194 protein-coding genes, 1 tRNA gene and 1 pseudogene are annotated in these 214,873 nt (G+C 50.0%); 97 read left to right on the top strand and 99 right to left on the bottom strand.

The window, feature by feature from the left end:
* The first annotated feature begins 175 nt into the window (after positions 1-175).
* The 3 genes from tal to gndA are packed head-to-tail and all read left to right on the top strand — an operon-like array spanning position 176 to position 3,382.
* Complete coding sequence (tal, locus tag ACYVAM_RS20545) at positions 176-1,282, top strand: transaldolase (RefSeq protein ID WP_461070464.1); 1,107 nt, start codon at positions 176-178, stop codon at positions 1,280-1,282.
* Positions 1,283-1,293: 11 nt separating this feature from the next.
* The gene (locus ACYVAM_RS20550; RefSeq protein WP_461070466.1) at positions 1,294-1,944 is read left to right on the top strand and encodes an HAD family hydrolase; all 651 of its coding nucleotides are present in this window, start codon (positions 1,294-1,296) and stop codon (positions 1,942-1,944) included.
* A complete protein-coding gene (gndA, locus tag ACYVAM_RS20555) occupies positions 1,919-3,382 on the top strand; it encodes an NADP-dependent phosphogluconate dehydrogenase (protein WP_461070852.1) in 1,464 nt (487 codons plus the stop codon). Before ACYVAM_RS20550 ends, gndA begins: the two co-directional genes overlap by 26 nt.
* A 139-nt stretch (positions 3,383-3,521) precedes the next feature.
* On the opposite strand, the gene ACYVAM_RS20560 is transcribed toward gndA, so the two are convergent.
* Positions 3,522-4,004, bottom strand: a complete 483-nt coding sequence (locus tag ACYVAM_RS20560) for a phospholipase D-like domain-containing protein (protein ID WP_461070854.1) — start codon at positions 4,002-4,004, stop codon at positions 3,522-3,524.
* Positions 4,005-4,013: 9 nt separating this feature from the next.
* Positions 4,014-5,663: a polyphosphate kinase 1 gene (gene ppk1 / locus ACYVAM_RS20565; protein ID WP_461070468.1), complete on the bottom strand. Its 1,650-nt coding sequence runs from the start codon at positions 5,661-5,663 to the stop codon at positions 4,014-4,016.
* Positions 5,664-5,933: 270 nt separating this feature from the next.
* Here ppk1 and ACYVAM_RS20570 point away from each other — a divergent pair, with 270 nt between their 5' ends.
* Entirely contained in the window at positions 5,934-6,998 is a 1,065-nt protein-coding gene (locus ACYVAM_RS20570; RefSeq protein ID WP_461070470.1) for a phosphatidylinositol-specific phospholipase C1-like protein, read from the top strand.
* A 101-nt stretch (positions 6,999-7,099) separates the two neighbouring features.
* On the opposite strand, the gene ACYVAM_RS20575 is transcribed toward ACYVAM_RS20570, so the two are convergent.
* Positions 7,100-7,357 carry a hypothetical protein gene (locus tag ACYVAM_RS20575; protein ID WP_461070472.1) on the bottom strand — a complete coding sequence of 86 codons (258 nt, stop codon included), beginning with the start codon at positions 7,355-7,357 and terminating at the stop codon, positions 7,100-7,102.
* A 73-nt stretch (positions 7,358-7,430) separates the two neighbouring features.
* Entirely contained in the window at positions 7,431-7,709 is a 279-nt protein-coding gene (locus ACYVAM_RS20580) for a hypothetical protein (protein WP_461070474.1), read from the bottom strand.
* Between the two features lie 293 nt (positions 7,710-8,002).
* Between ACYVAM_RS20580 and ACYVAM_RS20585 the strand changes: the two genes are divergently transcribed.
* Positions 8,003-9,304, top strand: coding sequence for an esterase-like activity of phytase family protein (locus ACYVAM_RS20585; protein WP_461070476.1), 1,302 nt, complete (start codon positions 8,003-8,005; stop codon positions 9,302-9,304).
* 121 nt (positions 9,305-9,425) lie between these two features.
* On the opposite strand, the gene ACYVAM_RS20590 is transcribed toward ACYVAM_RS20585, so the two are convergent.
* From ACYVAM_RS20590 to ACYVAM_RS20655, 14 genes are all read right to left on the bottom strand, one after another.
* Positions 9,426-9,650: a hypothetical protein gene (locus ACYVAM_RS20590; RefSeq protein WP_461070478.1), complete on the bottom strand. Its 225-nt coding sequence runs from the start codon at positions 9,648-9,650 to the stop codon at positions 9,426-9,428.
* A 196-nt stretch (positions 9,651-9,846) separates the two neighbouring features.
* Positions 9,847-10,293, bottom strand: a complete 447-nt coding sequence (locus tag ACYVAM_RS20595) for a hypothetical protein (RefSeq protein ID WP_461070480.1) — start codon at positions 10,291-10,293, stop codon at positions 9,847-9,849.
* 168 nt (positions 10,294-10,461) lie between these two features.
* Positions 10,462-11,778 carry a gluconate:H+ symporter gene (locus ACYVAM_RS20600; protein WP_461070482.1) on the bottom strand — a complete coding sequence of 439 codons (1,317 nt, stop codon included), beginning with the start codon at positions 11,776-11,778 and terminating at the stop codon, positions 10,462-10,464.
* A gap of 14 nt (positions 11,779-11,792) precedes the next feature.
* On the bottom strand, positions 11,793-13,091 hold the full coding sequence (locus ACYVAM_RS20605) for an McrC family protein (protein ID WP_461070484.1): 1,299 nt from the start codon (positions 13,089-13,091) through the stop codon (positions 11,793-11,795).
* A gap of 114 nt (positions 13,092-13,205) precedes the next feature.
* Positions 13,206-16,643: a VCBS repeat-containing protein gene (locus tag ACYVAM_RS20610; RefSeq protein ID WP_461070486.1), complete on the bottom strand. Its 3,438-nt coding sequence runs from the start codon at positions 16,641-16,643 to the stop codon at positions 13,206-13,208.
* Positions 16,644-16,787: 144 nt separating this feature from the next.
* Positions 16,788-18,638, bottom strand: coding sequence for a RagB/SusD family nutrient uptake outer membrane protein (locus ACYVAM_RS20615; RefSeq protein WP_461070488.1), 1,851 nt, complete (start codon positions 18,636-18,638; stop codon positions 16,788-16,790).
* Between the two features lie 18 nt (positions 18,639-18,656).
* Positions 18,657-21,959: a SusC/RagA family TonB-linked outer membrane protein gene (locus tag ACYVAM_RS20620; RefSeq protein WP_461070490.1), complete on the bottom strand. Its 3,303-nt coding sequence runs from the start codon at positions 21,957-21,959 to the stop codon at positions 18,657-18,659.
* Positions 21,960-22,125: 166 nt separating this feature from the next.
* Positions 22,126-24,234 carry an ATP-dependent DNA helicase RecG gene (gene recG, locus ACYVAM_RS20625; RefSeq protein ID WP_461070492.1) on the bottom strand — a complete coding sequence of 703 codons (2,109 nt, stop codon included), beginning with the start codon at positions 24,232-24,234 and terminating at the stop codon, positions 22,126-22,128.
* A 167-nt stretch (positions 24,235-24,401) separates the two neighbouring features.
* Positions 24,402-25,838, bottom strand: a complete 1,437-nt coding sequence (locus ACYVAM_RS20630) for a DUF5723 family protein (RefSeq protein ID WP_461070494.1) — start codon at positions 25,836-25,838, stop codon at positions 24,402-24,404.
* Positions 25,839-26,133: 295 nt separating this feature from the next.
* Positions 26,134-26,736, bottom strand: coding sequence for a NifU family protein (locus ACYVAM_RS20635; RefSeq protein WP_461070495.1), 603 nt, complete (start codon positions 26,734-26,736; stop codon positions 26,134-26,136).
* 136 nt (positions 26,737-26,872) lie between these two features.
* Positions 26,873-27,154 (bottom strand): 50S ribosomal protein L27, encoded by a 282-nt coding sequence (gene rpmA, locus ACYVAM_RS20640; protein WP_461070497.1) that lies wholly within the window; start codon positions 27,152-27,154, stop codon positions 26,873-26,875.
* An 80-nt stretch (positions 27,155-27,234) separates the two neighbouring features.
* Entirely contained in the window at positions 27,235-27,552 is a 318-nt protein-coding gene (gene rplU, locus ACYVAM_RS20645; RefSeq protein WP_460935569.1) for a 50S ribosomal protein L21, read from the bottom strand.
* A gap of 117 nt (positions 27,553-27,669) precedes the next feature.
* Positions 27,670-28,431: an HpcH/HpaI aldolase family protein gene (locus ACYVAM_RS20650; protein WP_461070499.1), complete on the bottom strand. Its 762-nt coding sequence runs from the start codon at positions 28,429-28,431 to the stop codon at positions 27,670-27,672.
* A gap of 425 nt (positions 28,432-28,856) precedes the next feature.
* Entirely contained in the window at positions 28,857-29,759 is a 903-nt protein-coding gene (locus ACYVAM_RS20655; RefSeq protein ID WP_461070501.1) for a histone deacetylase family protein, read from the bottom strand.
* A 117-nt stretch (positions 29,760-29,876) separates the two neighbouring features.
* On the opposite strand from ACYVAM_RS20655, the gene ACYVAM_RS20660 reads away from it, so the two are divergent.
* The 3 genes from ACYVAM_RS20660 (at position 29,877) to ACYVAM_RS20670 (ending at position 31,575) form a co-directional block, all read left to right on the top strand.
* Positions 29,877-30,626, top strand: a complete 750-nt coding sequence (locus tag ACYVAM_RS20660; protein WP_461070503.1) for an SDR family oxidoreductase — start codon at positions 29,877-29,879, stop codon at positions 30,624-30,626.
* Between the two features lie 150 nt (positions 30,627-30,776).
* Positions 30,777-31,217, top strand: coding sequence for a hypothetical protein (locus ACYVAM_RS20665; RefSeq protein ID WP_461070505.1), 441 nt, complete (start codon positions 30,777-30,779; stop codon positions 31,215-31,217).
* 52 nt (positions 31,218-31,269) lie between these two features.
* Positions 31,270-31,575 carry a hypothetical protein gene (locus tag ACYVAM_RS20670; protein WP_461070506.1) on the top strand — a complete coding sequence of 102 codons (306 nt, stop codon included), beginning with the start codon at positions 31,270-31,272 and terminating at the stop codon, positions 31,573-31,575.
* Between the two features lie 98 nt (positions 31,576-31,673).
* Here the strand turns inward: ACYVAM_RS20670 and ACYVAM_RS20675 are convergent, their stop codons facing one another.
* A complete protein-coding gene (locus tag ACYVAM_RS20675) occupies positions 31,674-32,408 on the bottom strand; it encodes a YciE/YciF ferroxidase family protein (RefSeq protein ID WP_461070508.1) in 735 nt (244 codons plus the stop codon).
* 326 nt (positions 32,409-32,734) lie between these two features.
* Here ACYVAM_RS20675 and ACYVAM_RS20680 point away from each other — a divergent pair, with 326 nt between their 5' ends.
* The gene (locus ACYVAM_RS20680; RefSeq protein WP_461070510.1) at positions 32,735-33,970 is read left to right on the top strand and encodes a PQQ-dependent sugar dehydrogenase; all 1,236 of its coding nucleotides are present in this window, start codon (positions 32,735-32,737) and stop codon (positions 33,968-33,970) included.
* Between the two features lie 25 nt (positions 33,971-33,995).
* Here ACYVAM_RS20680 and ACYVAM_RS20685 read toward each other — a convergent pair whose 3' ends face one another.
* Entirely contained in the window at positions 33,996-36,359 is a 2,364-nt protein-coding gene (locus ACYVAM_RS20685; protein ID WP_461070512.1) for a M20/M25/M40 family metallo-hydrolase, read from the bottom strand.
* Positions 36,360-36,463: 104 nt separating this feature from the next.
* Entirely contained in the window at positions 36,464-38,635 is a 2,172-nt protein-coding gene (locus tag ACYVAM_RS20690) for a prolyl oligopeptidase family serine peptidase (RefSeq protein ID WP_461070514.1), read from the bottom strand.
* A 436-nt stretch (positions 38,636-39,071) separates the two neighbouring features.
* On the opposite strand from ACYVAM_RS20690, the gene ACYVAM_RS20695 reads away from it, so the two are divergent.
* The 3 genes from ACYVAM_RS20695 to ACYVAM_RS20705 are packed head-to-tail and all read left to right on the top strand — an operon-like array spanning position 39,072 to position 42,937.
* Complete coding sequence (locus ACYVAM_RS20695; RefSeq protein ID WP_461070516.1) at positions 39,072-39,698, top strand: (2Fe-2S)-binding protein; 627 nt, start codon at positions 39,072-39,074, stop codon at positions 39,696-39,698.
* Positions 39,695-40,684, top strand: coding sequence for an FAD binding domain-containing protein (locus tag ACYVAM_RS20700; RefSeq protein WP_461070518.1), 990 nt, complete (start codon positions 39,695-39,697; stop codon positions 40,682-40,684). Before ACYVAM_RS20695 ends, ACYVAM_RS20700 begins: the two co-directional genes overlap by 4 nt.
* A gap of 15 nt (positions 40,685-40,699) precedes the next feature.
* Complete coding sequence (locus ACYVAM_RS20705; protein ID WP_461070519.1) at positions 40,700-42,937, top strand: xanthine dehydrogenase family protein molybdopterin-binding subunit; 2,238 nt, start codon at positions 40,700-40,702, stop codon at positions 42,935-42,937.
* A 233-nt stretch (positions 42,938-43,170) separates the two neighbouring features.
* Here the strand turns inward: ACYVAM_RS20705 and ACYVAM_RS20710 are convergent, their stop codons facing one another.
* Together ACYVAM_RS20710 and ACYVAM_RS20715 are read right to left on the bottom strand one after the other, a co-directional pair.
* Entirely contained in the window at positions 43,171-43,692 is a 522-nt protein-coding gene (locus ACYVAM_RS20710) for a DinB family protein (protein WP_461070521.1), read from the bottom strand.
* Positions 43,693-44,231: 539 nt separating this feature from the next.
* Positions 44,232-44,807: a hypothetical protein gene (locus ACYVAM_RS20715; protein WP_461070523.1), complete on the bottom strand. Its 576-nt coding sequence runs from the start codon at positions 44,805-44,807 to the stop codon at positions 44,232-44,234.
* A 102-nt stretch (positions 44,808-44,909) separates the two neighbouring features.
* Here ACYVAM_RS20715 and ACYVAM_RS20720 point away from each other — a divergent pair, with 102 nt between their 5' ends.
* The 13 genes from ACYVAM_RS20720 (at position 44,910) to ACYVAM_RS20780 (ending at position 53,300) form a co-directional block, all read left to right on the top strand.
* Positions 44,910-45,212 carry a hypothetical protein gene (locus ACYVAM_RS20720; protein ID WP_461070525.1) on the top strand — a complete coding sequence of 101 codons (303 nt, stop codon included), beginning with the start codon at positions 44,910-44,912 and terminating at the stop codon, positions 45,210-45,212.
* A gap of 166 nt (positions 45,213-45,378) precedes the next feature.
* Positions 45,379-45,699, top strand: a complete 321-nt coding sequence (locus ACYVAM_RS20725) for a hypothetical protein (protein WP_461070526.1) — start codon at positions 45,379-45,381, stop codon at positions 45,697-45,699.
* 41 nt (positions 45,700-45,740) lie between these two features.
* The gene (locus ACYVAM_RS20730) at positions 45,741-46,007 is read left to right on the top strand and encodes a hypothetical protein (RefSeq protein WP_461070528.1); all 267 of its coding nucleotides are present in this window, start codon (positions 45,741-45,743) and stop codon (positions 46,005-46,007) included.
* Positions 46,004-46,438, top strand: coding sequence for a hypothetical protein (locus ACYVAM_RS20735; RefSeq protein ID WP_461070530.1), 435 nt, complete (start codon positions 46,004-46,006; stop codon positions 46,436-46,438). The genes ACYVAM_RS20730 and ACYVAM_RS20735 overlap by 4 nt, the downstream gene beginning before the upstream one ends.
* 11 nt (positions 46,439-46,449) lie before the next feature.
* Positions 46,450-46,578, top strand: coding sequence for a hypothetical protein (locus ACYVAM_RS20740; RefSeq protein ID WP_461070532.1), 129 nt, complete (start codon positions 46,450-46,452; stop codon positions 46,576-46,578).
* 11 nt (positions 46,579-46,589) lie between these two features.
* Positions 46,590-47,612, top strand: a complete 1,023-nt coding sequence (locus tag ACYVAM_RS20745; RefSeq protein WP_461070534.1) for a hypothetical protein — start codon at positions 46,590-46,592, stop codon at positions 47,610-47,612.
* On the top strand, positions 47,578-48,291 hold the full coding sequence (locus ACYVAM_RS20750; protein WP_461070535.1) for a hypothetical protein: 714 nt from the start codon (positions 47,578-47,580) through the stop codon (positions 48,289-48,291). The genes ACYVAM_RS20745 and ACYVAM_RS20750 overlap by 35 nt, the downstream gene beginning before the upstream one ends.
* The gene (locus tag ACYVAM_RS20755; protein ID WP_461070537.1) at positions 48,288-48,785 is read left to right on the top strand and encodes a hypothetical protein; all 498 of its coding nucleotides are present in this window, start codon (positions 48,288-48,290) and stop codon (positions 48,783-48,785) included. The genes ACYVAM_RS20750 and ACYVAM_RS20755 overlap by 4 nt, the downstream gene beginning before the upstream one ends.
* A gap of 33 nt (positions 48,786-48,818) precedes the next feature.
* Positions 48,819-49,535: a DUF4494 family protein gene (locus ACYVAM_RS20760; RefSeq protein WP_461070539.1), complete on the top strand. Its 717-nt coding sequence runs from the start codon at positions 48,819-48,821 to the stop codon at positions 49,533-49,535.
* A gap of 73 nt (positions 49,536-49,608) precedes the next feature.
* Positions 49,609-49,821, top strand: a complete 213-nt coding sequence (locus ACYVAM_RS20765) for a hypothetical protein (protein WP_461070541.1) — start codon at positions 49,609-49,611, stop codon at positions 49,819-49,821.
* A gap of 10 nt (positions 49,822-49,831) precedes the next feature.
* On the top strand, positions 49,832-50,521 hold the full coding sequence (locus ACYVAM_RS20770; RefSeq protein ID WP_461070543.1) for a class I SAM-dependent methyltransferase: 690 nt from the start codon (positions 49,832-49,834) through the stop codon (positions 50,519-50,521).
* A gap of 147 nt (positions 50,522-50,668) precedes the next feature.
* Positions 50,669-51,451 carry a hypothetical protein gene (locus ACYVAM_RS20775; RefSeq protein WP_461070545.1) on the top strand — a complete coding sequence of 261 codons (783 nt, stop codon included), beginning with the start codon at positions 50,669-50,671 and terminating at the stop codon, positions 51,449-51,451.
* A gap of 919 nt (positions 51,452-52,370) precedes the next feature.
* Complete coding sequence (locus tag ACYVAM_RS20780) at positions 52,371-53,300, top strand: S1 family peptidase (protein WP_461070547.1); 930 nt, start codon at positions 52,371-52,373, stop codon at positions 53,298-53,300.
* Between the two features lie 64 nt (positions 53,301-53,364).
* Here ACYVAM_RS20780 and ACYVAM_RS20785 read toward each other — a convergent pair whose 3' ends face one another.
* The 11 genes from ACYVAM_RS20785 to ACYVAM_RS20835 form a co-directional block, all read right to left on the bottom strand.
* Positions 53,365-53,934: a glycoside hydrolase family 108 protein gene (locus ACYVAM_RS20785; protein WP_461070549.1), complete on the bottom strand. Its 570-nt coding sequence runs from the start codon at positions 53,932-53,934 to the stop codon at positions 53,365-53,367.
* Positions 53,934-54,377 carry a hypothetical protein gene (locus tag ACYVAM_RS20790; RefSeq protein WP_461070551.1) on the bottom strand — a complete coding sequence of 148 codons (444 nt, stop codon included), beginning with the start codon at positions 54,375-54,377 and terminating at the stop codon, positions 53,934-53,936. Before ACYVAM_RS20790 ends, ACYVAM_RS20785 begins: the two co-directional genes overlap by 1 nt.
* Positions 54,374-54,997, bottom strand: a complete 624-nt coding sequence (locus ACYVAM_RS20795) for a hypothetical protein (protein ID WP_461070553.1) — start codon at positions 54,995-54,997, stop codon at positions 54,374-54,376. The genes ACYVAM_RS20790 and ACYVAM_RS20795 overlap by 4 nt, the downstream gene beginning before the upstream one ends.
* Before the next feature lie 5 nt (positions 54,998-55,002).
* Entirely contained in the window at positions 55,003-55,398 is a 396-nt protein-coding gene (locus ACYVAM_RS20800) for a hypothetical protein (RefSeq protein WP_461070555.1), read from the bottom strand.
* Positions 55,399-55,461: 63 nt separating this feature from the next.
* Positions 55,462-56,889, bottom strand: a complete 1,428-nt coding sequence (locus ACYVAM_RS20805) for an SGNH/GDSL hydrolase family protein (protein ID WP_461070557.1) — start codon at positions 56,887-56,889, stop codon at positions 55,462-55,464.
* A 7-nt stretch (positions 56,890-56,896) separates the two neighbouring features.
* Complete coding sequence (locus ACYVAM_RS20810; RefSeq protein ID WP_461070559.1) at positions 56,897-57,601, bottom strand: hypothetical protein; 705 nt, start codon at positions 57,599-57,601, stop codon at positions 56,897-56,899.
* Between the two features lie 22 nt (positions 57,602-57,623).
* On the bottom strand, positions 57,624-59,786 hold the full coding sequence (locus ACYVAM_RS20815; protein WP_461070561.1) for a hypothetical protein: 2,163 nt from the start codon (positions 59,784-59,786) through the stop codon (positions 57,624-57,626).
* A 9-nt stretch (positions 59,787-59,795) separates the two neighbouring features.
* Complete coding sequence (locus ACYVAM_RS20820; protein WP_461070563.1) at positions 59,796-61,946, bottom strand: hypothetical protein; 2,151 nt, start codon at positions 61,944-61,946, stop codon at positions 59,796-59,798.
* Positions 61,947-61,948: 2 nt separating this feature from the next.
* Entirely contained in the window at positions 61,949-63,667 is a 1,719-nt protein-coding gene (locus ACYVAM_RS20825; protein ID WP_461070565.1) for a hypothetical protein, read from the bottom strand.
* Between the two features lie 3 nt (positions 63,668-63,670).
* The gene (locus tag ACYVAM_RS20830) at positions 63,671-66,697 is read right to left on the bottom strand and encodes a hypothetical protein (protein WP_461070567.1); all 3,027 of its coding nucleotides are present in this window, start codon (positions 66,695-66,697) and stop codon (positions 63,671-63,673) included.
* A 3-nt stretch (positions 66,698-66,700) separates the two neighbouring features.
* A complete protein-coding gene (locus ACYVAM_RS20835; RefSeq protein WP_461070569.1) occupies positions 66,701-70,435 on the bottom strand; it encodes a tape measure protein in 3,735 nt (1,244 codons plus the stop codon).
* 239 nt (positions 70,436-70,674) lie between these two features.
* Between ACYVAM_RS20835 and ACYVAM_RS20840 the strand changes: the two genes are divergently transcribed.
* The gene (locus ACYVAM_RS20840) at positions 70,675-70,950 is read left to right on the top strand and encodes a type II toxin-antitoxin system Phd/YefM family antitoxin (RefSeq protein WP_461070571.1); all 276 of its coding nucleotides are present in this window, start codon (positions 70,675-70,677) and stop codon (positions 70,948-70,950) included.
* A 66-nt stretch (positions 70,951-71,016) separates the two neighbouring features.
* A complete protein-coding gene (locus ACYVAM_RS20845; protein ID WP_461070573.1) occupies positions 71,017-71,310 on the top strand; it encodes a type II toxin-antitoxin system RelE family toxin in 294 nt (97 codons plus the stop codon).
* 88 nt (positions 71,311-71,398) lie between these two features.
* Here ACYVAM_RS20845 and ACYVAM_RS20850 read toward each other — a convergent pair whose 3' ends face one another.
* The gene (locus ACYVAM_RS20850; protein ID WP_461070575.1) at positions 71,399-71,950 is read right to left on the bottom strand and encodes a hypothetical protein; all 552 of its coding nucleotides are present in this window, start codon (positions 71,948-71,950) and stop codon (positions 71,399-71,401) included.
* 575 nt (positions 71,951-72,525) lie between these two features.
* On the opposite strand from ACYVAM_RS20850, the gene ACYVAM_RS20855 reads away from it, so the two are divergent.
* The 3 genes from ACYVAM_RS20855 (at position 72,526) to ACYVAM_RS20865 (ending at position 74,319) form a co-directional block, all read left to right on the top strand.
* Positions 72,526-72,963: a hypothetical protein gene (locus ACYVAM_RS20855; RefSeq protein WP_461070577.1), complete on the top strand. Its 438-nt coding sequence runs from the start codon at positions 72,526-72,528 to the stop codon at positions 72,961-72,963.
* Positions 72,964-73,705: 742 nt separating this feature from the next.
* A complete protein-coding gene (locus ACYVAM_RS20860; RefSeq protein WP_461070579.1) occupies positions 73,706-74,014 on the top strand; it encodes a hypothetical protein in 309 nt (102 codons plus the stop codon).
* Between the two features lie 17 nt (positions 74,015-74,031).
* Positions 74,032-74,319, top strand: a complete 288-nt coding sequence (locus ACYVAM_RS20865) for a hypothetical protein (protein ID WP_461070581.1) — start codon at positions 74,032-74,034, stop codon at positions 74,317-74,319.
* Between the two features lie 32 nt (positions 74,320-74,351).
* On the opposite strand, the gene ACYVAM_RS20870 is transcribed toward ACYVAM_RS20865, so the two are convergent.
* From ACYVAM_RS20870 to ACYVAM_RS20985, 24 genes are all read right to left on the bottom strand, one after another.
* Positions 74,352-75,122, bottom strand: coding sequence for a hypothetical protein (locus ACYVAM_RS20870; RefSeq protein WP_461070583.1), 771 nt, complete (start codon positions 75,120-75,122; stop codon positions 74,352-74,354).
* Positions 75,103-75,420, bottom strand: a complete 318-nt coding sequence (locus tag ACYVAM_RS20875; RefSeq protein WP_461070585.1) for a hypothetical protein — start codon at positions 75,418-75,420, stop codon at positions 75,103-75,105. The genes ACYVAM_RS20870 and ACYVAM_RS20875 overlap by 20 nt, the downstream gene beginning before the upstream one ends.
* Positions 75,421-75,470: 50 nt before the next feature.
* Positions 75,471-75,896, bottom strand: coding sequence for a hypothetical protein (locus tag ACYVAM_RS20880; protein WP_461070587.1), 426 nt, complete (start codon positions 75,894-75,896; stop codon positions 75,471-75,473).
* Entirely contained in the window at positions 75,890-76,213 is a 324-nt protein-coding gene (locus ACYVAM_RS20885; protein WP_461070589.1) for a LytR/AlgR family response regulator transcription factor, read from the bottom strand. Before ACYVAM_RS20885 ends, ACYVAM_RS20880 begins: the two co-directional genes overlap by 7 nt.
* Positions 76,210-76,782: a hypothetical protein gene (locus ACYVAM_RS20890; RefSeq protein WP_461070591.1), complete on the bottom strand. Its 573-nt coding sequence runs from the start codon at positions 76,780-76,782 to the stop codon at positions 76,210-76,212. Before ACYVAM_RS20890 ends, ACYVAM_RS20885 begins: the two co-directional genes overlap by 4 nt.
* Positions 76,769-76,957: a hypothetical protein gene (locus ACYVAM_RS20895; protein ID WP_461070593.1), complete on the bottom strand. Its 189-nt coding sequence runs from the start codon at positions 76,955-76,957 to the stop codon at positions 76,769-76,771. Before ACYVAM_RS20895 ends, ACYVAM_RS20890 begins: the two co-directional genes overlap by 14 nt.
* Positions 76,954-77,385, bottom strand: coding sequence for a hypothetical protein (locus ACYVAM_RS20900; protein ID WP_461070595.1), 432 nt, complete (start codon positions 77,383-77,385; stop codon positions 76,954-76,956). The genes ACYVAM_RS20895 and ACYVAM_RS20900 overlap by 4 nt, the downstream gene beginning before the upstream one ends.
* The gene (locus ACYVAM_RS20905; RefSeq protein WP_461070597.1) at positions 77,385-78,443 is read right to left on the bottom strand and encodes a hypothetical protein; all 1,059 of its coding nucleotides are present in this window, start codon (positions 78,441-78,443) and stop codon (positions 77,385-77,387) included. The genes ACYVAM_RS20900 and ACYVAM_RS20905 overlap by 1 nt, the downstream gene beginning before the upstream one ends.
* An 83-nt stretch (positions 78,444-78,526) precedes the next feature.
* Positions 78,527-78,877 carry a hypothetical protein gene (locus ACYVAM_RS20910; protein WP_461070599.1) on the bottom strand — a complete coding sequence of 117 codons (351 nt, stop codon included), beginning with the start codon at positions 78,875-78,877 and terminating at the stop codon, positions 78,527-78,529.
* 97 nt (positions 78,878-78,974) lie between these two features.
* Positions 78,975-80,009: a hypothetical protein gene (locus ACYVAM_RS20915; protein WP_461070601.1), complete on the bottom strand. Its 1,035-nt coding sequence runs from the start codon at positions 80,007-80,009 to the stop codon at positions 78,975-78,977.
* 103 nt (positions 80,010-80,112) lie between these two features.
* Positions 80,113-80,985, bottom strand: a complete 873-nt coding sequence (locus tag ACYVAM_RS20920; protein ID WP_461070603.1) for a hypothetical protein — start codon at positions 80,983-80,985, stop codon at positions 80,113-80,115.
* A gap of 46 nt (positions 80,986-81,031) precedes the next feature.
* Entirely contained in the window at positions 81,032-81,658 is a 627-nt protein-coding gene (locus ACYVAM_RS20925; RefSeq protein ID WP_461070605.1) for a hypothetical protein, read from the bottom strand.
* Positions 81,588-83,375, bottom strand: a complete 1,788-nt coding sequence (locus tag ACYVAM_RS20930) for a hypothetical protein (protein WP_461070607.1) — start codon at positions 83,373-83,375, stop codon at positions 81,588-81,590. The genes ACYVAM_RS20925 and ACYVAM_RS20930 overlap by 71 nt, the downstream gene beginning before the upstream one ends.
* The gene (locus ACYVAM_RS20935) at positions 83,299-83,544 is read right to left on the bottom strand and encodes a hypothetical protein (RefSeq protein WP_461070609.1); all 246 of its coding nucleotides are present in this window, start codon (positions 83,542-83,544) and stop codon (positions 83,299-83,301) included. The genes ACYVAM_RS20930 and ACYVAM_RS20935 overlap by 77 nt, the downstream gene beginning before the upstream one ends.
* 4 nt (positions 83,545-83,548) lie before the next feature.
* Positions 83,549-84,199 carry a hypothetical protein gene (locus ACYVAM_RS20940; RefSeq protein ID WP_461070611.1) on the bottom strand — a complete coding sequence of 217 codons (651 nt, stop codon included), beginning with the start codon at positions 84,197-84,199 and terminating at the stop codon, positions 83,549-83,551.
* A 211-nt stretch (positions 84,200-84,410) separates the two neighbouring features.
* Positions 84,411-85,676 (bottom strand): PBSX family phage terminase large subunit, encoded by a 1,266-nt coding sequence (locus ACYVAM_RS20945; protein WP_461070613.1) that lies wholly within the window; start codon positions 85,674-85,676, stop codon positions 84,411-84,413.
* 86 nt (positions 85,677-85,762) lie between these two features.
* Positions 85,763-86,095, bottom strand: coding sequence for a hypothetical protein (locus ACYVAM_RS20950; RefSeq protein ID WP_461070615.1), 333 nt, complete (start codon positions 86,093-86,095; stop codon positions 85,763-85,765).
* A 34-nt stretch (positions 86,096-86,129) separates the two neighbouring features.
* Positions 86,130-86,312: a hypothetical protein gene (locus ACYVAM_RS20955; RefSeq protein WP_461070617.1), complete on the bottom strand. Its 183-nt coding sequence runs from the start codon at positions 86,310-86,312 to the stop codon at positions 86,130-86,132.
* Entirely contained in the window at positions 86,309-86,521 is a 213-nt protein-coding gene (locus tag ACYVAM_RS20960; RefSeq protein ID WP_461070619.1) for a hypothetical protein, read from the bottom strand. The genes ACYVAM_RS20955 and ACYVAM_RS20960 overlap by 4 nt, the downstream gene beginning before the upstream one ends.
* Entirely contained in the window at positions 86,518-86,796 is a 279-nt protein-coding gene (locus ACYVAM_RS20965; protein WP_461070621.1) for a hypothetical protein, read from the bottom strand. Before ACYVAM_RS20965 ends, ACYVAM_RS20960 begins: the two co-directional genes overlap by 4 nt.
* Positions 86,793-87,230, bottom strand: a complete 438-nt coding sequence (locus ACYVAM_RS20970; protein WP_461070623.1) for a hypothetical protein — start codon at positions 87,228-87,230, stop codon at positions 86,793-86,795. Before ACYVAM_RS20970 ends, ACYVAM_RS20965 begins: the two co-directional genes overlap by 4 nt.
* Entirely contained in the window at positions 87,227-87,802 is a 576-nt protein-coding gene (locus ACYVAM_RS20975; RefSeq protein WP_461070625.1) for a hypothetical protein, read from the bottom strand. The genes ACYVAM_RS20970 and ACYVAM_RS20975 overlap by 4 nt, the downstream gene beginning before the upstream one ends.
* A gap of 31 nt (positions 87,803-87,833) precedes the next feature.
* Positions 87,834-88,433, bottom strand: coding sequence for a hypothetical protein (locus ACYVAM_RS20980; protein ID WP_461070627.1), 600 nt, complete (start codon positions 88,431-88,433; stop codon positions 87,834-87,836).
* Positions 88,430-88,900 carry a hypothetical protein gene (locus ACYVAM_RS20985; RefSeq protein ID WP_461070629.1) on the bottom strand — a complete coding sequence of 157 codons (471 nt, stop codon included), beginning with the start codon at positions 88,898-88,900 and terminating at the stop codon, positions 88,430-88,432. The genes ACYVAM_RS20980 and ACYVAM_RS20985 overlap by 4 nt, the downstream gene beginning before the upstream one ends.
* Before the next feature lie 152 nt (positions 88,901-89,052).
* On the opposite strand from ACYVAM_RS20985, the gene ACYVAM_RS20990 reads away from it, so the two are divergent.
* From ACYVAM_RS20990 to ACYVAM_RS21035, 10 genes are all read left to right on the top strand, one after another.
* Positions 89,053-89,352 (top strand): SH3 beta-barrel fold-containing protein, encoded by a 300-nt coding sequence (locus ACYVAM_RS20990; RefSeq protein WP_461070631.1) that lies wholly within the window; start codon positions 89,053-89,055, stop codon positions 89,350-89,352.
* Between the two features lie 51 nt (positions 89,353-89,403).
* Positions 89,404-89,610 carry a hypothetical protein gene (locus ACYVAM_RS20995; protein WP_461070633.1) on the top strand — a complete coding sequence of 69 codons (207 nt, stop codon included), beginning with the start codon at positions 89,404-89,406 and terminating at the stop codon, positions 89,608-89,610.
* A gap of 29 nt (positions 89,611-89,639) precedes the next feature.
* Positions 89,640-90,275 (top strand): hypothetical protein, encoded by a 636-nt coding sequence (locus tag ACYVAM_RS21000; protein WP_461070635.1) that lies wholly within the window; start codon positions 89,640-89,642, stop codon positions 90,273-90,275.
* A 53-nt stretch (positions 90,276-90,328) separates the two neighbouring features.
* Positions 90,329-91,222: a hypothetical protein gene (locus ACYVAM_RS21005; protein WP_461070637.1), complete on the top strand. Its 894-nt coding sequence runs from the start codon at positions 90,329-90,331 to the stop codon at positions 91,220-91,222.
* 178 nt (positions 91,223-91,400) lie between these two features.
* A complete protein-coding gene (locus ACYVAM_RS21010; protein ID WP_461070639.1) occupies positions 91,401-91,685 on the top strand; it encodes a hypothetical protein in 285 nt (94 codons plus the stop codon).
* Complete coding sequence (locus ACYVAM_RS21015; protein ID WP_461070641.1) at positions 91,678-92,352, top strand: PD-(D/E)XK nuclease-like domain-containing protein; 675 nt, start codon at positions 91,678-91,680, stop codon at positions 92,350-92,352. The genes ACYVAM_RS21010 and ACYVAM_RS21015 overlap by 8 nt, the downstream gene beginning before the upstream one ends.
* A complete protein-coding gene (locus ACYVAM_RS21020) occupies positions 92,349-92,540 on the top strand; it encodes a hypothetical protein (protein WP_461070643.1) in 192 nt (63 codons plus the stop codon). The genes ACYVAM_RS21015 and ACYVAM_RS21020 overlap by 4 nt, the downstream gene beginning before the upstream one ends.
* 1 nt (position 92,541) lies before the next feature.
* Positions 92,542-94,206 (top strand): DNA cytosine methyltransferase, encoded by a 1,665-nt coding sequence (locus ACYVAM_RS21025; RefSeq protein WP_461070645.1) that lies wholly within the window; start codon positions 92,542-92,544, stop codon positions 94,204-94,206.
* A 126-nt stretch (positions 94,207-94,332) separates the two neighbouring features.
* Positions 94,333-94,773, top strand: a complete 441-nt coding sequence (locus ACYVAM_RS21030) for a response regulator transcription factor (RefSeq protein ID WP_461070647.1) — start codon at positions 94,333-94,335, stop codon at positions 94,771-94,773.
* Between the two features lie 143 nt (positions 94,774-94,916).
* A complete protein-coding gene (locus tag ACYVAM_RS21035) occupies positions 94,917-95,390 on the top strand; it encodes a hypothetical protein (protein ID WP_461070649.1) in 474 nt (157 codons plus the stop codon).
* Positions 95,391-95,703: 313 nt separating this feature from the next.
* Here the strand turns inward: ACYVAM_RS21035 and ACYVAM_RS21040 are convergent, their stop codons facing one another.
* Both ACYVAM_RS21040 and ACYVAM_RS21045 read right to left on the bottom strand, forming a co-directional pair.
* Complete coding sequence (locus tag ACYVAM_RS21040; protein WP_461070651.1) at positions 95,704-97,020, bottom strand: phage integrase SAM-like domain-containing protein; 1,317 nt, start codon at positions 97,018-97,020, stop codon at positions 95,704-95,706.
* A 256-nt stretch (positions 97,021-97,276) separates the two neighbouring features.
* Positions 97,277-97,348 (bottom strand) — tRNA-Glu (locus tag ACYVAM_RS21045).
* A 183-nt stretch (positions 97,349-97,531) separates the two neighbouring features.
* On the opposite strand from ACYVAM_RS21045, the gene ACYVAM_RS21050 reads away from it, so the two are divergent.
* The 3 genes from ACYVAM_RS21050 (at position 97,532) to ACYVAM_RS21060 (ending at position 102,800) form a co-directional block, all read left to right on the top strand.
* The gene (locus ACYVAM_RS21050; RefSeq protein ID WP_461070653.1) at positions 97,532-100,135 is read left to right on the top strand and encodes a M14 family metallopeptidase; all 2,604 of its coding nucleotides are present in this window, start codon (positions 97,532-97,534) and stop codon (positions 100,133-100,135) included.
* 189 nt (positions 100,136-100,324) lie between these two features.
* Positions 100,325-102,508 carry a carbohydrate binding family 9 domain-containing protein gene (locus ACYVAM_RS21055; RefSeq protein ID WP_461070856.1) on the top strand — a complete coding sequence of 728 codons (2,184 nt, stop codon included), beginning with the start codon at positions 100,325-100,327 and terminating at the stop codon, positions 102,506-102,508.
* A gap of 97 nt (positions 102,509-102,605) precedes the next feature.
* Positions 102,606-102,800 carry a hypothetical protein gene (locus ACYVAM_RS21060; protein ID WP_461070655.1) on the top strand — a complete coding sequence of 65 codons (195 nt, stop codon included), beginning with the start codon at positions 102,606-102,608 and terminating at the stop codon, positions 102,798-102,800.
* A gap of 96 nt (positions 102,801-102,896) precedes the next feature.
* On the opposite strand, the gene dapA is transcribed toward ACYVAM_RS21060, so the two are convergent.
* The 3 genes from dapA to ligA all read right to left on the bottom strand — a co-directional run bounded on the left by dapA (position 102,897) and on the right by ligA (position 106,521).
* A complete protein-coding gene (gene dapA, locus ACYVAM_RS21065; protein WP_461070657.1) occupies positions 102,897-103,808 on the bottom strand; it encodes a 4-hydroxy-tetrahydrodipicolinate synthase in 912 nt (303 codons plus the stop codon).
* A 64-nt stretch (positions 103,809-103,872) separates the two neighbouring features.
* Positions 103,873-104,421 carry a hypothetical protein gene (locus ACYVAM_RS21070; RefSeq protein ID WP_461070659.1) on the bottom strand — a complete coding sequence of 183 codons (549 nt, stop codon included), beginning with the start codon at positions 104,419-104,421 and terminating at the stop codon, positions 103,873-103,875.
* Positions 104,422-104,475: 54 nt separating this feature from the next.
* Positions 104,476-106,521 carry an NAD-dependent DNA ligase LigA gene (gene ligA / locus ACYVAM_RS21075; protein ID WP_461070662.1) on the bottom strand — a complete coding sequence of 682 codons (2,046 nt, stop codon included), beginning with the start codon at positions 106,519-106,521 and terminating at the stop codon, positions 104,476-104,478.
* Between the two features lie 295 nt (positions 106,522-106,816).
* Between ligA and rpe the strand changes: the two genes are divergently transcribed.
* From rpe to ACYVAM_RS21120, 9 genes are all read left to right on the top strand, one after another.
* Entirely contained in the window at positions 106,817-107,488 is a 672-nt protein-coding gene (rpe, locus tag ACYVAM_RS21080) for a ribulose-phosphate 3-epimerase (protein ID WP_461070664.1), read from the top strand.
* Between the two features lie 44 nt (positions 107,489-107,532).
* Positions 107,533-108,936 carry an alpha-amylase family glycosyl hydrolase gene (locus ACYVAM_RS21085; protein WP_461070666.1) on the top strand — a complete coding sequence of 468 codons (1,404 nt, stop codon included), beginning with the start codon at positions 107,533-107,535 and terminating at the stop codon, positions 108,934-108,936.
* A gap of 121 nt (positions 108,937-109,057) precedes the next feature.
* Positions 109,058-111,202 carry an OmpA family protein gene (locus ACYVAM_RS21090; RefSeq protein ID WP_461070668.1) on the top strand — a complete coding sequence of 715 codons (2,145 nt, stop codon included), beginning with the start codon at positions 109,058-109,060 and terminating at the stop codon, positions 111,200-111,202.
* 33 nt (positions 111,203-111,235) lie between these two features.
* Positions 111,236-113,059 (top strand): glycosyltransferase family 39 protein, encoded by a 1,824-nt coding sequence (locus ACYVAM_RS21095; RefSeq protein ID WP_461070670.1) that lies wholly within the window; start codon positions 111,236-111,238, stop codon positions 113,057-113,059.
* Positions 113,060-113,061: 2 nt separating this feature from the next.
* Complete coding sequence (locus ACYVAM_RS21100; protein ID WP_461070672.1) at positions 113,062-114,861, top strand: hypothetical protein; 1,800 nt, start codon at positions 113,062-113,064, stop codon at positions 114,859-114,861.
* An 89-nt stretch (positions 114,862-114,950) separates the two neighbouring features.
* Positions 114,951-116,093: an acyltransferase family protein gene (locus tag ACYVAM_RS21105; RefSeq protein ID WP_461070674.1), complete on the top strand. Its 1,143-nt coding sequence runs from the start codon at positions 114,951-114,953 to the stop codon at positions 116,091-116,093.
* A 234-nt stretch (positions 116,094-116,327) separates the two neighbouring features.
* The gene (locus ACYVAM_RS21110; protein ID WP_461070676.1) at positions 116,328-117,089 is read left to right on the top strand and encodes a glycosyltransferase family 2 protein; all 762 of its coding nucleotides are present in this window, start codon (positions 116,328-116,330) and stop codon (positions 117,087-117,089) included.
* A 108-nt stretch (positions 117,090-117,197) separates the two neighbouring features.
* Positions 117,198-119,915, top strand: coding sequence for a hypothetical protein (locus ACYVAM_RS21115; protein ID WP_461070678.1), 2,718 nt, complete (start codon positions 117,198-117,200; stop codon positions 119,913-119,915).
* Between the two features lie 46 nt (positions 119,916-119,961).
* Positions 119,962-120,963, top strand: coding sequence for a hypothetical protein (locus tag ACYVAM_RS21120; protein WP_461070679.1), 1,002 nt, complete (start codon positions 119,962-119,964; stop codon positions 120,961-120,963).
* Here the strand turns inward: ACYVAM_RS21120 and ACYVAM_RS21125 are convergent.
* Complete coding sequence (locus tag ACYVAM_RS21125) at positions 120,960-121,193, bottom strand: hypothetical protein (RefSeq protein WP_461070681.1); 234 nt, start codon at positions 121,191-121,193, stop codon at positions 120,960-120,962. The two genes, ACYVAM_RS21120 and ACYVAM_RS21125, sit on opposite strands and share 4 nt — an antisense overlap.
* A gap of 181 nt (positions 121,194-121,374) precedes the next feature.
* Positions 121,375-122,475, bottom strand: coding sequence for a Gfo/Idh/MocA family protein (locus ACYVAM_RS21130; protein WP_461070683.1), 1,101 nt, complete (start codon positions 122,473-122,475; stop codon positions 121,375-121,377).
* A 192-nt stretch (positions 122,476-122,667) separates the two neighbouring features.
* Between ACYVAM_RS21130 and ACYVAM_RS21135 the strand changes: the two genes are divergently transcribed.
* The 4 genes from ACYVAM_RS21135 (at position 122,668) to ACYVAM_RS21150 (ending at position 126,948) form a co-directional block, all read left to right on the top strand.
* Entirely contained in the window at positions 122,668-123,543 is an 876-nt protein-coding gene (locus tag ACYVAM_RS21135; RefSeq protein WP_461070685.1) for a carbon-nitrogen hydrolase, read from the top strand.
* A 112-nt stretch (positions 123,544-123,655) separates the two neighbouring features.
* Positions 123,656-125,284 carry a hypothetical protein gene (locus ACYVAM_RS21140; protein WP_461070687.1) on the top strand — a complete coding sequence of 543 codons (1,629 nt, stop codon included), beginning with the start codon at positions 123,656-123,658 and terminating at the stop codon, positions 125,282-125,284.
* A gap of 69 nt (positions 125,285-125,353) precedes the next feature.
* Positions 125,354-126,310, top strand: a complete 957-nt coding sequence (locus ACYVAM_RS21145; protein ID WP_461070689.1) for an ROK family protein — start codon at positions 125,354-125,356, stop codon at positions 126,308-126,310.
* 80 nt (positions 126,311-126,390) lie between these two features.
* Positions 126,391-126,948, top strand: coding sequence for a D-sedoheptulose-7-phosphate isomerase (locus ACYVAM_RS21150; RefSeq protein ID WP_461070691.1), 558 nt, complete (start codon positions 126,391-126,393; stop codon positions 126,946-126,948).
* A 90-nt stretch (positions 126,949-127,038) separates the two neighbouring features.
* On the opposite strand, the gene ACYVAM_RS21155 is transcribed toward ACYVAM_RS21150, so the two are convergent.
* From ACYVAM_RS21155 to ACYVAM_RS21165, 3 genes are all read right to left on the bottom strand, one after another.
* A complete protein-coding gene (locus ACYVAM_RS21155) occupies positions 127,039-127,764 on the bottom strand; it encodes a sulfite oxidase-like oxidoreductase (RefSeq protein WP_461070693.1) in 726 nt (241 codons plus the stop codon).
* Positions 127,765-127,808: 44 nt separating this feature from the next.
* The gene (pheA, locus tag ACYVAM_RS21160) at positions 127,809-128,882 is read right to left on the bottom strand and encodes a prephenate dehydratase (RefSeq protein ID WP_461070695.1); all 1,074 of its coding nucleotides are present in this window, start codon (positions 128,880-128,882) and stop codon (positions 127,809-127,811) included.
* A 109-nt stretch (positions 128,883-128,991) separates the two neighbouring features.
* The gene (locus tag ACYVAM_RS21165; RefSeq protein WP_461070697.1) at positions 128,992-130,890 is read right to left on the bottom strand and encodes a DNA topoisomerase IV subunit B; all 1,899 of its coding nucleotides are present in this window, start codon (positions 130,888-130,890) and stop codon (positions 128,992-128,994) included.
* Between the two features lie 248 nt (positions 130,891-131,138).
* On the opposite strand from ACYVAM_RS21165, the gene ACYVAM_RS21170 reads away from it, so the two are divergent.
* The 18 genes from ACYVAM_RS21170 (at position 131,139) to ACYVAM_RS21255 (ending at position 153,040) form a co-directional block, all read left to right on the top strand.
* Positions 131,139-133,754: a polysaccharide biosynthesis/export family protein gene (locus ACYVAM_RS21170; RefSeq protein ID WP_461070699.1), complete on the top strand. Its 2,616-nt coding sequence runs from the start codon at positions 131,139-131,141 to the stop codon at positions 133,752-133,754.
* Positions 133,755-133,771: 17 nt separating this feature from the next.
* Positions 133,772-134,887: a hypothetical protein gene (locus tag ACYVAM_RS21175; RefSeq protein ID WP_461070701.1), complete on the top strand. Its 1,116-nt coding sequence runs from the start codon at positions 133,772-133,774 to the stop codon at positions 134,885-134,887.
* A 42-nt stretch (positions 134,888-134,929) separates the two neighbouring features.
* Positions 134,930-135,769, top strand: a complete 840-nt coding sequence (locus tag ACYVAM_RS21180) for an ABC transporter permease (protein WP_461070703.1) — start codon at positions 134,930-134,932, stop codon at positions 135,767-135,769.
* A gap of 57 nt (positions 135,770-135,826) precedes the next feature.
* Entirely contained in the window at positions 135,827-137,086 is a 1,260-nt protein-coding gene (locus ACYVAM_RS21185; RefSeq protein ID WP_461070705.1) for an ABC transporter ATP-binding protein, read from the top strand.
* A gap of 74 nt (positions 137,087-137,160) precedes the next feature.
* Positions 137,161-138,273 carry a DegT/DnrJ/EryC1/StrS family aminotransferase gene (locus tag ACYVAM_RS21190; protein WP_461070707.1) on the top strand — a complete coding sequence of 371 codons (1,113 nt, stop codon included), beginning with the start codon at positions 137,161-137,163 and terminating at the stop codon, positions 138,271-138,273.
* Between the two features lie 97 nt (positions 138,274-138,370).
* Entirely contained in the window at positions 138,371-140,437 is a 2,067-nt protein-coding gene (locus ACYVAM_RS21195; RefSeq protein ID WP_461070709.1) for an ArnT family glycosyltransferase, read from the top strand.
* A gap of 4 nt (positions 140,438-140,441) precedes the next feature.
* A complete protein-coding gene (locus ACYVAM_RS21200; protein ID WP_461070711.1) occupies positions 140,442-141,143 on the top strand; it encodes a WbqC family protein in 702 nt (233 codons plus the stop codon).
* Positions 141,144-141,201: 58 nt separating this feature from the next.
* The gene (locus ACYVAM_RS21205) at positions 141,202-141,855 is read left to right on the top strand and encodes an acetyltransferase (RefSeq protein WP_461070713.1); all 654 of its coding nucleotides are present in this window, start codon (positions 141,202-141,204) and stop codon (positions 141,853-141,855) included.
* Between the two features lie 208 nt (positions 141,856-142,063).
* Positions 142,064-143,191, top strand: a complete 1,128-nt coding sequence (locus ACYVAM_RS21210; protein ID WP_461070715.1) for a glycosyltransferase family 4 protein — start codon at positions 142,064-142,066, stop codon at positions 143,189-143,191.
* A 43-nt stretch (positions 143,192-143,234) separates the two neighbouring features.
* On the top strand, positions 143,235-144,305 hold the full coding sequence (locus ACYVAM_RS21215; protein ID WP_461070717.1) for a glycosyltransferase family protein: 1,071 nt from the start codon (positions 143,235-143,237) through the stop codon (positions 144,303-144,305).
* Positions 144,306-144,307: 2 nt separating this feature from the next.
* Entirely contained in the window at positions 144,308-145,342 is a 1,035-nt protein-coding gene (locus ACYVAM_RS21220) for a glycosyltransferase family 9 protein (RefSeq protein WP_461070719.1), read from the top strand.
* Complete coding sequence (locus tag ACYVAM_RS21225) at positions 145,339-146,166, top strand: DUF5672 family protein (RefSeq protein ID WP_461070721.1); 828 nt, start codon at positions 145,339-145,341, stop codon at positions 146,164-146,166. The genes ACYVAM_RS21220 and ACYVAM_RS21225 overlap by 4 nt, the downstream gene beginning before the upstream one ends.
* Positions 146,167-146,174: 8 nt before the next feature.
* On the top strand, positions 146,175-147,200 hold the full coding sequence (locus tag ACYVAM_RS21230) for a glycosyltransferase (RefSeq protein WP_461070723.1): 1,026 nt from the start codon (positions 146,175-146,177) through the stop codon (positions 147,198-147,200).
* A gap of 18 nt (positions 147,201-147,218) precedes the next feature.
* Entirely contained in the window at positions 147,219-148,232 is a 1,014-nt protein-coding gene (locus tag ACYVAM_RS21235) for a hypothetical protein (protein WP_461070725.1), read from the top strand.
* Positions 148,233-148,345: 113 nt separating this feature from the next.
* Positions 148,346-149,455 (top strand): glycosyltransferase family 4 protein, encoded by a 1,110-nt coding sequence (locus tag ACYVAM_RS21240; RefSeq protein WP_461070727.1) that lies wholly within the window; start codon positions 148,346-148,348, stop codon positions 149,453-149,455.
* 8 nt (positions 149,456-149,463) lie between these two features.
* Positions 149,464-150,360: a glycosyltransferase family 2 protein gene (locus ACYVAM_RS21245; protein ID WP_461070729.1), complete on the top strand. Its 897-nt coding sequence runs from the start codon at positions 149,464-149,466 to the stop codon at positions 150,358-150,360.
* Positions 150,361-150,439: 79 nt separating this feature from the next.
* The gene (locus ACYVAM_RS21250) at positions 150,440-151,822 is read left to right on the top strand and encodes a hypothetical protein (protein WP_461070731.1); all 1,383 of its coding nucleotides are present in this window, start codon (positions 150,440-150,442) and stop codon (positions 151,820-151,822) included.
* Positions 151,823-151,885: 63 nt separating this feature from the next.
* The gene (locus ACYVAM_RS21255) at positions 151,886-153,040 is read left to right on the top strand and encodes a glycosyltransferase (protein ID WP_461070733.1); all 1,155 of its coding nucleotides are present in this window, start codon (positions 151,886-151,888) and stop codon (positions 153,038-153,040) included.
* A 1-nt stretch (position 153,041) separates the two neighbouring features.
* Here the strand turns inward: ACYVAM_RS21255 and ACYVAM_RS21260 are convergent, their stop codons facing one another.
* From ACYVAM_RS21260 to ACYVAM_RS21270, 3 genes are all read right to left on the bottom strand, one after another.
* A complete protein-coding gene (locus ACYVAM_RS21260; RefSeq protein ID WP_461070735.1) occupies positions 153,042-153,896 on the bottom strand; it encodes a polysaccharide deacetylase family protein in 855 nt (284 codons plus the stop codon).
* 98 nt (positions 153,897-153,994) lie between these two features.
* Positions 153,995-154,759 (bottom strand): methionyl-tRNA formyltransferase, encoded by a 765-nt coding sequence (locus ACYVAM_RS21265; RefSeq protein ID WP_461070737.1) that lies wholly within the window; start codon positions 154,757-154,759, stop codon positions 153,995-153,997.
* A gap of 65 nt (positions 154,760-154,824) precedes the next feature.
* The gene (locus tag ACYVAM_RS21270; protein ID WP_461070739.1) at positions 154,825-156,810 is read right to left on the bottom strand and encodes a sialate O-acetylesterase; all 1,986 of its coding nucleotides are present in this window, start codon (positions 156,808-156,810) and stop codon (positions 154,825-154,827) included.
* Positions 156,811-156,945: 135 nt separating this feature from the next.
* Between ACYVAM_RS21270 and ACYVAM_RS21275 the strand changes: the two genes are divergently transcribed.
* The 4 genes from ACYVAM_RS21275 (at position 156,946) to ACYVAM_RS21290 (ending at position 160,585) form a co-directional block, all read left to right on the top strand.
* Complete coding sequence (locus tag ACYVAM_RS21275) at positions 156,946-157,878, top strand: glycosyltransferase family 2 protein (RefSeq protein ID WP_461070741.1); 933 nt, start codon at positions 156,946-156,948, stop codon at positions 157,876-157,878.
* Entirely contained in the window at positions 157,829-158,443 is a 615-nt protein-coding gene (locus ACYVAM_RS21280) for a WcaF family extracellular polysaccharide biosynthesis acetyltransferase (protein ID WP_461070743.1), read from the top strand. Before ACYVAM_RS21275 ends, ACYVAM_RS21280 begins: the two co-directional genes overlap by 50 nt.
* Complete coding sequence (locus tag ACYVAM_RS21285) at positions 158,440-159,210, top strand: glycosyltransferase family 2 protein (protein WP_461070745.1); 771 nt, start codon at positions 158,440-158,442, stop codon at positions 159,208-159,210. Before ACYVAM_RS21280 ends, ACYVAM_RS21285 begins: the two co-directional genes overlap by 4 nt.
* A gap of 166 nt (positions 159,211-159,376) precedes the next feature.
* Positions 159,377-160,585, top strand: coding sequence for a glycosyltransferase family 4 protein (locus tag ACYVAM_RS21290; protein ID WP_461070747.1), 1,209 nt, complete (start codon positions 159,377-159,379; stop codon positions 160,583-160,585).
* Between the two features lie 66 nt (positions 160,586-160,651).
* Here the strand turns inward: ACYVAM_RS21290 and tkt are convergent, their stop codons facing one another.
* The 11 genes from tkt to ACYVAM_RS21345 all read right to left on the bottom strand — a co-directional run bounded on the left by tkt (position 160,652) and on the right by ACYVAM_RS21345 (position 171,119).
* Complete coding sequence (gene tkt / locus ACYVAM_RS21295) at positions 160,652-162,697, bottom strand: transketolase (protein WP_461070749.1); 2,046 nt, start codon at positions 162,695-162,697, stop codon at positions 160,652-160,654.
* A 557-nt stretch (positions 162,698-163,254) separates the two neighbouring features.
* Positions 163,255-163,497 (bottom strand): hypothetical protein, encoded by a 243-nt coding sequence (locus ACYVAM_RS21300; RefSeq protein ID WP_461070751.1) that lies wholly within the window; start codon positions 163,495-163,497, stop codon positions 163,255-163,257.
* Positions 163,498-164,031: 534 nt separating this feature from the next.
* Positions 164,032-164,544: a YcxB family protein gene (locus ACYVAM_RS21305; RefSeq protein WP_461070753.1), complete on the bottom strand. Its 513-nt coding sequence runs from the start codon at positions 164,542-164,544 to the stop codon at positions 164,032-164,034.
* Between the two features lie 177 nt (positions 164,545-164,721).
* Entirely contained in the window at positions 164,722-165,264 is a 543-nt protein-coding gene (locus ACYVAM_RS21310) for a hypothetical protein (RefSeq protein ID WP_461070755.1), read from the bottom strand.
* A gap of 497 nt (positions 165,265-165,761) precedes the next feature.
* Positions 165,762-166,490, bottom strand: coding sequence for a Fic family protein (locus ACYVAM_RS21315; RefSeq protein WP_461070757.1), 729 nt, complete (start codon positions 166,488-166,490; stop codon positions 165,762-165,764).
* A gap of 275 nt (positions 166,491-166,765) precedes the next feature.
* A complete protein-coding gene (locus ACYVAM_RS21320) occupies positions 166,766-167,719 on the bottom strand; it encodes a DUF6624 domain-containing protein (protein ID WP_461070759.1) in 954 nt (317 codons plus the stop codon).
* 23 nt (positions 167,720-167,742) lie between these two features.
* Positions 167,743-168,351, bottom strand: a complete 609-nt coding sequence (locus ACYVAM_RS21325) for an alpha/beta hydrolase family protein (protein WP_461070761.1) — start codon at positions 168,349-168,351, stop codon at positions 167,743-167,745.
* 30 nt (positions 168,352-168,381) lie between these two features.
* A complete protein-coding gene (locus ACYVAM_RS21330) occupies positions 168,382-168,741 on the bottom strand; it encodes a hypothetical protein (RefSeq protein WP_461070763.1) in 360 nt (119 codons plus the stop codon).
* Positions 168,742-169,253: 512 nt separating this feature from the next.
* Positions 169,254-169,814, bottom strand: a complete 561-nt coding sequence (locus ACYVAM_RS21335; RefSeq protein WP_461070765.1) for a hypothetical protein — start codon at positions 169,812-169,814, stop codon at positions 169,254-169,256.
* Positions 169,815-170,119: 305 nt separating this feature from the next.
* Positions 170,120-170,536 carry a putative quinol monooxygenase gene (locus ACYVAM_RS21340; protein ID WP_461070767.1) on the bottom strand — a complete coding sequence of 139 codons (417 nt, stop codon included), beginning with the start codon at positions 170,534-170,536 and terminating at the stop codon, positions 170,120-170,122.
* A gap of 295 nt (positions 170,537-170,831) precedes the next feature.
* Positions 170,832-171,119, bottom strand: a complete 288-nt coding sequence (locus tag ACYVAM_RS21345) for a hypothetical protein (protein WP_461070769.1) — start codon at positions 171,117-171,119, stop codon at positions 170,832-170,834.
* 1,007 nt (positions 171,120-172,126) lie between these two features.
* Between ACYVAM_RS21345 and ACYVAM_RS21350 the strand changes: the two genes are divergently transcribed.
* The 4 genes from ACYVAM_RS21350 to ACYVAM_RS21365 all read left to right on the top strand — a co-directional run bounded on the left by ACYVAM_RS21350 (position 172,127) and on the right by ACYVAM_RS21365 (position 178,811).
* The gene (locus tag ACYVAM_RS21350; protein WP_461070771.1) at positions 172,127-176,278 is read left to right on the top strand and encodes a hybrid sensor histidine kinase/response regulator transcription factor; all 4,152 of its coding nucleotides are present in this window, start codon (positions 172,127-172,129) and stop codon (positions 176,276-176,278) included.
* Positions 176,279-176,421: 143 nt separating this feature from the next.
* Positions 176,422-176,583: a hypothetical protein gene (locus ACYVAM_RS21355; protein ID WP_461070773.1), complete on the top strand. Its 162-nt coding sequence runs from the start codon at positions 176,422-176,424 to the stop codon at positions 176,581-176,583.
* A gap of 645 nt (positions 176,584-177,228) precedes the next feature.
* Positions 177,229-177,939, top strand: a complete 711-nt coding sequence (locus ACYVAM_RS21360; RefSeq protein ID WP_461070775.1) for a hypothetical protein — start codon at positions 177,229-177,231, stop codon at positions 177,937-177,939.
* Between the two features lie 617 nt (positions 177,940-178,556).
* A complete protein-coding gene (locus tag ACYVAM_RS21365; RefSeq protein ID WP_461070777.1) occupies positions 178,557-178,811 on the top strand; it encodes a hypothetical protein in 255 nt (84 codons plus the stop codon).
* A gap of 52 nt (positions 178,812-178,863) precedes the next feature.
* Here the strand turns inward: ACYVAM_RS21365 and ACYVAM_RS21370 are convergent, their stop codons facing one another.
* The 4 genes from ACYVAM_RS21370 to ACYVAM_RS21385 all read right to left on the bottom strand — a co-directional run bounded on the left by ACYVAM_RS21370 (position 178,864) and on the right by ACYVAM_RS21385 (position 180,613).
* Complete coding sequence (locus tag ACYVAM_RS21370) at positions 178,864-179,109, bottom strand: recombinase family protein (RefSeq protein WP_461070779.1); 246 nt, start codon at positions 179,107-179,109, stop codon at positions 178,864-178,866.
* Positions 179,067-179,306, bottom strand: a complete 240-nt coding sequence (locus ACYVAM_RS21375) for a recombinase family protein (protein WP_461070781.1) — start codon at positions 179,304-179,306, stop codon at positions 179,067-179,069. Before ACYVAM_RS21375 ends, ACYVAM_RS21370 begins: the two co-directional genes overlap by 43 nt.
* 336 nt (positions 179,307-179,642) lie before the next feature.
* On the bottom strand, positions 179,643-180,131 hold the full coding sequence (locus ACYVAM_RS21380) for a hypothetical protein (protein WP_461070783.1): 489 nt from the start codon (positions 180,129-180,131) through the stop codon (positions 179,643-179,645).
* Positions 180,132-180,235: 104 nt separating this feature from the next.
* Positions 180,236-180,613 (bottom strand): winged helix-turn-helix transcriptional regulator, encoded by a 378-nt coding sequence (locus ACYVAM_RS21385; RefSeq protein ID WP_461070785.1) that lies wholly within the window; start codon positions 180,611-180,613, stop codon positions 180,236-180,238.
* Positions 180,614-180,717: 104 nt separating this feature from the next.
* Between ACYVAM_RS21385 and ACYVAM_RS21390 the strand changes: the two genes are divergently transcribed.
* From ACYVAM_RS21390 to ACYVAM_RS21400, 3 genes are all read left to right on the top strand, one after another.
* Positions 180,718-181,704 (top strand): NmrA/HSCARG family protein, encoded by a 987-nt coding sequence (locus ACYVAM_RS21390; protein ID WP_461070787.1) that lies wholly within the window; start codon positions 180,718-180,720, stop codon positions 181,702-181,704.
* Between the two features lie 131 nt (positions 181,705-181,835).
* Positions 181,836-182,240, top strand: coding sequence for a GNAT family N-acetyltransferase (locus tag ACYVAM_RS21395; RefSeq protein WP_461070789.1), 405 nt, complete (start codon positions 181,836-181,838; stop codon positions 182,238-182,240).
* A 604-nt stretch (positions 182,241-182,844) separates the two neighbouring features.
* The gene (locus ACYVAM_RS21400; protein WP_461070791.1) at positions 182,845-186,276 is read left to right on the top strand and encodes a response regulator; all 3,432 of its coding nucleotides are present in this window, start codon (positions 182,845-182,847) and stop codon (positions 186,274-186,276) included.
* 756 nt (positions 186,277-187,032) lie between these two features.
* On the opposite strand, the gene ACYVAM_RS21405 is transcribed toward ACYVAM_RS21400, so the two are convergent.
* The 4 genes from ACYVAM_RS21405 to ACYVAM_RS21420 all read right to left on the bottom strand — a co-directional run bounded on the left by ACYVAM_RS21405 (position 187,033) and on the right by ACYVAM_RS21420 (position 191,702).
* Entirely contained in the window at positions 187,033-188,031 is a 999-nt protein-coding gene (locus ACYVAM_RS21405) for a serine hydrolase domain-containing protein (protein WP_461070793.1), read from the bottom strand.
* A 215-nt stretch (positions 188,032-188,246) separates the two neighbouring features.
* Positions 188,247-189,467, bottom strand: coding sequence for a serine hydrolase domain-containing protein (locus ACYVAM_RS21410; RefSeq protein WP_461070795.1), 1,221 nt, complete (start codon positions 189,465-189,467; stop codon positions 188,247-188,249).
* A gap of 65 nt (positions 189,468-189,532) precedes the next feature.
* Positions 189,533-190,744: a serine hydrolase domain-containing protein gene (locus ACYVAM_RS21415; RefSeq protein ID WP_461070797.1), complete on the bottom strand. Its 1,212-nt coding sequence runs from the start codon at positions 190,742-190,744 to the stop codon at positions 189,533-189,535.
* Between the two features lie 187 nt (positions 190,745-190,931).
* Positions 190,932-191,702 (bottom strand): hypothetical protein, encoded by a 771-nt coding sequence (locus ACYVAM_RS21420; protein WP_461070799.1) that lies wholly within the window; start codon positions 191,700-191,702, stop codon positions 190,932-190,934.
* Positions 191,703-191,730: 28 nt separating this feature from the next.
* On the opposite strand from ACYVAM_RS21420, the gene ACYVAM_RS21425 reads away from it, so the two are divergent.
* The 4 genes from ACYVAM_RS21425 (at position 191,731) to ACYVAM_RS21440 (ending at position 195,630) form a co-directional block, all read left to right on the top strand.
* Positions 191,731-192,969, top strand: coding sequence for a DUF1593 domain-containing protein (locus tag ACYVAM_RS21425; RefSeq protein WP_461070858.1), 1,239 nt, complete (start codon positions 191,731-191,733; stop codon positions 192,967-192,969).
* A 480-nt stretch (positions 192,970-193,449) separates the two neighbouring features.
* A complete protein-coding gene (locus ACYVAM_RS21430) occupies positions 193,450-194,280 on the top strand; it encodes a helix-turn-helix domain-containing protein (protein WP_461070801.1) in 831 nt (276 codons plus the stop codon).
* A gap of 167 nt (positions 194,281-194,447) precedes the next feature.
* Entirely contained in the window at positions 194,448-194,915 is a 468-nt protein-coding gene (locus ACYVAM_RS21435) for a cupin domain-containing protein (RefSeq protein ID WP_461070803.1), read from the top strand.
* A 184-nt stretch (positions 194,916-195,099) separates the two neighbouring features.
* A complete protein-coding gene (locus ACYVAM_RS21440) occupies positions 195,100-195,630 on the top strand; it encodes a hypothetical protein (protein WP_461070805.1) in 531 nt (176 codons plus the stop codon).
* 302 nt (positions 195,631-195,932) lie between these two features.
* Here ACYVAM_RS21440 and ACYVAM_RS21445 read toward each other — a convergent pair.
* Positions 195,933-196,022 (bottom strand): annotated as a pseudogene (locus ACYVAM_RS21445) (NUDIX hydrolase); the annotation flags it as partial.
* A 55-nt stretch (positions 196,023-196,077) separates the two neighbouring features.
* On the opposite strand from ACYVAM_RS21445, the gene ACYVAM_RS21450 reads away from it, so the two are divergent.
* Positions 196,078-198,171 carry a beta-galactosidase gene (locus tag ACYVAM_RS21450; RefSeq protein ID WP_461070807.1) on the top strand — a complete coding sequence of 698 codons (2,094 nt, stop codon included), beginning with the start codon at positions 196,078-196,080 and terminating at the stop codon, positions 198,169-198,171.
* Between the two features lie 135 nt (positions 198,172-198,306).
* On the opposite strand, the gene ACYVAM_RS21455 is transcribed toward ACYVAM_RS21450, so the two are convergent.
* The 3 genes from ACYVAM_RS21455 to ACYVAM_RS21465 all read right to left on the bottom strand — a co-directional run bounded on the left by ACYVAM_RS21455 (position 198,307) and on the right by ACYVAM_RS21465 (position 199,869).
* The gene (locus ACYVAM_RS21455) at positions 198,307-198,771 is read right to left on the bottom strand and encodes an RES family NAD+ phosphorylase (RefSeq protein WP_461070809.1); all 465 of its coding nucleotides are present in this window, start codon (positions 198,769-198,771) and stop codon (positions 198,307-198,309) included.
* A 19-nt stretch (positions 198,772-198,790) separates the two neighbouring features.
* Positions 198,791-199,273, bottom strand: a complete 483-nt coding sequence (gene parS / locus ACYVAM_RS21460; RefSeq protein ID WP_461070811.1) for a type II RES/Xre toxin-antitoxin system antitoxin — start codon at positions 199,271-199,273, stop codon at positions 198,791-198,793.
* A 191-nt stretch (positions 199,274-199,464) separates the two neighbouring features.
* Positions 199,465-199,869, bottom strand: a complete 405-nt coding sequence (locus ACYVAM_RS21465) for a winged helix-turn-helix transcriptional regulator (RefSeq protein WP_461070813.1) — start codon at positions 199,867-199,869, stop codon at positions 199,465-199,467.
* A 141-nt stretch (positions 199,870-200,010) separates the two neighbouring features.
* Between ACYVAM_RS21465 and ACYVAM_RS21470 the strand changes: the two genes are divergently transcribed.
* The 3 genes from ACYVAM_RS21470 to ACYVAM_RS21480 all read left to right on the top strand — a co-directional run bounded on the left by ACYVAM_RS21470 (position 200,011) and on the right by ACYVAM_RS21480 (position 201,865).
* Entirely contained in the window at positions 200,011-200,802 is a 792-nt protein-coding gene (locus tag ACYVAM_RS21470; protein ID WP_461070815.1) for an SDR family oxidoreductase, read from the top strand.
* Positions 200,803-200,822: 20 nt separating this feature from the next.
* Positions 200,823-201,146 (top strand): nuclear transport factor 2 family protein, encoded by a 324-nt coding sequence (locus tag ACYVAM_RS21475; protein WP_461070817.1) that lies wholly within the window; start codon positions 200,823-200,825, stop codon positions 201,144-201,146.
* Between the two features lie 233 nt (positions 201,147-201,379).
* Positions 201,380-201,865: a DUF2652 domain-containing protein gene (locus ACYVAM_RS21480; RefSeq protein WP_461070819.1), complete on the top strand. Its 486-nt coding sequence runs from the start codon at positions 201,380-201,382 to the stop codon at positions 201,863-201,865.
* Positions 201,866-202,245: 380 nt separating this feature from the next.
* On the opposite strand, the gene ACYVAM_RS21485 is transcribed toward ACYVAM_RS21480, so the two are convergent.
* On the bottom strand, positions 202,246-202,632 hold the full coding sequence (locus tag ACYVAM_RS21485; protein WP_461070821.1) for a VOC family protein: 387 nt from the start codon (positions 202,630-202,632) through the stop codon (positions 202,246-202,248).
* 305 nt (positions 202,633-202,937) lie between these two features.
* Here ACYVAM_RS21485 and ACYVAM_RS21490 point away from each other — a divergent pair, with 305 nt between their 5' ends.
* Positions 202,938-204,566, top strand: a complete 1,629-nt coding sequence (locus tag ACYVAM_RS21490; protein WP_461070823.1) for a S8 family peptidase — start codon at positions 202,938-202,940, stop codon at positions 204,564-204,566.
* A gap of 330 nt (positions 204,567-204,896) precedes the next feature.
* Here ACYVAM_RS21490 and ACYVAM_RS21495 read toward each other — a convergent pair whose 3' ends face one another.
* The 3 genes from ACYVAM_RS21495 to ACYVAM_RS21505 all read right to left on the bottom strand — a co-directional run bounded on the left by ACYVAM_RS21495 (position 204,897) and on the right by ACYVAM_RS21505 (position 207,290).
* A complete protein-coding gene (locus tag ACYVAM_RS21495; RefSeq protein WP_461070825.1) occupies positions 204,897-205,523 on the bottom strand; it encodes an NAD(P)-dependent oxidoreductase in 627 nt (208 codons plus the stop codon).
* Between the two features lie 12 nt (positions 205,524-205,535).
* The gene (locus ACYVAM_RS21500) at positions 205,536-206,351 is read right to left on the bottom strand and encodes an inositol monophosphatase family protein (protein WP_461070827.1); all 816 of its coding nucleotides are present in this window, start codon (positions 206,349-206,351) and stop codon (positions 205,536-205,538) included.
* Positions 206,352-206,426: 75 nt separating this feature from the next.
* The gene (locus ACYVAM_RS21505) at positions 206,427-207,290 is read right to left on the bottom strand and encodes an AraC family transcriptional regulator (protein WP_461070829.1); all 864 of its coding nucleotides are present in this window, start codon (positions 207,288-207,290) and stop codon (positions 206,427-206,429) included.
* Positions 207,291-207,506: 216 nt separating this feature from the next.
* Between ACYVAM_RS21505 and ACYVAM_RS21510 the strand changes: the two genes are divergently transcribed.
* The 3 genes from ACYVAM_RS21510 to ACYVAM_RS21520 all read left to right on the top strand — a co-directional run.
* Complete coding sequence (locus ACYVAM_RS21510; protein ID WP_461070831.1) at positions 207,507-208,073, top strand: hypothetical protein; 567 nt, start codon at positions 207,507-207,509, stop codon at positions 208,071-208,073.
* Between the two features lie 1,558 nt (positions 208,074-209,631).
* A complete protein-coding gene (locus tag ACYVAM_RS21515) occupies positions 209,632-212,559 on the top strand; it encodes a 7TM-DISM domain-containing protein (RefSeq protein ID WP_461070833.1) in 2,928 nt (975 codons plus the stop codon).
* Between the two features lie 1,269 nt (positions 212,560-213,828).
* The coding region (locus ACYVAM_RS21520; RefSeq protein WP_461070835.1) for a putative Ig domain-containing protein at positions 213,829-214,873 on the top strand (1,045 nt) is incomplete at its 3' end.

Below are 214,873 nucleotides of genomic sequence, written 5' to 3' on the forward strand. Positions count from 1 at the left end.
AAACTCATCTTATAAGCAGTCAATCCCAGCATTTATTACCTTTAGCGCCACACGCACGCAACGATTTCCGGCCATTCAGGTCAAGGCCGCTGTCAGGCACGTTAATGGCCGATTAAATGTTGCTTGCAGATCAACGAATGTTAAACAATTAGAAATCAACTGAAGTCTATTTCTTATGGAAACGAACAACGTAAAGCAAATCCACGACTTCGACCAAAGCATCTGGCTCGATTTCATTGACCGGAAAATCATGAACACCGGCGAACTGCAAAAACTCATCGACGAAGACGGTGTTCGGGGCATTACCTCCAACCCGGCCATCTTCGAAAAAGCGATCAGCAGCAGCAGTGATTATGATGACGACATTCGCCAACGGGCCCAGAGTAATCTGAGCAATGAAGATCTCTTCTATGAACTGGCGATCAGTGACATCAAACGGGCAGCCGATATTTTTGATCCTGTTTATAACGATGAGGAAGTGGTCGGTGCCGATGGCTACGTTAGCCTGGAAGTATCCCCTTTTCTGGCCCGAGACACCGAGGGGACTATCGCTCAAGCGCTTACCCTCTGGAAAAAAGTAGAGCGCGACAACGTGATGATAAAAATTCCCGGAACGGCCGAAGGCTTGCCCGCCATTCAGCGCTGTATCTCGGAAGGCCTGAATATCAACGTAACGCTGCTGTTTAGCCTGGAACGTTACGAAGCCGTAACCAACGCTTACCTGACGGGCCTCGAACAGCGGGATCAGGCGGGGCTTCCTATCGATAAAATTGCCTCGGTTGCCAGCTTTTTCCTGAGCCGGATCGATACGCTGATCGACCCGATGCTCCCCGAAAAAGGGTTGGCCGATCTGAAAGGAGAAGTGGCCATTGCTTCGGCCAAGAAAGCCTATGAAATTTACAAACGGGTGTTCAACAGGGACCGTTTCCTCAAATTAGCGGCCAAAGGCGCTACCCCACAGCGGTTGTTATGGGCCAGCACGGGCAGCAAAGATCCATCGTTCTCCGACGTCAAATACCTGGAAGCGCTCATTGGACCGAAAACGGTCAACACGGTCCCAATGGATGCACTGGTTGCCTTCCGCGATCATGGTGTAGCGGCCGATCGGCTGGAAAACGACCTCGACAAAGCCACCCAGACCCTGCAACGGCTGGCCGACGCGGGGATCGATCTTGCGGCACTTACCCAACAGTTGGAAAACGAAGGCATCGAAAAATTCAATGCGCCTTACCAGAAACTGCTGGATGCCATCGAAACCCAGCGCACCAAAGCTCTGGCGTAGTTCTGTTAGTCATGAAAACGCCTGAATTAAAAATCTTGCTCTTCGATATCGGCGGTGTCCTGCTCAACAATGCCTGGGGGCATGAGTCGCGCCGGAAAGCCGCCGATCTCTTTGCCCTCGACTATGAGGAGATGAACGTGCTTCATAACTTCATCTTCTCGACCTACGAGACGGGGAAAATTACCCTGGATGAATATCTGGACACGGTTGTGTTCAACCATGCACGCGATTTCAGCCGGGAGGAATTCAAGGAGTTCATGTTCGCGCAGTCGGTCGAGTTACCCAATATGCTGGCGTGGCTTACGGCATGGAAACAAAACCACTGCGGATTTCGTATTTTTGCCGTGAACAACGAAGGTCGCGAGCTAAACCAGTACCGGATCAACACGTTCAATTTACATCAGGTCTTCGATGCGTTTATTTCATCGAGTGAAGTTGGTATGGTCAAACCGGACCCGAATATCTGGCGTCTGGCCATGGGTATTGCCCAGGCTCGGCCAGACCAATGTGTCTATTTTGATGACCGGCTGATGCTGGCGCGGGCGGCCAGTAAGCTGGGCATCCGGGCTTACCATCATCAATCATTTGACGAAACCAGACAAATTCTCGAAGACCTCTCCCATTCACCCCTTTCTGATTATGAATACCAATTCAACCAGTGATCAATTTACGTTTGGCATGATTGGCCTCGGCACGATGGGCCGCAATTTATTGCTGAACATGGCCGACCATGGGTTTTCTGTGGCGGGTTACGACAAAAATCCAGCCCAGTCAGACCTGCTCGAAAAGGCCTGGGCCAACGACGCCGGTGATTCCAACACGGTCGTAAAGGGATTTACGGACATCAACGCCTTTGTCGGTAGCCTCAAAAGCCCCCGTGCCATTATGATGCTGGTTCCGGCCGGACCGATTGTCGACAGTGTGGTCGCCGAACTGCTGCCCCTGCTCGACAAGGGCGATATTATCATCGACGGCGGCAACTCCCATTTTACCGACACGATGCGTCGCGACAAGGCACTCGAAGCCGAAGGCTACCACTTTTTCGGCATGGGTATTTCGGGTGGTGAAGAAGGGGCCCGTCGGGGTCCAAGCATGATGCCTGGTGGCGACAAAACGGCTTATGAGTTTGTGAAACCCGTCTTAACCGCCGTAGCGGCTAAGGTGAACGGCGATCCCTGCGTCACCTACATCGGTCCCGGTGCGGCCGGGCACTTCGTCAAAATGGTGCACAATGGCATCGAGTATGCCGTCATGCAGCTCATCGCCGAGACCTACGAAGTATTACGAAAGGGCCTGAAACTGGACAATGCGGCCATCGGGAAGGTATTCAGCGATTGGAACGAGGGTCGTCTGCAGTCGTTTCTGCTGGAAGTGACCAGCGATATTTTCAAGTACCACGAACCCGGCGAAACGCAACTGCTGCTCGACAGTATCAAAGACGAAGCCCGCGCGAAGGGAACCGGCAAATGGACCTCGCAGGTGGCGATGGATCTGGTTACGCCAATTCCAGCCATTGATAGTGCCGTTTCGATGCGTGATTTGTCGAAATACAAGGCGTGGCGCGTGGAGGCATCCGGTCTTTACGGCGACGAAATCGCCCCGTTGGCTGTCGATAAAGATGCGCTCTTGGCTAGTCTGGAGCAGGCCTTCTTCTTCTCGATGATCACGACCTACGCGCAGGGTATGCACCTGCTGGCGTCGGCTTCGGAGCAGTATTCTTATGACCTGAATCTGGCCGAGATCACGAAAATATGGCGTGGCGGCTGCATCATCCGGGCCGCGTTCCTGGAAACGATGCTGAGCGCTTACCAGACCGATTCGTCGCTCAAACACCTGCTGCTGGCCCCTGCCGTGCAGACCATCATTCAGGAAACAGTACCCGGCATTCGCACGGTTGTCGGCACGGCCGTTGCGGCTGGTATCGCCGTACCAACGTTTGCTACGTCGGTCAGTTACTTCGATGCCTTCCGGTCGGCCAACATGCCTTCGAACCTGATTCAGGCTCAGCGCGATTATTTTGGCGCACACACGTTCGAGCTCATTGGTAAGGAAGGTGTTTTCCACGCCCAATGGCAGGGGAAAGAAGCAACAAATCCTTAAGGGGAGTTGCCATTTAGTTGAAGTTGCTGGCTAGCCAGCCGGCAACTTCAACTAAATGGCAAGCAAAGTGTGTCCTGCTGACAATGGTTTTCGGATAATCGAAACGATTGGCAGCAGGACACACTTTTGTTAAAACAGGTCATTCGACAGCCGTTGTGGCGAGTGCCTGTTCCTTCAACCAGTCATAAATGGCGAGTTGAGCGCGCACCGGGGATGCCCCAGGCTCACGAATGGGCTGGTTATGGCCCTGTACATCAAGAAGGCAGGCCTTGGTGTTGTCCGCCAGTTGATAGGCAATGAGTTGTCGAAGTTCCGTTTGTACCTGTGGGTCGTAGACCGGAAACCCCACTTCCACCCGGTGATACAAGTTTCGTTGCATCCAGTCGGCGGAGGCCAGGTATATTTTCTCGTCCCCATTGTTGTGAAAAATGGCGACCCGGGCGTGTTCGAGAAACCCATCCACCAGCCGGATCACCCGAATCCTTTCGCTCATGCCCGCCACACCCGGCACCAGGCAGCAAATCCCCCGAATCAGCAAATCGATTGTGACACCGGCCCGACTGGCCTCATACAACTTGTCAATCATGGTCTGATCTTCCAGACCATTTAGTTTAAGCGTAATATGGGCCCGTCAGCCCTTATGGGCATGGTGCATTTCTTGCTCGATCATGTCCAGATACCGTTTCTGAAGGGTGAAAGGCGACACCAGCAGATGGCTCAACTTGCCCACCTCTTTCTGCTTGCCCAGGAAATCAAATACCTGACCCAGTTCACGCACGATAGGTTTATGCCGTGTCATCAGGCCATGATCGCCGTAGATTTCGGCCGTCACTTCGTTGAAATTACCGGTTGCCAGGTACGCATACTGTGTCCGTTTGGCTTTGGCTGATGGCTTTCGGCGTTTGATCAGGGCAATTTTAGCGTGTACTTTTACCCCCGGCAAACTGTACATAATCCGTACACCGGCGGCCTTCATCTCTTCGGCCCAGCGCAGGTTGTTAGCCTCGTCAAACCGAGCTTTTACTTCCACAAATACACTCACCTGCTTGCCGTTATGGGCGGCACTCATCAGCGCATTCGCGATCAGCGAATCAGACGCGATGCGGTAAAGGGCCACATCGATCTGGTAAACCAGCGGATCGATGGCGGCCTCGTTGAAAAACCGCAGAACATACTCATACGACTGGTAAGGAAAATGCAGAATCCGATCCCGTTCGTCAATAGCCGCAAAAATGGAGTCATGCGCATCCAGTTCGGGCTTGAGCAACGGTGGCAGCACGGGCGAGGCCATATCCGGCCCTTTGGGCATGGGTAGTTTCAGCAACGCACTTAGACTATGGTAGCGGCCACCCGCCTGCAACTCGTCGGGTTTCAGATCGAACAGACTGATAAAGAGGGCGATCAAATCAGCGGGCGCATTACCGTCGTAAAGAAAACGAACCGGCGGGGCTGTCTTTCGTTTTTTGAGCTGCCGTTTGATTTTCCGCACCAGATTGCCATGATACTCATCCTTAATATCGATGTCTTCCGAGCGATTAAGCTTAAAGCTAAAACAACCTGTTACCTCGTAGCCCGGAAAAACAATCGACAGGTTAGTGCGAATAACATCGTCCAGAAAAGCAAAATAGTGCTTATCGTCAATGGCGCTGAGCGGGACGAAGCGGGGCAACTTATCGGCCGGAATATTCAGGTAAGCGTATAACGTGTCATTAGCCTCTACCTCGGTTTGCTCATCCTGGCCGGGCAGTAGCTGCGGTCTGGCTTTGGGCCGTAAGGTCAGGGCAAAATAGAGTTGCTGACTATCCAGGAAAGGAAGCCGGTTTTTGCGCTTAGCCTTACGAAGCGAACCAATGAATACGGGTTGCAGATAGGACAGCACTGTACTTCGAAAAAACCGTTCCTGCTCATGGCGGTGTACTTCGGGAAGTGCTTCCTGCTGATACAGAACGAGACCATGCTCCTGCAGGCGGGGCAGCAACTCATCATGAAAGATGGCCTGGTATTGCTCCTGTTGCTGGGCCACAATACCGAGCACCTGCGTGAGTGTCTGCTGAGGATCGGTAAGGAGTCGACGGGTTATTTTTTTCTGCCTGAACCGGATCAAGCTGCGGAGGGCACTGACCCGAACGCGAAAAAACTCATCGAGATTAGCCGAGTAAATAGCCAGAAATTTGACCCGATCCGCTAATGGCACCTGCTTATCGGCCGCTTCCATCAATACCCGGCCATTGAACGCCAGCCAGCTTATGTCCCGGTCTATATATCGATTTTTGTTTTCCATAGGTTGTTTGAGGTCGTCACGCATACTATCAGTACAACTGCCTGGACCGAGTTTGGCGCGTCTGATGCGTCAAGAAATTGTTATGTTTCTTAACGAGCGAGTGATTCGGTGTGTTAAACGTCAATAGGTAATGGGCCCGGGGAGATCGTGGGTAAACCTTTCCGATAGTATAGCCACCTTTGGCTCTTTTAAGGGTGCCTACAGCGATTTAATGTTCCCTTAATATGCCTGATCGTATCTTAGTACGTCAACTAAGCCTGCTCTTTACCCATGAAAGTTTTTCTTGCCCTATTTGGTTTCTGGCTCTTGACGGCGCTGATTCCGGCAAATTTTGACAGCTTGAAACTCAATCAGATTCAGTGTATTGGTTCCCATAACAGCTACAAACAAGCTATTGACCCAGCTTTGTTCAGCCTGCTAAAACGAACCGACTCGCTCCGATTCAACGCCATCGAGTATAGCCACATCAGTCTGACCGACCAATTGAACCTTGGTCTGCAAAACCTTGAAATCGATGTGTATGCCGACGAAAAAGGGGGTAAATATGCACACCCGCTGGGCCTTGTGCTCGCCAAAGGCCAGCAGCCCTATGATGCAGACGGCGTAATGAAAGAGCCGGGGTTCAAGGTGTTTCATATTCAGGATATCGATTTCAGAAGCAGTTGCCCGACTTTCAAGGGCTGTCTGGCCGAACTGAAACGCTGGTCGGATGCGCACCCGAATCATTACCCGGTTTTTATTACCATGAATGCGAAAGACGATACCATCAAAAAACCCGGATTTGCGATCCCCGAACCCTTTACGGCGCGGGTTTACAATCGACTGGATAGCGTTATTCTGGCCGGTTTGGGGCGCTCTAAACTGATCATACCCGACAATGTACGGGGCACGATGCCAACTCTGGAGGCTGCTGTACTGGCAGGTAACTGGCCAACCATGCAATCGGCAAAAGGCAAGTTTCTGTTTGTGCTCGACGAAACCGGCTCAAAACGGTCGGCCTACATTGCCGGTCACCCGTCGCTGAAGAATCGGGTACTGTTCACGAATTCGGAACCCACTACGCCCGAAGCCGCTTTTGTCATTTTGAATAACTCGGTCGACGACCAGCGTCAGATTCAGACCCTGGTAAAGAAAGGGTACCTCGTTCGCACCCGGGCCGATTCGGATACGAAACAGGCCCGCCTAAACGACAAACGAAGTTTTGAGGCCGCCTGCCAGTCAGGGGCGCAAATTATTACAACCGATTATTACGCCAGGAGCCAGTTTTTCCCATCTGATTACGTCGTTCATTTCGCTGACGGCACCTACCTTCGCCCGAATCCGGCAAGCCGTTGATGGCCGTGGTCACTCCTTGGTATCCGTATGATTGTCTCAGAAAAACGCGAGGGGCCGGCTTTTTTAAAACCGGCCCCTCGCGCGTAAGGCTACTCACTGATTTAGACCTGGTGACGCAGGGCATTGGTAGCCGACTGTGCCAGTTCGTGCTCGACGGCTTCCGCAAAGGCATTCTTATCCGACTTGCGGTATTGGTCCAGCGAAGCAGCGCCCGACGGTGGCGTAAACCTGATGTGAGCCCGCAAACAAGCATCCCATAAAACAGGATTCGACTGTATTTTATATTGACGAAGGGGTGTATCGGCCCCAAACCAAAGGCCAATAATATTACTCTTCGTTACTTTCATTTGATGAGCCATTCCCTGATCTGTTTAGCACTTATGGATAGATGTCCAAGATTTGTTCTTTCAATACAACGTTTTATTCCTGCTTTTAGTCAACATTCCCCGGCGGAATCAATCCACTGAACCGGTAGGAAGTTTTCAGATAGGCTTTGGCAATTGACCGAATGGAGTCCAGACTGCTTACGGTTATGGGTTTACCCGCATGGTCGTAGGGAATGGATTCATCGGTTAGCACGTCGTAGATTCCCTGCGGAGTCAAATCATTATCTTCGTAACCCCAGAACAAAAAATCGAGTGCGTCAATCAAACTGTCGAAACCAACGCCGGTTGCAGTTTGAAGCTGATTATAAACGGCGATAAAGCGCATACGTAGTTCATTACAGTGAGCCACAAAAGTAATGGGTTCCCCAGCAGAGGGTGTTACCGATTCATTATGAAACGAAGGGCTTATTGGCCAATTCGCTAACGATAGGATAATGATCGACTACATTTCGCTTTGCCAGTCCGTGAATTCAATCAAAGGGTAACCCTTTCTAGCCAGTGAAACGGCCTGCTGATCCTAAAACTTAACACGCACATAACAAACCAGTAGCATCGGTTACACAGGGATAATATACGGTCCTCTAGCTTTGCAGGTATCATTAGACCATATAGCCAGCTATGAGATTCTCACATGTACCGCTTTCATTCGTCATCGTTGCCGGGATTGCTGTTGCGGCTTGCGAAGACCACCGTTTGCCTGCCATTTCTTACCCAACCTTCGCCGAAGCGTCCAATCCAAAAATATTAGCGACCTCCCCTAACGGGACAGTCATTTATAATGGTGGTTTTGGCTCGGCCATCGTAGCTGACCCACTCGATCCAGCCGTTTTTTACCTGCTAACCGACCGCGGACCGAATGCCGCCGGATCAGCCGCCAACTCGATCATTTTTGGGAAAGCCGATTTTACACCCCAGGTTGGAAAATTCCGGCTCGTGGGCAACCAGTTAGTACTGGAACAAACCATTTTGCTTAAAAACGCGGCTGGCCAATTGCTCACGGGCCTGCCCAATCCCGTTGGGCAGGGAAACACGGGCGAGATCGCACTCGACCTGAATGGCAAAACCATTGCCCCCAATGCTGACGGACTCGATTCTGAAGGAATGGTGTTGTCATCGGATGGGACATTCTGGGTGAGTGATGAATATGGCCCTCATATCGTACACTTCGACGCTAGTGGCAACACCATCGAGCGGATCAATCCCTTCGGCACGGGTACAGGCGGCCGAACGTTGCCTAAAGTACTGGCCCGTCGTCGGCCAAACCGGGGTATGGAAGGGCTGACGATTACACCCGACGGCAAAACATTGGTTGGCCTGATGCAGTCGCCAATGTATAATCCATCGTCAGCGGCTGTTTCGGGTTCTACGGTTATCCGGGTTGTGACGTTCGATATTGCCAGCGGGGCGACCAAACAGTATGTCTACCTGATGGAAAATGCCAGCCTGACGGGTTGCAGTGAAATTGCGGCTATTACGGCCACTACGTTCCTGGCCATTGAACGCGATGGCGATTATGGCGGAAATCCAGTTAAGCCTTCGGCGTTCAAGCGCGTATACAAATTTGATTTGGCTGGCGCAACCGATATATCGGACCCCGCAAATAGCGATAGCGGTAAATTATACAATGGCTTAACCGTTGAGCAGCTTAAGGACAAGGCAGGCCTCCAGAGCGCTGGTGTTGTCCCCGTTGCCAAAACGCTGATCTTAAATCTATTAACTGATATTTCACCCGTTTATCCACACGATAAGGCTGAAGGAATTTCGCTGATTGGCTCGAATCGACTGGCCATTTCGAATGATGATGATTTCGGCGTTGTCGACAATGGTCAGAATGGGTTTACGGCGAAGATTTTACCCGCTACCGGCCAGGTGGATCGCAACCGAATCTATTTTGTCACCCTGCCTACGGCGCTTCGGTAAGCGATTCGTCTCCTGATTGGTATAGCTCACTGAAAATAGACAAGGGGGCGTTTGGGGTAATTAGTAGTCTAGCTAATTACCCCAAACGCCCCCTATTGCATGACAAGGCTATCTAAATTACCTACCCTGCCTTCTCTTCTGCTTTAACAACGTCCATATCGATGGTTGGCGCGGCATGCTTTTTCTTCTTTTCTTTCTTTACCTGTTTTGCCAGTCGTTTGGCCAGTTTCTTTGTCGATTTTTCAATGGTCTTTCTGAACTTTTTCGACGGCTCAGTTGACTCGCCCAGTTTAGCCTCAACAGCGGTTGCCAGCACATGAGCAAGCGCTTTGGTAGATGATTTCATACGTGTATTTGGTGAATCCCGTAAGCCAGGAAAAATTTACAAAGAAATACGAATAAAAAGTCAAAAACGAAAGGTCTGTGTTAAGAATTTGGTACGCTTTTCCCATACTCCGGCATTCTTAAATGAAACTAAGAATGCCATCTTTAGTTTGACCCTCAGCCACTTACCAGGAGGCAAATCTTGGCGAATTTGCGAATTACCTCATGGCCTCCTCGGCAGCTTTTTTTACGATGGCCAGATCATTAACACCTTCGAAGCCACTGAAACCGCATGAGAGCCGGGTTTCGGCATCCAGTTGAATAGGCTGGCCGCCCTCCCAGCCCATTAAATCGGGGAGTTCAATGCCAAAATCTTTATAATTGAGCTGGTCTGAAAACACTAGTCGTTCATACTCACCCGTTTTGTATCCGGTTATCCAGACCTGCGAAGCCTTGCGGTAGGCCACATCATAAAAGCTGCGGCCTCTGACTTTATTATCACCCCAGATTTTTCCATAGATCCGCCCGGAGTCGTCGATCAGACAAACCGCCACATTACCCTCCGAAATTCGCCAGTCGGCTTCACTGCTTTTATAGGCGGAGATTTGAGCCGATATACTGTCGAACAACTTATTGATTACCTCCTGTAGCGTTTCGTTACTCATTGACTCCATTTTTTACTATTCCTTCCAGGTCTTACTGACGACACCAGATTCCCATGTCTTGTCAGTTTCTTAAAACTGACACAGGGAGGTTTCTACCTACTTGTGAGCTATTAAAGGCGGTTTCAACCAACTGGCATCACCCAAACCGTTAAAAAAGACTACTTAACACTACACCACCAGATTCAGGGCCAGCACGCCCAGTAGGCCAACAATGGATACAATCGTCTCCATCAATGACCAGGTCCGGATCGTTTGTCCGATCGTCAGGTTGAAATACTCCTTGAATAGCCAGAATCCCCCATCATTGATGTGCGAAAACATCAGGCTTCCAGAGCCAATTGCCAGTACCATCAACTCTGGCTTTATGGCTTGCGACTGCAGCAGAGGCAGAACAATACCCACCGTTGTGAGGCCCGCCACGGTTGCGGAGCCAACGCATACGCGAATAAAGGCGGCAATGCCCCAGCCAAGTAATAAGGGAGGAATGGCCGCATCGGCCAGCAGACTGCCGATGTATTTACTGGTGCCACTATCTCCAAAAACCTGCTTCAACGCCCCCGCCCCCGCAATGACCAGCAGAATTGGCGCAATGGCCTTGACGGCTTCTTCCATGTCTTTGGTAATGGCCTTGACGCTCTGCCCCTGCCGGATACCCAGGGCGTACATGGCCGTTAGCACCGATATGAGCATCCCGATATACGGTTCGGCCAGCAGCGTTATGATGGTTTTAAGGGGCGACTCGCCAGGCATCGCATTCTTCAGCGGGCCAAAGGTGGTCAGCAGCAGAACGGGGAGCAGAGCGACAAAAAAACTGATACCCGCACCCGGCAACTGATGATCCGGTATCTCCCGATTGTTGAACAGCTCCCGGTTGGGCGTCGCTTTGATATTTACGAGTGTTTTGCCAAACAGCGGCCCGGCAATGATGATGGCCGGAATGGCGACGATGATCCCGTAAAGCAGTGTTTGCCCAATATTAGCGTTTAACTGACCCGCCACGGCCGATGGCGATGGATGGGGCGGCAGATAGCCATGCGCGACGGAAAGCGCCGATAGCATGGGAACAGCTACCGACATCAGGGGTAAACGCGAGGAGGCTGCAATCGTAAAGATCAGGGGGACAACAATAATAAACCCGGCGTTATAAAACAGGGGAATACCGATCACAAAACCCGCTAAAGCGAGTCCCCATCGGATATTCTTGATGCCAAACCAGCCAATCAGGACATCCGTAATTCGGCGGGCAGCTCCACTTTCGGCCACCAATCGTCCCAGCATAGCCCCGAAACCGATAATCAGCACCAGTTCGCCCAGGGTACCGCCAATACCCGTCTGGATGGATTTTCCGACGGCCACCACATCCATGCCGGACGCCAGACCGATACCCAGCGATACGATAACGAACGAAATGAAGGTATCTAAACGAACAAAAGCAACTAAGAAGACAAGGGTTAAAATACCGACCAATGTTAAAATAAGGGGCATAGATTGCGGTGGGTTTACTTTTCGTTGAAAGATAAAGCGTATTGAGCTAATTTATCTACTTCATCGGCCAGCGAATTGCTTAGATCAAAAGGCACAACGTGCAAACGGGTATGGGTATCATAGCCAAATACGGGAAGCGGCTTCGTAAAGGTTTCATTGACCGGATAGATCAGAAATAGATCATCGGCCCCATATTTTTTACCATAGGCATACAATTGATACATATCCGCCTGCTCAATGCCATAATTGCCTGCACTCGCCTGCCCCCCCGGCTCCAGCCCATTAATGCGCTTCCACTTCGTATCCAGCACAAACGTCTGGTCGTTCTGGCGGATAATAATGTCCGGACGAAGCCTGAACTTGGGTACCCCCACGTGTTCATCGATCAAATGAACCGACGACTCCTGCACCCGCACCTCGTCGGCGCTGGGCCAGTGGGTTCGAATTCCGTGGGCAACGTAATCTTCAAATACCTGTTCCATTGGAAAGAGCAACGATAAGCTCGGTGTTTTGCCCATTTTTATTCCCAGGCCCTGACCAAGTAAAAGGGTTTTCGCCCACAGTAAAGCCGCTTCGTAACGTACGAACAAACGACTGTTTCGCCGAATAGCATTCAGATCGTCCATAACGGAATCAGAAACAGGTACGTCGTCCAGCACCCATCGTAGTTGCTGAATCCGTCGTTGATTGGCCCGATCAGTCGTTCGATTCGCCAAATAAAGCAAGGTCGATTTCAGGATACGGTTTGGCGGTACATTGGCGGTTAGCTCGTCGTATACAACCGCCAGCCGCTCGGCATGGTAACTGTTTTCGCGTAGCTGCCGTGTGGCCTGGAATCGGCCCTTCCAGAAACGTTCGTTACTCTCGACGGAAACATAAGCCCGCTGTATGCCCTGCTGCGCCAAAGGTTCTACCGCATCCAGAAAAGCGGTGATGAATACTTCCCATAAAGGCAGATTAACCGCCCTCGACTGCCCCCCGCGCAACGTCCGAAACGGACTGTGGCGCAGGTAGCGAAGCATGTTGAGCAACAGCGGTCGGGCATTGGGTTGCTGCTCGATCTTTGGTAAAATCTCAAGCATTGTTCCATCGGGCAGCGTCAACAGCCCAACGTAATTGCGGACCCGAATAAACTCGGTTCCTTTCTGTACGGTAAAGGCGAATAGCCCGTCAGCGTTTTCGTTTTCAAAGACAAATTGACGGAGGGAATCAAATACCGCATCAGAAACGCCTATTCTGCCGGGTATCGATTCAGTCGTCAGGCCGAATTTCCCAATCAGGCTATTTTCTACAACCGAAATGATGGTAACCATATTTTTGAATATGGATTGTATCAACTATTCCACCGGGTTAAAACCGGCGCAATGCAACTGGTTAATCATTTGCGCCGGTTTCAACCCGGTGGGAATTTAGTATATGTTTTTCAGCTACTTACTGGTAACGGACTGATAAGCTCGAATACCCTGTTGATTGATCCCAAACAGGAGTGTATTCCCCACCGGCAACACTGTTCGTACATCGCCCGACAACCGAAAACCAGCCTGCGGCTGTGGCACCGTAGCGAACCCACCCCGGCCATCGCCCCGCAGCAACAGTCCCTCATTGGCATCTGCCCGGCCAAAGCGCAGACGAACCTGAGCCGTGTTGCCGCAGAGTAACAGATCTTTATGGCCATCCTGGTCGAAATCCAGAGCTGTCAGCGTAAAGATGGGGGACTGTTGCACGGCCATCGGCAACGGTTTTTCAACCAGTTTACCCGTGGTCGTACTGGCAAAATACGTTGTTGTCAGTTGATTGGCCGTTAGCTTGTTCGTTCCTGTTAACTCAGTTTCCGTGAAGACATCCGTCAGCGTGGCATTCGAATAGCTCTCGTAGTCGGTGAACCGGTGACGTAACATACCCAGTTGATCCAGCAATTCGTCGCGGGTGGCATGGGGATAGGATTTGCCCTGTACATACAGGCACAGAATCGGATCAACCTTGCCATTATTATCAAAATCTTTGTAAATCAGCTCGGCGGGTTCTTTGTCGCTGGCGCGGCATTGGGTGTTAAGGCCCTGGTTACCAACCACCAGATCAGGGCGTCCATCGCCGTTGAAATCATTCACCAGCAGTTTGTTCCACCATCCCCGATACTCCTTGTCAAAGTATGTTTTCGTCTGGTCGGTCAGTTGCCCATTGCCGTTCGTCTGACCAAGTACGGTAACCGGCATCCATTCACCAACAATCACCAACTCAGGCTTCCGGTCGGCGTTCAGGTCAACCCAGGCAGCGTCCGTCACCATACCCAGCGTCGAAAGTATCGGAGCCAATGTAGCTGTCTGGTCGATAAAACTGGGCTGGCCACCCTGCCCCTTACTCGTGTTGATCAGCAGGTAGCTGGGGGGCGTTTCGGGGTAACGACCGGGCATAACGCGTCCACCCACGAACAGGTCTGGATGACCGTCGCCGTTTAGATCGGCTACCCGGACACAACTTGTGCTGGTATGCATCACAGGCAAGGCTGCAGGGCTCTTTGTAAATTTCCCCTTGCCGTCGTTGAGGTATAGCCGATCCTGCAAGTTCGGATCATCGGGCAGAAAATTATCATAACCACCACTGCAAACGTAGAGATCGGGGAACCCGTCGGCGTTGGCGTCGAAGAAAACAGCGTCCGCATCATTGCTTTGTTTATCGGCGTCAAAAGCGGGTTGCGCCAGCCGACTGAACTGCCCCGAAGCCTGTTGCAGGTACAATGCGCCCGCCTGTCCATTGCCTCCTCCGGCATAGATATCATCCCGGCCATCACCATTCACATCGCCTTTGACCAGACAGGGTCCATTGAAGGACTGTGCATTGACAAGCAAAGATTGCCGCTTAAAATCGTTGATCTTCTTGATGGGGTCGGCAAACGCAACCGGAGAACTTACCTCGCGGAAAAGCGCCGGTAATGGCCGAGGGCTTTTATTGGGTAAACGAGCCTCGTTTTCGTTCACGTTCAATAGCTGATCCGATTTTACATTCGCTAATACCTGTTGCTTACCCGTTGGCCACACAATGCGCAGCGAATCGATGACCGGATCGGCACCCAGACCAAAATGAAGCCGGGGCGACACACTTGACTGATAGCCCCGCGTTGGCATCTGCTCCACATATTGCTGATTCCCTTTCCGATAGAGCGTCAGCTTTGCGCCTACGCCCTGGGTGTTGGCGCCACTCCCAATGAGTTTTATGGCCAGGTAATGATGCTTGAGCTCTCTGTTGGCTTCATTCTGAAAAACAAACGCCGGTTGGTTCGTATTATTGACGACAAGGTCAAGGTCGCCGTCGTTGTCCAGATCAGCATAAGCAGCGCCCGTACTATTCGAATGCTGGGTCAATCCCCAGGCAGAGCCGACATTGGCAAAGGTCACCTCATCCGACTGATGACCACGATTTTGAAACATGTAGTTCACTACATTTGAGGAAGGTATGCGGTGAACCAGTTCCAAAACATCTTCGCGTCGAAAATTCGCCGGGCGATTTTGCATGTAGTCCGTCATGTACTTCAGGAAGTCCAAATTGGTATAGTCGCGCACATAACCGTTGGTTACGTATAGGTCTTTCCAGCCGTCATTATCGTAATCAGCCAGCAAGGGCGACCAGCTCCAGTCGGTATTTGAGATGCCAGCCAGCTGGCCCACTTCACTGAAATAGGGCGTAGCCACGGCGGCATTCTTTTTCGCCGAGACCTGTTCTGTACCCTGATTGATCTGCAGCATGTTTCGCATGTTCTGATGATGGAATCCCGACGCTACGCCAAGGTCATATTTGTCGTAGTTATCAGGCGCCATCAGCAGTTTTTGTCGCCGGTTATCCTCAGGCAGCATATCCAGTGTCAGAATGTCGGGGCGAGCATCGTTGTTAACATCCGCAATGGCATTACCCATTGAAAAATTCGATGTGTGTCCAATACTGGTTTTCAACTGATTGGTAAACTTCCCCTTATGGTCGTTGATATAGAGATAATCAGGAATTCCATAATCATTTGAAATATACAAATCAGGCCACCCATCGCTATTTACATCAGAGACCCCGATACCCAGGCCATAACTCAATGCAGAACTACTTAAGCCACTCTGCCCGGTAACATCCTCAAATCGTTTTCCGGTGTTCTTCAGCAACCGAACGCCAATCTCCGGATTGGGCTGCTTCATGATAGCGGCTGTTGCCTGGGGGTCAAGAATGGGTAACAGACGCGGATTGTGGTTGAGCAGGAACAAGTCCAGGTCACCATCGAGATCATAGTCAAAAAAGACACCCTGGGTACTTTGCCCCGGCTGGTCCAGTCCGTATTGAGCGGTTTGGTCTGAAAAATGGGGAATTCCCTGAGCATCTGTTCCCTCATTAATGAACAACTGCGGAATCCGTTTCTGAGGGGGTAAACTGCCGGAATAGCAGACAAACAGATCCAGCCGCCCATCACCATTGACGTCTGCCATCGACACTCCGGTTCGCCAGGGGCCTTCCCGACCAGCCACGCCAGCGGCCGCCGTTATGTCGGTAAACTGCATGGGCGAGGCCTTTCCTTTGTTAAGATACAACTGGTTGGGCACCATGTTCCCACTGAAATAGATATCGTCGAAGCCATCGCTATTCAAATCGCCAATAGCCACGCCCCCGCCATTGTAGAAATACTCATACATCAGAACATTCGTATTCAGCCCTTCTGTCAGGTTATTGGCGAACGTAATTCCGGTATGATCGGGTAAAAGCGACGTAAAAAGGGGCTTCCCTTCACTCTTCGTTTGATCAGCTTTTTGGCATGAAACGAGCAAAACCAAGTTAGCAAGTATCAATAACGGGGCAAGCGTATGCCGGAAATAGGGCTTTTTTAACGTTAACATGGTTTCTGAAAGAGTGTCACGGATAGGGTACGCGTTACCGGGCCATTGAGTAGTTTCCTCAAAATTCTATAAAAATAAACTAAAAAATGCCAGTACCCGTGAGTACTGGCATTTTTTAAGAAACAAATAACCCAATCGATGCGCTTAGTAACCGGGATTTTGAACCAGTTTATTGTTCCGGTTAATTTCATCGCGGCTAATGGGCAGGAAGTAAATCTTGTCGGCCCATTTCCGGTTCTCCTTACCCGTTCCTAAGTCCTGTACCTGGTAGGTATAGGTATAGTTGTCTTTGCTATACTTATAGGTCGTGACCGACTTACCTGGTTTGAGTTTGCCCGTAATCGCAATAATGCGGGCCTGCTGACCGAGTACGGTTGGCGCGATCATCCACCGGCGAACGTCGTAAAAACGTTGATCTTCCAGGAACATTTCAACGTTTCGCTCATTCTGGTAACGCGCAATCAGAGCGGCCCCAGTTTCGGTAACGGCAGGCATACCCACCCGGAAGCGAACGGCGTTGATCCACTTTTTAGCTTCCGCTTCCTGACCCAGCATCAAACAGGCTTCAGCGTAGTTCAACACGACTTCCGTGTAACGAATCTGAATGGATGGGATTTCCTGACGAATGTTCTGATCGACAATCGAAACATCCGTATTGAAAAACTTACGGATGGCATAGCCCGTCCAGGTACCATTCCAGTTTTCGATGGTGCTATTGCGCGTGTCCAGACCCGAAAACTTGGTTGGAGCAGCTGATGAGCCCACTTCGTATTCGCCCATCTGAATCTGTCCGGCGGGGTCAATACCAGCGCCATCGGGCGTACGGGGTTTCCACTGCGCACCGTCATACAGGATCGAGGCATAGAAGCGGGGATCGCGGTTTTCGTAAGGAGCTGCGGCATGGGCTGGGTTTTTCCAATCGAACTTAGTTCCATCCATCATCTCGTAGTTATCCACCATCTGCTGGGTCGGTTCGCTGGACGTCCAGCCGTGGTATCCGTTGGGCTGGTTGTTACGTGGGAACCAGGAGCCCCAGTCATCATTAGATGCCCGGATGTAGTATTTCAGGAAAATACCGTCGGTTTCACCCCCGTTTTGCGACAGCGACAGGTTAACATAGTTCTGTTGTCCTTCGGCAGGTGTAACAGGAGCAGCCAAATTCAATTTGTACCCGTACAGATTCAGGTCCATAACGGCTTTCGCTGCGTCCTGGGCTTTTTTCCAACGGGCCGTCCGGTCGCCACTCACGTAACCCAATAGCTCAGGGTTAGCAAAGCTGGCGATAACACTCGACTTGGCTTTTGCCGTCGGGATGTCGTGCAAATCACTGGCAGCATACAAAAGAACCCGTGCTTTAAGGGCCATAGCGGCTCCCATGGTGGCCCGGCCAGATTCCATACTACGTCCTTTTAACAACGTAGAAGCGGAGTCCAAATCGGTAACGATAGCGTTGACGCACTCTTCATACGTATTACGAGCGATCGTAAAATCTCCCTCATCCAGCGTATACGGCGTTTTGATGATGGGGACAGCCCCATAATAACGCAACAGCTGGTTGTAGAAATAAGCGCGCATAAAGTACATTTCTCCGCGCATCCGTCCGGCCAGGTTACCCGTATTGTCAAACGTAGGCTTGGCTAATTTTGACAGGGCAATATTGGCGGACCGAATCCGGGCGTACATTTCCTGCCACTCCATTGTTGTTTTAACCGTGCCCGTGTTCGATGGACTAACGTTGGCTTCGTTTACGTCCTGTTTGCCAAAGCTATAGAGGGCGTTATCGGTCTGGCAATCTAAACTCATCTGATCCAGCAGACCATCCCGAATGCCGTTGTACACATCCGTCACAAAGGCTTCGGAGAGGGAGCGGTCGGCCCAGACAGCGTCTCCCGATACCTTATCGAGCGGTTTGGTGTCCAGGAAGTCGGTGTTACAGGCGATCATCGTTGTGCCCAACAGCAGGCTGAACGATAGACACTTTGCTATATAGTTCATACTAATCTGATTAATCTTTTAGAAACTAAGTGTTAAACCCGCATTGATCACCCGTGCCTGTGGGTAATACTGTCCCCCACTATTCGTCGATTCGGGATCGTATATGCCTTTCATGGCTGGTGCGTATGTGGCCAGATTCAAACCGTTTACGTACACCCGTAAGTTGTTCAGGCCAATCTTGTTGCCAAGAGCACTTGGCAGAGTGTAGCCCAGCTCCAGGTTTTTCAGACGAACATAGTCTGTGCTGCGAATCCAGTAGGTAGTACCGTTGGAGAAGTACTGGTTACTGCGGTCTACAATGCGCGGATCGACGGTGCTTGGGTTATCTACCGTCCAGCGGTGATCGTAGCTGTATTGCAGGAAGTTACCAATAGTACCCGACTCCGTTTGCAGGAAGATTTGTCCTCCGGCCGAACCCTGGAACAGGATGCTCAGGTCGAAGTTTTTGTAGCGGACACTGGCATTCAGACCACCCTGGAAACGGGGCTGGTTGTTGCGGTCGGCCCGTACACGGTCGTTTGCATCAATTTTGCCATTGCCATCAATGTCTTTCAATTTCATATCGCCAGGCCGTAACAAGCTAGCGCCTACACCACTGTAATCCAGCTTATTGGCATCAATATCGGCCTGTGTCGAGAAGATACCATCGTACTGATACATCAGAGTACCGTTCGCATTATTAGGATTGTTTACGTCGCTTGGGATAGGCTTACCCGTTGACCGCTGCCACTCGGGAGCACCCGGGGTTTCATCCCAGAACGTGATGGTGTTTTTCGCATAGCCACCATTCACACTGACGTTGTATTTGAAGTCGCCAGCCTGCCCGTTGTAACCAATCCGGAACTCATATCCTTTATTGGTAACCTTACCAATGTTGGTAGCCGGTAAAGTAGCTCCCGTCGTTTGTGGGATGGATGCACTTTTGCGCCATAGGATGTTCGACCGCTTGTTCTGGAATACGTCGAACTCGAAGAACACTTTACCATTAAGCAGGGAGCCTTCCAGACCGATGTCTGAATTATTGGCTACTTCCCAGGTCAGAGACGTATTTGGAACACCGTTTTCATACAGTGTCTGCGAGACCTGATTATTTATCACATAGCCCCAGTTCGAGTTAACGCGGTCACCGTAGGCATACGTTGGCAGGTAATCATACTCACGTAAGGTATTGTTGAAGTACACTTGGTCGTTCCCCAACTGGCCCCAGGATGCCCGTAGTTTCAGAGAGCTAACTATTGGCGCAGCTTTCTTGAAGAAGCTTTCCTCTGAAATACGCCAGCCCGCCGTCACGCCGGGGAAGAAACCCCAACGGCTCGAACGAGGAAACATATACGAACCATCATATCGACCCAGGAACTCAACCAGATAGCGCTCTTTATAATTATAGGCAGCCCGACCAAAGTAGCTCATACGAGCCCGCTGCCAGATTGGCGTTTGGGTAGGATCGTTGGTAGCCACCTGCTGGGAGCTTCCGCCGGCAAACAACTGATCGATAGCCGTCGAGTTAAAGTACTGGCGGAAACCCCGGAAACCGTTCGAATTGGACTGTTCTTTCGTGATACCTGCCAGCAAGGTGATGGCATGGCTTGCGCCAAACGTATGGTCGTAGGACAAAATACCAGACAGCAGTGAGTTGAACTGATCGTTCGTGTACTGATTAAGGGTCGATTGAGCGGGCCCTTTTTGTACGCGCTGAAGAAGCGGTTCTTTCGTTGTCGGATCGTAGGAGGTATAATCCCAGCTATATACAAACCAGGGCGTCTGCCACTTTTTGCCTTGCTGGATGTATTTGTCCAACGCAACGCTGGCGGTCAGTTTCAGGCCCGGTATCCAGGGGTTGGTAATGTTTAAGCTGGCATTGCTTTGCAGATAATACCGGGTATCTCTATCGTACCCTGTCGCGCTGGTCGAAACCAGTACGGGCTGCTGCCCGTTCTCGATATCAGGAGCGGGTAAGCCATTGGGCCAGAAAGCTGGTTTGTTTGGATAGCCCCGTGCTAGCATCCGGAAAATGTCACCAGCAGCAACGGTTGGGAAGAAACGATTTTCCTGACGACCCACGACGCCTGTCACTAAGTTGATATACTTACTGATTTTAGCATCTAGATTCAGACGGAAGTCATACTGTTTGTACCCCGTAGCCGAGTTTTTGTAATAAGCATCCTGATTCTGGTAGTTGACGGAGGTCAGGTACTTGATGTTTTCCGAACCACCCACCAGTTGCAACGTATGGCGAGACTGCGGAGACCAGGTTTTCAGCGCTGCGCCAAACCAGTCGGTATTCGGGTGTCCCCAGGGATCAGAACCATCCTGAAACTTCTTGATATCATCGGGCGAGTAGGCGGCTTTAACGACTAGTCCATTGTCAGGACGAGTGTAGCTTCCTGTGGCGTTGAAAGCCGCATTGGCATCTTTCCAATACCCAGAAGGCAGGTTATTGTACAAGTTGATTTCGTTGTTCAACTGAGCATATTCAGCTGCCGACGCCATTTTAGGAACAACAGTAGGTTGGCCGAAGCCCTGGTTGAAGCTGTAGGAAAGTTCCGGCTTACCGCTCTTACCCCGTTTGGTCGTTACCAGAATTACCCCGTTGGCAGCCCGCGAGCCGTAGATAGCTGCCGAGGCATCTTTCAGAACTGACATGCTTTCAATATCCGCCGGGTTCAGGCGGTCGATACCCCCAGCCCGCGCGGGCACACCATCGATAACAATCAGGGCGTCGTTGTTACCCAGCGTGTTAGAGCCCCTAATCCGGATAGCTGCTCCATCATAGCCCGGCTCACCACTATTATTTGTGGCAATAACGCCTGGCATCCGACCAGCAATAGAGTTACTCAGGTTCATGGCTGGCGACTTAACCAGGTCGGTACCTTTTACAGTAGCAACGGCACCCGTTACGGTTTCTTTCTTCTGTTCGCCATACCCGACAACAACGACTTCATTCAACATCTTGTCGTCCGAGGCCAGCGTAATGTTGATGGTGCCCCGGTTATTAACGGGAATTTCCTGGCTCAAGAAGCCAATGTAGGAAAAGACCAGTGTCTCGTTGCCCCGGGCCACGTTCAATGAGTAATCTCCCTGTGCAGACGACACCGTACCGGTTGTGGTTCCTTTAACCACAATGCTAACGCCAGGCAGGGCCAGGCCCTGGGCGTCAACTACCTTACCAGACACTTTAGTTTGGGCGAAAGCCCCCACTGAGCCGAGCAGACCCAGGAAGAACAGCGAGCAGAATACGACTCGCCGTAGCCAGACCGCATTTGACAGAAAGGCACCTTCACGCTGTAAGATGACCTTTCTTTGGGTAAATATTTTTTGCATAATCACCTGTTTTTTATGGAGAATACTAACAGGCTAAAGCAGAGTTAGTGAGGGTTTTTACTCACTATTTATTATCCAATTCATACTATTTTTTAACATTTTTTAGAGACATTTCACAATTATTAGGATAAAATCAACCTAATCAGTCAATTATGCCTTAACCAGCTTATGAAATTCGACCCCAGTTATTTTCTGTTTGCTTAAGTCCATCAACGTGATTGCGAATGGGCGCATGTTGAGGAAGGAGAAGTTCTGGATCTTCGGCCAGGATCGCTTGCGCCGATTCGCGGGCGGCTGTCAGAATAGCGCCATCTTTGGCCAGATCGGCAATCATTAAATCCATCACGCCACTCTGCTGGGTACCCGTCAGATCGCCGGGGCCGCGCAGTTGCAGATCTACATCGGCAATTTCGAAACCATTATTGGTCCGCACCATCGTTTCGAGCCGGGTGCGGGTGTCGCTGCTGAGTTTATAGCCGGTCATCATGATGCAATAGGATTGATCGGACCCCCGCCCTACCCGCCCGCGCAACTGGTGCAGTTGCGATAAACCAAACCGTTCGGCACTTTCGATAACCATCACGCTGGCATTGGGCACGTTGACGCCGACTTCAATGACAGTTGTAGCGACCAGAATATGGGTTTCGTGTTTCAGAAACCGCTTCATCTCATCATCTTTTTCGTAGGCCAGCATCTTCCCATGCAGCATACCAATCTCATACGTTGGCCGCGGAAAGGCCCGCTGCATACTCTCAAACCCATCCATCAGGTCTTTATAATCCAGCTTCTCGGATTCTTCGATTAGTGGATAAACGACGTATACCTGGCGACCCAGTTCAATTTGCTGCCGCATAAACCCGAACACTTCCGAACGGTGCTTGTCGTACTTATGTACCGTTTTGATCGGTTTCCGGCCTTTGGGCAGTTCGTCGATGGTCGACACGTCGAGGTTGCCATAGAGGGTCATGGCCAGCGTGCGGGGAATGGGCGTAGCCGTCATGACCAGAATATGGGGCGGCACTGTTTCATTCTTGCGCCAGAGTTTGGCCCGCTGAGCAACACCAAACCGGTGTTGTTCGTCGATGATGCACAAGCCCAGGTTTTTATATTGGACGGCATCTTCGAGAAGCGCATGCGTACCCACCAGAATGTGCATCTTACCCGACTGAAGTTCCTCATGCAGAACGACCCGCCGTTTTTTATTGGTCGATCCCGTCAGGATGCCCAGATTGAGGCCCATAGCCTCGGCAAAGGGTTTGAGCCCGTTGTAATGCTGATCGGCCAGGATTTCGGTTGGGGCCATCAGGCAGGCCTGCGCTCCGTTGCCAATGGCCATGAGGCAGGCAATGAAGGCCACAATGGTCTTGCCACTGCCAACGTCTCCCTGCAGGAGCCGGTTCATCTGCTTACCCGTCAGGAAGTCGCCGTAAATTTCTTTAATTACCCGCTGCTGGGCCCCTGTCAACTCAAAGGGCAGCAGTTCTTTGTAAAAGTGCTTCATCAGCGACGTGTCCCGGAAAATCTGCCCGGGAAACTCCTCTTTCTGAATAAGCTTGTTCTTGATCAGCCGCAGTTGGTTGTAAAACAATTCCTCGAACTTCAACCGACGCTGTGCCTGTTTCAGCCAGGCCTGATTTTGGGGCAAGTGGATGTTCCACATAGCCTCCCGTTTGCCAATCAGCCGGTACTGCTGGATAAGCGAGTCGGGCAATGTTTCGCGAATGTGCGTCCAGGATTGCTCCAGCAACAGGCGCATGACCTTGCCAAGAACTTTGCTGTCGAGGTGACGCTTCCGAAGTTTTTCGGTAAGGTTATAAACGGGAAAGAAACCGGGCTCATTTTCAGAGGCCGCATTCGCGTTCTCCAGCTCCGGGTGAACGATACTAAACTGGCCGTTGAACGACTGGGGTTTGCCATATACAATGTATTCCCCATCGCGCCGGAGCGATTTCTCCAGATAGGTGATGCTCTGAAACCAGACAAGGCTCATAGAGCCAGTGCCATCGGTAAAGGTAGCGACAAGGCGCTTTTTGGGCCCTTCACCTTCCATATACCAATCCCGAAGCCGCCCGCGAATCTGGGCCGACGGCATGGAGTCCATCAATTCACTGATGGTGTAGTAGCGCGTTCGGTCGTCGTAGCGAAACGGATAATACTGAATCAGGTCGCCATAGGTAAACAGGTTCAGCTCTTTGTTGAGCAGTTCCGTGCGCTGCGGTCCTAACCCCTTCAGGTAAAGTAGCGGTGTATCGAAAAAAGTAGCTCGTTCGGTCATAACAGACCTTTCTATGCAATTTTGTACGTTGTAAAGGTAGTCAGTCAACCGCCGAAAATCGAAAGCCCGATTCTTCTTTTCAGTTAGCTCACTACCTGATCAAGGGCGGCTAATGACTTAAAAAAAGCAGCACCTGATCAAATTTACGCAAAAACAGCATTAATCTGTCAACGATCGTATCGTTCCTCCCTGGCTCCACCAATACCAAATGCGACCCCGAGGTAAACATCCAGGCCGCGTGGTTTGATGCTATTGGAACTACTACCCAGTAAGCCCAGTACGTTGTCGGTACCAAGCCAGCCCGGTCCCACCCGCACCGACGCTCCAGCGGTTAGGCCACCATTGAGGTAGGCAATAGGAGCCGCCAGGCTTAACCAGCGGGCATCGTACCGGGGCGTGACAGCCAGTAATGATGGCTGATGAATGGCCGTTGCCTTCACCGATCGCATATCCTGTAAATACGTCACATTAACACCTAATCCACCCGGCAATTGGTAATCGGCGGAAAGATTTAAGGACGTAGGCAAGCCAGCGTTAAACCGTTGGCTGTCTGGCGTTCGACCCGTATTCAACTTTGTCTGGATAACCTCGGCAATACCCTGTGGTCCACTGACCTGGTTGAAATCACTGCCTTTAAATTGTGCCGGATTGGCCCCCAAATCGTTGTACTCATACTTTGGTCCTGTATACGACAGCCTACCGATATCAGTTATAGCAACTCCCAACTGCAACGTTGGACTGTCTTCGTCATATTGATCGACGTACGTCAGGCCAATGTCCAGACCCAGTCCCTTACCCGGTGCCGCCGTGTTGAACAACGTCTGTGGGTTCAGGCTGCGCTTTTCCAGAAAGGTTGTATAAGCAAGCGTAGCATCCAGTTTATTGACTTCCAGTAAGGCACTACTTGAATTAGTCGGGTCCGTAACAATGCGGTAATTCAACCCCCGGTTGATTAGCTGCTGCGCATTGTAACCAAGTAAAAATTTAGCCGTTGCGCCGAGCAAAAGTTTCCGGCCGTTTCCTTCCAGAATGGCCCCGGCATAAGTTAGCCCCAACTCAGCATAGGTATTTGTGTTGGCGCTGAATTTATTATCGTTACTGGGAACACTGTAAAAGGCTCCATCACTCAAACTCGCCCGAAGCGCAGAAAGTAAAGATTCAGATGCGCCAACGACCTGCCCAACGGCCCGAAAACGTGTCGTTACCGCAAAAGCACTGCTCTGCCCGGTTTTGATCAAAAAAGAGGGGCCTCGCACTTCGCCCCAGATCGTTCCATTTTTAGGTCGCCCGTTCAACATTTCCCGTGTGTAATCCGACGAAAATTTGATCGACCCATCGGCACTTTTGTATTGGGATGGTACGGTGCCCGTAATTAAACGGGCCAGTGAAAAGGGCGCCTGATACCGAACGTAGTTGTTATCAACGTGGCCATTGCCCGTAAAAACATTCAGGTAAAACTTAGAGGGGCAATCGGCAGCCAGGGCCGGATTTATATAAAGCCTGTTGGTTCCTCCATACCGACTGGTGGAGATTCCAAGTAAATTTTGCGAAAAGCTGGTTGTCGAAATGAGTAGAGATGATAGTAAAGCAAACGAATACTTCATGCAGTTACGATTTGAATGGCAAAGTGAACTGCAAAGTAAACGGCATTCAGCAAGCCTGGGTTACCAAAACCAGATTTATTTTGATTTATCGGTTCGAAGCGAACCAGTAAGTAACCTGGTTTTTAGACACTTACTCAACCGGGCTATTTTTCTCCGACGCAGACAACGAATCGCCATTGAAGGTTTTACGTATAGGCCATCGCTTAAAACAGGAACTGTCGTCCCAGTAACTTGAAAAAGGTACGGGAACGACAGTCAGGTATAGGAGTACCGGCTATCCGGCAAGCTATGGTCTTTAAACGCCCTCGGCTTCTACCAGTTTAACCTCGGGTACTAATCGGGTCAGCAGGTTTTCGATACCCGATTTAAGGGTAAGCGTAGAGGACGGGCAACCACTACAGGAACCTTGTAACAACACTTTTACGGTGCCACTTGGCTCATCGAATGAGTAAAAGCTGATGGCTCCCCCATCCGACTCAACGGCGGGTTTGATGTATTGGTCCAGCACCGCTTTTATTTTCTGGACCGTTTCCGAATCCATGTCCAGCTTCGTGGTATTGGTGTCTACCGTACGTTGCGAGAAAACGGGGTTCTGCCCGCCAAAGTAATCTTTAAGAAAGAGTTTGAGCTCAAGCAGCACATCATCCCAGTCGGTCTCGTCGTCTTTGGTAACCGTTACAAAGTTGCCCGATATAAACACCCGGCGCACAAAGTCAAACCCGAACAAAGCCACCGCCAATGGTGAGGCTTTTCCGTCGAGCAAGGCATCGCCTGGGGTAGCGTAATCGAACGAGAGTCCTTCCGGAACAAGTTCAAAATTAACGACGAACTTCATGGAGTTCGGATTGGGGCTTCCTTCCGTAAAAATGGATACGGGACGGCTTAGCGTAGGATTCATCGGCAAGAATGTTTTCAGTTTACGGATACGTTAAGTGGTATTCGCACAGTCGTAACAGTGGTGGTGTTTTTTTAGTTTTTATGCACAAAAAAACCCGCTCAACATTCATTGAGCGGGTTTAGAAAAGCCTACTGTATTAAGCAGCTACTTCAACTGCTGGTGCTTCTGCCGGAATGATATCCACGTATGAGCGGCTATCGCGGCCCGGACGGAATTTCACGGTGCCCGCTACCAGTGCGAATAACGTATAATCTTTACCTAAACCGACATTTTTGCCGGGGTGGTGTTTCGTACCGCGCTGGCGGACGATGATGTTGCCTGGAATGGCCACCTCGCCACCAAACAATTTAACACCCAGCCGCTTGCTATGCGAATCACGGCCGTTTCTGGAACTACCTACACCTTTCTTGTGTGCCATTTTTTGAAAAAGTTTGTAGTTTGTGGTTTGTAGGTTAAGGTTGCGAGAACGCTAAGCTACAAATCACAAACTTCTAAAAACTAGAGAGTTATGTCTTCGATCATGACCTTCGTCAAGTACTGACGGTGGCCGTTTTTCTTTTTATATCCTTTCCGGCGCTTTTTCTTGAAGATGATAACCTTCTCGCCCTTGAGGTGTTCGACTATTTTAGCCGATACTGCCGCTCCTGCGACAGTTGGAGCACCAACGGTGATGCTTCCTTCGTTGTCAACAAGGAGAATTTTCACCTTGTCGGAGGCAAGTGCAGCGTCCACGTCGCCTTCTAACCGATGGGTATAGATGTGGCGACCTTTTTGGATCTTGAATTGCTGCCCTGCGATCTCTACGATTGCGTACATGTGTTTGTATGAAATTGGAAATGAGGGTGCAAAGGTAGAAAAAAATGATGAATGATAAATGATGAGTGAAGAATAATTAGCATTCCTACCAAAAATTCATCCATCATTCTTCATTCCTTACCCTCGCCCCTTCATAAAATCCGTCGAAGCGGTTTTTAGCAAACCAGCGAATGAATTCAGGCAAAATAATACGCCCCGATCAATCAGAGCTCTGGCCTGGTCGCCGGTGGCGGCTGTGGTTCCGGCAATTAGCCCGGCCTTTCTGATCTTCTCAACGACACCGGCAATGGTTCTCTTTACCTCATCGTGGCCGGGGCCATCATAGTAACCCATGCTCATAGCCAGATCGCGGGGGCCAATAACGAAGCCATCGATTCCCTCTACGGTTAGTAGATCATCGAGATTCTCGATAGCTTCTTTGTCTTCAATTTGAGCCAGCACCAGCACCTGCTCATTGGCAAACGCAACGAACTCTCCCTGGTTCATGCTGCCCAGCAGGTAGTCATTGGCGCGTACGGGGGCAAAACCACGAGAGCCCACGGGCGGATAGTACACAGCCTGCACCAGCGCTTCGGCTTGGGCAACGGTGCTAATGGCAGGCATCATGATGCCCATCACGCCCGCATCTAAAAATTGAAGGATCAACTTGGGGTCGTTGCTCCGAACGCGGGCCAGGGGCGTAATACCGCTTAGTTCGCAGGCCCGCACAATGTTCTGGACTTCGGACGTCGTGACGGAACTGTGTTCACCATCGATCATGTAAAAATCCAGTCCCGAATAACCGCACAATTCGGCCACGGTCGGATCATTACTATTAGACAGGACGCCCAGTACGGGCTGACTATTTTTAAGTCTGGTTTTAACGATATTTTGCTTCATGATCTATGTAAAACGAACGCCATGCCCCGTTTTACTACGTTTCAGTAGACGATTTTTTGAGCGAGCAAGATACAACTGAATTAGTGTGAAATAGAACAATATAGTAATCCGCTTACCAGGTGTCTATATCTAAGCCAAGTTGCGCCATCGAGAGAGTCGCGTTAGCGATCAGATGTTTGTAGAAAAGGTGGTTTTGAGGCAGGCATCGGTCGCGTAGCGATCTAACGATGCTTTTGTCTGATCGCTACGCGACTTCAACCGAACGTAGAAATTTTCTTTTCTACAAACATCAAGTCCCTATGGGACCATACCGCGACTTGACTTATACCTGATCAAGGTATTTTACAGGCTGCCATTTTGCTGAGCAAGAGTCCAACTTCAGTAAAAAAAGCAGGCATTCCAGTAGGCAGCCGACCGCTTCTTTATTAAAAAAACAGATCGGCCGCCACCCGGAACGTATTGCAGTGGGCTTCGATAATATCGGTCAGGCGGGGCGAGTAGCCGCCACCCATCGAGACCGTAATGGGTAAGCCATGGTTGATCGCCTGTTCAAATACGAAGATATCGCGCTGGCGGCATCCATCCCGACTCACACTGAGTTTACCCAGACGGTCAGAAGCCAGGATATCGACGCCCGACACATAAAACAAAAAATCGGGTTGTACCCGTTGAATCAGGCCGGGCAGAATATCATACAGTTTATTCAGATATACCTCGTCGGTGGTGCCGGACGGCAGATTAACGTCCAGATCGGATTGTTCCTTTTTGAGCGGGTAGTTATCCTGTCCCTGCATGCTGAACGTAAAGACCCTCGGTTCATGCTGAAACATGCAGGCCGTTCCGTTTCCCTGATGCACATCTAAATCCACGACCAGAATCTGTTGTGCCTGTCCTGTTTCGAGCAGGTAATGAGCCGCCACGCCGACATCGTTGAGCATACAGAACCCCTCGCCACGGTCCGGAAACGCATGGTGCGTGCCGCCCGCAACGTTCATGGCCACACCATCCCGCCGGGCAAGCTGCGTACAGTCAATCGTTCCCTGGGTAATAATCCATTCGCGTTGGATCAACTCGGGCGTCAGGGGAAAGCCAATCCGGCGCATCATTTTTGGATCAACTGTGCCTTTTTTCAGCGCCTGCACATAAGCTGGCGTATGCACACCCAATACCCAACGATCGTCGACAGGGGCAGGACCGAAGAAGTTAGCCTCGGTGCAGGTTCCCTCATAAAGCAGTTGTTCGTGGATCAATTCGTACTTGAGCATGGGAAATCGGTGGCCTTCAGGCAACCGGAGCCGATATACCGGCGAAAACGCAATCTGAAGCATATACAGCAAAAATAGCCCGGCCCGTTCGATAATGTTACGTCTAAGTTAACCCATTGAGGTGGCGTTGTGTTGCCAAAAGCCCGTAGTTTGGTCGTTCGATGCGTTTATTCAACTTGTATGAAAACAGCGATTATTACTGGCGGAGGTCAGGGTATTGGCCGTGTAACCGCACAGTATTTACTTACACACGGCTATCGCGTAGCTATCTGGGAGGCTGATACAGATGCCCTCGCCGAACTTCGCGAAGCGTTCAAAGCCTCGTCGGCGCAAATTCTGTTTGTCTCCTGCGATGTATCCAGTGAACTCAACGTAAAAAAAGCGACGGAACAAACAGTTGCCCATTTTGGCCAGATCGATACACTCATCAACAATGCCGCCATCATGGTTGAAAAGTCACTCGACAAGCTAACGCTGGATGAGTGGAACCGCGTGATTGGAACCAATCTGACCGGCCCTTTTCTTTGCGCTAAACACACCGCTCCGTTTATAGCCGCCCAAAAAGGCTGTATTATCAATATCGGTTCTACACGGGCGTTTCAATCCGAGCCGGACACGTTTGCCTACTCAGCCAGCAAAGGAGGCATTCTGGCCTTGACGCACTCATTAGCGGTTAGTTTAGGGCCCGATGTGCGGGTCAATGCCATCAGTCCCGGCTGGATCGACGTGTCCGTATTAAAGAAAAAAGCGAAAGCAAAAGCAGATGAACTTCGTCCGGAAGATAATGCCCAGCATCCGGCCGGCCGGGTTGGTCAGGCCGACGATATCGCCCGAATGATTCTCTTCCTGATCGCACCCGAGAATAGTTTTATCACGGGTCAGAACTTTGTGGTCGACGGCGGGATGACCCGGAAAATGATTTATGTATAAGAATCTATGAAAATAGATTAAAACATCCCCGCTGCTTACGGGGTTTATCTGCGACGATGTCTTTGATATCCGGTTGTTAGGCACAATCAGACTCCAGTTCATTATAAGGTTTTATTTTACCCATACACCTGTTTTTACCCTTCATCAGCTATGAACATAGAACTCTCTACTGCTTCCCAAACGGCCCCGTTTGAGGTAATCGACTTGCAGGTATCGTCTCGCCGGACGGCTGGCAAATCACTACTTTCGGTCCGTTTCCTTTGCCGCAACGATCGGTATGTCAACCACTTGCATATGCCGGAACTGTCGTGGTTCGATGCGAACCAGCTCCAGCGGTTTTCGCAGGACCTGTCGCAGGCGCATCATCCTGAAACCTGCCAGACCGATTTGATTGATGCTGGCTTACGGCTTACGGGGTCTGTTCGACGACTGGCAGGCACCTGGACGACGGGGCGAACCGTCCGAATCGAGCCATTACCCTCGTCGGCAAATCAGTTTTCGCCATTTACTATTCATGCTTCCCACCTCGACGTAAAGACTTACGCCAGTAAGTTATACAGTCGCCTGTGGGAATTATTCACAAAAGGCTAACCGAATAGTCTGCTGGCGCATTCAATAACTTCCCCCTTACTAATCAACACGTATGGAAAACATGAATCAGGATTCGACCATTGGATCAACTACTGGCGGAACGGCCCAAACACCGGACGACAGCATTTTGATCAATCAGGATTATAACCCGACCGATCTGGCCGGTGATGTCAATGCGCCCCCAACCACACCGACCGACGAGGAAGAAGCCGCCACGGGAAATGATGGAACAGGAGCCGCATCAGGCAGTCCCAACATGGAAGTCGATCGGTCCAACTATGGCAATGGGGACGCGTTGGGCAACAACGATGGCACAGAGCCAGATCCTGAATGGGTCGACCCGACCAGCAACAGCTAGTTTATAAAGGCTTCGCTTACAGGCGATATACATACAGAAAAGCGGCACATCAAGATCTTAATGTGCCGCTTTTCTGTATGTACGCCATTCAACCAGGCTTATAATGACCGGGAACCGCCAAGCAGACTATCGTCTGATGAATTGTATCCGGTCCCTGTTGTACCTGTAGTTGACGAACCGTAGCCTGCTGTTGTCGAGTTGTCACTATAGCGGGTACCATCTGCATTGACAGACGAGCCATACTGATCAGCATACTGGGTTGAACCGGAATTTGACGAATTATCATCTTCCGAAGCAGCCCGCTGGTTAATGAATGACTCAGCCAACTGGGTCAACTTGCGGTCGGTATTCTTTTCTTCTTCGAGCGTTTGCTGCAACAGGCGGGCAGCATCCGAATAGCCCAGCACTTTAGCCAGCGTTACAGCCGACCCGTAAGCGGCAATTTCATGGTGTTCAATTTTCTGTCCGGCAATGATCAGGCCCGCATCACGCGTTAAAGAGCCGGGTTCGGTGCTGGCAACTACCGTTTGAGCGTCATCGACTAGTCCATCGATAGCCGCACATGTTTTATCGTCGATGTCGGCTCCGACACTCCGAAATACTTCTTCCAGACGGGCAACCTGACCTCGGGTTTCCTGCTGATGCTGCAGAAACGCATTTCTTACTTCATCGGTGGTGGATGCATCAGCTTGTTCACCAAGCGCATCAACTGCCTGTTTCTCTGCGTAATAAATACCACGCAATTCATTGACGAAAAGGCCGTTCAAGCCTTCCCGAGTATCATTATCACTACCACTAAAAAAATTGGCGATTTGGGATCCTAAAGAAGCCATGTTATCTGTTGGTTTAGAGTTAACGTTGAATTTGATCAACGAATTAACCAAAACCATGCCATATGCTGATAGTGTGGCGGTTAGCTATTTGTGCTAATGAATACTGACTATGTTTTTCCACAGATTTTGTAGAGTATTAGTCCAAATCCCCATAATCTTAGCTCAATATGGTCTGAAACAAGGGGTTACTTTTTTATATGAAAGCTTGAACATGACTAGGTTTTTCAGGTTCAGAGAATATTAATTGCTTTTTAATGAAGGATGGCCTGCCACCTCTCATCAGGAAGACAAGGCAAATCTTAACAGTTTTAAAAACCAACGTCAACATGAAAAACGTAGTCAAACCAATGATTCTGTCGGGGCTAGTCGCTACCTCCTTATTAATCTCCTGTAGCAAAGATGAGGTATATGACACCCAGATTCCAGAAACGAACCAACAACCCACCACAGCCCAGGTTCAGGGCAATGTTTTCGAACCTGCTTTGGTGCAAGCCACCGACGCGCGCATAGCCCAACTGAAACTACCCGCCGGTTTCAGTATCGCTAAATTTGCCGATCAGCTTGGCAAACCCCGGATGTTGACCGTCAGCGAAACCGGAAATGTGTATGTAACAAGCCGTGAAGCGGGGACCGTTACCTTACTTCGTGATACGAATAACGACGGACAAGCCGACCAGAAACAAGTGGTCGCAACGATCAAAGATGTGCATGGCCTGACAATCTATTCGGGTAAAATGTATCTGGTCGCCATTCATGAAGTATTCTCGGCAACCATCAATGCCGACGGTACGCTGGGCACACCCCAACAATTGATTGGCAATTTGCCGGACGCCGGGCAACACCCGAACCGCACGATTGCGTTTGGACCCGATGGCTTTATGTACATCACGGTGGGGAGCACCTGCAATGCCTGCGCCGACTCGAACCCGGAAAATGCGACCATCTTACGAGCCAATCCAGACGGAACGGGCCGTCGAATTTTCGCAAAAGGATTACGCAATACCATTGGTTTCGGCTGGCATCCGGAAACGAAGGAACTGTATGGTTTCGACCACGGCATCGACTGGCTGGGCGACGAGCAGCAGAAAGAAGAACTGAATGTCATTAAAGACGGCGCTTTCTACGGCTGGCCTTACATCTATGGCGATGGCAACTACAACCCGCACCCCCGGCCAATGGGCGATACGACCTATGCACAGATTTTAGCGAAAACCACACTTCCTGTTTTACAGTACGATGCCCATGCGGCTCCATTGGGCATGGTTTTTTATACAGCAAGTGCCAACTCGGCAAGCGGCTTTCCGGCCGAATACCAGAACGACGCCTTTGCCACGATGCGCGGCTCGTGGAATCGCAGCCAGCCATCGGGTTATAATGTCGTACGGGTACATTTCGAAGGTGGTAAACCCGTCCGAATCGACAATTTAGTAACGGGCTTTGTAGTCGATAACAATCAGGCACAGTTTGGCCGCCCTGTCGGCATCACCACCATGCCCGATGGCTCCCTCCTATTCTCCGACGACAACAATGGTATTATCTATCGGGTAAGCTACAAGAAATAATGTCTGACGTCCCTATTGAATAAAATTAGAACTGGTACATTTTGCCCACCACGGTGGTGTTGCTCCGACGGCCCTGCTCCGGTATGACTGATGCCGGGCGGGGCGTTCGGATGAGTTCGTTTGGCAAGCCAATGGATTGATCGTAGAGCCGAAGCCGTATCGGTTGCGCGGCCGTAGCATCGACGGTCAGTGTAAGCTGTTTACTGAGAGGCAATCCCGTAAATAATAAATCATAGGCCGGACCAACAGGCGTCTGTTCTGCCTGTATCGCAAGCGGTTCACCATTGACGCTGAGGCTATGAATTTGGCCACCTATTCCTGGAAACAGGGCAGCTTCGATATGCGCTCCTCCACGTACGGAACGTAGTCGCAGGGTTAGGTAGCGATGGCCATTGCGGGTGCTGTCAGTCACTACCTCGGCCACGGGTGGAGCAACGGCAAGAGGTCGGGCAGGCTGCTTCAGGTAGTTGTTATAGTCGACAAGGTGGCCGTTGGGAAACACTTCGGTCAGTGGCCCATACGACGGGTTGGTAAAAAATTGCCGGTTCCAGGGATCGGGAGTACGAAAGTAGTACGAGGCCCAGAAAGCCCGCTTTGCATCGGCATTCATAAAGTAGGCCGTCTGCGTATGCAGGGGCTGGCTGTTGCTCGGCGCTTCGTGCCGAATGGTGAACAATAATAGTGCAGCTCCTGACAGCAGAGACACCATCGGCAGTATCGACACGTTACGCCACCGAAGGCCACTGTCAATAGCCAGCCAGAGGGGCAGCAGTAGTAGCAACAACAAGCCCAGCAACACCACCGACGCAACCGGTAGTTGCAGATCGAAGGTGATAAACAGCAGGTAGGCCATTGGCAGCACTATACCCAGCGCAGGCAGGGCCGACAACAATAATAGCCAGGCAATACCCGACGATGGGCGCGATTGCTGTCGACCCTGCCGAAGCAGGAGTAGCCCACCAACTAATGCTCCCAGCAGTGGAAATAGCAGAAAATAAGCACCGGCAGGCAAGTAGACCATCAGGGCAACGGTTAGCACAAACACCAGCCCGTATGTGCCAACTATTAGTGACAAAGGCCGCATCCAGCGCAGACAGAGTCGCACCAGTAGCCCAAACAGGCCGACCGTCAACAACAGATACGCACCAAAAAACAGGTGTGCGCCATAGGTTCCGTTAAAGAAATGCCAGTAAGGCAAGGCCCGTACTACGCCCAGGTTGACGCCATAGCAGACGCCCCCTACTAGAAGCAGTACGATCAGACTTAGGCCAAAACCACCCAGTACCTGACCGGCGGTGAGCTGCTTTTGCCGGTAGCCAATCACCAGCGAGAGTAACATCAGCCCGGTGAGTAGCCCCATCCAAACCCAATTCAGAGCCATCGGATAGTGTATCAACCAAGTCCCGAAGCCATTGAAAAAAACCTTGTCGGGGCTCCGTACCTGATCAAGGGAACCATTGGCGAAGTGTTTCGCCAGCGCCACCATCGTTTCGCCGTGGTGCTGAAGCCCGTTCTGGTCCAGATTTTCCGGCGAGTCGGTCATTTTGTGGTAATGCACGAAGCCATCCAGAAAAGCGGCATTGACACCCGCATAGCCAGCTTCACGCAGGGGTGTGAAGTCGGTGCTGTTGGGCAGGAGCCGATAAATGGTGTACATGAGTGAGGAAGTCAGCGGGTGAGGCATGGCGTTTGCCAGTTGCTCAACAATCCAGCCATTTTGCTCACTCATCTCGAATAGCAGGCTTGGCCCGCGATTTCCCCGCGATTCGAGGTTAATCACAAAGCCAACGTCTTTTGCCCAGGGGTGGCGCAAAAACGCCCGGGCTCCGAACAGCCCGTTTTCTTCGCCGTCAGTAAACAGAACAATCAGGTCATGTTGCAGCGGTCCCGCATGCCGCAGCGCACGAACCGATTCCAGAATGGCCGCTACGCCCGCGCCGTCGTCGGCAGCCCCGAGGGTGCTAGGCTGCGAATCATAGTGAGCCAGCACCAGCACGGCTTTTCCCGGCTGCTGGCCCTTAAGCCGGGCCAGTACGTTATAAACATACCCCGCCCGCGACGCCACAGGGAGCATCGCGCCCGACGACGCTAGTGACGAGGGCTTTGTTGGCGCCACAACTACCGTGCCCTCCTGCACCTGCGGCTGTAAACCCAGTCGGCGTAGGGCTGCAAGCAGATAAGCCCGTACCCGCGGGTGGTCGGGGGTGCCACTGGCGTGGGGTTCTCGGGCAATTTGCCGGAGGTGCGTCATGGCCCGTTCGGCTGAAAACTCGGTCAGTGGGATTGTAGCAGGCTGGGCGGGCGGAGGCTGCATCAGGTGGATACTCCAGTATGACAGGCCAACCAGGGCCAGCAACAGTATCAACGACAGGCGGGGTGATAAAATCATGGTTCAGGGCCGTTGGTGGGGAATACCCTTTCGTCGTTTTTACCAGGAAGAAGCACGTTTTGGCATTTACCTACCCGGCGCTAGGATTACCGGTTAGGCATCACTCATTTTTTCACTACCTCCCTAGCGGGCTGAAAGTCAGGATGTCCAGCTTGCCACAACCCGAAAGCGAACATATTGGCGAAATTACGGAAGGCCACGGTTTTGTCTTCCGTGAAATGGCCATTGTCGTAGTTCACCTGCATCAGCACGGGTTTTCCCGACGTGCTGGCATTTTGCAGCGCTGCGGCCAGCTTACCTGGTTGCCAGGCAATCACGCGCGGATCGTTCCAGCCGCCAACACAGATTACTGCCGGGTATTTCGTGCCTTCTTTTACGTGGTTGAACGCATCCATCTCGTAGAGCGCCATACACTCCGTGGAGTCTTTCACCGTGCCGAACTCGGCCGCGTTAATGGGGCCGTTGGGCGAGTTTTCCATCCGTAGCGCGTTGGAGCAGCTTACATTGCTGATGGCTGCGGCAAACAGGTCAGGGCGCTCCGTGATGGCCCGGCCAATCAGAATACCACCCGCCGACGTGCCCATACCAACAAGCTTACCCGCACTGGTATAGCCCTTTTTGATGAGGTATTCGCCACTGGCGATAAAATCTTTCCAGGTATTGGGCTTGGTGGTTTTATAACCCGCCTTGTACCAGGCCTGCCCTTTCTCGGAGCCACCGCGCGGGTGCGTTTCCGCCAGCACCACGCCCCGGTTCAGCAGGGCTAAGTTTCGGCGGCTGAAATAAGGCGTTCCCGAGATGCCGTAGGCGCCGTAACCATTCATCAGGCAAGCCGCACTACCATCACGCGTCAAGCCTTTTTTATAAATGATCGAAAGCGGCACCATGGTTCCATCATGGCTCGGTATCTCTACTTCCTCCACCACCAGATCGGCCACACCAGGATAGTTCATGGGCACATGGAACGGGCTGATTACCAGCTTTCTCGTTTCTGGGTTGTAGTCGTACAGGGTTCCGGGGTCATTCCACGAGGTCGAATAAACCATCGCATCATTGGAACGGGGTGCGTCGTAGAATTCGATTCCCATCGTACCGGTACCCGGAACGGGCACGTCGGCCCACTGCTTTGTAAGAGGGTCGTACTGCCGGATTTTTTCGTTGATGCCGTTACTCAGGATAACGAACAGAAAATCTTTCGACGAGGCCATACGGGTAATATTCTGCTTACCTTCCGGCAGCAGCACGGTGGCCGTTGCGAGGTTGGGACTGGTCGCGTCCGTCACCAGAATCTGTCCATTCGGTGCACCTTTCACGCTTTGCAAAAACAGCTGATCGCCTAGCTTAACGAAGCTGTTCACGCTGTCGGTTACGGCGCAGAGCCGTTTCCAGCCAATGGTCGGCTTACCCACATCAGAAGCGGGCGCAAACCAGGCTGTAGCACGCCGATCGACCGTACCCAGATAGCCGTATACCTGCGTCTGGTCGTCGGAATAGAACATGATTGGGTACTGGTCGGGTTTGATGCCAAAATCGGGATTTTTCGCAATCGAAAACAGGTCTGGATTCCCAGCCGGATCATTCCCTACCTTATGTAGCCGCCCTTTCGTATTGAGGTTGCCCTGGGGGTCTTTGGTATCCATTGAGTTGTTGGGCGTGTAGAGAAAGCCGCTATCGTCGGGAAGCCAGCTTACCTCACCGCCAAACACGGCCGTAATACTTTCGGGACTAAACGTCTTTGTCGCCAGGTCCATCGTTCGGACGGTCGAAAGTTCCGCTCCACCCTCCTGCAGACCAATCGCCAGTTTCTTGCCATCGGAACTGGGTGTAAAGGCCGTCATCAGGTAAGTTTTGCCTTTTTCGTACCCGAGCGGGTCAAAAAGCAGGGTTTCCCGGCCTGTTTTCCCTTCCCGAACGAAGAGTTTTCCTGCTTTTTCACTCGGCAGTGTTTTGCGGTAGAAATACCGGTTGCCTCTTCGTTTGATCTCTCCGTAGCGCACAGTCAGCAGCTTATCGTAGTCGATAAATTGCTGGATCAGCTTATCGCGACCCGGAATTTGATTCAGCACAGCGTTAGTATAATCACCCTGCGCTTTAAACCAGTTGTTGGTTTCCGGACTGTTCATATCTTCGAGCCAACGGTAATTATCGACAACTGTTTTCCCAAAGTACGTATCCGTTACCGGCCGTTTGGGCGTAGCGGGCAGACTCCCGGTCTGGGCGAATAGCGGTGATCCGGCAACGAGGCAGGTGATGAGAGTAAAGCTGATAATTTTCATGAGAACTGGATTTGGTTTTCAGGAAGATGGAAAGAAAGAAACCGGCAGAAGCAATACGCTAACCCGCAGATAACCAAGCCAAAAGTAGTTGATTAACAAAAGCCAGGCACTCGGATAAATGTATGAATCGCTGGATTTTAACGTAGTACCACAACGAGGGCGACTTGAACCATTCAAAAAAGCATCCGGTGTTGAAAAGTCAGGCCAATCTATCCATAAAGACATTGATTATCAAACCAATACAACTAATAGCATCGCCAATGAATAGCCTATTTATCGAGCGGCAAAAAAACGCAAGTCCTGCCTGCTTACCAGTAATCTATACTCTGACTTATTGAGATTGGGACCTTACCCGTTCATTACCTAATTATCGGCTCAGTTTGATCAAACATTTCCCCCTAAACACGCAGTTACCAGGTTAAATCCGCTTATAGCTATGGCTACGCAAAACACCTCCCCGACTGATGGAGCAAACCGACGCTGGTTCTTAAAGCAATCATCGGCCGTGGCAAGCTCCTTACTTATGTCACCCTTACTTGAGCCAGCTAACTTGGAACCCCGCTCAATAACGCCTGCAAAACCAGGTAGTCGACGCTCAATCACGCTGCGCATTAATCGTAAGTCATACAAACTGGATGTTGAGCCTCGCGAGACACTACTCGACGTATTGCGCGAACGACTCGACTTGACCGGTTCCAAAAAAGGTTGCGATCATGGCCAGTGCGGAGCCTGTACCATTCACCTCGATGGCCGGACAGCCAATGCCTGCCTGCTACTGGCAGCCATGCAACAGAATCGGGAAATCACGACCATTGAAGGGCTGGCACCGGGAAAAAATCAATTGCATCCCTTACAAACGGCATTTCTGGAACACGATGGGTTTCAATGCGGCTTTTGTACGTCGGGGCAGATTATGTCCGGGGTAGCGGTCATTCGGGAGGGGCATGCCCATTCGCACGCAGACATTAAAGAATGGATGAGTGGTAATCTTTGTCGCTGTGGGGCCTATGCAGGCATTGTTGCCGCGGTGGAGTCGGCACAAAAAAATGGGCAACAGTCATGAAGAATTTTGATCTGATCCAGGCCAATCAACCTGCCGACGCCGTAAAGCTGGTCAGCTCGGCTCCCGCTACTCGGTTTATCGCGGGTGGAACGAACCTGGTTGACCTGATGAAATACGGCGTTGAAAGCCCGGATATTCTCGTCGACATCAGTCGCTTACCGCTGGACAACATCGAAAAAACAGCGACGGGGCTACGCATTGGCGCGTTGGCCCGAAACAGCGACGTAGCAGCTAATAAACTCGTTATTGATCAATTTCCGTTGCTGTCACAGGCATTGCTGGCCGGTGCTTCTCCCCAGCTTCGCAACATGGCAACCATGGGTGGCAACCTGATGCAGCGGACCCGCTGCTATTATTTCTACGATACCAGCACGCCCTGCAACAAGCGTAATCCTGATGCCAACGCCGGGCCGAATGGCTGCGGGGCTCTTGGTGGCTTCAACAGACTTCATGCCATTCTGGGCGCTTCTGACAGTTGCATCGCTACCAATCCCAGCGATATGAACGTTGCCCTGAGTGCACTTGATGCGGTCGTGCAGATTCAGGGAGTCAACGGCAATCGCTCGGTACCGTTAATTGATTTCCATCGTTTGCCGGGTAATACGCCCCAGCGGGATAATGTACTGGAACCGAACGAGTTGATCGTGGCCATTGATCTGCCTACGTCACGACTGGGTGGCAAATCGCACTATCAGAAAGTACGTGATCGGGCTTCGTACGCCTTTGCGCTGGTGTCTGTGGCGGCTCGAATGGCCGTCGAAAACGGCACCATTCAATACGTTCGAATTGCGCTCGGTGGAGTGGCGCATAAACCCTGGCGAATGCCTGATGTTGAAAAGCAATTAGTCGGCAAACCCGCCACAGAATCAACATTCCGGGAGGCCGCCCGACAGTTACTGGCCGGAGCCAAGCCCCATCAGTACAATGCGTTCAAGATTAAGCTGGCCGAAAACACCATCGTTCGCACCCTGCAAACGGTCGTCTGATCGCCTTTTAACAATATGGCAAAGAAACTTATTGGTGATCCAATTAACCGAATCGACGGCAAGGAGAAAGTAACGGGTACAGCCCGCTACTCGGCTGATATCAAACGATCCAATCTGGTACATGGTGTTTTGGTGATGAGTACGATTGCGCATGGACGCATCCGCCAAATCGACACGAGTGCCGCCTTGAAAGTTGCCGGCGTACTGGGCGTAATGTCGCACGAAAACGTACCCAAAATAGGTGGGACCGATAAGAATAAGAACTCGGAACAGGCGACAGATCGGGTATTACATGTGTTTCAGGATAACCAGGTGCATTATAATAATCAGCCCATTGCCCTGGTCTTGGGCGAAACTTTCGAAGCGGCTACCGAAGGCGCCGATTGTGTGCGGGTCACCTACGATACCGAACCGCTTAAACCTGAACTACCTGCCAATCTGGATAAGGCCGTCAGACCTAGCCGGTTGCCTCGCGGGGATGACCAGATCGATACGCTTCGGGGCGATATGAAAGCAGGAATGGACCAGGCAACAAGTCGTTTTGAGGCCACCTACCGAACGCCTACCCAGATTCATAACCCCCTAGAACCGCATGCCTTGGTTTCCTATTGGGAAGGCGACAAGCTCACGATGTATACGGCAACACAGGCGGTTTCATCTACGCAGAAACGAGTAGCGGAATTATTTGGCATTCCGAAAGAAAACGTTCGGGTGATTTGCCAGTATATCGGTGGAGGCTTTGGCAGTAAGGGGACCGTTTTCTCACAAAATATGCTGGGACCACTAGCGGCCAAATTCATTAACCGGCCCGTTAGACTGGTACTCAAACGGGAACACATGTTTGGGATGGTGGGCTCACGATCGGCTACTGTACAACGCTTTACACTGGGTGCCAAAGCTGATGGTCAGTTTACCGCAATGGCACACCACACCGTTTCGCAGACAGACGATTTCGATGAATTTGCCGAACCTTCCGGCGTCATCAGCCGTATGCTCTACGCCGTTCCCAATCAGGAAACGACCCATAAATTTATCCGCGCTAACATCGGTCTCACTTCACCCATGCGGGCACCTGGCGAAGCGTCGGGTGTATTTGTGCTGGAGTCCGCTGTCGACGAAATAGCCGCGCTGCTGAAGATGGACCCGCTGACACTACGGCTTAAAAACTATGCAGAAACGGACTTACACAAGAATCTGCCATTCTCCAGTAAGTCACTTCGGGCGTGTTACGAACGGGGTGCCGAACAGTTTGGCTGGTTTAAGCGCAAGGCCGAACCCCGATCCATGCGGGATGGCAATCACTTAATTGGTATGGGGATGGCAACAACTGTTTATCCGGTTAACCGGGGTGAGTCGTCGGCCAAAGTGCAGCTGAATGCCGATGGAACTCTGCGGGTAGAAACAGCCACACAGGACCTGGGAACCGGGACATTTACCATCCTGACGCAACTGGTAGCCGAGGTGTTTGACATCTCGCCCGATCTGGTTACGCTGGCCGCCGGTGACACCCGTTATCCTGAAGCCATAGGATCCGGTGGGTCCCGGACAACAGTTACGACGGGTTCAGCCGTTGTGCAGGTAGCCCGGGAGGTTTTGACGAAAGCGAAAAAGATGGCGCTGAATGATACCAAGTCCCCCCTTTACGCATCGCCGGAATCAGAAATCGGGATCGAAAAGGGGCGGCTTTACCGGAAGTCAGATCCTCGCAAAGGTGAAACGCTGAGCACTCTGCTGAAACGCAACGGGGGCAAACCTCTGGAAGAGATGCAGGAGTCGAAGGCGGGTGCAGAGAAGAATAAGTACTCCATGTACGGTTTCGGGGCCATTTTCGCCGAAGTTCGGGTTGATGAAGCCCTGGGCGAGGTTCGAATGTCGCGGATGCTGTCGGTAGTATCGGCGGGAAAGATCGTCAATGAAAAAACGGCCCGTAGCCAACTGCTGGGTGGGATGATCTGGGGCCTGGGCATGACCCTCCACGAAGAAACCCTGCGCGATCCCCGTATGGGTCGTATAATGAATCCCAATCTGGCTGAATACCATATTCCCGTTAATGCCGACATTGGTGAGATCGACACTATTTTTATTGCTGAAGATGACGAATTGGTCAATCCAGCTGGTGTAAAGGGAATTGGTGAAATGGGCATTGTGGGTAGTACATCGGCGCTGACCAGCGCCATTTACCACGCCACGGGCGTACGGTATCGCGATTTACCAGTAACCGTCGACAATATTCTGGCCAACAGCAGATCGTAATTACAGGCGACGGATTCAGATTGACAGTATACGCGCTGGATTGTCTATGCGATTAAGATAGGTTTACGGCATTGCACGTATTCCCAGCAATTCCAACTCGTAGAAAGTAAAAGCGCTGCATAAAGACTATGTCATTTATGCAGCGCTTTTACTTTCTACTTCTCTTTTTTTATCATCTGAGTCATGCGACGACCCTACGCTATGATCTACAAGGAAATCATTTTGAAGGCCAATCAATGTCTGTCAGCCCGAAACACCCAGCCTGGTGATTGATCAAGCTTCTGACGTAAAATCATATTAAGTTGAGCAACATGATGTTGAACGTGCCGCATATTATAAAATAGAATTTCAGGCACTGCATAATTCATATCATATTCTTCTGGTCCTTCGATCCAACGCTCGTTCATTTTCTCTTCAGTTAGACTTTCGATAAAGTCCCTGCACTTTGTACGTGTCGTATCCAAACTCGCCAGCATTTCAGATTTCAAGTAGATCCGATTCGGGACCATATCTCCCAAGACACCTTCAACTTGCACGCCAGGCTTGGAAAAAGTAAATGGCAACGTAGAGGAAAACTCACCAGTGTAGGGAATAGTCAGATAATAATCCAACATGATCAAGCAATGGTATGAAATGTAAAAAAATTGAGTATCCGTATACCAATATTTTTCCGGCCACATTTCGATAGCGTTTTTCAAAGAGTCAATACTGGCTCCAAATTGAGACCAGAGGCTATGTTTGAAGATGTCCAGCATGGCTGACTGTGGAGAGATGGTTTATATCCTAAAATTTAGAGTCAATTTATACAGACTGAGCCTATTTCCTATCGTACATCAATTTGGAGGAAAGTACAAACTTTTAAAAGGTGGTTAGCTCTTGTAAAAATAATAATCGTCGTATAACTGCTTTCATAGTGTTCAACTACGGGAAGAAAATTTACTATCAGCATCAAGATATTCACGAAAAGCCTGATATAACACTTTCTTTTCAAATGAATACATGCTTACTATCCCTGTAAAACACTCCTTGCTATCAATTGAGAAGAGTATAAAGCGCTCCACAACTTTTGGTTTTGATTCGAATAAAGCCAGCACAGGGACATAAAAAAAGCCCACCTTTTCGGGTGGGCTTTTTAGTCATTGGACAGTGACCGATACGGGAACAAAAAACAATCGTTAATCCCTGATTATCAAAGCCCATTTTTACTAACATTGGGGGTGTGCGCGAAAGTGTGCGCAAAACCCGCTATTTTCTTCCACGAATCAGGCCAATTGCCCAATCTGACCGTTAACGCTTAGGGCTGACGTCGTACTGGATAAGGCCAGGTGCGACTCATCGGCCGAACGCTGGTAAAGGGAATTTTTATCATCGAGTTTTCGACTTTTTTGATTCCCCAGTTTAATCCAATAGCTAACTGTTTGCCCCGAGTGGGATCGTTAACGGACTCACTTTTTGACTCAAGGTCTTTTCCCATCTGGGTACTAACCACATTTCGAAGTATTTCGACCGTTTGCCGGAGCAACTCGTTTTCACGCTTGAGGCCTTCATTTTGAACGACGAGTAGCTGATTAGGCACATCCGGCAAGGCTGACTCCTTTACTTCCGACTGATCTGAGTAATCCTCCTGATCGCTCACACCAGCCGAAGCGGCAGCTTTAGGCTTTCGAACGCTTGATCGTATATCGTAATCAGGATAGGTCGCAATCATTTTCATAATGAAATCGAAACTGGGCGAGTTTCGACCCGTAGCAACCTGACGCATCGTTTGCCGGTTGATTCCTGTTCGACGGGCAACTTCCTCGGAGCCTCCTTTCTGGACAACGAACCCCATTGTATAGGCGTCGCCCTTCTCTACCACTTTTTCTTCCATAAGCTGTATTGAGTTTATATCAAATGATTGCATATTAAAATCATTTAATTACATTTGTTCCTATAATTAGGCTATTAAATGATTTCAAATGTAATCAAACCGATGGAAAACGCAAGTAAAATCTTTACAAAAGGCGAACGCGAGCTTTTGTACGATATTTTGACGGGACAGGCGGTCGGCACGAAAGGAGTCAAAATCTCCTGTTTTCGCCGGAAAATCGAAGAAAAACTCACTCTCATGGGCAAAAAAGTCCCGGAGAAGATGGCTCTAAATTTAATAATCTACCGAAAAGGGAATAAGCAGGACATCTGGCTGGCGGCTTATCAAGTTTGTGAAGAGGAACGGCCGGGCATCTTTGATACGCTACAAAAAGAGCTTGAGAGTCCCGAATTAGCCACAAGCTGACATAATACGAAGTAGACCGCTAAAAAAATTTGCCAAATAATAATCATTTGATTACACTAGCTCTTGTTAAATGAAATCAAATGATTACATTTGAATCGACAAACAAAACAGGCCCCGCTGCCGGGAAGCAAGAACGGGGCCTATCACATTCAACCGAGACAAATGTATGCAAACGCTAACGACTCCCAAAGCCCCTACGCTCTTCGAAATGGATCTGGAGCAGGATTTCTCACCACTCGACGAAGCCATCGAAGTGGCTCGCCCTTACGGTTGCAGAACGATTGAGTTTATCGACGATAACAAGGAGCGCGGCTACCGGGCTCTGGAATACAAAGTCGAGGTTGTTTCCGGTCACGACTACGACGAGGACGGCTGGAGCCCCCGCTACGAATGGCACCCCCTCAGCATTGCCGTCCGGTCGAGAATGTCAATCGACTCTGTCGTATTTCTGCTCGTCGGCGAAATCAACGCGCTAATCGCTTCCTAATCCTCACCGCCCGGCTCACACCGGGCTAACTCCTTTTCGTCATGTTAATGCTGAAAATTTGGGCCGCTGTCGCTCTGCTTTTAATTCTCCTCAACGTCATTCGATTCCGCTATCAACTTGGCGTCTTTTTTCGCGAGCAGTTCCCCCGTCCGCTCGACTGGCCGGTTTGGGTGTACCGGCTGCGTCGCTGGGCTCGTCGCGAGTGGCGCTCAATTCGCAATCGGAGGGCTGAGGTTGCCGGTATTCTTTTTGTCATCACGGTCCTTATGCTGCTTGCCTTCGGCCTTATCGCAACCAGCCCAGCATGAAGACACTCCACGCCCTAGCCAAACGCGAGGCTCACCAGTTTATCGAACTCTTCTGGCACGAATTACCCGAAGGCTGGCTCGACAACCTCGAACACAATCAATTTGACCTCGAACTGCTCTTTGCCGGATTCGATGTCAGGATGTTCGAGCGAAAACTAACCGGCCTCGCCCTGTACAACGAAGCCCGCAAACGTGCCGAAACGATTTATCAGGATGAATTCAAACAGTCGACGCATAACCGGCGCGACTGGGCTTTTTACCGCTTTCGGCTCGAACTGGCGCTCCTGCGGACGACGAACGCGGACAATCAGACGCTACTGCACTGCTACGCCTATCACGACGCCATTTCCTCCCTGTCGGCTCGGCTCGATCTGGATCAGGAACGGCCCGACTGGAGTTTCGACGGACCGAGCCGCAATACACCCTTTTAGCCCCTACCCCTATGCACATTCCTAAACACGAACCCGGCCCCGAAGTGGGCGTATTTGTCACTATCGGTCTACTGGCCGTCTGCATGTTCGCTTTCGCGATTGGCTATTTCTGGCCAGTGATTACTGCTCTATTTTCTTAAACGTTTCGCTAATGGACGGCTATACTCTTACGCGTCGCTGGTATGACTGGTGTTTCCGCTACTCGGGGCACCATACACCAGCACACGCGGCACTTTACGGCTGGTTTGTCGAAGCCTGTAACCGGGTTGACTGGGCCGAAACCTTCGAAATGGCACCGCAATATGCGATGACAGCCATCGGAGTACGGTCGTACAATACCTATAAGGATACGCTGTCCGATCTACAAACCTGGGGCTTTGTACGCATCCGCCAAAAAGGGGCAAACCAGTATGTACCGTGGCTGCTCGCTCTGTCAGATTTTGACGAGCCACTTAACAACCCACTTGACAAACCAAACGGCGACGCCCTGTCAAATTTTGACATACCACTTAACAAGGCACGTAACAAGGCACCTGAAAACGCCGTGTCAAAATTTGATGAGCCATGTAACAACCCACTTGACGAGGCATGTAACAAGGCATGTAACAACCCACTTGACGCTATTACTATAAACAATAAACCTACAAACCTTAAACCTCAAACCTTAAACCACGACGCGGAAAACGACGCGGTCGCGATTGAAATTTTTGTTGACCCAGAAGAAAAAAAAGGGCAGGCCCTAACCCCCAGTTCCGCCCGCCCCCCTTCCCCAAAACCGATACCCATTCCAGCCGGGAAAGTCTACGGCGACGGCGTGTTGCAGGCCGATGTGGTCACCTACTACACCCAGTTCCCCGATCAGTTCCCGCTGCACATCTACTTGCCTTTCCTGCGGTACTGGACGAGTAAAAACCAGAAAGGCGATCCGGTTCAGATCGGCGTCGAAAAGTGGCGAACCCAAAATCAGTGGGACATCGAAATACGACTCAATTCCTGGAATGAACGTGACATCAAAAAAGCCTTAGAAAATCAACCTCAACATGGAAACCAACCTGCAACCAACCCAAACGGCTATACCGGTTCAGCCCACGCCAACCGCTACGGAAGTGCAGACTACGAAACAGCCTTCAATCTCGTTGATGCCCTTGCTAAAGCGGGTGGTCTCAACGGATGACCAGATCGGGACGGCCCTCGCCCAGCAGAATCCAATGGAAGTCAATCGGCTTCAGCAAATGCGGGCCGGTCACATTATGGCGGTCGGTATTGGCCTGAGTGCGATTACAGCCAACGGCCTGCCCGATGTCCTTAAAAACGGCACTCAGCTTTCAGTTCTTCGTAAAACGGATGAATCGACGCTGTTGAAAGCCTTATTAATTCTGATTGGCTTAACCAATGACGCGTTGAATGTGCCGCGAATGAATCCGGCCCAGATGCTCGATGCCGCCCGGCACATTACCAAGTCCTTCTGGTATTTCAAACCCGAGGAAATCGCCTATGCGTTCGACCAGGGCCGCTCCGGCCGCTATGGGAAAGTGTACAACCGGCTTGATCTGGAAATTCTGGAAGGCTGGCTACTGGCTTACGATACGACCGAGCGACTTGCCCTTTGTGAACGCGGACGAAGCGAGGAGCAGCACCAGAACGAAAACGACAACCGACTCTCGGTCGACGCGGTTCGGCAAAGCTATCAGCGTTTCGCGGACGGCGAACCCACACTCCAGCAGAAAAGGGAGACTCAGAAACGATTGGAGGACCAACAGGAGCGACGGGAGCGGCATAACTACCACAATTTCAAGGAGCAGTATTTCGCCAGCAAAACAAGTAGTGAACCTCAAGACGAAACCGACCAATGAGCTACCAAATGCCTATAAACCGCAAAAAGCGCCGGTACGTGATCGGAATAGATCCCGACAAAAACGATTCGGGTTACGCCGTTTATGATCGGCAACTCGGCCGGTTTGTTATGCACGTCGCCTTCGACTTCACGGCTTTACAGGAAGCTTGCTTCGAACTGAACAAGGACGATTGCGAATTCTTCGTTGAGGCTGGCTGGCTCAATAAGGGCATGCACAAACGCAAAAAAGAAAGCCTGCCAAAAGACTTCGAGAAATGGAGTGCAGCGGCTCGCGAGGGCTATATGTTTCAACGAGGTGTCGACGTGGGCACCAACTTCGGAGCGGGCTTCGCCATTATCCACGTCCTGAGAGCCAACGGCTATACGGTCAATCTGTATCACCCCAAAGTCGATAAATGGGACGCTCAGGAATGTCTGCTCTATACCGGTGTAAGTGCCCGGATTAACCAGGACGTTCGCGACGCGATACGAGCCGCTTTTCTGAATCTGTAAACCCAAATTTTCACCGATAAACCCCTGTCAATTATGCTTATGTGGTACAAGGTCACGGCTAACTTTTACGCCGACATCGACGATAAACGAACCAAAGTTTCCGAAGAATATGCCTTTCACGGTGTCACTTATGGCGATGTCGAAAAGACGGCGCTCGAAGCCCTGCAAGACCGGATCAAAGAAAACGATCTGGATATTTCCAAGCTGCGCGGCCTGACCGACGTCTACATCAAAGCGTCGTCGGAAGACTGGACTCAGTTCTATCTGGTTACAGTTATCGTCGATGGCGTCGATAAGAAGCGGACGGAGAAACATCTGCTCAATGCCTCCAGTACCCGCAATGCCGATGAACGTGTCCGGGCAACGTACAAGGGCAGTCAGGCAAGTTTTAAAATCAAGAAAGTTGAGGAGCTGAAAATACTGGGCCTCTACGACAAACTCCGTCAGGATCTGGTCGACGATTTCCGTAACCGTCAGGATTATTTAGGCGATCACGGCTACGTTGAAGCCGAACGGGTCGAAAGTACCATTTTCAATAAAGACGGGTCGGCCAAATACCCTAACAGCGACCAGCCTCAATCTGATCCGAACGCCATTACCGCAATGGTCATCCATAACGGTATCGTGGCTGTCGAGGCCGAAGACCTCAATAATGGCCAGCACGACGACGCTGACCACCTGGAACGCGTCCGCGAACTGCCAGCCGGTAATACCCGACTCCTTGATGAGCCTGCCGACGTAGCGGCCTAACGATAGTATATGAATGCACTGATTCAGCACTGACCAGGTGTTTTTGCCTGGTCAGTCTTTAACCCTACCTAATATGGCAACCACAATTACAATAGACGATGAAATCAAGGAATTACAGCGGGAATTAAATGTTAGACGGCGCGTATATCCCGACTGGAGCAAAGGCCCCAATCCAAAGCTAAAACCGGCCGAAGCCGAACGACGCATCTCTGTTATGGAGCGCACCCTTGAGCGATTAAAAACCGAAAAAGGCAGGGCTGTTGGCGAGCAGGGCAAACTATTTTAACAACCACACCATGACCGACCTATTCAATCAGCCCCTTGCCCCGCTCGTCGAGAGAAAACCCAAACCAACCCGGCCCGGTCAGCAGCTACAGATTGCCCCCGAAATCAAGTCCATTGCCTTCGATCAGGACGAGATTTTACAGTCGATTCTGACGCTATATGTTGCCGGCAACACATTCGACTGCGACGCGACCTACGGCTACGGTGAGTTTTACAAAGCCATTGCCCGCCCGAAATACTGCTTTGACATTGCGCCAAAGAAACCCGAAGCCGTTACCGGAGACTCTCGGGCCTTACCGCTGGGTGATCGGAGTGTCAAATCGTTGATGTTCGATCCGCCGTTCGTGGTGTCAAACCATAAGGAGAGCGAGGAATACGTCATGAGTCAGAAGTATGGCGGCTACCGGACGATTACCGAACTGCGGGAGCATTACAAAAAGTCTCTCGTCGAGTTTGCCCGCGTGGTTAAACCACGCGGAATTGTAGTATTCAAATGCCAGGACTTTGTACACGGCCGGAGTAATTACTTTATCCACGACGAAGTATTATCTCTGGCCAAGGATGCAGGCTTTAAAGCGGTCGATCTGTTCATCCTGTTTGCCCGTAGCCGCTTTCGTGGCCAGGTGCATAAGCAGAACCACGCCCGCAAGTTTCATTCCTCTTTCTGGGTATTCCGCCGCAATCAAAAGCAACGCTCCTGATCAAGAGGCATAAAAAGCCTTACACTTTTGTTTAAGTTATTTGACATATGATATGCAAATAAATATCCTCCCTTAAATAAATTTATTTAGAAATAAGTTTATTAATATAGTATTTTTATAATTTGTAGTTAACCAATATTGACAAATATGCAACTATTTCGATCTATTCTAAAGTCTTCAGCTATTACAATTACTCACGTATTACCTCAAAGTAAATGGTATAGAGCCGCTTATATGGCATCTGGTGTGTTAGCCAAGGCATCTGATTTGGTAGTTACAATTTCTGGAATACCAACTTTTACGCGGGAGCAAAAAAAATATAAAAATACAGTCGCCATTAATCATGCCATCAAGTTGAATTACTTTTTGGCTGTTATGACTCATGGTGGTAAACCTTTTCCGATTCCGATTCTAGCTCAGGGAATAGAAGTATTACGTAAGCCAAGGCCTAAAGGGGTAATTCTTTGCTCTACTCATATACCCCTTGTCAAAGTGGCTTTACGGCATTTGATGGAGCATAATTTTAAGCCAACGTTGGCATTGGCGGCTGATCCTGGTGTTATTAATTCTATTTCCGTTTGGGGAGTCACCGAGAAGGTGGCTGCTGCACGTACTGGGCCCTATGTATTGCAAAAGGCCAAAACCGTATTGCAGGACGGGGGGTCTATTGTTGTCCTAGTCGATAAAGTGCTAGGTGGGGAGTACTCACCCAATATCTTTCGGCTAGCCGAAAAGATCAATGCGGATGTAGTGTTTTTTGATGCGGCTTTGCAGGACGACGGAATAATTAAAGTACGTTTTCATGAATCTGAATGGAATGGTTACAAACAGGAAAATTGTACTCAGAAACAACTAAACGAGTTATATCAGCATACAGAAAAATTATTACAACAGTATAACAACTCTGGCTATCTTACTGCTCCCTGCTAACGTTTAAGCGAGATATTGTTTGGAAAGGCAGACAACCGATTTATGTTTAATCGGCCTAGCGGCTTGATTTCCATGACGAAGAGTATACGCAAAAACGGAGGTATAATCTTTCTGCGCGTCGTCGGCGGTCAGCCGGTTGTCGAGGTGTTTGGGGTCAATCCGATAGATAGTTAATCCGCGAGCCACATTTGAAAACCTTTGAAAACCTTTGATTCTTCAAATCGAATCCTCAACTTTACAAAGTAAATTCTACTTGGTAAAACTTACTTTGTAAACTTCATCAAGTAGAGTTCTTCGTAAGACAACAAAAAACCCAGCACCAATTGGTGCCGGGTCATTGTTAGTAATGTAGCAGGCCAAGGATTCTGATCGCCAAATCTATACCTCCATTGACCGCTACTTCCGTGCTGATCAGTAGTCCCACTACCTCAGCAATCCGGCGTAGCCAGACTAACCACTGGTTACGCCTTTTTTTGGGCGTTCCCATACTCAAAAGTACCCTTTCCCACAGACTCACGCAATGGCTTGTTACCAAGCAAAACCCCTCTTCTTTCTAATTGAACTCTTAACGCTCTGTCTATTAGCCATTTGCCCGCCTAATCATAATCCGAATTATTACTAAACGTGCCGACATTTCTGGCCGCATAGTAAACAAAAAGGCCTGCCAGTAAAATGGGCAGGCTTTGGGTATTCATTAAGCCCATAAAACAACTAAACTAGCCGAGCCTTTGTAAATAGAATTGCATTTTCTAACGTCGATGGTCAGCCAGTCGTCGAGATTTTCGGCATCAATCCGATTGAGTAAGTTTATCTACGTTCAATTTTATTAACATAAAAAAGCCCGGCTATAAGTAGCCGGGCTTTTTTATTGTCTTATTGCTAACTAATGTTAACTACTTACTTTATCATCCATACCACAATGAATAGACTTTTAGTGCTTTTCTTCTTTCCACTAACCATTTTCGGTCAACCCAAAACAAAACAGGCTTCTATGAAACACGTCGTCACGTATTCAAGCAATCTTCCAAAATCCATTGATGAAGTAAAAAAATGTGTAGTCAAGATCACCTCCGCTTCAGGTACAGGTAGTGGTTTCTTCGTAAGTGAAGAGGGCTATGTAATAACTAATTTTCACGTAGTTGAGGGTTCCTACACTGGGCCTAATAGTGTAGTGCAAGTAGATCTTGCATCAGCAAACTTAGTAAATGAAAATGTGAGCATCATGGGAAATTTCACTCAAATTGAGGGCGTTGTTATTGACGTAGATACTTACCATGATCTAGCGTTAATTAAATTGAGAGTCAACCCTTTTAAAGGTGGAGTGCAGCCTATAGTTTCTTATAATGGGGTTGATTCTAAAATATATTATGGCAAACCTAAACTTTCCCGAAAACCCCTAGTAGATGGACAAGCTATTGCTGTGTCAGGATACCCCCTTAATCAGCCGGTATTAATAACAAATAGCGGAGTTGTTGCTAGCATATTCGGACAAAACGCATATAAAACGCCCCCTGGCGACTTCCCTGATCATGCATATTTCGCTGATGTTCAAATTAATCACGGTAATAGTGGCGGGCCTGCCTATCTAGCTCAGACAGGCGAGATTATTGGTGTTGCAGTTGCCTTTTTGTTTGCTCAACAGGAGGTTGCAAACCTGCAAGCTTCTAATCAGGCAACCCTAGACAAACTGAATAATCTGTACAAAGCAACTGCAAATCCTGAGACAAAAGAACTTATAGAAATTATATCAAATTTGCAGTCAGCCACTCTGTATAATTCAGGACTAGGCGTCATTATTCCGTTAAAATTTGTAATCGCGCTTCTAAAAAAGAACAGCATTAAAGTATAGAAAAAAAAAGCCCGGCTTCATCAATGAGCCGGGCTTTTTACCATTCAATAAACCCATAAATCAACTAGACCCGACTAAACCAACTCGCTGCAAAAGCCTCCTGCGGTGGGTTATTCCGCATAATATTTAAATATCGTTCGCCCTGTAAGGCTTTCAATACACCCAGTAACAGCCCCGGGCGTGGGTGACTATTTGTATAGGTGACCGTCTTAGGTCCGACGATGCCGTCGATCACCATGTCGGGATACGAGCGGCCATTATTGTTGGTCAGATTCAGAGCCTCCTGCAGCATCCGCGACGCCCGGCCGACGCCCATATTGACGCCTACGTCGTAGAGCTTATTGGCAATGGCCTGATTCGTCAGGGCATCCAATCGGTTGACATCCCAATAATTCTGTTTGTAGAACTTAGCGATGTCAGCCTGTAAGTCTTCGTTCCTGGCCAGTATGGCGTCAATCTGATCGACGTCGCTGGTTTGCTTTTTGGCCGCGTCGACGATCTTCCAGCCGGGCCAATCGGGATTCCAGACCCGCGAAATACCGGCGTACGTCTCGCCCCCGGTATCGAGCTTATTGTTAGCGTAGCCGCCCTCGTGGCCAGAGGTGATCGGATAGCCAATCTCAAAATTTGCCATTACAGAACGAGGTTTAAGGTGATGTAAGCGGCTGCAACGGCGCCAAGAACAGCCAGACCATCTCGGGCCTTCCGGAGTTGTTTGCCCGCCCACGTTTTGGGCTGTTTGCCATCAACGGCTGCTACTTTGGCCTCTGCTTTATCGGCCCGCGCCGTCGCCGTATTGCGCTGCTCGGTGAGCGACACAATCGTTTTATTCGCCTGGGTGCGGATGGCCTCGCTCGACGAGTCAGCCAGCGACACACGGACTTTCAGCGTTTTGATCGTCTCGCTACGGGCCGCGAGCAGGGCGTCCTGCTCATTCACCAGCCGGTTGAGGATCACGTTGTCGTGAGCGAGGGTATCGCAATAGGTTTGCGCGCTGGCCATCGAACAGAGCAGGCTACCGGCCACAAAGAGAAGGCCCGAGACGATCCAGAGGGGGAGTTTGGCTTGACGGCTCATTTTGGTTTCTGTTTTTGGCGGTCCGTATTCATCCGGTGTTGCTGAAGACTGAGCGTCGAGAGGCCGTCTTTAATCTCATTCGCGCTCTGATCGGTTTTGTCCCACAACTCCGATTTGGTTGCCTCGACCGTTTTGGCGAGCATGGTGTCACTTTTAGCCAGGGTATCGAGCTTGGTTTCGATCTTGGAAATCTTGACCCGGTTCTGCTTCTGACCCGCTGCAATGGTATCGACCTTTGTGGCTACGTTATTGAGAACCTTTTCGGTCCGCTGGCTCCGGTAATTATCAAATGACCAAAGGATGATAGCCAGTAGCAGAAACGCGGCAACCGAGTAGGCCACTTTAGCCCCTACTTTGGCCCGATTGGTTTCCGGTTGCCAGAAATTGTTGTACGCTCCCAGACCCGCCGAAACGGTGAGCATTAAAAAGGTGAACGCTAGCACGTCGTAGAAAAGCGCCGGAATCCAGCGGAGGCAGACGAAGCTGACAAACGTCGACAGCGTCAGAGCGTAGAGACTACCCATCAGGGCCTTGCTCGTATTGTGCGTTGTCAGGCAAACGGCATAGAGCGCGATGGTTGCCAGAATAAGACCAGACTGAAGGAGTGCGGTATTTTCCATTGATTTTAAGCGTTTGGTTTTGGTTTGAATCGTTCGGCGATCTTATCGTATTTACTAATGACCTCATCGGCAAAAATGCCGAGCCAGGAGACAATCGTCTGTACCGGCGTGTCGCGGATCTGGGCGCCCACCGTGTCCATGCCGCCGAGCCAGTAGTTAGCCCCGTAGGCGATGGGAAAGCCAAACATCCACACGTCGTCGAGCGCGAACGCCGGAAAGAAGTAACTCAGCATTTTAAAGCCGAAGAACCCTGACGTAAACGAGACGATGGCCCCGGTCAGTCCCTCGGCGACTGGTATTTGTTTCTGCCGAATCGCGTGGATGGTCGCTCCGGCAAACAGAGCAAGCACTAGAAATGCCTCACCAGGTACGGCTTTTAGTTTATTGAGGGCTTCGAGCATTGAGAGAGTGAGTTGAGTTATTGACTAAGGAGTAGAGGCAAACCTTTTGGGCTGATTGTCTGACTACCTGTATTGATTTAGCACCTGTCTGACAAATGCCTGCATATCACGATAGCCATAGTATACTGTACCAGGCATTGTTGCAGGACTTTTTATGTACGTTGTCGGATGCACAATGTCTATATCGGTATACATCGTTGCGCTGGCATCCGTTATCCAAGATCCATTCGAGTCGGTTGTAATGGGTATTAAATAACTATTGGAGTCGTTAAACTGAGCAAATGCTGCTTTCAGATAGTTTTCTTTGGTTGTACTAAAGCCTGAACTTTGATTCACATTGACCGGGACGAGATAGATGATAATCGGGGCGTTAGGTAGCTTTGCCCTGACTCCCTGCCATGCGGCCAGTGCATTACTCTGTAAAGTGGGTGAACCTGTATCGTTTACACTGCCCCAAAAAACGACCGCATCGAAGTTTTGAAGGTCCAGCATTTTAAGCCGGTTCGGGTCGCCATAGGTCGTATTTGCCCCTGAGTTCGTATTCACGTATCCAGTACCTCCAATCGCGATACAGGTAACGTCCCAGCCTAACAGGTAGCCGGTTATAGCTGCAATGTTATTGTGCGTGAACTGCTTTGGATGCCCGACACTGGCGCTGTGTCCTGTGCTGGAATAACTGTCGCCAATCCAGCCAACCTTTACGTTATCTTCGAGATCGACTTGCCATGTCGAATAATTGGTAGGAATTTTTATATACCTAAGTACCGGATACAAGCCCCACTCGATACGAATCTTATTTACCCCGGTCAAGCCAATGACGTGCAAATCGTTATTCGCATTTACGTTTGTCAGTGAATCGGCATAGGGAACGCGCTGCCCGCTTGAGCTATAAAGCTGGTCGTTGATGAACAGTCGGTAATACTGCCGAATGGTGGCGTTTGCGCTGTAAAACGAGATAGCGAAATACGGCGCATCGCTCATAAATTCCAGCGCGGGCGTTACTTGTGTGGCGACCGTTCCCGCTGCGCCCGTATTGACCGCGACAAGCTGTACAGATGATCCGCCAACAAGAGCCGGAACGCCCCCTCGGAAAGTGAACGGCGCAAGGTTTGGTTGCGCGGTCATGTTAGAAAACTGACTCTTTACCGTACTCGCCCAAATGCCCGTCGTACTCTCGGTCGAAGTGATGAACGTCGTCGCAGTCCCTGAATACGGCGCGTTTATTAACGGATTTGAGACGGCCGCTTTTTTGGCGAGCCGTTTCATACGTTGAAAAATCTGACTTGTCGTCAGCGACTTTACCCCGGTGACTGTGGCCGGTAGTGTTATATTCACGGCTACACTGTCCTGATTGCGATAATGCCGGGGTGAGAGGCCGGGCGAGTTGGGTTGCTGCCGAAAAATATCGTCCGCTGTTTGGCCCAGTGTTGGCGACTGAGCCTTTAGCAGAAAAGAAGTAAGCGAAAGAAGCAGAACTAAAAGCGTTTTCATAGTTGCCTTAATTGTCTTTTACGGTAAGAAATGAGACTAGATAGCGGTCGCCGTTTGGCATTATATTATAGATGGTTAATCCATTGCCGTACTTGGAATCGGACGAAACGACCACTTCAAGGAGCGTGTTCGGGATAGGTGAAACCTGTAATAACGCGGTGCGATCGGCTACGGGAACCCACGATTTTTTTTTAATCAGATTGTCGTTAATCGCATCGATGGCCGACTGAGGGGCTTTTGCCTGTATGTTCGCTTGCGACAAATAAGGCGGAACGTTCTTTAGGTCGGAAAACGAATCCGCTCCGCCGACAACATAATTCGTAATTGTGAGGCTCGACGGGTTGGTTTTGATCGTATTAGTCTCGCTGACATCATACCGCCAAACCTGTTTAACGGCGTCACCGATCTTGAGTTTTACGCGGGCCTGACTCGGTATCAGGCTTACATTCGGAAAGTTAATCGAGACAGATAACCCGGTTCGCGTTACGGTTGGCTGTGCGTAGCTCGGCGCGATGCCGCCCGTTACATAGTAGGTGTTGACCGAGACCGTTTTGAGTGAGTCAGACGAATCAAACGTAACGGTAAACGCGTCGGGATTGCCGGGAAAAACCGAACGAATCGTCTCGTAAACGGTCCCGGTTTTACTTGTCGTCTGGGCGAGGCTGGTCAGGCACGTAAGCCCGACCAGCATAGATAAAAGAATCTTTCTCATTTAGGTAGTGATTGGTTTTTGATTAGTTGGCCGGGCCGTTTACGCTGCCCGAGATCCATTCGACCTCCAGGCTTTCGCCGACCGCGGCCGAGCCGTCGTTGGTGTACCGTACTTGGGTGATAATTTGCCGCCACTGCGGCCGATCGGAGAAATCAAGTTCTTTGACGTGCCATTGTCCGTCAGCAATCAGCGAGAACGTTTTGGCGTAATCGTCGCCAACGGCCGCGCCCTCGGGAAAACGTTGGTTCCATAAGGCCGTCCCGTTCGTGTTGCCGCCCGATTGGCGGGCACGCATCCAGCGAACGACCATATTCACGTTCTGGCGCGTCGATGAAACATACCTGTACTTGACGTATTGTTTCTTGATTGAGCCGTCGAGGGCAACGGCGGGCGTTACGATCTCGCCCTCGTTGCTCGTCCATGTGATCGGCCCCCAGGTCGAACGGCTTTCTTTGTAGCCGCCATCATTAAACCAGCGACCGCCCCAGCCCTGACGGCCGGATTTGTTGAAACGGTATTCGAGGGTGCGTTTCCAACTCGTATACTGATAGGCTTTGGCGCGAATTTCGTCGAGCGTACCGACAACGAAAATGACCGAATGCCGCCATTTGATATTGTAATCAATCATCTGAAACGGATAGTACGCGATGTAGGTAGACGACAGCAAACTACCCTCGGCGTTATAGGAGCCCTTCGACTGAAATTGGCCCATCTGACCCGCGGGCGTTTCCAGGATAATGCCCTGACAACGGCCCGTCGCCGGGTCACAACCGGCCATCCAATTTTCCGTCATGAACGTGGCCCCCGGCGTCATGCCGGAGTTGTCGTCGAGTCGGAAGTTCCGCGGACTGCCATTAGAGTAAGGCGAGTCGCCATCGTAGAAATAAACGGTCGAATAGTTGCCGTTTAGGTAATCACAAGGGGCCTCCTGGAACCGGGATTCCTGCCGTTCATTCGCGCCGGTTGCGCTTGTTCGGTTGAATTTGGATTCGTACCAAACGCGCATTTCGTTTCCGTTGACGCGAATCCATTTTTTAAAGACATCGCCAGTCCTCAGCCCGTCGCCGTCCCATTGGTTCGGCTCGATCGCCGTAAATAGCGTTGTTCCGTCGTTGCCGTAGGAAATCAACCGGCTCGGGTGTTCCCTTACGTCGCCCGATTCATTTACATTGTCGCCGATGCCGAGAAATACGCCGTTGTAAGTCCACGGAGCCGGGTAACGGTACAAACATTCGTTAATCCCGCGGCCGTCGTCGGTCGTGCCGAGCGGAAACCCGTAATCATTGCCCGAGCCGGTTTGAAAGACCGGCATACTAATCGTATTGTTGCCGCTCGTCTTGTCGGTGAAATACCGAATACCGCCCGCGAGGCCGTTATTTGGCTGCGTGCCTTCGCGTAGATCGAGCGTAACTTTTATTTTGTCCGTTTCGAGCGACGGCCGAAAATCGCCAGGAATCGACGCCGGAGCGAGATCGGTAAAGTTGAACGCGCCCGCCACGAAATCGCCATCGCTGACGCCCGTACCGGAGCCCGGCGAGGTCGTCGTCGAACTCGGCGGATCGGTCGTCGTACCAATCAGGCTGATAAAGTTCGCGCCCGTCGTGGCCGAAAACACTTTCGAATACGTCGCGCCCGCGCTGTTTTTGGCGGTTATACTAAACGAGGTCGGCGCTTTGTTGATCTGCCATTGCCGGGTATAAATCCCGTTCGAGATCTGGGCGTAACCCTTAAAGTCGCCCGACGCGATCGGCACGCCATCCGGATTGGTTGCGGTAAACGTCGTTTTTGGCGAAGTGTCAAAGGCAATAAACGAGACATCGCCCGCGGTCTGAACGGTCATTGTCGTGCCGTCGTGCTTATACTGCAAGCCCGTCAGCCAGCTAGGCGCCGAAACCGAATAACTACACGTCGGCGCGATAAGGGGCGGAATGGTCCCGGCCGGAATGACGCAACCCGACGCGACAACGGTCAGGTTCAGTTTGCCGAGGGCTACATCGTTTTTCAGCGCCGACAGGCCCGCGTCGTTGAGCGGATATTTGCTTTTGTCGCGGACAAACTTGATTTGGTAGGGCGTACCAGCGAAACCCGTCGCGGGTGCGATCGTAAATACCTGTGTGCCCTGGCCGAGCGTGAGAACCGACCAGAGCGAACAGAGAAGTAACAGAAGTGTTTTGGTCTTTTTCATTTTGATTGATTAGTCTGCCAGTGCGGGCGGGGTTGGGTGATCGGTGATCTTGGGTTCGCGGTAATCAAAACACCACGTTATTTTTTCGTCCAATAGGCTATCGAATTGCGCGAAAACGTCTTTTGGGTCAATCGTGGCGAATTCATCCGGCAACTGCCAGTATTCGAGTGTCGTTGTGCGGCCGACCAAATGCAGTTCGTAAGCGGGCGTGAACAGGCCGTTTTTCTTTGCCCAAATGAGTACACTCGTTGTCCGGTCCTCATCCTGACAGGGCCATTCGCCACGCATCCATATAGTAGGCTTGCCCTGATACATGGCGACTCCACCGTCGAGAATGGGCTTTCGGGCAAAATGCTCGTCGGGGTCGGGATTTGAGACAATGCCCTGATTTTTGAGCCAGAGTTTCGGAACCAGGGGTTTGTACGGCGTGTCGAAAATCCAATTCAGGTTCGCGGCTCGCTGGAATCCCTTCGCGTAGATTTCGACGCTGGCTCGGGCCTTCGACTGTTTGTTATTGTCGGCCCCTAAATCGGTTCTAGGTTGCGAATCCATCCAGCCCCGAACGTAGTCCGACTTTAGATACATTCTGATCGCGTTGCCTTCCGTCCAATTTGGGTATAGAGGCCGCGAGTTGAGCATGTCGAACTCGGCTTGGTTGAGGCCGGTCGATTCGAGCGTCGAGCCTGACTGAGACTCCGTATCGAGTCGAAATTGCTCAAGGAATCGTACATTTTCGTAACCAGAGCCCCGAAGGGTTGACAACGGCAAATGCACACTACCGGCGCGGAAAAACTGATTGGCATAGTTTCCGGCCTCGTAGCCATACCGTTTAATCATGGCAAGTTCATTGTCATCTTTGTAGATGACAGTCGCTTGACCACAGATCGTCGCGGCCCGTTTGTCAGTCCGCCAAACGGGTTTACCGTCCACAACCTTGATTGTGCCGTCGTTATTTTTCTCGAACAGCGATTGGCCGTCCGTGGTGTGCTGCATGTAGTGACCGACGCCCGCGAATGCTTTGCCTGCGAGGACCAATGCGCCGAGATCACTATTCGCGCCGAGCGGTGCGTTCTGCGAGCCGCCCCGGTAGGGCTCGTTAATCGTGCCGAAGCTGAGGTATTTCGGGTATCCGGTCGCCGAATCGTTATCGTCGAAAAAATACGGGCCGGTGGCGCATAAATTCCCGAAATCGGACATTCCCGATTTCATCGGCGTACCGTCTAATGCGGCAAGTCGAATAATCTCTTTGGTAATCCAGCCAACTTGTCGATACCACTGCGCGACGTAATCGTATGGACTACCCTCGCGAATTTTCCAGATCTCGTGGTTTACCGAGAAGTACTCGACGCCCCCACCTTTTTTGTCGAGCTGCAAAAAGTCGATATACCACTGTGCGGCATACAGTTTGCAAGTGTCCTCGTCGTCGATAAACAGGTGATCGCCTTCGTAAGCCGGGTTTAGTGTTGACCAGTCGTACAATTTCTGAATGCTGGGGTGTCCAGGTTGTTGCGAGGCTAGTATATCAGCCGCTCGTTTGGCCGCTGCATAGTTGGCGTATTCGAGTGCCCGTTTGAACTGCGCCGGGTAGGCTTGCCCATTGGGCCACTGCGCCGATTCGCTGGTATGCGTCCAACCACGACCGATAAAGGCGTTGTCGGTATCGAGGGTATACAGCCCGCCTGGGTAAATCAGGATCTTGCTACTGTGGGGCGCAAACTGCGGTATCCGTTTGGCGAGGGCCGTATTTAGGGCCGTTTGAGCCGCGAATGCGTAATGGTTGCCCGTTGGCCGCGGTTTGGACTGAACGACCGGCGTCAGGATTGGCGCGGGAGTGCTAACAAAATTATGTCCGGCAAAGTCACTCCCGGCCCGCTCGAACGTGTACGACGTGTCGAAGCCATCGCCGGAGGGCAACGGCTCGCCGTTTTCGGTATACCCTGAATTATCGCCTTCCACGACGATCTGACTCAGGACACACCCTTTTGAGACGAGGTGAAAGTCGCTCGGCACAAAGCCTTCCTCTAGCATCGTGCCGAGGGCGGCTTGTGCCTGGGCGATCGTTGGCCGCTGGCCGCACGACGTACCCAGGGCGACGGGTAAATAACGGTGCGAACCGTCGCTCAGAGTTACCCGGCAATAGTCGTTTTCTGTTAGTGCCATACTTAGTTAGCGATAAGGGGAATTGTCTCCCGGCTCGTGACAATGCCACATTGGGAGGTTTGGATAAGTACGTAAGAGCCATTATTGCCGCCCTGTGGTGCGACCAGATTAAAGCCCCAGAATCCAGCCTCAACGGGCCAGCGGTAGAATGTGCCGTCTGTGATATGTTCGGGTCGATCGTCGCCGTAAAGCGTGTCGCCGATGTTGAGCGCGTTGGTTGTAGCCCGGCACGAGTCAAACTGTGACTTTGAGTTGGCTATTCCGATGTTAGCGAGTGCCTCGGCCCGACTGGCAAATGGTCTCACGGTGTAAGACAGTCCGCCCATTGGAACCGCGTTATCGGAATACTCGTAAATGATGACAATCGGTAGGGCGGTAATCTGCTCCTCGGTTAAAGCGAAATAGTTATTGCAGGGATTAATCGGACGATTGACCGTTAATAACCAATCGTCGTTCGTTGCCAGTCCGAACGAGTTGACGCCCTTGTTGCGAATGACAAAGGCCGTATTCGCAAAAGAGCCCGCGATTTTAAGCCCGCGCGTCGCCGGATCGTAGGTAAGGCCGAGCGGCAAGGGTAGTTCCGTGTTGGCTCCGCCGTCGTATTTTTTCGGAATGATCGTAATACTGTCGTTCGGGTTATCCGTGGCGAATTCGCCCGCGACAAGAGTAATGGTCTGATCGCCCGGCGTGGTAATCAGTACGTCCGGTTGCGCGTTGACAACCCTCGGCGCTGTGTTGGCGACGGCTCCGCATGTGATTGTATTTAGCGCCCCTGTATCGCTGGTCGCTTCGGTCGAGCTTGTGCCCCCAAATACGCGCCACGTATGCGGCTTGCCGTCGTTGAACCGGGCGGGTTTGGGGAAGGTAAACCCAAAGGTGACGGCCGTTGTCGGGTGATTCTGTGCGACCAGGGCGTCGCGAACATCGGGCCGCGATACGTTGGCCGTTATCGTGCCGACGATCGTACCGTCAACCTCGATACGAACCGACGCGGGCGTCGATAGGTCGGTCAGGTTGGCGACCCAACCGCGCAACTCGCCATACGAGCCATTTATTCCGCATACATTGGCGTCGAGTCGAAGCATGTAAACTGGAATTGTATCGACCGTATCGGCGACGAGTGAGTATAGGTCGTCGATTGATACGACCGTGAGGCTCGGCTGAATCGCGCAACTGAGCGCCATTTCGCAAAACTTGGCTTTCGTTCGGGGAGAGGAAGAATTGTAAAGGGCGAACAGAAACGCGTCTATTTCGGCGGTGGTCGAACCGGCGAGCAGACTCGCTAGCGTTACTTTGGCGCTGCCGGGCTTGATGGTCAGTTCGCCCTCGTTCAGTTCGATAATGAGCGATTGCCCGTTTGTGGCGTCCGACAAATCAAAACGCGGAATACCCAGCGACAGAATCAGCTGGAGCGTTTTTAAAGCCGTCATGGCCTTACTGTCGTCCTCGGCCTTGATGGCCTCCGGATTGGTCACAATCTGGACACGTCCCGACTGCTCCTCGCTGGCTAAAGGCACGTCGGTCGAGTTTAGGGCCTCCTCGCGGGTGTAGAATTTCTCAGTCAGGTCGACCGGAATTTCGTCGCCCCCTTCGGTGGTCAGCGTAAAACCGGTATCGGTCGCGGATCCGGAGACGATCAAGAGGTCGGCGTTGGCGTTAACCACCTCTTTGACCGTCCGGATGATGTTTTGATCGGGGATTTTTTGCGGGCTTTGGGCCATTGGCTATAGCGGGTCAACGTCGATAAATCGACATAATTCGATTCGTCGTCTGGTCCGCTCGTCGGCCGCTTGAGCCTGTTCGAGTGTCCATCCGGCGAACTGTCCGCAATCCAGCCCTGAAGTCGTGTCTCCTAAATCTAACGCCGTTTGGCGGAGTTCAAAAATGGCCTTCTCGTCATCGCGGCTATACTCTACGCTACTGAGAAACCCCGCGACCCGGATGCCACTTTCGTTTAACAGGCTTATATAGCCGTAGTTGGCGTTGACCGGATCGCCATTGTCGTCGGTTTCGGGCGGTAACTGTCCGGTATGGCCAAGGCGGAGTCGCTGGGTTTGCTGGTGAGAGAGCCTGACCGAAAACTTAATGAGTCTGGGCAGGTAGAGTAAGTCGTCGATCAACTCGTCCACCGCGACAGGTGCCGACTCGGAGACCCGGCCCGCTTTGCCGCAACTGTCTCCCGGAGGCAAGACCGTGACAACCGATTTGTTGTTGGGAATCTTGGTCTTGTTTACCGCTGCGTACAGATCGTCGGTCGAAATGCTGCCAAACGAGATATTGACGGCATTACCCGAGCCGGGCGTTAGTTGCTCCTTGACAAAAAAGGCCCACGGTTGATAATCGGGAGCAGCCACAGCCAGCACGGTAAACGTACCCACGTTAGTGGTGTCGCCACTGATCTGTACCGTCATACCAGCCGCCAGCCAGGGTACGTAAATATTCGTTATTACCTCATTGAAAAACGCGACTTGCGCGAAACCAACGCCGATGAGCCCCGTTTCGGTCAGCGGCTGTTTGTTGATAGCGTTAAACTTGTCCTTGTTGATCAGACACCCGGCCCAAACCGGCGCATTCTGCAGGAGCATCCGGCCCGGCGAAAGTCTCAGGTTGAGCGTATCGCCCGGCGACACCAGACCCGTAACGGTGTCGAAGTCGGCCCCGGTTTCGGGCTGAAGTGACAAGCCGCCAGCGGCCGGAGCAATCCCGGCGACCATGACTGTCTCATCGACGATGTCCTCGGCGACGTAAAACGTCCATGGTCGTTTAGATGCGTCCGAAATGAAGGTGACCCGGTAGGTACCCGAATTCTGGACAGAGCCGGATATGGTTATACTCTGGCCAACCGTCAGCCACGAAATCACGGTGGGCACTTCCACGATGGAATAGAGAAAGCCCCGGACAAAAGTCACGATACCCGAATAGGCAGGTATGGGCTTACACTGTACGATGAACGCCTTTTCGTCGAAGCTGGTCGAATCCTTTGGCGTGTCGGTAAACTGCTCCCTGCGCGTTTGTTCGATAGCCAGCGAGGAGGCAATGAGTTTACTGGTAAGGGGCTTCTTTGCGCTTTCGTGCCGAATGGGTGTCGTCACCTGGTGGGTGGTAAACATCTCTTCCAGCGAGCCCGCGCCGTCCTCGGCCCATTGCTGGTAACCGACCTCCACGGTGCTATAAATCTCGCTGGCAATCGTCTCCTCTTTGTAGTCGGACACCTCATCAAGCCTCAGCAGTTCGACGGGCCGGTAAAACTCCTGTACGGGCTCCATCCGAACGATTTCTACCGGTGTGCCGGTATCGTCCAGTTCGTAGCCAAACGCGACACCCATGCAGTCAATGACCGACAGGCTCTCGACCGTGTCCTGCATGGAAATGGTCAGGGGCCGCTCCAGTGGCTTAAACTGCCGGATGGCAAACCCATTGAGCAGTACCCGGCGCGCTCCGCATCCATCGACCGGATACCGATCTGACGCCAACCCGTAGTAGTTTGAGCGAAACCGGTCGGTTTTGCCGGTAATGACCGTAAGCGCCTGATTGAGCGCATCGCCAACGGGCAGACAACGGGCCGACGTGGCTGAGTTGGTGGATTTGCCGGAAACGGTAATGCGGGTGGTAGTGACCTTGAGTCGAACCGCCGTTTGCTGCAACTCGTTTTTGTTGTGGGTAAACGAGAGAAATCCGTACAGAAACAGCTTGTCACCGGGCTTGGTGTCAATGTCGAGACTGAGTTTGCCCGCCGATACGATCAGCACGTCCGCTTCCCGATAGTCTCCGCGTGGCGGGCGTTTGCCCTGGCCTTCAGCCTGGGGTGTCGTTATATCCCAATCCTGTTTGCTGCCATCGGCGCGTACCAGCGTCAACCGCGTATTTTGCTGGTAACCCGTTACTTTGGCGGCTCCAATGCTGACCGTGCGCTTTTTGACACTGAAACCCAGTTGATAGCCGACCTCAACCGTCACGGTGCGAATGCCGCTCGATTTGAATTTGAACAGCCACTCGTCGTTCACCATTGGTCCGTCCGACTCGGAGAGGCCCATCGGCCGACCACCCGCAAACTCCTCGATCTCGGATACCTGGGGCTGGCTCGTGTCAAACTGTACCCACAGATGCCCGTTGGTGTCACCCTGAAACGATTGCTCCACACTTTTGCCGCCCGTCACGTTACAGGTAAACCGCTCGTCGAGCGACTGAGCGGTCAACGGAATACTCTGAAACGTGGGCGGTGTGATCTGGGCACCGTCGAGGGTGCGGCTCGTCGAGAGATTAACGGCCGTCTCCCAGCGGGCCAGTACCCGGCTTTGCAGGGTGTTTCGTTCCAGCGCCCCCGTCACCCGCCGTTGTGACGTTTTGCGCGTCGACAGGTTGAGCCGGCCTTCGTATTCGATCACCTCGAAGCCGTCCACGCCGACGCCAGCCGGGCCGGGTATAGCAGGCACGACGATACCAGCCTGAAACAGTAAATCGGCGTCCTCGCCCTCTGCGCGAAAAATCGACTCTACGAAGTCGCGACCCGAAAAGTTATTGAATTCGAGGGCAGTTTCGGAGGTCGTATATTCGTGATTGACCCCGTGCATGTCGCCCCGCTTGAGGGTAAATTTTGCCGACGACCAGCCGATCGGTTCCTCTTCCAGATCAAACGGAGTTCGGGTGCCATCGGTCGCAATGTGGACGAGTCGGCAAAACGGCGCGAAGTCGGAATACACCCCGGGCAACACAAACGAGCGGCCCCAGTTGTCGAAAATTGTCTCAGTCATAACTTACAGGCGGGTTTGCTTGTCGCGGTATTCAGTGTAGGAGTTCTTCTGCCGCATGCCGCGCCGGATGCTTTCCCAGTCGGTCCGCTCCTCGTGGACCGGCCGCTCGTCGAGGGCTTTGCCAAACGCGTCGTAAACGTCCTTTTTGGAGAGCGACGAGGCCGAACTACCGGCAAGCTGGTGAATGATCACCTGCTCGTTGAGTCGGCCCTGTTGCAGACGGCTTGCGGCCGATGAATAGTTCTTGGCCTCATCGAGCAGGTTGGCGGTTTCAGAAGCTGTATAGATCCTGTCGCCGGGCCGGGTGTTGATGATGGTCGGCCGGGTGAGTAACTGACTGTAGCCCTCCCGGTCGACGAATAGCTCGGCACCGGCTTCGCCCGCCAGGGCCGGACCCGAGTAATTATCCGTGGCGAGTTTACCGTCTTTGTAGGCAGGCAGAGGTTTGGCCAGAATGGCCGCACTCTGGGCAATACCGGCCGCGATGACAAAGGCGGACAGGATACCCGCCGAAATACCAAAGTCAGCATACCGGGTGCCGCCCCCGGTTGACAGAACCGACGCGACGCCCATCGCCGTGTTAATGGCCACGCTGAAAAGCGCCTGTTCGCGCTCGGTAATGGCCTGCTTACGGGCCAGTTCGGCTTTCCGTTTGTTGTACTGCTCGTCGATCCGTTGTTTGGCATCGGCATTGTCGCCAGCCAGCTTCAGTTCGTTTTCGTGCTGTTTGTCGAGGGCCTGGGATTCTCGCTCGGTGTTGCTCGAAATAATGCTGAACGTCGCGTCGCCTAAGGTGCCCGCCAGCTGGAGCGACATTTGCATTAGCTCCTCGTTTTTTCTTTTGAGCTTATCGGCGTTGTCGAATTTGTGTTTTTTAGTCGCGTCGTCAACGTCTTTCTCATTCTGCCCGACTGCTTTATCCAGCGCCTTTTTATCCTCGGCGTCTTTGATCTGACGGGCTTTCTCCAGATCCGCGATTGACCTCTTAGCAGCCTCCCGTTCGGTCAGCGAATTACTTTCGTCGGCGGCAAACTGAATGAGTTTGTTTCGCTCGGCATTATACAGATCGTCAGTGATCTGCTGCTCTTTTGCCGAGGCTCCCTTGATGGCCGTCATTCGGGCGCTGAGGTGTTCGAGTTCCAAGGCGTACAGTTTGGCCTCTCCTTCCGGCCGCTTCATTTTGCCCGACTTAACATCAACTTCAATGGCTATTGCCTTTTTTCGGTAGAAGCTGTCCAGATCCTGCAACTGCTCGTCAAGTTCGTTGGCCGCATCGACACTGACCTGACGAAGTGCGCTTTTGACTTCGGCAACTTCTTTAGCCCAGGCGGCTTTTTGGGCGACCAGCCGTTTTCTGTGGTAATCGGCGTCCTCATCCAGTAGTGCCTGATTGGTTTTGTTCGTCAATTCGCTGTTTTCCTGCCCGGCTTCCTTTAGAATGGCTTTTTCCTGCTCAAACCCGGCTTTGATGATGTTATGACGCTGTTCGATATACGACAGATCGTTCGTGCCCCCCTCGAAGTCAGACGGATCGAGCGCCGAAACCTTCGAATCCGTGTTGCTTTTGTTGGTCTTCAGATCCAGTTGCAACTGAGCCCGGTTGTACTCGGTATCGGCTTTCTGCTTTTCCTTCAAAACGTTGATGTAATCGTCGGTCTCTTTCTGGCCCGCTTTTTCGAGTAGCTTTTGCCGCTCCAGTAGACCGGCCTGGGTAATCTGCTGACGCTTTTCGATAAACGTCTGCTCGTCGATCAGCCCGTTTTGTTTGTCGTCGGACAGATCCGCCAGCTTGCTATCGGTACCGGCTTTGGATTTTGACAGACTATCGGCAAGGGCTTTTCGGGCCGCGGCATCGGCTTTTCGCTGCTCGGCCGTCCGTTTTTTCTCCTCGGCCTCCGCTTTGGCTTTATCGGCGTCGGCTTTCTCTTTTACTTTGGCCGCTTCGATCCGGGCGTCGGCTGTGGCCTGGTCTTTGCTGACTTTAGTCAGAAAGGCGTAGCGGGCATTGGCTTTGACGAGTTCGCGTTCGAGGTTGGCTTTGATGGCGTCGTTACCATCGGTTGAGGCATCGTTTTTGGCCGCACTGAGTTGGTTTTGCAGGTCGATTTTCTTGTTGAAAGCAGCCCCGGTCTGTTTCTGACGCTCGGCCAGAGGTAAAGCCCGGAATTTCTTCTCATCGGCTGCGGCCCGGTCCTCCATTGCCCGAATACCGGCCGCTGCGGACGAGGCCAGGCCCGCCCCACCCGTCAGGTATTGCATGAATAAACCCCACTCGTCGGATTTGACCAGCGTTCGAAGATCCTTAAACACGCCAGCAATGCCGGTCGCAATAGTCCCGAAAAACGTGCCGACCTTTTTGTTTTCGTTGAACGACGCAATGAATAACTGAGCCTCGTTGGTGAGCCGGTTCCAACCCGCCGTCATGGTATTGATTTTACCCTGTGCGTCGCCCCCGTAGATTTTGTCGAGTTCTTTGGCAAATTGCGGTAACACGTCGACGGCGAGCAGTTGGCCTTTCTGCATCATCTTGTCGAGTTCGCGTTCGGAAACGCCCGTCGCGGCTGCCATGAGCTTCATAGCGCCCGGTAACCGCTCGCCTAGTTGCTGACGGAGTTCCTCGGCCTGAATGTGGCCCTTACTAATCATCTGCGTCAGAGCGAGCAGGGTTCCAGATACCTCCTCGTTGCTCAGTTGCAGGCGAGCGCCGGCCTCCGCCACAGCGTGGAAAATATGCTCGGTTGCCTCCCCTTCCAGCGAGGTATCTTTGGTTGCGGCCTTGAGGAGTTTAAACGATTTGACCAGCCCGTCGTAACGGACACCCAGTTCGTCCGACGTGTTGATGAGAAACTGTTGAGAGCGGTTAAAGTCGTCCGTATCACGACTCACGGCCCGGAGTCCCGCATCGAGCCGCTCCATGTCGGCAATGATGCCCACACCCGCGACGATGGCATCGAAGGCCGACGAAACGCCGAGCAGACTCGCCGAGGCCATCAGTGCCTGAGAACCGATGCCTTTCAGGGCCGCGCCATAATTGCCCACACTACGGCCGTGCTGGCCCATTGTGGCGTCAGCGGTTTTTAGGGCGGCATCGTTTTTCTGGATGATGGCCAGCATCTCCATTGCCGCTTTGTTGTTGCGGTTGATGGCCCCCGTTTCTTCGTCGAATGCCCCGGGCATCTGCCGGAGCGTTTGGCGTAGGTCGTTGGTTTGTTTGCTGAGTTTGGCATAGGAGCCCTCGGCCGCATCGGTCGCCCGCTTGGCATCGCGCAATACCTGATTCTGAGCGTTCAAAACGGACGAAACGGCCCGGACCTTATCGCCGATTTCCTTCTGACGGGCGGCAAAGTCGGCCTGCTCCGGATTCAGGGCTTTGTATTCTTTCTCCAGTCCATTAATCAGCTTTGTAAGCTGCACAATGGAGAAACCAGAGGCCGACTGAGCCTCATCCATTTGTTTGAGCAGCGTCCGGTATTTCTCGGCTGACTTGCCGAGTTTGTCCAGTTCCTCGTCGTAGGAGCGAAACTTATCAGCGGCCGTTTTGGCGTTGGCCGTGCTGACGGCGTTAATCGACTGGATAATCTGGGTTAACTGGGCCTGGGTACCGTCGTAAGCCGTCCGCATGCGGGCCGCTGAGGCTTCGGTCGACTGGGCGAGCGAAAGGGCTGCAGCAGCCGTTTCTGCCAGTTGCTCCCTGTATCGGTCAAACGGAAATAAATCGGAGTCTTTTAATAGGGCCATCGGGCATTATCCGGTTTCGGTAATGCAGTGGCCGTGCGGGATGTGTCGGGTATGAAGATACGAAAAGCCAAGCTTTAGTATATAACAAGCCTTCGAATGAGCTTGTATAACATATTCTTGCCAACAAAGTACAATTCTGTACAGTATTGTACTTTGTTAAATTTGTTTACCTAGTCAATATTATATACATTTGTCACACCTTTACGCTAATAATAATTCACTGTATAATCATCCTTTTTATGACGATCAACACTTTAAACCCAGCACGAGCATCCCTGCCGTTACAGGACGCACGTAAAAACCTCTCCGATATTATCGGAAAGGCTCTCTTTGCAAACGAACCAACAATTATAACCCGTTCGGGTAAGAATGCAGCCGTAGTTATCTCGTTTGAAGACTACGAACGTTTCCGTGAACTTGAAGATAAGTATGACGGAGAATTAGCAACACAACGTCTAGCTGAGGGTAATAAACGCTACTCACTAGACGAAGCGAAGGCCGCTTTGGGCCTTTAGCCACTGGGCCGGTATAGTATTAGATACTATCCGGCTCATTTACTTTAAAAAAAACTGCACTAAAGCATGCTACAGGGCCCAAAAAAGTACACCGTACAGTTCGACGAAGCCGCGCTTCGTGACATTAAGAAGCTACCGCACAAAGCGAAGGCTCAGATTATTGAGACAGCCGAAGGGCTATCCGAAACCCCACGACCCGAGGGCGTGGAGTTCTTGACCAAGTTTAAAGGCTTCTATCGCGTTCGTTCTGGAAACTATCGCCTGGTATATGCCATTCAAGATGACAATACGTTAGTCATCATAGCCGCCGTAGGTGATCGCAAAGACATCTACAAGAAATTGGAACAACGACTTACTTAGTTTATAGATTCGACCATGCTGCAATTCTTACCGAACAAAAAACGCCCGACCAGTTAAGGTTGGGCGTTTTGTTTTTACGTTTTCCCTATTACTTGTTGTAAACGTCCTTTGGCTGACAACTGACGCTAGCTATTTTATACTCGCCCGTTGATTCTTCGGTTGCCATTAAATGATCGTTGACGTAGATATAAGCAGTAACCTTACCGCCGTAATCGCTGTTCTGAGCACTCAAGTGTACGTACTGATCCCCCCTTATCGAAAGTGTTTTTGACCAGGAGACAGACGTAACTTCATCCTCATCAGAGCCGCCCGTCGCGTTGGTGTACGTTGCACTGCATTTGGGACAGATAACCTCGTATTTGACCGAATAAAGTTTACTGGCATTCTCTAATTCGGCCGCTTCGTTGTCGGCCCTTATGGCTTCATCCTGGTAGATTGCATAAAGCAGGAATAGGCCAATAAGTAAGGCGATGCTGCTAAAAATCTTGTTACCATCCCGTACAAAACCAATAATCGTAAAGGCCGCTAGGGCAATCAAAACCATTGATAACATAAAACGAGGGGTGTTAAAGGCGATGATCGCCGTCACGATAGCAATGATGCCAAATGTGCTTGAGTTTTTGGGTGCGGTTTGATTCATTGTGTGTGTTTTTCATCAAAGAAAAGTAAACATAGTGTCTACTTAAAATTTATTCACTAAACGCACAAGAGGCTTACATGGCTAAAAAAGGCGCAGAACACTTTGCTTAACTTTTCTGGTTTAGATCGTAAATCAAGCCAAATAGTTATTAAAAGGCATGATTTCATTAACTTTAATTACATTAATTTGTACATTAATTTACCACACCAGAACATATTATTATGAAAAAGCTAGGATTATTCCTTAGTTTGATTGCTTTGCTTAGTTGTGGAGGAGGTGGAGACCCTTCCCCTTCAGGTTCCAGTAGCTCCAAGTGCGGATGCTCAAAGTACAATAAATCAGAATGTAACGGGCATATCTCCTGTTACTGGACAGTCGGTAAAGGATGCGGCTGCTAATGAAAGCAAACCACTTGTTTTTGTTGGCTTTATTTGTTTTCAGCCTGTCCGGATGTAGGGTCAATCGCTACTACTACGTAGCTGAAGAACCAATCGCCCTATACGAATTTCCTTCATTTACTGGAAGTCCTGTTTTAACTGCCTCAATTGGTGATACCGTTTCCACTACCGGGGCAAATGGCATTAAACTGGGCGGTAGCGTACCTGTTGAATACGCTGGCTACCGTTTCTATGCTCCATCGGCAAGAGCTAGGTTTCTGCGGGTTGCTAAAGTTAGGCCAAAGCGTGACGCTGCTGTTCCAGGTATCGCCTATACCGCCAGGCTTCGCTACAACAGAACGAGTGAAACCTCTGCTGTCCCTAGTAACTACGGTTATACGCCTTCTACGGGGGCAACTATCCACACAGGCCCACGAGGAGGGCGATATTACATCAATAGCCACGGGAACAAAACCTACGTTCCCAGAAACAGTAGCAGTTCAAGTCGAACTCGAAGTAGTTACCGATCATCTAGCTCACGTTCTCGCTATCGTAGTAGTGGAGGAAGGGGAAGGCATTGATAACTGTATTCACCTTGGCGTTAGGCTCAATAGTCAGACTAATTCACAACTTTGATTATGGTTACTTATTTGTATAACTCAAGCGGAAGCTGGATAGCGTTTAAAATAGGGAATTACCTGTATAGCACTAGCGCAAGTTGGATTGGATGGTTTCCCTGGGGGGATGAACACGCTGTAACTAAAAGCGGGGTTTACTTAGGTTCAATATTTGATAGCGATCGCTTTTATAAGCTAATTAGTTTTCCGTATCGCGGCTACCCTGGCTATCCCGGTTACCCTGGCTATCCCGGTTACCCTGGCTATCCCGGCTACCCTGGCTTTGCGGGATATTCACCCAAGCCTTCAGGGGTCCGAGATTTTACAGCCGAAGACCTTAAAGGCTTAGGCTGATAGCTATATATAAATATATTGTAACCGTCCATTCAAAAAGCCCGGCATCTATCGGGCTTTTTGAATCCAATGCCGCCAGGCAGAAGCAACGGAGGAGTTGGGGCGGCAGGATGCAGCTAAGTGGCGTTTCCTTTATTTTGGCAACGTTTTTGCACGAATTAACAGTAAAGTCCTCGGTACTACCACTTAATAGATATAGTGGCAAACGTTTTCAAGCGTTTGTAAATGATTACAAACTTTACCGTACTTTGCAACGTTATCCAAATGTATATCAAATGGTAGCCGTCTACCGTTCATGTACTAGTTCTTTGTAAATCAATGTGTCTATCTAACTTTTCATTGTGATGAACGTCGTGTCAATTGAAATTACGCGTACCGATCACAGGCTTACTTCCGTTAACGTCATTATGCCCACCTGGAACAGGGTCGGCAGTGATCAGAAGATTTACGCCAACATTCCTTTTTTAAAACTGGAAGCATACGGTACCGATGAGCAAGATGTGGAGGTCGCCATTAAGGAGGCTTTAACTTGCTTTTGCCTGGCCTCAGAAGAATTCGGACTTGGGCTTGAGGCAGATTTAGAGTATTTGGGCTGGACTAAGGTTGAGCCAACTGACCAAGGACATTCAGTATTGCAAGCTAAATCAGATAATAGGGCTTTTGATGCCGTTCTTGAAACAGGCGACAAGAGAGCTTTAAGTGTAGTTATGGCATAAGTTTTAAGCCCATTCGAATGACGGACGATTTCTATCCCACAGTTGATTTAGAATTTTTGTATTCTTTAATTAAAGACAATCCTAAAATTGAGGGCCAAACTAAAGCTGGAGACACAATTGCATATATTTTGAAAGGCAAACGATCAGTTACAGAGCGAATCTTTGTCATAAGAGCGACAAAAGATAGTTGTGTTGATTATGAATTTGCTACAGGTATTGCAATCCGCTTAGGCTGTATCAGTCCGTTATTAGAATGGCTTGAAGTAAATAGGAATTGGAAAGACGGAGGTTACTTCGTCACATAAAATAACAAGCCCGGTTAATCGCCGGGCTTTTTTTATGACCTGTGCAGAGTCGAGTAATTTTCGTCGGAGACTGCAAACTCCCCCGTCGTCAATACGTCGCCCTCGTTACTGTTGGCTTTGTACGCCTGAGCAAACGCGTAAAGCTGGCCATTGATCAGCAGCGTGTCGTGCTCCATCATCGAAACAATGGCCCGGTGTCCGTTACGGTCGTATTCGGGCGTCTGAAACGTGACGATCTGCCGAGGCTCTGAGTACAAATGCCGGGTTTTGCCCGTCGTCGCGCTCCGATAGGTCTGTTTGTTGATTTCGGGCTCTTCGTTTTTAACAGCGAGCCGTATTCTGAATTGCTGGTAAAAATCATCGGGTAAATACCGATACCGAAAATTCTGGAGCCGGTCGTTATTGCGAAACCGGACAACCGCCGTTCGGTCAGCGGCATTTGCGGCCGTACTGAGCCAAAGGTATTGACTCGTCAAATTACCCAGCGTCAGGCGGGCGAATCCCTCAACTACTGCCGGCACCGTAAACGAGCCGTACAGATGCGAGCCGCCCGGAAAGTCAATCGTCGAGAGACTTTGTGCGACGACGTGCGAGCCGCCCTTTTCATCGAGCAGGGCAATTGCTCCGGCCGGAGCCGAGTTGTCGGTTGCATTCAAATAAAATGAGATCGTTTCGCCCGGCACCAGCCACACGACGGGCGACAGGACTTCCGGCTCCCGTACAAAGGGACGAGGCAGGCTCGGTACAAACTGATTTTCTCCAGCTGGGTACCAGATCAGGAAATTACTGTCGTTTAGGGGCATGGGGCGTCGGGGTTGGTTTTTGAGCTTCGTACTTTTCTTCCAGATGATCGAGCCAGGTGTAAAACTTAAAAACGGTGAGCGAATCCGGGTTCGGACAGCCACACTCGGCGAGAACCGTCAGGAGTCGTTCAAAGCCGGTTTCCATTTGCGTCAGAACGTGGTTATTGCCCCGAAAACAGGCGGGCTTGTGCTGACCGACGAGCAGCGCAAAGGCCAGATCGTAGGCGGCTTTGGTTTCGTCTCCCGGATTCTTATAAACGTTTGCCTTGGCCAGCAAATACCGGCGTAACTGCTCCATCTGATTCCGGACGCCCGATGTTTTGTCGAATCGCCCGGGGAAATACCGCTTCAGTTCATCAGTGACTTTTTTTTTACGTCATCGAGCAAGTCTTCGATTAGCTGTTGGGTAAGGCCCAGTTTCGACCACTCCTCGATTTTAGCGACTAAACTGTCCTCGCTGTAGTCGGTCATTACGACGCCGTTGACGCTATGCAGCCGACACGCCCAGTCGAGCTGTCCGGCCTGAAAATTCTGCTTCGTCAGGGCCCGAGCTAATCGGTAGTTAGCCATTTGCTCGCTGAATTCGGCCAGCTTGCCGGTCATCGCAAAGTTTTCGGCCTGGGTGAGCATGGCGATTTGCTCGGCTTCATTTTGTCCCAGTTCGGCGCTTATTACTTCGTATTGCCGGGCAAGCTGGTAGGCGCTCGCTGGCAGATCCTTGATCGAGTCGTATAAAACGACGGTGAGTGAGGGCGAAATGATGCGAGTTAACATAGCTGGCTGGAAATCAGATTAACCCGTCTCCGGGAAACGGGCAACGTGCGACCGCCGGAGAGAAAAACACAGGCGTCGCGATAATTATCAAGAGAAACACCTGTAACGTGTCTCGGATTGACGAGCGTCGCTTTATGGATACGAACGAAGTCGGTTAACTGGTCTTCCATCACCTTCAGGCAATGCGGAACGAGTACCGGACTACGGTCCACAAAATGAATCAGCGAATAATTGCCGTCGCCGGTCAGATACTCGATGCGCGAAACGGCAACCCGGCAACGTGACTTGTTTTCGATAAACGTGATGGTCTCGGTCATGGCAACGGATTGGTTTCGATGGTCATCATTGTCAGCTGGAGCGAAAAACAGGCGTAGGGCCATCGGTCGTACTTGCGGTCCATATCGGAGACGACAAAAGGCTTAAATACCTCCGTGATTGACCCATCGGCATAGTCACCCGTCGCGATCACACAGCGAACCGTTTGCAGAACCCGTTTTAGCTCGATCTTAATCGGCTCCGGAAATCCGCTGTTATCGTCATAGCCGGGCAGTTTGGCTAGATTGACCCAGCCGTACAGGGTGACAGCACGTCTCGCCCGGTTGATGTGGTTTTGCGAGTGGCCGAAGGGAGCCGCCTGATTGTACTCGTTTTTCTCTGAATCTTTCGAGGCAAAGAAAATAACCGACTTGTAGAGATCACTCGGCCGACAGTCCAGATACTCGCCGTTGCCGACGTGGACCATCGGTTTAGGCTGTGGTCGATCATGACCAGCGAGCTTTTCGGCATGCAGGGCGACCCGGCCCTGTACGATGTCCGTCCAGGTGAGTTTGACCAGCTTGTCTCGAACCCGGTTAAGGGCTTCGGTTAACGTTCTAGGCTCGTTCATGGGCTTCGTCAGGAATTAGTGAGTCGCTTTCAGGATCGTAGTGGTACGAGAAAACCTTCGACTCCTGGCCGATATGAACAGTTATTTCGATCGCGTCGGTTTTGCCCGTTTCTTCGTAGGCCGTACGGGCTTGATTAAGAGCGATAATCTTTTGGGTTGCGTGGTCGGCGATCATAAGAGTGCTTGTTTAAACTTGTCCTGCAAGGTTGGCCGCATGCGGTTTTCTAACTCTTCCCGATTGGCGACCGTTAGTCCGAATATACCGTCGCCCGAACGCTTAATCAAAAACGGCGCCTTTGGGTCAGTACTCGAAATCTCGGTACCGCCCGTCGTTCGCTTGGCAAATGTACCCGCGTAGAAACTACCCTTTTGCTTAAAATCGACGTGGTCGGTTTGCAGACCCTGTTTCTTTCGGGCTTTGATCGTGCCGGGCTTATAAAACGGTTTGATGTCGTCGCCTTCCGACGTCTTGCCCGCTTCGAGCTGCGACAGGTTCAGTTCGACGATGTCGTCGTCGTGTTCGTCGATGGTTTCGGCGACGAGTTGCTCAATGTTGACCCGATAGAACGGAGCCATGAAGAATTCGACTATTTCAGCGACCATCAGATACTACCCCACGTTATGTCATCCGATTCGTTGACATCAATCGCGGCCGAGGCTTCGGCCTGCATTCCTTTGACCAGCGACGCGATGGCCCGCTCGTACAGGATTGGCACGCGATTAGCATTTTCCTTGTCTGTGAGCGAAAACAAGGCGCCCTGTATGGCATCCTCAGCGTCGCCCCGTTTGCGCGTCGTGTAGGCGATCTTTTCCAGAAACGACATAGCCATCTGCTGACGAAGGGCAGGCAGTAACCGGGCTGGATTGTCGACCAGCCGTCCGGACACATCCCCCTCGGCCGATACGACCAGGTTTAGCCCATAGTTGGTGTCGCTGGTGATTGTGGTGCCGGCATCACTTACTACCACTGAACTAACTGAAACGTAGCTACTGGAGCAACCGTTTTGACAGCTCTGACAGTTTGATTTAGGCTTTGGCCAACTCGTTAGCGTGTTTTTAGCCGAGTTACCCACGCCCAGACTCGTTTCGCTGTACGTCAGCAAATAGCTGTAGCCGGTCCGTAGCTGTAGACCCAGATCCTGCCATTGACCAGGTGTCGTTATTACGATGGTTTTAGCCTCACCCGTTTCGATGCAGGCCAGCGAAAGACTAAAGCCCTGGGCAAAGGAGCCCGTAAACTGCAACCGGTCAAGCGAGACGGTCACGTCCGTACGTAAAGGCTCTAACAGGAGCCCGACAACCCGGCCCAGTGGCACGATCATCGTCGGAGCGGACAAGATACCCTTAAACAAGACCGAAGGGCTCAACAGGCGGGCGTTTAGGCCCACTTCGGCGAGCCGGGTGTCGAGGGTTGTCAGCAGTGCCCGGATGGCGTCGTCGCGGGTCTGGGTCAGGTAGTCGTCGAAACTCTTAAGCCGCTGCGGAGCCGTCGCGAAAAGGGTCGGTAACTGCAGGAGTTCGTGACACTGGTCTACGGTAATGCCGGTTGAGGTTTTCTTGAGATCGGCGCCGATGTCGTTGCCCTCCTCACCGGGTTCTAATTCATTAGCCCGAAAACCGATCATCGGCCGGAGTTTTTCGAGTAGTTGGTTTGTCAGCATGGAATTGTGTGTTAAGAAAAAAGCCTGCCAGCGTCGGCGGGCAGGCTTTTTAAAGCAACAGTATGATAATTGGCAACAGTAGACTAGTAAGGCGTCGACTTTAGCGATAGGATCTTAAGCGAATCACTATTGGCGACGCCGACAATTCGGATGCCCGCAACCGGCCCTCGCCACACGGCCCGCTGCGAATGGCCGTCGATGATCGCGGCTGTGCCCCCGGTAAATCCTTTGGTATTGATAAACACCGTGCCTTTTTTGTAGACGTAGGCTACTTTGTTGATCGAGTCCTGAACCTCGATGGCGTTGGTCGTGTAAACGATCTTATTGGCCGAGGGTAAGAGCGTACCGGATTGCGCCTGGGCGCTGTTTGCGGTCGCTACCAATGTTGCAAAGAGAATTGCAAATGAAAATGCAAAGGCTTTTAATGCTTTCACTTGAGAGATATTTAGATAGGTGAACTTAGTAGTGAGCTTAGTAGAACCCTAGTAGTGCCTGCCGAAACATAATTGAATCAGCAGGCACTATTAACAGTTACACCGCGTCAGCCAGAATTTTAACGATTGGCGACTTACCAGCCTCCGACGAGTAGGCTTTCACTGGAGCCACGTCAACAGCCAACTGCCACGAATCCGTGTAAGCGCGTTCCAGGCCGGGCAGGATAGCCGATTTATCCTGACCACCGCCGAGGTAGCGGAAACCAAACGTCAGGCTGAACTGCTCACCGCCGAGCGCCGTAAATTCGAGCGTCATCGTGTCGTAAAACTCGCCACCGTCGTACGAGCCGCGACCGCCTGGTTTGCGGCAATCGTATTCGACCCAGTCCACCATCGCCACCGAGCCGGTCGGAATGGCGTAGTAAGCCTCTTTCGAGCCGCCTGGGTTGATGTTAGGCGAGTAACCGAACTCATAGTTATTAATGAGTTTTTGCAGGTTCTGCTGGTTTGCCTGACCGTAGGTTGACACGTTCGTCAGGTTGGCCAGAGCCTCCACGTTAGACAGCATGTGGTAAGGCCCCTGTAACATCAATTTCCGCATAACAGCGGGCAAATTGATCCACAAATCCTTCTGGGTCGTCTGGTAGGCACCGCCTGAAATGCCCATCAGGGATGAGGCTGGCAGGGCCGAGTATTTACCAAGTTCGGTAAACGTGGTAAAGTCAGCGTCCATTGCCAGCAACACGTCACGGATGCCCTGCTCCAACTGGTTAGCCAGATCGGCCGAGGCCGAGATGTAGTTGTCAGCGTTGATAGCCTCCGTTACACCCACGTCGAACCGATACGTTTTCCAGTTCAAACCGACTTTCGCCGAGGTCGAACCCATCGGCACGTGTGTCAGCGAGCGGGTATCGTAGATTGTCGTCTGCTGACGGTTCAGCACGGCGATGTTTTGCGTCCGGCGCGCGGAGGCCCGGTTTTTCTTGATCGTCGCGGCATCGATCAGATTCTCGCCGTACTTGGTAAATGCGCCGACAACCCCTAAATCGGGGCGACGCTTCTCAAACTGTTGAAATCTGTCCGTTGCCATTAAAACGGCATTTTCGAGGACGGTTCCGGCTATTGCGGCCATAATGGTAATTCAGTGAAAATTGTGAGAGGATGTGCCTTGCTGTGCGTCTCTCTGTTTCACTATAGCCCGCTAGCCGTCTTTAACCAGCGGGCAAATTCTTTTACTACTGTTTGACGTATCCGTCGTCGGTTTTTACGTAACCAGCGGCTATATGCGCCTTTTCGTAGGCTTCTTTCCACTTGGCGGTACCTACGCCGAGACCCTTTTCGGCGAGCTTCGTGCGGATCTCTTCGGTTGTTGCGCCGAGGTAATCTGCACCGCCTTGATGCTGGTCGTCGTCACCTGACCCGGCACCGCCTGCCGAGCGACCGTCCGGCACTAACTTAGTGGCAAAGTCGCGGGCGAAAATGGCTTCGGCCGTCATTGGCTCGCCCCCTTCGGTCTGCGCTTCACCTTTTTTGTTGGTATACACGAACCGGCCTTTGTCGTCAATCGTCGTCGTGTAGCGAGCGTTAAAGATGTCGGTCGCGTCTTCGATCTCCCGTTTCTGGTAAGCCGTTTTCTCGTCGTCCTTCTTAACGTGGCTCGGAACGGCAAACTTTAACTTGTTGACCGCTCCCTTGATTTCGCCGTCGATTTTGACTCTGGCCAGTTCCTTTTTCTCGCTTTTACGCTCTTCCTTGAGATCGTCCAGTTCTTTTTTCAAGCCTTTGTACAAGGGCGACTCTGTGTCATCAGCGTTTTCCATGTACTTAATTTTGGCCGATAACTCATCGAACCACTCCAGTCCCTTTTTACCCTCCGGCCGTTTCTGACCCGTCACTTTTTCAAGTTTCGTTTCCCAGGCCGTGTGCCCGTCCTTGATGGCTTTATCAATGGCGGTCTGCGTGGTTTTCTGATAGTCGTCCATTGTGGTGACGACCATCTTTTTACCATCGGTCAGGTGCTTGGTAAAATCGCCTTCGTGTTTCTCATAAATCTCATTTATGAGTTCGGGTGTCTCGGCCAAACCGGCCTGAAATTCTTCGTACGTCATTGCCTTACTGTGTGCGTTAGTTTACCGGAAACTACAAACCCGATTGCTATTCAGCAACCGAGTCGGTCTGACCGGGCTTGTGCCACACCTCAACCGAGATGCCTTCGCGGGCAAAACCGGGTTTCTTTGGGTCGCCGTGATTGAGCCTATCAAAGTCCTCCTGACTGTAGATCGCAATCTCGTTCAGGTTACGGGCAGGTACCGTAATTTTGTCGCCCTCCTCGGTTTCCCTTTTGTAAGTCTGCCGAACGACGATGCCGTTCAGGGCTTCCTTTTCCAGCGGGAACTGACGGTCTTTGTCCTTTTTGAGATAGACTTTCTCTTTGAAAGGATTCAGCGTCGTGTCGATGATCGTCGAGGCTTCTTTGGCGACTTTGGCCTCGACCGTCTCGGTCTTTTTGAAGACACCAGCAACGAGTTTGATCACGTCGTCAATCGACATGTCGGGATTATCCTTCCGGATAGCAGCAACCGCCCGCGCGATTCGCGTTTCTTCGCTCTCCCCGTTTGCCGTGGCTTCGGCTTTGGCCGTTTCTTCGGGTGATTTAGCCGTTTCAGTTCCCGAATTGGCATCGGCATTCTGAGCGGCAATGTCAGCGGCTTTATCGGCCGAAATTTCCTTTGCCGCCATCTGGGCTTGGGACTTCTGGGACTTCTCTTCTGGCTTTTCCATCTTGAACGTATTGGTATAAAACTTCGGTGATACTCTGGATTCGGGCAGGTAAAGACAACGCTTTACCAAATGTTTCAAGACCGATGTTCTCGGCCTCAAAGCGGGCAATGTATTGACTGAAATTCGCTTTTAGCTCCCAGGCATCGGAGCCAGCGGGTACGACCATGAGCGGCTGATCCGGATAGGGCTCTAGCATCGACAGCAGTTCGAGCCGCGTGGCCATCGCTTCGTTTGAGCCAGCGAGCAGCTTGTCGATCCGCTGCCGGCGCAAGGCAAGCTGATACATGGGCAGGTTTGCTTTGCGGGCCGCGTCGTAATCGGTAATGGCCTGACCAGGCGATAACAGGTGAAATTCAGTCCCGTAATCGACAGCCAGCGACAGAAACGAGGGGCCGTATCTGAGCGCAAACAGCACGTATAACACTTCGTAGTGTGTCCGCTGGATCTGACCCGCCCAAAAGCCGACAATTGACTTTCTGACTTCCTGCCGGGCGGCTACCTGGTCGGCGTTAACGGCTTCTTTTCCCTGATCGACGTTGTTGACGTCGCCCGTCAGGTACTCCGTGACCCGGGCCTCGATGTCTTCGAGTTTCTCCGTGTTGTAATCGAGCAGCTCACGTTCGGGGTTGATAAAACTGGCTGGGTTGCTCAGATCGGCCGACATATTGTCGACCGGTGCGGGCGTTTCGATGTGCGAACCGGGTCCGATGGGCTTTTTCTTCTCACAAACCGGGCAACGGCCGAGTTTATATGTGTAATTGCCCTCCTCGTCGGGTTCCTTGCTGCGAATCGTTACGTACCCATTGTTACACTGCTCACCGGTTCCCGGCACCTCATAGTTGCAGCGTGTCTTGTAAGAGCGGAAGATCGGCCAGGATGCATACAGGTCGGCGTGTTGCTTGAAGACGGTCCCAACGACCAGATCGTCCAGTTCGCTAAAAATCGCATGCAGGGGCGACTGAATGCGAATCGGTTGGTTTTCGTCTAAGCGATCATGCCACACCCAGCCAGCCGGGCACCGCTGCAAATCGTGGTAGTTGGTGAACTGAATGGCGGGCTGTGTCTCTCCGTCGCGGGTAATGGCTACCCGGTAGGATTCGTCGTCGATGACCGCCCAGCGTTTGGCGACTATCTTGCCCGATTCATCCTTGAGGGGCGCCATCGGATAGATAACCGCCGTAATGTCGCCCCGACGATCCGTAAACAGGTCGTGTAATTTACCCACTTCGCGAAGCAGCAAAACAGGCTCGGCAAACCCTTCGGCGTTGACCTCGGCGGGCAGATCGACAATCCAGACAGCCGCTGAGGCACGTAAACACTGATTAAACAGGTTTTTGGTCAGCCAATCGTCAAATTTGGTGCGGTCCAGAAACTCGGCGGCATCGGCTTTGAGGTTGTCGGAACTGAACTCGAAATCGACGTACTTATCCTCGGCGCCAAAGGCTTTCTGATATTCGTCGGCTCCCTTGTCAATGATGCGTGAGGAGGGCAGTGGGTAGTTGAGCAGCGCACAGAACTTGTCGAACTTCTCCTTATTGTTGAGAATCTTTTCAACCCTGGCCTTTAACACAGCCGCATACGGCCCGGCATCCTCTTCGGAGGTCGCCGGGCCGGTATGGAACCGTTGCCGATCATTATCGTCACTTGCCCTTTTTAACGCCTTCTGGTTTCGGGGCGTTAGTATCGATTGAATCGCTTGGCTGTCCGTGATCGGCATTGTCGGTAGTGGGTTGGGATTCGGCCTCTTCGGCTGGCTCCGTAAAGTCCGTGAACCCGGTTTCTTTCTGGAGTTGTAAAATCCGTTTGGCCTGTTTTTTGGGAAATTCAACCGGCTCCTTGTCTTTACCTCTTAACAGGAGCGTGGTTGCTGCTTCATTAGAATCCATGCTATCAAGCTGGAACGGGGTTTGTGAGAACCGCTCCTTCGAAACCAAGTTGGTAAATAACCTCGTCATCCGCCCAACCGCCTTGCATGTGGAATTCGAAATCGTAGTCATTCGAGGCACCCAAACCGCCTTTTTTCGGGTCGCTGAAAAACACGTTATACACCGGGAAAGGTCGAACCGAACCGCCCGTCGTTAGGGGCGACATCGCCCCCAGACCCGTACCCTCGTAGACGAACAGGGCACCCAGACGCGTACCCTGCTGATAGTTTCCCGACTTACCGGCCAGCTTGCGGAGGGCCTTGATCTGGGTTGGATCGGCGGCTGAGATTTTGCCTTTTGCCGTAGCAAAACCGGTGCTGCGGGTACGGGGAACGCCGTTCACGGTCGTATTGTCGTTACCAGCCTCGGTAATGGGAGCGGTTGGCGGGATGTCGAAACCGTCGATAAACGGCGTGATGCCGTGCGTTTTGGTCGTGTCGGCCAGAAACGTCGTCCACGTCGCGGAGAGCAGAATCGTCGCGGCCGTCATCGAGAAGTCAGCCAGGGCGACGAATATGACTTTGACCACGTTACCCGGCACAATGTCAACACCCGGATTAGGGGCGCCCTGAACGACGGCGGTTTGGTCAGCGGCTGAATACAGTAATTTGGGCATTGCTATAAAGAGAATTTGGTGACGTGCTTAAGAGAGCAGTCGGCCCGAATCGCGGAGAGCGATTTTATAGCTATGTGTGTGCAGTTGGGCGAGTTTGCGGGCTTGTAGAGTGAGAAAGTCGGCGGGCGATGACTGGCCGTCGTTAACCAGTAATCGGACCACCGTTGACACACACTAGCAAGGCAAACTGCGTATTGAAGATAGGGAGCCGCTACGTATGGTCAATAGCGCCACCGCCCCAGGGGTCCGTCAGTTCGGTATAGCGGAGGCCGTCGAGCAGGTGATCGTGTTTGCCGATGGGCTCGGTTGTCGTCTCCTTGTTGGCGTCAAGCTGCCAGCGGTACTCCTGATACTCGTAAGCCAAGTTCTTGCTGTCCTGAGTGTAATACCACTCACACCCCTGCATGGCCTTGATCCCAAAGCGGATACTATCCGCCCCTTTGCGGGCCGCTATGACGTTGAACCCCTTGCTGCGGAGAAACGAAATCGACTTTGGCTCGGCTGAATCGGCGACGATCGGCCGCGAACCAACCCGGAAAGCGCGTAGCCTGCGGACTAATTCCTCGTCGCTGATCCCCGTTTCGTAGATTAACTCTCTGGCGTAGCGTCGTTTGTTGTGGCGCTTTACCTCCGATAAGCCCAGCGGATCGACACCAAACCCAAAATCGAGCGCGTAGTACGAGCCGTAGGGCAGGCTGGCAAACTCGTCGTTGGTGATGGCTTTCCAGCCCCGGTAGATCCGGCCTTTGGCTCCTTCGGAGATAAGCCCACGGACCACTGTCCAGTACCAATCGGGGTCTGATACCCGGTAGCCCTCAAATTTTTCGACAGTACTTTTAGCGACGTATTTGATATTGTCGTGATACGTCGAGAAAATGGAAAGGAAATTGTCCTTTACGTTCGCGTGAGCAATGTAGTAACCGGGTATTCGTGACTCGCGGAGGGTGTAATAGTCCTCAATGATCCAGTGATTTTTCTTTGGCGGGTTAAAAATCAGGAAGACGCGGAGGTCAGTTTTAACGGTCCGTAGCGAGTCGTCAAGCTGGTTAAAGTCGTCGCGGGTCACCTCCTCGGCCTCTTCTAAAAAGATGTGCGTCGCGCCCGCGATGGACTTCATTTTGGCGGTCTGGGCGCCCGATGACTTTTTAAACCCGCGACTCTGGAGCGTGTTGCCGGTGGGCAGGTGAACGATGGACATCTCGTTCGTATTGATCTTATAGTCCTTCCGGTTCAGTAGACCCAGCTCCTCTTTCTCGTCGATGCGGTCCATCATATCCCGCCACAGCGAGACCCGGATGTCGCCCTGTATATACCGCATCAGGTAGCCCCGGAAGTAGTCGGGCTGACTCAGGTAGAACAGCGCGTAGTCGGTCGCGGCAAACGAGCCACCACGCGAGCGGCCGCCCCACAGGTGAATGTAGCGGACGGCCGGAGGCAGCGAGTAAAGCGGTTTATAGATGGGAGAGCAGCGGACCACTCTTTAATTTACCTCCAGCTGCAAAAAGAAACGGCCGAACCATTTAGCCCGACCGTTTACTATAACCACCATTCGTAACTTATCCCTTATCGCGGCATCGTCATTTCAATGAATTTGCCGAGTGTTTGAGCGCGGTTCGAATTAACTGAGGACACCTCGTTACTCGTTGTAGCTTGTTCGTCCCAATACCTAGCCATGCGCTCCCTGAGTTTCCCAACGGCTAGGAATTGCTCCTCGTCGCTATGTAGGTTTCTCATAATTACGTCCTGGGCTTCATTGACTACATTATTGACGTGCTTCTCGTCGATAGCCGGTTTAGCTGGCGACATTGAGCAACCGTCGCCCTTGCGCTCAACTGGACCTGACTGTAAGATTTGAGCAACTTGCTCGGCAACTTGGTAGATTTCGTCTTTTGACATGACTTGATTGTTTATAGGTAAAAGTTCATTTGAATTAAAAGGGTAAATCTTCATTCCACCAGGGATAAACAGAATGTATACGCCTGGGCGGTTGCACCTTGGCCGCGTTGGGCCAGATGTCAATACGGGTTGACAGTGCGTGAGTCGTCAGGTTGAGGGCGACAGCGACGAGGCCGCTGGTCGCGACGATCAGGAGTGATTGGATTAGTAGTCTCATTCTTCAGGCAGTTCGGGTAAGTACATCCAATGAGTAACTGCATACTTGTTAATAAACCATTCGTCGAGTGTGCGATTCTGGCAGACCATTACCTTTTTGTTTCTGGTCAGATAAAGAAACGGCTCGCCCTGTTCAGGTATGCCACGATTGACATTAGTCCATTGCATACGGTCTACGGGTGCGAACGGGTCGAAAGTTGCTTGGCTCATTTTGCTGTAGCGTCTAAGAATTCGACGGCATCCGTGAAGACCTTCACCCCGAATTCGGTTTCGTTAAATATCGCTTTACAACTAAAGCTGACCACCTCATAAAAAATGTTGGTTATGTAGCCGCCTACGTCATCCAAATCGTTATGCCAGGTCTCCTGATAGCCACGTCGCTTGATGTAGCCGATAACAGACCGTTGCTCGTTTTGCCAATACACCTTAGCGTTTAGCTCGAATTTGAATGAGACCTGTTTGTGGGTCGATGTTGTATCGCTCATTTCCTTGATTGAGAATAACGAGCCTTTCGCGACTCGTCGGGTTTGATATTGCGGCCACGACGGGAGCCGGGCTGCTGATAGTTGCGAACAGGGACGAGGTCATCAGCAGAAACGCGGCCGACGCTCAACGACTGGGAGAGTTGCTGGCTAATGCGCTCCATGTCGTCGGCTTTGATGGTGCCGATCTCCTCAAGAAAAACGGTTGCCTTTTCTATAGGCATCGCGGCTAGCTGACGAGCGAGCATTCTACCAATAGGACGAAAGCCGGCGATTACCATAACGGCGCACTTTCGGTCTAACTCCTGACCCATTCGCTTAAGCAGGTGCATTCGTACCTCGACAAGTGGATCATACGGCAATACGCCTACTTGAGCGCGTAGCTCCGCTTTTAACGCCCTGATCTTTTCGATACTTAATTCTGAGTCGTCTATCATTGTGCATCGGGGTTTGAATAGTCGTCGTCGGGTGCGGGTACTTTGTGACCGTCCGTCGTGTCGACGATATAGATCGTACGAGCGGCTTTGATGTTGACGCCATCGGTATCAGTCTGGGCAATCTTAAGCGGAGCCTCCAGACCCAGGATACGACACCGACGCTCGATGCAGCGGTCAACGCCAATCAGGTAACGCGGGTCGCCCAACCGCTCCTCGGTATAATCCGTCGTTTCGAGGTTTTTGGCCTTTTGCGCCTTTTTGTCGGTTGTCTCGTTGACCTCACCCCGCATCTTGGTCGACTTTTTCTTGAGTGGCTGTTTGGAATCGTGCCAGGCATCCCAGAGCGTCGATTCCAGGTGGTCGATCTTGACCAACTCCTGAATTTTGGCCTCGTTAAAATCAAAAATGGTCGACTCCTGCCACTCGGCACGAATAGCGACCAGATCCTGGCTGACCTGACCCTGGGTAACCTTCTCCCGGATAGCAATGTCAGACTGTCGAAGTCCCTGCAAATAGAGCCGGGCTACGTTGGCGCGTCGTTGCGCGATGGCGTCCTCAGTATTGAAAGGCATTATTAGAGTGCTATAGTATTAGAGTGAGTGCTTACGAGCGACGTGATAGAAACTCGTTGACGATAATCATCAGGGCCTCGTTGTCGGGCTCCCCCTCGTCGGGGATCTCCTGCTCAAGTATAGCCGTGTCGAGGGCTTTGCGTACGTCGATGAGTTGAGCAGCCGACAGGGTAAAACTGATCTTATCCGAAACGGGTGTCTCTTTGGGCTCCGGTGTTTTCTCCTCTTCGACGGGTGTAAATCCCCAACTACCGACGTCAATGTCAAACTCGGCCGCGAGCGACGCGACGACATCGTCGTCAAAGGTCAGATTAACCTGCCCGACTTTATTATCAGCCAGGGCCAGTTCGTGAAAGTGTTTTGTCCCCGGGTCAATGTCCATGCGCTGGGTAACGACGAGGGTCTTTCCATCGGTGGGCACAAAGACGACCCGGTCAATGTCCAACTCGGATAGCATCTCCGTGACGTGATTGCCGCCGATGATGGTACCGTCCGAGGCTGCAACGATGCCGCGACCGACGCCCAACTCACTGACTGACTTACGGAGCAGGTGCGAACCAAACTCCGAACCTTTGTTAGCATTGCTGCGGTCAAACTTTAAATCGGCGATGGTGCCCTCCCTGGTCTTCATTCGCGTAGTGACTTTTGATCCGTGACAATCCGGTAAAACGGTACGCTGTAAACGCTCGGGTCCAAACCAAGCTCGGTCGCCGTCGTGCTAAACGGCGCTACCGGAAAACTTATGATCTCACCCGGCCCATTGCCGACGCTCCGCATGGCTTCGCGGACAAACTGTTTTTTGCAGATCGTGCCCGAACAGATCCCCGACTTAAACCGCGTCGATGTATTGACCCAGTAGCGGCCCTGACCCTGTACGCGGTAGATGTAAATGGCTTTTTTGATGGTCACAAAGCCGATGTAACAATTACTGTCGATGCCCAGCAGGTTTAACAGCCCTTTGCTGAGACCAATCGTGCCCCGATCAAACCGGTACGTCAGCGTGGGTAATGATTCCCGGATCGGATTGGCCTGGACGCCAAAGAAATAGGGCTGATCGTCAGCGATCTCGTCAAAGAGGGCAGGTACGCTCTTTCTCATGGATGTAATATCAAGTGGAGTAAGTATGAAACAAAAATATAACTATTTGTAATCATTTGAATTATTATTTTAATCAATTTATTACATAAGTCTTGCTATTTGAAATCATTTGATTACATTTGTTGAATCAATCGCTTAACATCTGCATTCACATGAAACGTCAATTAATGGTACTCGCCAATGCCCTCCGCAAACAGGGTTTTTCGCTCTCTCAGGCGCTCAAACGCGCGTGGGCAGTTATCCGGCTCAAAGCTGAAATGCTCGTCAAGCCCGTCTCATTCTTTTACGAAAAGGAAAAGGGCGAAGAACGCTTTGCGGTCGGCTACTACGGTTCGGCTCCGGCCGTAACGACAACAGACAGCAAAGCCGGCTCCGTGCTGGCTATTTGCTATTACGATACGCTCGCTATGGGCTGGCGCTCCTTTCGGGCTGACCGACTAATCCTTGCTTGATCAATCCTAACCGGCCCGGCTAACAACCGGGCCATAAATCAACCTTTCACAATGGACAACAACGGAGAACAGTCAGCTTTCCCGCTCGACATCAATGAAGGTATGCCACAATGGGGGCTCACTAAACGGGAATACGTTGCGGCACAGGCTTTACAAGGTCTTTTGGCAAACCCCAGCTATGCGGACTACAGTGTAGAATCGACAGTAAGCTCGGCCGTAAACTTTGCCGAGGCACTTATCAATGCTCTCAATAACTAATCTCTTTTCACCCTTTTATTTTTTCTCTCATGTCTACCACTAAAGCAGTACAAACCGCCGTCGCCGAAGGCAATCTCAAGTCGTACCAGAAAGTCCACGAACTGACGGGCGAAGTCGTCGATAAGTTCAAGTACCTCGAAGGACATCCGCGCCAATACCGGTTTGATGCCAAAGAGGGCATTTTCAACATCAACGGCACCGAGAAGCTGGGCCGGACGCTGACCTTTCAGCCTATCGCGTGGCGGTTGTTTACAGATAACATCCTCAATATGGGTACCAAGAACTGGGCGGAATTTTTCTTTATCGACGAGAAAAACTGCGTATCGGCGGTGCTGTTCCACGGCTATTCAGTCGACAATATTTTCCGCCTGATCGAGCCACTGTACTACGACGACCTGACGCTCGCCGATGCCGTTATTACAGCCGTTGCCGAGAAGAAAGAGAACAACAACATTCAGCCTAAAGGCGTCTACTACATCGCTACGTTCTCCCATAAGCTGGCCGATGCCGAGCAGACCAGGGCGATACGCGAATACGCACAGGATCGCCGGATTTACCGGATTGAGACGCTGACCGACATCGCCAACAACAAGTCGGTTTATAATTATTTCAATCCGTTTGCCGCTCCTGCAGACGAACCGGACCTGTTGCCCGCTGCTCAATAATCCATCTCACCCGGCCGCTACTTGTCATCAGTAGCGGCCTAAACTCTTTTCGTATGCTTTTCTCAGATCATTTTCGCGCCCTGGCTTCGTATATCCGGCTCAACTCGCCCGAAGGCACTCAGCTCATTACGCGTACTATCCAGACGGCCGAGTCCCTCGATTACAATGCCATCAAAGCATTACTGCTCAATTGCTGGTCGGCGGAGTACGCCTTACGTATAACGCCCGTCGTTAACGACGAGCAGTACTTGCAGTCATCGCTGCACTGGACGTTTCCCCAGGCGTATTACAGCGTTTTGTTTTCGTCGAGAGCGTTTCTGGCCTCAAGAGGCAATAACATTTCAAATGAGGCCGGTATCGCCCGCTGTATTAGCCAATACGTAGCCTCGGGCCTTTATCCTCACTCGCTTGGCTTTTTTGGTCGGGGTATACCAAACAATTACTCGACTGTTCGGCTGTTTGCCCAGCAACGTCTTGAAGATTTCTTGCTAGAAACTCGTGGGAATGACCTCAACCGGGTGATGAAGGACTTGCAGTCTAATCCGCGAAAGGCAATCCGTGACCCAAAAACTGGTCATGTGTTAGAAAAATACCTTCTTGAGCCTAAGCATTGGGATTCGATAAAATCAACGGTCGGCCGCACGACGTTTTTCAATTTAATGAGTCGGCTCCGGATCTCCTCGACTGACCGTGAGATCGAAAAGCTGGTCGACCTCGACGAGTTCAACGTCCGCGAATTTCACGCTGATCTGACGGAGATCGTCACTCACATCAACAGCGTACACGAGTGCTACATCGCTCAGGTTATGGGCCTGCACGACTATCAGCGGCTAGTCGATGAATTGCCGAGCTACTTGCAACAGAGCTTCGTTCGCGAGCGGCTCAACGCCGTGACCATGCCCAACGTCTGGAATTTCTATGCCTCAGAATTCACGCCGGTTATATGAATTCTGAAATCATACCACAATCCCGCGTCCGTGTGGCCGTCCACCGACGCGGGTTCCACGTCCGCAATTTTACCGGGACGGTAATTGGCTGGACTTCGAGCGGGTTGATTAAGGTCATGGAGGACAAAAAGGATAAGCCCCGGTGCTACAGTAGTGAACACGTTAGACTGATACGACAATGACTGATTTACTGAACACAATCCGAATCGAATACGACGAAGAAAGCGCGCACTTGACAGCCATCGTGCATTGTACAAACGAGAAAGAGTTTCGGGAAGACATCCACCTTAAACTCATGTATACGCATTACACCCGCTGTGCCACTCTTTTTAGTCATGGTGTTTCCGGTGACTATCTGCTTTTAGGAACCTACGAGATCAAAGAAGCTGATTTCGTCCGCGAATTTGAAAACGACATTCTCTCCGGCAAATACCCCTATCTAACCCTGCTCCCCAATGACTGACCATCAATACAGAACCTATCCAGCTTACTCCAATAGCGACCTCAGCGAGTTGTTTGCAATGCGTACGGGCGGACAGATCAAGCCCATTGACCCCAAAGCCGCCCTGTTCGGTACGGTCTTTCACAGTCTGATTCTGGAGCCTAACACATCTAACCTTTGGGATAAGCTGCACGTCAAAGACCAGGCGCATTTACTCAAAATGAAAGCCAGCATCAAGAAGACCGCGCCGAACTGGGTTGAACACTGGCAGACGCCGGGCTATCACGAAATAGAGAAGTACTGGACCTGTCCACGGACGGGCCTGTCCCTCAAAGCCAAGATTGACGCCCAGTGGCAAAATCCGGCCTCGACGCTGTTTGATCTGAAGACGACCTCGGCCCGGAGTGCCAACGAGTTTTTTGATTGCTTTGTCAAATACGGCTACGACCGGCAAGCGGCCTTTTATCTGGATGCGGTTGGTCTTGAGTACGCCTTTATTTTCGTTGGAATTCAGAAAAAGAGCCCCTACGAGGTGTACATCATCAATATGGGTGTATCGGACGACCGGCGAGCGATGATCGACCTGGCTCGTCGCAAAAACGCCCGGTTGTTGGGTGATGCGTTCAAGGAGAGCCAGAAGCCGGACGGCTGGCGTCCCTCCAGCTGGAGCCGAAAGGAGGAGGTATGAATAACCTGCCTAAAACTTTCGGCGAGTGGCAACGTCAACTCTCTCCACAGGGCCGGGCCAACTGGCATAAGGAATTCACTAAACGGGTTGAAAGTCCACGACTGGGCGATACAAAAACCTCACACGATTACATGACAATGCTGGCGATCCTTGAAACAATCCAGCAGGAATTAAACGACTTAGTATAAAATGATACATCCATCAGATACAACGTTAACCGATATGTTTTGCGGCTGTGGCGGCTCGTCCGAAGGGGCCAGTAAGGTAGCCGGTGTCGCGGTTAAATATGCGCTCAACCATTGGAAATTAGCCATTGAGAGCCACAACACGAACCACCCCGACACGCATCACGATTGCGCCGACATCAGCGAGACCCACCCGGCCCGCTACCAGAAAACGACGGGTTTGATTGCCTCGCCCGAATGCACGAACCATTCTCTGGCCAAGGGGCAAAAGCGAAAAAACCTGCATCAACAGGACATCTTCACCAACAAGGCGTTTGATGCCTCGGCGGTCCGGAGTCGGGCGACCATGTGGGACGTGCCCCGTTTTGCCGAGATCCATCGGTACGAGTTTATCGTTACCGAAAACGTCGTCGACGTTCGTCACTGGGTTATGTTCGACGCCTGGCTCAAGGCGATGCATGCGCTGGGCTATGAGCATGAGTGCGTCTATCTGAACGCGATGTTTGCCCACGGCGAGGGAGTAACCGGCTTTGCCCCTCAGAGCCGCGACCGGATCTACATTGTGTTCTGGAAAAAGGGCAACCGGAAACCAGATCTGGACATCCGCCCGAAGGCACCATGCGCCCGCTGCGGAACCGTCGAAGCCTACCAAAGCTGGAAAAACGGACGCCGGTCGGGTAAGTACAAAACCCAGTACGTGTACCGCTGCTCGGTTTGTGCTGCACCGGTTGTTCCATTTTATTACGCGGCTTTGAACGCCCTCGATCTGTCGATTCCAATGGTCCGGATTGGCGACCGGGCATCGCTAGGCATGAAACCCCTCAGCCCTAACACGACCAAGCGAATCGAATATGGCCTGGATAAGTTTGGGTACCGGCCGACGATCATTGATCAGCGAAACCAGCACGGCACGACTGAAAGCCGCATATGGAACGCCGAAGGCGAGCCGCTCAACGCGCAAACGACCGGGTTCAGCAGCTACCTTTTTGCGCCCTACCTGTTTAACATGGCATTCAGCACCTCAAACACGGACAGAACCTATGGCATGGGTGAGGTGATGCCCACACAGACCACTCAGGAAAGTATGGCGATGGTCGCTCCTGAACCGTTTTTGCTCGCCAATCGGGATGCCTCACCCGCTCGCCCGCTGACGGGCTACATGCACACCCAAACGACGGCACAGCAGGAAATGATGATTGTACCGCCCGGCTCGTTTATCGTACCGAACCGGAAGTCGACACCAGCGCGCGATGTGACCGACGCACTACCAACGATAACCGGACAGGGGAACAGTATGTCGTTTATCGTGCCGATTCACGGAACAGCCCGGCCCAGATTGACGACCGAGCCGACTGATACGGTGATGACAACCGGACACAGTAGTTTGATTCTGGCACCTTACCACGGCGTTAACAACGCGCATACGGTATTTGAGCCGAGTCCGACGATGCCGACGCGGGATAGTGTGGCCCTGATCGACGGAAGGCCCGAGATAGAGGATTGTTACTTTCGGATGCTTCAGCCCAGCGAGACAGCCAGGGCGCAAGGCTTCCCGGCTGACTACGTGATTTTGGGCAACAAAGAACAGCGTCAGAAGCAGATCGGTAACGCCAATCCACCGCCGACGATGGAACTACTCGTTGCCCGCTGTGTAGCTAGTTTAGCTTAAATGAAAAACCCCTACTCGTTCGCCTGAGAAACTTACCGAGTAGGGGAATATGAACCTGATCACGACAATCCGTCCACGGTGCAAAGGTATGACAGCCCGTCCGTGGTCGCAAGACTCCACGCCCCAATGAGGCCACTCAACCAACTACAAATCGGGCCGCTACTGGCCTTAAAAACGGCGCTCGACGGCTACCAGCGTTACGAAGCGGAGCCCCCCGTCGCGGCTTATTTTAGCCGGATACTCGATGCCCTGATCGGTCCATTGACTGAAATCAACGTTTGGGCCATCCGAACACTAATTAACGAGGAGGATACCAGGCGTAGCAAACAGTTGGGCGTCAAAGCGATCAACCCCGATGTTTACCAGAAAGTCAGCAAACTGGGTAAGCAGGAATTAATCGTATTGAGGTTGGTTGGACAGGGCTATAAAAACGAAGACATTGCCGATTTGCTCGACGTTAGTTACCGGACGGTGGCCAATCACAAAGCACACATTACCAATAAGCTCGGCTTGGGCACCAGTAAGGATCTGATCAAATTTGCCATAGACAACCTGACAATTTTATAAAGACAATCTCACCATGAAAAAAGCAATCTTACTCTTTGTACTGGCCATTCTGGCCATTCAATTCATTCAGGCCAGACGGGTTCACAAATCGCGGATGATCATTCCATCCGTCAGAGGCTGGTAAATCACTGTATCACCTGCTGATGAATTTAATTTTTCAACTACGTAACTTTATATTCTATCTTTACAACTTACTAAATAATTATTTATCAATTATGAATCCACAACAAGTTCAAGCGCAAGCGCAAGCTTTTTCTATTAAAGTGCATCAGGATTTAGTAAGATCCCATGCCTTACTCGTGTTAGGCTCTTTGTATACGATTGTTCAAAAAGCAGAAGCTGAATTCAATAATTTTATACAAATAACTCATGGTAGTCATGCTGGCGGAGCAAATGTTGCCGGGGACGCCCAACATTTGCTTGACTATTTTAGAACAGGTGTAAGACCCAGCTTAATTGTAGTAAGTACTCAAATTGATGTGCTGCTTGCTTCTCCTGAGTCAGCAGCATTCGTAGCCAGAATTAACGCATTGAATTTTAATGAGCTTTATAGCACAAATCTTCAACAGATTAAACCTCTGATTGACGAATTGTCAAAGTTGATTGATAAAATCTAACGTTCACTGATACAAAAAAGCCCGGTCGCTATGACCAGGCTTTTTTGTTAGGTATATCTATCTTGCATCAAACAATGACACCTTATGAATCTATTCACCCGTTGGTACTTTGAACACGACCGTTATCCCTGGCTTGTCTGTTCGGTCTATGAATTACAAGGACCGGAATACAGTCAGCATTTTACCATTCCTCTGAATTAATTCAACCCTACCCTTCTGTGGTGCGTATAAATCGAACCGCCAGCCTCGTAAATACTGATAAAGACAAACGGCAGACCTGGTACGGAAGTAAATATCCATCGACTATATCCAGTCATATAAGAGAGCTTTTTTTGACCCGACTTCGGGCGCGGTCGACGGCGCTACCGATGATGCGGACGTAGTGACGCTCGGTTGTACTGTTTCTTTTGTGTCCCAGCATCCGGCTCACTTCCCCTATATAGTACCCGTTAATAAGCATCAGACAGCCAAATGTTTTACGGGCAGTCTTATTGGTAATGCGCCAGGTGATACCCAACACACCCTCGATCTGATCGGTATAGCGGTTCACGGCGGCTCCGGATATGTCTTCCGGCCCTTCCGGATAAACCGCAAACAGCCACTCAACCTCGTCCAGTAGCGGCACATCGTATTCTTCGTGGGGCGGCTTTAGGCGTCTGCCCAGAATTTTACGCCCCGATGGGCCGACGCGCTCAAAGCCGTGACGCGAACGGGCGTAAGCTACCGCGTCAGGGTAATCCAGTCCTGTGCAGCACATTAGCAGAAACCACCAGAGCGCAATTCCCTTAGTCCTTTTCCAGTTCAGGGTAAACAACTTGGCGACGTGTTCAGGCTCTAAAAACAGGATCTCCTTGTCATCGTAACGGGGCCAGGACTGTTTCTCTACGTTGTTGCGCTCAATCAGTTCAGCATCGACCATGTACTGCAACACCTGCCCAATTTTGCCGATGTAGCGTGAGGCCATTGCCGCTGAAATGGGCTTCGACTGCTTTTTGCTTTTCTGGGTCTGAAGCCATTTATGATAATCTTTGAGCCAGGACAGGGTTATTTTCTGGCAGGCAGGTACGGGCGTATTATGCGCTTTGGCCCAGGCCCGGAGCAGATTGAGCCCCCTCTTCCACCGTCCTACATCAATGGTCTGGGTTTTGGTAGGCGTTGGGCCGTAGTGTCGCTCAAGTGCAGCCACTCGGGAAATGTACACGTCGACCAGCGATGTGTCGCCGGACAAAAGAGGAATCGTAGGCTTTTGTTTGCCAAGCTGCCAGCCGTTTTCTGGATTCCAGTCGGGCAATTTTCCTTCCTGGATCTGATAGCAAACAGATTTGACGGTTGGCGGAAAATCGGGATTCATCTGAGCAATGGCGCATTGCCGGTCGAACACCTCCAGAATATACGCCTTTAGTTTGGGCAGGTGTTTGTTGACCATATCATCCCGGCGCGATGATGCCTGATCCTCTACCTGCCATTCCTTGGGATTGACCAATAACTTACTACCGGTCACTGGCGGATAAACGGCCCCGAAGTGGTCCCGCTGACCATTGACCGTAATCCAGACCTGCAAGGGGTGCGGATTAGCGTAGGTCTGCCCTTTTTTGGGAGAACGCAGCGTAAAGCGTATACTTATAGGCATTCGTTTTGTACTCACCGTATAATTTAGTTGTATGATATATTCGAGTTGAAATATACTATACAGTAACGGTGATTGTTAAGGGATTATTAAGGAAATTAAGAGAGCAACTGGTGTGTGCAAGGTGTGTGCAAATTCGTGTGTGCAAAAATTTATGCACATATGCGCAGTTGAGACGGGGTACGGCTGGGAGCAGAAGGGCCTAAAATGACAAAGCCCGCTTTCGGCGGGCCTTGTCGTGGGAAGAAAATAATGTTAGTGACCGATACGGGAATCGAACCCGTGTTACCGCCGTGAAAGGGCGATGTCCTAACCGCTAGACGAATCGGCCGTCTTGTTTAAAAGACCCAACCTTTTGGCTTGTTGCCGCTGTGTTGGCGAATCGTGGTGCAAAGGTAAGGCGATGTTTTTAAAATGCAATAGCAGCTACTAAAATTTTTTCAAAAAAAGGGTTCTTGAGCGTTTTAGTGCTATTTTTGAGGTGATTAGCCTCTAAAATTTTTTCATCACCTACATGAAACACTTCTTGCTGCTTGCAGGCCTGACCGTCGCATCGCTGCCCATTCAGTCCGAGTCGGCTTCTGCACAGTCTTCGTCCACAGCAACCGTTGCCCCTTCCTCTGCTTCGGTCGATTCACCCGCTAAATTCCTTGGTTATCAGATTGGTGAACGGTTTACTCCCCATTACCGTGTTCTGGCTTATGCCGAACAGGTAGCCCGCCAACTACCCAAACGCATTAAACTTATCCCCTATGGCACCACCTACGAAGGTCGCCAGTTGATGGTCGTTGCGATCGGTTCGGAAGAAAATATGAACCGGCTGGAAGAAATCCGGACAAATAACCTGAAACGCATTGGCCTGATGGATGGCACGCCAACGGCTGCGGCTCAACCACCAATTGCCTGGTTGAGCTATAATGTACACGGCAATGAAGCCGTCAGTTCCGAAACGTTCATGGATGTGCTGTATCGGTTGCTTAGCTCATCGGACGCTGTGTCGCAGAAAATCATGAACACGACCGTCGTTATTCTTGATCCGGGCTTAAACCCCGACGGGCATGACCGGTATGTAAACTGGTACAACCAGATGGTCGGTCGCACCCCCGACCCGACTCCCTCCGCCCGCGAACACAACGAGCCCTGGCCTGGTGGTCGTTATACCCATTACCTCTTCGACCCCAACCGCGACTGGGCCTGGCAAACACAGGAAATCACGCAGCAACGCATGGCGCTCTATCAGCAGTGGATGCCCCATTTGCACGGCGACTTCCACGAAATGGGCGTTGAGAGCCCCTATTATTTTGCCCCCTCCGCCAAGCCTTACCATGAAGATATAACGCCTTTTCAGCGAAAGTTTCAGCAAACGATTGGTGATTATTGCAGCCGCTACTTCGATAAAAATGGCTGGCTCTATTACACCCGCGAACGTTTTGATCTGTTTTATCCCAGCTATGGCGACACGTACCCAACCTACAACGGGGCCATTGGCATGACATTTGAGCAGGGCGGCAGCGGTCGGGCAGGACTGGCCATCGAAAAAGCAGATGGTGACACCCTCACCCTGCGCCAGCGGATCGACCACCACGTCGCATCCAGCATAGCCACCCTGGAATCGGTAGCCGACCGGCCCGCCGAGATCGTAAAAGAGTTCGGACAGTTTTTCGATAAATCGCGCAATACACCCATTGGGGTTTACAAAAGCTACGTCATTAAGTCCAATGGCGATGCCGGCCGCCTGAAAGCGTTACAACAACTCCTGGAGCGCAACAAAATCAGTTATGGCTACTCGGGCAAAGCGCAGACCGTAACGAGTGGCTTTAACTATACCTCCCAGAAAAACGAAAAGAACGTATCGGTTGCCGCCGATGACATCGTGATCAGCGCCTACCAGCCTAAATCAACGCTGCTAAAAATCCTGTTTGAGCAAAATTCCGCGCTGGAAGACTCAGCTACCTACGACATTACGGCTTGGTCATTGCCTTATGCCTTCGGCCTGCAAACCTATGGTCTGACGACACGAATCAATCCGGGAAGCACGCAGCCAGTTGCCGCCAGTTCAAGCTCAACAACTGGCACCACTGCTACGGCCCGGCCTTATGCGTATCTGGTGCGGTGGCAGTCACTACCAGCGGTGCAAATGCTGGCGGGATTGCTCAAGCAGAAAATCAGGGTTCGGGCAGCGGAAAAACCTTTCGACGTCGAAAACAAAACCTACCCATCCGGTACACTCATTGTAACCCGTGCCGGGAACGAACGCTTTGGCGAACGCTTCGATGCCCTCGTTCGGGCGGAAGCAACGAAAACAGGCGCTGACCTGACACCGGTGCAAACGGGCTTCGTGAGCAAGGGATCAGATTTTGGCTCGGATTTCGTAACGGGTTTAAAGGCGCCCCGGGTGGGCGTCGTTATTGGCGACGGAACTCCTCCGCCTTCGGCGGGCGAAGTATGGCACTACTTCGATCAGGAATTGAACTACCCCATCGCCCTGATTGACATCAACACGCTCGGAAACGTGCAGTGGAACAAACTGGACGTGCTGATTCTGCCAACAAACTACAACTACGGGCGCTATCTGACTGAGAAGAATTTATCGTCCATCAGGGAATGGGTTCGGGCTGGTGGTAAGTTGATTGCCATGGAGCGGGCCGCATCCTTTCTGGCCGGGAAAGAGGGCTTTGATCTGAAAGAAAAAGAAGACAAGGGGAAAGACAAAAGCAAAGATAAAGGCAGCATGCTCGACTCCCTCAAACTATACATTGACCGCGAACGGACGGCCATCGCCGACGATATTCCGGGCAGTATTTACCGGGTCGATGTCGACACGTCTCACCCACTCGGCTTTGGCCTGTCGGGTGGTTACTACTCGCTGGTGCAGAATGCCTATAACTTTGATTTTCTGAAAGATGGCTGGAATGTAGGGTACTTCAAAACGTCAAACTACGTAGCCGGTTTCTCTGGTAGAAATGCTAAAGAAAAGCTGAAAAACACGTTGGTTATGGGCGTTCAGCAATTAGGACGCGGGAGTGTCGTTTACCTGGCCGATGACCCATTATTCCGGGGTTTCTGGTACAATGGCAAGCTCCTGTTTGGCAACGCCGTGTTTATGGTCGGCAATTAACTGACTTCTTCTCACAAAAGCTCGGAGACGCAACGATGAATGAGTCGTTGCGTCTCTATTTATAAAAATACCTGGGGTAAAACCAAGGGTCATTTCTCTTTTACCATTGACTTATAACGTATTTGTTTGGTGAGACGTTTACTGCTTTTTTCGCTTCTTCTGTGCGCTTCGTCGGGCCTCACGCCCTTGATGGCTCAGAAGAAAAATGAACAATATCAACTTCACATCAGCCGGGCAACATCGCCCATTGTTATCGATGGAACTGTTGATGAACCCGCCTGGCAAGCGGCCGAAGTAGCGTCTGATTTCTGGATGGTATTGCCCATGGACACGAGCCGCGCTAAGGTTCGGACCGACGTTCGGATGGCTTATGACGACCACCATATGTATTTGAGTGCCGTTTGTTACCACGGCAATGTGGAAGGCCCGTATATCGTGGAATCGCTGCGTCGTGACTGGGCATTTGGCAAAAATGACAACTTCATTTTCTTCATGGACACCTTCGATGACCAGACGAATGGGTTCACGTTTGGCACCAACGCGGCCGGAGCCCAGTGGGATGGTTTGTTGTATGAGGGAGGCAAAGCAAACTTAAGCTGGGATAACAAATGGACCTCTTCGGTTAAGAACTACGCCGACCGGTATGTGCTCGAACTGGCCATTCCCTTCAAGACCATTCGGTACAAACGCGGCATTTCCCGCTGGGGAATAAACTTCAGCCGACAGGATTTAAAAACAACTGAAAAATCATCCTGGACGCCTATCCAGCGCCAGTTCCCGACAGCCTCACTGGCGCTCACGGGTGTGCTGGTCTGGGATCAGCCACCCCCACAGCCCGGACCCAACATTTCCCTGATTCCGTATGCCCTGAGCGGCATGAACCGCGACTACCAGAATGGCGTACCAACCCAGAATCGATTCGACGCGGGTCTGGATGCTAAAGTCGCCATTACGTCCTCGTTGAACCTCGACCTAACCGTTAACCCGGACTTTTCGCAGGTGGATGTCGATCAGCAGGTAACTAACCTGGATCGGTATGAGTTATTTTTTCCCGAAAAGAGACAGTTCTTTCTCGAGAACGGTGACCAGTTCACCAACTTCGGCTATGCAACCATTCGGCCTTTTTTCAGCCGCCGGATTGGTCTGGGTGGGGTTCCCATTCGCTTCGGTGCCCGGTTGAGTGGCAAGCTAAACAAAGACTGGCGCATTGGCATAATGGACATGCAGACGGGGGGCGTCGATTATTCAAGCACGGGTGTTGAGTCGCTGCCAGCCCAGAATTTTGCCGTTGTCGCCCTGCAACGGCGCATATTCGCCCGGTCGAATATTGGTCTGATGTTTGTCAATAAAGAGTCGCTCGGGTATACGCCAGCCACCGATAAGCCAGCTTATACGCGCTACAACCGAAATTTTGGCTTGGAGTATAACCTGGCTTCGGCGAACAATTTTTGGTCAGGAAAAGCCCTGTATGTGAAGTCGTTCAGTCCAGCGGTTAGTGGCACGGATCAATCCGGCAGCGACGCCGTTTATGCCGCGAACTTGCAGTATAACACACGCCGATGGCTCATTGGTGGACAAGTCGAATCGGTTGGAAAGAATTATACCGCCGAGGCTGGTTACGTGCCACGGCGAGCCTATGAGCGGGTTATGGGCACCCTCGGCTATACGTTCTTACCAACAGCCAGCGGTGTGCTGAGTCATGGCCCGACCGTGGTATCGACCTATTTTTTCGATCCGGCTGGCCGGCAAAGCGACAATGAAACGACACTGAGTTACGTCGTTACGTTCCGGAGTAAAAGTGTTTTCACGGGCTGGGTCGCGACCGACTATGTGCGGTTGTTACAACCCTTCGACCCGACCAACACGGGCCGACAAACACTGGCGACGGGCACGCAACACAACTGGACTGCTTGGGGAACGGATTTCGATTCGAAACCACAGAGCGTATTCACCTATGGTTTTTCATCCCGTTACGGGGGTTATTACGACAACGGCACCCGCCTGAACCTGACGGCCGACTTGGGTTATCGGTTCCAGCCTTACGTGAGTCTGGCGGCCAGTGCCAGTTATAACGACATTCGGTTGCCTCAGCCCTGGGGTCAAACTACGTTCTGGCTGGTTGGTCCCCGATTTGATGTAACGCTGACCAACACGCTCTACCTGACCACGTTTGTGCAGTACAATGAACAGCAAAAAAATATGAACGTCAATGCGCGGGTTCAATGGCGCTATAAGCCTGCCTCCGATTTTTTCCTGGTTTATACGGATAACTATTTGCCCAACTCAGCCCAGATCGGCCAGGATGTCCCCGGCTTCTTTTCGGTCAAGAACCGGGCGCTGGTGCTGAAGTGGACGTATTGGTGGAATCTATAGCACCTGGGGTTTTAAACAAACTGAGTTTGTGCCTGTTTTATTGACAATTCGCCGATTGGCGAGTGGCTACTAACTACACATAACCAGTCAACGTTTTATGAAAACTCTTCTGCGTTTTTTTCCATCTGCTCTTGTAGCGGTCTTCCTGACCCTGTTTCTGACCAGTTGTGCAGCCATTGGCGATATATTCAAAGCTGGTGCTTACACGGGTATTATCGGGGTTATCGTCGTTCTTGGCATTGTCATCTGGCTTGTGTCGAAGCTTTTTGGCGGTGGCGGCCGAAACTCCTGACAAAGCCTTTAGCTGTAAAGCAAAATGACGATTCCAGTCCGGAATCGTCATTTTGCTTTACAGAATGTACGTTTAATCGAAGTTTAATAAAGCGTCCTAAGCCACCAACTCCAGAAGGTTATCACGCTGAAGTACGGCACGCTGGCGTTCACTCAGGTCGTCGGATGCTTTCATCAACGGTAAGCGAACCTCTGCCGACATAAGGCCCATTAACTCAAGAATATTCTTTACACCTACTGGGTTTCCTTCTTCATACAGAAGCGGATCGATGCGTAGGAAATGCCCCAGCTCTTTTCGGGCAAAGGCAAAATCGCCCTGCAACGCGGCTTCGATCAAGCCCGTAAATTTGGCCGGAAAGGCGTTGGCAATAACCGACATTACGCCGACGCCACCAATGCTGATGATGGGTACAGCCTGTACATCGTCGCCCGAGATGAGCAAAAAGTCATCGGGTTTATCGCGGGCAATTTCCATGCACTGCTCGATCACGCACGAGGCTTCTTTGACCCCGATAATATTCGGGTGCTGGGCCAGTTCGCAAATCGTTTCGGCACTCATGTTGATGCCGGTTCGAAAGGGAATATTATACAGAATAACTGGTACCGGACTGGCATCGGCCACACGGGTAAAATGCTCGATGACACCCCGTTTGCCGGGTTTATTGTAGTACGGGCAGACGGATAAAATGGCATCGACACCGTCAAAATCAATGTCTTTCATGCCCGACACGACATCGGCCGTAACATTACCACCTACTCCGAAAACGATGGGCAGATTTTTTGGGTTGTTTTCCTTCAGGTATTGCAACAACTGAGCCTTTTCCTGTTTAGTCACCGTCGGCGATTCGCCGGTTGTGCCCTGCAGGACGATGTAACGAACGCCCCCATCGGAGATGTGCCGGACGATGCGGCCAAAGCCGTCAAAATCAATTGAATAATCGGCATGGAAGGGCGTCACAATGGCGACGCCTACGCCGTGAAATTTACCGTATTGGCTACGAGTATCCATTAGTTAACTGGAAACAGGAATTTATTAGCGCAAAGTTACGTGAATTTAGGCTGGAGTCGTGCGTTTACGCCGTCATTGTCAGCGAGAAATCTCTGGGCACGAAATAGGCGGGGGTTTTTAACTCAAATACTTCATCATGGATAGATGCTACGTACAAACCTGCAGCCATCGCCTTATCCCGAACCTCTTTGGCCCCTTGCACGCAGGCCAGAATACCGAACAGTTTTTTGTGGGCGTACTCGGGGTGGAACCGCCGGAACCGATCCAGGTTTTTCAGCAACTGATCAATATCACGCTCTTTAAGATGACTTTTCACTTCCACCAAAACAACTGTATTTACGTCGCCATTCGCCAGGCCCAGCACGTCAATTTCCAGGGTATCGGGGCCGTACTCCGTTTTGTAGTTCGTGGTGATCGTTGTCATCCCGAACTGCTTACGCAGTACTTTTTCCATGGAAGGAAACGCCATGCCTTCGGTAAAGCTACCGAACTTGTTACCAATATCGCCAATGAGTTTGGCATTCTGTTTCGTTATCCGGTCCGTTTCTTTTTGGCTCTGCGCAATTTCCTGAAGAATCTGACGGATATTATCAAAGTTGTTGGATGCTTCCATGTTTTGGTGGGTTTATCGTACGCACAAAGATAACCAATTCATTTTCAATTGAGTTTACACCACCAGCATGGCCATAAACTCATCTTCGCCAATCATAGGGACGTTTAATTTTCGGGCTTTCTCGACCTTGGATGGACCTGCATTCTCGCCGACAATCAGGTAATTCAGTTTCTTGGAAATTCCGCTGAGCAGCCGGCCACCATTGGCTTCGATACGGGATTCGAGCTCCTCGCGGCTGAAATTCTCGAAGGTGCCCGTATACAGAAACGTTTTTCCAGCCAGCGAGTCACCCTCCTGTTCCACCACTTTTTTCTCGCCGACAAATTGCAGTCCGGCCGCCCGGAGATTTTCTACGTACTCCCGGTTGTCGGGATCGGCAAACCACGCCACCACACTCTCGGCAATGCGCGGCCCCGTGTCGGGTACAGCCAGCAGCGCTTCTGAACTGGCGTTCATGATAGCGTCCATCGACCCAAAATAATCCGTCAGTTTTTCGGCGGTGGTGTTTCCCACATACCGTATGCCCAGCGCAAACAACACATTCGGCAAGGGTTGTGCTTTCGAGCGTTCGATGGCCGTCAGGATATTTTCGACCGTTTTTTCGCGAAAGCTGACGATTCGCTTTTTGCCTGTTTCCTCATCGAGAAATATTTTTTCGATGCCCAGTAAGTCGTTTGTCGTCAGTTTATACAGATCGGCGGGTGTTTGCACCAAGCCCCGGTCAATGAGCAATTCGATTTTCCCTTCGCCCAGGCTCTCGATATTCATGGCCCTCCGCTGGATGAAATGCTCGAACCGGGCCTGCCGTTGGGGTGGGCAGCCGCGTTCATTGGGGCAATAAAAATTTGCTTCGCCCTCTTTCCGGATCAGGGCCGTTCCACAGGCCGGGCAGGTTGTCGGATAAATGATGGGTTCACTTTTATCGGTCCGCCGGTTCAGGTCAACACCCGTAATTTTCGGAATGATTTCTCCCCCTTTTTCCACAAAAACGGTATCGTGGAGCTGGATACCCAGCCGCTCAATCTCGTTTGAATTATGGAGCGACGCCCGCTTGACAATGGTTCCGGCCAGTAATACGGGAGTTAGTAAGGCAACGGGCGTTACGGCTCCTGTCCGCCCAACCTGGTACTGAATTCCGTTCAGGGTCGTACTGGCGGCCAGGGCTTTGTATTTGAAGGCAATGGCCCAGCGTGGACTTTTGGCCGTATAGCCCAGATCACGCTGCTGATCGTAGCGATTCACTTTGATGACGATACCATCCGTATTGAGCGGCAGCTCGTAGCGCTTCGTGTCCCACTCGTTGATATACTGCATTACCTCCCGGATATCGAGACATTTCTTCCAGGTTTGGGAAACGTTGAAGCCCCATTCTTTCAGAGCAATCAGGCTTTCTTCGTGTGTCTGAAAAACATCGGCATCCGACAGAAACGAGTACAGATAGCAGTCCAGACGCCGTTTAGCTACGGCAGCCGAATCCTGCTGTTTGAACGTTCCGGATGCGGCATTGCGTGGATTGGCCAGCAAGGCTTCACCAATGTCTTCCCGTTCTTTATTGATTCGTTCAAATTCGGCCAGCGGCATGAAGCCCTCGCCCCGAACTTCGAATAAAGCCGGTACATCGGTTTTGTGTATCCGTAGCGGCACAGTGCGAATTGTCCGGATATTGTTGGTAATATCGTCGCCCCGAACACCGTCACCCCGCGTGGCTCCCTGCACCAGCACTCCATTCTCATAGGTCATGCTCAGCGCGACACCGTCGAATTTCAATTCACAGATGTATTCGTAGGGTTGCCCATTCAATCCTTTCTGCACACGCTTGTCGAACTCGACAAGGTCCTCCTCCGAGTAGGTATTGCCCAGCGAAAGCATCGGAAACCGGTGGTACACGGTCTTGAACTCCTTACTGATGGTGCCCCCAACTCGGGCTGTCGGTGAATCGGGTTGACGAAACTCGGGATACTGCGTCTCGAGCGATGTTAATTCCGCTAATAATTTATCAAATGTAAAATCATCTACTTCCGAAACACTATTCTGGTAGTATTGATGGGTATAATAGTTCAGGCGATTCGTCAGTTGGGCAATGTGTTCCTGGGGATTCATAGGCTTAATACGTGGTAAATGAGTCAGTCCTAGGTTGTAAGCGGCTGTCGTGGAAGCAACACCGGTGTGGGTCCGTCATACAGGACTTACCCCACTTATTCCTTATTACCTGTCGACTACTCATAATTCTAAACGGGCAACATTGGTTTTGTTTCTTCGTTCATCCAAAAAAAGGTACTTTTACGGGATAAAAAAAGTGGTGCGTCCCTGGTAATCCTTTTGTGGTGAATCGTTTTTACGATTGATCGGACGCACAACGTTTGCCTAACCCCTGATGGTGATTTCCTTATAGTCTATGACACAGCCTCTCATTGCGCCTTCGTTGCTTGCGGCCGACTTTGCCAATCTTCAACGCGATCTGGAACTGGTTAACCAAAGTGAAGCTGATTATCTTCACTTCGATGTCATGGATGGTGTATTCGTTCCGAATATCTCCTTCGGTTTTCCGCTCCTAGAGGCTGTTCGCAAGCACTGCACAAAACCGATTGACGTGCACCTGATGATCACGGACCCGGACCGCTACCTCGATGCTTTTGCGAATGGTGGTGCTTCGGTCATTCACGTTCACTATGAAGCCTGTCCGCACCTGCACCGAACCTTGACCCGGATTCGGGAGCTGGGTTGCCGAGCTGGCGTTGCCCTGAATCCGCACACGCCCGTCAGCGGTCTGCTCGATGTACTCGAGCAGATCGATGTTATTCTGATTATGTCGGTCAATCCGGGCTTTGGCGGGCAGTCCTTCATACCCCATACGCTTCGGAAAATTGCAGACCTAAAACAAGTATTAGTAGCGAACCAATGCCCCGCCCTTATTGAAGTTGATGGCGGTGTGAGTCTGGCCAATGCTGATGCGTTGCTTCGTGCTGGTACGGATATGCTGGTGGCGGGTAATTCCATTTTCGGCGCAAAAGATCCCTTGAACGCCATCCACCAATTGAAGAATAGCCGCCATCCACTGGTAGCCTGACCATTTTTCCGTAACGCTTAATCTAATTGACTGGAATCAATTCCATGAAGAAATCGTACCTGACCGTCTTGCTAAGCGCGTTGTTGATGACAACTGCCTGCCGCAATAGTCAATCAAGCCAAGAAGAGAACTCAGATACCGATACAACCACGCTGGGGGCGCCACCCGCCCCCGACTGGGCCAAAAATGCAACCATTTACGAAGTCAACACGCGCCAGTTCTCGCCTGAAGGAAACTTCAAAGCCATAGAAACCCAGTTGCCCCGCCTGAAAGAATTGGGTGTGGATATTCTCTGGCTAATGCCTATTTACCCCATCAGCCAGAAAAATAAGAAAGGCACGCTGGGCAGTCCTTATGCCATTGCCGATTATAAAAATGTGAATCCGGACTATGGTACTCTGGACGACTTCAAATCACTGGTGAACCGGGCACACGCTCTTGGTTTACGGATTATTCTGGACTGGGTACCCAATCATACGGGCTGGGACCATGTCTGGGTAACTGAGCACCCAGATTGGTACACGAAGGTAAATGGCAAAATGACAACGCCTGTAGACCCAAAAACGGGTAAACCAACCGACTGGACCGATGTTGCGGATTTGAATTACAACAATCCGGCTATGCGTAAAGGCATGATCGACGCCATGCAATATTGGGTCAAAGAATGCGGTATTGATGGCTATCGTTGCGATGTAGCCGGCTTTGTTCCGAATGATTTCTGGGCTGAACTGCGCCCACAGCTCGACAAATTAAAGACAGTGTTTATGCTGGCTGAGTGGGAAGATGAGCCCGAGCAGTTCAAGAGCTGTTTTAACATGAACTATGGCTGGAGCATGCACACTATGATGAAAGCCGTTGCCAAAGGGGCTCGCACGGCCGATAAGATCGACTCCCTCCGCGAAGCCAATCAGAAACGCTTTCCCAAGTGGTACTATCAGATGCTGTTTACCCAAAACCATGACGAAAACACGCACAATGGTACCCTGGCCGAATCCTTTGGCCCATCGGCCGATGCTTTTTTTGTGCTGAGCAGTACGCTGGAAGGCATGCCGCTGGTGTATAATGGCATGGAAGCCAACCTGAATAAGCGATTGGCCTTTTTTGAGAAAGACACCATCATCTGGGGAAGCTACGCAAAAAGTGACTTTTTCAAGACCTTACTAACCCTGAAGCACCGTAATCGTGCGCTCTGGAATGGGCTGGCAGGTGGCAAACTGATGAAGATCCCGACCGATCATGACGACAAGGTATATGCCTTTTATCGGCAGCGCGACAATGACCGCGTCACGGTTGTGCTGAACCTGGGCGACAAACCGCAAACAATCCGTTTGGGGGGCGATGGCTACACAGGAACATATACCGACGTCTTCAGCCATCAACCCGTTGAGTTGAAGCCGGAAATGATCGTAACCATGAAACCCTGGGAATATCGGGTGATGACCAATTAGGCAGTCGTTGCGTAGAGAAATAGTAAGGCGGTCATGCTCATAGCGGACTTTCCCACTCATCAAGTATGTTTTTTTTCAATAGAATTTGCTGCTTATATTGGAGCTTATAGAGCGCTTATTTATGCATTCGCAACGTAACCTTTTCTTTAGCAGTCTTTTGCTCATTTCCTTTGCGGGGCTTGCACAACAAACCGGGTTACGTTCCGTTGGACCGCGCTCGGACGAACGCAGCCCAACAGAATCAAAACCTGCATCGGAGGGTAAGGCCGAACCCCAACGACAAACAGCCGGTTCTGTGCAATGGGCAAGCAGGGTCGTTGGCGTATCCTCCGAAAAGAAAGGGGAAAACTACGGCGAACAATATAAAGCCATTCAGGCGCTGGGACGCCCGAACAAGTTACCCGATGTGGGCGAAAGTCCATGCGCCTGGGCACCGTTTTATGCCGATGGTACAGCCGACGAATGGATTCAGGTCGGCTTTGCCAAACCCATGCGGGCCCGGCAGATTGTGGTAGCCGAAAATGTAAACGCAGGATCTATTGTAAAAGTAATTGCCATTGATGAAAAAGGGGCTGAACATATCGTCTACGAAGCAACCAGCATTCAGCCCCGCACAGACCCATTCCTGCGTATTTTCCCCAAAGATTCAGCCTTAGTGTGCCAGCAGGTGAAGGTGGTGATGAATGGAGCAGCCCTTAAAGGACTGAATCAGATCGACGGAATTGGTCTCTCTGAGGACGTCAAACCCATTACCGTAAACATCGTCGTCTCCAAAGACATCCCGAAAGAGATCAAGAAAGAGAACCTCGGCAAAACGGTCAATTCAGTGGGGCAGGAAGTGGCACCCGTTATCTCGCCCGATGGCCGAACGCTCTATTTCACGCGAAACTTCAACAAGGCAAACATTGGATCGTCTGACCGGCAGGATGTCTGGTTTTCAACGCTTGAGTCTGGCGTGGGCGGAAATCCCTCCGGCTGGAGCGAGGCCGTAAATATTGGCTCGCCGATCAACAACGCAGGCGATAATGCCATCAGCGGTATGTCTACCGATGGGCGAACCGCCTACCTCATTAATGTGTACCGTCCGGATGGCGGCATGATCTTCGGCATATCGAAATCGACGCGCACAAAAGCGGGATGGTCGCAACCCGTTGAGTGCCGGATTGCCAACAACTACAACCTTCACGAGAAAAACCAACTTGAGTTTTGTGTCTCGCCCGACGGTCGGGCCATTATTCTGGCCGTTCAGCGAAAAGATACCCGGGGTGACCGGGATCTCTATGTCTCTTTACAGAAAGCAGATAATTCCTGGACAGAGCCGGTATCGTTAGGGAACGTTATCAATTCGGCCGATTTTGAAAGTTCACCCTTTCTGGCGGCCGATGGCCGAACGCTCTATTTTACATCGGCCGGTCATCCTGGTTTGGGCAATGGCGACATTTTTGTCTCCCGTCGGCTCGATGACTCCTGGGGAAACTGGAGCGAACCGGAAAACCTCGGTCCAGGCATAAACACAAATGAATGGGACGGTTATTTTACCATTCCGGCCTCTGGCGACTATGCTTACCTGAGTTCCAGGGGCGGTTCGCTGGGCGAAGACGATATTTTTCGACTAAAGCTGTATCCTGCCATCAAACCCGACCCGGTCGCCATTATCACCGGAACGGTGCTTGATTCGAAAAGTAAAAAACCCGTTGCTTCCCAGGTGGTGTCGAGCGTAGTTGGCGATCAGAAAGGACTGGAAAAAGTAGACTACAATCCTGATTCGGGCGAGTTCAAGCTCATTCTGCCTACCCAGAAAGCCTACGTCCTCACTGCCAGCCGGGAAGGCTACTTCCCGACCACTGAAACTATTGACTTAACGAAAGACAAACGGTTCCGCGATATCAGAAAGAGCATTTTGCTGGTTAAGATAGAACCCGGCCAAAAAATAACGATGCGGGAAGTGCTGTTCCAGCAGAGCCAGTTTGCGCTGTTACCCGGCGCCGATACGGAACTGGACCGCGTGGTAGACATGCTGGGAAAATACCCGGATATGGAGCTACTCATTGAAGGACATACGGACAATCAGGGCGATTGGGAGCCAAATATGAAGCTTGCCGAAGACCGGGTGCGGGTCGTGAAGGAGTATCTGCTGAACAAAGGAATTACCCCCGCTCGTATCCAGACAAAAGCCTGGGGACCCAGCAAACCCATAGCCAGTAACGAAACCGAAGAGAAGCGCAAACTGAACCGACGAGTAGAATTCACGATCCTGAAATTGTAAAACCAGCAGGTAGTGACTTACCTTTGCGCCCAAATGCCGCATTTACTCACTACTGACCGCATGATGAACGACAGTCGTTCTGGTTTATTTGCCCAGTTAAGTTCTCCACGCTTACTGCTTGTTCTGATTTTAGTTCTTGCTCTGGGGCTTCGACTCTATAAGTCCAGTGTTCATGGCCTTTATCTGGATGAGAAATTTACCCTGATCAATATCGCCGGGGTATCGCTTGAAGGCTTCAACCAGCACGATGTCTTCTTTACCCCCGGCAAGACGTACTTTACCCCGAAGGAGTTCTGGAAAGAGAAACACCTCAACGACTATATCCGGGCCATTATTCAAAACGACATCGGCAACAGTGCGTCGCACTATGCCCTGCTTTGGGCCTGGGTCCAATTTTTCGGCATGAGCGACCTGTCCATCCGAATGCCTTCCATTATTTTCAGCACCCTCATTGTTGGCCTGACCTATTTACTGACGAAGCGCTATTTCCGGTCGGAGTCGCTGGCCCTCCTCTGTGCCTTTCTGTCGGCTGTCGAACCGTTTTTTATTGCCTACAGTCACATGGCCCGCAATTATTGCATGACCATCTTTATCACGATGCTGGGCACCTATCTTTTCTTGCGCATCCTTGACCGACGCGCCGAAGGGAAAACGCCTGTTGGGTTGTATGTCGGTTATGGGTTGTCGTTTGCCCTGGCAGTGTTGGGCCATTATCTGGCCGTCACGGTATTTATGTGTCATGGTATTTACCTGCTGCTGTTCAATCGCGATTTAAAAACGTACATTGGCCTGGGATTAAGCTTTATCGGTGCTACGGTGAGCCTGATCCTTCCGTGGTTTGTTTTTGGCGGGGGCAAATACACGCTTCAGACATTAGCGTATCAGGCCCAACTCTACCGGGGACTTGCGTATACAAATCCGTACAACAACGGCTTCAATATTATTTTGCCCGCAACGATTCCTAATGTCGTCAAGAAGTCGATTCCGCTCTGGGCCGATTTGATGATGTTTTCCAATGGGCTTTCTTCCGAAACGCTGGCGTTCCGAAATCTCATCATCGCTTTTGCGCTGGGCTGTATTGCCGTCTTTATTATTCATCGTTTTGGCCGAGGGCGCACGGTTCCAATCTGGGTAAGCATCGCCGTTCCGGCGTTGCTGTTAGTTGGCTTTGCCCTCTACACCATTCCATCGCTCCGGCTATTGGCGGCAGCGGCAGCGCCCATCTTCTACTACCTGTTGTATCAGGCAGCGGCTGATTACACCAATCGGTCCGATCGGCGATTGATCTTTTTTCTCGTTGTACTGAGTACGTTTCCAACACTTTTTATCATTGCCATCGCATTCCGCAACGACCATACGTATGGGCTTATGCAACGGTACTCGGGCTTTTCGTTCCCATATAGCGTGATTTTGGTTGGCCTGATCATCCGCCAGGTATTCCGGCAGCCTACCTACCTGCGCCTGACCCTGGTAGCGGTTTTGTTGCTTCAGAGTTATTACATTGTCGAATTGCTGTACCGAATTTATGAAGATCAGGCACCCAAATACACCTATTATGGGCGTTATCGGATTGCGAATCCGTATAACACGGCGGCTGATCGGATAAAAAAAATGTATATGCCGGGCGATACCGTTCTGTATCCATCCGCCCGAACGGCCCCCCGCGATGAAGTCGAAAATACCTATACTACCCACTCGATTATCGACGCGCAATACACGAACTTGTACCTACCTAAAGACGCGACCTATTACCAGCGCATGGATACTACCCAGACCGATCGAATTATTCTGGTGAAGGGAAATTCAGGAAAGCGCATTACGATTTTTGACTTTGAAGGCACCAAATACCGGTATTAATTGTGACAACAGAACAGCCAGCAACGAACAATACGTATCGCTTCGGTGAGCCGTCGACAACCCAACGATGGCTGCCCGGGCTGGGCTGGGCGTTGCTCGTGCTCCCCATTCTGGTTTTCGGGCTGATCTGGCAACAGTATGCCGTAAATATCCCCAAGTGGGATGACCATGCCTTACGAGCTTTCCTGTTCAATTTTGACCGGGAATCAACACTGACCGGCAAGATTTACCAGCTTTTCAGGCAGCACAACGAACACCGAATCGTTTTCGACCGGCTTGTTTCGACACTCGACTATCAGCTGTTTGGTAAACTGAATTACGTCCACCTGATGCTGGTGGGCAATTTAAGTCTGGTTGGTTTACTGTGGGTTTTCATGGCGGCCCTTCGTCGCTCCCGGCCCGATGTATCCGATCAGTCAGCGCTTTACGCGGTGCCCATCGCCTGGCTTCTTTTTAATCTGTCGCAGTGGGAAAACATGTTCTGGGGTATGGCGGCCCTGCAAAACTTCTCGGTTGTGCTGTGGGTAATCGCGGCTTTCTACTTCCTGAGTTATACGACCCACTGGCGGCTTGCGTTCGTGGCGGGTGTGCTGGCTACGATAACGAGCGGTAACGGCCTGATGGTCTGGCCATTGGGATTCCTGATTCTTGTACTGCGCTTACCAGCTTATTCTGGAAAGGGCAGTCGTACAGCGTATGGCCCTATCCTTGGCTGGCTGGTTGGCGCGGCTATAGTGGTGGCACTTTATTTTGCCGGCTTCGAAAAACCGGATGGTGTGAAGTATGTTAAACCCGGGTTAATTGATTTAACCAAAGGCTGGTTTGCCGTTATTGGCGCGGCTGCTGAAGCACTACCGACCAATTCTCCGCTCCGAACCTGTATCCTGCTCGGTGGCTTGATGACTCTGTTTGTGATAGGTATTGTGGGCTGGAGCCTCCTGACGAATCGATTGCTGGTGAGTAGTCTGGTTCATCGTTTCGTATCGCCCAAAGTAGCTGCCGGAAAGCCCGTCTATTCCCTTTCGTCAATCACTGTGTTTTTCTGGAGTTGTGCCGCGTTTATTCTGGGCACCTCAGCCGTTGTTGCCTGGGCACGCACCGGAGCGGGAATCGACCTGCTCATCACAAGTCGGTATAAAATGTATTCACTTACCGGGCTGGCGCTTTTATACCTGTACGGCGCAGCCATGCTCCCTAAACCGGCCCTGCGCTGGTGGCTGATGGGCGGGTTGGTCAGTAGTGTGCTCTTTGCGGTACTCTCTTATTTTTCCTTTCTCAACGAAACGATCTGGTGGCGGCACTGGAATACGGCCAATCAATTCAACTCGACACACTCCACAAATAGTCCGGCCTTCTCGTCCGATTCTATTTCGCAACGGTACACGCCACCAACCCCGGCCTTCTACGAGAAGGCCTTGCCGGTCTTATACGGACCGGGGCGACAAGCACCGGTTTCCCTGTTCATAACCAAAATACAGGGCGGATATGCGGTAAAAAATACAACTATACCCAGTCAGGGACTCGTTGATGCCGGGGCTTACGTAGTGGCCCGTTCGCCAAAACGAACGTATTTATTTCCTGTCTGGCAAAACCAGCAGTCGATTCTGAAGGCGCGTTTTAGACCGGGTTCTTTATTCACGAATGGCTTTGAGAGCACCATTCAATCAGCAGCAATGGACGCAGGCGCGTATCAGTTATTTGTTCTGATTGTTTCCCGCGCGAACACCTACGAACTTCGTCCGACAAACCAAACCATAGTCTCATCCGGTCCGCCTACAACAGTAGAAGCCAAAAACTGGTAAATTCTGGAAGTCAAATTCTTATCTGTTAATCAAATTATCCGTTGGTTCATAATCAAAGTCATTCGCCCGATTCATCCAGTCAATCATCCATGCCAACAACGACAACCGCTCGCCCAACGCTGAATCACTTTCGGCAGTTAGACGGTATCCGGTTTCTGGCCGTTGGGATGGTTCTATTCGATCACTGGATGGTGGGTCGGGTTGACGGGTTACCCCTCGGCGCATTAGGGGTTACTATTTTCTTTGTCCTGAGCGGCTTTCTCATCACCCGTATTTTGCTGTCGAGTAAGGATAAATTAAGCAGCCAGCCGCAGGGTGGTCTGGGAAAATACCTGAAAACGTTCTACATCCGCCGAACGCTTCGTATTTTCCCCATTTACTACATTACGCTGTTCATTCTTTATTTGATCAATGAGCCGCCCGTTCGCCGGACCATCGGCTGGCTGGCACTGTATGGTACGAATATTTACATTGCCATTAACCAGACCTGGATGGGCACCGTCGATCATTTATGGTCGCTGGCCGTTGAAGAGCAGGTGTACCTCATTTTTCCCCTATTGCTCTTCTTCGTTCCGCGCCGGTTCATACCCGTGACAGCGATTCTGATGATCCTTGGCAGCGTGGCCCTACGGTATGTGTTGTACCGGCTTCGACTGCCCTGGTTTATCGAATACGTGTCGACACCAACCTGCCTGGATTCCTTTGGCCTCGGCGCCATTATGGCGTATGGGTGGCTATACCGGCGCGACTGGCTCGTTCGGATTTTCACCCCGTCAATCGGCGTCTGGCTCAGCATACTCGTTTTTGCCGCTATCGTTTACCTCAATAACTGGATATCCATCGACTCACCCAGGGGTTATCATAACATTGTGTCGGAGGTTTGGGAACGGCTCTTCGCGTCGTTGATCGGTTTCTTCCTGATCGGGCACGCCATCATTGGCTTTAAAGGTCCCATGAAGTGGCTGCTCGAACACCCCGTTAGCCAATACATGGGCCGCATCAGCTACGGCTTATATTTGTTTCACAACTTCGTATTCAATGTGTTTCATACACAGCCAACGCACTTCACCGTGCGTGCCTGGCGTCGGTTGTCGGACATAATGCCTTTCCTAAACAGTTCGTATTTCTTCCAGTTTTCTTTTTATCTGTCCCTCACAATCATCCTGGCAACCCTCTCGTGGTATCTGATCGAAAAACCAATTAATGATTTGAAGGATCGGTACTCCTATTGATGCCATGGTGAGCCAGACTCGATTAATAGCCATTAGTGGGTTGACCACACACTAAGGTACTACCCGGGCAGGCCATTTAGCCATTAACAATTTCATATATTTGTATTTATTTAGTAAATGTACAAGCCAGAACACGGGCAACTGCGCATGTAAGAAATGAATTGATAACTCATTTCTGGTTTATCCGATGCCCGCATCATTGTACATTAATCCGTTTTCACTAGTCAAGCAAGTATGAGTCTCCTGCTGTCAATTGTAATGCCGGCTTACAACGAAGAAGAAGTTATTGAAGCTGTTGTCAAGCAGTGGACTGATTTGTTGATCCGCCAGTTCCCGACCGAAAATACCCGTTTAATTGTCGTCAATGACGGTTCCCGCGATAAAACAGGGGCTATCCTGGATCAAATAAAAGACCGTTATCCAAAGCTGATGGTTGTGCATCAACCAAACGGTGGGCATGGTAATGCGGTCGTCAACGGATACCGGCAGGCGGTTGCGCTGGATTCAGAATATATCTTTCAGACCGATAGTGACGACCAGTTCGTTACCGACGATTTTGCAAAACTATGGGCCAAACGGAATGAGTCGCCGTTTATTCTGGGCTATCGGGAAGAACGGTATGACGCCCCGGCTCGGTTAATTATTACACGCATTCTCCGGCTGAGCATTGCGTTTATTTACGGAACGTACATTATGGACAGCAATATTCCATTCCGGCTGATTCGGGGTACATTCCTTCGCAAATTGCTGGCTCAGCTCCCAGACCCAACGCCGTTCGCGCCCAATATTTTCCTGGCCGTCATGGCAAAAAAAGCGGGGTATAACACCTTCGATATTCCAATTACGCACAAGGAGCGGCTAACGGGCACGGTATCGATTTTGAAATGGAAACTGCTCAAAGTGTGTATCCAGAGTTTTAAAGAGCTGGCTCAGTTCCGGCTTGAGTTGAGCAGCAAAGTAAAAGCGTTGAAAAAACCCGAGCCTGTAACGGCCTAAACACGTTACGGCAGTCTATCTTTAGTTTTCGGTTGGCTGATGCGTGGGATAGTCTGCGCCAGTCAACCGAAACTTGTAATGCGGCTTATAACTCCTCTTCAGTAATAAATGAAACGAAGTCTCTGGCTTGCTGTTGGTGCCGTACTGCTGCTGATTGGTGGCTGGCTGGGGTACCGACAGTTTTTTCCGGCAAGTCGGACTGTTGGGTCTCTGGTGCCACCCGGTGCTTTACTGGTGCTTGCCAGCGACCGGCTTCAGGACACGGTTTCGGCCCGCGTTCTGCGTACCCAGCTTTCGCTCCGCCAACTACCGGTCTTTGACGAAGCTCGCCAGAAACTCGACCGGTTCCTCTATGCGACGGCTGATTCCGCTACGGTACTCAAATTCGTTTCCGGACGGAACATTCGATACTCGCTGCACTCCATTTCCAAAACGACGCTCGATTTCATCTTTTACGTTCCTATAACGGCTCAAGATCAGGCGTTCCTGAATCGACTTACTAACCCCGACCCACGGCAATATCGGGTTCTCAATCACACCTTTGCTGGTGAAAAAATCCTTGACCTGGTTGCCAGGGGTAATGAACCCGTTGGTTCTTTTATTCTGACCGATGGCTTTTTAGTGGGCAGTGTATCGGGTATTCTGATCGAGAACGTGGCCAAACGGATGCATCAGTCGCTCAAATTGACGACTACCGAACCCGACTTTCGGGTCGATGGAGACCATCTAGCAGGTCTGTTCGTACGTCCCGAAGTGCTTCAGTCGTTGTTCAGCAATGTGGGCTCGCTAGTTAGGCTCTTTCTACCGGAAGAGTTGAATCTTCAATTCCGGCAATCAGCTTCGCGTTCTCACCTAATTGGATACGCTGTTGACCGAATCGGCAACCGGCAGGATGTAGCGGCCCTCTTTGCGAATCAAACGCCCCGGCGCATTCAATATGCCCATCTGATTCCACAGACAACGGCGACACTGTATCACATTGGCATCAGCGATGCCCCTCAGTTTGGCAAGTCCCTCAGCAATCTATTAGGATCGGCGTCCAGCGATTTTCTGCGGGATCGCTTCAAGCAGATACAACCCGAAACCAAACCCTTGTATCAGTCACTGGGGCCGGATATAATGCTGTGCCGTCTGGAATCGCCAACGGGTGCTTTGCGACAAATTTTGATTCTGACCGCTCAGGATGGTAAAAAGCTGGCGAATGCTTATCAGCAGGTAGCGCTTCGGTCAGGGGCCAAAATAGCGACAGATCCGAAAAGCTATCTGGGCCATAAAATTCTGTTACTCAATATCCCGGAATTGCCTGCGTCGCTCTTCAGCAGTTTGTTTTCGGGCTTTTCCCAAAGCTGGATCACTCAGCATGGCACCTCGCTGATTGTAGCCAACAGTGAAGATGCCTTGCAGGACTATCTGCAACAGGTACAGCGGGGAGCCGTCTGGACAGCTGACCCCCGGCAGGCCGAGTTATTGAACTCCACCCTGCGCCCCGCCAATTTCACGGCTTTTGCCCGACTGAACCGGGGCCAACGGAGCGTGCTTACCAGTTGGCCCCTGGGCTGGCAAAACCTGCTCGATCAGGTAGACCCGGCAACGGGTACGTCGGCACTGGCTAATCTGGAAAACATGGCTTACCAAGCCAGTTACGGGAATGAAAACATTCAATCGACGGTCATACTGGGCCGCACGACCCGACCTGCCAGCCGGGCGGTGCTCAATAAAGTTCTCCTCCAAAAGAAAACCGAGTTCAACGCACCGCTCATTTCGGCACCTATCGTAACGGGTAATTTAAGCGATAGTTCCGCTCAGTTCTATGCCCAGAATAGCGCCGGACAATTCGTACTGGTAACGCCCGATGGCGATAAGCTGGTTCAGAACAATACCGACGGCCCCATCCGCAGCAATGCCCTGGGTGTAGACTTCCTCAATAATGGCCGGTTGCAGTATCTGTTCATGACAGATCGTACATTGTACATAGCCGATCCGGTCCGTATCCGTAAGGAAGTGGCGCTCCAGGCCATACCCCTGCCGAAGGGCATAGACCCTTCATTTCTGGCCCGGCCACGGGGTAGCCAACAGCGGAACATGGTTGCCTTGGCCGCTCATAAAGATGGGCACATTTACGCACTCGACCGCCAGCGCCGAACCTTCGTGCGGCTCATGACAGCTCCTCATAAAGATACCTTGCAGCTTCCGTTTCAGGTGATGGTTACGCCATCGGGTATGGCCATACTGGCAATGCAGTCGGATGGTACGCTGAATTACTGGCGGGAAAACGGAACGCAGTATCCGCACTTCCCGACCAAAATTGAGCGGACGAATGAGGAAGAGCCCGAAATTCGATTTGTTGGCCCGGCCCTCCTGCCACCCGGCCAAACGCAGATTCGATCTATTACCGACGAAGGTCAACTATTAACCATCAATGCAAACGGTTTGATCGCGAAGCGAATTCAGTTGTATCGACCCATTCGGCGGGGTTATTTTCGGTTGTTTCCGGATGAAGATCAAACGAACTGGCTACTCCTTCGGACAACCGATACCGAAATTGCTGTGCTGGATCAGCAGGGACAGCGTCGGTTCGACGTACGTGCCTTACAATCCGGACGAAACAACATTCGCTACCACCGGCTTGGGGCTGGTGTAGAGTTGGTTAGCGTTAAATCAGGTGGTTTCACCATGCTTTACGACCTGAACGGTCGAATTTTGAACGACCGCCCGATTCCAAGCGATTTTCCCGTTGCGCTGCAATTTGATGAACGCACCAATGAATTGTACATTCTCAGTGGCGCGCAACAGGCGGTGCAACTATTCAGTATTCGATTAAGGTAAAAATAAGCCGGGAATAAGGGTCATGACGGCCTGCCCTTCTACAATCATGCGCGTTTTACGCTATACCATTTTAGCAATTGCCCTCATTCTTTGGGGTGGTGGTCTGTCGAGTACGGTCCTGCACGGACTTTACAAGGCAGGCATCGTTGTGGACGATTACCGGTTTGGCGACCTATATCGTCTTTCAGCACTGCCTCAGTTTAAAGAGCCTAAACCCGTTTGTGCGTCGTCTAACCGGTCAAGCGATACGGCTTCGACTCATCTCTATATTATTGGCGATAGCTTCTCCGAACCGGAACGACTCAGCCAGTCCGACTTTCGGGTGAGCCACTTTCAGCGCGTTGCCTGGGATTTTCAGCAACGGGTTCAACTTGACCCGACGAAGCAGAATGTGTTGCTGATGGAATCGGTAGAACGGCACATCCGCGATCACTTCCGCCGGCCCATCAACGAGTTCGTTGTGCAGACTGATACCATCAAGACGCCCACCCCGAAGCTCCCGTTGCGCCAGCGACTCAGCAACGAGTTCCACCGCAGCGATATGGAAGAACGACTCGAATCGGCTCTGTTTAGTCGCGACTGGGCTTTCTGGTTCAAAGAATTGAAAGCAAGTCTGACCCTAAACTGGTTCAATCGGGAAAGTTCGAGTGTTAGTTTATCGAAAGATCACAAAAATGTATTTTTGCGGAGTGATACCGATACGTCCAAGACGCTGAATTCGTCTTTTGCTCATGTATCGGATCAGGACGTTACCATTCTGGTCGATAGCATCAATTCTGTCGCGGAACGGTATAAACGCCTTGGTTTCGACGCGGTGTATTTTTCGATGATTCCGAATAAAGCCAGTATTGTGGAAGCGAACCGAGGGGCCTACAATCATCTGATCGAACGGATTCAGCAACACCCCAATCTGCGGGTACCAACGATCAACACCTACGAAGCCTTCAAGGCAAGCCCCAAATCGCCTTATCTAAAGAGCGATACCCACTGGACGTGTGAAGGCCGGGAACGATGGCTCGATCTGGTACGCCAGAAAATCCGGATTTAGATGGACAGGTACGGAAGATACGGCTCTAATTTGCCCATATCCCGAAACGCCGTCACCTGATGCAGGTTGTTGTTGTAGGCGTCGTAACGAAGTTCAACGTAGAAGTCGCGCAGGTTATAGAGCAAGAATATGTTCTCGCCCTCGTAGCGATTCGCGAGAATGTCTCCCGTAAAATAAAGAGTGTCGAGTTGCTGGTCGGCGGAAAGGCTGGTAAAATCGGCAGGTTGCATAGGCATACGGGGTTGACAAGCGAAATAAACAAAAAGCGGGCGGCTCACCAAATGAGCCGCCCGACTTTATATACCACAACAAAAACACCACTAGAATACAACTAAAACACTATACTCGATAACACCTTACAATACAGTATACTTGTACTACCGGGCAATTTGCGTTTAATCATAAAAATTATCAACTAATCTTTACCTGCTTACCTGTTCGGGCAGCTTCATAGATAGCCTCTACGATTTTTATATCACGTAGTCCTTCTTCTCCCGGCACCAGCATCGGTTTCTTGTTCATGATGGATTGGGCATCATCGTCCATTTGCATAGTCTGCTGCGAGGGCACTTCATACGGGTGTTCAATTTTACCGCCATTTCCGCTCCAGACGCCTTTCTGGCCGTTGTAAGCCGAGTATGGCTCCATCCGTAACGTGCCTTTGCTACCCGTTACATCCAGAAAGTTCATGTTCATCCCGTAACTGGATTGAACGGCCGCCCGGGCGCCACTTGGAAAAACGAGCTGGGCCATTGTCGTTTCGTCGAGGCCATTTTTATAGATGTCTGGCCGGGTCGTGTATTGCTGGGCGGTTACGGCAATGGGTTCTTCTCCCGTTGCCAGCCGGGCTCCCTGCAACACGTATACACCCATATCGTACATGACACCGCCCCCCATTTCTTTTTTCTGTTTCCAGTGATCAGTACGGTTGTCGAGATACCCCGCCGAGCAACTAACCATCTGGATCTTGCCAATTTTACCGTCCCGCAGGCCCTTTACATACTCCTGCGTGTTGGGTTCATGGTGAAGCCGGTAGCCAACGGCCAGCGATACTTTATTCTTCGTACAGGCGTCAATCATATTCTGACACTCTTTGGCCGTAACCGCCATTGGCTTCTCTACCCAGACGTGTTTGCCTGCCTTAGCCGCCCGGACCACATATTCCTCGTGCATGGAAGGCGGCAAAACCACGTAAATAACGTCGATGTCGGGATTGTTGGCAATCTGGTCGAAGGTCTGGTACGAATAGATATTCTTATCCGGAATGTTGTACTGCTTTTTCCACTTTTCGGCCTTGGCGGGCGTACCCGTTACGATTCCCGCGAGGTAGCAATTTTTCGTCTTTTGTAAAGCCGGGGCCAGCAAATCGGTACTGTAGTAACCCAGGCCAACCAGCGCCACACCCAGTTTATCCTTGGCGGGTCTGGTACCCGCCCAAAGGGCGTTGGGCGCAATGGCTGCGGCAACGCCGGTAAGCGCCGTCGTATGCAGGAAGGTTCTGCGAGAGGTCATAACTGTGTTATTTTTAGGTTCGGGATGGTCGTTTGACGCGTCAGTCGTTCAAAGGAGGTTTAGTACTGCAAACTACGAACCCTACAGCACAAACGTTAGCCCGCGCCCGCAAAAACTTTCTCCTCGAACCCGTCCAATAACCTTTTTGTTAAAAGTTGGGGCCATCCGTGAAGAACCCCCTACTTTTGTACCATGTCCAAGAACGTTAATATCGGTTTAGTGCAGATGAGTTGCTCGGCAGATGTCGAGACCAATGTTCAAAAAGCCATCAGCGGCATTCGCGAAGCGGCTCAGAAAGGTGCCCAAATCGTTTGCTTACAGGAGTTGTTTACGTCGCTGTATTTCTGCGACGTAGAAGACCACCATAATTTTGGCCTGGCCGAGGCTATACCCGGCCCCACAACCGACCGGCTGGCGCAGTTGGCGGGTGAGTTAGGCGTCGTTATTGTCGCGTCTCTGTTCGAGAAACGGGCCCAGGGCTTATACCACAACACAACAGCCGTTCTGGATGCCGACGGCACCTACCTGGGTAAGTACCGGAAGATGCACATCCCGGATGATCCCGGTTATTACGAGAAATTTTACTTCACGCCCGGCGATCTGGGGTATAAAGTATTCGATACAAAGTTTGCCCGGATTGGCGTTCTGATCTGCTGGGACCAGTGGTATCCTGAAGCCGCCCGCATTACGGCACTGATGGGTGCCGAGATCCTCTTCTACCCCACCGCTATTGGCTGGGATACCAACGAGCCCGATCCGGCGCAAAATACCGAACAATATAACGCCTGGCAGACCATTCAGCGAAGTCATGCCATTGCAAACGGCGTGCACGTGGTGGCCGTGAACCGCGTTGGCCGTGAGGCCGATCAGCAGTTCTGGGGCGGATCGTTCGTGTCCAATCCCTTTGGCTCATTGCTTTACCTGGCTCCCCATGATCAGGAACTGGTTCATGTTCAACCGGTTGACCTGGCTCTTTCCGAAAAATACCGCACCACCTGGCCTTACTTCCGCGACCGCCGGATTGACTCGTATCAACCCATTACGAAGCGGTACATCGATCAGGAATAACTTGAGGCAGGACAGATAGATCACGACGGGGCAACTTCGGTTGCCCTTGTCTTACTGGTACGGTGTAACGCAGCGACCGACCATCACAATCCCAACCATCTTGAAGCCATTTATGAAATTACTTGCCCTGGGTTTAGTGGTCAGTTTAGCGGGTACAGGCTACTGGTACTGGCAATCGAACGAGTCCGAACCAGTAGAAGCCGTTCGCTTACAAGGCCCGTTGCCAACGCAAACAGCCCTGGCTCCCACCCCCCGATCCCGCTTTACGCCGACGCCCAGCACGCGCAAAGGATTTTATAACCTCGACATCGTCAGCGACTTTACGTTGCCGGCTACCAAAACAATTACCTTTTGCGGTGCCGGTCGAAACCTGCACGTTCAACAGGATCGGTCAAAGCTTTTCCGGCGCGGCTTCTCCGCCGTCGACCAGACCCGAATGGTACCCGGCGTTGAGTTATGGAAGGATGGCTTTCCGGCAAAAGGCTGGAAAAGCGCCCTTCAACTCAGCCAGCGCGCCTGGATCGTTTACCGGGGTTATTTCAGGGACGCCTTCGGGTTATCGTGGGCCGAGAACAGCGAGAAAGCAAGCGAAACTCTTTACCGACCAGCGCCCGCAGCGCCCGGTGCCCGACCAGCGCCCCTAAACCGAAATACCTTATTCCAGGCATCTACTGAGCTTGGCGGAGCCTGCCTGGGCTTTGGTGACTGTCCGCCCGGTGGTATGAAAAATACCTACGGCTTCATTTTTCTGGATATTGAAAATGACAATACCAGTGTGGGCAATCGGCAGGAGCAGGCCAATTTGTATACCTACATGATCAAAACGATCAAGGAAAACGTCAGCCCACAAACGCAGGTGGGTTCCATTGCACCGGTCTTACACAACAGCGTGGGGTATTCGAGGGCCGAAGATTATAGAGCCACGCCCGAATGGCTCTGGACGATGCCGGCCCGCCACACGAACAACAGCCGTCAGCGCGGAATGCCCGATGATATCGTGGGTAAATCGTTTGGGGATTATGCTGATTTTCAGATGCCGGGTACTTATTATGTATACCCTGATTTTGACTATTCGATTCGGCATACCGGCGACGGCGACCGCCATTGGCTGGCCGCTCTTCTGGGCGAACAGGAGGTCAACATGAAGTTGTCTCCCAAAAAACGGATTGCCTGGCAATGGCTCTTCAATACGCAGAGTGAGCTACCTAACAGCGGTAAAGCGGAACATGCGGCTCCGCCCGCCGTAGCCGAAGGCATGGGAATTTTTTACTGGTTTACAGGGGCTTATGGTGCTTTATTCTGGGATGATCATACGGATCTGGTACCTGATCAGCCCTCACCGAGCGATCCAAATCAGAAAGGGCTTGGCAACGATCGAAATTATACCTGTTATGAACATTATGTTCATGGCCTATGGCGCCTTTTCAAACACCACAGCGATTTGTTCAATGGGCGCGAAACGTACCTTAATGAAGCAACCGAATGCTCCTACGATGGTGGCCAGACCTGGTATAAATACAATGCCAATCAACTCAAGACCCACGATGTACCTTTTGTGCGGGCCATCGTGAATGGTAATCAGATCCTGATAGCCGCCAGCAAAGCCTATGCGCAAGCGAACCAAACTAACAAGGTCATGATGCGCTATATTCAGAATGGCTATTCGTTTTACACGACTATCACTCTAAAAGGCGATGAGATTTACCTCGGCCGGGCCACCATGAACCGGAGCAGTAAGTAATCGTTGACCAAGTCCTAGTAGTCACTTCCTAAATTTCCCTTTAACCAGTCAAAAATCACCCACCTTTCTATGAATCTCGGTATTGAAATTGGCGGAACAAAATTGCAGATCGTAACCGGTGACAGCAATGGGAAGATTGCCCAGCGGTTCCGTTACGCCGTTGACCCGGAGCAGGGTGCCGACGGCATCCGGGCACAAATTGCCCTGACCATTCGCCAGCTGACCGAACTACCCCAGGCGATTGGCGTTGGCTTCGGTGGTCCGGTCGATTGGCAAACCGGCCGGATTGCGACCTCCCACCAAATTGGCGGCTGGGCAAATGTTGATCTGGCGGGCTGGCTTACCGAACTCTTACCAGACGCCCAAATCCAGGTCGAGAATGATGCGAATGTGGCCGCTCTTGGCGAGGCCCGAAGTGGCGTAGCCACGGGTTTTAACCGCGTGTTTTATGTCACGCTCGGTAGTGGTGTTGGGGGTGGCATGGTGATCGACAAAACGGTATACCACGGAGCCATGCCGGGCGAAGCCGAGATTGGCCATTTATGGCTCGTGCCCCCCAGCGAAAGTGCCGATGGAAACCCATTACCCGGGCAAACCATTGAGCAGACGGTGTCGGGGTGGGCAGTAGATCAGCAAATACGAGACCTCATTCCGCAACTACCCGATGATTCTGCGTTGAAGATTGCCGTTCAGCAGGCACACGCGTCGGGCTCTGTGGGCAAAGAAGCCCGTTTCTTACATCCGGCTTACGAAGCAAGTGATCCCGTTGCCCGCATGCTGATCGAACAGATCGGTTCCGTCCTGGCACTGGGCCTTTCCCACGTGACGCATTTGTTTCACCCGGATGCCATTGTGCTGGGCGGAGGCTTGTCGCTCATCGGTGAGCCGCTTCGAGCGGCTGTCCGGCAAACGCTACCACGTTTTGTTATGAAATCATTTCAACCACCTCCAGTTGTGCTATTGGCTAAATTGGGCGAAGATGCCGTACCGGTGGGTGCGCTGATGTTAGCGAATAGCTACAAATGATAAATTAAGAATAGGCTCACAAGTAAAGTCTTTATGTTTTATTCTTCATTCAGGACCCTTCATTCTTAATTTCTAAAACCATGAATCAGATCTATTTCAAACAGTATATCGACCGGCAAAAACAGGCTTACGACGCCATCCCAACCGAAAAGGTGGAGCATATCATTAATCTTATCAAAAAATGCTGGGAAGAGGATCGGCAGCTTTTCGCCTTTGGCAATGGAGGCAGTGCGTCGAATGTGTCGCACTTTATTACTGACCTCGGTAAAAGTGCATCGGACCGGATGGGACGCCGTTTCCGATGCCTGTCGCTGAACGAGAATGTATCCTGGATTACGGCCCTCGGCAACGACTACGCTTACGAAGATGTCTACCTTCGGCAGCTTCAGAATTATGCCCGCCCCGGCGATCTGGTGCTGACACTGAGCGTAAGCGGTAGTTCGCCCAATGTAGTCAAGGCCGTTCAATGGGCAAATGACAATGATCTGACAACCATTGCGCTTGTTGGGGGAAAAGGCGGACGATTAGCCGACCTTGCTCACGAATCCATCGTTATTCAGGATGAACATTATGGGCGCGTAGAAGACGCCCAAATGACCATCTGCCACATGTTGTGTTATGGGTTTATCGAATCATAACGTTGTAGAGACGCATACTTGCGTCTCCTTTGCGTCAGCCGTTACCAAACCATCCGGCAATAGGAGACGCAAGTATGCGTCTCTACAACGTTAACTATATCGGTCATTCCGCCAGGGATAGGCGGTGTTTGAATAGCCCCGCTCTTCCCAGAAGCCGAGTTGATTTTTGTCGAGGAACTCGATGCGCTTGATCCATTTGGACCCTTTCCAGGCGTATAACTGGGGCGTAATCATGCGAAGCGGCCCACCATGCTCCTGGGTCAATGGTTTTCCATCAGCGGTATGCACCAGCAGTACGTCGGGCTTGAGAGCTTCCTCCAGCGAAACGTTCGTCGAATAGCCATCGTAGCCATAGCACATGACGTGCGTAGCCGTGCCTTTTGGATCGACCAGCGCGGCTAAATCCATAAACCGGACCCCTACCCAGGGAACATTCAGGCGCGACCAAGTCGTCACACAGTGAAAATCGCTGACATCCTCAACCTGTGGCAGCGCCATTAAATCATCCCATTTGAGCCGGACAGGGTGATTTACTTCCCCGTCGATATTGAGTTGCCATTTATCGAGGGGTATACCCGGCTGGTACCCCAGATCGAGCACGGGCCATTTCGTCGTAACAGTTTGTCCAACAGGAATGGTAGGCATGCCATGCCGATTAAGCGGACCAGAGCCCCGTGGTTTTTCTGGACCATCCATACGGTCGGCCACGGAGGGCGTCTGGGCCATCTTATCCTCAAACCGACGTTTGAGTTTCATCCGGGCTTCGACAATTCGGTCGAGCTTTTCGGGGTTCTCAGATGATGTGTTGGCTTCCATTTGTGTAGCATTTTTTTATACAACCGATAAAAAACTAACCCTGTTTAACTTACCCGCACATAGCTACCCAGCAATTTCACTTCGGCGGAGTGGTGATTCAGAATTTCATGCAAATCCGGATCACTGGCGTGTCCTTCACATTCGAGTAAAAACCAGTACCGGAACGTAGCGCCATCCCGCAGTGGTCGGCTTTCAATTTTAGTCAGGTTGATGCTTCGGGCGTTGAACTCCTGCAGAAAATCAGCCAGCACACCCGGCGACTGCGTGTTGGGCAGCCGGGCAATCAACGTCGTTTTATCGTGACCGCTGGGCTGATTCACAAAATCTTTGGCCAGAATTAGAAACCGCGTCCGGTTAAGGTCACTATCTTCAATATTATCGAACAACACCGGCACATCGAACAGCTTAGCCGCAATATGCGAGCAGATAGCCGCCGTATTTGGCTGTTGCGTGGCCAGTTTGGCGGCTTTAGAGGTCGATTCTACCGGCACCAGTTCGGCCTTTAAATCATCAAAGTAGTCATTCAGGAAACGGCTGCACTGACGAAAAGCAATATCTTTAGAATAGATGTGCGTAATGTCCGCTAGATTCTCCGCTTTGGTCGCGAAGGTGAAATGCACCGGAATTTGAACTTCGGCCGCAATCCGCAGGTCTTTCTCAAGCAGCAGATCGATGGCTTCCTCGACAACGCCTTCCTGGTTGTTTTCGATGGGCACCACGCCAAACCGAACGCGCCCTGTTTCGACACTTTCAAATACCGAGCGTATCGTTGGCAGGGCCATATACGCGCTCATCGCTCCAAAACGGCTTTCGGCCGCCTGGTGGGTAAAGCTGCCTTCCGGACCCAGGTAGGCTACCCGTTCTGGGAGTTCGAGGTTACGGGATACGGCAAAGATTTCCAGGAAAATAGCTTCGATGGCCGGTCGGTTCAGAAGCCCATTATTTTGTTCATCCAACCGATCTAAAATCTGTTTTTCCCGTTCGGGCCGGTAGATAACCGTATTTGTTGACCGTTTAAGCTCGCCTACTTTACGGACCAGTTCCATACGCTTATTCAGCAGCGTCAGGAGTTGATCGTCGAGGGCGTCAATGTCATTACGGAGGGACTCTAAAGTCATAAAAAAAAGCGTAAGTCGTAGGTATTGCCTTGGTAAATAGTTGTTCACTACCTCCAATTGACAAACTTACGACTTACGCCTTATGACTGCTACGCTTAATCGTTAAAACTTATACTAAAGCGACTTCATCGACGTCTTTTTCAATACGCAGGTTGTCGATGATAAAGCGCTGGCGGTCGGGCGTGTTTTTGCCCATATAGTAACTCAGCAACTTGGGAACGGAGGTTTCCTTTTCCATAATGACGGGTTCGAGACGCATGTTTTCGCCAATGAACAAGCCGAATTCATCCGGTGAAATCTCGCCAAGTCCTTTAAACCGGGTTATTTCTACCTTTTTCCCGCCTTTGGTCAGCTTATCGATACCGGCCTGTTTTTCTTCTTCCGAATAGCAGTAGGTTGTTTCCTTATGATTCTTCGGATTCCGCACCCGGAACAATGGCGTTTCGAGAATGTATAAATGCCCGTTCCGTACCAAATCGGGGAAAAACTGAAGAAAGAACGTCAGCATCAGCAAGCGAATGTGCATTCCGTCAACGTCGGCGTCGGTTGCAATCACAATACGATTGTAGCGCAATCCTTCCAGTCCTTCTTCAATATCCAGCGCGTGCTGAAGCAGGTTGAATTCTTCATTTTCATAAACCACTTTTTTGGTCAGACCAAAGCAGTTGAGTGGTTTACCGCGTAGGCTAAACACGGCCTGAGACTGCACATTACGCGATTTTGTGATCGATCCGCTGGCCGAGTCCCCTTCGGTGATAAACAGGGTTGACTGATAGCGATCTTCGGCTTTCAGATCGGGCAGGTGGTTGCGGCAGTCGCGTAGTTTTTTATTATGCAGACTTGCCTTTTTGGCACGATCATTGGCTAACTTTTTGATACCGGCGAGTTCTTTGCGTTCCCGCTCCGACTGTTCGATTCGCTTTTTGAGCGCTTCCCGAACGGCCGGGTTCATATGCAGGAAATCGTCCAGGCGTTCTTTGACGAAATCTTTAACGAATGAACTGACCGATTGCGCATTTTGCTCAGGCGACATGTTCTGTGAGCCTAGCTTTGTTTTCGTCTGCGATTCGAACACGGGCTCCTGAACCCGGATACTGATGGCCGCAATGATGGATGAACGAATATCCGATACCTCGTAATTCTTATCGAAGTGACGCCGGACCGTTTCGACAACCGCTTCTTTGAGTGCGTTGAGGTGAGTTCCGCCCTGGGTGGTATACTGCCCATTGACGAATGAATAATACTCCTCGCCATACTGGTTGCCGTGGGTCATGGCAATTTCCAGATCGTTTCCTTTCAGGTGGATGATCGGGTAGCGGAGAGATTCTTCGTCTTTTTTAGTCTTATCGCGCAACAGATCAAGCAATCCATTCTGCGAGATATACTTCTGTTTGTTAAACGAAATCGTAAGGCCTGCATTTAGATAGCAATAATTCCAGACCATGTTTTCCAGAAACTGGGGAATGAAATGAAAATGCTTAAATACAGTATCATCCGGCTCAAAGCAGATGAGCGTTCCGTTGCGCTCGTTCGTCACATCTTCGCCCTGCTGTTTGAGTTCACCCCGCTCAAATTCGGCCCAGACCGTACGTCCATCCCGAAATGCCTGAACCCGGAAATAGGTCGACAGGGCATTGACCGCTTTGGTACCTACCCCGTTAAGGCCGACCGACTTTTGGAAGGCCCCCGAGTCGTACTTACCACCGGTGTTGATTTTAGAGACGACCTCAACTACTTTACCAAGGGGAATACCCCGGCCATAGTCACGCACCTCTACCCGATGGTCTGTGACGCGCACATCAATGACTTTACCAAAGCCCATTACGTGCTCATCAATGCAATTGTCGATGGTTTCTTTTATGAGAACATAGATCCCGTCGTCGGCCGCCGATCCATCGCCGAGTTTACCGATATACATACCGGGTCTCAGACGAATGTGTTCACGCCAATCCAGTGAGCGGATACTATCTTCATTGTACTGAACAGACTGATTGAGCAATTCTGCCATATGAACTAATTAACTAAAAGACGAAAAGGGGCTGTAAGGCGTAGGAGCCTTTATAAGCAAACATTGGAAAAATTATACCCTGTCTCACGGAAGGATAAAAATTAACCACACACTATGAAACTGTTTATAATCCAACAAAAGTTCGCTTACTTTGCCGACTGAACTGCACTATGTACTACTTGAGCTGATTATTCGTTAGATAATGGCTTTATCTTTATCGTAGCCGAGCCGTTCGACATCTTAAAAATATGCAAAATCTAAGAATTTTCCACGTCTTATCGCCAAAATTTTTTCTTTTTGTTGTCGCTTTTGCTCAACGGCGGTTTAGTGGTCGTATAGCCATTCTGTTACTATCAGCAATTGGGATAACGGCGCAGGCACAAGTAGCACTTCCGTCGGGAGCGGGCACAACAGCATCGCCCGGTTTAGCTCGTCCTGGTGCACAATCCGGCCTGCCAGCAGGTACAGCCCTGCCACAGGGCGTTAATGCAAATAACCTGCCAGCCAATGTTCAGCAACAGATAAAAGGACGTTCGGGTCAGGCTCAACCTGCCGTTAAAGGCCGTACATCGCCAACGTCACAATCACGCACAGATAGAAAGCAGGCCACTAATCCGACCAATGCCAATGGCCAGCAGGTTTCGCCAACGGACACAACGGACCAGGGGCCACAAACCGACGAAGAGCTCGTTCAGGCAGGAGCTGAACGCGCTCGACGTCGTGAACAAGAAGAAAATCGCCGGAAAACGTTTGGGTATTCGCTCTTCAACGATCCGGCCATGGAAAAATCGTTTGAACCTAATTTAAACATTGCAACGCCCCGTAATTACGTCGTTGGCCCTGGCGATCAGCTCAATATCCAAATGTATGGGTATTCGGAAGCCGACTTTACTCAGGCCGTTTCGCCCGATGGCAATGTCTACTTTGCACAGGCCACCGGTATTGGGCCGGTTTTTGTATCAGGCCTGACCGTTGAGCAAACGAAAGCGCGGATTATATCCCGGCTGTCAAAGCGGTTTGTCGGTTTACGCAACTCGTCCTATGGCCCACAAAATACGTTTCTCGAAGTCTCACTCGGCGGAACGATACGCAGTATACGCGTAACGGTTACCGGCGATGCGGTGCGGCCCGGCACGTATACGCTCTCGTCGTTATCGACCGTGATGAATGCCATTTATCAGGCAGGCGGCCCGAACGACATCGGCTCCTACCGCAAGGTCCAGCTCATCCGAAACAATAAAATAGCTGCTACCCTCGACCTGTATGATTACCTGTTGAATGGTATTCAACGCAACGACCTTCGTTTGCAGGACAACGACAACATCCGTTTCACGACCTTTCTTGAAAAAGTAGAAATTGCAGGTACCGTAAAACGGGCCAATATTTTTGAAATGATTCCTGGGGAGACGCTGGAGCGTCTGCTTTTTTACGCGGGTGATTTTGCGGCTCAGGCCTACAAAAACCGGTTGAAGGTAACCCGGCTTACCGACCGTGAGGTGAAAGTGATCGACGTGACGACGCCAGAATTCAAAACCTTCGTCATGCAGGATGGTGATCTTGTCAACGTTGAGCGGCTACTTGATCGTTTCGAAAACCAGGTTACGATTGAAGGCGCTGTTTACCGAACGGGCCAGTATTCACTCGACAATAACCGTACACTCAAACAACTCATCAATACAGCTGAGGGTCTCAAAGGCGATGCGTTTACAGGACGTATTACAATCGTTCGGACGCGGGAAGATCTGGCTATTGAAAACCTGTCGATTAACCTGGCCAATGTACTGGCTGGTACCGATCCCGACATTCCTTTGCAACGCGAAGACCAGGTCATTATTCCCTCGCGCTTCGATCTGGTGCAGCAGGCAACGGTTTCGATACTTGGTGAAGTAAATTTGCCCGACCCAGGCATGCCTTACATGGCCAATATGACACTGAACGATATCCTGCTGCGGGCAGGTGGCCTCAAAGAATCGGCAGCCGCTTCGATGGTGGAAGTGATCCGTCGGAAAAAGGATGCCGATCCCCGTTCGCCATCGGCTCAGATTGCCGAAACCTTCCGCTTCAATGTGAATCGGGACCTGTCGATCAATACCGATGCCAACAGAGATTTTATTCTGGAGCCCTTCGATCAAATCATTGTGCGCCGGTCGCCAAACTACGCGGTTCAAACGTATGCGTTCGTGGCGGGTGAAGTAATCATTCCCGGATCGTATCCCATTCGGAGCAAGGATCAGAAAATTTCCGATCTCGTTGTGCAGGCAGGTGGCCTGACACCACAGGCCTATGTGGAAGGAGCAACACTTATTCGCCCCGTTAAACTTAGCAACGAGGAGTTGAAAAGAAGACAGAAGGCGATTGAAGAAGTGGCCGACAATGCGAGCAAAACGGTCGTAGAGACAGAAGTTATTTCGCCCAACACCTCCGAAGCGATTGGCATCAACCTGAAGAAAATTCTGGCCAAGCCCGGCTCCTCAGAAGATATTCTGCTTCAGGAAGGCGATACGCTGCGCATTCCTAAATTACTCGAAACGGTACGGATACAGGGTGAAGTACAATTACCCAACACGGTTAAGTTCAGAACCGGACAGACCTTTCAAGACTATATTTCACAGACTGGAGGGTTCACCTCTAAATCGCAGCGCAAGCGGGCCTTCGTTATTTACGCCAATGGTTCCGTTGACCGGACCCGTAAGTTTATGTTCTTTAATGTATATCCGCGCGTTGAGCCAGGCTCTGAAATAGTTATTCCAAAACGGACAGCTGTTCCGCTGACGGCTCAACAAATATTAGGATCGACCGTTGGCATCGCCGGTTCCTTGTTGACGCTTGTCACTACGCTTCTCCTGATCACCCGAGTTCAATAAACAGGCATTTCCCGTGTATGGCTTCTACAAACGAAAACGATACAATTAATACGAATCAACTGGCAGCCTCCCGACCGCTGCCTCCTGACCAGATTTCTCCAAAATCTGTTGTATTGCGTATTGCTCAACTAAAGTATGTATTTCAGCGCAACTGGAAATTACTGCTCATCCTGGTCACCATCGGCGGGGTTATTGGATTCATCTATGACCTGGCTCATAAGACCCGAATCACCTATACGGGTACCATTATGTTTAACCTGGGCGGTGGGTCATCAGGCGGTGGCTTTGGCGAACTCGGGCAGTTGGCAGGCGCTTTTGGTTTAAGTTCGGGAGCACCGGATGCCAATATCTTTGTGGGTGATAACTTTCTGATCTACGCCAAATCCCGGCCAGTCGTTGAGAAAACCCTCATGCAGACTGATACCATCAATGGCAAAGACACGCTGCTGGTCAATTACTACATACGGCACAGTGGCATACGAGATAAGGAGTGGGAAGATAATGACTCACTTCGTGCCTTTTATTTCAAGCGGGCCAAACTCCCGAGCGAATACACGAAACTGGAGCAGCTTGCCATGTCGGATATTTATACCCGCATCGGCACAGAAATGGCCGTTAAACAGCCGGAACGGAAATCGTCCTTTATGGAACTGAGCTGTTTTATGGAGGATGAACGGCTGGCTGCTACCTTTCTGACCAATCACCTGAAAACGATTGAGGCTGATTACCAGAGAAAACAGACGAAAAAAACCCGTGAGATGTACGATCTTCTTACCTCGCGAGCCGACTCCCTTGCCAAACGCATCTCAGGAACGGAGACATCGCTGGCGGAGTATATGGATCAGAATCAGCAGGTTATTGTAGCTCAGGCTCGAATCCGGGAAAGTAAACTGACACGTAACTCCAGCTTCCTGACAACGCTTTATTACCAGGCGCTTACCCAGGCCGACAACATGCGCTTATCGCTTATTCGGGAAACACCGCTATTCACCATTATCAAGCCCGTTTATTACCCATTGTATCGGGAGATTATTAAGACAGCCGGTATGCAAATCGGCATTGTTCTAGGGCTTATTTTGTCGCTTATCGTTATTTTTCTTCGGGAGACTTATCGCTCCGTTATGAAAGATTAACCGTGTTCATATTATTTCCCGCTATTCTCATTACCAACAATTTTGAAAACCCACGAAGTTATTATTCAACCTGGTCGCTCTGAGCGGCATTACTGGCGCGATCTGTGGAGAAACCGCGAGCTGATGCTTATCCTATCGATGCGGGATGTATCTGTACGATACAAGCAAACTGCCCTGGGAACAGCCTGGGGGCTTATTCGTCCGCTGATTACCATGATGATTATGGTGCTTGTGTTCAGCAAAATTGCGAAGCTTCCCGCCGATCCGGGTATTCCCTATCCACTGATGGTTCTGGGTGGCATTACGGTCTGGACATTTTTCGCAACCGCTTTTACCCAGATCAGCAACAGCGTAACCATGAATTCCAACCTGGTTACCAAGGTGTATTTCCCCCGGCTTATCATGCCCATCAGCTCGGTAGCCGTTAGTTTTATCGATTTTCTGGTGTCTTTGGGTTTGTTTATTGTACTGGCCATATGGTACAAATTCGTACCCGACTGGCACCTGCTTCTGCTGCCCGCGTTCATTGCGCTGGCCCTACTGGCTTCGTTCGCATTCGGACTTTTCTTTGCTGCCGTTAACGTGAAATTCAGAGATATTGGCCAGCTTATTCCGTTTATTGTTCAGGTCGGCTTTTACATTTGTCCAATTGCCTACAGCAGCCGCCTTGTCGAAGGGAAATCGGACGAATTCTGGTATCCATTTTATTGGATGAACCCTATGGTCGGTATAATTGATGGCTTTCGCTGGTCTTTACTGGGCGAAAAAGCGTATTTTAACCCCCAAAGTCTGCTCTTATCGGTTGGCATAGTGGGCGTCTGCTTATTTTTGTCGCTTTACTTTTTTCGTAAACGCGAAAATACTTTTGTTGATGATATTTAACGTATTACGGTTTACTGCGTGCAAGCGCACTTTGTAAGGCGTAAAGGAGACCAAATTATGTCGGTTATTACTGTCGAAAATATAAGCAAGCAATACATCATTGACCACCAGAAGGGCAAAGGTGCCAATACGCTGCGCGATGTTATTACGGAAAACTTCCGGGCAATGTTCGGCAGTAAGAAAGATCAGAATACCGTTACCCACGAAGAATTCTGGGCACTGCGTGATGTCAACTTTGCCATTGAACAAGGGGATCGGGTGGGTATCGTTGGGCATAATGGCGCAGGGAAATCGACCATCCTTAAGATTCTGAGCAAGATTATCGAACCGACTACCGGCACGGTACGCATCAAAGGCAGGGTAGCCAGTTTGCTTGAAGTTGGCACCGGCTTCCACCCGGAGCTGACCGGGCGGGAAAATATCTACCTGAACGGATCATTGCTGGGCATGAGTCGCAGCGAAATTCGGAAACAGTTCGATGAAATTGTCGCTTTTGCTGGCGTCGAGAAGTTTCTGGATACACCCGTGAAACGGTACTCATCCGGTATGTATGTCCGGTTGGGCTTTGCTATTTCGGCCCACCTGGACCCCGAAATTATGATTGTCGATGAGGTGCTGGCCGTAGGCGATGCTGAATTTCAGAAAAAAAGCCTCGGTAAAATGCGGGACAATTCCGCCAGCGGCCGGACAATCATCTTTGTGAGCCACAACCTTACGGCCGTGCAGGCGCTTTGTAACAAGACGCTCTACTTTGAAAAAGGCCGGCTTATTGAACAAGGCGAAACCAACCAGGTAATTGCCTCTTACCTCAGCAAAGTATCAAAAACACGGCTTGCCCGCGAATGGGCCACCCCTGAAGAAGCTCCCGGTAATGACCTGGTCCGCGTTCGCCGGATCGAACTTGTGCCCGACTATCTGGACGAGCTCACGCATATTGATGTTCGCACATCGATGACGTTCCGATTTGAGTTCTGGAACCTGATGGACCATGCCAATTTGAATTTGAGCCTGCACCTCAATTCGATGACGGGTGAGTGTATCTTTAATATTGGAACGCTCTCGCAGCCGTATGGCAAAGGCCTCATTGCGGGCGAGTGTACCATTCCGGGGTATTTTCTGAATGACGGCTCCTACACGATCTCGATGATGATTGTTAAGGATACCGTAACCCCACTCTACGTTATGGAAGAAGGTATTACCTTTGATGTGGAAGATTACCGGGAAGGAATTGCCTGGTATGGCAAATGGCCGGGTTATGTACGCCCCCAATTTCCCTTCCACACAAAAATGCTGGAACCTGTCACGAGTGAACAGTAAATGAGTTGTGGTAACCGTTTATAAAGAATTGTTACCACCTTTTTTCGTGTTGACTCTTATCTCCTTATTGATTGATGATTAATGTCACTAAATCATATCTGCCAGACCTCGACGAGTACAATACGTACCTGAAAGGGATCTGGGAGCGTGTCCATTTAACCAACGATGGTCCACTTGTTCGGAAACTTGAAGATCAGTTGAAAGAATTTCTGGATGTAAAATACCTGAAGTTCTGCACCAATGGAACCATCGTTCTTCAGTTGGCCTTAAAAGCGCTGGACATTAAGAAAGAGGTCATTACGACCCCATTTTCGTATGTTGCCACAACCAATGCCCTGTTGTGGGAAGGATGTACGCCCATTTTTGCGGATATCCGTCCGGACGATTATAACATCGATCCAGATAAGATTGAGTCGCTCATCACGGAGAATACACAGGCTATTATGGCTACCCATGTATATGGCAACGCCTGCCGCATTGAGCAGATTCAGGCCATTGCCACCAAGCATAACCTGAAAGTTATTTACGATGCGGCCCACACGTTCGGGGCTCGCTATAATGGTCAGTCCATTTTAAGTTATGGCGATCTGAGTACCTGTAGTTTTCACGCTACCAAAGTTTTTCACACCGTTGAAGGTGGCTGCATTGTGACCAACGATGGGGAGATGGCCGAAAAGCTGCATCATTTTCGCTCATTTGGTCATCAGAATGATACCTACTACGGCGTAGGCATCAATGCAAAAAATTCGGAGTTACATGCCGCGATGGGGCTATGTGTTCTGCCGAAAGTCCCGGAATTGATTACGGCCCGAAAGGAACGGTTTGGCTTTTACGACAATCGACTGGACTTCAGTAAAATCAGCCGACCTTCCTTACTACCCGGTATGGACTATAATTATGCCTACTACCCGGTTGTTTTTGAGTCGGAAGAAACCCTGCTACGGGTGATGGAAGCCTTGAAAGCCGATGAAATTATGCCCCGTCGGTATTTTTACCCATCGCTCAACACACTCGACTTTACATTTGCGCCTGGCACAGATACCGCTCAGCCCTGCCCCGTGTCAGAAGATGTGGCGCTTCGGGTATTGTGCCTGCCCATGTATCCCGATTTGGCCGAAGCGGATATCGATCGAATTGCTTCTATTGTAAATATGGTCGTTGCTACTGTACCAGAAAGTGTATCGTAGCAACCGGTTAATCCCTGTTTACTGACCGGCTCGTTGCCAGATACATTTTCAGGCGTATTTTTCTGATAGGGCTACTCTGTCAGGAGCAGCAATCATCATGAGTATTCTTTATTTTCTTTCTCTCGTTCTGTTTGTCATTTATGTTGGTCGGTTATCGTCACGCGTGTGCCGACGATCGCTAACCGAATGGTGGCTGACGACCTTTTTACTAGGTGCCGGGAGTGTCATTCTGACCGGCTTTATCCTGTCGGCACTTTATCAAACAGCCAATGCCCTCGTTTGGGCAGGGTCGGTCTTTGTTACGGTAACTGTACTAGGGGCGATTTTAACCTTCCTCATTCCCCGACAGGAGCGGTTTTCGGTGAGGCAACTTGTTCAGGAACGCGGGCAAACTGGTCGGGCCTGGTTCAGTGGCTTGTCGGCCTACTCCCGGTTTCTCTTCTCCATTCTCTTCATAACACTGGCTATTATTGCCGTTACCAATTTATTGCTGGTGCTGTTCACCGTACCGAACGAATGGGATAGTATGACGGGCCACTTGAACCGGGTCATGCAATACGTACAGCGTGGTACGATGCGGCACTTCGGTGGCACCAACTGGAATATCGATACCTACCCAAAAAGTGTGTGTACGCTTCAGATCTACACCTTTTTGATGACCGGGCATTTCGAAAACGGCTTCAAATTTATACATCATCTGAGTTACTGGACGGCCATTATCGCTGTGTTTGGTATTGTCCAGCGCATTGGACAGAACCGGTTATCGGCCAGTTTTTTCTGCGCGTTGGCCTATGCCCTGCTGCCCGATTTTCTGATGCAGGCCATTACCACCGAAACCGATATTGTCCTGACTGCTTACCTGAGCGTTCTGCTGTACATGCTGTTTACGTATCGGAGTACGGGAGCACAGCAGGCAGCCGACAATCGCTATCTGTATCTGGCAGGTATGGCGTTTGGCATTGCCTTTGGGCACAAAATTACGTTTGCGCTACTACTGCCTTCCGTATTCGTCATCATGATCTATACGGTTTTCCTCTCGCGTTCGCTGGCGATTACCTTCGGCAGAACCTGGCGACTGGCGGGGGCCATTGTCGTCGGGGTATGCTTATGGACATTGCCAACGGGCTATCTGAAAAACATCGAAGTATTTGGTCATCCCATTGGGCCGCCCACGGCACTTAAACATCAGTCGGTGGAGCGGGCCGGGTCATTGGGCAATTTGCTGGAACAGGGAAGCCGCAATATGGTTCGGTATGGCTTCGATCACATCAATCTGGATGGTATTCGGAATGTAAAAGCGGGGGCTGCCATCAACCATGCCATGCGCCAGCCGCTGGTATTGGTCGAAGATAAATTACACATGCGACTCGACGAAGAGACCGACTTTTCCATTCAGCCCTTCGCTTTCGACCGGAAGTTTGTCTTTTATAATGCCAATCCGTACTGGGGTATTTTTGGCTTTGGCCTTATTCTGCCTTTACTGATTCTGGTGCTGGTTGGCTTTATTCGGTCGACGCCCCACCTCTATCTGGGCATAGCCTTACTGCTTCATTTCGCGGCTCTCTCCTACTCAGCTCCTTACGATCCGTTCAAAGGGCGTTACTTCATTGAAACCGGCTTGTTCGGCATTACGTTTCTGGCGTTGATTTTTCTGCATCCCCGTACGTCCGTTGACGTCCCCAAACGAACCATCTGGAAAGGGTATGTTGGCCTTGTTACGGTGCTGGGCTGTATGTCGGCCCTGATGTGCGTTTTTCTGAATACGCGCGCGCTGCCGTTTGCCTGGACAGCTCCCGATGGTATCGCCTTTCCCTCTGCCTTTCACGCGGATCGCATTCGTCAGATAACGATTGGCCGTCCGGATACGTATATCCCCTACAAACGCTTCGATGAACTGGTACCCGCTAACGCCACCGTGGCGCTGGCAACGATCAATGATGATTATGAATACCCGCTTTATGGCCCTGAGCTGTCTCGCCGACTGATTGCCATTCATCCGTTTGAACAGGGGTTGAAGCCAATTCCCAAAAATGCGGATTATCTTTTCTTCGATAAGAGTGTGATAACTCCGCAGCCGGGCGATATACGCCTGGGAACGGATACCACCATGCGTGCCCTGATGATCGTGCCGGGCGAAGATTATTATTTACGAAAACTCCATTAAGTCAATGACCATCGCCATCATGCAGCCTTATTTCCTGCCCTACATCGGCTACATGCAACTGATGGATGCTGTCGATACGTTTATTCTGTACGACGACGTATCGTTCATTAACCGGGGCTGGATAAACCGTAACCGATTGCTGATCAATGGACAGGAGCACCTGTTTACCATACCGCTCAAGGACGCCAGCCAGAACAAACGCATCAACGAAGTGCATCTGGCAGACGACCCGAAGTGGCGCAGTAAATTGCTAAAAACCATTGAACAGGGCTATCGAAAAGCACCCTGCTATCAACAGGTTATGCCGCTCACGGAAAAAATAATCAATTTTTCTACCGATTCAATTGCTGACTTAGTCTACTTTAGTCTCGTCGAACTGAATCAGTACCTGGGCATTACGACCCGGCTGGTTGCGTCTTCGTCGATTTACGCAAACGCAGACTTGAAAGCACAGGAACGTATACTGGATATTTGCCGGCAGGAAAAGGCAACCCGGTACATCAACCCAATTGGCGGTACTGATCTATACGACAAGCCAACCTTTGAGGAGAGTGGCATCAACTTACATTTTATCAAGGCCAAACCAGTGCAGTACCCGCAATTCGGCCGCAGTGACTTTGTTCCCTGGCTCTCCATTCTGGACGCTCTGATGTTCAACGACATCGCCAGCGTTCGGGAGCTACTGGGCAAGTATGAATTGGTGTAATACTTGAATGATGGATTAGTGACTAACTCATCTTTCATCATTTATCATTCTAAAAAGCATGGCAAAGGTTATCATTTTCGGGGTAATGGATACGGCTGAACTAGCCCATTTTTACCTCACACACGACTCAGAACACAATGTAGCGGCCTTTACCGTCAGTCGCGAATACATGACCGGAACCGAATTCCAGGGGTTACCGCTAGTTGCGTTCGAAGACGTTGAGACGCTATTCCCACCCCAGGAATATAAGTTTTTCGCCCCCATGACCGGGCGGAATATGAACCGCAACCGCGAACGGATCTACCTGGAAGCCAAAGCGAAAGGTTATGAGTTCATTTCGTATATCAGTTCAAAAGCAACGCTGTTTGGCAACCAGATTGGCGAAAACTGCTTTATTCTGGAAGACAATACCATTCAGCCCTTCACCACCATCGGCAACAATGTTGTGCTCTGGAGTGGCAACCACATTGGGCACCATGGCCAGATAAAAGACCATGTTTTTTTCACGTCGCACGTGGTCATGTCCGGACATTGCGTCATTGAACCGTACTGTTTTTTTGGGGTAAACAGCACTATCCGCGATTTTCTTCATATCGCGACGGGTACGCTTGTCGGCATGGCTTCGGCTATTTATAAAGACACCGACGAATGGGGCTTATACCTGGGCAACCCCGCCAAAAAGCTACCCAAACCAAGCTACGAAGCGTATTAAGTTGGTGGTTTGTGGTTTACGGTTTGTAGCATACGGCGTTCCGTCGCACGGTTGGCTGGCGCACGTGTATTGCTTCCGCCGGTCCGCCATAAACCACGAACCACAAACTATAAACCACAAACCGTAAACCCAATCCCATACTCTGAAAACGCTTCTCATCGGCCACGATGCCAACCGCGCTGGCGCACAGCTTGTCTTATTGAACTTAATGCGTTTGCTGAAGGCAGAAGGCCTGTCGATGCATTTACTTCTGGGCGAAGGCGGTCCGCTTCTAGACGACTACAAGGCTATTTGTCCGGTTACGCTATGGCCTGCCCCCGACCGCTTTGTCGTCAATGATCTGGCTGATAAAGTGTTGGGTAAGCTGGGACTTTGGGAGCAGTTTTATGAACGGAAGCAAAAAGCCCGCCAACAGGAAATCAGGGCGGAGCTGGCGCTGGACACGTTTGATCTGGTATTGGTCAATACCGTCACGAGCAGCCGTTGGTTCAGGCAGCTGGACATCCCGGAAAAGACACCGATCGTTACGTTTGTGCACGAGTTGGATATGTCGGTGCGGATCTACACCCGCCCCGATGAGCTGGCTTATCTGTTGAGCCGCACCACGCAATTGCTGTCCGTATCGAAAGCAACAGCCGCTTATTATGCGGAAGAACATGGCTTCGACCCCGCCCGCATCACGCTCTATACGCTGATCGATACCCCTTCGCTGGAACGAAACGTACAGAAAGCGCTGGAGCAACCCAGTATTTATCCATCGTTGGGCCTACCAGATAATGCGCTCATTGTGGGAGGCTGCGGGAATGCCGAGTGGCGAAAAGGCAATGACCTGTTTGTTACGCTGGCCCGTCAGGTAATTGGCCGGGAAACGAACGAAAATCAACCCATTCATTTTGTGTGGGTGGGCGTCCCCGAAGGCACGCTTCGCGATGACTTGCTGGTCGATATTCGCAAGGCGGGACTGGCCGATCGGGTACATTTGATTCAGCCTACGCCGGATGTGTTGCGGTACATGAGCCGATTCGATGTTTTTGTGTTGTGCTCCCGCGAAGACCCCTACCCGCTCGTTGTCTTCGAAGCGGGCTTGTGTCATGTGCCCGTTGTGTGTTTTGACAAGGCTGGTGGCTCGCCCGAACTGATCGAGGCCGATGGCGGATTCGTGGTTCCATACCTCGATCTCGATGCCATGAGTAACCGGGTTCTTGAGCTGCTCCACACACCCGAGTTGCGCCAAATGATGGGCAGACGGCTGGCGCAAAAAATTCTGGAACGACATCCAGCGCAACAAAGCATCGAAACTCTTGTAACTTTGTTTACTAAACTGACCCGGCATTAAGCAACAGCTTACGTACTTCTGTTTGCTTTGCCGTGCCTGCTCTATGACCATTGCATTTACAATCTGCTCCATAAATTACTTAGCTCAGGCTCGAACCCTGGGAGATTCTCTGCGGGAAACCAATCCAGATTATACCTACCTGATTGGCCTGGTCGATAAACTGAGTGACGCCAATTTACCCGATACGCTGATGCCCGATTATCCAATGATCGAAGTGCATACCATCGGGATTCCTGATTTCGCGGCTATGTGCGACCGGTATGATATAACGGAATTGAACACAGCCGTCAAGCCTTTTTACATCGATTACCTTTACAAAACGTACCCGGATGCCAGCCAGGTCATTTATTTTGACCCGGATATTATCGTATTTCAGCCGCTGCACGAACTAAACGACGCCTTAAACAGGTACAGCCTGGTGCTGACTCCGCATACGCTGTCGCCGATTCCTGACTGGGAATTGCCAAATGAACAGCATCACCTCAACACGGGTATCTACAACCTTGGCTTCATTGGCCTAAGTAACAATGCTACGGCCCGTCAATTCGTTGATTGGTGGAAAGATCGTTTGGTATACGAGTGCCGGATCGACCTCTGTGCCGGTCTTTTTGTTGATCAGCATTGGGTGAACTTCGCTCCTGTCTATCACGAAAACGTCCTCATCGATCATCATTTAGGCTACAATATGGCGTACTGGAATCTGCATGAGCGGTATCTAAGTCAGGGCGATCGGGGAGAATGGCTGGTGAGTTCTAGTCGGGAAATGGCTGCACCAGATAAAACGGAACAACTGCAGTTCTTTCATTTCAGCGGCTACAATACGGACAAGCCGGATGATATTTCCAAACATCAAACGCGGTTTGGCTTTGCAAGTCCTGCCACCCGAACCACAACGGGATCGTCTCGCTACCTTGATCAGCCGGAGCAGCAACGGCCCGATGTGAGGCCTTTGTTTGATTTATACCGGACCCGGTTACTAGCCAATCACAATGAATTGTACCGGACCTATCCCTGCGTTTATATCAAACCACCCCAGTCAGTGCGGTACGTACGAGTTCGTAAACTGCTGAAAAAGCCATTCAATAAAGTCATTGCGCTCTTAGAATCTCGCTAGATATGACGGAAGGACCGCGCTTTAAGGATCTTTGGATACACCGCTACCATAAGTTTACCCATATCATTGGGAAGTTCTGGTCGTTTGCCCTAAAATACATCCAGTTGCGGCTACTCAAGTCACGGCTGGGCAATCGCCCTCTGGTGGCCATTATCCTGTCGGAACAAATGGGCGATATCATTGCCTGTGAGCCGGTAGCCAGGGAAGTTCGTCGACTTCATCCTAACGGCTACATCATCTGGGTTGTCCGTGAGCCTTTCGTCGATCTGGTCAAATACAACCCGAATCTCGATGGGTTTTTACTGGAAAAATGCCCCGGCGAACGAGTTCAACTCCTTCGGTCGGGCATCTACGACAAGGTTTACAACATGCATATTTCGCACCGGAAATGTAAATATTGTCCGGAAGACCCGGTTAACCCAACCGCTGATCAAATCGGGTTAACCTTCGATAATTACCTGGATCGCGGTGATTTGTTGCATACATTTTCGCAGGCGGCTGGCTTGCCCGGCTTATCTGGTGAACCGAAAATGTATATTCCGGACGCAATACGGCAAGGCGTCAAGGCCCTGCATCTGCCCAATCACGCCATTGTCATTCACTGCCAGTCGAGCCACGTTCTGAAGGATTGGCCTGCGGCAAACTGGAATAAACTGGTCGAATGGCTCCTGGACACGTACCCGTATCCGGTTGTTGAAGTCGGTCAGGCGACGACCATTACCCTGACTCATCCGCGAAGCATAAGCCTTTGCGGCAAACTCAGTTTGTTGGAAACCGCCGAAGTTATTCGGAGCGCCGACCTGTTTATTGGCATCGATAGTGGCCCGGCCCATATGGCGAATGCCATGCATACCGAAGCCATTATTCTGCTGGGCCAGTTGTTCGACTTTGTCGATTATCTGCCTTATTCCGGCCGCTACAAACGGGGAGAAGGCATCACTATTCTGAATGATTTTGGCCATCCGTGTGCCGACCTGCCTTATGCCTGGGTGCAGGAAGCAACGCGGAGACAGCTGGGCCAGTCTAAACTTGTATGAAGCAGCCACCTTCCGCACGCGTAAATGTCGTTTTACCGGTCTATAAATCCCAGCTCACGCCCTATGAGACAATTGCCCTGACTCAATGTGCGCGGGTATTGGCCAATTACCCGATTCTGTTAGCGGCTCCCCATTCGCTCGATGTTTCTGCCTATTACCAGATTGCCCCTTCGCTACAGGTTCGTACTTTCGACGATAGTTATTTCAATAGCATCGACGGCTACAATCGCCTGATGCTTTCCGAAGAATTTTACGAAGCTTTTTCCGACCAGGAATACCTGCTGATTCATCAACTGGACGCCTTTGTCTTTCAGGATGATCTGGCCTACTGGTGCCAGCAGCAGTACGACTACATCGGCGCTCCGTGGTTGCGTGATCGGGACTTTACAGGTTGGATGGATCAGCTCGATTTCACCCTTCGGCAACGGGTGGCCACCTGGCTCAACCTGAAAAAAGACGACGGCATCACGCCCCGCGAAATCATTAACCTGAATGGTGTTGGAAACGGCGGCCTGACGCTCCGGCGCGTATCGGCCATGTTGAAGTGCCTGAAGCGATATGAGCGAAAAATTGCGGAGTATAACCAGATCTCTATGCACCAATACCACGAAGATGTTTTTTGGGGCATTGAAGTGAATCGATATTGGCCACGTTTGCGAATACCTTCTTATCGGAAAGCCCTCTATTTTTCCGTTGAATTTTATCCAAAGTGGGCAATTGAGCACTATAACCATGGTAAATTGCCCTTTGGCTGTCACGCCTGGGACATTCATGGAACCGACTTCTGGCGTCCTATTTTTGCCAGGTATGGCTATCAAATTTGATCGTTCGCATGACTCAATCTCACCGTCCATCCATCTCCATTGCACTTTGTACGTACAATGGTACGGCCCATTTACCGGCCCAATGGAAAAGCTTACTTGAGCAGGAACTGTTGCCCGACGAAGTCGTCATCTGCGATGACCAATCGACTGACGGTACAATTGACCTGCTTACCGAATTAGCCGCCAAGGCTCCTTTTGCCGTGCGCATCCTCGAAAATCCGGTACGGCTAGGGTCAAATAAAAACTTCGAGCGGGCGCTGGCAGCCTGCACCGGCGACCTGATCTACATCTGCGACCAGGACGATTTCTGGTTACCGGAAAAAATCGCCACCCTGACCCAGTACATGACCCAGCACCCCCAGACGCAGGTAGCTTTTTGCGATGCCTGGGTTACCGATGAGCACCTGAAAAACCACCAGGGCCGGGTATGGGAGGCCGTCCGATTCAACGCCATTGCTCAGGCCCGCTGGCGCTCGGGCGAAGCCATGGAAATACTACTCGATGGCAATCGAATGATGGGTAGTGCGTCGGTCGTCAGGCGGTCGTTCCTGAGCTATGTTCTCCCCATACCGACTGATTTACCCGCCGATTATATCTACGACGGCTGGATTGCGTTGGTTGCGGCAGCCAGCAACGCCATTTCATACATTGACAAGCCCCTTCAACTATACCGTACCCACGTTCAGCAGCAAATAGGTGTACGAATTTCCGAAGCGCCACAGGCTATCTTGTTCCGGGATCGGTTTACCCGGCATCGGGCTCGTAAGCTGGCCCCTCTTCAACAAAAACAAGGGCAATTCACCAAACTAAATCAATTATTGGCCGAACGCCTACCGGCTGATGCCCCTGGTTTTCCCATGCTTCACCGGCGATTAGCCCATTTTACTATGCGTAGTAATTTACCTCATAACCGACTAAAACGGCTAGGGCCAGTTTTGGGCAGTTTGCAACAGGGTAACTACAAACGCTATGCCGATGCATCGGCCAACTGGTACGCCCCTTATCTGGCTGTTTTGGGGGATATACTCGAATGATGTAGTTTTGCATCCACTGTGCTACTAACCATCTGTACTATCCGTCAACTGCCCCAGGCGCTCGCGCTGGGAGACAGTTTCAGTCAACATACAACCCAGGAAACCGATAAACCACTGGTTTTGATCGGGTTGGCCGACGATCCCGCTCAGTTACCCGCTGGCTTTGTCTCGCCTTATCCCCTGCTGCCTATACAGGAATTGCTGGCACCCGCAGCCCTGGAAGCTCTGTCTGCCCGGTATACACCTACTGAGTTTGCCGCAGCCTGCAAGCCTCTGTTTATTACGGAAGCATTCAAGCGTTTTCCTCAGGAGGATAAGCTGTTGTATGCCGATTCGGCTATTCAATTTTTGGGTTCACTGTCTGCCATTTGGGAACAACTTGCTACATCGACCGCCCTGATCACGCCCTTTATCACCAGGAGTCCTGGTGATTCCTACTGGCCGGATGAAAAATTTTTCCAGAACGTTGGCCTGTATAATGCTGACTTCCTGGCTTTTAGCCGATCAGACGAAACCGACCGATTGTTGGCCTGGTGGGATGATCGGGTGAGGGAGCGCGCTTTTATTGACTTCTGTGCTGGTCAGTGCCTTGATCAGCTTTGGTTGATGCACGTACCCGTTTTTTTCCGGGACGTGCGCGTCATTCGAAATCCGGGATGGCATGTTGGCCTCTGGAATCTTCCCGAACGAACCATTCAAAAAGAGGATAGCACCTGGCTGGTATCTGGCCCAGGAGGAGAAAATCAACCCTTGCAATTCATTAATTTTAAAGGTCTGGCAAACCCAGATGAAGGTTTTTTTCCCTACCAGAACCGGCTTCAGCTTACCCAATACCCTGCGGTCGGCTCATTACTGACTAGCTATCGCCAACGCCTGGCAACCTACCAGACACTGGCCGCTGGAACGACAAGGCCCGCCTATGGACAGCAACCGGAACCGGTCGTGTTACGTGGCTGGCGATCCACTGCCCGAGAATCCCTGCAACGTCTGACCCGTTTTATTGATCAGGTGCACATTCCTGTTATAAACTAAAGACGTTCACCGAATAATAACCGGCTGGTAAGGTTTTATCAATCAATAAGTCTATTTTTGCAGGTAAATCATCTCAGAAAAATACAACCCGGTTGGGTTGTAGATTTCCCTTCATGAAAGTACTCTACGACCATCAATCGTTCACGGGCGTATCCTACGGGGGCGTTTCACGTTATTTTTTCGAATTGATGCGTTCTTTTGCTAAACGATCCGATATTGAATTTGAACTATCGCTTCGGTTATCCAATAACGAATACCTCGATCAAACTTCGTTCAGTCGCCATCTACGCTACCGGAGTCTGGCACAGGTACGGAACGCCCATAGAATTGCCTCCGTACTGAACCGATTATATAGCCTTCAACGAGTGAGGGCCGGTAAATTCGATATTTTCCATCCTACGTATTACCATAAGTATTTTCTAAATGCTATTGGCAAAAAGCCGTTTGTGCTCACCTTTCACGATGCAACCAGCGAACGCTACGGCAAGCAATATCCAGAAGTAGGCGAAGGGTTATACGAACTGAAAAAACAATTAATTCGTCGGGCCGACTGCATTATTTCGGTTTCGGAGTTCTCGAAGCAGGAAATTCTGCGCTTTTTCCCCGTCGAGCCGGAAAAGATAAAAGTAATTCATCTGGGCACTACCCTGGGTGAGTCGTTACCAGCTTCTGAAAGCCTTGCTGCACCTTTAGACGCCCCCTATCTGCTGTATGTTGGCAAACGTGGGTTATATAAAAACTTCGATGGCTTCTTTCGGGCCGTTCAACCGGTATTACACCGCCATACCGATTCGCACCTCATTTGTGCGGGCGGAGGTGCCTTCACTCCTGGGGAACAAGCCTTGTTTTACGCATCCGGGCTGGCTAACCGTGTGCACTATCGACCAGCCAATGATACCAGTCTGATCGCTCTGTACCGACATGCCCGGGCGTTTGTCTTCCCATCGCTCAACGAAGGCTTTGGCATTCCGGTCCTGGAAGCTTACAGCAGTGGCTGCCCAGTGGTGTTGAGCAATCGAAGTTCATTACCCGAAGTAGGGGGCGATGCGGCTTTGTACTTCGACCCTGAAGATGATGACTCCATTGCCGAGGCTGTTGAACGCGTGTTGACGGATGATGCCCTTCAGGCAGCGTTACGCCAGAAAGGTACGGAGCGACTGCGCAACTTTTCTTGTGACAAAACGGCCCGACAGACATTAGAGGTCTATAAATCTCTCTCCTAATCGACTGCATGAGCCAGGCATCCCAATCCCTTCGTTCGTTTGTAACACAGCCCTACCGTCCACTGGCTAAACCAGCGAACGCACAGGCCTATCCAAAATTAACGATCGTTACCCCTTCCTATAACCAGGCACAGTATCTGGAACGCACTATTTTGAGCGTACTTAACCAGCAGTACCCAAATCTGGAATATTTCATCATGGATGGCGGCTCTACAGATGGTAGCCTGGATATTATCAAGAAATACGAACCGTATCTCGCCGGTTGGGTCAGTGAGAAAGATAAAGGCCAGACGGATGCCATAAACAAAGGCTTCAGACGGGCAACGGGGGAGTATGTTGCCTTTCAGAACTCGGATGATGTGTTTGCGCCAAATGCCCTATCGAATGTAGCCGATGCCTGGCGCAAAGCGCCGGATACCGATGTTTTTTTCGGCGACATGTACATTACAGATGAAGAAGACGTTATTCTGGAGGAGATGCGGGCACCGGACTTTTCCGTTGAATGTCACATCTACGAAGGCATGCAGGTATTCAATCAATCGTTGTTTATCCGACGCGAACGGCTGATTCAGTATGGCATGCTTGACGAAAGCCTTCGGTTCGTAATCGATTACGAAATTGTAGCTCGACTAGGCGTTCAGCCAGGCATGCGCTTCCGGCACGTAAACGGCTTTTGGGGCGGCTTTCGGGTGCAGCCCGATGCTAAATCGTCAACCATAGCGGCTACCGTCGGACTTCAGGAGCATCAACTGGTACGAGACAGGTACCAGCCGATGCTTACCTCGTCGCTGGGGGCGTCCTTTTGGCAACGGTACAGCCGGTTGCGTAAATTATTGACGTTTATCCTGAAAGGAGAATTTGGGTACGTGCAGCATCGGCTCCGCCTGAACCGGTCAAGGCAATAATTCAGTAATTTCGCTAGCTGATCCATTGTCGTGATCAGCAAAAAATGACCTAGTACAAACTATAAACCAGTAAGCTTATATGAACAATTTCATTCGCTTTGTGCAGACACTCAACTATATGCGAATGGTTGTTGGTATCTGTATTATTGTGGATGGTTACCCGCTTATTTTCTTTTTTCGGGAAACCATGAAACTGGCTCCGGCGAGCACAACCTTTACCGCGGCTGCCCTGGCGGGCGGTTTATTACTGATGATTCCGTTCACGATATTTCGTCGGTTATATCGGCCTAATACGACCACCTTCTGGATGGGCATCACCTTTCTGCTGCTCATCATCTTCTACATGTTCTTTTTTAATGGCGTGCCTGGCTTTGAAGATTATGACAAGGATATGATCTACTTTGTTTATATCCTGATTTTTCTATTTCTGCTGATCAATATCCCCAACGACATTATTCCGGTATTTATCCCGATTGTGGTACTCTTTACCCTGGTATCGAACTTGGGGCTTATTTACGCCCTGATAACCGATCCTACATGGGCCATCGGACAACGGGCCACCATTACCCTCAACAATGGAGATGAAGGGTCAGGAAACCCACACGTATTTTCCCGCAATGCCTTCATCGGTATCATTGCCTGCGGTATTGGTTTATTTCGACCTCAATCCAATGTCCTGCTCAAACTGCTCTGTTTCTTTGCGGGTGCCGTCAACCTGGCCGTACTGGTACTGACGCAAACCCGGTCGGCCATTGTGGCGCTGATTCTGGCCGTAATTTTATTTATGTACTTTAACGTTCGGCCTACTCAGATTCGCTCAGCCGTCCGTAGTCTTGTCAAGCCCATACCCATCCTGATTATGGTGGTTGGTTTTATGGGGATCATCTACTTTTTTCAACGGTATTACACGATCTACCTCGTTCTGTACGATTACTTATCCGGCTTCCTGGCGAAAAATCTGGACAACGTGTATGCTCTGCTAGGCATGAAAGCACAAGGCGTCGACTATCAGGCCGTTCTCGATGATTCAGCGGCCAACCGATCGGTGAGTGGTATATTTCTTCGAAACTCTTTGTCGGGCGACCACATTCATATGCTGGTTTTTGGCTACGGTTACAAATACACGTATCTGGATGTTCCGATCATTGAAGCCTTTACCAATCACGGTATATTAGGTTTGCTTCTATTTGGCGGCATCAATGGATTGGTTTTCTACGATGCCGTGCGAATCATGCGCACCAACCCGAATGATTTAAGCACCTTTCTGGCTTATTTCTATCTCCTTATCTTCGTTCAGTTATTTACCAACGGGCGCCCTAACGAAATATCCTTTTGGTTTCCGTTGGCCCTCATGATTCGGTTTGTGGGCGTTGAGCACTTATTCCCCGCCTATTTATCGAACAAACCACCCGTCAATAAACACGACGAGTTTGCTGTTGTCCCAACGGCTCAACCCATCTGATGCGTAGCCCACTGCTGTAGTGACTCGTAAAATCAAGAATTAATCGGTTATTTCGCGGTATATATGCGAATTTTAAATATTTGCGCGTACACCTGGCAAGCAGGTGGCCCCCCCAAGATCATTTTCGATCATACAGAAGTCGTTCTCCGGTACGGGCATCAGGTAGACATTCTCAGTCCAATATCCCCCGGCGAAAAACCCTATCCGCTACCGGATGGGGCACGGCTGATTCTGTGCCAGCGAACGCCGGTTATCAGTCGTTTTTTTCGCGAATTCTCCGGTGAACTGTACCAGTTTCTGAAGCAGCATGCGCACGAATATGATCTGATTCATTGCCATGGACTGTGGCATTTCGGGGTGCTGGCGCCCTTTATGCTCGATAAATCCGTTGCCAAAGTCATCACTATTCATGGCGTGCTGGATCGGTGGGTCTACGCGCATAACAACTGGAAAAAACAGATTATAGACACGCTGGCCCAGAAGGCCTATCTGCAACGGGCAGACCTGGTCCAGATAAATAATGTCGATGAGCAGGCCGATGTCGTGCGCTACCTCGGGCATGCGCACCCCAACATCGTTATCATTCCCAATGGGGTAAAAATGAGCGATTTCACGACACTTCCCCCAAAAGGTAGTTTTCGCCAGAAATTTGACCTGCCCGTGGACAAGAAGTTAGTCCTGTTCATGAGCCGTCTGAATGCCAAGAAAGGGCTTGATTTACTGTTACCCGGCTTCCGGGACTACGTTCGGCAGCATCCGGATACGGTACTGGCCCTGGCTGGCTCCGATGATGGATACGAAGCAACAGCCCGTCAATTCATTGACCAGCATAATCTTGGCGACTCTATCAGGATGGTGGGTATGCTGACGGGCGATGATAAAAAAGCCGCTTTGGCTGATGCTGATCTATTCACCCTTCCCTCCTATTCGGAAGGTTTTTCAATGGCTGTTCTCGAAGCCATGGCTGCCGGAACTCCTGCGCTGGTATCGGATCGGGTGGGCTTTGGCGAGACGATTCGGGCCCATGAAGCGGCTGGACTCCTAACCAGCTTAACCCCGGAAGCCGTGCGGGATGGCCTGGAAAAACTCCTGGGCAATGATCAGCTGCGCCTGCAAGTCAGTAAAAACGCGACGGCTTTACTGAAGGCCAAATACGACATTGATATTGTTGCCAAGCAACTGCTGGATGAATACGTAAAGGTAGTCAGGAAGAAGTAAACTACTTTTTTACTTCCCGCTGGATCACCGTTGCCCAGTCGACCTGATTGTCAGCTTCCGACAGGTCGACGAATGGGAATTCCAGCAGCAGTTTCTTAAGCTTGGGCAGGCAATTTTCCAGCCCATAATACGATTTGAACTGCCGGGCCCGGCTCAGGCCCGGAATCATGGGTTGTCCGGCATCGAAATCGCGGGGGTGAAAATAGGTCATCACATAATCGGAGCGTTTCATGAAGCCCTTGATGATCCGATACGGAAACAGCCTGAAATACCCCCCACCTGAAAAGATCAAGTCTTGCCCCAGTACGGCCGCCGTGTTGATCGGAAACTCTTTTAACAGCGTACCCTCTACGTTCAAATAACCCGGCTCAAACATATTCAGCGATGCGTCGCCCCCGTGCGAACGGCGGGCCGAGAACACGGAGCAATCTATTTCAATACCCTGTTCAATCAGAATCGGGAATACCCAACGGTTAAATTCCTTGATCGAGAAACCCGGTGCCCGATAGGAGCGAACTTTTTTGCCTGTCAGATCCTGCAAATGCTTGATAGAGCGCACCAGATCAGCCTGAAATTCAGCGGGTGTTTGTTCATAGGCCAGTTGATGGGCATACGAATGGGTCGCGATTTCGTAGCCAGCCGCGTCGATTCGCCGAATGATATCGGGGTGTTTATCAGCCACCCAGCCCAGGCAAAAGAACGTAGCCCGGCTGTTGGTGTCTTCTAAAAGCTGGAAAATGCGATCCATATTCTGGTAAATCCGGGTCTCGTAGCGGCTCCATTCGGCCTCCGTACGAGTCGATGCATTATCGAGAATATGAAACCACTCTTCAATATCAAACGTCAGTATATTCATGAATTTACGGTCAGTACGTGAGTAAGCTGCTTCCACATAACAGCAGCCAACCATCGGCCCATGACCTAAAACAGGTTCCTGGCTAACTTATCTACTCCTTAATAAAACCGCTTTCCGGCTGCCAGAAAGGCCTTCACATCCTCGCGGGTCGGGAACGTGAAGTAAGTCATCTGAGACGCGTCGTTCTCGATCAACTCATAATTCCCCGTGTGCACTTTGTCGATGGATTCAAGGATAGCATCCATGCCCATCTTCTTTGTCACATCGATCAGTTCGGCCTGGCTCATGTTCCCAATGGCAAGTTTATTTTGTACCAGAATCGGGCCATTATCAATCCCTTCATCGACGAAAAATACCGAAACGCCCGTATGCGTTTCCCCATTTTTGAGCACCCAGAAGGAAGGCATCAAGCCTCGGTATTTAGGCAGTAAAGCCGTGTGCAAATTGATACAGCCATGCGTGGCTACATCCAGCAGTTTACGTTTGAAAATCTGATTCCCCGCAATCGAGACAAACAGATCGGGCTTATACTCTCTGAGTTTGTCCAGGTTTTCGTCTTTATTGATATTTCCTTCTATGTGAATCAGCGGGATATTCCGGTCAGACAGCACTTTGCGAACGTTGTTGCGACTGTCTAGTTTGGAGGTTACGAATTTAAATCCATACCGCACGAAAAACGGTAAGCCAAAAATATCGTAGGTCTTCTTTATTTTTTCGCTGAAGCTTTCCCGCTTGCCAAATGGCGATACATCGAACACGACCGTTGCCACGACTTCGGCATAGGGTGGTAACTTTTTGAGCAGATAATCAATGTTACGGGCGAGGTAGAACGGGTCATCCTGCGTAAGAATCACAAGGCGCATAAATGGTCAGATAGTATTGGAGACACAAAACTACATATTCCGACCAGAAAGCCAGTATTCGTTTATCAACGAACCACCACTTTCCGGCGAAGTAACTGCCCATCGGCCGTTTGAAGTTCGGCCAAATAGACGCCCGCTGCCAGATCGTTCAGAGCAATTGACAGTGTTTTCCGGGCAGCGCCATGCCAGTTCTTTACTGTCTGGCCAAGCACATCGCGTACGATTACATCCGTAATCGTGACCAGATCCGTTTGCACATAGAGCGTACGGTCGGCCGCTATTGGATTTGGATACAGCTGCACTACCGGCTCCGTTGGTTCAACGCCCAGCACCAGTGGTCGTGCGCTGATCACGTTACTGTACGTCGATTCAGAAACTGCACTGAGCGCCCGCAACCGATAATAATACGTACCGAACATATTGGGCAGGTCGGGGTCGGTAAAGGTATTTGCCGTTCCGTTCAGGGTGGCAATTAGTTTAAACGTTGTAGGTGTGTCATCGGCTCGTTCCAGAAACTGCGTTTGCGAACCAGCAGAAGCCGTCCAGTTCAGCTGAATCTGTTTTTCAGAAATAGGCCTTGCTGCCAGGGTTGTCACAGGGGCAATGGCGTCGGCAATGGGTACGCCGTCGAATGAAAAGGCCCGCATACCCCGCGTATTTCGGAGTGTCGGTCCATCATAAAATGGAGAGGCCGCATCAGAGAAAAAAGCGGGCAAATACCTGAGTTTCTTAGCCGTAGCGGGTTGTTTTAAACTGAGGGTCACCCGGTTACCTTTGGCCACCCCATCCGTGACCAGGCCAGACTGCCCATCCAGGTAAAAGAAGTCTTTCTGTTGGCGATAGGCAATCTGCGCCCCGGTGGCAAAATTATAGAAGGTGGTGTCCTTTTTCCAGACCATCTGCATTTGATCATCGAATACCAGGGTGATCGAATCTTTCCGGTTGTTATAGAACGTTTTCTTTACGTCGGGCGAATTGATTTGCAGCGTATCCTTCGATCCATAAATGTCGCGGGCGATAAGCCGAAATTGCTCGAAAGCCAGCCGCTGGTGGGCTACTCCGCTGTAGTGAACCCCGTCGTAACCCGGTGTGCCCACGGTAGCAATGGCGTCTACGTTTGCAAAGAGGTATTTTGTGCGTCGCTGAAAATCGCGCAGCGCGGCTGCACTATCCGAGGGGTTTGACAGAATGTTGATCTGCCCAACGTAAATGCGGGCATTCCCATAGTCTTCCCGGAACTGACTATATAGCTTGGCAAACTTGGCCGGATAACCGGGAAGCCCACTACCGGCATCTTCCTCGCCCTGTTTCCAGATAATGGCTTTTGTCCGTGTCGCTACGCCCGCCCATTTTGCCCGGTTGAGCAAGTCACCATAAGGCGTGATCGGATTAGCATGATTAATGGGGTCCCGATCTGTCAACGTGACAATATCCGTACCACCTTTCCCGCCGTTCATGATGCAGGTTGGGATACCAAAGTTTTCCAGAATCAGCCGCTGCAAGGTGAGGCCGTAGCCACCGACGGTACCAAAGGGCTGCTTGGCCGGATACCAGCTCATCTGGGTCGGAGACCCCAAATACGGATACGTGACGTTACGCAGGTATTTATCATTGAAGTTAAAGGAGTACAAAACATCAAGATCTGTCAGGGCCAGCACATTTGACTGTCCATCCAGAATATACACATCTCCGCAAACAACCCGATTAGCGACGGCAACCAGGGTAGAATCAGAATTTTTATAAATAAAGACACGAAACGAATATTCAGCAGGTTCTGCTTTGATCACGGGCGACAACGTAAAGGCAGCGGAGCTATCTGTAGGCACCAGCACCTGGCTGATCACCTTTGTCAGAGAATCCTCCCGGAACACCTGTACACCTATTTTTGTGTATCCACGGCTATCCATACGCCCACTTATTGTTACAGTCGCCTGGTTGTTGGCGTCGCGTGGATAGAGTTGGAGCGTACGGGGTAGCTGCTGAAAAATAATTTGCCCTGAGGCTGAGAAATAGTACAAAAACAATATAACACCTATGTAAAGTCTATTCATTAGCTTTGTGGAGTATAAAAAAAGTTATAATATTGCATGATTTCTCGATCCATAAAAAGACGAGTAAAAATAAAGCCTTTACACCAAAACTGTATCAGAAAAAGCCACTTTTTCGCTTCGATGGTAACCTAGCGTATGACCGACGTATCCGTCATCATTCTGACGCACAACGAGGAAAAACACATTACTCGCTGTTTACAGAGCCTGCTTCCGTTTACAAATAAAATATTCATAGTTGACTCATTTTCAACCGACAGAACGGTTGAGATAGCCCGGTCAATGGGCGCTACGGTTGTTCAGAATGCCTGGGTGAACTATGCAACTCAATTCAATTACGGGATTGAACACACGCCCTTCGACACAACCTGGCTGATGCGCATGGATGCCGATGAGTATGTAATGCCCGAATTGGCCAGCGAAATCAATCAACGGCTCACCGGTTTGCCTGCTCAGGTAGGGGGCGTTTACGTAAAACGACGTGTATTTTTCCTGAATCGCTGGATGCGTCATGGTGGGTTTTATCCTATTTGGCTGCTTCGGCTGTGGCGACGGGGTGATGGCTTCTGTGAGCAGGTGTGGCATGATGAGCATATTAAACTCACCAAAGGAGAATCGATTCAGTTTTCGCATGATATTGTTGACCACAATCTTAACAATTTAACCTGGTGGACCCAGAAGCATAATCATTACACGATTCTGGAAATGATCAATCTGCTAAACTACCGTTACCAGTTCGATCAGGCCGAAACCGTTGAGGCTAACTTATTTGGTACCCAGGATCAGCGCATGCGCTTTTTAAAGGAAAAATATGCCTCGCTTCCCCTGTTTACGCGCCCAATCCTGTACTTCATCTACCGCTATTTTATTCGGATGGGGTTTCTGGACGGGCGACCGGGCTTTGTCTGGTGTTCTCTTCAGGCGCTTTGGTACCGTTTTCTTGTCGATGCCAAACTGTTGGAAGTAAGCATTCGGGTTGGACATGATAAAGACGCAATCATCAACTATTTCCTCACGGAATATGGCAAAGACCTTCGACCAAACCGACCCGAGCGGGTTGGCCAGTCATAAACCAGACCAGCAAAACGGGAAGACGGATCTATCCCGTTTTAACATTAGCTGGTATAATCCTGGCCCACGCTGGAAAATTATTCTCTGGTTCATAACGAATTCGCTCTTTATAAATACGTATTTACCACTCCCGATTTCGCTCAAGATAGCCATTCTACGGTTATTTGGTGCAAAAATTGGCAATAAGGTCGTGGTGAAGCCCGGTGTGAATATTAAGTATCCCTGGTTACTTCACGTAGGAAATGAAGTCTGGATTGGGGAACAGGTTTGGATCGACAACCTGAGCGAAGTGTACATTGGCAACAACGTTTGTCTGTCGCAGGGGGCCCTATTATTGACCGGTAACCATGATTACAGCCGGTCAACATTCGACCTGACAACCCGGCCAATTACTCTGGCTGATGGCGTCTGGATTGGGGCTAAATCGATCGTTTGTGCTGGTGTTCGCTGCGAATCGCATGCGGTACTGGCCGTTAATTCGGTCGCCACCCGTTCGCTGGAAGCGTATGGTATTTATCAGGGAAATCCGGCCGTTTGGGTCCGGCAACGAAACATCAAAGCGTGAAAGTATCGATCATAACCGTGGTGTATAATGGGGCTGAATTTGTTCGGGATTGTATCGACTCAATTCTGACCCAAACCTACCCCAACATCGAGTATATTATAGTAGACGGGAAATCGACCGATGGCACGGTGGACATCGTAAACTCATACGGCACGAAAGTTGCCCGATTCATTTCAGAACCAGACAAAGGCCTGTATGATGCGATGAATAAAGGGATTCGATTGGCCACGGGCGACGTAATCGGTTTGCTAAACGCCGACGACTTTTACCGCCATAACCGGGTCATTGAGAACATGGTCGCCACGTTTGAGAAAACGGGCAGCGATGCCGTCTATGGCGACATGCTCTACGTAGACCGGAACGATACCAAAAAATTAAAACGCTACTGGCGATCAGGCTGGTACAGCGACAATGCCTTTTTATGGGGCTGGATGCCGGGGCACTTATCGTTTTTTGCCAAGCGAAAGCTGTATGACCAATATGGTCTGTTTCGACTCGATATGAAAAGCGCTGCGGACTACGAATTGATGTTACGGTTCATTCACAAAAATAAAGCCAAACTTGCTTACATGAATGAAGTGACCATTGTCATGCGGGCAGGCGGCATCAGTAACAGCAGTTTGCAGAATCGGCTCCGGGCCAACCGGGAAGATCAATTAGCCTGGCAACTCAATGACTTGAAGCCTTACTTTTTCACATTTTGGCTTAAGCCTTTACGCAAGCTTAAACAATATGTAAGCAAGCCGCCGGAAACTTTTGATACGTAAAGAATGCCGTTCAATCAGATTTTACTAGTTTAACGAAATAATCCAATAAACTTTGCGCTCCTTAGGCCCCCAACTTGGATATCCAGTTTTGTGTTGGGTAGCGTTCCTCGTCTGATTACCACCAGTACTAATCAGCGAGAATTTAAGTTTCTAAACGTCCCGCCTTATGAATATTGATTTGTTGATTGCGTTTCTTCAGAATAAATTTGGTGACGAGCATTTTACGTTCGGCTTATACCAATGTATACTCTCTTTTCTGGTAGCCTGCTTTGTTGCTGTTGTAGCCATTCCGGTTATCATCAAGATTTCTGAACTGAAATCGCTGATGGAAAACCCCGGCGCCCGCCGGTCGCACTCAACACCAACACCAACGTTTGGGGGCATCGCGATCTTTGCCGCCATTCTTATTGCCTATTTTCTATGGCCCAGCATTGACCAGACTGACATCTACACCACAAATCTGTCGATTGCCGGGATGACAATCCTCTTTTTTATCGGCATCAAAGATGATCTGGTAGGTATCGATCCAGCCAAAAAACTTATGTTTCAGGTCCTGGCGGCCATGATTCTCATTCTATTCGGTGATCTTCGTGTCGACTATATGTATGGCATTATGGGGTTTCACCACATCGAGCCCATTATTAGTATTTTCCTGACCTGCTTCATTTTCATCACTCTGATCAATGCGATCAACCTCATCGATGGTATTGATGGCCTGGCGGGCGGTATTTCAACCATTGCCAGCGGTACGTTTGGTGCCTGGTTTTTGCTGACAAATCATTTTACAATGGCCTGCATGGCGTTTACCCTGGCCGGTGGCTTGCTGGGTTTCCTGCGGTTCAATTTCTCAAAAACCAGTAAAATTTTCATGGGCAATACCGGCTCCCTGATCATTGGCTTCATGCTGGCTTTCTTTGCCGTACGGTTTGTTAACCTCAACGCGGCATACCGATACGAACCAACGGCCTTTTTCAATGCGCCCATTATTGCCATTGTCATTCTGATTGTGCCCATTTTTGACACGCTACGGGTGTTTCTGGTCAGGATTCTGGCGGGCCGTTCGCCTTTTTCGGCCGATCGGAATCACATGCACCATATTTTGCTGGACAATGGCCTGTCACACGTGGCCGCAACGTCTGTCCTGTGCGGAATATCGCTGTTCAATACGGTTATGTTCCTGCTTTTGCACCGTAATATTTCAAATACCCTCTCTTTAATCATTCTGGGCTGTTTGTTTGGCTTGTACATGCTCGTCAGCTTTACGCTCAAAATGCGGGTTATGTACGTCTCGACTCATCCGCGCCGTCGAAAAGCCGTCCTGCGTAGGGAACTGCAAAATGGCATCGTCGGCCGTCGTATCATTGATTACTTGTAAGAAAATTTATACGCATAAAAAAAGCCCTCCAGCGTTCTGGAGGGCTTTTTTTATGTCGGCGCTGGATCAGGAGAGCACTTCTTTCTTTTCCATACCTTCAGGATGCCCGTCCAGAACGGCTTTGGCTACGTTTACGACATTCTCCGTAGTGAAGCCAAAATAGGCCATCACTTCTTCGCCGGGTCCCGACAGGCCAAACCGGTTCATACTGATTGTCGTGCCTTCATCGGTGACGTATTTGTGCCACCCAATTGGCGAGCCCATTTCTACCGCCAACCGCTTACGAATCGAAGGCGGCAACACTTCATGGTGATACGCCTGATCCTGCTGTTCGAACAATTCCCAGGAGGGCATACTCACGACTCGTGCTTCGATGCCCTGCTTTTTGAGTTCTGCCTGCGCACTCATGACCAGCGATACTTCTGAACCTGTTGCGATCAGAATCAGTTGGGGCGTTCCTTCGGCTTCGCTTAGAATGTAAGCTCCCTTTTCGAGGCCCCGCGCCGAACCATACTTGTTCTGATCAATGACGGGCAGCTTCTGTCGGGAAAGAATCAGGACAACCGGGCTTTTGGGTTGTTGCATAGCCATGCGCCACGCTTCAACGGTTTCGTTGGCGTCGGCGGGACGAAGAACGATGATATTGGGAATCGTTCGCAACGAAACGAACTGCTCAACGGGCTGGTGCGTTGGCCCATCTTCGCCCAGACCAATGCTGTCGTGCGTGAACACAAACGTGACCGACGATTCGGCCAGTGCAGTCAGCCGAATAGCGCCCCGCATATAATCGGAGAAGTTCAGAAATGTGCCACCATACGGATGCACGCCCCCATGCTGGGCCATACCGTTGAGGGCCGCTCCCATCGCGTGCTCCCGCACACCAAACCAGATGTTTGAGTTTTCGTAATGTCCGGGCTGAAAACTAACGTCTCCTTTGGTTGGCATATCGTTCGAGGAAGCCAGATCGGCCGAGCCGCCAAACAGATAGGGCACTCGTTTCTTCAGCGCTTCCAGCGCTTTGCCTGATGCCTGGCGGGTGGCCAACGGCCCATCGGCAGGCGCAAACACAGGCAGATCAGCCTCCCAATCCTGAGGAAACTTGCCCGCAAAGGAGATAGTGAACGTGTTGGCTTCTTCCGGGAACTGGCTTTGGTAGTCGCCAAACCGCTTCTGCCAGTCGGCCTGTAAATCGGCACCGCGTTTACCAGCTTCGAGTAAATAGGGTTTCACTTCGTCCGGTATAAAAAACGTTTTGTCAGGGTCCCATCCGTAAAACTCTTTCGTTTTGCGCACATTTTCCTCACCCAGTGGGCTACCATGTACTTTGCTGGTTCCCTCCTGCGGACTGCCAAAGCCGATGATGGTACGCACCGCAATAATCGACGGACGGTCTGTTTCGGCCTGAGCCGCCCGAATGGCCTGATCAATAGCCTCGATATCGTTTCCATCGGCTACGTGCTGCACATGCCAGCCATAGGCCGCAAAACGAGCCATTCGATCCTCTGTAAACGCCAGATTAGTAGGCCCGTCCAGAGAAATCAGGTTATCGTCGTACAGATAAATCAACTTACCCAATTTGAGGTGACCAGCCAGCGAAGCGGCTTCAGAAGCAATCCCTTCCATCAAATCGCCATCGCTAACGATGGAATACGTGTAGTGATCCATGACCGAGTGTGCTTCCCGGTTGTAATTCGCGGCCAGAAAGGCTTCGGCCATGGCCATGCCTACGCCATTGGCAAACCCCTGACCAAGCGGTCCAGTCGTTACCTCAACACCCGGCGTCAAGTTCGACTCAGGGTGTCCGGGTGTCCGCGAGTGAAGCTGTCGGAAACTCTTCAGATCGTCCAGCGAGAGATCATACCCAAACAGGTGCAGCAAACTATATAACAATGCCGAACCATGCCCTGCCGACAAGACAAATCGGTCTCGATCGGGCCAATGAGGGTCTTGCGGGTTAAACCGCAAAAAGCGCGACCAGAGCACATACGCCATTGGAGCCGCACCAAGAGGCAGACCAGGGTGGCCTGAATTCGCTTTCTGAACAGCATCGATCGACAGGAGTCGGATGGTATCAATACTGAGTTGGTCGAGATCAACCGATTTGTTAGCCATAATAAAAAAAACAAACGTTGAAAAATAACTTTCTTCCGCCGACTTACGCTCGTGTAAGCATCGGCGTCAATAGACTAACCACCAAATACGTAAGAAGATTGAAAAAATTTAGTTTGTTGGTGTAACAGACCGGATTATCGGAAGCCGGATAACAAACCGGCTGATAGCAAGACGGTGGGTTTTTTTGCCGTTTCGTACCGCTCCAGTGGCCTGGCGCAACGGCCGGTACGCCGTCGGACCGTGAAGCGAGGCCGTAAAATCCCTCACTTGACAATTAGTAAGAGAGTAGACAAGCACTAACTGTGTGTATCATTAACTCAACCACTAACTGAAAAAAGGCATAGATTAATAGGATGGCAATTTGAGGCCGTAGACACTTTATACAAATAAGATTCTCCGTTTAAACAGGTGGTCTTAGAAAACGGGCGTTATTTGAAACACGGCATCTATGGATTGCCTACAAAAACATCAACTTAACGATCTTGGCTATCTGTCTTACAGCTGTAAGACAGAGCTTGTTTTTGTCATACATTCTGTAGTACTTAACATAATTGCACTTATATAACAAGAAAGTCTTCTAATATTATGCCGTCTAGACCTAGTTCCTCAAGAGAAATATTGAAGGCTACGGCTTGCGATTTCATTAAATCGAGAGTACTGTAAAGAGCAAAAACTTGTCCTAATGAATGATCCCGTTCAGGACCAAGTTTTGACCTCAAATCAACATGAGTTTCTTTTATCTCTTTGAGCAAGAGTCTAGCTAGATCAGCTAAATAATTTTTGTATTTATCTTCTTCCATAAAATAAGCTTAGCTGTTAACGTTATGGGTTTTTCCACATAACATAATCCTAGTTATAGAACGGGTCTGGAAAATGTGAAAAATTCCATATTTTAAACCTGGTGTTTAAAATTGTACTTCTATGATGAAAGCAATGTCAATAACTGATTGGTTACGATTATTTTTTTCTCTAACCATTACAGGAGTATTACTTTATTATGGATCTGAATTAACCGAATGGATAGCTAATCTACTGAATGTAAATAGTCTATTGAGCTTTCAGTACAAAGTTTTACGACGGATAGTGATACTTGTATCCGTCTCTTTCTTAGGTATAGCATTACCCAAAAAACGCTTCATCGCGACAATGATCTTAGGCGTATTGATACTTAGTATTCAATTTCTTATAGAATTTATATTTTCTTGAAAATTCAATTGAAACGATAACTGTATTTAATTAATACCCGTTGTATAACAAAATTTATGTTATGTAAAAAAAGTTAGAAATCGTTAATTTCTTTGATTAGTGATCAATAACTGTTTAATTATATTTCCTTACTTAAACTTTGACTTTAGTTTTGGTACTGACACTATTGTTTGTTTCAAACTACTGAATTGATCCGTAGATAAGACACGCTTAGGTAAAATATTCGCACTTCCTTCTGTTACTCGTAAGAGAACAAAATCACCTACTTCCCTTACTTCAAACAGTTTATTGTAAGTCATTCGAGAGGAGAAACTTTCTCCAGTAAGTTGATAACTTGTTTCATCAAAAACATAAGTTGTCTGCTCAGTAATTTGTGCATTCGTCTTTATAAGTTTACTAGACTGAAATTTGCTAGAAATCTCAGCAATAAATATTATGTACAACCCAAATAACATAAAGAAAATGGCGTAAAAGGAGGGTGTGACACCATGAGCTATATCACTATATAAGATAAATGAATAAAGTATGACCCAAGTAATGCCTATAATTCTGAATGCTTTTATAATAAAGCGACTTCTAGAAATCGCTACTAATCCCTTGTAGAGTTCTGATTCTGTGAGCTTAAATGTAATTTCAAACATATATTAGCCTGGTTTTACTGTTGTATAAGTGTCGTGGCTGTTGCAAAAGTCTTAAATGGAGCTAGAAAGCCATGTGTAACCGCCGATTAGTGGCCGTTCAATGGCTAAAAATTACTTATTGGCAGAGCTAAAATAAATGGGCATCGACTTTTGCAACAGCCACTGGCAATATGTTAACTAGAACTTCCACCAAGGTCGTTTCTTAATCGGTGCTTCGTCAGGATTATAATATTCTCTATAACTTCCACCACTGAGTTGCTTCGTGTCGAGATTCAATGTGAAATCAACCCAATCGTCACTCTCGTGCGTTGGATCATAGGCTAATCCAAGCACAGTGTTCCCTTCTATTCGCAAATCGGCTATTCCATCCCAAGAGATTCGTTTAGACACCCATAAATCTCCACTAGAGTCAATAATGGTTAAATGACAACCATCAGAGCATATTACTTTTTCTTGATCAGCTAAGACGGCGATATCGATGGTTGTACCAAACGTATCTACTGGTTTAGTTTGATCAGGCTTCATTATATATCCGTTTCCACCAGCAATAACAATGCATAAGTCCGTCTGAGGAAAATCAAACACCGCCTTGAAGGTAGTGTAGCCAACGTTAAAATTAGCAACCCAAGACTCACCAGATGAGTCAAAAAAACGCACGACGAACCCTTCACTGTATGGGTTGATAAACGGTTGCTCAACCTGGGTGACAGGGACGTACATTGGCCCATACGCAGGTAGTCCACTTAGAATTTCATACCTCTTTCCACTTATTGCCACTCCTATGAATCTGTTATATAATCAACGTTATGTTTACCTGGACGAAAAGTTAAATAAAACTGGTGTTCTGTTATACAGCTAATGTAGGCGCTTTCTAGTGAATTTATCCGTTAGGAAAGAAGAGTTTTTAACGCCAAGTGATGGTGAAGGTCGACCGTCAAGTTTCCAGGCGGTCTTTGCCATCACCTTGTTAGGTTTACCCGCTGTTCCTCGATACATTGCCTTATGATACAGTTTCTTTAAACACCCATTTTTTGAAGCAGATATATGAACAGTAGGCTGGCTCAGGGCAAAGCCTTTATAACGACTTCTCATTGGCGATCATCTTATCAAAAGAGCAAAGTCAGTCCCCCTTTGTTTTTTAATAAGTCTCCCAGCTTAGTTGTTTGAGGTTGGCTTATCCGCGTAATCTCCTGGGTTAAAAAATGGGTGAGCTGACCTTACATAAAATCCGATATCGGTTTGGTTGCTTCCTGACGACGGGACTCTTCCAGGGCGGCAATATAAGCCGTTCGATCTTGGGCATAAACCAAGCTTAGGGGCAGGCCATGATATTGCTGAACATAGTTTATCAGCAAACGAGAGGTACGCCCGTTGCCGTCACCGAAGGGGTGAATGCTGACCAACTGGAAATGTACCTGAAAAGAAAGATCATAGATCTGCCGGACCGTTTTGGCTGCGGGTACCAGTGTGTTCATCTCTTTGAGCAAAGTATCCACCGCTGCTGGCACCTTCTTGGCATCCAAGAACATTCGGCTACCGGCCATGGCGCTGACCGTTCGGAATTGACCCAAACTCGAATCGAACGTACCCAACAGGGTGTTAGTCGGCCCACCCGTCTGGTGCATGACGGCTGCAGCAATGGTCTGTAGCCGGGCTCGGTTGAGGGGCTCATGTTGGGTGGCCCAGTCGAGGATTAGTTGTTGAGCAGCCTGATGATCAACGACCATTAAGTGGTGTTCCAACGGTTTACCTCCCGCCGTAAGCCCTTTTTCTAACAAGGTCTGGGTCTCCAGCAACGTCAAAGTAGACCCTTCGATAGCGGTCGAATGATGGGTATGTACCATTTGATTGTAAAGCTCGAAGTTAATCACGCCGGTGGTAAGGGCCTGGTATTGCTTGATCAGTTCGGGCAATGTTGTGGCGGCAGGGGGTGAGGTTTGAGCCATGGTGAACAGTCGAGCGAATGGGTATATACTCAAAAATACGAAAGATGCTGGCTAGGGGCGCAAACGGCCTTTAAAACTAGCGTTTGGTTGCGATCTAATTTTGTCTATCTCTTACCAGTGGGCGTTCCTAGTCGGCTGGTAGAAAAGCCCGACGGGATCTATCTATTCGCAAAGTCGTTTCGGCTTGGGGTAACTCCAGTATTCCCTCGATATCACTTGTAAATGCCGATCTGTCTCGGTTTGAGGAGCGATTTATGAGAATACTTATTGTCTAACTAGTTACCGGGGAGCTTATATTCAAAACCAAATTGTTTGGCGTACTCTTCTAAGGGGCCTAAGCCCACCTCTGCCCGGCGTTTATCTACATTCTTCTCGTCTTCAATCGCATCAAAGGATTTCTGACCTGTTGACTCCATTTTTACTTGGGTACCGTACAACTGTTTCTGCCCTTTATACACCCGAATGCGATCTATCAACAGCGCCATATTTGTTTTTTGCATTTCACCCTGGTCAGCCGCTCGTTGAAGAATGGGTAAATACTTCTCTTGGATGGCAACAGGAGAGTGCTGGATAATCAGCCAAGCCGTGTTTCCCAATTTAGCCCCGACCAAACTCTTGCCGGGATAGCCGTATTGCTGAATGAGTTGCTCGACCTTGCGCAAATTAAGGGAGTCTACTTGGTGAATGCCTTGCCAGAGATCTTGCCATTGTGGGGAGTTCTGGCCATAAACGCGCATGACTGAATCAACTCTAGATCGAGGTTGTTGGTCCGTCATATAAATCGCCTGTAACTGGCTTTTCAAGGACGGATTAATCCCGAGTTGGGCGTCTTTTTGGGCAAACACCTCTTGCACCAACTCCTTCATGGATGAAGAACGAACAAGGTTGAATTCCGGAGCAGCCTGGTAATCGATCCACGTCTCCTCAGCAATACTGTAATCGATGTTGACCGCTTGCTGAATATAGGTTTTGGCCAACTCAGACCGTCCACACTGATACGCACAAAGAGCGGCTCGCATGGTGCTTAGAGCACTTTTCTGAGCAATCATGAATGCTTTTTTGTATGCATTCAGACAAGGCTGACACTGGCCTTGTTGAAGATAAGTAAGCGCCTTTTCCACCGACTTAACATACGCTGTGTCAGCCGTAGCGTACCGGGCTTGTCCAAAGCCAGCACCACACCAACCAAGACAAAAAGTAGCCGTTACTAGTAGGACATTTGGTTTCATAAAATGATTGGTAAGCGATCGGCCTAGTGCTCATGTAACCATTGAAAATAATCTTTTTCAACGGCGACCCCGTTGTAAACTTTGGTGATGATTTTGCCTTTATCATCAAGCGTTAACTTGTAAAAGGTGTGATCATGATTGGGATAAGCTTTAATATCTAAGTTTTTTTTACCCTGCTTCGCAAATTCAAGCGGTAAAACATCATTCGAGGTAGCCCCTATATCGGCCGTACCATAGAGGATTAAAATGGGGATCTTCAAGGCCAGCAGGTACCCTCTAAAGTCAATTGAGAACGAATAATGCGTCCGATTTGGATCACCTACTTTAGCCGATGTGTTTAATGAGTCCGCACAAATCTGGCTCCACTGCTGCTGTAATCCGTCTACACTTTGCTGCGCCTGCTCCTGGGTATATTCACCGGTGTACCCTTTCATCCGCTCCTGCCGAATAATGCCTTGTTGACGACCATCCAGAAAGCCTGAAAAAGCAATCAAGTGAGTCACTTTAGGATTGGAGTAAGCGGTCTTAATCGCCACGCAGTACCCTTCCGAACCACCCGTCAACACCACTCGTTTAGCATCGGCCCAAGGTTGCTGAAGCACAAATTTCAGGACTGCGTTCGTCTGACGCACATAGTAGTCCAGATAGTTGTGAGTTTGATACTAGGGTAGATACACAGCCGGTTTAGGGTTGTTTCGAGTAGTAAACAACGTATCTAAATAGGCATCATTTTCAATGATTGGAACACCGGGCTTAGCAATCATGATGCTATAGTATTCCGTTTCATGATCGTAGCAACTAATTGGCAACTCCGTTAACGAAGGTCGATTGTTTTTGGGATTGATGGTGAAGAGTGGAATTGGAAGTGAGCCTTGACGAAACAAAAAAACAGGCTTCTTGGCTTTTAGCTCGCCAGTCTTAGCAACGACGGCAAATGTGACGGAATCGCTCTCGAAAGGAATGGTAAAGACGGAATAGCCCCCAACCGCTCGTGGCGTATATTGGGCAAACAGGCTGTTCATTACCGAGAAAATTAAGTAAGCGGAAAACAGAAAGAACTTCACAAGCTTAGACGGTCTCAGTGGTCAAGCAAAGGTGGACAGTCAGGCTTTTGCCTCCAAGTTAAGATTTGTTAAACAAGGGCTAGTAAGTATAGACTGTCTTTCTAAACGCCAGTTTAAGAAGCAGATACATGAAAGCCTAGGCGTCTCGCAAGGGAGCGTTATTTGAGAATGAAGAAAATTGGTAACTTAATCATGTTTGTTGATTTTCCCACAACTCCATTTGTATTTTTCCAAGCCATGTTAAATAAGTAATGTGGCTGTTGCAAAAGTCTTTTAGTCCATGAGTAAGCCTAGCAGAGGGGTCACTGTAGTCCGTTTTTCGGAAAAAACAAGGTACTAAACCAGGCGTTTTAAACCCGTTCAGACTTTTGCAACAGCCACGGTAGTTATGCAACAGGTCTGGAAATAGTACATCTCCTATTAATTCTGGCAACTAGTTGAAATGTGATTATTTAAATAACCTTGTATTTTCAAAGCTTGTCATTGTAAATCGGTCCACCTAATAAGGCAAAGGCTTCTTCTTGTTTTCTTGTTAAGTTATAGCCGATTGAGATTCGTAAACTGTTGGGTTCTGAACGGTAACTATCAGGCCGAGTTAGAACAAGAAAGGCACCTTCACTAGTATGGCAAACATAGATTGGCTTTAGACTACTAAAATCTCCGTGCGATTTTGTAAAAACCAACGGCTTCAAGATTTGCCTATACCGTTGTTGTAAACTGTTTTTAACAGAATCAAACTTGGTTTCTTTACCTCGTAAGAACATCACTACACCATGAGATTCATTTCTTAATTCTTGATTCCCATTATTACCCCATGTGTTAAACCACCATTCTGTTCTCACTGTCTGGCTTGAATCAACAAATCTATCATCGGATAATAGTTGACCGGTTGGATATTGCTTTTGCAGTTGGTTCAATGTGGTCGGAAAGTGAATTGTATAGCCAGATAAATTAGTTTGAAAGGGTTTAGGTTTACAGCTATACAATAAGCCAACTAATGCTCCAGTAAAGTATAATATTCTTATTTGCATGTTTAGAGGAAAAGTCAGTACAATTGACTTTATACTAGATCTGTTGTATAACTGACGTGGCTGTTGTAAAAGTCTTGTAGTCCATGAGTAAGCCTAGCAGAAGGGGCGCTGTAGCTCGGTTTTTTCGCCGAAAGCGAGGTGCTAAACCAGACGATTTAAACCCGTCCAGACTTTTGCAACAGCCACAAACTTTATGTTATTCGACTTTTCTAGTAACTAGTGAAGCAGTAGTATCTCGCACGGATGCGAAAAATGATATCTAGACGAGATTCTTAATTGGAGTTTGATATTCTCGTTTAACTCAATTATTCTTTAATTTTCATACTGGGTACCAACGGGTCAACTTCCACCAATTCCAGTGACTTTACCATATCTTTTGTTCCAGTTTTGTACTTTAAGAAATGCGGTGTTTGTATGTGTGCTTTATAAGCATCGATGTCCGCGTAAATTTCTAGAATTGTGATATGTGTAGGGTTGTCTTTTGCAGCAACGGCATACAGCGTCTTTACACCTGGTTCCAGTCGTATTGACGCTTCAATTTCTTCTCTGGCAAACGCTTTATATGCTTCTAACTGCGCCGGATCAACTATAATCTTGGCAATTCGTACCATCTGCGTTTTAGTTTGGGCAAAAACTTGTTCAGCACTTACTAACAGTAGTAAGCATATTGTAAGCAGTATCAATCGCTGTTGGCCACTGCTACGAGAAGTGACACTTTTCATTTGCTGACCTTACTTTTAGGTGAGATAATCATCTTTTTCATAACCAAGAATAACGGAGTTGAATAAGTATATTATTCGTTTATATCTAAATCAGGTTGCGCCAAGTTTTTACCCTAATACCGTATGCAACGGATAGGAGTTAACAGTTAATGAAAGAGAATATCCAATTAAATACCTCATAGAGTTGCAGCAGCCCATAAGCCCACTCGTCTCATTCGGGAGCGAATTGTGAGACAGTGCTTTTATTAATATTTGTCCAATACTATCAGTCGCATACGCCATAAAACTAGCCGATTTATTTTAGCCACTTTTGCAACGATTTGAACCGATTCCAGTCCCGGATAGCGCCATCCTGATCATTCAAATCATATTTGGCTAAAGCCCGAATCTGGTAAGCCAGATGACAGGCAGGGTGGAACTGCAGGATTTCATTGCATTCGAATATAGCCAGCTCATACTGTTTATTCAGACGTAAATCAGTAGCATGCTTTAAGCGCGTAGCTACTTCTTTGGCAAGGACTGGGTCCAGTTCGGTTGGCTGGGGTTCTTCTTGTGGAAATAGTTTTTTCAGGAAATTCATCATGGGTAAGGTATTGAATAGCGGCTGGTGCCGTCAGTGCACATGTAGCGAATGATTTGGTTTTAAACGAAAAAACAATCAGTCAACCGACTGGCTGCTTAAGGGAGGGAGATTAGTTAAATGGTTTCTTTGCCGTAGGTTTAGGCGAGTGGCTCGTTAAAAAGAAGCGGGTAATGAGTTGACATAGGCATTAATCAGGTCTCGTGAGCTAGGGCGTTTAGTTGAGAGTTGTAAAGGGGAATTGGTTGGCGTGAGATTTATGGGATCACTGGTGTAGCCCATTGCACGGACACCAAGAGAAGCCAGCGGATGCACAGTACATAGCGAATCAAAATGCCCCATTTATCGCTGGGACAAGATTAGGCGTTTCGCCAGCAAAGCAGTCGGAGATTTCACCCAAAAACTCGGAGAATTGTCCCAATCGGGGGTGAAAGCGATTATTTTTTGGTTAAATCCTGAAATTGACCCGGACTCCTCGGCCAAGACCCGGCCGAAGTAACCCGGATCTAGCGTTGCCATGCAGGGTAATTAGTGGAAGAATCCGGGCTATAATTTAGTGAACCAAATAAGCATTTGTACGACAATTATCGTACAAATCGGGCCTTTCTCGGAACGTTTGTCTGTTCATATAAACCGCTTTATTAGTAGAGACTGTTCAAGTATCGACTTGCAGAATGCTTATCATTCGCTTTTCAACTATATCGGCCAAGGGGCCTGCAGTATAACGTGCGCCGTTTGCACCTAGGCATATACTACCGTTCCCTGATTGATGTCGAAAATCGGACCTCTACCGCGGACGGTCGGCGACACGGCAGGTTTATCAAACAGTTCAGGTAAGCGCTCAAACCTGAAGTGTCAGGACAAAAATGGGATGGTGAGTTTGGTCTGAAATCTGACAATTTATCTACCTAGCATTGACTTGTTAGTGTATATAAATTTGTTAGAAATTGACTCAAATGAGCGAACTTACATGCTAACTTAGTTCGTGGTAAACCACTTTATAACTCAACTTGAAAACTGTTCTCTTTATCGTATGTATACTATTCTGCCTTTGTTCGGTAGCTGAGGCCCAGCAATTTGCCGCTTCTGTACAACAGTATGGCCCTGAAAACGGCTTGTCGCATCGGGAAATAAATGCCATTTTACAGGACCGGCGGGGCTTTATGTGGTTCGGTACCAGGTTTGGTCTGAACCGATTCGATGGGCTGAAATTTACCACCTACACCAAAGAACGTAACGGGCTCGATTTCGATGAGATAGCGTCTATTGCCGAGGACGCCGATGGCCTTTTGTGGCTCATGAGCACTTATAAGGATAGTAAGGTGCGGATTAGCCTGTTTAATCCGTTGACGGGCACGGCTATTTCATTTGATGAGAAATTCAAAAAGTATTCCCTGACAAGTTCTTTACTGGTTGGGCAGCACGTGTTGGGCAGTCCTGACGGCACGATCTTCTTCGCCAATTATCAACCGGCTATCCTGATATCCTACCATCCCAGGTCCGGCCTTCACTACGTGCCCCTTGCCCACTATAAAAGTCTGACCATTCACCAGGTTACCGCCCGTAACACCATCTGGGCCACCGCCGATGGCAATCAATTAGTCGAATTAACCCAAGATGGTCGTGTTCTCCATACCTTTCGACACGATCCAGGTACCATTAACGTCTGTTTAGGCCAGCCCCATGCGGGTATCGAATTTTTCTATACTGTCTACCGTTCAGACACCGATCTACAGGGAGTACAGTATAGTGTGGATCAGTTGGGGAATCGACGGCAATTACCGGCTTCATTGCGGCAGGGAAGAACTGCGTTTTTCTCCCCCGTATACTATGCGTTTGATCGTAGCGGATTGATTTGGACGGGCACCCAATTACGGAGTGTCACCAAAGGAACCCTATTGGATTTGAAGGAGCAACTGGCAGGCCAGTCGATTGATAATCGCTGTTTCTTCGCCGACAGAAACGGCTGGATGTGGTTAGGGACCAGTTTTGGTGTGTACCAGGTCAAGGTAACTGAAAACTACTTTCACCGCTTCTTTTACGAGCCAACCAATATCCAGGAAAAGGCGGCATCCATTCGAGGTATCTCCGTTGTGGGGAATAAGCTATACGCCAACCTGGAAAAAAAAGGCTTGTTTAGCTGCGATCTATTAGATGGGTCAGCCAGGAAGCTATTGGTACGTGGTATTTCGTATGGCTTAACCAATAGTCCGCCTGGAAAACTAAACATAAGCCAGATAGATTTAGTCAGGTATGACATTCGAACCGATTCGCAAACGCTCTCTCCATTGCCCAGTGGCGGATCGATCTGGACAATGTTCCCATGTAGTAACCAGCACTCGCTGGCGGGTGGGATAGTAGGTCTCTGGCTTGTCGAGACGAAAACGGGACAGGTTTTGCCGTTCACTCGCTACAACCAGTTTCCCGAACTAGCCAAGTCGCATGTGCTTCATATCGGTGCCGATCGACAGGGCACCCTTTGGATCTGTGCGACTACGGGTTTATACACGGTTGATTCGTCAGGGGGCATCACGGCTCGTTACTGGAGTGGAGGCAAGGGGCGATTTCGGCTGCCTACCGACAGTTATCAGCATTTTTACCAGGATACCCAAGGCCTGTTTTGGCTGGCAACGGCCAATGCGGGGCTCATTCGGTGGAACCGCCAGCTAAACACCTACCGGCAATTCAGGCGTACCGATGGGTTATCCAACGACAATATTTACGCTGTCTATGCCGACCGGCGGGGCCATCTGTGGCTGAGCAGTGACTACGGCATTATGCAGTTTGATCCGGTCCGAATGACAACCCGGTCTTACACAGTTCAGGATGGCATTACTCACAATGAATTTAACCGCATTGCTCATGTTCAGGCCCCGAACGGCCAGCTTTATTTCGGCGGTCTGAACGGCATAACCGCATTTAATCCACCCGATTTTGATCACGAGAAACCGCCGGTTACCCTTCCGCTGCAAATTGTCTCGTTTCGCCAGTTTGATAATGCGCTGGATAAACTGGTTGACAAAACCCAAGAAGTGGTACAAAGTAACCGGATTAGTCTACAGCCCGGTGACCGGACGAGTGTGCTGGACTTTGCGCTGCTTAATTACGCCGACGCCCAAAAAAACGTGTACGCTTACCAGTTTAAGGGACTGGACAACGAATGGACGTATCAGACTGAGCCCTCCATCCGGTTGAGTAATTTACCGTACGGCGAGTATCAATTATCGATAAAAGGACAGGCGGCCGATGGTCAGATGTCATCGGCGAACCTGGCCATCCAGGTCATCGTACAACGCCCGTTTTACCTGCGCAACTGGTTTCTCATGCTCATGCTGTTTTTGCTGATCGGCTCGGTTTGGGGATGGGGCCGGTGGCGAGTCTGGAGGCACCAGCAGGAACAAACCCGGTTACAGATCCAGATCCAAGCGGCCACTGAGCTCATTGCGCAGCAGGCACAGGACCTGCTGCGGCTCGACGAAACTAAATCACGTTTTTTTGCTAACATCTCGCATGAATTTCGTACGCCCCTCACCGTCATTCTGGGCATGGCGGCCAGCCTGAACCAAAAGTTCGACCCTGAGTTGCGACAGATGGCCGGCCTCATTGAGCGCAATGGCAACAACTTACTACGGCTGATCAACCAGATACTGGACCTCTCGAAACTCGAAGCCGGGGAGATGGCCATTCACCTCGAACGGGCCGATCTGGTCAGCTTCGTCAGCTACGTTGGGGAGTCGTTCCATGCCATCGCTCAGGCGAAGGGGGTACACCTACAATTTCAGTCTGAGGAAGCGCAGTGCGAAGCTGACTTCAACAAGGATAAACTCCAGGATATTTTAGCGAACCTGCTGATCAATGCCCTGAGATTTACCCCTACGGGTGGTCAGGTAATCTATAGGGTTGCCGTTCAGAATAGTTGGCATTCGCTCACTGCGGCCGGATACCACGAGGAGCTAATCCCGACTAGACACCTCGATCAGCCGTGGATTCAGATCACGGTGAGCGATACCGGACCCGGCATTGAGCCAGCCCATCTGCCGAGGATCTTTGATCGTTTTTATCAAATTGAGAATCCGCAGAACGCATCGGGCGGAAATACCGGAATAGGCCTCTCATTGGTGCGGGAATTGGTGGGGCTTATGCAGGGTGGTCTGGCCGTTCGTAATCGGTCCGGCCTGGATGGGCTACTGCTCGATGGGCCAGGGCAGGAGGGGCCCGGCCAACCCTGGTCGAATAATTCAGGGCAGGCCCTTTACAGCCGGGGAGCTGAGTTTGTAGTTAGTTTACCCCTTACCCGTCGGGCATCCCTGGCGGAAGGGCCATCTCCCGCACCGTCATCTATACATTCAGACCAACCTCAGTGGGGCGAACCCACGCGGGACATAGCCAGGGAGCGGCCCATAGTGTTACTGGTAGAAGATAATGAGGACGTAGCCACGTATATTCAGATTTGTCTACAGGGTGAATACCAGGTGATTCGAGCCGAAAATGGGCAGGTCGGTATTGACCAGGCGTTGGCGAGTATTCCGGACCTGATTCTGAGTGATTTGATGATGCCACTTAAAGATGGCTTTGCACTCTGCGACACCCTGAAGCATGACGAACGGACCAGCCACATTCCCATTGTGTTACTAACGGCCAGGGCTGCGGTGAGCGACCGAATCATGGGGTTACGCCGGGGGGCAGATGCCTATCTGGTGAAGCCTTTCTCCCGCGAGGAGCTGATGGTCGTGTTGAGTAACCAGCTACAGATCCGGCGTCTGTTACAGCGCTATTATAGTCAACTAGCCTTGGGCGTTGCCGGGTCGATTCCGACCGATGCGCCTGAGATGGGGGAAGACCAGTTTCTGATCAGGCTACGCAGCAACGTACTGCCGCATCTGGATAACCCGGCGCTGGATATTGAGATGATCTGCACGATGATGGGGACGAGTCGCAACTCCCTGCACCGCAAGATGACCGCTCTGACGGGGCTGTCGATGAACCGATATTTGCGAACACTGCGCCTGCAAAAAGCCAAAGAATTACTCCTGTTACCTGACCTGAACATTACTCAGGTCGCCGATGCAGTAGGTTTCCAGGACCCCAGTTACTTCGGCCGGGTCTTTGCCGAAGAATTCGGCCTCTCGCCCAGTCAGTACCGGGATGTAAACAAAAAATAATCGCTTTCACGCCCGGTTGGGACAATTCTCCGAGTTTTTGGGTGAAATCTCCGACTGCTTTGCTGGCGAAACGTCTAATCTTGTCCCAGCGTTGAACAGGGCCTTTTGCGCTGCTACGCCCTGGTAAACAAAAATCAATCAATATGCTTTCACGACTACAACTTATCTCTGCTGCCCTCAACCCTCCATCAATCGGGTGGCTACTGTTTCTGCTGATGGGCGTAGCCCGCCTAACCCAGGCCCAGTGCCCGAAAGATAATCAAGAGGGTGGCTTACAAGCGATGCAATCGTCGATTAAAGCCTGATTTATCACCGCGCGGGCGGCCCCGTCATCTTCATTTTGTGATGTTCCTGCATATAGCCACAGGCAGAAGCTTTGATTAAGTAATTTTCCAATTATTCACTTATAATCCTTTATTTCTATGATTCCTCAACGAGAGCGTACTATCCAAAGGAGACAAGGTATCATTCAATCTCCTACTAGTGATGCCTCAGTTAAAAGGGTCTCAATGCCAGCCGTGAGTGGTAATCCACAGCAAATTGCCCACGCACGAATTGCTGCGGTAGCGGCAGCCCCACGTGTTGGACCAGTGAGACCCGTTGCTAGTGCGCCAGTGAGTCAGTCATCGCCATCACCACTATCAGGATATTGGGCAGCCAAAAAGAGACTTACGAACGGGAAGGAGTTAAGATACTGGAATCAAGTAGGAGCTGGAGGAAACATACGAAGCTCAGGTTGGTATGGACAGGATTACGCAGGCGGATGGAGCGATTCATCAACTCCGTTTGTTAGTGATGCCCCTTTAGACCCCAGCGAAGCCGGGGTTGAACTCTTATCCCGATTAGATCAACCGTCTGCAGATGTCAATCAGATCGCGGTAGTAGAGGAATCAGAAGAATTTTTTGACGCACTACCAGGGCGGGCACGCAGTCATCGGGCTATCAAGAGTATGCCTGAGAGCCTTCAGCTAAAACGTTTTAGCGAAATAGCCGCCTGGTGTCAGGATGTTGATGAGCTTATTGAGCTGTTCAAGAAAAATGAGCAGGATGTAAGAAAGTGGCGGAAAGGGTTGGGCGCCCTGAGCGGAATGCAAATCGCATTAGGTCTGGCAGGCGGTGGTATAATTATCGCTGGCATTGTGGCCACTGGTGGACTGGCGGCCATTCCAATGGCGGCTGGCGGAATTGCGTTTGCAGTCTCTTCGGCAGCAGCCGGTGTTGGCGTGGGCGCTGCGCGGGCAGTGGCAGAGCGAGGATTGGAAAACGCACAACACGAAAGCGGAGTGCAGCATGGGCGAGCCGCTATTGGAGGAAAGGAGTTATTAAAAGGGGGCGGAGCCATAGGAAGTAAAGAGATATTGACCAGGGGCGCTATTGCCGCTTCACATACGGGAGTTGCCGAGGCCATAGGTGCTTCAGCAGGTGGCGGAGGTGCCGCTATTTCTGTAGTAACGGGTGGTTTAGGTGTGTACAAAGCGTTAAAAGTTGACGTGGGCGCCATCTGGAAACAAGTTGACTGGGGCAAGGCCTTAGAAAACGTAGCCAATGCAGAAGCCTTTGTCGCAAGACACTCACGTGGCCTTAATCCAATATTGCTAATGCAGATAAAAGCGAAGCTAAAAGGCACCGGAGAAAATATCTCAGCTATGCTTAAACGCTAAAATTGAATCAGTTGATTAGATAGAAAACTCAAAGCCTGGCACATACGTCTATGCCTTTAGGGTCTACACTACACGTGTGATCCTAAAGGCATAGTTTTTATCAGTAATACAAGTTGCGAGATTAGTCTGGACGGACTTACCCCCAATTCAGACTAATCTCGCAACTTGTATTGTAATAGGTAAAGTAAACCTAAATTGTGGGCTAATTATAGGCAAACAAATGGCTGCTTATGATCGGTTCGAGGAGCCAACTAACAACAGTACTGACTTTTGCAACAGCCACCTGAATTATATTAAGTACTACAGAATGTATGACAAAAACAAGCCCTGTCTTACAGCTGTAAGACAGATAGCTAAGATCATTAAGTTGATGTTTTTGTAGGCAATCCAGAGAAATAGCGTATCATAAAATGCCCGTTTTTCCAAGACGGCGGAACAGCTTAACCCTAGAGTACACCTTTTTACAGTCAACATTCTCAAATTGCCATCTCATGAATCAAGGTCTCTTTTTCAACGATGGGTATGAGCTTGTGAGACTGGAATTTGCTAAATGACCGCAACGGCGGCCCGGCGCAAGTCGCAGACGACTCCGAGACCAACCGCTCAGGCGTCCCTGCATGAATTATCGAGGTGGTAGTAGCGGCTGGCCGTCTGTGCCCCGCGCCGACCGACTGGTACTTTCCTTCAGAACTACTCGAAGTTGGGCACCGCGCATTACGTATTGCCGTTGGCTTAAAGGAATGGCAGCAGCGGCTGTCCTTCTGAATAATCCCTTTTTTATGCTGATTTCTGATCTTGTCGTTTCAAAATCCGCCGAACCGTTTCGGATTGAAACAGCTTTCCATAACGAGTGCGGAACCCATGTTCATTAAATCGCTCAGCCCATGGCCCGCAGGGTCAACGCATCTCGCTGATAGAGCCGAATTAGCTCACTGGCCTGACGGTTGGCCAGGTGAGAAACCGCATTCGCCTTAATCGCACGACGCCCTTGGCTCGATGCGTATCGGTCAAGTTCTCGGGTTTACCTAAGGTAAAACCACGAACCTTCTTTTGGGCTAGTGCAGCCCGGGTGCGCTTGGAAATCTGCTCGGCTTCATGCTGGGCAAAGCTGGCCATGATGCCGATGGTTAACGTATTGGCATCGGGTAAATCACAGGCCACAAAATCCACTTCCGAGTCCGCAGTACCATCACGAAGGAGGCATTCCGACTAAGCCGGTCAAGCTTGGCAATGAGGAGTTGAGCGCTATGTTGTTTAGCGGTCTGGATGACGGCTTGTAACTGGGGTCGGTCTTTTTTGCGTCCAGATTCGACTTCGGTAAATTCCTGAATTAGCTGATCTTCCTGGCGAAGAAATCGCTGGACCATTTGGCGTTGATCATCTAGGCTTAAGCCGGAAGGACCTTGTTTCTGGGTGGACACGCGCTATTAAGCGATATAGCGCAGAATGGCCACAAGATAGCTAGTTTTCCTTATTTGCCACAAATCAGGAAATTTCATAACTCAGTCACTATGGGAACTAAAAAAAGATGTCAACCTGACAGCTTTGCCTATAATGTGCCTTATACATTAATAAAGGTGATAATACTGGAGTCAAACTTACTCCGAGGTTAGCTCAACAGTGAGGTACTGAAAAATAGTAAGGAAAAAGGGCTAAACCGATAAGGCCAAAAAGTAGCCCCGACTCGTCAGGGCTACTACTGCTTACTCGGCAGCCTGAACGGACTTAGCCTTTCGGCCCCGGGGTTTACCCGTATAAGGTACTTTAGCAGCGGCTGTTTCAGGAGCTAGTTGTAATTCAAAGGCTATTGTCCCTTCATACTCGAAGAGATGAATCGTAAACGTATACTTTGTTTTCGCGTAATCAACACCACTTTTCGTTAAAATGAACGGCAATGATAGGATGTAACTTTTAGCTGCCTTCTCAAAAGAAAAGGTTTCTTCAGAGCCACTGGCTGGAACCAGATAAAGTGATTTAGCTTTCCGCTTGCCTTGGTCCATACCCACTTTGAAGAGCGTGTCATTTAAGTTGATGCCTAAGTTGGCCGTCGTCTTAGCTGGGAGGGTGAGCTTGCCCGTCGACGAAATGTAACCCGTTAGCTCAACCTTTACCGGCTTGGCGGATTTTGAGCGTTTGGCTTTCGTAGGGCTGTTCTCATCAGGGGAGAAAAAATTGATAGTCAGTGCTTTCATCGAGTTAGTTCAAAAATGATAATTGGGGCAATTTAAGCTTAACAACAGATTTTATCGAGGAAGCAAGGGCTTTCCTTAAAAAGATTAATAGCACTCAATGGAGCCTAAATTCCGTTAACAAATTCTCCTTTTTCCTCAATAACCCGATTTCCCCAGGCTGTAATCGCATCCAGGACAGGGATAAAGGTTTTACCAAAATCGGTAAGACTATACTCGACCCGTATGGGCGGTTTCTCCCCGTATACCTTTCTGATAATAAAGCCATCTTTCTCCAACTGCTTAAGCTGAATACTCAATGTCATTTCGGTTATATCGGGCATCTCTCGTTTGAGTTCGCTATACCGCCTTTCCCGCTCTTTCAAATGATAGAGAATTACGGCTTTCCATTTTCCACCCACCAGGTTCATCGCCAGGCCAACCGTACAGGGATATACCTTACCCTGTAAACTCACGGATTGACTACTACATTCGGTTTTCATCATACGCATCATTAATTGAACCTATCCATTTCGATAGATATTGCAACGACCCTTGGCTCGCAATAGTTTTGCAACTCTATTTTTTATAGTTCAATCCTGAGGAAAGTATGAAGGGTATAGTAAGTAATTCAGAAGGGAGAGCGTTGAGCGCAGCAGAAGATAAACCCCTCATTACCATCATCGGTGTTTTGGGTAAGCAGGGAAGCAGTGCCGCGCGTACACTGATCCAAAGCGGTCAATACCGCGTGCGGGGCATAACGCGTCGTACGGATTCCCCCGAGGCAATCAACCTGGCTCGGCAAGGCGTCGAACTGATTAACCTGCCACTCGAACTAGGCTACCAACAGGCGTTTGTCAAGGCGTTCCGGGGCTCTGCTGGTCTTTTCATGATGACGCCAAACATTGCTCCCCCGGCAACTCACGAGCTGGCGTTGGGTATAGAATTAGCTGATGCTGCGGTTGAAGCAGGCGTACCCCATCTTATTTTCAGCAGTTTGGAAAATGTGGAGAAAATCACGTCCGGCAAAAAGTTTGCTCCTCACTTCACCGACAAAGCCAACATTGAACAATACATCCGTACCCTTCCCCTGACAAGCTCATTCATCTACCTGGCATTCTTTTATACTAATTTGTTGGAATTTTACACCCCTATTTTGAAAGGGGATACGCTTGTCTTTCCTATTTATCTGCCTCAGGATTTTCGGGCACCCTTTGTGGATCCGCTGACGGCAACGGGACCCGCTGTTTTAGAAATATTTTCAGATCCAGGCTACTACGCGGGTAAGTCATTACCGGTAATCGGGGATATTATTTCACCCCAGGAGATGGTGGATACCTTCGTCCGGGTTACGGGCAAGAAAGCGGTTTATAGCGCTGCCTACGATCGAGAAGATCTGTTAGCTCAGTTCCCCGACTTCAGAGCGAATGAGCGTTTAGTTGATGAGATCTTGGGAATGACTCACTATGCCGTTGAGTATGGCTATTTCGCTGGCGACCGCGATTTACTCTGGAGTCGACAAACGAATCCTAACAGCCTAAGTTGGGAACAGTTCTTACGTACGACGGGCTGGCAAGGTGAAAAGCTTCTGTTTTAGAGTTAACTACTTCGAGAGCGCAGCAAGGTTTATTAGGCAGCCGAAATCAATGCCTTATGAATTATCCAGTCAGAAATTACATTTGTTGATCAACACGGTTTAACCGCTATCAAAAATTCGTAAACAACTCTATGGTCATATCTTTTCAGATCAATTCTGTACCAACTCTGACGGATATTATTGATCTGTTCGACCATTCAGGCTATTATCCTCTAGTCGATAAGGGCGATACAGATCGGTTAAAATTGATGCATGAACGGGCAAACTTGCTCGTTACGGCTTGGGATGACACAAAACTTGTCGGTATAGCCAGGTCATTAACTGACTTTTGTTATTGTTGTTACTTGTCAGATCTGGCCGTCAGAGATGACTATAAAGGGAAAGGTATTGGAGAAACCTTAGTTAACTTAACCAAAGAGCATGCGGGTGAGAGGTGTAAACTAATTTTACATTCTTCACCGGAAGCCGCTGGTTTTTACGCTAAAATAGGTATGGAGCCAATCACCACAGCCTTCATTATTCGTCGTACTAATTAATGAATCCTTTAGAAGCGGAATCAAGTATTTTCTAACCTGAAACTGCTCAATTTGACCGGACACTAAGTTAAGAGCCTCTAACTTAGTGAACTGCTCCGACGGCCCTGCATGAAAACCACTAGAAAACAATACTACCCCATCAGCGGACCAGTTATGGCATTACCTACACTGGTCCACAAGACTACTGAAGCTAAAGCCTACGTAGAAATTTTGGAAGGTTGATCAGGGGTTTGCTGCCGCAGCTGATTTCGAAAAAAGTGGACAGCCGGTTTCGCCTTGAAATGACCGCTTCCCGACTGCTAGCCGCCGGAGCAACATGGGAAACGGAACGGTAACCAAACTAATTGACGGGATACCTGATATCTTTTGTTAATAATCATCAAATATGTAAACTTCTAGTTTACATATTTGATGATTATAGCACTATATTTGCTTTCTATCGACTACCTAGTTTATGTCGAGTTAGTACTCGTTTTCGAGTACTACATCTCAATGAGCAACCAGCGTTATGGGAAATTGATCGAGCCTATACCTGGTCGCTACGAGTAGCCTTCCATTTATGGCTTAACTCGAATGAGTCAGCCCTATTTATCTCTACCTGTCAATGAGTCTTCCTCCAGTTGCCCGCTTATACATTGGTTGTCTAACAGCTATTCTGCTGGTAATTTTAATTGGAGCCCTTTCACTTAGGTTGTTTCAACAGCAGTCTCAGACGGGGAGCATGGTTAGACATACCTATCAGGTATTAAACAGGGCTGAAGTGATCCAAAGGCTCCTGGCTGTTATGGAAATTGAACGCAAGGGGTTTCAACGTACGGGTAGCAGACGTTTTTTGCAAGCCTACGTCAGGGCCGACCAGGAGGTTCAACCCACTATTGATGAGCTTAAAAAGCTGGTTTCCGATAATCCATCTCAGTTGAAGCGGATTTACCGACTTGAATCACTCATCAAAACATGGCTAAATTTTTGGCAGACTCAAGATGCACAAACCGCTAAAGCGGGCTCAAGGCAGGACGATCGATATGGTATTGTTGAGCGAATAACTCGAGAAAAAACCTACACCGACGTTATTCATGCAGAAGTAAACCAGATCAAGCAAGTGGAGCAAACACTGCTGGACAGACGCCAAAAAGAGAACGATTTATCGGTTGAACGATCTACATACGAGCTACTACTGTGTACATTACTTACGCTGGTCATTGTCGCGGGGCTTATCTACTCAACGGTTCGGGAATCTAGCCAGAACCGAAAATCAAAGGCCCTGCTCCAGCATAATTTTAAGGAACTAGAGCAGCTTAACGCCCTTGGCAGCGAAAAAAACTGGCTGCTAACGGGTCTTTCAGCGGTTAATGACCAGTTGCAGGACATAACGGATACGTCGTCCCTAGCCCAGTCCATTCTGCAAACGCTGACAACCTACTTGAGCTTACCGGCCAGCGCTTTTTATTGCTTCAATGAAGCCCAACAGGAATTACAATTGAATGCCTCAGTAGCGCTGCCTGAGCAGGTAAAGCAATCATACCAGTTGGGAAACGGCCTGGTTGGCCAGGCAGCATTAAGCCGGTCGATGACCCTTATCAACGATGTGCCAGCCCATTACTGGGTTATTCAGGCCGGCAGTGGGCAAGCCCTACCCGGTCAGATTGTGTGTATGCCGCTGTGGTATAATCAGGAACTTAAGGGCGTACTCGAACTAGCTTCCTTTAAACCGCTCGACCAGCAGTCACTCCAATTGCTCAAATCGACAGCCAACAACATTGCTGTGGCCATTAACGCAGCCGACGGTCATGCCAAAATAATGAACCTGCTTAAAACGGTACATGAGCAAAAAGAGGAATTGAGCACCCAACAAGAAGCCCTTCGCCTATCGAATGAAGAACTGCAACAACAGGCCGAGGAGCTACAGGCGTCGGAAGAAGAGATGAAAGTTCATGAAGAGGAACTGCGCGCCATCAATGCCGAATTATACGAACGGAACGGAATCATTGAGGTGGCGCGCCAGGATTTATCGGCCAAAGCAGAAGAGCTAGAAGCCAACAGTAAGTACAAATCGGAGTTCTTAGCCAATATGTCGCACGAACTCCGTACGCCCCTTAACAGTGTGTTGATTCTGGCTCGACTGCTTGCCGAAAACAAGAGTTGCAATTTGACTGATAAGCAAGTTCAATACGCGACTGTTATTCATAAATCAGGTACTGATCTGCTGGATCTCATCAACGATATTTTAGACCTGTCCAAAATTGAAGCCGGTAAAATTGAGTTGTGTTTCGAAGAAGTTCCTCTAGCTGGTATCGCCCGGGATATGAGCCAGTTATTTAACGTGGTGGCCCAGGAGAAAGGCGTACAGTTGCTGACCCGCCTAAGTGAATCAGTTCCCGCCATGCTTAGAACCGACCGCCAGCGAATCGGGCAGATAATTAAGAATTTGTTGTCGAACGCCTTTAAGTTTACGCCCGCCGGAGGTTCTGTTACATTACTGTTTGACCTTGAAGAGCAAATCAGTAATGATCCACAGTCCAGTCAGCAGCGAGTAGCTATTGCTGTTGCCGATACGGGGATTGGCATTGCTCCCGAAAAACAGCAGCTTATCTTCGAAGCCTTCCAGCAGGCTGATGGATCAACCAGTCGAAAATTTGGGGGTACCGGACTTGGGCTATCAATTAGCAAAGAATTGATTCACAAACTGGGAGGAGAGCTTCGTTTGCAAAGCGAGCCAGGGAAAGGCAGTACGTTCATTATTTATCTGCCAGTCGACTCGTCGGACAGCGTCGTTTTCCCCCCCATTAACGACCAGCCGGTTAAGGTTGTTGCGACGCCAGTTCGTATCCCACAGACAATAGACGATGACCGGCACAACCTCCAACCAGGCGATCGTGTCATCTTAATAATGGAAGACGATCCGATTTTCGCGGGTATTGTTCAGGATTTTTTCCGCCAAAAAAAGTATAGAACCATTGTTGCCACGCGGGGCGATGAAGGAATAGAATGCGCCCGGTACTATAAGCCTGCTGCCCTTATTCTGGATATTGGCCTGCCGGTAGTGAATGGCTGGGACGTACTTAAAATCCTGAAGGAGGACGATTCCTTAAAACATATTCCTGTCCATGTTATCTCCGCGATGGAGAAACCACCGTCGAGTGACGTCCTGTCCTATAAAACCAAGCCCATTGAGCCAAAAGAGCTAGAGGGCCTAGTAGACCTGATCAGTAAACAACTCAAGGAAGGGTCCAAAAAAGTTCTCTTGCTGTCAGGTTACCATTTAAATGCCGACTCGATCAAGTCAATAAGCAACAAACGACATGCCCATCTCCAATGTGACTATGCAGGCTCCATCGAACAGGCGAAGCAGTTAATTAATCAGCGGTTCTATGATTGCCTGATTGTTGATATTGGCAATCAAGTAGAGCAGGGCTTGCTGGATTTGCGGGGCTTGCTGTCCACCATTTCACCGCGTCAACTTCCGATAATCATCTACCTGGATAAAGATTTGACTGCCGAGGAAGAACGAGAACTTAACACGATTTCGCCGATCCTTATCCGAAACTCATTGCTGGCTAAAAATCGGCTAATGGATGAACTAGACTTATTTTTTAACAAAGTTCAATCGGGCCATCAACGTTCTCTACCGTTGCAGGCTTCCCCAAATCCATTGAATCAAGGCCTGCAGGGTCGAAAAGTGTTAGTGGTCGACGACGACATGCGCAACGTGTTTGCCTTAAGTACCTTACTGGAATCTCAGCAGATACAAGTGGTAACCGCAACGGATGGACTGGATGCCCTTGATCTACTGCAAGAACATGCCGATACGGACTTAGTACTAATGGACGTGATGATGCCGACCATGGATGGCTACGAAGCGACCCGTCGTATTCGTCAAGACCAGCGTTTTCTCAACCTGCCGATTATTGCCTTAACGGCCAAAGCCATGCTTGGTGACCACCAAAAGTGCATTGAAGCCGGTGCGTCAGACTATATTACCAAGCCCGTCAATACGACTCAGTTGATCTCACTTATGCAGGTTTGGTTATCCCGGTAGTCTATTAGCCTTAGTGCACATGTTTTATCAGACCCACCCTCAAAACTAAGGTGGGTAGATTTCCCCATAAGGCACAGGCCACCCTGACAATTCGCCACAGCTCGTTTATTCGGTCTCAAAATAGGTACTTTTTCGTGGATGCTTCCTGACTGCCGAAACAAGAGTCAGCCTATTTCCCTGAGTTAAGAGTAGCGTTCACTTGGTAAAGGGTTTTCGTGATCAAATTAATTAGCATTTAAAGCTGTGTTATTGCAAGAATCTCCCCTTTTAGATTGCATAAAATGTTTTGACTTTGTAATCACTCAAAGCATTGTTATTCTAAGATAGAGCAGATGAATAATTAATGCTGGTTTCTGTTTCTCGATAGGCAAATTCTACAATTCGGCATATAATATTTGTCCTATCTTAGCCAATGATTTGAGCTAATGCCAAATTCATTCGATGACGCCTAAGCAAGCCCAACGGCTGATCAAAAAAATAGCCGATATCCAATGGGCCTGAGTACATTTAACTGGATACTAAGTTAAATGTACTCAGGCCAAAAATAACAGATGATTGGCTGGCCTGTGAGAAGCCCAAAACGGATGAGCCTGTTCCTTTTTTCAGGGTTTACCTGGGTAGCCTAAAGCCGCACGAGCGGCATAGGCTGCGTCATACATCGAGCTGAAACATTTTCCAAAAGAGGTATCACCATTCGGTCCTTGGGTAAGATCCCAAAACGGTAGCATCGCCACCAGCGACACCTCTGTGGTCGGGTCATAAACCATCAATGTCAAATACAATGGCCCCGTTGTGACCGTAACCTAGATTGGTGAACAGGGAGGTGCCCAATGCATAACTGGGTCTGGCTACCGACCCGTCGGTTTGTAACAACTTCACCGTCTGTGGCTGCAGGATATTCTCACCACGCATCAACGTGCGTACAAAGGTGTTCAGGCTGGCCATGGTGCTATACCCATTCCCTTCACCCACATGGGCACTCATATTAACCGAGCCGAAGCTCTCCAGCCGACCCGATGGCCGCCAGAGCAGGCTGGCTGCGTTTGGTTGAGGTAGCTGAACATCGTCTGCCCGGTAGGGAAACGAAACCGGCAGGGGCACCCGGCTAGCCGGTCCGGTGATGTGGTCGTAGAGGTAATCAGCAAATGTCTTAGCGCTACCGCTCTTGGTCGAGTAAACCCGTTCGATGATCCGGCTCAGAATGACGTAGCCCGTGTTGCTATAATGCTGACCGGTGCTGGGCGTGAAGTATTGAAGCTGATTATCGATGATCGGCTTGAGCATTTCCTCTGTGGTGAACTGGTGGGTCGAATCACGAGACAGGACGTAATTAACGAAGCTCTCCCCATTAAAACCCGGCACCGGATCATTATCGACATCGAACACCCCGGCGCTGTGCTGGAGCAACTGCTCAATGGTGATCTGACTCTTGTTGGGAATGTTCCAGTCGGGCGTAGCCGGTACGTAGGGCTGATTCGTGCCCGGAATCAAATCGGTAATGTGGGCTTTGTAGTCGAGCCAGCCGTCCTGATACATCTTCATAACAGCCGTGGCCGTAAAGTTTTTGGAGACGCTGGCGAACCGGTAAACGGTGTTGGGAGTGACAGGTTGTCGCCCCGCAGCGACCGACGACGCGAAGTAGGTTTGGGTAGGCGTCTGAATCAACACATTGAGTGAAGGAACCTGCTTCTGAAGGTCTTTTTCCAGATCGGACCGTACTTTATCAACGGCTTCCTGAACTTTAAGCGCTGCCAAACCCCGGTGATCATCCAGTTGAATGAAGCTACAGCCGAAAGACAGCCCGGTCAGCCCCCCTATCACCAAGCATCGAACGATGCTGGCACAACTAGTTGTAAGCGATAAACCTAGCTGCTTACTCAGGCACGTAAAAGAAAAAGAGTTCATCCTGACTGATTGCGAGATGGTTGAAAAAGAAGGTTTTGAAATGCTGTAGATAGAATCACCACTACTTATTTAGTCGAGACTTGAGCCGCTCGTAAAGCTGTATTCCGTACGCCCAAAGCCAGTTCCAGAAAATCGTTGTAATTGGTCTCTGGTGTGGTGTTGGTTTTGATAAAATTAGCGACCATCAGCACCGTCGTCTTTGTCGCCGGGTTGTAACGCAGTGTTGATATGTAACTTAGGTGGGCACCATCATGGCCAAAGCCCAGTCCGTCATTGAAGGTAAGCCCCAGGCCGTACACCCCATGCGATACGTCGGCTATTTCCATTTCTTCCATCATGGCTATGCTTTGGGTTGTTAGACCAGCTTTGCCCGTTAGCAATAATTCGATCCATCTGGTGATATCATCCGGTGATGACACTATATCGCCCTCTGTGACATTCATCGACATGTTATCTTCCGGCGTATCGATCGGACTTTGGCCGGGCACAAGGAGGTAGGAGTTGACAAATGGATCTTTCATCCGGGTTTCGGTTCCCTGCCACACATTATAGGTATTGGTCAACTGCAAGGGCTCTAGAAATCGCGTCCGAATAAAGTCACTGTACGACACGCCCGAGGCCTTTTCAATAATTTTACCCAGCAGATTATAGCCTGTATTTGAGTATTGGAACGTAGTGCCCGGAACGAAGTTGGACAACTTGTTCTGAGCAACAACCCCCACCAGTTCGTCGAAGGTGAAGGTATGAGTCTCCTGGTTGAGGTCATCCCGAATATAATCAACGTAACGTTTGCCTGCGTAGGGTTGATTGACCGTAGTTGGGATGTCCTGATTGGTTATATCGAATACCCCTGCCCGGTGCTGGAGCAATTGCTTGATGGTGATCTTGTCTTTATACGGAATATCATAAGCTGGTGTAGCAGGCAGGTAAGCCGGGATAAAGTCGGTAATGGCTAGTTTACCTTCCTGCTGAAGGAGTAAAATGGCTGCCGATGTAAAGATTTTGGATATGCTGGCGATTCGGTAATGTGTATTTCCCTGAACACCCGGCTCAATGTTACTGGAAACCAGCGTCGATCCGGATGGATTGTTGACCTGGAGAAAAAAACCACCTTTATTTTTTTCAATTCCCCATTCCCCGTTAAAATGCTGATAGAGGCTATCGGTCAGCTGTTGAAGTTGGGCACGGACAGGAGATGGTTGGATATGATCTTTAATGCAGGATTGAAGCGTTGTACTACCCAGTGTAAGGAGAGCAACAAGGGTAACTATTGAGGTGCGTTTCATGGTAATGTGCGTACAGAGAAATGACTAAAAAACGGTCTTTAATAAGCTGGAGTTACACGTAATCCCTACTTGGGTCTGCCTGGATAGCCTAAGGCCGCCCGGCCTCCGTAAGCCGCACCGTATATAGCATTGAAACACTTGTAAAATGAGCTACTGGGACCATTTGTAACGTGGCTATTATCAACCAGATTAATAAAGGCCACGACCGATACATCCGTAGCGGGGTCATACATGGCAAGCGATAGCGTCCCGCAGCGCTCTCCGTTATGGCCATACCCCAGATTCTTCGTGAAGAAGCATCCCAGGGCGTACTGGTTCCCGCTTTTCGGGTTAATATCGGTTTGCATCAGCTTCACGGTTTCGGGGGTCAATACGTTCTCACCTTTCATCAGCGACCGCACGAACGCATTGAGTGAGCCTGGCGTACTGTAGCCATTACCCTCGGCTACCTGAGCGCTCATATTGTAGTCCCCGAATATAATTGTTTGTCCTCCGGGTGTACGCTCATTGCCCCCCAGGAAGGGAACTGGCATCTTGGTATCCGTGGCCAGGACCGGAAACCGAATAGCCAAAGGCACCTTTGTGCCCGGCCCTACAACATGATCTTGTAGGTAATCCTGGTAGGTTTTAACGCTGCCACTTTTCGATGAATAGACACGGGCAATGATGTAGCCGAGAATGGAATAGCCGGTATTGCTGTAATGGTAATCAGTAGTTGGAGCGAAATACGATAACTGGTGTTTGGTGAGTTGAAGCACCATTTCCTCCGTAGTGAACTGATGATTCGGATCGGCATTTTGAACAAACGCCGTATAGGATAAGCCATTGAAACCGGGAACCGGGTCATTATCAACATCATAAACCCCTGCAGAATGTTGCAACAGTTGCTCAATCGTAATTTCATTTTTATACGGAAAATCCCAATCAGGCGTATTGGGTACATAGGGAGTGCTAGTGCCTGGAACAGTGTCCGTGATCTTCGCTTTAACGTTCAGCCAACCGTCCTGATACATTTTCAGAATAGCGGTAGACGTAAAGGTTTTCGTATTGCTGGCGAAACGGAAGTTGGCATCTTCAGTTATAGGAACATAACCCGCAGGCACTGAAGAGACAAAGATTTTTTCGGTAGGCGTCTGGATATACAGGTTCAGCGAGGGGACCGAATTGCCCAACGAATCTTGAAGAGCGACGCGGACACTATCAACCGCTTTCTGCACTCGGCTCTGGCTACCAGAATCAAGCGGGCGATGGTCCTGGAGTAGCGAAGAACAGTTCACCAGGAGTACGCAAGTAAGTAAAAATAGCCCTAGTCGCACTGCGACTTTCGGGAGAGTTGAATTGCCTAACATGGTTGAAAAGAGGATAGATTGATTGAGTAGATAAAACCCGGCAACCTGAGAATCAGCCACCGGTAGGTACCCTAGTGCTGATTGTCGCTGCGCGTGCGCGTCAACGACGAGTGAATTAGTTTAAATCCCCTCCAGTGAACACATAGCTATTTGTTTGAAGATTGAAATTATTCTGTTGGTTAGGATAATCATAAAAAGTAAGATCCCCCCTAACATCGAGATAACCCCAATAATCAGGTCTTTCTCTATGAAATTGTTTGAATACGTAATCGCGATTAAACAAACCCTTAGGGTTTATAATGTTCCCAGGGTAGTCATCCATAAATAGTTCTTTTGCAGCATCAGGCGATAATTCGCGACCATCAACCACCAAATAAAAATAATAATAATCAAAGCCGCCCGTCTTGACACGACCCGTTGAGTTTTCGGGATTAAATATCCCCCTCAGATACGTTGCAGGATGGTTGGGATAATGTTCATCTCTTGCGTATTTAGCAGGCGACTCTTTGGCCGGTGTTTCATGAAATTGCCAACTATAGTACATCTTGGCTGATTTCACCAGCACCGCATTCCAAATATATTTTTTGAATCTAACGTATGCAGCCTCCCGTAGTTTTTCGTAATCAGCAGTATCTGATGGGTCATCGCCTGCTGGAAAATGATTTTGCGCCAAATCCTTTAGGGTGTATTTTTTGCGATTAAATTCAATATATCCATCCTTGAACGCTTCCTGTAAGTTCTTGTAATTGTCTTTGTCGCTGGCCATTAAAAGTAGACTGTTCGAAACCGCTTCCTGCATATTGCCGTAACCCTGCACAAATTCCGCAATTGTAGCATCTACACCTTTTACTGCTTTTTCCTGCGATGCCCAATTCTTAATTTGCACCTATGCTAACCAATTTGACACCGAAGGCATCGTCGCCACCACCTCCTGTTGGCAACGAACTAAAACTGCCGAGTGGCGTTTGCATGAGATCGTTCAGGCTTACGGAAAAGTCCGGGATAATCTGGAAATCCATGAGAAAGGCTTTCCGACCGAGGCTTACATTCATTCGGTGATTAAAAAAGGGTTACCCGTTTTTGGCAAAGAAGGATTAGGCGATGGAAAAGACTCCGAAGGGTCGGAGTGGCTCTTAAAGAGCATGCTCAAAAATGAAAGTCGGCCGCTTTTCATCCAGGCCTGGGGTGGCACTAACGTTCTGGCGCAGGCCCTTTGGAAACTCCAACGAACCCAGCCAGAGCACACGGTTTCGAAGGTAATCGCCAACCTTAGAGTCTATACCATTTCCGATCAGGATGATACGGGTCCATGGATTCGGAAAACCTTTCCCACTCTTTTCTACATTGTGAGTCCAGGCTTTGAAGAAAATGGGGGTGGACAATATCACTACGCTACCTGGACAGGTATTTCAGGCGACCGGATACATGGGCGTTTCCTGGGCGCTGACTCAACGCTGGTTGGCAATAAGATCTTAGAGGAGCACGTGCGCCGGAATCATGGTCCACTAGGCGAAAAATACCCTCCAGTGGCGGTTCTGATGGAAGGCGATACCCCTTCCTTTTTAGGCCTGATCAACAACGGGTTAAATGATGCTGAACATCCCAATTACGGGAGTTGGGGAGGACGGTATGAGTGGGTTATCCCGCCCTATAAAAAATATATGTACGAACCCGAAACCCGCCCAATCTGGACTGATACCGCCGATGAAGTATACAGTGAACTAACCCAAAGCTATCACACTAGCAATCAGGCAACGATCTGGCGGTGGCGAAACGCCTTCCAACATGATTTTTTTGCCCGCATGGATTGGTGTGTGGCTAAACCGTATGCCAAGGCCAATCACCCGTCTACCGTGCTGCTCAATCATCCAAATCAGCTTACGGTCAAATCAGGGACCGAAGTTGTTCTCTCGGATACTGGCACTGACCCCGACAACAATACCTTGACGTACACCTGGTTGTTTTATAAGGAGGTAGGCTCACTTAATGCGAGCTCGCTCATCTTGAAAAATCCCAAGAGTAGCGCCATAACATTTAGAGCGCCAACGGTATCGGAAGTGAAAACAATGCATTTTATTTTAGAAGTTACCGACAATGGCACACCCAGTTTAACTCGCTACCAACGGGTTATAGTGAATGTAATTCCTGATTAACTCAAGTCTCTGCTGAAGTCTGTCAATTATTGGGTAATGACTTAACTGCGTTTATTGAGGTATCTTTGTGTACGGTCCTAGAAACGGTCCGCCGCTCAGCGGCTGAATGTTTTTGATGATGGATAAGGCCGGTTTACGCTCAGAGTTGACTAACGATGATTGGACCGTTTTCAAACGGCTAGAAAGCGATTTTTTGGCTGAATTGGACCTTACTAAGGTGATTTAGATGAAACAACCAGTCGCCGGTGCGATTAACAATTTGTCTCTTCCCATTTCTACCCTGTTTGTCCAGTTTTGCATGACGACTTACACCGGTCATTAACCCAATTACCGGGTAGAAAGCCAGTCTCAAAAATGCTCCCGCTTGAGACAAACAGGCTATTTTTCCCTGAATCTGAAAGTATTCCTGGGCTGGCGGGCATTAACTAAGCATGTAAGCCGGTTCTTTATTAACTAGCAATCAAAAACAAGGAGATTGCTATGATTTACCAAATCACTCAGCCCCACCCCGCTTTACAACCCTTTGTTAAAGAATATATTCTGATCCACTTCAACTTTGAAGCCCTATCGGGGCAGCGACCAGCCCGACTACTGGAAGCCAGGGCCGAACAAAGCCTTATTTTTTATCCCTCCGGTCAGTTCACCAAAGTAAGTCCTCAACAGCATAAACGACTGCTTATCCCCTCCAGCGTTATTCAGGGGCAGTTGGTCAGTAGCTGGTTTCACCACTACCCGGAAAATTTCAAGCTGATCAAAATTGTTTTTCAGCCCGGAGGACTCTTTCATCTGCTTGGACAACTACCCACCACTTACTTCACCGACGTGGTGATCGATGCGGAAGATGTTCTGGGCCGGGAAAACTACCAGATCCTTCAGCAGTTGATGGATACCCAGCAATATGACCGCATGATCCGGACTACCGAGGCCTATCTGCTCACTAAGTTCCGTAAACTCAGTTTACGGATCGAGCCCATTGACCGGGTCAATGGGCTATTGATGAACCCTGTTTTGCCCCTATCGGTAGACTTTCTGGCCAGTCAGTCCTGTTTAAGCGTTCGGCAGTTCGAACGAAAATTTAAGCAGCGTAATGGGGTGAGTCCTAAATTATTCCTACGCATTTCTCGCTTCAACCGAGCCTTTGCCCTCAAGCAGCGAGATACGACGCTGGATTGGCTCGCTATTGCCCTCGATTGCGGGTACGGGGATTATCAGCACATGGTCAAAGACTTTAAACAGTTTGCCGGCGTGACACCACCAGACCTCTTGGATACCCAGACCCGGGCTCCCGAAAAATTACTGGGGCTTCGCTAAGGATGTCGTTTTTTGACCAATCCAATCCCTACCGGCAAGGCTAGCTTTGTGGCCAGCACAACCAGGCTACCAACGCTATGTACAATCCGACACGTCGTTCCTTTATGCTGAGCCTATCAGCCTTCGCCGCTCATCCTTTGATTCCCCCTTCACTAGCTACTACACCTATGGTTACCCCTACCCCATTTGTTATTCGGCAAACCGAAGCTCGTTTTGACCAGCTTTATCGTGTGCTGGGCATGGAGCTCTCGTTGAAAATATCAGGCCAGGATACCAACCAGCAGTTGACTATGTTTTATGGCAAATACCATAAAAACGACGGCCCGCCCTTGCATGTTCATCATGGGCAGGATGAGCAGTTCTACATCGTCGAAGGCGAATTTCTATTGCAGGTAGGTGACCAGCACTATACCCTCAACGGGGGCGATACTATATTTTTACCCCGAGAAGTGCCCCATGCGTTTTTAGTACTCAGTGAAACGGGGACTATGTTTTTCCAAACCAATCCGAGTGGGCAAACCGAAGCCCTTTTCAAGCGTCTGTCCCAGCTTCCCCCAACGGCCACCTTGGCGATGATCAAGCAAATACATCAGGAGCATCAGGTAAGCATCGTGGGGCCCCGCTTAAAGGGCTAAAGCGCTTAGGTTAATGATTGTTTGGACCAGGTCAACCGTCTTTGCTGATTGTGGCTTACTGGGCAGGAGTGAAGTAGTTTAGGCTGACCGGATTTCCATTCTCGTAGTGACTCTAACTAGGCCTGGTAAGCATAGAGTAGGGTCGGCACCGGTGTCACCAATCGCTCATATCTGAAAAAACTATATGCATCTCCCCTTATGGTTTATAGCTATCCTGCTGATCCTGATTGGTAGCCTGTGGCTCCGACTGGGGATTCGCCAGCTGCTAAAGTGGGCCGGTAGCTCCCTTATCGGCAAGCTGCCCCCGATTCAGTCGATCAGCCCTTTCGTGGTAACTAAAGCCGGCAAGTATGCCATCTGGCAAAGCCGTAAAAGCTATGGGCAGGCTTCCCTTAAGATGCCCCCGCCCATCATTGCCTCCATGCCAACTGGTAAACCCCTGTTGATTCACAAAGCCTATTCCAATGTGATGGTCAGTGGTATAGGGGAAACACGTTTCCAATTGTTCACCTTCTGGGCTGAGCCCGGAGATTACCAACTCGGAATGCCGGACTCTGAGCCGGAGCGAACTTACGCGCTTGAGATCAGAGCCTATAAACCAACCTATCAAATGGTCCTGGCCATTCTGCTGACCATCTTAGGTGGGGCGGCTATAATCGTGGGTATCGTTATCCTGATTCAAAGCGCACTTCCTAAAAGCACATCGTTAGTCTAGAGTAACTGCCGTCAACGCTTCACTTATTACTGTTTTACACCCAGTTCATCCCTTAAAAGGCTTCTGACTAAATGAGGCAGGTAAAAATGGAGTAGTCAGCTATCGAAAACAAAATTCTCATCAAAGGCTCCTCCTTGAGATGAGTAATCATTCTTAAATGAGCTCACGCCAGAGACGATGAGGTATTCATGTATCTGCTCATTAATTCGGGCGTTTAATGAAACAGTAGGATTGCTGACACTTCCATAATCCATCCGATTGTTCAACCACCATGAAATACCTAAGTTTGTTAAACCTTGGAACTACCTAGTAAAGCGATATATAAAGGGCGCTTTGTTAGAGGCTCCGGTGAACTTCTTCTCCAAGCGTTCCAACACATTCTGGTCCAGCAATAACAGAGTTTCTTCTCTACATTTGCCTCATCAAGGTAGGTCGACCCGTTTTTATATGAAAGTTTTAATTAGCACTCTGCTTCTGTTCGTGCTTGGGCCATTCGCTTTTGCTCAACCTGTAAAAACAAACAATCAATTGTTGTTTGGCGTCGCCTATTACGACGAATACATGCCCTACGAACGTCTGCAAAAAGATATCGCTATGATGAAGGAGACCGGTATCAATGTCGTGCGCATTGCCGAATCGACCTGGAGCACGATGGAACCCCAAGAGGACGTCTTTGACTTTTCACACATCGACCGGGTACTGGATGCAATGCACAAAGCGGGCATCAAGGTAATTGTGGGCACCCCAACCTACGCCGTACCGACTTGGCTCGTTCGTAAATACCCCGACGTGCTGGCTACCACCGTGCAAGGCCCTAACCGCTATGGTGCGCGTCAGAACATGGATATCTCCAACACTCACTTCCGGCAGCACGCCGAGAAGGCTATCCGTAAGATGCTTGTGCACGTGAAAGACCACCCGGCCATTATCGGCTACCAAGTCGATAACGAAACGAAAGCCTATAATACGGCGGGGCCGGAGGTGCAAAAGCAGTTTGTGGCGTACATGAAAACCAAGTTTGGTACGCTGGAAGCTATTAATAAAGCGTTTGGACTGGATTATTGGAGCAACCGGATCAATCGTTGGGAAGACTTTCCGTCGATGGTCGGCTCGATCAATGCCAGCCAGGTCGCCGAATTTGCCAAGTTTCAGCGCAAACTGGTGACCGATTATTTAGCCTGGCAAACGAAAATCGTCAATGAATACAAACGGCCCGGGCAATTCGTGACGCAGAATTTTGACCTGGAGTGGCGGGGCTATTCCTACGGCATTCAGCCGGATGTTGACCATTTTGCGGCTGCCAAAGCCCTGGATGTGGCCGGTATCGATATTTACCATCCCACTCAGGATGCCCTGACGGGTACAGAAATAGCCTTTGGTGGCGACATCGCCCGGTCAATGAAAGTCGATGCGTCTAGCGGAAAAAATTACCTGGTTATTGAAACCGAGGCTCAGGGGTTTCCCGAGTGGTTGCCCTATCCCGGCCAACTGCGCCTACAGGCCTTTAGCCACTTGGCATCGGGAGCTAATATGCTCGAATACTGGCACTGGCATTCGACTCACAACGCGATAGAAACCTACTGGAAGGGCTTGTTGAGCCATGATTTTGAGCCAAACCCGACCTATGACGAAGCTAAAACCATTGGCAAGGACTTTGCCCGATTGAGCCCTGAACTAATCAATCTGAAGAAAATCAATCAGGTCGCAATTCTTTTCAGCAACGAAGCCCAGACGGCCTTCAATGCCTTTAAGTTTGGGTGGTATAGTCAGAATAATTACAACGACATCCTGCGGCCAATGTATGATGCGCTGTACCGCATGAATGTAGGGGTTGACTTTATCGACCCCAGCAGTCAGAACATCGAGCAGTATAAATTACTCGTCGTGCCAGCCCTGTATGCCGCCCCGGACAGCCTGTTACAGCGGCTGAACCGGTTTGTTAAAAATGGCGGACACATTGTGTATACATTTAAAAGCGGCTTTTCGGATCAACATGTCAAAGTACGCACCACGCCACAACCTGGCCTTATCAGCGAAGCGCTGGGCATCACCTACACGCAGTTTACTATCCCCCAGAATGTATCGCTGAAAGGGGACCCCTTCGGCGTAGGCGCAGACAAGAATAAAATCAAAGGCTGGATGGAACTGGTGACCCCTGTATCGGCTAAGGTGCTCGCTTACTACGACCATCCGGTCTGGGGAAACTATGCCGCCGTTACGGAGAACCCGTTCGGCAAAGGCCTGGCCACCTACATAGGCTGTTGGACAGACGGTGCCGTTACGGAGAAAATCCTGGCTGACGCGGTCAAGAAAGCTAATTTGTGGGGAGCTGCCCAGTCGCTCTACTTCCCCCTGATTACCCGGCAAGGCACCAACGAACAGGGCAAAACGGTACACTACCTGTTCAACTATTCAGCTAAACCCGGCCAGCTGACTTATCCCTTTGCCAATGGCCGAGAGTTAATACAGGGTGGAACCGTTCCGAAAAACAGTGTGCTGGACCTAGCCCCTTGGGGCGTAAAAATTATTGAGGAACAGTAAACAAGTTCTCACCAGTATCATATGAAGCTTAGGGACATCCAAACAGAGTTAGGATAAAAGGAATGAGTTTCCTTAGGTTACCACTTTTCTTAATTCTCATGAAAGGCTCCAATAAATAAACTATTCGAACCATTCCTACCCGTTAGTCTTCAGTATACGTCCATCAATTCGGAAAGGCGCGTTCTCAACAATCTTAACGGCATCCTCAAAGCTGGGATGAAGGGTATGTAATAAGTAATTTCGGGACCGATCAACGATTGCTGAAGGTACGGATACACTCAGCCTGTCAGGCGCGTCAAGCCAGTTCTGTAGGTAAGATTGTAAGATCTCAATCTGCTGCTCATCCTGCCAATTAGCTGGTAGATCAGCTAATGACACAAAATGATGCGTTTCGGGTATGTCTAGCACCAGCAAATGGAAGTTGGGCAAATAGAGCGGATTGAGATGGGCGACTATTTCCAGTAAAGCTAATTCGGGGGTGGCCGACGTATAAAGAATCGGGTAGCCTTTAGGGTTCCAGCGTCCACCCGCCCGACGCGCGCCTTCTGCCGACAAGGGCTGAGCAATGTAATTGCTCTTATAAAGTCGATATACCAACATCAATCAACAAACGAATCGGCTACGAATAGACCCCATACTCAATACGAGTCAACACATCATCTACCAAACTAAACCCACTGATGGTGTTCAGCCACTGAAGGGGCGCTTGGCCCTTCAACTCTCGTAAAGGATAGCGTAGCCAATCCGCCAAGGCCTCCGCTCGACCGTCAAAAACCAGTAGGCCATGAGCCGTTAGGTTTTCCAGCAACAACAACCGCTCCGAGGTTTGTTGGTCAAGTTGCCCTTCACTACGAAACCGGTGTAGTGTTCGTTCGGCGACTTGCAGAACGATAGCCATCTCTTTAAATGATATTCCCAGCAGTTCAGCTAGCTGATCCACTTGCTGAGTTGGCACGCCCTTTTGAGCCTGTTCGATGATAGCGAAGCTAGTGGCTCGTTGGGGTTGGTAAGCGGTCTTTGCTGTCCCGGCTGGTTGAGTAACGCGTCGCCTTGTTGAAGCAGGTGAGGAACCCTGAGCCGGCGGCTGAGAGAGAGTAGCCATAAGAATAATTATTTACCAACAAAGGTAGCTGCTTTTTTACAGTAAGTCAACTGCAAAAAAGCAGTACTACTGGATGAATAATCGTTGGAGAGAGGGATTCTCATTGAAACGAAAAACGGCTGTGTATATCTGCTTCAGAAAACGGGCGATTTTTGAGATGAAATTTGTACCCTCTTTCTACTGACAATGGACTACCCTTCATAAACAGATGAACTCACTTGGAGTGTGTCTACATCAGAACTTACAGCTTGTCTTAAAATCACATCCCGCAAACGGCCTTCGTGTTCATCGCCCCATTGCCCTAATGCGGCAATTACGGGGATTACTGTCTTACCAAATTCAGTAAGGCTGTATTCTACTTTTGGCGGTACAACGGGATAAATTTTTCTCGTAACCAGTTCGTGTTCTTCCAACTCTTTTAACTGAATAGTCAAAACCCTGCGGGATGCATCCGGGATTTTGCGCTGCAATTCGCTTGGGCGTTTATGCCCTAGGTGGATAAACCATAATAAGCGGATTTTCCATTTGCCGTAAAGAACTTCACCGATCAGATCAAGTCCACAATTCAAGTTCGGTATTGTTTTTCGCTCATACATATTGCAAAATAAAACCTATGTTCCGATTTGTACAATAGGGGATTAATTTGTCCCTATATGAATCGTAATGCCGTACTTGTCTAAACTTCTTTTAGGCTCCAATTTTGTCCTATGGTTAATGCTTAACAATGGGACAATAAAATGGAACAGTTTAATTTCAACAATGAGTTATCAGGCAAGATTGCCTTGGTAACAGGAGGTACAAAAGGAGCAGGAAGAGCCATTGCAGAAAGGCTTTTGCAAGCTGGTGCAACAGTTATTATTACCGCGAGAAACGCACCGGAAGAGCAAAACGAAGAGTTGCATTTTATTTCAGCTGACTTAAGTAAGGCAGAGGGATCACAAAAGGTCGTCAGCGAGGTGCTATCCGCTTATGGAAAGCTGGATATTCTGGTCAATAATCTTGGCGGTTCATCAACACCCGCTGGTGGATTTTCTGTATTGAGTGATGAAGATTGGGTATCAACGTTGCAAGCTAATTTGCTCGCTCCGGTTCGGCTGGACAGAGGATTTTTACCACAAATGATTGATCGAAAAAGTGGTGTGATCATTCACATCGCTTCCATACAGGGCATACTTCCTTTGTACGATTCCACTTTGCCTTACGCAGCGGCAAAAGCAGCACTGAGAAATTACAGTAAAAGCTTATCCAACGGGGTTGCCTCTTCGGGTGTTCGCGTCCTGGCTGTTTCGCCAGGCTGGATTAATACCACAGCATCAGTAGCCTGGCTGGGCGAACTTGCCAGAAACGCGAACAGTACGGTGGAAGAAGCGCAACAAAGTGTAATGGATGCATTGGGTGGAATACCGTTCGGAAGACCTGCCCAACCAGAAGAAGTGGCTGAATTTGTCGGCTTTTTGGTTTCGCCAAGAGCAAGCTATCTCACCGGGACAGAATATGTCATTGACGGCGGAACTGTACCCACTATATAATAACCTAAAAAAGAAAAAGAATGAACTTACCCAAAATAGTAGCTGATTTAGTCGAAACGCAAAACCGCTTTGATAGCGTTGCGTACGCCAATTGTTTTTCTGAAACAGCCATCGTTTTTGATGAAGGAAAAACGCACAATGGAAGAAAAGAAATAGAACATTGGATTGCCGATTCGAACGAGCGATACAAGGCGACAATGAAGCCTGTGGGCTTTGAAGAAAAAGAAACGGAAAGCCTTCTGAAGGCAGAAACCTCAGGAAATTTTGAGGGAAGCCCTATCGTATTAACCTATCATTTAGCGATAGCAGATGAATTGATACAGTCATTGAAAATTACAGGATAAGCGGGACTGGCTAATTTTGCAATTTCCAAAGGAACGGCTAAATGTAGTCGTTCCTTTTTTGCTCATAACAACAAGAAAAGTAGATCAGAGATGGCTTATTATACATTCGCAGAAAAAAGGCTTTACCCAAAAAAGACACTGACAACAAATATGGTTTCCAATCTACGATGACAATGAAGCGCTCCTGGCATTTTCCACAGATCCAGTGGTGGTATCAACAGTAAACAGCACCCATGTCCAGATCATACAACAAATCGTATCGGCCACTCTTTCAGGCAGGCTCGCCACCCAAGAAATCGGATGGTTTTCGGAGAAATCCAGCTAGTGATATCCTACTAAAACAGGCCATTACCGAAAAAAAGGGCACCATTCTGATTGTCGATATCAGCGGCTATTCCCAATTTGTCAAACAAGCTGATACTACCGCAGGGGCTACTGTACTATCAAACCTATTAGGCTCCATCATCCGAAATAATACACTGGATTTTCAAATTTCAGAAATAGAAGGCGATGCTATCCTATTTTACAAATATGGGGTAGCACAACCGGTAACGGCGGTCTTGTCACAGTTTGAGCAGATGCTAGCCGCATTTATTGAGCGAATTGAGCAACTAAAGATCAATTGTCCTCAAGCAGCACTGTTATCGATAAAAATAGTCACGCACTATGGGACAATTGCCGAATTTTCGGTTGACAGGTTTCGCAAGATCTACGGGTAGGCGGTCGTTGAGGCCCATCGCCTTTTAAAAAATCATATCCACACACATACCTATGCGCTAGTCACCCACCAATACCTCCAACAGGAGCTCCACAGCACTATTGGCCAATGGGAAGGCAAGAGCCAACTTTGTTAAGTTTATGATGTTGAGGAGCTTTGTTATACCTATTTTCCCTATACTATGGCAGTAACGAGCGTAACCATTGTGATTGCCACAACTAAAGTCCCAATTGGGGAACTCTACCGAGAATATTTTTTAAGCGGATTGGCTAACTTTTGTACAGACCTACAATGAATCTGTGGAAAGCACACCATTTCAGTAAAAGCCCCTATTTTAACCAAAAATACAGTCTCGATTGGTCATGACTCATCATGGCTAGCTTATTTCTTGTTGAACCATTGAATGTACTCCAATAGGTTGTTATCTGGATCGCTAAAATAAACCCATGTTTCCTCTCCCTCGATGAGCAGCGGGCCTTTAACAATGGGAATGCCTTTCGCTTGTAGATCAGCAACAGTACTAGCCATGTCCAACACCTCCAGACAGTAATGAGGACAGAAGGGTTTGCGGATGGGGGGAATAATGTACTCATTGACTAAATCTTGAATGAGTTCTAGGCGCGCCGTGCCCAGCGAGACAAACGCATATTCTTCCTGTTCTTGTTGATTGATGGCTCGATGATCGAGTTGAAACCCAAGCTTCTGGGTGTAGAAGCTTATGGCTTCATCCATACTCTTGACCTGAAACCCACAATGGTCTGCCTTCATGGTAAGGAGTTAGTAAAGAAAATGTAGTGGCTAAGGGAACAAAATTAGGTAACGATCTGGTCGAAAGCAGATGCTATATTGGCCAGTTATGAACTGGTATTACCTTACTGATTCTGTCAAATAGCCCGCGGTGACATGCCACTTGACAAGTACTCAAGAACAATTATCTCTTAAAAGGCTCCTGCCTGAGATGATAAAGTTGTTTACATGGGACTAGTTTTACCGTTTACTCAACGGAATGCCTTCACCATTAACCAACCAAATATATTTGTATACCTCTCCCCCATGCAGCCAAGTCTATGCGAGTGAGCATCAACCTACTTTTTAGCCTAACCTTTCTCACTTGGACAGGTTACGCCCAAAAGGCCTCCCTTCAGTGGCATCACCTAGACCCACTGACCGACAAAACCATCGGCATTAGCACCAATCAAGCTTATCAACTGTTACAGACCCTGCCTAAACCCAAGGCACGTGTCATTGTTGCGGTCATTGATGGGGGCGTCGATAGGCACCATGAAGACTTAAAATCCGTCAGTTGGACCAATCCTAAGGAGGTGGCCGGTAATGAGAAGGACGACGACCGCAATGGCTACGTAGATGACGTCCACGGCTGGAATTTCCTGGGCCTCAAAGACGGGACCACCCTGGCTTTTCTCCCCAAAGAAGAGACCCGGCTCTACGCCCGGCTTCAACCGCTATATGCTACCCAAGAGCGCAACCTAAATGAGCAAGCCTTGCTGACACCAGCCCAGCAACGAGAACTTCCACTTTGGAAACTGGTGAAACCGTATTTTGAAAGCCGACAAGCCAAATACAAGCAGGTGTACGAGTTCGATAGCCGCATCTTAGCCCAGGACAGCGTCGCTATTGCCCGCCTGAAACGAGTCTTCGGTAGGAGTCGGATTGATACGGCCTCGCTACGTCATCCGCCCACCAGCGATACGAGCCTGGTCAAACAAGCCCAGGCTTTTTACCAGAACATGATCTTGCGCGGCTACGCTAACCAGGATATTGACAGCTACCAGAGCGGCCACCAGCGGGTAAATAATCGCCTAAAAAATCGAATCAATTATGCCTACAATCCTCAGTATAACCCACCTTCTATTGATGCCAAACCCACCGATCTAACCGAATACGGTTACGGGAACGCCGATGCGATTGGCGGTTATACAGAAAGTGGTACCCGGCACGGCACTCACGTAGCCGGTATCATTGCGGCCGACCGGACCAACGCGCTGGGCGTGCAGGGCATTGCGGATCGGGTACAGATCATGAGCCTGGTCGCAAATCCCGACGGCGATGAACGCGACAAAGACGTGGCCAATGCCATTCGCTACGCGGTGGACAACGGGGCTCAGATCATCAATATGAGTTTTGGTAAGTACTTCTCTCCCGATCAGGCGGTAGTAGATGAAGCCATTCGCTACGCTGAGCGCAAAGGGGTGCTATTGGTTCATGTAGCCGGTAACGACCAGCTAGACCTGGATTCAGCCCGCATGTATCCGACCCCACTGTTTTTAAACGGCCAGCAGGCCCCCAATCTGATTACGGTGGGCGCCAGTGACCGAAGCAACGACAGCAGCTTAGTCGCCGAGTTTTCCAACTACGGTGGGCGAACGGTCGACGTATTTGCGCCGGGGGTAATGATTCAATCAACCACGCCCAAAAATGGCTATGAGCCAAACAGTGGCACCAGCATGGCAACGCCAATAGTAGCCGGCATTGCCGCTGTGCTGAAAACGTACTTTCCCAAACTCACCCCAGTCGAAATAAAGCGTATTATTTTGCAGTCGGCCGTGGTCTACCACACCCCTGTGCTCAAGCCAGGTACCCGACAAACGGTCGATTTTGCGAGTCTATCCCGAACGGGGGGTATTGTTAATTTACATGAAGCCATCAAGTTAGTGCTAGCCGAACAGCGTTCTACCCATTAACTAGTGTCTGATCAAGCTATTTTTGGTTGTCTGAATACGCTCTCTGTCGCCTTGTTTACTACACCACCTAAAGCTAGTCATAGACCTACGCTTGAAGATATTGATTGGTGAGCAAATCGATGACGTATTGGACGAACTAAGGTTGACAGATTGAAAAAACGTCTTATAAAACCCTCGTGCCTGAGACCTAGGATCGTTCATATATCTACTTCTTAATTGGGGTGTACTGAGATGATGAACATTACTCGGTTGACTAAGCAGTACCAATAGGCTCGCTAATTTGGTGACTCACTTAGTAGGGAAATATAATGATCAACTAAATAGAGCTACCTAAGAACTGATCGCTACCCGTTTACCTAGTAGAGTCGGGTTCTCGGCCTGATTTAGCAAGAAGTCCGCGACATCGGCGCGGGCAATACGGCCGACGTTCATTCCCCTTTGCAGGGTAGGCATTACCCGGTAGGTCCTCGTAAGCGCGCCGTCGGTAAGCATACCCGGCTGTACAGCCTCCCAACGAATGGAACTTTGATCCAACAGGGCTTCCATTCGGGTTTTGTTCGCGTATTGATCGCGCAGAAAAAAATGGATAATAAACTTCATAAATAGACCCAGGTAAGCTCGGCTTTCGCCGGTGCCAAACCCTGTGATGACCAGCAGGGAAGCCGTCGATTTTGTTTCGGCATACGCGTTAATGAGGGCTTGGGCCGTGTCGGTAAATAAAGTCGTACCTTTTTTGTTTTTGGTGCCGATGGTGACCAGCACAGCATCCGCATTGGCAATGACCTCTTTCAGGTCCGCTGCCGAGGTAGCACTGCCATTTACTTTGGTCAGGGCCGCATGGTCTGCTATGGCTGAGGTGTCCTGGGAAAGGGCCGTTACCCGGTGGCCCCGGGCTAAGGCTTGGTTGACCGCAAGCAGGCCGATGCCGGCGGAAGCACCAATGATGGTAATATGCATGATCGGTTGTAGTTATGAGGGAACGACAATGTTCTTCAGAATGACCGTCTCAGTGCTGGGTGCCATGACCAATAGACTGGTATCACCCCAGTGCCAAGGTTGACCGGTGATCGTTAGTACGCTAGCCCCAGCTTCTTGAGCAATAAGCAGACCGGCCAGCCAATTAAACGTATCCAGGCCGGGTTGATAAAACAGGTCAATACGCCCGGCACCAACCGAAGCTAGTTGCAGTCCGTGTGGACCATAGTTGCGCACAATGCCAACGTGATCCAGTAGCCGGGTAACCGCCCTACCCACCTGTTCATTAAGATAAGGGGTTGGATTGGCCTCGTGCTGATGGCCGTATTCAACGACCGCCAGCATCACGCTGGGGTCGGTTTTGGTACTGGGACGGATGGCTTTCCCGTTCAGAAAGGCTCCTTTGCCGGCTTGGGCCCAAAACAAGTCTTCGTCTAATGGGGAATACACCACCGACAAATAAGGTTTCCCGGCGCGGATGAGGACCAGATTGATCGTCCAGCCGGGTAAGTGTTGCAGGTACTGGATCGCCCCGTCCATGGCATCGCACAGCCAGTACTCAGGAAGGTCAAGCGGTTGTTTTTGCCCAGTGCTGTCGAACTCATCGCCGATGAACCAAGGCGTGTTGGGGAAAGCGGGCGTAATCGCTTCTTTCAACGCGGGTAAACACCGCTCATCGATCCGAGTCAGTTGCTGCTGGAGCGTGGCCAAGTCCTGGGGAACTGGCGTTTGGCGGTATTCCTTCAGAAACGTATCGCCAATCTGGCGAACGGCCTCCAGGACGAGTTGGGTGGTTGGTTCGAGTTGCATAACGGATTAATTTCGTCTGCAAAACAACCTTAAAACGACCGCTCTAATATAGGCCCTTTGGCCGGAATGATGGTCTTAATCGCGGACTTGTTGCCGAAAGCTCAGCGGAGTCTGACCCGTCAGCTTGCGGAAGAGCTTGTTGAAATAAACGGGTTCTTCGTAGCCCAGCTGATAGCCGATCTCTTTGACACTCAGTTGGGTATAATATAAGAGTCGTTTCGCTTCAAGAATCGATCGATCCTGAATCAGCGTTGAGGGCGAGAAACCGGTGATGACCTTCACCACGTCATTGAGGTGGGAGACTGTGATGGCCAGTGCATCGGCGTATTGAGCCGGTTGTTTCCAGGCTATAAAGTGCTGTTCTACCAGTTGATAAAATGCCTGTTCGATCACCACCGCCCGCCGTTCTGGTGATTTGGGATGAACCGCGGTGGCTGTAAGCAGGCCTGCCAGCATACTAAGCAAGGCCATCAGTAGGGTTTGCAGAGTGCGGCCCGTATACGCATGGGATGGACCCTGTTGCACTTTCTCGAGTACTTGAAGCAGACTGCTGCTTTGGTCCAGTAGGGAAAGTGGAGGCTGGATGACGAGCGAACTCCGAAACAGCTTGGTCAGTACCTGCTGAAACTCACCATCCATTAACGAGGGTTCAAAGCCAATAGCCCATCCCTGCAAGTCTGTAGCCATCACTACCTGATGCACCTGCCCCGGCGCGATCAACAACACCGCAGGAGCTATAACAGTTACTAGATTGAAGTCGATGGTAAGGGTCAGTTTGCCCTGCGTGGCCAACATGAATTGGTAATGCCTCTCGCGGTGGGGCTTTGATACATCATGCTCTCCCTGCCCAATCTGGTCTCGCATATTTTTGAGCAGTAAACCCGCTCTGGCTAAAGGCGAGAGGTCAAATTGGCGGATAGTGTCCTTTTGTTGTTTCAAGGGCGTAACCAGTTATTTTAAAAAAGCCTTAGCGAACCGATTAAGGGCTCACATGGTCAAATCGCAGAGCAGGCCACGATAAAAACGCTTCACGAAGTAAGAACTAATCCAGCCTTAAAAAAAGCCTGCTTTGATCAAATCAAGAAAGTCTCATTTAACGCTCACTCGTGAGACTCGAAGGCGCGTTCATGCTTCTCTTCACCAAACGGATTGTACATGAGTATGTCGCTTACGAACTGGTACTTTTGCGAACACAACCTCACGTGGTCAACACCAATGCAGAATCAGACGCTGTTCTTTGAGAAACAATACCTCCGGCAGTGGCCGGTCATTGGCCTATTGGTGGTTATCAACCTGTTTTTCTTCATTCTCTTTCTCCTACAAAGTATATTGGGCCATCCCTTAGGCACTAAGGTCGCTCCCAATGTGGTTTTGATCCTACTGCTGATCGGGAGCTGGCTACTGACCTATTTTACCTTAACTGCCAACCTAACGACTACTATTAATTCACTTGGTATCTCCTATCAATTCGCGCCCTTTCAACGCCGAGCCAAATTAATTGGCTGGCATCAGATCAAATCGTGTTATATCAGAACTTACAGTCCCCTAAAAGAGTATGGCGGCTGGGGCTATGGAAACTACCCTAAAAACAAGGCTTATACGGTCTCAGGAGTAGTAGGCATTCAACTAGTACTTCATACCGGGGAATTCGTTTTGATTGGCACCACCAAAGGCGCACAGGCTCAAGCCGCCCTCGAGTCAATTTATGATGTTGCCCACTAGGTAACGATACAGCCTATATTCCTAGCTCTAGTTCATATTTCGACTCTGAGCGAGCATATACGCAATGAGAACCACCAAGTTAAGAGGAATAAAGCAGGCGATGATCAAGATCAACTGGCGCTCGCTAAGCCCCTCAATACAGTAGCTTAGGGCCATAAAACAACTGCCCAATACGGCTAGGTAACAGGCGGTATATCGAGTGGCCTTTTCTTTGTCAATCACGCGTACGCCTTCCACGTTACTCAGTAAGTTAACGAGCCTAAACCGCCAAATGACAAGTCCAAGGAGTACAATCAGAATCCCTATTATGATCAGTAACCAGTTCATCAGTAATTGCTCTAGAAAGGGAAATACTACAACAAATATAGTGGGAATCGACCCTCGCTATGTAGGTGATTGGAATTTCGTACTAACATAAATGTTGGTTTGTATTAAGACAGAATGATATAGTTGTTACGGTCGTTCCCACTTAGTGACTTCCGTTTTATCTCTTCCTTTGTCTCACTAAATGCTCCTGCCTGAGACGAGAGGCTGATAAATGCGTCTACAACAGGGCGTGGCTGTTAGCTCGCGGAATTTTTTGATGACGCCCTCAGAAATACGAACCAGACTAGTAAGATAGATTCGATTCTGACTTCTTCTATCAGGCACCTTGAAGGCTAGAAACATATCGTTTGAAAACTGTCGTAGTAACCTCCCCCAAGTCGATGGCCAAACTCACTAAACTACTGCTGACCCTCAGTATGGTCCTTGTTTGGGGGTGGACTATCTTTATGGGAACATTTGCTACTCATGCTCATGGTCGGCTAGCCGGCTGGCTCATTGGCCTTGTTCTCAATGTGCTATTGGGCCTAGTTTATAGCTACCAGACAACGCATCCTAAAACTATTAAGGAATGGTTTAAAAGGTAATCATTTGAGGGTGTGCACCGGCCAGCGTTTTCAGAAACAGTATTCAGCCTGAAGTTTTGTTCTTTGACTGAATACGCATGTAAGCCCGTCTCTTAAAACCCTCATCCATGAGACGAAGAAACGTTCATGGATAGGCTCCAGTATTAAACGAAGACGTATTCATGTATATGCTCATTAATTCGGGCATCTAATGAGATGAGCAACTCCAGTTGGCTGTAATTAACGATCAGTATGGACATAGTTGATCGACAAGTTATAGGTTGGGCCTTGAGTCAATCGATGAAAGTCACTCAGACCAGTGCCGCGACTCGGGAAATGGCCATTACACACAGACCTATTACTATACGTTAATCGTTCATTCAGTATGCTTGCAATGTCTTTACCAATAAACTGGCTACCAGTCCGAAGGTGGTACAAAGTATGAGCAGTCAAGATCCTTAAGCGATAAGCCAAGGTCCTGGAGCGATACCTATAAGGGTATTACAGATACATCGTTGAACGGCTCAGCCTCTTGTGAGCCCCTTTCTTTTCTGGACTAGGGTTCAAAAAAGCCGCTTTCGTAGAGAAGTGAATTGTATAAGTATACGGATTGCGAACCTCAGTAGATCTTAGTTTGCTATGTACTTTTAAGGACGACTTGCCTTTCTATGTATAAACTGTACTTGCTGATTCTGTTTCCGTTCCTTCTTTTTGGGCAACCAAAAGGAGTCGTTCGGGCTGATAAACCCAATCGCCCGGTGACCGGGTCGTATCCTACAGGTGCCGAGACGGTTCTGAACGATACCACCCAATTTATTTCGATTGGCAGCCACATGGGCATTTTTGAGGACAAAACCGGCCGTTTGACCTTTGATCAGGTCCGACAACGGCCGGAGTTTGTACCCAGCCAGTCGGAGAGCTTCCAATATGGTTTTTCGGCGAGTACGTACTGGTTTCGGTTTACGCTTACGAACCAAAGTCTGGAGAACACAAAGCACTGGCTGCTTGGCCTGGCGGATGCCGCCACGCTGGACTATGTCGATCTGTATCTGGTGTATCCACAAGGTGAGGTAAAGCATTTAACGGGAGGCCTGAAGCGCGCTTACGTTGATCGGGGTTTTTTCGCAACGACCCCATTTTTTAGAGTCAGCTTACCCACTAACGAGTCCGTCACGGTTTATTTTCGGATCGAAAGCAGTTTGACCATATTTGGCAAAGTGACCGTTTGGGATGAGTACTATAACCTCAGCAAAGGCCGGTTAATCATCTTTGCCATCTGGATGTTTCTGGGCCTGTTCATTCTGCGCTCCCTGAACAGCTTCGTGCTGGCGCGGTTCGTTCCCGACAAGCAGTTCCGGTTCTACACTGCATGTACTTTTCTGCTTTACATAACGACGCTATCGCGGACGGGCATCTACCAGATTTTATTTGCCGGGTTTCCGCATCTGCTGGACTGGATGCACGTGGGCATGGGGCGGCTGATGCCCCTGGGCCTGGCCAGCTGGATGTATACGCTTCTGGATAAACGGACTGCATTTCGACCGCTGCGCTGGATGCTGCTGTTTATCATAGTAGCCAGTGCAGTAGGCATACTGTTGCCTTTCGTGATTCAGAACGCCCTAATCGCGGAGTTTTATGCTATGCTGGTTTTGCTTACCTATATATTATTTTTCGTTAGTGTCGTACTGATCTGGGCAGTAGGCCAGCGTCCTTCTTTATACTTCGTACTTCCCATTGCGCTCTGCACAATTCCCTTTTCACTCTACCAGCTGCAATCACTAAAGCTGATTCCGTACAATCCGGCTATTTCCCCATTAGCCTTAGCGGCTCTGGCGATCGAGATGGTGTCTATGTCGCTGGTACTGGGCCGGATTGTGCGGTCGTACATCCGCGAGCGCATTACTACGGCAAATGCGCTGATGCAGGAAAAAGTAGAAGTGGATAAACTCCAGGCATTGGATGCGCTCAAAACGCAGTTCTTTACCAACATTTCCCATGAGTTTCGTACGCCGTTGACGTTGATCCTGGGACCCCTGGCCGAGCTGAAACAACGTTTCCCGACCGAGGCATCACTCACGCTTATCGAACGCAATGGCAACCGGCTGTTAAGTTTGATCAACCAACTGCTCGATCTAAGTAAGCTGGAAGCAGGACAACTCAAGCCGGAGAACGAATCAGGGGATCTGGTCGCTTTCTTTCGTACACTGGCCAGCTCGTTTACATCCCTGGCCGAAAGCCAACAAATCCAATTCACCTTTACGCAGAATGAAACCGAGTGGTGGACAAGCTTTGACCGCGACAAAGTGGAGAAAATAATAACGAACCTATTGGCCAATGCCTTTAAATTTACGCCTGCCGGTAAAGCTGTTAGTCTGACGGTTCATTATCCGTCAACCAGCGCACCGGGGACGTTGCAATGTATCGTCAAGGATACGGGCATTGGTATTGCACCGGCGAATCTGACGCATATTTTTGAGCGATTCTATCAGGTGAACGGCCAGGATAACCGTCCCTATGAAGGCACCGGTGTGGGGCTCGCTTTAGTGCACGAACTAATCCATGTAGTAGGTGGCCGTATCGCTGTGACCAGTACCGAAGGCATCGGTACTACGTTTACCGTCACGCTACCCCTGGCCGAAAGGGGCTCGGCTGCTGGTATTTCCGAGCCAGCTGGTACCTCAGCACTGGCGGGGGGATACACGGCGATCAATGGTGCGGACTATACGGCTACCCCCTCACTCTTCGTCAATCACTCGTCAATCGCCGAGAATATACTCCTGATCATCGACGATAATGCGGACATTCGGGCATACGTCCGAACTATTTTCGAGGCCGACTACCAGATTATCGAAGCCGTTGATGGGCTGGATGGGTTGGAAAAAGCGACTCAATTGCTGCCCAATGTCGTTATCTGCGATTTGATGATGCCCCGGCTTGATGGCTTCGGCTTTTGTAAGACACTGAAGAGCCAGGAAGCTACCAGTCATATTCCGGTGGTCATGCTAACAGCCAAAGCCAATGCTGAAGACCGTATCGAAGGCTTTGAACTAGGAGCCGACGATTACCTGACCAAGCCGTTTAACCGGACCGAAATCCGGGTTAGAGTACGTAACCTGGTCCAGCAGCGGCAACGGCTGTACGAACGCTTTATAACCAGTCCGGCCAACAACCGGCCAGCGAAGTTATTACCTACTACCCAATCCGCTGAGCCAATCCAGCGGACGCTGTTGAAAGCTGAGCAGCAGTTTCTTGACCGGCTGATGGCTGTGGTGATGCAACACCTTGACCAGCCTGACTTTTCGGTTGAAACGCTGGCCGAAGGAGTTAACATGAGCCGGGCCCAGCTCCACCGAAAACTCAAAGCCTTGACCAATACGACGGCTACTGAACTCATCCGAAACACCCGGCTAGCGAAAGCCACTGAATTATTGCAGCAGGGCGACCTAAGTATAACCCAGGTCGCTTACGCGGTGGGCATCGACAACCTGTCTTACTTCGCCAAAGTATTCCAGGAACAATATGGGGTATCTCCCTCTCAATACGGAAAAGCTGAAAAAATGATGGCACGAACCCGGCCTTCTCCGCCGGTAACCTAATTGCGATACTCGTTTTACACAACGATCCATTATTCTTCTACTACTTAACTTTACGTAATACCTCGTCTACAAGCGTCCATTATTGCCTGGACCGCATTCGGGTGGAGAACCGATTACGCTGGAATTATTACCCGATGGCGGACCACGCACGCCCCACCACAATGGTTGTAGCGAAAACACGAGGACTCTAGCCCTGCTCATCAGGCTCGTTTCTTTTTGATTCAGTTTATAGACCAGCGCTTTCTTAGGGCACCGTTCCCGCTCATCTTGACAAGACATCGGTTAGTCTGCACTCAATCATTCAGTTGCACTGGTTGGTAGTTCCCCTCCTGAAATATATCAATAAGGATGTTGTACTTAGTAATTAGTATTTACTTTTTTGATATTCATGATAAACAAATTATTATCAATATTGACAGAAAAGACGTGCTAGTATAAGCTTCAGCTCTGTAAAGCACATGGCTCAATGTAAAAAATTCGGTTTCTCAGGTAAAATGTGACAACAGTGTTAAATCATGCAACGAGAGTGTTAGCCGCCCATAGCATTAAAGCCGTACTTGGCAGCTCCAATTCTAATACGGTTTAACTATCTATCTTATGCATTTAAAACTTTACCTATTCCTGTTGCTTAATATTTTTTTTGTTGCCGACGGGCTTGCCGTTGATAAAATATGGACTGGGGTAGTCAATACAGACTGGAACGTGGCTGGTAACTGGAGTCCTGCAGGGGTTCCAACTTCTAATGATTTTGTCTATATAGATGACGTAACAAATGATCCCGTCATTTTTAGTGGCACAACTGCTTTGGTAAAATCAATGAATCAAAGTCAAGGCTCCTCTTTGGTTGTCAACAGCGGAGCAACTCTGACTGTCAATCTAACAGCAACAGGTTTTAGCTATCAAATAAACCAGGCTACGTTTACTAATAATGGAATTACTCGTATTGAATCAAGTATTAGTGGAACGGCATTTGTTTTGATTGCGGCAACAATAAACAATAATGGCACTCTTGTTTTAAATACTACATTAGCCGGGTTTTCGGGAAATAGTGAATCCGCTTCAACCATAACCAACGCTCCTGGAGCGACGATGTCCTTCCTGAATGGACTTGGTTTCAGATTTATTCAAGGGCGGCCTGTCAATGTCAGTAACCAGGGCACAATAAATTACACAGGTACTTATTCTGCCATCGAATTGAGTGCCCCAGGGAGTAGCTTTACGAACAGAGAAACTGGGATAGTTAATATTTCTAGCGGACCAGGAATTAGTGTGAGTCCCGGAGCGACATTCAGCAACCTGTCTTGTGGCAAAATCACAGTCAGTGGTATAACAAATTCAGGCACGGTTAATAACAGTAGTTTCCTGAATATAGTCGATAATTTAACAAACTCGGGGACATTTACCAATGCCAGTACTGGTGTTCTAAAATATGCATTTTTATCGGGCACGATTACCCCAAACAGCGGTTCTGTCATCGTCAACGAAAACCCGACCAATACTACTATCTTCACCTACACCGGCACATTTGCCGGCACCATCAACGGCATTTTTACCAACGCGGCCGCGACCACATCGGCGGGTACGTTTACGGCACCTAACACATTTTCTCCCTCAGGATTAGCTAATGGTTCTCAAACGCTCTACGCTAAAATCACCCCATCGGGCGGAGCCTGTTCGTACGTAGTTCCCTTTGCGTATAACATGGTGTCTCCCCCTGGTTTCACGACGCATCCATTACCAAAAACGGTTTGCTCGGGCAGTAGTACTACCTTCACGATAGTCGCTTCCGATGCTGATTCGTATCAATGGCAGGTAAACACCGGCAATGGTAGCTTTACCAATGTAAGTAATACAGCCATTTATTCGGGCGCCACCAGCACGACGTTAACCATCAGCAACGTAGCTGAGCTTAACGGCTATCAATACCGCTGCGTAGCTACTGGCGCTGGTGGTTCGGTTAATTCGACGGACGCTACGCTGACGGTGAGTACGGTCACGGTCGCCAACCCGGCAACCACAACAGGTTCGCAGGGAACAGGTTTCAGTCAGAGTTTCACGGCCAGTGGCGGAACGGCGCCCCGCAGTTTCAGCATAGCCAGCGGCACACTCCCCAATAGCTTGAGTTTGAATACCACCACGGGCGTCTTGTCGGGCACACCCACCCAGAGCGGGAGCTTCCCCATCACAGTGCGGGCCACCGATGCCAACGGCTGTTCGGGCACCAGTGCGACCTATGCGCTGGTGGTGAGTGCAACCAACCCCACCATTGCCGGGCTGGCCGCTACGCCCAATCCCGCCTGCATAGGCAGTGCCA

The organism is Spirosoma horti (assembly GCF_054776595.1).

Bases quoted from the DNA above. Each gene is read 5' to 3' on its own strand.
- ACYVAM_RS21510 (WP_461070831.1), top strand. From the start codon at position 207,507: ATGAGTATGTCGCTTACGAACTGGTACTTTTGCGAACACAACCTCACG.
- ACYVAM_RS21435 (WP_461070803.1), top strand. From the start codon at position 194,448: ATGGTTACCCCTACCCCATTTGTTATTCGGCAAACCGAAGCTCGTTTT.
- ACYVAM_RS21185 (WP_461070705.1), top strand. From the start codon at position 135,827: ATGTCGGTTATTACTGTCGAAAATATAAGCAAGCAATACATCATTGAC.
- ACYVAM_RS21275 (WP_461070741.1), top strand. From the start codon at position 156,946: ATGACCGACGTATCCGTCATCATTCTGACGCACAACGAGGAAAAACAC.
- ACYVAM_RS20715 (WP_461070523.1), bottom strand. From the start codon at position 44,807: ATGGAAGAAAAAGTGGTAGAGAAGGGCGACGCCTATACAATGGGGTTC.
- ACYVAM_RS20695 (WP_461070516.1), top strand. From the start codon at position 39,072: ATGGCTACGCAAAACACCTCCCCGACTGATGGAGCAAACCGACGCTGG.
- ACYVAM_RS21240 (WP_461070727.1), top strand. From the start codon at position 148,346: ATGAAAGTACTCTACGACCATCAATCGTTCACGGGCGTATCCTACGGG.
- ACYVAM_RS20570 (WP_461070470.1), top strand. From the start codon at position 5,934: ATGAAAGTTTTTCTTGCCCTATTTGGTTTCTGGCTCTTGACGGCGCTG.
- ACYVAM_RS21040 (WP_461070651.1), bottom strand. From the start codon at position 97,020: ATGCCTATAAGTATACGCTTTACGCTGCGTTCTCCCAAAAAAGGGCAG.
- ACYVAM_RS20800 (WP_461070555.1), bottom strand. From the start codon at position 55,398: ATGCTCGAAGCCCTCAATAAACTAAAAGCCGTACCTGGTGAGGCATTT.
- ACYVAM_RS20955 (WP_461070617.1), bottom strand. From the start codon at position 86,312: ATGAGACTACTAATCCAATCACTCCTGATCGTCGCGACCAGCGGCCTC.
- ACYVAM_RS21010 (WP_461070639.1), top strand. From the start codon at position 91,401: ATGACTGATTTACTGAACACAATCCGAATCGAATACGACGAAGAAAGC.
- tal (WP_461070464.1), top strand. From the start codon at position 176: ATGGAAACGAACAACGTAAAGCAAATCCACGACTTCGACCAAAGCATC.
- ACYVAM_RS20840 (WP_461070571.1), top strand. From the start codon at position 70,675: ATGACGATCAACACTTTAAACCCAGCACGAGCATCCCTGCCGTTACAG.
- ACYVAM_RS20615 (WP_461070488.1), bottom strand. From the start codon at position 18,638: ATGAACTATATAGCAAAGTGTCTATCGTTCAGCCTGCTGTTGGGCACA.
- ACYVAM_RS20930 (WP_461070607.1), bottom strand. From the start codon at position 83,375: ATGCCGATCACGGACAGCCAAGCGATTCAATCGATACTAACGCCCCGA.
- rpe (WP_461070664.1), top strand. From the start codon at position 106,817: ATGACACAGCCTCTCATTGCGCCTTCGTTGCTTGCGGCCGACTTTGCC.
- ACYVAM_RS21125 (WP_461070681.1), bottom strand. From the start codon at position 121,193: ATGCAACCTGCCGATTTTACCAGCCTTTCCGCCGACCAGCAACTCGAC.
- ACYVAM_RS20875 (WP_461070585.1), bottom strand. From the start codon at position 75,420: ATGGAGCAGTTACGCCGGTATTTGCTGGCCAAGGCAAACGTTTATAAG.
- ACYVAM_RS20925 (WP_461070605.1), bottom strand. From the start codon at position 81,658: ATGGAAAAGCCAGAAGAGAAGTCCCAGAAGTCCCAAGCCCAGATGGCG.
- ACYVAM_RS20975 (WP_461070625.1), bottom strand. From the start codon at position 87,802: ATGCCTTTCAATACTGAGGACGCCATCGCGCAACGACGCGCCAACGTA.
- parS (WP_461070811.1), bottom strand. From the start codon at position 199,273: ATGGCTACTCTCTCTCAGCCGCCGGCTCAGGGTTCCTCACCTGCTTCA.
- ACYVAM_RS21430 (WP_461070801.1), top strand. From the start codon at position 193,450: ATGATTTACCAAATCACTCAGCCCCACCCCGCTTTACAACCCTTTGTT.
- ACYVAM_RS21165 (WP_461070697.1), bottom strand. From the start codon at position 130,890: ATGGCAGAATTGCTCAATCAGTCTGTTCAGTACAATGAAGATAGTATC.
- ACYVAM_RS21330 (WP_461070763.1), bottom strand. From the start codon at position 168,741: ATGAACAGCCTGTTTGCCCAATATACGCCACGAGCGGTTGGGGGCTAT.
- ACYVAM_RS21215 (WP_461070717.1), top strand. From the start codon at position 143,235: ATGACCATTGCATTTACAATCTGCTCCATAAATTACTTAGCTCAGGCT.
- recG (WP_461070492.1), bottom strand. From the start codon at position 24,234: ATGACCGAACGAGCTACTTTTTTCGATACACCGCTACTTTACCTGAAG.
- ACYVAM_RS21225 (WP_461070721.1), top strand. From the start codon at position 145,339: ATGAAGCAGCCACCTTCCGCACGCGTAAATGTCGTTTTACCGGTCTAT.
- ACYVAM_RS21280 (WP_461070743.1), top strand. From the start codon at position 157,829: ATGGCAAAGACCTTCGACCAAACCGACCCGAGCGGGTTGGCCAGTCAT.
- ACYVAM_RS20935 (WP_461070609.1), bottom strand. From the start codon at position 83,544: ATGGATTCTAATGAAGCAGCAACCACGCTCCTGTTAAGAGGTAAAGAC.
- ACYVAM_RS21310 (WP_461070755.1), bottom strand. From the start codon at position 165,264: ATGTACGTCCCTGTCACCCAGGTTGAGCAACCGTTTATCAACCCATAC.
- ACYVAM_RS20885 (WP_461070589.1), bottom strand. From the start codon at position 76,213: ATGACCGAGACCATCACGTTTATCGAAAACAAGTCACGTTGCCGGGTT.
- ACYVAM_RS20770 (WP_461070543.1), top strand. From the start codon at position 49,832: ATGACCGACCTATTCAATCAGCCCCTTGCCCCGCTCGTCGAGAGAAAA.
- ligA (WP_461070662.1), bottom strand. From the start codon at position 106,521: ATGAATCCCCAGGAACACATTGCCCAACTGACGAATCGCCTGAACTAT.
- ACYVAM_RS20880 (WP_461070587.1), bottom strand. From the start codon at position 75,896: ATGTTAACTCGCATCATTTCGCCCTCACTCACCGTCGTTTTATACGAC.
- ACYVAM_RS21140 (WP_461070687.1), top strand. From the start codon at position 123,656: ATGAAATTACTTGCCCTGGGTTTAGTGGTCAGTTTAGCGGGTACAGGC.
- ACYVAM_RS20730 (WP_461070528.1), top strand. From the start codon at position 45,741: ATGTTAATGCTGAAAATTTGGGCCGCTGTCGCTCTGCTTTTAATTCTC.
- ACYVAM_RS20685 (WP_461070512.1), bottom strand. From the start codon at position 36,359: ATGATTTTATCACCCCGCCTGTCGTTGATACTGTTGCTGGCCCTGGTT.
- ACYVAM_RS21095 (WP_461070670.1), top strand. From the start codon at position 111,236: ATGCCGCATTTACTCACTACTGACCGCATGATGAACGACAGTCGTTCT.
- ACYVAM_RS20550 (WP_461070466.1), top strand. From the start codon at position 1,294: ATGAAAACGCCTGAATTAAAAATCTTGCTCTTCGATATCGGCGGTGTC.
- tkt (WP_461070749.1), bottom strand. From the start codon at position 162,697: ATGGCTAACAAATCGGTTGATCTCGACCAACTCAGTATTGATACCATC.
- ACYVAM_RS20745 (WP_461070534.1), top strand. From the start codon at position 46,590: ATGGACGGCTATACTCTTACGCGTCGCTGGTATGACTGGTGTTTCCGC.
- ACYVAM_RS21465 (WP_461070813.1), bottom strand. From the start codon at position 199,869: ATGTATGAGCGAAAAACAATACCGAACTTGAATTGTGGACTTGATCTG.
- ACYVAM_RS21355 (WP_461070773.1), top strand. From the start codon at position 176,422: ATGCTTTCACGACTACAACTTATCTCTGCTGCCCTCAACCCTCCATCA.
- ACYVAM_RS20630 (WP_461070494.1), bottom strand. From the start codon at position 25,838: ATGAAGTATTCGTTTGCTTTACTATCATCTCTACTCATTTCGACAACC.
- ACYVAM_RS20650 (WP_461070499.1), bottom strand. From the start codon at position 28,431: ATGAAGCAAAATATCGTTAAAACCAGACTTAAAAATAGTCAGCCCGTA.
- ACYVAM_RS20740 (WP_461070532.1), top strand. From the start codon at position 46,450: ATGCACATTCCTAAACACGAACCCGGCCCCGAAGTGGGCGTATTTGTC.
- ACYVAM_RS20915 (WP_461070601.1), bottom strand. From the start codon at position 80,009: ATGGCCGCAATAGCCGGAACCGTCCTCGAAAATGCCGTTTTAATGGCA.
- ACYVAM_RS21410 (WP_461070795.1), bottom strand. From the start codon at position 189,467: ATGAAACGCACCTCAATAGTTACCCTTGTTGCTCTCCTTACACTGGGT.
- ACYVAM_RS21035 (WP_461070649.1), top strand. From the start codon at position 94,917: ATGAATTTAATTTTTCAACTACGTAACTTTATATTCTATCTTTACAAC.
- ACYVAM_RS21340 (WP_461070767.1), bottom strand. From the start codon at position 170,536: ATGAAAAGTGTCACTTCTCGTAGCAGTGGCCAACAGCGATTGATACTG.
- ppk1 (WP_461070468.1), bottom strand. From the start codon at position 5,663: ATGGAAAACAAAAATCGATATATAGACCGGGACATAAGCTGGCTGGCG.
- ACYVAM_RS20825 (WP_461070565.1), bottom strand. From the start codon at position 63,667: ATGGCCCAAAGCCCGCAAAAAATCCCCGATCAAAACATCATCCGGACG.
- ACYVAM_RS21205 (WP_461070713.1), top strand. From the start codon at position 141,202: ATGGCAAAGGTTATCATTTTCGGGGTAATGGATACGGCTGAACTAGCC.
- ACYVAM_RS20785 (WP_461070549.1), bottom strand. From the start codon at position 53,934: ATGGCAAATTTTGAGATTGGCTATCCGATCACCTCTGGCCACGAGGGC.
- ACYVAM_RS20820 (WP_461070563.1), bottom strand. From the start codon at position 61,946: ATGGCACTAACAGAAAACGACTATTGCCGGGTAACTCTGAGCGACGGT.
- ACYVAM_RS20665 (WP_461070505.1), top strand. From the start codon at position 30,777: ATGAACATAGAACTCTCTACTGCTTCCCAAACGGCCCCGTTTGAGGTA.
- ACYVAM_RS21515 (WP_461070833.1), top strand. From the start codon at position 209,632: ATGTATAAACTGTACTTGCTGATTCTGTTTCCGTTCCTTCTTTTTGGG.
- ACYVAM_RS20870 (WP_461070583.1), bottom strand. From the start codon at position 75,122: ATGCCCCTAAACGACAGTAATTTCCTGATCTGGTACCCAGCTGGAGAA.
- ACYVAM_RS21000 (WP_461070635.1), top strand. From the start codon at position 89,640: ATGTCTACCACTAAAGCAGTACAAACCGCCGTCGCCGAAGGCAATCTC.
- ACYVAM_RS20855 (WP_461070577.1), top strand. From the start codon at position 72,526: ATGGCATTAAACTGGGCGGTAGCGTACCTGTTGAATACGCTGGCTACC.
- ACYVAM_RS21255 (WP_461070733.1), top strand. From the start codon at position 151,886: ATGCGAATTTTAAATATTTGCGCGTACACCTGGCAAGCAGGTGGCCCC.
- ACYVAM_RS21495 (WP_461070825.1), bottom strand. From the start codon at position 205,523: ATGCATATTACCATCATTGGTGCTTCCGCCGGCATCGGCCTGCTTGCG.
- ACYVAM_RS20905 (WP_461070597.1), bottom strand. From the start codon at position 78,443: ATGCTGACAAACCAACTACTCGAAAAACTCCGGCCGATGATCGGTTTT.
- ACYVAM_RS21245 (WP_461070729.1), top strand. From the start codon at position 149,464: ATGAGCCAGGCATCCCAATCCCTTCGTTCGTTTGTAACACAGCCCTAC.
- ACYVAM_RS20760 (WP_461070539.1), top strand. From the start codon at position 48,819: ATGCTTATGTGGTACAAGGTCACGGCTAACTTTTACGCCGACATCGAC.
- rplU (WP_460935569.1), bottom strand. From the start codon at position 27,552: ATGTACGCAATCGTAGAGATCGCAGGGCAGCAATTCAAGATCCAAAAA.
- ACYVAM_RS20680 (WP_461070510.1), top strand. From the start codon at position 32,735: ATGAAAAACGTAGTCAAACCAATGATTCTGTCGGGGCTAGTCGCTACC.
- ACYVAM_RS21375 (WP_461070781.1), bottom strand. From the start codon at position 179,306: ATGGTCCAGCGATTTCTTCGCCAGGAAGATCAGCTAATTCAGGAATTT.
- pheA (WP_461070695.1), bottom strand. From the start codon at position 128,882: ATGACTTTAGAGTCCCTCCGTAATGACATTGACGCCCTCGACGATCAA.
- ACYVAM_RS21345 (WP_461070769.1), bottom strand. From the start codon at position 171,119: ATGATGAATTTCCTGAAAAAACTATTTCCACAAGAAGAACCCCAGCCA.
- ACYVAM_RS20595 (WP_461070480.1), bottom strand. From the start codon at position 10,293: ATGAGTAACGAAACGCTACAGGAGGTAATCAATAAGTTGTTCGACAGT.
- ACYVAM_RS21150 (WP_461070691.1), top strand. From the start codon at position 126,391: ATGAATCAGATCTATTTCAAACAGTATATCGACCGGCAAAAACAGGCT.
- ACYVAM_RS21025 (WP_461070645.1), top strand. From the start codon at position 92,542: ATGATACATCCATCAGATACAACGTTAACCGATATGTTTTGCGGCTGT.
- ACYVAM_RS20600 (WP_461070482.1), bottom strand. From the start codon at position 11,778: ATGCCCCTTATTTTAACATTGGTCGGTATTTTAACCCTTGTCTTCTTA.
- ACYVAM_RS20940 (WP_461070611.1), bottom strand. From the start codon at position 84,199: ATGCCCAAATTACTGTATTCAGCCGCTGACCAAACCGCCGTCGTTCAG.
- ACYVAM_RS20865 (WP_461070581.1), top strand. From the start codon at position 74,032: ATGACGGACGATTTCTATCCCACAGTTGATTTAGAATTTTTGTATTCT.
- ACYVAM_RS20990 (WP_461070631.1), top strand. From the start codon at position 89,053: ATGAAACGTCAATTAATGGTACTCGCCAATGCCCTCCGCAAACAGGGT.
- ACYVAM_RS21055 (WP_461070856.1), top strand. From the start codon at position 100,325: ATGGCTCAGAAGAAAAATGAACAATATCAACTTCACATCAGCCGGGCA.
- ACYVAM_RS20755 (WP_461070537.1), top strand. From the start codon at position 48,288: ATGAGCTACCAAATGCCTATAAACCGCAAAAAGCGCCGGTACGTGATC.
- ACYVAM_RS20995 (WP_461070633.1), top strand. From the start codon at position 89,404: ATGGACAACAACGGAGAACAGTCAGCTTTCCCGCTCGACATCAATGAA.
- ACYVAM_RS20960 (WP_461070619.1), bottom strand. From the start codon at position 86,521: ATGAGCCAAGCAACTTTCGACCCGTTCGCACCCGTAGACCGTATGCAA.
- ACYVAM_RS20780 (WP_461070547.1), top strand. From the start codon at position 52,371: ATGAATAGACTTTTAGTGCTTTTCTTCTTTCCACTAACCATTTTCGGT.
- ACYVAM_RS20775 (WP_461070545.1), top strand. From the start codon at position 50,669: ATGCAACTATTTCGATCTATTCTAAAGTCTTCAGCTATTACAATTACT.
- ACYVAM_RS20895 (WP_461070593.1), bottom strand. From the start codon at position 76,957: ATGATCGCCGACCACGCAACCCAAAAGATTATCGCTCTTAATCAAGCC.
- ACYVAM_RS20985 (WP_461070629.1), bottom strand. From the start codon at position 88,900: ATGAGAAAGAGCGTACCTGCCCTCTTTGACGAGATCGCTGACGATCAG.
- ACYVAM_RS21470 (WP_461070815.1), top strand. From the start codon at position 200,011: ATGGAACAGTTTAATTTCAACAATGAGTTATCAGGCAAGATTGCCTTG.
- ACYVAM_RS20605 (WP_461070484.1), bottom strand. From the start codon at position 13,091: ATGGTTACCATCATTTCGGTTGTAGAAAATAGCCTGATTGGGAAATTC.
- ACYVAM_RS20580 (WP_461070474.1), bottom strand. From the start codon at position 7,709: ATGCGCTTTATCGCCGTTTATAATCAGCTTCAAACTGCAACCGGCGTT.
- ACYVAM_RS20735 (WP_461070530.1), top strand. From the start codon at position 46,004: ATGAAGACACTCCACGCCCTAGCCAAACGCGAGGCTCACCAGTTTATC.
- ACYVAM_RS21305 (WP_461070753.1), bottom strand. From the start codon at position 164,544: ATGTTTGAAATTACATTTAAGCTCACAGAATCAGAACTCTACAAGGGA.
- ACYVAM_RS21170 (WP_461070699.1), top strand. From the start codon at position 131,139: ATGCAAAATCTAAGAATTTTCCACGTCTTATCGCCAAAATTTTTTCTT.
- ACYVAM_RS20900 (WP_461070595.1), bottom strand. From the start codon at position 77,385: ATGGTCGCTGAAATAGTCGAATTCTTCATGGCTCCGTTCTATCGGGTC.
- ACYVAM_RS21130 (WP_461070683.1), bottom strand. From the start codon at position 122,475: ATGACCTCTCGCAGAACCTTCCTGCATACGACGGCGCTTACCGGCGTT.
- ACYVAM_RS21070 (WP_461070659.1), bottom strand. From the start codon at position 104,421: ATGGAAGCATCCAACAACTTTGATAATATCCGTCAGATTCTTCAGGAA.
- ACYVAM_RS20795 (WP_461070553.1), bottom strand. From the start codon at position 54,997: ATGGAAAATACCGCACTCCTTCAGTCTGGTCTTATTCTGGCAACCATC.
- ACYVAM_RS21335 (WP_461070765.1), bottom strand. From the start codon at position 169,814: ATGCAAATAAGAATATTATACTTTACTGGAGCATTAGTTGGCTTATTG.
- ACYVAM_RS21145 (WP_461070689.1), top strand. From the start codon at position 125,354: ATGAATCTCGGTATTGAAATTGGCGGAACAAAATTGCAGATCGTAACC.
- ACYVAM_RS21005 (WP_461070637.1), top strand. From the start codon at position 90,329: ATGCTTTTCTCAGATCATTTTCGCGCCCTGGCTTCGTATATCCGGCTC.
- ACYVAM_RS21455 (WP_461070809.1), bottom strand. From the start codon at position 198,771: ATGTTGGTATATCGACTTTATAAGAGCAATTACATTGCTCAGCCCTTG.
- ACYVAM_RS20585 (WP_461070476.1), top strand. From the start codon at position 8,003: ATGAGATTCTCACATGTACCGCTTTCATTCGTCATCGTTGCCGGGATT.
- ACYVAM_RS20805 (WP_461070557.1), bottom strand. From the start codon at position 56,889: ATGAAAACGCTTTTAGTTCTGCTTCTTTCGCTTACTTCTTTTCTGCTA.
- ACYVAM_RS20690 (WP_461070514.1), bottom strand. From the start codon at position 38,635: ATGAAAATTATCAGCTTTACTCTCATCACCTGCCTCGTTGCCGGATCA.
- ACYVAM_RS21195 (WP_461070709.1), top strand. From the start codon at position 138,371: ATGAGTATTCTTTATTTTCTTTCTCTCGTTCTGTTTGTCATTTATGTT.
- ACYVAM_RS20950 (WP_461070615.1), bottom strand. From the start codon at position 86,095: ATGTCAAAAGACGAAATCTACCAAGTTGCCGAGCAAGTTGCTCAAATC.
- ACYVAM_RS20835 (WP_461070569.1), bottom strand. From the start codon at position 70,435: ATGGCCCTATTAAAAGACTCCGATTTATTTCCGTTTGACCGATACAGG.
- ACYVAM_RS21395 (WP_461070789.1), top strand. From the start codon at position 181,836: ATGGTCATATCTTTTCAGATCAATTCTGTACCAACTCTGACGGATATT.
- ACYVAM_RS20670 (WP_461070506.1), top strand. From the start codon at position 31,270: ATGGAAAACATGAATCAGGATTCGACCATTGGATCAACTACTGGCGGA.
- ACYVAM_RS21400 (WP_461070791.1), top strand. From the start codon at position 182,845: ATGAGTCTTCCTCCAGTTGCCCGCTTATACATTGGTTGTCTAACAGCT.
- ACYVAM_RS21030 (WP_461070647.1), top strand. From the start codon at position 94,333: ATGAGGCCACTCAACCAACTACAAATCGGGCCGCTACTGGCCTTAAAA.
- ACYVAM_RS20850 (WP_461070575.1), bottom strand. From the start codon at position 71,950: ATGAATCAAACCGCACCCAAAAACTCAAGCACATTTGGCATCATTGCT.
- ACYVAM_RS20660 (WP_461070503.1), top strand. From the start codon at position 29,877: ATGAAAACAGCGATTATTACTGGCGGAGGTCAGGGTATTGGCCGTGTA.
- ACYVAM_RS21300 (WP_461070751.1), bottom strand. From the start codon at position 163,497: ATGGAAGAAGATAAATACAAAAATTATTTAGCTGATCTAGCTAGACTC.
- ACYVAM_RS21315 (WP_461070757.1), bottom strand. From the start codon at position 166,490: ATGGCTCAAACCTCACCCCCTGCCGCCACAACATTGCCCGAACTGATC.
- ACYVAM_RS20790 (WP_461070551.1), bottom strand. From the start codon at position 54,377: ATGAGCCGTCAAGCCAAACTCCCCCTCTGGATCGTCTCGGGCCTTCTC.
- ACYVAM_RS20720 (WP_461070525.1), top strand. From the start codon at position 44,910: ATGGAAAACGCAAGTAAAATCTTTACAAAAGGCGAACGCGAGCTTTTG.
- ACYVAM_RS21265 (WP_461070737.1), bottom strand. From the start codon at position 154,759: ATGCGCCTTGTGATTCTTACGCAGGATGACCCGTTCTACCTCGCCCGT.
- ACYVAM_RS21380 (WP_461070783.1), bottom strand. From the start codon at position 180,131: ATGAAAGCACTGACTATCAATTTTTTCTCCCCTGATGAGAACAGCCCT.
- ACYVAM_RS20575 (WP_461070472.1), bottom strand. From the start codon at position 7,357: ATGGCTCATCAAATGAAAGTAACGAAGAGTAATATTATTGGCCTTTGG.
- ACYVAM_RS21020 (WP_461070643.1), top strand. From the start codon at position 92,349: ATGAATAACCTGCCTAAAACTTTCGGCGAGTGGCAACGTCAACTCTCT.
- ACYVAM_RS20675 (WP_461070508.1), bottom strand. From the start codon at position 32,408: ATGGCTTCTTTAGGATCCCAAATCGCCAATTTTTTTAGTGGTAGTGAT.
- ACYVAM_RS21200 (WP_461070711.1), top strand. From the start codon at position 140,442: ATGACCATCGCCATCATGCAGCCTTATTTCCTGCCCTACATCGGCTAC.
- ACYVAM_RS20965 (WP_461070621.1), bottom strand. From the start codon at position 86,796: ATGAGCGATACAACATCGACCCACAAACAGGTCTCATTCAAATTCGAG.
- ACYVAM_RS21320 (WP_461070759.1), bottom strand. From the start codon at position 167,719: ATGAAACCAAATGTCCTACTAGTAACGGCTACTTTTTGTCTTGGTTGG.
- ACYVAM_RS21290 (WP_461070747.1), top strand. From the start codon at position 159,377: ATGAATATTGATTTGTTGATTGCGTTTCTTCAGAATAAATTTGGTGAC.
- ACYVAM_RS21230 (WP_461070723.1), top strand. From the start codon at position 146,175: ATGACTCAATCTCACCGTCCATCCATCTCCATTGCACTTTGTACGTAC.
- ACYVAM_RS21085 (WP_461070666.1), top strand. From the start codon at position 107,533: ATGAAGAAATCGTACCTGACCGTCTTGCTAAGCGCGTTGTTGATGACA.
- ACYVAM_RS20845 (WP_461070573.1), top strand. From the start codon at position 71,017: ATGCTACAGGGCCCAAAAAAGTACACCGTACAGTTCGACGAAGCCGCG.
- ACYVAM_RS21175 (WP_461070701.1), top strand. From the start codon at position 133,772: ATGGCTTCTACAAACGAAAACGATACAATTAATACGAATCAACTGGCA.
- ACYVAM_RS20765 (WP_461070541.1), top strand. From the start codon at position 49,609: ATGGCAACCACAATTACAATAGACGATGAAATCAAGGAATTACAGCGG.
- ACYVAM_RS20705 (WP_461070519.1), top strand. From the start codon at position 40,700: ATGGCAAAGAAACTTATTGGTGATCCAATTAACCGAATCGACGGCAAG.
- ACYVAM_RS20610 (WP_461070486.1), bottom strand. From the start codon at position 16,643: ATGTTAACGTTAAAAAAGCCCTATTTCCGGCATACGCTTGCCCCGTTA.
- ACYVAM_RS20815 (WP_461070561.1), bottom strand. From the start codon at position 59,786: ATGAAAAAGACCAAAACACTTCTGTTACTTCTCTGTTCGCTCTGGTCG.
- ACYVAM_RS21480 (WP_461070819.1), top strand. From the start codon at position 201,380: ATGTCCAGATCATACAACAAATCGTATCGGCCACTCTTTCAGGCAGGC.
- ACYVAM_RS21120 (WP_461070679.1), top strand. From the start codon at position 119,962: ATGCGCGTTTTACGCTATACCATTTTAGCAATTGCCCTCATTCTTTGG.
- ACYVAM_RS20890 (WP_461070591.1), bottom strand. From the start codon at position 76,782: ATGAACGAGCCTAGAACGTTAACCGAAGCCCTTAACCGGGTTCGAGAC.
- ACYVAM_RS21365 (WP_461070777.1), top strand. From the start codon at position 178,557: ATGAATTATCGAGGTGGTAGTAGCGGCTGGCCGTCTGTGCCCCGCGCC.
- ACYVAM_RS20920 (WP_461070603.1), bottom strand. From the start codon at position 80,985: ATGACGTACGAAGAATTTCAGGCCGGTTTGGCCGAGACACCCGAACTC.
- ACYVAM_RS20620 (WP_461070490.1), bottom strand. From the start codon at position 21,959: ATGCAAAAAATATTTACCCAAAGAAAGGTCATCTTACAGCGTGAAGGT.
- ACYVAM_RS20860 (WP_461070579.1), top strand. From the start codon at position 73,706: ATGCCCACCTGGAACAGGGTCGGCAGTGATCAGAAGATTTACGCCAAC.
- ACYVAM_RS20635 (WP_461070495.1), bottom strand. From the start codon at position 26,736: ATGAATCCTACGCTAAGCCGTCCCGTATCCATTTTTACGGAAGGAAGC.
- ACYVAM_RS21060 (WP_461070655.1), top strand. From the start codon at position 102,606: ATGAAAACTCTTCTGCGTTTTTTTCCATCTGCTCTTGTAGCGGTCTTC.
- dapA (WP_461070657.1), bottom strand. From the start codon at position 103,808: ATGGATACTCGTAGCCAATACGGTAAATTTCACGGCGTAGGCGTCGCC.
- ACYVAM_RS21115 (WP_461070678.1), top strand. From the start codon at position 117,198: ATGAAACGAAGTCTCTGGCTTGCTGTTGGTGCCGTACTGCTGCTGATT.
- ACYVAM_RS21440 (WP_461070805.1), top strand. From the start codon at position 195,100: ATGCATCTCCCCTTATGGTTTATAGCTATCCTGCTGATCCTGATTGGT.
- ACYVAM_RS20970 (WP_461070623.1), bottom strand. From the start codon at position 87,230: ATGATAGACGACTCAGAATTAAGTATCGAAAAGATCAGGGCGTTAAAA.
- ACYVAM_RS21385 (WP_461070785.1), bottom strand. From the start codon at position 180,613: ATGATGAAAACCGAATGTAGTAGTCAATCCGTGAGTTTACAGGGTAAG.
- ACYVAM_RS21015 (WP_461070641.1), top strand. From the start codon at position 91,678: ATGACTGACCATCAATACAGAACCTATCCAGCTTACTCCAATAGCGAC.
- ACYVAM_RS20810 (WP_461070559.1), bottom strand. From the start codon at position 57,601: ATGAGAAAGATTCTTTTATCTATGCTGGTCGGGCTTACGTGCCTGACC.
- ACYVAM_RS21485 (WP_461070821.1), bottom strand. From the start codon at position 202,632: ATGAAGGCAGACCATTGTGGGTTTCAGGTCAAGAGTATGGATGAAGCC.
- ACYVAM_RS20700 (WP_461070518.1), top strand. From the start codon at position 39,695: ATGAAGAATTTTGATCTGATCCAGGCCAATCAACCTGCCGACGCCGTA.
- ACYVAM_RS21450 (WP_461070807.1), top strand. From the start codon at position 196,078: ATGAAAGTTTTAATTAGCACTCTGCTTCTGTTCGTGCTTGGGCCATTC.
- ACYVAM_RS21155 (WP_461070693.1), bottom strand. From the start codon at position 127,764: ATGGAAGCCAACACATCATCTGAGAACCCCGAAAAGCTCGACCGAATT.
- ACYVAM_RS21360 (WP_461070775.1), top strand. From the start codon at position 177,229: ATGCCTGAGAGCCTTCAGCTAAAACGTTTTAGCGAAATAGCCGCCTGG.
- ACYVAM_RS20725 (WP_461070526.1), top strand. From the start codon at position 45,379: ATGCAAACGCTAACGACTCCCAAAGCCCCTACGCTCTTCGAAATGGAT.
- ACYVAM_RS20830 (WP_461070567.1), bottom strand. From the start codon at position 66,697: ATGACTGAGACAATTTTCGACAACTGGGGCCGCTCGTTTGTGTTGCCC.
- ACYVAM_RS21260 (WP_461070735.1), bottom strand. From the start codon at position 153,896: ATGAATATACTGACGTTTGATATTGAAGAGTGGTTTCATATTCTCGAT.
- ACYVAM_RS21390 (WP_461070787.1), top strand. From the start codon at position 180,718: ATGAAGGGTATAGTAAGTAATTCAGAAGGGAGAGCGTTGAGCGCAGCA.
- ACYVAM_RS21500 (WP_461070827.1), bottom strand. From the start codon at position 206,351: ATGCAACTCGAACCAACCACCCAACTCGTCCTGGAGGCCGTTCGCCAG.
- ACYVAM_RS20980 (WP_461070627.1), bottom strand. From the start codon at position 88,433: ATGAAGACCAGGGAGGGCACCATCGCCGATTTAAAGTTTGACCGCAGC.
- ACYVAM_RS21050 (WP_461070653.1), top strand. From the start codon at position 97,532: ATGAAACACTTCTTGCTGCTTGCAGGCCTGACCGTCGCATCGCTGCCC.
- ACYVAM_RS21250 (WP_461070731.1), top strand. From the start codon at position 150,440: ATGAACAATTTCATTCGCTTTGTGCAGACACTCAACTATATGCGAATG.
- ACYVAM_RS21090 (WP_461070668.1), top strand. From the start codon at position 109,058: ATGCATTCGCAACGTAACCTTTTCTTTAGCAGTCTTTTGCTCATTTCC.
- ACYVAM_RS21210 (WP_461070715.1), top strand. From the start codon at position 142,064: ATGCGTTTGCTGAAGGCAGAAGGCCTGTCGATGCATTTACTTCTGGGC.
- ACYVAM_RS20655 (WP_461070501.1), bottom strand. From the start codon at position 29,759: ATGCTTCAGATTGCGTTTTCGCCGGTATATCGGCTCCGGTTGCCTGAA.
- ACYVAM_RS21135 (WP_461070685.1), top strand. From the start codon at position 122,668: ATGTCCAAGAACGTTAATATCGGTTTAGTGCAGATGAGTTGCTCGGCA.
- ACYVAM_RS21190 (WP_461070707.1), top strand. From the start codon at position 137,161: ATGATTAATGTCACTAAATCATATCTGCCAGACCTCGACGAGTACAAT.
- ACYVAM_RS20590 (WP_461070478.1), bottom strand. From the start codon at position 9,650: ATGAAATCATCTACCAAAGCGCTTGCTCATGTGCTGGCAACCGCTGTT.
- ACYVAM_RS21110 (WP_461070676.1), top strand. From the start codon at position 116,328: ATGAGTCTCCTGCTGTCAATTGTAATGCCGGCTTACAACGAAGAAGAA.
- ACYVAM_RS20710 (WP_461070521.1), bottom strand. From the start codon at position 43,692: ATGCTGGACATCTTCAAACATAGCCTCTGGTCTCAATTTGGAGCCAGT.
- ACYVAM_RS20750 (WP_461070535.1), top strand. From the start codon at position 47,578: ATGCCCTTGCTAAAGCGGGTGGTCTCAACGGATGACCAGATCGGGACG.
- rpmA (WP_461070497.1), bottom strand. From the start codon at position 27,154: ATGGCACACAAGAAAGGTGTAGGTAGTTCCAGAAACGGCCGTGATTCG.
- ACYVAM_RS21105 (WP_461070674.1), top strand. From the start codon at position 114,951: ATGCCAACAACGACAACCGCTCGCCCAACGCTGAATCACTTTCGGCAG.
- ACYVAM_RS21270 (WP_461070739.1), bottom strand. From the start codon at position 156,810: ATGAATAGACTTTACATAGGTGTTATATTGTTTTTGTACTATTTCTCA.
- ACYVAM_RS21475 (WP_461070817.1), top strand. From the start codon at position 200,823: ATGAACTTACCCAAAATAGTAGCTGATTTAGTCGAAACGCAAAACCGC.
- ACYVAM_RS21220 (WP_461070719.1), top strand. From the start codon at position 144,308: ATGACGGAAGGACCGCGCTTTAAGGATCTTTGGATACACCGCTACCAT.